Here is a 230,686-nt window from a genome sequence, read left to right as displayed (position 1 = left end):
CTACTGCATTTAAGAGACTAGGAGTAAGTAAAGGAGACCGTATCGCCGTATCTCTACCAAACTGGTCCGAAACAGTAGTAATTTATTTTGCAGCAGCAAAATTAGGAGCAATAATCGTTCCTTTTAATCCAAAATATAAATCATATGAAATTGAATTTATATTGAAAAGTTCAGCTCCGAAGTTATTAATAGCATCCGGAGAATTTGAAAAGAATGTTGGTTTTGAAAAAGTACTTACTATGGTACAAAAAGCTATTACAGTACGGTTTCCGCAAGAGAATCTCAGTTCGTATGAGCAGTTAATGCGTACAGAAACAATAGATATTGAACAGGTAAATATAAATGTGAATGAAGATTTGTTTTGTATATTATATACGTCAGGAACGACGGGAACCCCAAAAGGTGTAATGGTTACACACCGTGCTGTTGTACAATCTGCACAAACGATAGGAATAGAGCTGCATTGTACACAAGATGATGTATTTATTATTTCAGCACCACTGTTTCATATTTTCGGTATGGCAATTAATATGCTTTGTGCAGTAGCGATGGGAGGACGAATGATACTACAAGAAAAATTCCGTCCGCGAGAAACTTTACAATTAATTGAACAAGAAAAGGTAACCATCCAAAAAGGCGTACCAACAATGTTTATAAAAGAACTAGAATTAGAGGATTTTAATAAATATGATTTATCTTCATTGCGTGCTGGATTAGTTGGAGCTGCACCTATTCCGGCAAAAACAGTGACGGAGATACGAGAACGGATGGGAATTAACCTTTGTCAATCATTTGGGATAACTGAAACGGTTTCTATTACGATGACCTCGTATGGTGATACAAAGCAGAACATAACAGAAACTCTTGGAAAGGCTATCCCAGGAGTAACATTGAAAATTGTCGATGAAAATAGAGTAGCGCTCCCGCCAGGGGAAGTGGGCGAAATCGCAGTTAAGGGATTTGGAGTAATGAAAGGTTATTATAATATGCCTGAACAGACAAAACAGGTTTTGGATAATGATGGTTGGTATTATTCAGGAGATTTAGGCACCCTTGATCATCAAGGATATTTAAGGTTTGTAGGGCGAAAGAAAGAGATGATTATAAGAGGTGGCTTAAACGTTTATCCACAGGAGATTGAAGCAGTCATTATGAAACATCCAAAAGTAATCGAAGCTGCAGTTGTAGGTCTTCCAGATAAAGTGCTCGGGGAAGTTGCGTGTGCGGTCATACGGTTAAAAAATGGAGAAGTAAGTTCAGAAGAAGAAATGAAACTCTATCTTAAAGAGAAAATGGCAATTTATAAACTACCAGAGAAAGTGATCTTTACTGATGAATTCCCTGTAACAGCAAGTGGGAAAATTCAAAAGTTGAAACTGAGAGAACAAGTATCTTCAAATATTAGTCCAACAGTTTGATAGATAGGAGGTAAAGGCATAATGGAAGAATATACTTTTCAAGTGAGATGGGGAGATACAGATGCTGCGGGCATTGTGTACTATCCTAATTTTTATAAATGGATGGACGAAGCAACTCATGAATATTTTAAAAAAATTGGTTTTCCTTCCGCCGAACTTTACGAAGAACAACAAATTGGTTTGCCCTTACTAGAAGCAAAATGCCAATTTAAGTCACCTCTTCGTTTTGAAGATCAAGTAGTTGTGAAAAGTACTGTGAACGAATTGCATAATAAAGTTTTTACAATTCAGCATGTTTTTGTAAAAGGGGAACGGGTTGTAGCAGAAGGTTATGAAACTCGTGCATGGACTTCTTTCAAAGAAAAAGCGAAAGCGCATCCAATACCTGAGGATATTCGGAAGAAGATGATGCCGGAGATAAAAACTGTAGGGAGTTAAAGAAAGAAGAGTGAGGAAATCATAATGGGAAATTGTTAATAAAGGGGAGATATTGATGGGAAAAGAAAAAAAATATGATGCCATTGTTGTTGGTGCGGGCCCGGTAGGACTTGTAGCAGGACTTGCATTACAAAAGAAGGGGATATCAACTTTAGTAATAGAGGGAGATTCATTTGGAAGACCACGTCCAGGAAGTAGAGCAATTTATTTACACAGTGCTTCGTTAAAACTACTGGAGGAGACTTCAGAAGGCCTCGGTTTCACACTTGCTCATAACGGAATTATTTGGCCTGTAAAACGAACGTTTTATAAAGGGAAAGAAGTATATGTACGAAATTACGGTAAGGATGAAAATCTTAAGTTTAACCGATTGCCTCATTTCACAGCTCTTCATCAAGATGAGATCGAAAAGCATATGTATGAGGCGTGTATAAAAGCGGGCGTTGAATTCCTTTGGGATGCTCCAGTTAAAAATTTACACATTACAGACTCTGGAGTAGAAGTAACAATCACAAATGACGAAATCTTGAAGGCGCAGTATGTAATTGGATGTGATGGAGCTCGTTCAATCGTAAGAGAGGAAGCGGGATTAAAGTTTGAAGGCCCACGCACGGCAGATACTTTTATCGTCGTGGATGCAAAAGAAGATGAAACAGATCCACTTCCTTTAGAAAGAATATTCCATTACCAGCATCCAGCTATGGAGGGAAGAAATGTAATGTTTGTTCCGTTTAAAGGCGGATGGCGTATTGATTTACAACTGCTTGAGTCAGATAATCCAGATGATTATACAAATATTGAAAGTGCTAAGAAATGGTTGCCAAAAGTAATGGATGCTAAGTACGCTGATAGGATTACATGGGTGTCTTCCTACCGTTTCCATCAAGTAGTGGCAAATTCATTTACTGACGTAAAACGTCGTGTTCTTCTAGCTGGAGAAGCAGCACATTTATTCGCCCCGTTCGGTGCACGTGGATTAAATTCTGGAGTTCCAGATGCAGTTCTTGCTGCGAGAGGTATTGAGAAAGCACTACAATCTCATTCTGAAGAAGAGCGAGTGTGCGCGATTGAAGCAGCTGCAAACGAACGCCGAATTGCAGCGAAATGGAACCGCGATGCTTCAACCACTGCGCTTCATCACCTTCAGGGAAATTCTCCTGAAATGAACATGAAACGCGACATTGCTGCCTCAATGGTATCTATCGTTCCGAGGCTTGGAAGATGGCTTGATGAGGGACCATACGGACCGAAATTTGGACCTCCTGAACTGACAACGAAATATTAAAATTATAAAAAAAATTAGATGAGTAACGTGAACAAGATGAAAGGAGCGATAAGAAATGGTTTTGTCTCAATTCATGAATGAAGAAAAGTATGGTTCTCATGCCCGTTCTACAAATGGAATGATTGAGCGGTTAATGACGATGAACTGGTATAGGAACATTGGACAGCAAAATCTAGAGGCTGAGAAGAAAATAGATCAATTTATGAGTTCTCTAAACGTTAGTGAATATGAAATCAAATGGATTTCAAGAAACCAATTACATGAGACAATCGGGCGGATTTCCTTTGAAGGTAATGCTTTATGGGGGGCACTAGCAGAAGTGCCAGATCAATTGAAAGAAAAAATTGTACGCGCTGGTAACGAAAAACTTCTTGTAGATGTAGTAGATAAAGTACCAGAAGCAATCTTTCATGGTGTTTATAAAGAAGTTTTCAAGCATTTCGGAGAGGAAAAAACAGTGAAATTTCTCGTCGGGCATGCGATGTATGTAAGTGTTCTTGCATGCGCTGCTGAATTAGCTGAAGAAAAAAATGTATTGCTGCCAATTATAGAGTTAATAGAAATGGGACATGTACCACTTGGTCCAGAAGGAAATACTTTTTATCTTTTATAACAAAGAGTAAGGCCGGAAAGTTATACGCTACTATCGTTCAAGGTAGAATTTTCATTCATATAAAGGAAAGGGAGATTACTATGAAACTTGTTACTTTTACACGTAATGGAGAAACGAGAATTGCTGCGTTAGAGAACGGAAATTTGATTGATCTGCATGCTGCTTTTAAAGCGAAATTGACAAGCGAAGGAAACCTTAGGGCCGCTCAAATTGCAGAGGCGTATATACCAAAGGATATGAATGGATTTTTACAAGGTGGAACGGAAAGTATGAATTTAGCAAAAGATGCAATCGCTTATGCGCTTATGAAAAACCATGAAGATAAATTGGTTTTTGCAGAAGGTGAAGTGAAAATAGAAGCTCCAGTACCTGCGCCAGGAAAAATTATATGTGTAGGTCACAATTATCGTGAACATATTTTGGAAATGAAACGCGAATTACCTGCATTTCCAGTCATCTTTGCGAAGTTTGCCAATACAGTAATCGGTCCAGAAGATGATATTCCGTATTACCCGATTTCTGAACAACTAGATTACGAAGCTGAATTTGCTTTTGTAATCGGAAAGCGTGCTCGAAATATTTCAGAAGGAGATGCCCTCCAATATGTAGCTGGTTACACAATTGCGAATGATATTACTTATCGTGATATTCAGCGCCGTACGATTCAATGGCTTCAAGGGAAGACAGTTGAAGGAAGTGCTCCAATGGGACCGTGGTTAATTACCTCAGATGAATTAACGAACCCATCTGGCTTGGAAATAGTCTTAACAGTGAATGGAGAGACACGTCAGCAATCTAATACTGCTAATTTAGTATTCTCGGTGCAATATCTCGTTTCGTTTTTATCCGGTTTAATGACACTAGAGCCAGGGGATGTCATTTTAACAGGTACGCCAGGTGGTGTAGGTGTTGCACGTAATCCGCAAGTATTTCTTAAAGATGGAGATCTCGTTCGTATTGAAGTTGATGGAGTAGGCGTACTTGAAAATAAAGTAAGACAAACAGTAGAGGTGCCAGTACTATGACGAAAAGCTTGCAAATCCACGCAGCCGAGTCTGTTTATGAATCAATCGATAAGATCAAGACTATTGTTAAGTCTTTGCCAGAGGAAATCATCTATTGGAAACCTTCAGAAGATGAATGGTCAATTATGCAAATTATTACACATGTAGCGGAAGCTATTCCGTATTGGGCAAAAGAAATTAACAATATTAAAGTAAACCATGAAAATGTATGGGGCCGCGGTTTAACAGATGGAGTACGTCTACAAGCAGTATCAGAAGAGAATATAAACAAAAAATCTATAGAAGAAGTCATAGAGCAGCTGTCTTCTATACCACTCATCATAGAAAATGTACTAAACACATTAACAGACGAAGAGTTAAATATTCAGGCTCCAAGTCGTAATCCTCGTTTTAACAATAAGCCGATTGACTTTATCGTGAATCACCTCATCGTAGAACATACAGAAAAGCATTATAAACAAATCGAACGGAATTTATGTAAATTTAATGAGCGATAAAGGGGGCAAATAAAATGGCGGAAAAAAATGCTTTTTTTGAAAGTACACTCGTACAAGATTTCAATCGTGATATAGAACAATATCATCTCGGACCACTTTGGAACGCGATCCCAGATTTAATGAAACATACACCTGAGCCTCATGCACAAGCGTACCTTTGGAAATCTGAATTGCTTCAAAAGAAGTTAACGGAGGCGACACAAATATTTACACCAGACCGCGGGGGAGAACGCCGGGCCATCTACTTTCAAAATCCTGGACTTAATTATAGAAAACCTTGGGGATGGGCATCGACCACCCAAACATTATATGCAGCGGTTCAATTAATACAACCTGGAGAAACCGCTCCGTCACATCGGCATGTTCAAAATGCATTACGTTTCGTCATGGAAGGAGAAGGGGCTTACTCAATTGTGCAAGGAGAGCGTATTTTCATGGAACGAGGAGACTTTTTAACAACTCCAAATGGACTGTGGCACGGACATGGTCACACAGGTGACAAACCGATGATTTGGATGGATTGCCTTGATATTCCGACCATTTATTATCTCGGCGGTACGTTCTTTGAGCCGTATCCAGAAAAAATTGAACAGCCAAACGTGCCGGACAATTATACTGCTCAGCGTTATGAAGGTGGAATGGTTCGACCGATTTCCGACCGATATGCAAAGAAAGCTCCACTTAGTTCATACAAATGGTTAGGGACGGAAGCAGCGCTTAACGGATTAAGTCGTTTTGAGCCAGATGCTTACGATGGTTATGCTGTTGAATATATAAATCCATCGAACGGTGAAACAGCGTGTCCAACGATTGCAGCTTGGATGCAAAAATTGCCGAAGGGATTCAAAGGAAAAGCACATCGCCATACACATGCATCAATTTATCATGTGCATGAAGGGGCAGGATATACAATAATTAATGGTGTTCGCTTCGACTGGTCTAAAGGAGACTTCTTTGTTGTACCAAACTGGGCATGGCACGAACACGTTGCGCTAGAAAATAGTTATGTATTTTCAACAAACGACCTGCCTATTTTAGAAAAGTTCGGGTTAGAGCGGAAACAGGAATATGAGAATAATAACGGATATCAAACGATCACTGGAGAGTTTGAACCAGCTCTACCTTGATATTGTATAAAAAAGTGCCCTCTAGTAAAGAAAATATCATACAAGAGGGCACTTTTTCTATTTGTTAATTAATAAGCCTTCAACACATGAAGTAAATAATCTTTCCGATTTAGCGGATTAAAGTCAACACGTTTTCGAGTAGGGAAGGGAGCCGTCAGCTTTGTGAAACCAGTTGGCTTTGTTGTGAAGATACCTTCTCCTTCTGTAAATGAATGGAGCATTCGTTTAAAATTCTCTGTTTTCTCAATAGGTAACGATCCAGTTAAGTGATAAGAATCATTATGCAATATAGGCTCTGCGAAAGTTGCTGGGATGGCAGCTAGTTTATACATTGCGGTACTAATTGCGTGCTCAGGAACAGTTAATTCGAATTCATTTAATGGTTCATATACACAAGTTTCAGCTTGTTTTAAAGCATCCATTAATACGAGTGGTGTTAAATTTCTAAAGTCACTCGCTGTTGTAACAGGGCTTGCATAGCCGGTATGTGTTAATGTGACGATAATGTCCGTAACTTCCCATCCAAATAAACCTTGTTTTAACGTTTGAAATACTGTATCTTCAATCGCTTTATGAAATGCTAAAGGTAGTGATCCAAGTTCAACACCTAAGTTATACGTTATGCCAGAGTTAAGTTCACCACGTTCAACTTTGAAACCGATTGTTGCGTAAAAAGGATTCTCTTTTTCGCCCATTACATCAAAGCTATTCCCTATGCCAATTGGTTTTTCAATACATACAACTCGCGTGTTTGAAAAGGTAACTTGTAAATTGTATTTTTCATAAAGTGTTGTTTCGATAACTTCTTTTTGTACTTCACCGAAAAGGCGAATGTATAGTTCATTATGAACATCGTCTTTCCAAACTTTAATGAGAGGATCTTCTTCGCATAGCTCCATAAGTGCAGCGTATAAATCATGAATTCGCTCTTTTGCTACTACATCAATAGCAGCTTCCATTTGCGGTTCGGCAAAGTGAATATCTTTTATATAATCCGTCCACTCACCGATAATATCACCAATTTTGATATTCGTAAGTCCCCATACTTTGCAAAACTCTCCACTATGAACAGTAGAGGCTTGAACTGCATTTCCATTATGAAATATGCACATTTTTTTAATCTTCTCTTTATGTGATAGAGACTCACTGCGCTGAATATCAACATATTTTCTAACGTGTAAACAACCAGAAAATAGTCTTACGTAAGCAATCTTTTCGCCAGAAGATTCACGTTCAATTTTAAAAACAACACCGGATAATGTTTCATCTTGTGCCGATTTAGTAGCTGGAATTAAGGCTGAAATATTTTTAAGTAATTCAGTTACTCCTATACCTGTCATTGCTGAACCAAAAAAGATAGGAAACACATTTGCTTGCTGTATTTGCTTTTCGAGTTCTTTTCTTAATAGTGCATCCGGTATTATTTCGTTATTTACATATGACTCAAGCAATGATTCGTTAAATGGTGCTAATCGTTCCATACAATCGTCATAGGATTTATATTCAATAATCCGTACTTCCTTTGTACCTTCGTTTTCTACAGAGTAGAAGGGGCATGCTTCATTTGAAAGAAGCTCTTTTATTTGTTTCACAACTTTTTCAGTATTTGCGCCACTACGGTCTATTTTATTAACAAATAATATAGTAGGTATGTTTAATTTCTGTAATGTCCGCATTAAAATCTTTGTTTGTGCTTGCACACCTTCAACGGCAGAGATAACTAAAATTGCACCGTCTAAAACGCGGAATGATCGCTCCACTTCAGCGATAAAATCAGCGTGTCCAGGTGTATCAATGACATTTACTTTTAAACTGTCAATAAAGAAAGAAACGACCGATGCTTTAATCGTAATTCCGCGTTGTCTTTCTAATTCCATTGAGTCAGTTTGCGTATTACCACTATCTACTCGGCCAATTTCTTTAATCACATTCGTCTCATAAAGAATTCGCTCAGTCAAACTCGTCTTGCCAGCGTCTACGTGCGCGACAATCCCTATATTTATTGTTGTCATATATAAATATCCTCATTTCATTTTCCATTTTCATTTCCTCATTTCTATTTGTGTATTGCCGCATTACAATCACTCTCCAGTCATTTGAATTATTACTATTATAATGTAATTTACATTTTTTGTAACGCGACAAAGCGCCTTAATTTGGAAAAAATAAAAATGAAAACAAAATGCTTGCATTCTAAATCGATATAGATTATATTAATTGACATATCAATTATTGATACATCAAATGTTTTTTATATTGGATGTAAAGGAGGGGTAATTTGACAAGTTCATGCTCAAAAGAAGCAATAATTTTATATAAATTACACTTTCTAAATAAAGAAGTAAGTTCGAAGTTTGAAGGGTGTACGGGTATGAGTCAATCTAGACTAGAGCTTATACTTCAGTTATATGAAGTAGATGAAATTAGTCAAAAAGCACTTCAGCAAGAAGTGAATATTGATAATGCCGCGATTACGAGGCATTTAAAACAGCTGGAAGCAAACGGAATGATTACAAGACGTAAAAATCCAGATGATAACAGAATTACGTTAGTTTCTCTTACAGAAGAGGGGCGAAATAAAATTCAAGTGTATCAAGAGGAAAAAGAGCGTTTCGCTACTTCAGCATTCAAAGGATTAAGTGAAGAAGAACGCGACAATCTTTTAACGATGTTAGACCGCATTCAAGAAAATATAAAAGAACTTTAAAAAAGGGAGAATACAACTATGACTAACTCAGTAAAAACAAATGATTTTAACGAAATTTTAACAGGACGCCGTTCAATCCGTAAGTACGATTCTTCAGTGAAAATTAGCAAAGAAGAAATGACTGAAATTCTTACAGAAGCAACACTTGCACCATCTTCAGTAAACATGCAACCATGGAGATTCCTTGTTATTGAAAGTGACGAAGCAAAAGCAACACTTGCGCCACTAGCGAAATTCAATCAATCTCAAGTAGAAACATCTTCAGCGATGATTGCTGTATTTGGTGACTTAAACAACTTTGATAACGCAGAAGAAATTTACGGTACAGCAGTAGAGCGCGGACTTATGCCAGCTGAAGTAAAAGAAGATCAAATGAAAAAACTTTCAGGTTACTTCTCAATGGTTACACCAGAAGTAATGAAAGATACTGTACTAATTGACGGTGGTCTTGTAGCGATGCAATTTATGTTAGCAGCACGTGCTCACGGCTATGATACTTGCCCAATTGGTGGATTTGAAAAAGACCAAATCGCAGAAGCTTTCGGATTAGACAAAGAGCGTCACGTACCAGTTATGTTAATTTCAATCGGAAAAGCTGCTGACAGTGGTTATCCATCAGTACGTCTTCCAATTGAAAAAGTTGCTGAGTGGAAGTAATTTTATAACAAAACAGAAATAAGTGAGATATGAGAGGGGAAACACCATGATTATTATTCACGCAATATTTCAAGTAGATCCAGCAAAACAACAATCATTTTTAGAAGAAATTCAGCCACTACTTCATGGTTCAAGAGAAGAAAGTGGAAATGTATCTTACGATTTATATAAAGATACTGAAAAAGAAAGTGTTTATACGATGGTAGAAGTATGGAAAGATGAAGCAGCAGTTGCGAGTCATAATACGAGTGAACACTTCACATCTTTCGTTAGTAAAGCATCACAGTTTTTAACTGCTCCGCTTGATATAAAGGTTTATAGCGGTGGACTAGTAAAATAATATGGTTATAGAAGATGACTTTGGCGTATGGTCTTACCCCAGTCAAGTAGACAGTAATAGATTAGGTGTCTTTTCATTAAGCAGCCTTAGTTCCAAATTCAATAGGACTAAGGTTGTTTAATCTTTTTTGAAATCTTTTGTTATTGTAATAGCTCATATATCTTTTAGTAGCCTTAAAAACTTCTGCTTTTTCATGAAACGTATGTCTATAAAAGCATTCTGCCTTAAAGTGACTAAAAAAGCTCTCTATACATGCATTATCATAACAATCTCCCTTCCTAGACATACTCACAGTTATTTTGTGCTTTTTAAGTAATTGGTTATATTTTTTTGATGTATACTGATAACCTCGGTCGCTATGTAATACTGTTTCGTGGACTTTTCTTTTTCTTAAGGATTTATTAACTGTGTCTGTAACTAATTTTAAATTGTTGTATTCGCTCATTTGGTAGGCCACAACTTCGTTATTGTAAAGGTCTAGTATCACGGAAAGATATATGCGCTTTTTGTTAAAGGTAAGATAGGTTATATCTGTAACCCATTTTTGATTTGGTCTTGTAGTTGAAAACTCTCTGTTTAACAGATTTTCCGACACGACGCATTGTTCTTTTAAACCAAAATGCCTCCACTTTTTCTTTCGAATCTTAGCTTGTATCCCCATTTTTCTCATTAAACGATATACTCTTTTGTGATTTACCTGTAAACCATAATACTTTGTAAGCCATATACAAATTCTTCGGTAACCATAGCTACCATTTATATCTGGATCTCGTTCGCATTCTATTATTTTAGACATGATAAATTGGTCCTCTTTCATCTTTTCAGAGGGATCGTTGATTCTTTTTTTCCACTTATAATACCCACTTCTTGAAACACCTGCAATTTCACAAAGCAATACAATTGAAAAGTTCTGTTTTAAGGTATGAATGACCTCGTATTCTACTGACTTGATTTTTTTGACCTCATCTCCTTTTTCGTAGCTAATAGCTTTTTTAAGTATGCGTTTTCCGCTTCTAATCGTTGTATTCTAGCATCTTGATTTATTTCATTTGTTTGTCTAGATCTTCCACGTTTTTCTTGTAGGCCCAGAATCCCTTCATTTTTATATTTTTTAATCCATCTATCTATAACTGAATATGTAACTCCTAATTCCTTTCCAATTAATTTACTTCCAATTCCTCTATGTAAGTACAATTCAATAGCTTTCATTTTAAAATCGATTGAAAAAGTTCTTCTAATTTTCCCCATAAAAAAATCCCCTCCATAATAAACAGTAAAGTAACTTTCTTTCAACTGTCTACTATAAGGGGATCATATCAGTATGCTGAGGTCATCTTTTTTATTTTGATAGGAACATAGTTACTTCTAATGTGATGTGTTATAATTTGGAAAATAAATATTCTTAATTTTAAAAATATTTAAAGGTGGTAGTGAAATATATGAACATATTAAAGAAAATCACTAACAATATTTCAAAGGTCATTATAGGGAAAAATGAATCGATTGAACTCGCAGCTATAGCTCTTATAGCGAGAGGACATATTTTATTAGAAGATGTACCTGGGACAGGAAAAACAACTTTAGCGAAAAGTCTGGCTAAAAGTGTGGACGCTAAGTTTCAAAGAATACAATTTACAGCTGATACTTTGCCTGGAGATGTTATTGGTCTCGAATATTTTGATGTGAAGGAATCGGAATTTAAAACGAGGTTAGGGCCTATTTTTGCAAATATAGTATTAGTGGATGAAATTAATCGAGCTGTACCGAGAACGCAATCTTCGTTACTTGAAGTTATGGAAGAACGTACTGTTACAATTGCGAAACAGACACATTCATTACCAGAACCTTTTTTAGTTATTGCAACGCAAAACCCTCTCGAGTCAGCTGGCACTTTTCCTTTACCAGACGCCCAATTAGACCGGTTTTTACTTACTATACGCCAAGGTTACCCTACGAGAGAAGCGGAAAAGGAAATGATGAATCGGTTCCAAACGAATGATCCATTAGAAACGCTGCATTCTATTATTTCGAGTGAAGAAATAATAAATATACAAAAACGTGCAAGGGAAGTGTTAGTAGGGAGTGATGTGCAAGATTATCTTCTTGAAATTATTGAAGCAACCCGTAAGCATGAGTTAATTGAAATTGGTGTAAGCCCGCGAGGCACATTGGCATTTATGCGGGCAATCCAAGCACGAGCAATATTAAATGAAAGAGATTACTGTACACCAGATGATATAAAACTACTAGCTGCATCCGTTTGTGCTCATCGGTTAACGTTAACGATTGAAGGGGAGATGAAAACGACGAAAGAACAAATCATGAAAGAAATTCTTCATACGATTAGTGTGCCAGTGGAGAATGTACGATGAATCAACAGCTTGTGTATACACCTTTAGCGGAGCCTTTCGTAATAGGAGTTATGTCAGTTGTAGCCGTTATTTTATGTGTATTTTCAAGTAATCTACTCATATTATCTCTCGTATTTTTGTATGTAATTTTAATAGGTACTATGCATGTGTACATACGTAAAGTATCTCGTGTTGAATGGGAATACAGTCAAGGGAATTCAAACGTTTTTATAGGTGAAACAAATATGTGCAAATTGAAAATTTCAAACAAGTCGATATTTCCTATTTTCAATATCGTATTTCGATTTAAATGTGAAAATAAGTTAAATTGGAATCATGATGAAATAAACAAAAATCATAGTACAGGTTCAAATTATTATATGAATTTTAATTTAAAAGGAGGAGAGGCAGTTTCATTTGATTTGCAAGCTGTAGCTTTAAAAAGAGGAATCGCGAAATGGGAAGAAGTTGAAATTGTTATTACTGATCCCTTTGGATTCATAACGAAACATATAACATATAAACAAGTTGATACGCCGTCCTATTTAGTTTTACCAGCCGTTCCGAAAATACAAGTTCCTGAATTACAAGAATGGTCACGGGGATTTCGAAAAGCGATGTCTTCCCCGCTATATGATGAAACGAAAGTAATGGGAGTGAAATCTTATGAAAATGAAGATTTTCGTTCTATACATTGGGGTGCAACGGCAAAAACAGGGATGATAACTGCGAAAAAATACGAACGAACACAATCAGATAAATATGCGATTTATCTCAACTTGCAAAATAAAAGCGGTATTTCTTTGAGAAATGATACAGAGGAACTAATTGAATTAACGGCAGGCATATGTAAACAACTGCTTATGCAAAACTGTTCATTTGAAGTATGGATCAATAGCGTGAAAGATAATGGATTGTTGCATATAAAGAACGGTCATAATCGGAAACATTTGCAAAATGTATTAAAGGTACTTGCCTCTATATCGGATCAAGATACGCCTGTATCATCTTCTTATTTTTATACAGCAGGATTTCGTCGTAAGGAATTGGATGCAGTTCCTTTAATTCTTGGTACTTCCCCAAGGAAATACACCAGAACGAATAAATGGGTTGTAATAAAAGAATAAGAAGGGGTTTATGTCATGGCTAATAAAGAGCGACATATGAAAGTGAAGTTGTGGAGTGTTAGAGTTTTAATACTACTTTTCTTTATGGTGAGTGCGATAACGTTATCAAAAGGTGTTGTGCATGTGCAAGACATAGTAAAAGGGCTTTTTTCTAGTAAGACGGAGACAATATCGGAAAGAAATTATGATTTTACTAGTATAAATGAACGGTTTGATGAGTCTGAAAGAATTATAGATGAAGAAACAGGAGGTGCAGATACAAGAACGATAATAAATAGAAAAATTCCAGTTTTTGAACGAAAAAATTCATGGAGTGATGTATTTTCTGTTCTTTCAAATTCATGGATTACTATAGCTTTTTATGTGATAATCGCAATGTTAATTATATATTCCATCTACAAGTATATTAGGAAAAGATTGACGAAAACAGAAATAGTACAAGAGAAAGAATCGGTAACAAAGAAAACTGTGGTAAAAAGTACAAAGAATGAAAAAGTCATTAATCAGTTAGAGCAGTCATTGCCTACAGACAGAATAAGGAAAACGTTAGTTGAATGGGAAAGAACTTTACCATTTCATGAACAGAGAAGGTCTTATGAAACGATACAACAATGGTTAAAACGAATATGTCGAACGAGAGATATTATTCCGATATATGAGTCTGTTCGTTATGGTGAAAAGACGTATACGGAGTTAGATGTTAAGAAGACTATGCGGTGGATAGAGCGGGATGGAAAAGGGCGATGTGAATAGTAGAATGTATTATATCAAAATAAAATGATGACTGAGTTAATCTGAATATGAAAGTTATATAAGTAAATAAAATTAGCTGTAAATTAATTTTATTTACTTATATTTAATTGCATGTTAATGTATACTTAATTTTTTAATATCTCTACCAATGGAAAAAGAATATACAAGCTATATGGAACTCTTTGTAGAGTATTGCTTCTTTAATTGTTCATGAGTGTATCTTTGTTTTATTAATATAGAATGAAAAAAGGATACATTAGAGCTAAACGATTAATGGGTAGCATGTTAATAAAAAATTACATGAGTTTAGTAAAAACTTATAATTTATTTTTAAGGGTGTGAAAATATAATGAAACCGGTATTGAAAAGCATACTTATTTCCTTTACTTTTTCTGCAGTAGGGATGTGTTGGTTGCTGTTCATGTTATTTAGAGGAGGCGGAGACTGGTTATTGTCTTGGATAGGTGTATTAATGGCATATTTATCTTTATACACTTTAATAGATTTATATTGTAAAAATACATACGAAAAAACATTAAATATAGTGCTTATAAAATCAACAGTTACTACCTTTAGTTTTGGAGTATTAGGAATCATATTTGGTATAATACACGAGCTATTAACACCATGGAGTCTCAGTTTAATGGTTTGGTATTGGTTGCTAACTCTACTTTTATTTTTAACGACCATAATATTATTAGTTAGTTTAGTATTTGTAAATCGTAAAGATCAAAATTTCCCCGGGGTATATAGATTACTTATACTTCTAAATTTACTTCTTACGTTAGGACCAGTATTGTGGCCACTATTTCTTACTATTATTGGAAATGGCATGAACGCTAGTGCAGGATGGTAAAAGTGAATGAAATAAAAAGTTGATATAGGGTTTTAAGTATGTAAGTGAACGTGTTCTGATAAATTGAAAATGATATTATCCCCTTTAGGTAGACAGTGTAAAAAGACCATGTACATACATGGATGTTACACTATTACTTGGAGGGGATTTTTCATGACTAAAAAAGGCTTAACTTTTAATATATATTCAGAAGAATTAAAGTTATCAGCTGTTCAAAGTTATTTAAACGGAGAAGGAAGTTACAATACGATAAAGGAAAAATATCAGCTTAGAAGTTCTACTCAACTTAAAAATTGGGTGAAAAAATATAAAGAATGTGGTGAAATTACAGATACACGTGGAAAAAACAGTGGAATGAAAGGGATACCAAATCCTCTAAAAGGCAAACGTGTTCATTTCAATACCGTTGAAGAGGAACGCGACTACTATAAGGCTCAGGTTGAATATTTAAAAAAGCAATATCCAAATCTGTAAATGGAGGCGTACTAAAATATAAAGAGAGATATCATATCATTGAATCATTAAAGGGGAAATATCCAGTTAGGTGGCTTACGAAATTTGCTGGTGTACATCGTTCAAGTTACTATAAGTGGATTCATACAAAAGGCATGAAAAACATGCGACTAGCATCCGAAAAACGATTAAAAAAAGTAATACAATCTATTCATGTAAAGCACAAGGAATATGGTTATCCACGTATGAAAATCGCTTTACAGGAAGAAGGATATTTTATAAATCATAAAAAAGTATATCGCTTAATGAGCGAGCTCAACATTCAATCTATTATTCGAAAGAAGCGTCGCTTCTTTAAAGGGAACTATTCCAATGTTTTTCCGAATGTTTTAAACCGTGAATTTAAAGATCGTCAACAAAATGAAGCACTTGTTACAGATATTACGTACCTACGATTCCAAGAGGGATTTCGGTATCTTTCTGTTGTCCAAGATATTTATAATAACGAAGTTGTTTCTTGGAAAATATCCAAGCGCAATGATAATGAACTTGTATTAGATACAATTGAAATGTTGGCACAAAAAAGAGATGTGCGTGGAACCATTCTCCATTCAGATCAGGGATTCCAGTACACATCTCATGCCTACAACAAACGACTTTTAGATTTAGGTATCATTGGCAGCCACTCTCGCAAAGGAAACTGCCATGATAATGCCTGTATCGAGTCATTTTTCTCCCATTTTAAATCGGAGATGTTGTATTTGAATCATTTTAAAACAGAAGAAGATTTAATACAAGCAATTGAAGAATATATTTACTTTTATAACTATAAACGGTTCCAAAAACGACTCAACCATCGAGCTCCGATAGAATATCGAATCTCGATGGCTGCTTAGTCTTTTTAATACTGTCTACTTGACAGGGATAAGACCAAAACACGTTCTTTTTTATTGTTAATCTTAATATGAACTCCTTAAATTTATAAGATAATTCGATTGAGAAAAAGATATGTTACTGGAACAAACATATATGTACCTTTGAAACGAACACAATTAATGAATCATCTTAAAAATAATAAAGACGAGGTGAAATGAAAATAAGGGCAGTTAAGTGGCTGTCCTTATTTTATATGCCCTTTTTATTTTCATGCATAGCTCTTTCTCAGTTTATCGTATCAAAATTTGAACGTAAGTATTTCGTAAGGAATGGATAAGAAAAAAGAGAGTTTTATCATATAGGATTAAAGTATAACTTGAATTAATCTTATATTAATAGAGGAGAGGGAGCCTTATGAAAAAATGTAATTCAATTAAGTTAGCAAGTTTGGCAGTTTTATTAGCGGGTACTACTCTATTCACACCAGGTTTTACTGTGAAAGCAGAGTCTGTTCAAAATTTATCTAGTCCGTCACAATCACATGATCAAAAGAATCGGAATGGTTGGAAACAAGTAATGCAGGAAACAGTACAGCTTGGAACCCCAGGAATATTAGCGAAGACGTCTAACAATGGAAAGATTAGTAGTTATACTGCTGGCGTCGCGGATTTAAATACAAAGAAAACAATGAAATCGGATTATCGTTTTCGGATTGGGAGTGTGACGAAGACTTTTACCGCTACGACTGTTCTTCAATTAGTAGGAGAAAATCGCGTGCAACTTGACGATCCAATTGAAAAGTGGCTACCGGGTCTCATTCAAGGAAATGGGTATGATGGCAATCAAATTACGATACGTCAACTTTTGAATCATACGAGTGGTATAGCTGAATACTTAAAGTCAAAAGATGCTGACATAATGAATTCGAGAAAAACGTATACAGCAGAAGAAATAGTGAAAATGGGACTTTCTCTACCCCCAGATTTTTCGCCAGGTAAAGGATGGGCGTATTCAAACACAGGATACGTAATATTGGGAATGCTTATTGAAAAAATAAGTGGCAATAGTTATGCGGAAGAAATTGAAAAGCGAATTATTGAACCTTTGGATCTGTCAAATACGTTTTTACCAGGGAATTCACCCGTTATTCCAGGAAAGGATCATGCTCGTGGGTATATGAAAATAGACGAAACAAGTGAATTGAAAGACATGACGTATTATAATCCAAGTGTAGCTAATTCAGCTGGAGATATGATTTCTAATGCGGACGATTTAAATAAATTCTTTTCATTTTTACTTGGAGGTAAGTTACTGAAGGAAAAGCAGCTAAAAGAAATGCTTACTACAGTTCCTACAGGGATTAAAGAACTTGGCCATGGATATGGTCTTGGAATCTATGAGACTAAGCTTCCAAACGGTGTTTCAGTTTGGGGGCATACAGGAGGGATTCCTGGATTTACCACTTTTGCTGGGGGAGCAATTGGAGGCAAACATACATTGGCTATTAGTATTAACTCTTTAGGCGCGATTGATATTAATACGCAGTTTAATAAAATGATGCAAATTGAATTTAAGAAATAGATGAAAAGAAAGCGAATGAGATACTGCTTTAAAGGACAGTATTAGCATTCATGGTATGGCAGCAATCAAGTATATGTAGAACATAAATACGGATACAAGTGTAATTCAATCTTATAGTTTAGTATAAAAAAGGATGTCGGTTACAAGACATCCTTTTTATTGAGGATCAAAGAGGTATGTTTATAAATTTTGAAAATTGTTATTTTTGTAATCATTCCATATAATAAAGGGTATAGGGGATATACAGGGGAGTTATGAATGGAGAATACTTTAGTTAGTTAATTATTTTTGTTTTAATAAATAAAAGTAAATTGATGTGGAGTGAAATACATTGGGACAAAAACAGTTTAGATGGAGTAACACACAATTACGAGAACATGTTGAAGTAATAGATGGCACAAGAAGCCCGCACATTTTATTCAAGAATGCAACATATTTAAATTCCTATATGCGCGAGTGGGTGCAAGCAAATATTTGGATCTATGATGACCGCATTATATATGTAGGAGAAAAACTGCCAGAGCAACTACACGAATGTGAAGTCATTGATTGTGATGGAAAGTATGTAGTTCCTAGTTACATAGAACCGCATGCACATCCATATCAATTATATAATCCAGAGACTTTAGCAAATTATGCGATACAGTTTGGGACAACAACTTTTATTAATGATAATTTAACTTTATTTTTCACATTACAACGTGAAGAAGCATTTCGTTTATTAGATGAATTTAAAAAGATTCCAGCAAGTATGTATTGGTGGTGTCGTTTTGATGGGCAGACGGAGCTGCAAAACGGGGAATCTTTATTTAATAGTGAAGAAATAATGGAGTGGCTGAAGCATGAAGATGTTCTTCAGGGCGGCGAGTTAACAGCATGGCCAAAACTATTAAATGGCGATGATGAGATGTTAAATTGGGTACAGGAAACGAAACGATTACATAAAAAAGTGGAAGGACATTTTCCAGGAGCATCTGAAACGACTTTAGCGAAGTTAAAACTGTTAGGTACAGATTGTGATCATGAAGCGATGACAGGGCAGGAAGCTTTCGCTCGTCTTATGCAAGGTTACACCGTTACTTTTAGAAACTCTTCTATCCGTCCAGATTTAGAAGTTTTACTGAAAGAATTGCTGGAATTAGGTGTCAAGCAATTTGATAGATTCATGTTCACAACAGATGGTTCACATCCGTCATTTTATGAAAACGGAATGACGAATAGGATGATAGAAATCGCGATAAAGCAAGGAATACCAGTAATTGATGCCTATAATATGGCAAGCTATAACATTGCTCGTTATTATAATATGGAGCATTTACACGGCGCGATCGCGACAGGAAGAATTGCAAATATTAATATTTTGGAAAGTAAAGAAAATCCGATTCCAATAAGTGTAATTGCAAAGGGGAAATGGATGAAGCGTGACGGAATAAACAAAAATGCATCATTACATATAGACTGGAGTAAATTCAAAGTAACTCCATTATCATTAGACTGGTCTTTAAAGAAAGAAGATATGATTTTTTCTGAAACAACAGGTATAAAATTATTAAATGATGTTATTTCAAAACCATATGTAACTGAAATCGACTTAAACGGTGAAGAACTTTCTATTGAGCATGATGAATGTTTCCTTATGATGATTGCTCGTGATGGCACTTGGCGAGTGAATACAGTTGTGAAAGGTTTTGCGAATGGATTAGGAGGTCTTGCTAGCTCTTATTCCGGTACAGGTGACATCATTCTTATTGGAAAAAGGAAAGAAGATATGCTTACAGCTTTTCATAGAGTAAAAGAGCTTGGCGGGGGAATGGTAATAGCGGAAAGAAATGAAGTGTTACACGAAATTGCATTACCATTGCTCGGGATTATGTCCGATTTAAAAATGAGCGCATTAATACATAAAGAGAAAAAGATGGTGAAATTACTGCAAGAGCGAGGTTATTCTTTTAACGACCCAGCTTTCACAATACTATTCTTTTCAGCGACTCATCTACCTTTCATTAGAGTGACACCAGTTGGTTTATATGATGTGAAAAGTGGTAAGGTACTTGCTACGCCGATTAAATGTTAAATATAAATCCCCTATAAAAATCAATTTTATAGGGGATTTATTATTTTCAGCATAAGAATAGAATCACCTCAAATAATATAGTATCTAAATCATTTGAGGTGATACGTAAATATGAAAAAACTATTGTATGTATTAAGTATATTTATTTTATGTGTATCTATCCAGCATGTGGTACATTCTCAGTCAAATGCACCAAGGTTATCTTCAGATTGTCTGGAAGAAAGTAAAATTCGTGATGAAAAGTATGTGAAAAACATTATGAATGACATTATATCTACATTTGATTTAAAGATTGATGAAAATAGTTTTTGGGAAATTAGTAAAAGAGACCTAGAGGCTGCGCATTTGATGTATGGCGGAAGGGAAAATGATTCTTATTATAATTCGCTAACTAAAGTTTATGATAGTGGTGGATATAGGGGAGAGCCTAGATTATTTGTGAAGGCGCAAGAAGCATTTTTACTTTATAAAGAAATAGACGATACAAATGTTATGAAACATCTTAAACTTGAAAAAGGGGAGTGGATCGTTACCGAAACGAAAAAGAAGCCAGGAAAAATAGTGGAATACAAACCGTTACAATGTGAAAAAGATTATCTGAAAAAGAGAAATGAATAACAAAATACTTATTAATGCTGTTTTTATCAAACGATATTTTCTGTTGATTTGAAATAGGAAAAGGTAAACAAACATATTAGCTTTATGTAATATGTTTGTTTACCTTTTTTTGAGAGATTTAAAAATTTGGGATGTTGTTAGTTGAAAATTATTTACTGGCTAATGAACATAACATTCAATGAATTTATTCTTCATAAAAATTAGATTTTGTGTCAAAAGATTTATACAGTGCTGAACCATCTATGTATATTTTATTCTACAGTATTAATAAAAGAATGTTGGCTATTCATAAGAAATAGCATTGGCACAGTTTTTGCTTGTATTAAATGTAAGGAAGGGGAATTGTATGTAAGGAATCTGTATTCGTAATAGTATAAAACAAGCTACTATTGCATCATTGATCATACTTGTATTTATAGCGGAACTGTAAATACATACAAATAAGTATGTTCTGGTTTTAATATTCTGAATTTTCTTTAAAATTATTAGGGGGCAATGGTATGGTTAAATATTCGAAAATTTCTAAGCTGATTCTTGGTGTGGGACTAGTGACAATATCATGTAATGGTTTGCAAATTCAAGCAGAGACAAAAGAGAAAAATGTGAAGAGCGTATTACAAATGGAGCCGGTAGGAATACAGAAATCTGTTGATGAGTTGGCGCACTCTTCAACAGTACAAGAAAATGCATCTTTTACAAAACGGTTAAAGTTATCGGATTTATCGCAGCGTCCGCTAGCACCAAACGAGGATGTTAAACCGTTAGCTGAAGAAAAAAAGTATTCGATGGCTGAGTTAAATCAATTAAGTAACAAACAATTAACTGATCTTCTTGTGACGATTAAATGGTATCAAATCCCGGAGTTATTTCAGTTTAATAGTGATAGTCTCAAGTTCTATCAAGATGATAGCCGAATGCAAGCAATCATTAATAAACTAGCAGAACAAGGTCAAACTTATACGAAAGATGATTCAAAAGGGATTGAAACGTTAGTAGAAGCTCTACGTGCAGCATTTTATTTAGGTTTTTACCATGATGAATTAAGCAAACTAAATGAGCGTAGCTACCATGATAAATGTTTACCGGCTTTAAAAACAATTGCAAAAAATCCGAATTTCAAACTTGGTACATCAGAACAAAATAAAGTTATTTCATCATATGGGAAATTAATTGGAAATGCATCGGCTGATGTTGAAACGGTTTTATATGCAGGTGAAATTTTTAAACAATATAACGATAATCTTGCAACTTTCATTGAAGACCGAACGAAAGGAGACGCTATTTATGAGTTGATGAAGGGAATTGACTTTGATATTCAGACGGATATGTACACGACTGGAAAAGAGCCAAAAGATACGATGTGGTATCGCAATATTGATAACTTTATTAATGAAGTAAATCGTTTTGCACTAATTGGTACTGTAACAAATAAAAACGGATGGTTAATTAATAATGGAATTTACTATGCTGGTCGATTAGGCAAGCTTTATAGTACACCAACAAAAGGCCAGCAAGTTGTTACAGAAGCGATGCGGATTTATCCACATTTAGGGGAGCAATATTTTGTTGCAGCAGAACAAATTACTACAAATTACGGAGGAGTAGATGCGAACGGAAAAACAATAAGTTTAGATCAAATTCGAGAAGAGGGTAAAAAGAAATATTTACCGAAAACGTATACGTTTGATGATGGAGCTATTGTCTTTAAAACAGGGGATAAAGTTAGCGAAGAGAAAATTAAACGTCTATACTGGGCGGCAAAAGAAGTACGCTCTCAATTTTATCGTACAGTTGGTAGTGATAAACCACTTGAAAGTGGACATGTTGATGATGTGTTAACGATGGTTATTTATAATAGTCCAGATGAATATCAATTTAACCGTCAATTGTATGGATATGAAACGAATAATGGTGGAATGTACATTGAAGGAACGGGAACTTTCTTTACATATGAACGTACACCAGAGCAAAGTATTTATAGTTTGGAAGAATTGTTCCGCCATGAATTTACACACTACTTACAGGGAAGATACGAGGTTCAGGGATTATGGGGCCAAGGGGAAATGTATCAAAATGAACGTTTAACATGGTTTGAAGAAGGGAATGCAGAGTTTTTTGCAGGTTCAACGCGATTAGATAGTGTAGTACCACGAAAAAGTATAATTGGTGGATTATCTTATGATCCTGCAAAACGTTATACAGCAGCACAAACATTAAATGCGAAATATGGAACGTGGGATTTTTATAACTATTCGTTTGCATTGCAATCATATATGTATAATAACCGTCCTGAAATGTTCGATAAAGTGCATGATTTAATTCGTGCAAATGATGTTTCAAGTTACGACGCATATCGTTCTACATTAAGCAAAGATAATAAATTAAATGAAGACTATCAATCTTATATGCAAATGCTTATTGATAATCGCGATAAGTATACAATTCCACAAGTATCAGATGAGTACTTAGCGCAGCATGATCCAAAATCGATTTCGGATGTTACATCAGATATCACAAATGAAGCAAAGTTAAAAGATGTGAAGGTAACAAAAAATAAATCACAATTCTTTAATACATTTACACTACAGGGGACATATACAGGAAGTGCGGCAAAAGGAGAAATTGAGGACTGGAAAGTGATGAATCAAGCAACAAATGATATGTTGAAACGTCTTTCAGGAAAAGAGTGGACTGGATATAAAACATTGACTGCTTATTTTGTAAATTACCGTGTTAATAATGCTGGACAATTTGAATATGATATTGTATTTAGCGGAGTGAATACGGAAGAAGGTACGGCTGTAGAAAAAGAACCGAATAATTCATTTGATACAGCGAATCCACTATCTTTGAACACTTTATTAAGAGGAAACTTAAGCGATCAAGATCAGGGGGATAAATTTGTTATCGATGTAAAGGATCAAAAAGATTTACAGATTTCTGTTACGAACGAACAAAACCTTGGAATGAACTGGGTATTATATTCTGAATCAGATCTAAATAATTATGTAGCTTATGCAACTAAACGTGATGGAAACAAATTGCTTGGAAATTATAATGCGAAGCCAGGGAAATATTACTTAAGTGTATATAAGTATGGCGGTGGAACAGGGAATTATACAGTGCAAGTAAAATAATTTACTATAGTTTGTTTTGAAAGACTACTTATCGCATTTTTTAGTTAAATAAAGTATTTAATGTTAAACATTAAACTACTTCAATATACCCCTGTTCTATAATTAGAACAGGGGTATATTGGTTTTATATTTTTAAATTATATAACCTCATTGGATTTTGACAAGAAAATAATTAATATAGATTTGAATTCTCATTCGTAAAGCATGTTTTAATCTTCTTAATGCTCTTTCATTTTTGTCCCAATGCTTGTTTTCAAATCAGTTGATACTTGATCGAAATACCCCAAAACTATCTTCCTAATATCATCGGATATAACGTTCAAATCACTAGCTAAATTTTCAGCAAGGTGTTCTTTCTCTATTTGTGTTAACTTTTCATAAAATTCACCAGCCTGCCCAAAGTCATCTTGCTTAGTTATAGAAGTTCTTTCAAGTGTGCCTTCAACATATCTTCCGTCACCGCTTGTTACTTGATTAGCAGGTGTCCAATCTTGCTGCTGGTTAATCGTTAATTTACGAAATTCAGGACCAATTCTTCGTCTTTGAGAATCGCTATAAATATTAGCGCGGCCTTGCAACATTTTATCGTCAGATAGTTCTGCACCATCTAGTAAATTAGAAGGAGAGAAGGCGACTTTTTCTACTTGTTCCATATAATTTTCAGGATTTTTATTTAATACCATTTTACCGACTGGTATGAGAGGGTACGCCTTTTCGTCCCATACTTTTGTATCATCTAAAGGATCATAAGAAAGATGTGCTTCATCTTTTGGATCCATGAGCTGGACGTATAAACCATACTCCACTGATTTACCAGCCTCAATTACATCATATAAATCTTTCCCACTATAATCCGGATTTTCAGCAGCTAGTTTATTAGCTTCCTCACTAGTAATAAATTGTACACCTTCAAATGGATACCAATGATATTTTACATACTTTCGATTACCTTCATCATTTCTCCAAACGTATGTATTTACACTATGTCCTGGGATGTGGCGAAGACTCTTTGCCGTACCGGCATCAGAGTATAAACGGACAACAAAATGAATGGATTCGGGTGCTCTAGCGACAAAACTCCAAAATCTATCCGGATCTATTAAGTTATTTTTAGGTGAAGGCAACAATGCTTTAATCGTTTCAGGGAAACGCATCGGATCACGAACAGAAAAGACAGGAATGTGATTACATAAAAGATCAAAAATGCCTTCTTTTGTATAAAATTTTGTAGAAAAGCCGCGTACATTTCTAGAAGTATCTGGTGTTCCTTTCGTACTAACAGCTAACGAAAACCGTACCATAACAGGAACTTTCTCATTTGAATGTTGTAAAAAACTCAGCTTTGTATGTTCAGACATCGGATATATCGTTTGAAAATAACCGAATGCCCCAAAACCTTTTACATGAACAGGTCTTTCTACAATTTTTTCATGAATAAATTCTTGTAACGTTTCGTGTAGTACATTATCTTGCTTTAAAATAGGTCCACGTGAACCAACTGTTTGAGAGTGAAGTTTAGCTTGTTCATTACGTTCTCCATTTTCATTAAAGCCTTTTCCTAGTAAAGATTGTCTCTGTTTATCATAGTTTTCATCCATCGATATAGCCTCCAAATCTTTTTTTCCATTGTTACTAAATATGATTTTATAGCCTTGATTATGTATGACACGCAAAGTTCAAAATAGTAACAGACCGCTAGATGAAAAAAACGTGTATGTAGTGGACCTGTTGAAATAGAAGAAATTATGGAAAAATGAATATCGGGAAGAAAATTACTATTAAAATTACAATCTTAAAAATGAATTTATACATGACTTTATAGAGAATGAACATAAATAAACAGGGAAAATAACTAGGAGGAATTTAAAATGTCGGATTGGTTTCAATTAGATAAAGAATATATGATGCCTACGTATTGTCGTACGAAGGTTGCAATAGAAAGAGGAGAAGGGTGCAAGCTTTATGATGTGGATGGTAAAGAGTATGTAGATTTATTTTCTGGTGTCGGAGTGAACGTATTAGGGTATAATCACCCGAAAATCGTGCAAACGACAATGGAACAAGTTACGAAATCTCTGCATCTCCCATTTCATTTTTTAAACCCAGTTGCGATTGAGTATGCAAAGAAATTAGTTGATTGCTCTTTAAAAAATGGAAAAGTCTTTTTTACAAACTCTGGTACGGAAGCGACAGAAACAACGTTGAAATTAATTGATAAATATAGAGCGAATACGCATGAGGAACGTGAAGGAATCGTAGTGCTGAAGAATAGCTTCCACGGGCGTACGTTAGGGGCACTTCATTTTACGAGACAAGAAAGTGTATATCAAAATTTCCCTAAAACATCGATTCCAGTATATGAAGTAGAGCACGAGAATATAGAGCAATTAGAAGAAACAATTGTTAAAGAAAATCCAATTGCGATTATGCTAGAGCCTGTATTAGGTAGCGGGGGGATATACCCTTTATCGGGTGAATATTTACATGGTGTTCAAAACTTATGTGATAAATATAATGTCATTCTTATCGTTGATGAAGTTCAAAGTGGTATGGGGAGAACTGGTAAACTATTTGCTTATCAAAATTTCAATATTACACCGGATATTATTCAAATTGGTAAGGGAGCAGGAGGCGGGATACCGCTTGGCGGAATTATTGTAGGTGAAAAGTTATGTGATGTATTTGCACCAGGAGATCACGGCACAACGTTTGCTCATTCTTCAATGGGAACGGCTTTAGGGTTAACGGTTTTAAATACATTGATTGACGATGGTTTAATGCAAGAAGCGTATGAAACATCACACTATCTAAATGATAAATTGCAAGAAATTCAGAAAGAAAATTCTTATTATATTCAGGAAGTACGTCATGCTGGAATGATGTTTGGAATTAGTTTGAATGATAAGAATGAAAATGTTAAGAAATTACAGGTGGAGCTAATGGAGAAAGGAATGTTAGTTGATGTTACACAAGGGAACATCATCCGTTTACTTCCTCCATATATAATTACTAAAAAAGAAATTGATGCATTTATTTATGAGTTTATCTCCTGTATTCATAGCTTATCAGCTATAGCGAGTGTTTAAAAAACTTTATAAAAAAGCACCTTATTTTTAATTCAAATAAGAAGAAAATAGGGGTGAAAAAAATAAATTTACGTATTAAAATAAAAAGCTGAAAAAGGTACTCGTATAGCGCCTTCTTCAGCTTTTTAAAATAGTAAATTACTTAACATAGGAAGCATCTCATTGGACAAATAATTAATTATGTGAAACAATAATAACAGATAAGGAGACGTTGCTTTTCCTTAAGTGCTTCGTATTGAATTTATTCTAGTAAGAGAAGGTGTGCTTAAAGAAGTTAAATTAAATAAGGGGCTGTTTTACTATATGCAACAAAATAATGATTTGAATTTTGAACCTCAAGACGTTAATATTGTCAATTCTAAACAAGCGAAAAAAGCAGTTATTGCTACTGGCATTGGGAATGCAATGGAGTGGTTTGACTTTGGATTATACGCGTATTTAGCGGTAATATTAAGTCAATTATTCTTCTCAGGTGTGGATAATAGTGGTTTGCAACTTGTACTAACATTTGGTACATTTGCGGCGGCCTTTCTCGTTCGACCAATCGGAGGTATTTTCTTTGGTAGAATAGGAGATAAATACGGCCGAAAGATTGTTTTAAGTACAACTATTATTTTAATGGCACTTTCTACATTATTCATCGCATTACTACCAACCTATGAACAAATTGGTGTATGGGCACCAATACTACTTTTAATTGCTCGAATGATTCAAGGCTTCTCTACAGGCGGCGAATATTCAGGAGCAATGGTTTATATCGCAGAATCTTCTCCAGATAAAAAGCGTGGTATACTCGGTAGTGGTCTTGAAATTGGAACACTCTCAGGTTACATTGCTGCCTCGGTAATTGTTACCATTTTGACGTTATTATTAACAGATGAGCAAATGCTCAGCTGGGGATGGCGTATTCCTTTCTTAATTGCTGCACCAATTGGTTTGGTCGGTTTATATTTACGACGTCATTTAGATGAATCTCCAATCTTTCAAGAGATGGAAAAAGCACAAGAGGAATCTGAAGACAACGAACAATTTTCATTTATGGATATATTAAAATATCACAAAAAAGACTTCTTATTAAGCACAGTAATTGTTGCCTTCTTTAACATTACAAACTATATGATCCTTTCGTATATTCCTTCTTATTTAACACAAGTACTAAAAGTCAAAGAAACAACTGGCTTATTAATTATTTCAATTACGATGGCACTTATGATTCCACTGGCACTTTATTTCGGTAAATTAAGTGATAAAGTAGGTAATAAACGCGTAGTGCAAATTGGTTTACTTGGTTTAGCATTATGTTCAATTCCAGCATTTTTATTAATTGGTAACGGACATATTGTAGCCATGTTTGCGGGTATTTTCATTTTAGGTTTCTTCCTTAGTGTTTATGAAGGAACATTGCCTTCGTTATTACCAGCACTCTTTTTCACCGATGTACGTTATCGTGCGCTTTCTATCTCCTTTAATATTTCTGTATCTATATTCGGTGGTACAACACCGCTCGTATGTTCATACTTAGTTCATGCTACTGGTAATCCACTAGCACCAGCATTTTATTTAACAGGTGTAAGTATAATTGGATTAATTGTGTTTAGTGTACTGTTTGTCACAACCTCAGGACGTGCACTAAAAGGTTCTTACCCTACTGTAGAATCGAAAAAAGAAGCACATCAAATTGCTAAAGAGGATCCTGAAGAAACACTTTGGTGGCATGAAGAATCTTTAGAAATTGAAGCAGGAAAAAAAGCATAATTTGTGAAAAGCAACGTGGACTTTTACACAAAAAGACTCCTAGTTTAATAGGAGTCTTTTTGTATACATCATTTTCTCTTCTTCAAACTCTTCTGATACGCATAAAGCTTATGAACCTCTTCCTTAAATTCATGCAGAAGTACAGTGTTTTCACCATTTGAATAACGCACTGCATTATACGCGTCTATAATAATATGACTCTGAATATTTACCTCTTCTTCATCATTAATTCTCTCTAGCCAAGCTTCAACAGTTTCTCCTCGTTCTCGGTTTAAAGGAGGAGATAGCTTACTCTCGAGTTTGAAAATTTCTTTTCGAATTTCGTTATGTGGTGGTTTATTTCGTTTGAAGCGTTTTTGGCTAATGCCTTCTTTATCAGTAATGATTGTAGATTCAAAGACAGGCATATTTGGTAAACTTAAATGTTTTCGTTTTTTTACTATTTTCCAAACGACGTAAATAGCGATGGCTGTACAGGCTATTATTGTAATGCTATTTATGAGAGTTGGATCAAAAGGACGCTGCCCCAATTCCTCTTTAATTTGAGGATCTTTTAAATTTCCTTTATTCGACCAAAAGTCGTCTGTATCTTTTAATGCAGCTGCCGAGAACAATGGATTTAAAGCATAACCAAATCCTAAGGCAACTACTTGTATGATATAAGAAAAAAGAAGCCGAATATAAGGAAATATCGGAATAAGTAAAGCGCTAATTATTCCAATCGTAATAATAGAAGTGAAACGCAATAGCTGTTGATTACGATTGGAACCTGTTAACCAAAATGTAATCATAATGTGTAAAGTTAATAGTAACAATTTCCACAATGGTGGAAAGGGGGCATAAAATATAGCTGAAACGACAAACCATACAATACCGCCTAACGATTTTTGTACTGGATATCCCGGTCCAACAGAGTGTACGATAAAGAAAAACAGTGGTAATAATATTGTGCCTAAAATAGAGAAAGGTAGAAATAAAGAACAACCGATTATTTGAATAACTAACAGTAGTACAAAACCTGTTGTTTTTTTCTTCATAAATTTATGAATAAGAAATACTCCTACATAACCGGTCACTAAAAATATAGCAATACCAATGAGTTCATCTCTTTCCGTTAATAATGAAAGAAGGAGGAGCAGAATAAAGTCATTAACGTGATAGAGCCAAGTTTTCAAGCTTTTCCACCATCCCTTCATTATTAATGAGGAACGTAGGCTGAGATAGAAGAGGGAGCTCCTTTTTCTGCAAACCAATGTATATCATTGTAGATGAGCGTTCCCTTTTTCTCGTTACATAGTGAAGAAATCCTTGTTTCGGAAGTAGCGTACTATCATCTGAAATACGTGCTAATTCTTCTAACGCTTTGGCATAATGTGTTTGTCCTTCGTTTAATGGTAAAAGCAAAGGGCCACCTTCTGCTAAAACACTAATAAATAACTCAAACGGAATTTGATGCTTCGTTGCGAATTGACAAATGTACGTTGTAAATGAAATAAGGTCTTCTACATTTTCTTTCCAACCAAACCCACGATCAGCAGCTAAAGAAAGACAAATCGTCCAACTATAATTTTTTACAGGTTCATATTGCTTCGCTTGTAACGCCTGCATTTTAGCAGATGCTTTCCAATGAATAGAGCGGAAAGATTCACGTTCATATCGTTTAACACCGATAATGGATGTTTCATCATTGTAAAAAGAGAAATTCGTTCGATACGAACCTGTTAATAGTTGCTGAAGTTCTTGTAAACCGGCTACCTCTTTAGGAGAAGGGTACACAATAATTTCAGTCTTTAACTTATCGAAAACAGGTAAATGTACAGTTAAAAGATGAAAAGGATCTTTTAAAACACATTCGAACTGTTCAATTTGAAACACACCACGCTTCGTTGCGGTTAATGTTAAATCCCATTTTTGTGCTGAATGAGCAGGTTGTGAAAATGGGAAAGAAAATAACGTTTTCGATATTTGTTCAATCCCTTGATCTTTATGCGGTATAAGGGAAGAATCTAAATGAAAATAACAAACACCATTAACGAGTGGTATATTTGCCCCATTTTTTAAATGAATAAAAAACTGTCCAGATTCATCAGGGAAAAGCCGAGTTGTTTGTTTCTCGTTTATTACTTGAAACTTTTTCTCTATGTAAGCGACATATTTATAAATAAAAATCGCAAATAAATAGTAGAAGAAAAAGAGAAACATAATAATTCGTTGCGGCAGAAAAAACGTAAATAGTATAGCGCCTGGCACAGTTAATTGAATAATATGGAGCTGAAAAAATAAAGGTACAGTTACAACGCGTTGTCCATTCATGCTTGTTCAATCTCCACAGGTACGTCTACTTCTTTTAAAATCCTTTGCATTAATTCATTTTTTGTCGTACGTAAAGCTCCTTCCATTGACAAGACGATACGGTGATTCCAAACAGAAGGAACTAAAAATTGTATATCTTCAGGCGTGCAATATTCTCTCCCGCGTAAAAAGGCTAATGCTTGAACGGCACGTACTAAAGCTAATGTGGCACGCGGGCTTACACCATTGGCAATGTAATCATGATTTCTTGTAGCGTGAGCAAGTTTAATAATGTAATGTTCTAACGGTTCTGATACGAAAATTTCTTTCACTTGTTGCTGCGCTTCTAAAATGTCCTCTAAAGAAATGACAGATGTGACGCTTTCTAACGGTGCATTGTTACGAAAACGGCGCATCATTTTTAATTCATCTTCAGGAGACGGATAACCAATTGAAATCGTCATTAAAAAGCGATCAAGCTGTGCATCTGGAAGAGGGAAAGTTCCTTGTGATTCAATCGGGTTTTGCGTCGCAATAACAAAGAAAGGTTTCGGAAGAGGAGTAGACTGCTTTTCAAGCGTTACTTGTCGTTCTTCCATCGCTTCTAACAAACTAGATTGTGTTCTCGGCATCGCGCGGTTAATTTCATCCGCAAGTAATATGTTTGTCACGACTGGTCCAAGTCTTAACTCGAATTCACTAGTTTTTGGATTGAAATATTCAATACCTGTTACATCACTCGGAAGTACATCAGGGGTAAATTGAACGCGAGAAAAATTACCACCAATGCTTTTAGAAATTGTTTTTGCTAGTAATGTTTTCCCGGTGCCAGGAACGTCTTCAAGCAGTACATGTCCATCCGCAAGTAATGAAACGAGGAGTAAATCAATTACATTTTCCTTACCGACAAAAACAGATCCTATGTTTTCTTTCAATTTAGTTATCATATGTATCATTCCTTTCAAAATAAAAGCGGATATTTCTGTATTTTAACAAATTATTCAGAAAATTGATATGATTTTTTAATTTGAAGAAATGGATATTTAATTTTAAAATTCCACTTGCATATTTTGGAATATGATTATACAATATCGGTATACGATATATCGAAAGTCGATATATCACGAAGCGATGTATCGGAGGTAGTTATAATGAATGGGAAAGCGCAAAAATACATTCCATTAACTGAGGCGACATATTACATATTGTTGTCACTTGTAAAGCCAATGCATGGTTATGGAATTATGCAAATGGTAGAAGAGATGACAAATGGAGAAGTAAAGCTCGGTCCTGGTACTTTATACGGGAATACGACGAAGTTATTAAAAGAAAAATTGATTGTTGAAGTTGCCTCTACCGATAGGAAGAAATGTTACGAGTTAACACCATTTGGTAGAGAAGTGTTGGAATTGGAGTATAAAAGATTACAACGATCTGTAGGGAATGGAAATAGTATTTTAGGGGAGTGAATGGAAGATGGAGACAAAGAAGATATTCAAACCTTTTGCGGTATCGAGCTTAGAAAAAGAAGAAGCTTTTTTACGGAATATGCACCAACAAGGCTGGGCATTACAAAAATATAATATAATGTATACGTTTCAGAAAACTAAGCCGAAAGATGTAGTATATAAAGCAGATTTTAGATTGGATTATAAAGATTCAAAGGAAAAACAAAAAGAATATATTGAAATATATGAAATGTGTGGATGGAAACATGTAACGAGTTTTGCAAAATGGAATTATTTTTGTAAAGATGTAGAAGAGGAAAAAGAGTTGCCTGATATTTATTCAGAAAAGGAAACGAAGGTACAAAAAATGAAGGAATTACTACAATTTTTTGCCTTTATTTCAATAACTATATTACCCTCAATGTATAACGCATTTTTAAGTTCAACAGAATCAAGAGTGCCAATTTGGGCGAAAGTTATGCTGGGGTTTGTTGGTTGTATGTATATGTATCTCTTTATAAGGCTCTCTTGGAAAATTAAGAAATTGAAAAGCGAAATATTATAATAAAGAGTGGATTTTAAAAGAAGATGATTTCGTAGATATTATATACGGGAATCATCTTCTTTCATTTCTATGTAATTTTATTTTGTTCACTCTTTTTTACATAATAAAAGACTATATATTTAAGGCATAGAACTAACAGTTACAAAGATAAACTAGTAATAATACCTAAAAAAGTCATAAATGATGAAGAAACGATTAATAATAATGAACTACTGATTAATACTATTTTATTAGAGTTTTCATGTTTAAAGTGGTAATAAAGTAAAAAGCCGCAAACAGTAGAAACAATCCATATAGCTAGACCGTAAGGAGTTGTTATCTTCTTCCAATCGAAAATCCAAAAGTAGAGTATGATCATGTGGCAAACTAATCTCTTATGTAAATATTACAAGAAGAGTATGGAGTTTAAAATATAATAAGGAAGAAATACGTTTTGTACCACCTCATTAAAAGGAAAAATCCCTTAAAGAAAAATCTATTTCTATAAGGGATAGTAATGATTTTATGAGAAAGACTGATTTTGCGCAGGTTTTATAAATTGTTCTGGGTTTTCAACAAGCCCACATACAGCACATTGGACGCGGTAAGTAGGTCCTTGATAAGCCATATGAAAAGCGTTCATCGTTTCATTTGTGTATTCTTCTTCTACTTGACCAGTTTGCGGATTTAATTTTACTGGTTTTACTTGTTGCTCAAGAATATTAAAGCGCGTTCGGTTCGTTTTACAGCTTGGACATAGCATTGGTTCCATATGTATACACCTCCATTTGTAGCATTTCTTAAGCGGTATGATTTTATGCAAGTAAAAAAACTTTCTCAATATAAATAGGTGTTTATTATATTTAAAATTCAGAAAAAATAAAATATAATAAATGTAAGAACTGGTTATGTCCAAACCAAATCTCCTGTTTTATGCCAATAAGCTGGGGGGCCGAGAAATCGGCCTCATTTTTTTGTGCTCATCTCAATAAGGTACAAGGTTTTTAAAAACATTTGTCGAATTTTTAGAGGTGAAGGTTAAGGGGGAATAATTATGAACTTAAAAATGAAATACATTATTTTATATGTAGAAAAGTTTGAGCAATGTCTTCAGTTTTATAAAGAAATTTTAAGATTGCCAATAAGAGCAGAGCACGGTACATATATTGAATTTGAAACAGGAGCAACAATTTTAGCGATGAATACACGAGAGGATGTTAAGGAGTTAACGGGACTACCTCTTACAGAAGGTGTACTACAATCTTCTCATTTTGAGTTAGGGTTTGTTGTAGAAGATGTAAAGGGAACGATTGAGAAATTAAAAGAACAAGGGGTTAAAGTTCTAGTTGAGCCAATTATAAAACCGTGGGGACAAACAATTGCTTACATTGCCGATCCAGACGGTAATTATATTGAAATTTGTAGTTCGTTAGAATAGAAGGAGAAAAAGAGGATGGGGTTTCCAAAATTAGAAACAGAACGTTTACTATTAAGAGAACTTACACTATTAGATGCAGAAGCGATGTTCCATTATTTTTCAAAAGAATCCGTTATTCGTTATTTCGGAATGGACTCTTTCGAAAATATTGAGAAAGCGAAAACGACTATTCAAACGTTTAGAAAGCGTAATGAAGAGGGAAGCGTATTTCGCTGGGGAATAGAGAAGAAAGGCACGGATCAATTAATTGGTACGTGTGGGTTTCATTTAATTAACAAGCATCATAAACGAGCTGAAATTGGTTATGAGCTAGATGATACATATTGGGGACAAGGATACGCAACCGAAGCACTGCAAGCAATGCTAGCTTACGGATTTGAAACGTTGCATTTTATAAGAATTGCAGCTGTCGTATATATAGAAAATGAAGCTTCCCGTAATTTATTAAAAAAATCCGGATTTCAAGAAGAAGGATTACTTCGAAAATATATGATTCAAAATGATGTTGCTCATGACACGGTCGTTTATTCATTATTAAAAGAAGATTGGCAAAAGTAATGAGCACAAATGAGATAATGAAGGTTATTAAGGACCATAAAGATGAGCGATTTATATTAGGTATAGACGGACTAAGTCGTTCGGGTAAAACAACGTTGGTTAAAAAATTAGAAGAAAATATGAAACGAAATGGAATCCCGTTTCATATTTTTCATATTGATGATCACATAACCGAGCGTAACAAGCGATATAATACTGGATTTGCAGAGTGGTATGAGTATTACAACTTTCAATGGGATATCGATTGCTTGCTGCGAAACCTTTTTCAAAAGTTACAAAGCGCTATTGAATTAGAATTACCTTTTTATCATGATGGAACAGACTCATGTGAAATGAAAGAAATCCAGCTTCCTTTAGTAGGTGTAATAATTGTAGAAGGAGTTTTTCTGCAGCGAAAAGAATGGAGAGATTTTTTTCATTATATGGTGTATTTGGATTGTTCAAGAGAGACAAGGTTTCTACGTGAAAGTCCAGAAACGCAGAAGAATCTTTCAAAGTTTCAAAGTAGGTATTGGAAAGCTGAGGAGTATTATTGGGAAGCGGAATCTCCGAGGGATAGGGCGGATTTAGTAATTACAAAATGAAGCTAAGTATAAAGAAGTGCATGGGAAATTTGATAGCAAGATGAAAACCGCATTATCAGAGGGGAAAATGAAAGATCTTACGCCTGTAATGTTAAGCGATAATAAAGTTGTTTAAAAAATAATAAAGTTCTTTAATTCTTATAGAACTAACCATGCAGGTTAGCTCTATAAAAAAATTTCAATTTATTACAAAGTGTAGAAAAGCATAATTTTTCAAAGGCAAAGCAAGAATGGGTATATTATGGAATGGTAGACAATAAGTTAACTGTCATCTATGTTGCCATGAAAGAGTTTAAATGGCATGAACTACAATTTGTAGGGCAGTTTATGAGTTCACAACAAAGAGAACGCTATAATATCATATTAAAATAAAAGAGGGGTAGAACATGCCATTCCATATAGGTAGTGCAAGAGCAGGTTTTACTAAGGTAAGTGGTACTAGGGGTAGGTGCATTCTATAAGTATTTAGGATATAGAGAAAACGGTAAAGATGTAATGGAACGACACGAAGCTTATGTTGAGGATATTCATGTAGAAACTGTAACGAAATACGGTAAAGTATACTGGAATACGATTGATAGTGAACTAGAATATGCAAAAAAAAAGATTAGTGAACTAGGATATACAGAAAAGGAAACTCTTAGAGATGTATTACTTAGGGCAGATAGATGTTTGAGAGACTATGGTTACGCTATAAAATAGTAGACTTTAGGAGAAATAAATCTATTTAAAGGGGTACCAAGGATGGGGAAATTCAAGAAAGACCAAAAAGTAGTTGCACTTACATTTGAGGGGTTAACGCCATGTACCATTGTAAGAGTTGGTTGGATTTTTATTACGGTACAGGTAGAGGAAACAAAACATCTGTATTCGATTACAAAAGGTAAGATAGTTCCTTTAGAAGAAGACAAATACTACTTATTAGAAGAGTGTATAAATGAAGAAGGTAACTTTGAAATAGGCGATGTGTTTGGTATTATTGATTCATCGAACTTAGAAAGTGTAAAGAAAGAATTTGCTAACAACGGTGAATTCGAGAAGAAAGATGGACAATATTATACAAGACTTAAAACAGGTAGTGAGTTACTGAAACAATACTTCAACTAATATTTCACAAAGGAGTATGCAATATGATTGAGATGAAACAGGTAAAAGTAGGGAGAGACCAAAAGGAGTCTCTTTTTGTTTTAAATGGTGAAGGTGACATTATATTAAGTACAGAGAAAAGGTCCATCTTAAACAGTTGGTGTAATCTATTAGGGATAGAGATACCGACTAATGTAAAAATAACAGAAGTAGACAATGTACATATAACTACATATCAAGTAGAGAAGACTGTCATGTGTAAGGAATTTATAGATAAGAAAGAAGTACCCTTAGGGGTATCTCCTTGTCTAACCTTTGTACCTATGAAAGACTGTGATGAATACATGGAAGTAATTGCTTACGTACATATTGACGAGAAAGTCACAACAATCTATATACCGCATGAAACTTCAAATGTATTTGTAGAGTTGTATACAGGAGAAGTAGACACTAGTGTAAAGTTACCATTTTTAAATTATAATTTCTAATTTCTAATAGGATGGTAGGAACATGATTCCAAATATAGAACTAGGTATCAAAACGGTAAAGGGTCAAGACTTAAAATTAGGTGATATATTAAGTGCAGATGGGTTAATAGACACAGTTGTAGTAATAGACGAAGAAGGTAACTTACATACACAAGTAAATAGTGAACCATCAATGGCATTCGAGTTAGAAGGTTTTATCATAGTAGAGTGAAAATGACCTAATTTTGATATTTACGGACATATTTCAAGTGGGAAAATATGCTCAACTCACCCTATCAATAATTACAATGGGATTATCTGCTTACATTTGCTTGAACAAAAAGATGAAATGAGGCTTTCGATAAAAGTGAATAATCTTATTTATGTTAGGTATATAGACTAATAAAAAAATTTTATATTTTATTATTGGGAGGACGAAATAATGGATTTGGTAAACAAATTTTTAAACGGCTTGAGAGCAGCATTATCAACAGATGATCTCGAGGCACTAAATAAAGCGTACGGTGCTACAAAAGATGATATTGATACATTAAGGTCAGAATATCCAAATTGTCCAGAATCACTAATCTCTTTACTTGAAAATATTGATGGTACATATTGGCGGAAATATGGAGAAAACAAAGTTGCGGTATGTATTTTAGGCTCAGATGTTGAAGAGTATCCATATTATTTGCTTTCTACACAGCAGATGCTCGAAAGTTCAAAAGAAGAAGAAGACGTCTCTTATCTTTTAGAATACCAAGATGACGAGGATACTGTTGATTCTAAGATAAATCCAAAAGGACTTCTCCCTGGCACTTATATTCATTTTTCAGACTGTATGAACAATGGTGGAACATCAAGACTCTATATTGATTTTAACCCTTCTGATGAAGGTGTATGTGGTCAAATAATTCGTTTTTTGCACGACCCTGATGAATATGAAGTGATTGCAAACAGCTTTGATGAGTATTTACAGGATCTTATTGATGGTGATTTTAATTTTCTAGAAGAAGAATCTCAATAATTTGTGAAGAATTACACTTCAACTAATGGGAGCTTTAGTTGAACAAGATTTAAACAAATTTATTATTTATATTTGTCTACAAACTCATTTAAAAGGTTAGAAATTAAACAACTTTAAAGAGCCTTACTACAATATGATTTGTAGCGAGGCTCTTATATTTTTAAATCAGAATTAAATAACATTATTATCACTTTACATGTAATTGAAAAAGCTGGTATATTCGAAAAGATTGAAAAAAAGTCGATTGAAGAAAAAGATGGTTTATATACTGTTGTTCTTGTAGCAAAATATAGTAAAGAACAACGTACCTTTATCATAACTTATAACGCTAAAGAAGAAATAGCAGGTTTATATATTAAATAAAAAACAGATACAGTGGAAGTTTCCACTGTATCTGTTTTTTTAACCAAATTATGGTTATTCGCGCTAATATGAACACATAGCTATATAAAAGGGGTGGGTATTATGAAAACCGAAATAGTTCCCAAAAAGAAGTACAGTATAATAAGCTATATATCTTTACTCATCGGAATTATGTGTTTTTTATTCGTTTTTATAACTCCGACGAGAATAGCGAATGCGGGAAATATAGTTGGAGATTATGTAACGATTGCTCTTACAGGTGTAGGTATTATACTTTCAATAATCACAATGACGAAAAAAACAGAGAAAAAGGGGATAGCTATTATTTCATTAGTACTGTCCTCATCATTTTTTATATTTTGGATCATCGCAATTATTTTAGTTTTGACGGGTCAAGTTAGCTTCGCGCCGTAATGAGCAATAAAAAGAGTCCTTCATTAATAGAAGGACTCTTTTTATTCGGTATCTTCAGGTTGATATTCTAAAATATCCCCAGGTTGGCATTCTAATGCTTTACAAATAGCATCTAAAGTTGTAATTCTAATTGCTTTTGCTTTTCCATTTTTTAATATAGAAAGGTTAGCCATTGTAATTCCAACCTTCTCCGAAAGCTCTGTTACACTCATTTTTCTTTTAGCTAACATTACATCAATATTAATTATTATTGCCATGTTATTCACCTCAGACCGTTAAATCATTTTCTGATTTTATATCTATCGCATCTTTTAAAAGTCTTTGGAGAACGGCAGCAAAGACTGCGATAACCATTGAAGCAAAGATTAGGAGCATGCCAAGTATAATAATACCAGGTGCGTCATCTCTCTCTGCTACAAGATAGAAGAGTGGCATGCCTACTACATATAATATACTAATTGTTACTGCACAGTTTTTTATCTTTTTTAAAGCTCTAACAGATAATTTCGAGAAGGCGTTACCCTTGTCAATGTAGCTTACAAGTTTAAAGGCTTGATATAGAGCAAAATAAAAAGGTAGCACCGTTGCATATAGATTGATTAAAATAAGATATTTTATATATGCAATATCGGGATACAATTCCGCTGCATAATTCCCTATGTTAGGAACTAAAAATATACACAAAGCAAGAACAGGCATTCCAATCAGAATAATAGCTATCTTTAAAAAGAGTGTTGATCCTTGTTTCATATAAAGCACCTCATTTATTAATTATCTATTTAATCTAACATGAAATTTATCGTTTAACAATAAATTTTTATTTATTATAATCTTGTTTTTATTGTTAAACCAATTTGGATTTTAGATGAAAATAAAAAGTGCTGCTCTTTATAAAAAAGGGCGCCAAACAAATAGACTTCCTGAAAGAAAAAAGTATGATGAATATGGTGATATATATCATTGTTCCTTTGACGAAACATAGTAAAGATAATCGTTCCTTCTTTCTTTAAATGATGTTATGTTAAAAGTAACGATTAAGTCGTTCTAATAATAAGAGTTTTTAGAAAATCAATATTTTACGTAATTTGACGAGGTGTTAATGAAATGAAATCGTACACACAATTTGAACGAAGAAAACACATACTAGATGAGTTAGAAAAGTACAACCGAGTTATGGTAAATGATTTAGCAAAGGTATTAAATGTTACAACAGAAACGATACGAAGAGATTTAGATATGTTGCACAAGGAAGGGCAGCTTACGAAAATACATGGTGGTGCAATTAAGAAAAAAGATCAAACACTAGAATTTCATTTTAATAAACGTCGAGCTGAAAATATTGAAGAAAAACGAAAGATTGCAATGGAAGCAAGTAAACTCGTAGAAGATAATGATATTATCGCAATTGAAATTGGGACAACCACAATGCAAATTTTGGATTACATACACGATAAAAAGAATTTGACGATTTTAACAAACTCGATACCAGCTGTTAATAAAATTATCGAGCTTAAAGAACAATATGATTCCTTTGATTGCAGGTTAATAGTCATTGGAGGAATATTGAATACAAATTCATTAGCATTGTCTGGAGAAATGACGTTAAACTATCTTGACCATTTCACTGTTAATAAGTTATTTGCTTCTTGTGATGGAATTTCTTTAGAAAAAGAACTAACATGTTCGTATATTGAAGATGCACAAATATATAAGCAGTTAAAGAATAATGCAAAACAAGTTGTCATGATGGCTGATGAGTCAAAGTTTAATTTAACAAAGTTCTATAAAAGCGGGAATTTCAGTGACATCGATGCATTATATACAAACGCTAAGCTCGATGAGGCGTGGCACAATGTGTTAACAAGTAATGGGGTAGAAGTAATAACAGTATAGAAAACAAAAAGAAGACTATTTCTTAGTAAGTTGAGAAATAGTCTTTTTTTGTTTATATGTTGTTTTATTTTGTTTATTTGTTGTTTTTACAATTAGTTAACAAATTAACAACATTGTGTTAATAATATACTCGTACAATATGAATTAGGAGGTGGCAAGAATGCAAATAAAACTATCAAAAGCTGTGTTCTTTTTACTACCAGTTGGAATACCTCTAATCTTGTTTTGGATTATTCCGAATTTCATTAGTTTAGGTATTAGTTTTACTGATTGGGATTTTATGACGAATGATTTTAACTTTGTTGGTTTAGAAAACTATTTTAATTTATTTACACAAGATTCTTTTATGCAAGCATTGCTAAATACGTTTTATTTCGGAATTGGAACAGTGATTCCAACGATTGCATTAGGTTTAGGATTCGCATTATTCTTCCGAAAAAAATTCAAAGGTTCTGCATTGTACCAATTAATGATCTTTTCACCTTGGGTAACGCCAACAATAGCTGTATCCATTGTGTGGTCACTCTTATATGAACCTCAATTTGGAGTTATTAATAAAGTTCTAAACTTTTTCGGGATACCAGGTTTGGACTGGCTTCAAAGTAGTCAAACAGCGATGTTAGCAGTCATTATTGTGACAGTTTGGAAATTAGTTGGTTGGACGATGATCTTCTATATCGGCGCATTAGAGAAAGTTCCAGATAGTTTATATGAAGCAGCTAGTATTGATGGAGCAAATTCATGGCAGAAATTTCGATATGTAACACTGCCTATGGTTTCATCAACAACGTTCTTCTTAGTTGTTGTCAATACAATTTCTTCAGTGCAGGCTTACGATCAAATAAAAATTTTAACACAAGGTGGACCTAGTGGTTCGACGCGTACGTTACTTTATTTATTCTTCCAACAAGGGTTTGAACAATTTGATATGGGATCTGCAACAGCAATCGCATTTATCATACTAATCATTACAATACTACTATCTGTTATAAACAAAATAATAGGTGACAAGTGGGTGAACTATTAAGGTGAATAATATGAAAAAAGGTCCATTAATCGTAAAGCATCTCTTTCTAGCATTATCAAGTATACTATTTATTTTTCCATTCATATGGATGGTGCTTGGTTCGTTTAAAACATCTAGTGAAGTATTACAAGGAGGTTTTTGGCCTAAAGAATTTCACTGGGAAAATTATCAGCAAGTATTAGATATACTTCCATTTAGCACATATTTATTTAATAGTTTCTATACTTCTTTCATCATTACTATATATGTACTTGTTTCGTCAGCGCTTTTTGCTTATATGTTGGCATTTTATAAGTTTAAAGGCAAGAATATTACGTTTAGTGTTGTGATGGCAACCTATATGATCCCTGGAGCTGTATCGTATGTTCCTGTATATGTAATGTTAGGGAAATTTGGTTTGCTTGATTCACATTTTGGATACATGATTTCTATGGCTGTTAGCGTATTCGGTATTTTCTATTTGAAACAAACGTTCCACAAAGTTGGTTTTGAAATAGTAGAAGCAGCCAAAATTGATGGAGCGAGTGATTGGCGTATTCTTTGGAAGATTATTTTTCCAATGACACGATCATCATTTGTAACATTAGGATTGGTCACATTTATTGGTAACTATAATAATTACATTTGGCCAGCTCTTATTTTGAAAGATAATACACAAAAGTTAATTACGAATGGAATTGCTGATTATTTCATTAATAGTTCTTTAGGACGAGATTGGTCACACATTATGGTTGCAAGTACAATCGCAACGGTGCCGCTCTTAATCGTATTTTTAATTCTACAAAAATGGTTCTTATCTGGTGTTACTGATTCAGGAATAAAGGGGTAATTAAATATTAAAGGAGATATGTGGGATGAAAAAACTATTCATGCTTCTAACAGTTTTAACATTGTTTGTTAGTGCACTTGCGGGTTGTTCAGGCGGAAAAGGAAGTACGGTTAAAGCAAGTAAAGAAGGCGAGAAGGTTGTTGTTCCATTCATAAATGGAGTGGGTGGTTCTCTTGCAGATCGTGTAGACAAGATCGTGGAAGAATACAATAAAAGTCAGGACAAATATGTAGTGAAAACGACGAAAGCGGGTAACTACGATGAGTCTTATCAAAAGCTACAAAGTGGATTTGCAGCGAATAACCAAGAAGCAATCGCATTACTAGGTTCAGACGTCATTCAAGAATATGTTAAAAAACAGTTAATCGTACCTTTAGATGAATCTGTTAAAAATGATAATAATTTCAAAAAAGAAGATTACGGAAAAGGTTTTATGGAGCAAGCAACAATTGACGGAAAGTTATATGGAATTCCGTTTTACGGTACAACACAAATCTTTTATTACAATAAAAAAGCATTAGCGGAAAATGGCTTTACAAAAGAGGATTTAAAGACGTGGGAAGGTGTAGAAAAGGTAGCAAAAACAGTCGCAAAACGTGGTGAAAACGGAAATGTTTCATATGCTGGCTGGATGCCAATGTGGGGGACATCAAACTTAATTGATGTAGTCCGTAGTGCTGGTGGCAATGTATTAAGTGAAGATGGTAAAAAAGTATTAATTAACGATGATACTTGGGTTACGGTATGGGAGAAATTCCGCACATGGCTTCATGAAGATAAAATTATGAAAATACATTCAGGTGGTACTGGATGGGAATATTGGGATAAAACAGTAATTGATTTAGTAGAAGGCAGAACATTAGGGTTTACAGGATCATCTGGTGACCAAGGATTTGTTTTCAAATCATTAGGTAAAGGAATGACGGAAGAAGAACGTCTTAACACGTTTGACGCATTGCCACAACCAGCTTGGGATAATAATAAACCAGCACCAAAATTAGAAACATATTTATTCACATTAACGAGAAATATTGATCCAGAAGTAGCAAAAGGTGCATATGACTTTATGAAATTTGCGACAAGTACGGAGAAAACGGCTGAATGGTCAATGGCAACAGGCTATATTCCTGTTCGTAACAATGTAACAGAGTACGGTCCATATGCTGAATTTGTTAAAAAACAACCACAAGCATTAGTTCCGTTAGAACAAGCCAACAATAATGGAGTGGGACCATTTGTAGATCCAACGGGCGGAAAAATCAATGACGCTTTAAATGTAGCAAAAGATAAAGTAGAGATTGAAGGGGTTCCAGCAAAGAAAGTATTAGATGAAGCAGCTAAAGTTGCGCAAGAAGAATTAGATAAAGTTCTGAAAAAGAAGAAATAAAACTGTTTGTAGTATGAACGTGAGGTGCTTTTGAAGGAAGTGCCTCTAAAATTCACTTAAAAAGGTGTGAGAACTATGATCGAAATAACAAGTACGATAACACTTTCTCCATTCGTAAAAAATAAACACTGTTTCCAAATGGATGAAACTAATATTGCAAACTTTACATTAACAATTGATCAAGGGGATAGCCGGAAAATTCCGCTTTTACTAATCTTGAGAGATCCTAACGGTTTTGTGCGCATACAATATCAAACTCCAATTGTAAATGAAAAACTAGTCATTTCGAAAGATTCAAAGTTTTGTTCTGCTGGTTGTATTGGAGGAGACATGCAGTCAGGTAATTGGGAATTAGAAGTCGTATATATCCCTCATTGTGCAAAGAAAGTAGTGAAATTTACTGGGGAAAAAGTTGACTATACAGTAAATATAGAAGTGAATGATCAGTTGGAACGAAAGTATAATAGAGAGCATTTTTGTAAGGGCAATGTTTTTATCGATGAAGACCGTTTTAATAAGGTAGTAAATGAAGAGCATCGCTGGTACAAAGGGGATTTTCATGAACATACAGATTTAACAGATGGCGAGATAGATGATGAACTTGGAATGCAAGTATGTGAAAAACAAGAATTAGATTTTTTATATGCGACGGAACACAATATTGTTATGCCATCTTATGAAAAAGGAAACACATTAATTATACCATCTATGGAACTTACAACTCCTTACGGCCATTACAATATATTTGGTATAAGAGAATTCATTGATTTTACAGAGCATGTAGATGAATCATTTAGTGCTGAAAAAATGAATGCATTATTTTCACTCATGAAAGAAAAAGGTTATTTAGTGAGTGTGAATCATCCATTTATGAAGCCTTGGGCGAACCAAGTTAATATTAACCTAGAAAATGTTCATACGATGGAGATTATGTGTGATCCAACTTATAAAAAAAGTAAATCATCTACTTTAGAAGCTTTGCGTTGTTTCGATCAAATGTGGTCAAATGGTCTTAAAATCTGGGGAATAGGAGGAAGTGATTCTCATTTACATCCATCTAAAACATTCCCAGGATCAAAAGACCCATCCATTTACGGTGATCCAGGAACATATGTATTATGTAACGGTTTATCAATTAAAAACTTGAAATTTGCGATCAAAAACGGAAGAATTTATTTCTCTCGATTTAGAAAACTAGCGATAGATATTCAAAATGAAGGTGAAACGATTGCTGTCGGCGATGAGGCTAAAGGAAATATTATTTATAACGTTCAAACAGATAAACCGTGTGAGTGGAGACTACTTATAAATGGAAGAACGATTGAAAAAGAATATGGAAGCGATGTAACCTTTGCATTCTCTTTAAATGAGGGGGCGTACGCTAGAGTTGAGGGATGGGAAGAGGACGAATTAGTAGCGTTTATTAATCCTATTCATAATAAAGTTCAGAAGAAAAATATGAAAACATGGAATGAAGTTATAGGAGGAATGAAAGGTGAATAAAGCGATTATTTTTGATAAAGACGGAACATTAATACAGTTAGATTCAGTTTGGTACAAAATTGTGCATCGTGTGTTAGATGATATATTTCAAACGTATCCAAATGAAAAAAGTAAACGAGATGACTACTTAACGATTATTGGTATGAATGATAACGATTTTGAGAGTACGAGTTTGCTAGCTTGCCGTACAAATTACTTTATTGCGGCTGCATGGTATTCGTTGTTAGAAAATCAATATGTGGATAAAGAGGATTTTATTCAAAATGTATGTCTTCTATTCAAAAAGTACTCCACAGCAGATGATCTTGTATTTACAGAAGTGGAAGGTGCAAAGGAAACGTTACGATATTTAAAAGACAATGAATATATTATTGGGGTTGTTACGGCAGACGATGTTGATGCAGCTATTCATTCTCTGAAAATGACTGAGTTATATGATTATGTAGATTTTTTAGGTGCAGATGATGGTGTGAATAGAACAAAACCTGAAAGTGACTTTTATCATATGTTTAAAGAAAAATTTTCACTAACTGAAGAAGATGTGCTTATGGTAGGTGATACATTAACAGACGTTACATTTGCGAGAAATAGTAACATTAAAGTAGTGGGCGTTTTATCGGGTGCGAGCAGGAAGGAAGATTTAGAAGGAAAAGCGGATTATATTTTAGAAAGTATGAAGGATATTTCGAAGATTTTATAATTCGTGTCATCATAATTTTTAACAATATCTATAAATATAGCTCGAATTCTAGGAGGATACTATGGCTCAACTATCATTCAAAAACATTTACAAAAAATATGATCATGATGTGACAATCGTAAAAGATTTTAACCTAGAAGTAAATGATGGAGAATTTATCGTTTTGGTTGGCCCTTCAGGGTGTGGGAAATCTACAACATTACGTATGATTGCAGGCCTTGAGGAGATTTCAGAGGGCGACTTTTATATTGATGGAAAGCGTGTAAATGATATTACACCGAAAGATAGAGATATTGCAATGGTATTTCAAAACTATGCACTTTATCCGCATATGAGTGTGTATGAAAACATGGCATTTGGATTAAAACTACGAAAGTATAGTAAAGAAGAAATTGATAAGCGTGTGCAACATGCAGCAAAAATTCTTGGACTTGAGCAGTATTTAAGCCGAAAGTCAAAAGCACTTTCAGGTGGGCAGCGCCAGCGTGTTGCCTTAGGCCGAGCGATTGTTCGAAATGCAAAAGTATTTTTAATGGACGAGCCTTTATCAAACTTAGATGCGAAATTGCGCGTTCAAATGCGTGCTGAGATTACAAAATTACACAGGCAGCTGCAAACGACATCTGTATATGTCACGCATGATCAAATTGAAGCTATGACGATGGCGACACGCTTAGTTGTACTAAAAGATGGGATTATACAGCAAGTCGGTACACCGAAAGAAGTGTATGATAATCCAGAGAATGTATTTGTCGGCGGATTCATTGGTTCTCCTGGAATGAATTTTTTCAAAGGAGTATTAACAGATAATGCAGTTATGATTGATAAGTGGAAAATTGAAGTGCCAGAAGAGAAGATGAAAGGCTTGCGAAATAAGGGCTATACGAATAAAGAAATCATAATAGGAATACGTCCAGAAGACTTTTATTATGGAAAAGAAATCGAGGCTTTACCATATAACGTAAAAGTAACAGTACCGATTGATGTAGCAGAATTAATGGGGGCAGAAACATATCTATATTCTAACATTAATGGCCAATCCTTTGTTGCACGTGTGGACACATCTTTAGATGTGCAAAGTCAATCAAATATAGAGCTAGGTTTAAACATGGAAAAAGTTCATTATTTCGATTCTAAAACTGAGAAGCGAATTGTTTTATCACGCATTAACGGGCAGTAAACTCTCACCTCAAAATTCGGTGAATACGAGGAAGTTAGTTGGGAGATAACTGCCCGTAAAAGCCCGATTGGTTCAACTAATAATCAGAGGGGATGGAAAAAATCCCCTCTGATTAAAGTTTCACTTTATAAATAATAATTAATATGATTATACCTTTAGAATTTCTTCAACTACTACAAATAAATGAATAGTAACACGGCCGATTATCCTTTAGATTACAGGAAATCGGCTTTTTTATATAGAAGATCGCTTAGCGTACGAAAATCGCTTTTTGTTGGTAGTGCCCTGTCACAATCAAGCTGAGAAAAACAAATAATCCAAACTGAGAAAATTCTTAAGTTGATGGATGTGTTATGCTACTCCTATGTTAAGGTTCGAGTCATTTGAAACAGCAACCTCTATATTGAGTGGCGTTAAAGCGACCTATATGATAAAAAAGATGTATCGCTTGTAAAAAAATTGCATCACCTTGAATGAGCTAATACGACAAGAATCCGTGTCGGGTCTAATTAGGGAATGCAGTACAGAAGTGAAAAAACCTCTGTGTTTCTTTTTAATTAATATATTTATTGGGAAAAAATTCGAAATTTCCGGCACAAATGCTCCTTCTATCCTATAATAGAAGCTATTCTGGACGTAAGCAATTTGTAAGGAATGAGTAAGAAAAAAGAGATTTTCATAGTATAAAATATTTATTATACCTGCGTATAACACCTACTACTAATAATGTGTTATAATACGAATTAGCAACATAAAGGAAAGGAATTAGAAAAAATGACATTACAAAATACTAAAAATTTAAAAAAACAAGTTGCTCCTTTTGAAAAATCAACGGCAAAAAAAAGTGTTTGGCAAATCATCAATACGGTAGTGCCATTTATTATCTTATGGTACCTTGCTTATAAAAGTTTGTCCGTTTCTTATTGGTTAGCATTAGTTCCATCTCTGTTAGCCGCTGGATTTATGACACGGGTTTTCATTATTTTTCATGATTGTACCCATCATTCTTTTTTTAGAAGTCGTCGTGTAAATAGAATAGTAGGGACATGTATGGGCGTTTTAACTTTATTCCCATTTGATCAATGGGGGCATGAGCATTCCGTTCATCACGCTACAAGTGGTAATTTGGATAAGCGAGGTACAGGAGATATTTGGACGCTTACAGTGAATGAATATTTGGCAGCGCCATTTAGACTCCGTTTAGCATATCGTTTATATCGCAACCCATTCGTTATGTTTGGATTAGGCCCGATTTATGTTTTCCTACTTAAAAATAGATTTAACAGAAAAGGTGCTAGAAAGAAGGAACGCATGAACACCTATTTGACGAATGTGTTAATCGTTGCTTTAGTAGGGTTACTTTGCTGGGCACTCGGATGGCAATCGTTTCTTTTAGTACACGGTTCCATATTCTTAATAGCAGGTTCAATAGGTATTTGGCTGTTTTACGTACAGCACACATTCGAGGATTCTTATTTTGAAGAAGATAAAGATTGGGAATATGTGAAAGCGGCAGTGGAAGGAAGTTCGTTTTATAAACTTCCCAAAATCCTGCAATTTCTAACTGGTAATATTGGATTTCATCATGTTCACCATTTAAGTCCAAGAGTACCTAACTATAAACTAGAAGAGGCACACAATAATACGCTTCCTTTAAAAAATGTACCAACGATTACTCTTGCTACAAGCTTGCGGTCAATCCGTTTCCGTCTTTGGGATGAGCAAAACAACAATTTTGTTACCTTTAAAGACGTTAAAAAATTAGTGAAAAACAATGTTTCTATTCCAGTAAAATCAGAACTATAACTTCATCAAATATGACTGACTCCCCTTAATCATTTTCGATTTAAGGGGAGTTTTTGTTTAGCTAGTAGATGCACGATATGGAGAAAACTTAAATGATTTAAATTGTAATGGAGGTGGATTAGGAAATAGTAGGTATTAATATAAGAAGACGATAAAATTATTATGTTAACAATTTGAGACGATTGATACCACAACCTTTTTTAATGGATATTATGCTTAGTCCCTGAGAATATTTCAATAGACATGAAAATGATGTTAACGTAATAACAAGAGTATCTTACAAAATAAATAACAATAAGAGTTATGAAATTATTTCAAGATAATAAAATGCAAAACGGACAAACTCAATTATTCATGAATTTGTCCGTTTATCTTTTAGTGGAAACAGGGGAGTATGTAAACCACATGCACATACAGTGTAAAGCTGTTTAAAGATTTGTGTATTCAGCTAATCTGGTCTTTTTTGCAGTTGTTACTTTTTAGTTTGACCGGATAGTTCAACAGACTTTTGCGTACAACGCTGCATAGCTGAAATGATGGCTGTTCGTAAGCCTTTTTCCTCTAATGTTGCTACAGCTTCTATAGTTGTTCCGCCAGGGGAACAAACCATATCTTTCAATGCACCTGGATGCATTCCTGTTTCTAGTACCATTTTTGCAGAGCCTAACACAGCTTGAGCTGCGAATTTATATGCTTGATTTCTTGGCATACCATCTAATACAGCTGCATCTGCCATTGCTTCTATAATCATATATACATATGCTGGCGAAGAACCACTTACAGATGTTACAACATCCATTAATTTTTCACTTACGATCTCCGTTTGACCAAAACTATTGAAAAGGATTAATACATCTTCTAAATCTTTTTCTGTCACCATTTCATTAGGACATAGCGCAGACATTCCTTCTCCAACAAGAGCAGGTGTATTAGGCATTACTCGTACAACCTTCAACTTTTTATCAAAAGCATCTTCAGTACTTTTAATGCTTTTCCCTGCAGCGATCGTTACGATGATAACATCGTTTTTTATCACTTCTTTTATTTCGTTAATTATTGATGCGTATAGGTCTGGTTTAATTGATAAAATTAAAATATCAGCATTTTTAGCTACTTCATTGTTGTCAGTTGTTGTAGTTAGCCCATATTTTTCACTAGCATGTTTTAAATTAGTAGTGTTTAAATCTGAACAAATGATTTTATTTGAAGACACTATATTTTTGTTTATCATCCCGCCAATCATAGCCATTCCCATATTTCCGCATCCGATGAATCCAATTTGTTTGTCCATAATAACTCAATCTGGCTCCTTTTGTCATAAATTATATCGGTCTGATACTGTTATTCTAAAATAATAATGATATCTCCATGCAATATAAAGAAACATTTTAAGAGAGTATGTGCCTTTTTGCAATACAAAAGATAAAAATAAATTATATTCGACATTATGTAAGTACACGCATTATATTTAAAGATTTTATGTTTATGAATATGAGTATAGTTATATCAATTTTCACTATCATCCAGTATGTCCATAATCTCATACAAGAAACTTGTCATCATATTCATTTTGCAAAATACCTCTTGACACAAAAACGAAATATATAGCATAATATAAAAAATTAAACCGAAAATCGTTGAAGGGAATTAGTACATATGTCTTCTTGCGAAAGAGAGTGGAATTCACCGGCTGAAAGATTCCTCGTATAGAATGTATCGAACCTATCCCTGAGTCTTAAATGAAAGTTTAGGCGTACGCCTGCGTTATAGGCGCCAAGTGGATATCTATGTATATCAATTAAGGTGGTACCGCGGAACAATGACCGTTTCGTCCTTTTTATTTTATTAAGGGCGAAGCGGTCATTTTTATTTTGCCCTTTAGTACTATAGGTGCAGCATTGATGAGGATAGACATAGCTGCAAACTGTATAAATAAAAGTGTAATTTATTAAAACTTTGATTTTAGACTTGGGGGATAAAAAAGTGAAAAAGCAAAGAATTGTTGTAAAGATTGGGAGCAGTTCCTTGGCAGCGAGTCATGGAGGCATCTGTAAAGAACAACTTTCAGATCACGTTGCCGCATTGGCACGATTGAAAGAGGAAGGGCATGAAGTTTTACTAATTACATCCGGGGCCGTCGCTGCAGGTTTTTCTGCTCTAGGGTATCCTAGCAGACCTGTGACAATTAAAGGGAAACAGGCTGCTGCCGCTGTCGGGCAAAGTTTATTAATGCAGGCATACACGGAGGAATTCCGTAAATATGGTATCGTTACTGCACAACTTTTACTAACGAGAAATGATTTTTCTAGAAAAGAACAATACAGTAACGCTTACGCTACTTTAGGAGAGCTACTCAACCGTTCTGCTCTTCCTATAATCAATGAAAATGATTCCATTTCTTTAGAAGAGCTGACGTTCGGTGATAATGATATGCTGTCAGCTTTAGTAAGCGGACTTGTTTCGGCAGATATGCTCATGATTTTTACAGATGTGAACGGTTTATATGACCAAAATCCTCAGAAAAATGCGGATGCGAAAAAATATCATTTCCTTCCTGAGGTAACGGAAGAAATTGCTTCTCTTGCAGGAGATGCTGGCTCAAAACTTGGGACTGGCGGTATGAAATCAAAAATCGATGCTGCAAAGACGGCACTATCTCTTGGAGTGAGTGTATTTATCGGAACGGGATGTGGACAGGAGAAGTTTTTAGATGTTATGAAGGGCAAAGGTGATGGAACATATATCGGGAATGCTCCTCAAAAAGTGATTAAGATGAACAAGCAATGGATCGCCTTGCATTCGCTCGTTAGCGGAAAAATTGAAGTAGATGCGGGGGCAGCAACTGCCATCATTCAACATGGAAAGAGTCTCCTTCCTGCTGGTGTTACTAATGTGTCTGGATTTTTCCAAGTGGGTGAAGTCGTGGAAGTAGTTACACAACAAGGACGCGTAATAGGGAAAGGCCAATGCACATATAGTGCACAGGAACTAAAGGATCTAAAAGGTATGCAGAGTCAGGATATTCAAGCAAGAGGGGAAAGACATAGTTATGAAGTTATCCATAGGGATAATTGGGTTTCATTTTAAGAATAGAGAGGGCAGAGTCCACTGCTCAAATTCTTTAATCCCATAGGCGGGAAACACTTAGTTGGTAGAGATAAACGGGTCTTGAATTTTTACTTATTAACTTTTTAAAAGGAGGAAATAAAAATGAATGAAGTGTTGGCAAAGGGGAAAAAGGCGAAAGAAATTGCTAGAGAACTTGTGCTTAAATCTACAAATCAAAAAAACGAAGCACTTGCTGCGATTGCTGATCAGCTGATAGTAGAAACAGCTTATATTTTAGAGGAAAACAAACAGGATATCGAAGAAGGTAAGGCAAAAGGATTTTCTGATTCTCTTCTTGATCGTCTTATGCTGAATGAACAGCGTATTGTTGATATGACAGAGGGTATTAAGCAGTTAATTGATTTACGTGATCCTGTTGGAGAATGTGTAAGTGCATGGGAACGACCAAATGGATTATCTATTCAGGAGATGCGCGTACCACTTGGTGTTGTCGGAATGATTTACGAGGCAAGGCCGAATGTGACAGTGGATGCGGCTACAATTTGCTTAAAAACAGGAAACGCAGTAATACTACGTGGTAGTTCTTCTGCTATTCATTCTAACAAAGCCATCGTTAGCGTTATTCACCGGGCGCTCAAACAAACAAGCTTGCCTTCAGAAAGTGTGCAGCTCATAGAAGATATAACGCGCGATAGTGCAAAGCAGTTGTTTACATTGAATGAGTACTTGGATGTTCTTATCCCAAGAGGCGGCAAGCAGTTAATAGATACTGTAGTGAGAGAAGCATCTGTTCCAGTACTTGAAACAGGTGCGGGGAATTGTCATATTTTCATTGATGAAACAGCGGATAAACAAATGGCATTTAATATTATTATAAACGCAAAAACGCAGCGTCCATCTGTATGTAATGCAATTGAAACGATTATACTTCATGAGAATTGGGCGCAGCAATTTGGTAGCGAGCTGTTTTCTTCCTTGAAGGAAAGAGGCGTGGAGCTACGTGGTGATAATAAAGCATTGGCAATTGATTCTTCTATTGCATTAGCTTCAGAAGAAGACTGGGAAACAGAGTTTTTATCTCTCACACTGGCAGTTAAAGTGGTTTCCACTACGGAAGAAGCGATTCATCATATAAATACGTATGGATCCAAGCATTCCGAAGCGATTATTACAGAGAACGAGGAAAACGTCAGCAAATTTTTCACTTCTGTTGATGCCGCGGCACTTTATCATAATGCATCGACTCGTTTTACAGATGGATCTGAATTTGGATTCGGAGCAGAAATTGGCATCAGTACACAAAAGCTACACGTAAGGGGACCAATGGGGCTACCTGCATTGACTTCCACAAAATATGTGATTCGTGGAAATGGACAGATTCGGGGATGAAAATTATAAAAGAACAAGTGAAATAATAACAAAAGATACCCAGTTTAATTCGGGTGTCTTTTGTTATTAAAGAGAAGTCAATATTCATTTACCATACAAAAAGCCCCACAAGCATAGCACTTAATAAGGAAACAGCCATTCCGCTCACAAGAAGCTTCCAAACATTTTTACCGATGACTGATGATTTTTCTCCGCCAAATAATGAATTGTAGGTTCCGTAAATCATACCTACTGTACTAAAGTTGGCAAAAGAAGCTAGAAATGTAGTTGCAACCGCAATCGTATGCGGTTGTAAAGACTTTAAGTTTGATTTTAAATCCATCATTGCGACAAATTCATTCGTTGTTATTTTGATCCCCATTAATTCAGCTACATACATAGCATCATTGCCTGATACACCGAGTAAAAAAGCAAAGGGACTAAAGACAATTGAGAAGATTTTTTGAATTGTTAAACCTGCTACAAAAAAGCTTAAAATCCCATTTAAACATGCTGTTAAAGCTACATATCCAATTACCATAGCTAAAATAACGATAACCATATTCATTCCGACTAACATACTGTTAGAAATAGTAGAAAAGAAATCTTTTTTTTCATTTTTTGAAGGTTTATAAATAACATCTTCTTCTTTAGTAACTTCAATAGGATTTAAAACATTGGCTAAAATTAATGCGTTAATACAGTTTAAAGGAATAGCGCTGAAAATATATGTTGCTGGAACCATTGATAGATAAGCACCAAGAATGGATCCGCTGACACTACTCATACTCATAATTCCAAAAGTCAACAAACGATTTTCTTTTAAAACAGATAATTGATCACGAACAACTGCAAGTGCTTCCGTATTTCCTAAAAACATCATTTGAATGGAAAAAAAGCTTTCTAACTTTGGTAAACGAGAAATCTTTGAAATGATTGCACCAACTTTATCAATAATCCAAGTTAAGATTCCAAAATACGAAAGGATATCAAAAAAAGTGATAACAAAAATGATAGGTAGTAATGCGCTAAAGAAGAAATCAACTGTTTGATTTTCCATAGCTGAAGGAAATGCAAATCGAATACCTTCGTTTGCACATGAAAGTAGCCAACTGAAAAATGACGCAATTTTATTAATGATAATACTGCCCAATTTGGTGCCTAACATAAACCACGTAATAAAAAGCTCCAATATTATTAGAATAACGATTGGTCTCCATTTTATTTTTCTTTTATTAGGCGAACATAGGAAAACGATTAATATTACAACGAAAATTCCTAACATATTTAATATGAAATGCATCTCAACAACTCCTTGAGAGTTATTATTTGTATATAAAAAAGCTCCTATTCTTCCTAATTTAGATTACAACGATAAGTTATGAAGAATGTAAATGATGTTAGGGATTAATTCATATTATTTTTAAATACTAAAAAGAACTTAATACATAGCAAACAAGCAGGTGGAATTGAAAGTTTTTCACATCTGTTGATGCTGCTGCACTGTATCATAATGCATCAACTCGTTTTACTGATGGATTGGAATTCGGATTCGGAGCAGAAATTGGTATCAGTACGCAAAAACTACACGTAAGGGGATCAATGGGACTAAAATACGTGATTCGTGGATGAAAAAAGTATCCTGCTATTTGTGGGTAGTAAAACTCCCACCTCAAAATTCGGCTGGAGCACGAAAGTTAGGTGAGAGTCGGGTTGATTAAAGTTTCACTTTATAGAGTAATAGGTCTATTAATCTAACAAGGTAGGTTAAGCCCAAAGTAAAAAGGATAGAGAGTAATATTCATAAATCGAAAACATATTTGGGCTATTCCTTTAGATAACAGGAAATTTGTTTGTGGCAGGGTAATTGAAATGGAACCAAATAGTAGAAGGGGATTTTTAGCAGGCTTGATGGATTTGGTCGGGGATAGTCCACCTATAGCTGAGGATTTAAAAGGGTGTAAAACATTAATACAACTGAATGTTCACATTAAAACCATTCATGAAACAGCATTGGATGGTTGTATAAGTGGCTATCGTTCTTTAAAGTTAGATGGGATTGAAGAAGATTATTTCACTTCACAACTGGTTCATGATGAGAATTGCATGTTGATGAAAGGATACTCGGTACTTAGGCAGGCGACTCAAGAAGAAGCGGATACGTACGGTCAGCTAGGTGCCGCAGGCTATATGATGATTAAATGTTACGCAGAAGATTTATTAGCAAGTAAATAACTTCCGCTAACGATAATTATGTGTAAATGAGCTGTTCATATGGACAGCTCATTATATTTTTTACTTAGCGTTGTTTTTTCAAAAATGCTGGAGGTACCTCCATGTCCATCTAGATTGAGTTTTCTATAAACTTCTGTCCTTGTTACTTACATGATTGAATTATTATTTATTTGTTTTTAAAAATACGCATACCAAATAAACCTTGATAAGGTGTGTTTTTTAGATTATGCAGTTTTCTACTCGGTATTGGATACAGTGTACTGATAAACGACACCTAAAATATCAAGATGGTCTTTTCGTCCATTTTTCTGTGAATTATGGATATAATTTTATCTTAGGTTGATAGTGATGTGCTGGTACCCCTATTTGATATTTTGCTCAAATTTTCATTGATAGATAATTATGTCGGTGTATGATCGGGAAAATGATCATTTCTAAACTGCCTGGGGGTTATACCAGTGTATTTTTTAAAGATTTTTATAAAATAACTTTGGTCGTTGAAATTCAGCCACATGCCGATGTCTAAAATCGAATAATTTGTTAAAAGTAATAGTTTTTTTGCTTCGTCAACTCGTTGCCGTTGAATGTATTCACTTAGTGGTTTACCAACCTCTTTTTTAAAAAGTGATGATAAGTAATTTGGGCTTAAATGACACATTTGTGCAAGGTGATCAAGTGTGATGTTGTCATAAAGATGGTCATAAATATAATGTTGACAAGCTGTAATTGTTGCAGAATATTTTTCTTCATTTAATTGGTGCACACGATTGGTAAAATCCATTATGGCTTCTTCCATTAATTTTAAAATTGCTTTTAAGCTTCCTAATTCCTCGAGTTGTTGAATATAGAAATCATTTAAGGTAAAGGCCGTTTCATCATTTAAACCACCTTCAATGGCCGCTCTGCAAACAAGAGCAATTCCAGTTATCATTAAATTTTTTTCACTTCTTAGGCGATTTCGTTTCGATAATAACCCTAATTCCGCCTCACCGACAATAGAGTAATCGAAGATATCCCTTAATTTATTTATCCGTCCTTTTTTGACATAATCAAGCAAAACTCGTTCATATGAAAGATTGGAATGGAAAATGAAATTCCTTCTCCCCTTTGAAAGCTCAAGATCCGGATTCTCTAATTCAATCATATCAAGGGTCAGCGCTTTATTGTTTTGGATGACCATCGTTTTATCAAGCTTTTTATGGTACATCAAATAATAAACCAATAGACTAATCGTCAGGAATTGTTGACTATCAATAATGGGGATGGAACGATAGTATTCAATGAGTTTCCTTTTATTCAGGTTTCCGTTAAAAGTATCAAGGATCTTACTAATATTTTCATCAGATATTTGTGAATCAAGGGTAGGGCCTAAAATAATGGTACCTAAAAATAGGTTCGTTTTTTTTAGATTGACAAAGAAAAAGTTCAAATTTGAATTCGAAAAGAAAATAGGGAAATCCTTAGGATTCTCTTCATAAGTATAGACACTGATTTGCTCTTTGAACTGGCTGTAATATGAATGTCCCCGTAAGTCTTTACTTGAAAATTCGTATTCAATCTCACCAAATTGATTGACATAATAAACAGGTATTTGATGAGCTTCATAAATAAGCTCACATATATATTGTAAATCTTCTATGACTATTTCCATCGATTCCATAAACTCCATTTATTTTTTTGAAATTGGCTATATTTTTGTAATACTTAAATAAATACTATTATTCGTAAGATAATACAATATTTCTTTTTATACAAGCAATAAAATGATTGATGTAAGAAATTATAAGTAGGGAGGAGTTAAACATGGAATTATCAAATAAAATTGCTGTCATAACTGGTGCAGGAAGTGGAATCGGAAGAGCAAGCAGTTTGAAACTTGCTAGAAACGGTGCAACAGTTGTATTAGTCGATTTCAATCAGGAAACAGGAGAAGAAACGTTAAAACTTGTGAAAGACCAAGGTGGAGAAGGTATCTTTGTTCAGGCCGATGTCTCGAAAACTGAAGATGTGCAAAACTATGTAAATAAAGCAGTCAAAACATATGGACGTATTGATATATTTTTCAACAATGCAGGTGTTATTCAAAAGTTCGCACCTTTCACTTCAATAGAAGAATCCGAATTTGACCGCATTATGTCTATCAATGTAAAAGGGGTCTTCCTTGGAATGAAATATGTGTTAAAAGTGATGGAGGAGCAAGGAAGTGGCTCAATTATTAATACTGCTTCTACTGCAGGGGTTCGTCCTGAACACAGTGTAGCTGCATATTCTGCAAGCAAACATGCGGTTGTAGGCTTAACCAAGGGTGCTGCATTAGAATATACGAAAAAAGGAATTCGCATTAATGCACTCTGTCCTGGCGGTGTGAAAACAGCATTAACAACAAGTGTTGAAGCTCAGTTTGCAAAAGGTGGATACATTCCAGAAGAGATTTCCAATATGAGAATGGGGCGTTATGCTGATCCGAAAGAACTCGCTGAAATGGTTGCTTACTTAGCATCAGATAAGGCAAGCTATATGTCTGGTTCAATTGTTCTTGTAGATGGCGGGCTAACTTTATAGGCAATAAAAACTTCGAATAGGATTTTTTCTATTTAATAATTAGGGGCAGTTATGACTGTCCCTAATTTATTTTTTTTAACCTGACTCAATCATTCAGGTGTGCTGTTTGTGTTAGGTAATGATTCTTCGGCATGCCTGTCGATGCAGCTAACTCCCTATATGTAATTTTGTAAGCAACAATATCGTCGTTATTGTATTTTTTGCTTAGCGTTGTTGTTTAGCCATTTTTTTCAGAAATGCTAAGGATACACCTTAAAATACGAATGAAAATCCGATATATATTTGGAAGGATAATGCCCCATTCATACTCTGTTCATAATTCTTAGATAATATAAATCTTGTAATAGTAAGAGAAATTTTGTAAAGGGGTGATTGATGTGCTAGCATCAGCTATTACATTTATTACGGCAGCACTTATTTTTTATTCAGTTGGGGTTTGGAGTGAAAAGATTCAAAAGACATTAAAACCTTGGCATGTGGTTATATTTTGGGTTGGATTAGCATGCGATACGATTGGTACTACATTAATGGAGAAAATGGCTTCAGAAGGTTCTCTATTAAGCTTTCATGGCATAACGGGTTTATCAGCAATTTTACTTATGCTATTTCATGCTGTGTGGGCTACTGTAGTTTTGAAGAAAAAGGATATAAAAATGATTGCAAAGTTTCACACATTTAGTGTAATTGTGTGGTTCATTTGGTTAATTCCATATATTTCAGGGCTTGTATATGGAATGACAAACAATTCATAAATTGAATTTGAATTTTCTGGACGAAAATAAGGTTACTCATACATTAGGAGATATAAGAAGAAACTAAAAGAAAAAGAAAAAGAAAAACGTATATTACATTAATAAGTAAAATCCCCTCAACATAAGTCGAGGGGATTTTGTAAAGCAAATAAATAATTCTAATGGTCGAATGAGGGAAGACTGCTCTTTATAGTAGGATAAACATTAAAAACATCTATTTTTATATTGTTTAGGTGAAATACCAGTATGTTTTTTAAAGATCTTTGTAAAATGACTCTGGTCGTGAAAATTTAATAATGTAGAAATTTCGGATATAGAATGTCTCGTATAAGTCATTAACTTTTTTGACTCATCTACTTTGGCACGCTGAATATATTCATTTAGAGAAATTCCAACTTCTTTTTTGAAAAGAGAAGATAGATAACTAGGGTTTAATGTGACTATTTCTGCAAGGATAGTTAGTGTAATATCACCATAAAGATGAGTAAATATATAATTTTGGCATTCGTTTATAGGTTTGGAATGTTTTTTTATAGTCCCGTTTTTGACACGTTCTGCAAACTCAAGTAAAGCATTCTCCAAAAAAGGGGAAATGGCTTCATTTTTATGTATTTCTTCGAGTTTTTGTATAAATAAATCACTAAGAGTATATGCGATTTCAGGGAAAAGTCCTCCTTCTATAGCAGATCTAGTTGCAAGTGTAATAGCTGCAATGGCAGAATTTTTTTGGCTTCGCAGGTGACTTGTCTTTGATAACACCCCAAGCTCTCCTGATTCAGGTAATCTCCTTAGATTTTTAATTAAATCATCCTTTTTCCCTTGCTTAATACACTCAAATATTTTCCTTTCAACTAGTGGATCGATATGAGTTAATGTACTTTGACGTTGCTCCGATATATGTATTTCGGGCTGTTCAATTTTAAATTCCACCTTTTTTACAAGCATGTTTTTTTGCAGAACATCTGCTATGTTCAACTGTTTTTGATACAGCATGTAATAAAGCACTAAACTTATATTTAAAAAACTCAAATTATTTAATATGGATAGAGAACGATAATATCGAATCATTTCTTCTTTATCTATTTTTAGTTGAAGATCATTAACGATACCTTTAATTGATGTTTCTGATAGCCTGGAATAAAGGACGGGTCCAACAATGATATTCCCACTAATTTGGTCGTTCAAACGTAGATTAATTGCGAAAAAATTTTCAAGAAAGGCTGTCTCTTCTAATGACGGAAAAGTAAAGTGAGGCTGTTCCTTAAATAGTTCATTAAGTATCGCCTCTTTTGAAGAATACATAGGGTTATGCTGAATATTGGAAGAGATTTCAAATACTAAATCTCCTTTGTTATTAAGAAAATAGACAGGTGTTTTATGTACGTCAAAGATTAGTTTACAAATATAATATAAATCCTCTAGTTTGGAGCAACTCATTATTTTAACCTCTATTCTGTAAAAATCGGCTAAAATTTTTACAATTATTCTAAAAAATATACCATAATATCTAAAAAATAATAACTATAATAACATTAAGAAAGCGTTTACTTAATTATTTTTTAGGAGGGCTATCATGAAAAGGGATATTAAGAAAATCATTTCACAAATGACATTAGAAGAAAAGGCAAGTCTATGTTCTGGATTAGACTTTTGGAATACAAAAGGGATTGAGCGATTAGGAATTCCTTCAATTATGGTAACTGATGGACCACACGGCCTTAGAAAACAGGCAGAGGGAGCAGATCACTTAGGGATTTATAACAGTATTCCATCGACTTGTTTCCCATCAGCAGTAGGATTAGCAAGTACATGGAATAAAAAATTAATAAAACAAGTAGGAGTTGCATTAGGAGAAGAATGTCAGGCTGAAAATGTAGGAGTTCTCCTTGGACCAGGTGCAAATATAAAACGTTCGCCGCTATGCGGAAGAAACTTTGAATATTTTTCAGAGGACCCGTATTTATCATCACAAATGGCTGCAAACCATGTTAAAGGCGTACAAAGTCAAGGGGTTGGAACGTCATTAAAACATTTCGCTGCTAATAATCAGGAGCATCGCAGAATGTCTGTAGATGCAATTGTTGATGAAAGAACATTGCGTGAAATCTATCTTGCTAGCTTTGAAGATGTCATTAAGGAAGCACAGCCTTGGACAGTAATGAGCGCATACAACAAGGTAAATGGTGAATACGCTTCGGAAAATAACTATTTATTAAATGATATTTTAAAAGATGAATGGGGATTTGAAGGTTTTGTCGTTTCTGATTGGGGTGCAGTAAATGAGCGTGTTGCAAGTTTAGCTAACGGTTTGGAGTTAGAAATGCCTTCAAGCTTTGGAATTGGTGAGAAGAAAATTGTCGACGCAGTTAACTGTGGTAAGCTATCTGTAGAAAAGCTTGATCAAGCGGCAGAGCGTCTTCTTTCCATTATTTTTAAAGCTTATGATAACCAATTAGAAAACGCTGCGTATAGTAAGGACGCGCATCATCAGCTTGCAAGAGAAGTTGCAAGTGAAAGTATGGTTATGTTACAAAATGAAGCTTCCATTCTTCCGCTGAAAAAAGAGGGAACGGTAGCAGTAATTGGAGGATTTGCAAAGCAACCACGTTTTCAAGGTGGCGGAAGCTCCCATATCAATCCAACAAATCTTGAAAGTATTCTCGAAGAAATTGAAACGGTATCAGGTGAAAAAACGAACATATTATTTGCCCAAGGCTATGACATTGCCAGTGATGATGTAAATGAAAGCATGGTTAATGAAGCGAAAAAAATAGCAGAGCGAGCAGATACAGCGGTCCTTTTTGTTGGACTTCCAGATCGTTATGAATCTGAAGGTTTTGATCGAAAACATTTACAAATGCCAGAAAATCATGTGCAATTAATTGAGGCTATCGCTGAAGTTCAAAGTAATATCGTTGTAGTTTTAAGTAACGGTGCTCCAATTGAAATGCCATGGATAGGTAAAGTAAAAGGAATACTTGAAGGCTATTTAGGTGGCCAAGCATTAGGCGGAGCGATTGCTGATTTATTATTTGGTGATGCGAATCCAAGCGGGAAATTAGCGGAAACATTTCCGAAAGTGTTAAGCGATAATCCTTCTTACTTAAACTTCCCTGGTGAAGGGGACAAAGTGGAATACAAAGAAGGTGTGTTCGTCGGATACCGTTACTACGATGCGAAAAATATTGAACCGTTGTTCCCATTTGGTTTTGGATTAAGTTATACAAATTTTGAATATAGTAATATTTCAATAAATAAGAAAGAGATAACGGATACGGACACTGTTTCTATCAGTGTGAACGTGAAAAATACTGGTAGTAGAGCAGGGAAAGAAATTGTTCAGCTTTATATAAAAGATGTTGAAAGCAGCATGACTCGTCCTGAAAAAGAGCTAAAAGGATTTGAAAAAGTAGAATTGCAACCGGGAGAAGAAAAAACGGTTAGCTTTACTTTAAATAAAAGATCATTTGCTTATTATAATGTTGAATTAAAGGACTGGCATGTTGAAACAGGTGAATTTGAGATTTTAGTAGGAAAGTCTTCAAAAGAGATTGTTTTACATGATAGCATGTATGTTCAATCAACGACTATAACTCAAAAACCAGTGCATCGTAATACGTTACTTGGGGACATATTTACGGACCCAATCTTAGCACCAATCGCAAAAGGGCTTATGGAAAAAGCATTAAAAGACAGTCCGTTTGGTAGTATGACTGAAGGGGATAGTGATGCATCTGAAATGATGGACGCTATGCTGAACTATATGCCATTACGAGCATTAGTGAACTTTAGCGCAGGTGCTTTTACAGAAGAAATGTTGAGTGAAATAATTGTGCTATTGAACGATGCGCAAGTGAATTGATAAGCGGCGAATGCGAGGAAGTTAGGCGGGAGATAATGGCCGGGAAATGCCTAATTAAAGTTTTACTTTATCCATTGAACATTCTTTGTTGAATATTAATTAAGCTTAATAATTCATTGCAGGATGTTTCTCCAGCACGCAAAAAGGCAAATGAGAGTTAGAATCTCATTTGCTTTTTTTTGTACTTATTCTGCTAAATGTAGAATCATATGCTTGTCTATCATCTTTAATCATTGCTTATAAATATGAACGATGAGATGGCCATGAACCTTGGAGTTTACGAAGTTGTATAATTTGACCTGTATGATAAGCATCGTGCAATAGGATATTCATATATTGTTGCCAAACTGGTAGAGACGGACTTGGTTGATCCAGTTCTGCTTCTTGAAGGGATGTTAATGAAGATTGTAAGGCATCATGTACTTGGAGCGTTCGCTTCACTGTTTGTTGCCAAGCACCATCATCATTAGGTCCACCTTGGACAAACGTGTCATCATTATTTTGTGGAGCAACAAATGTGTCATCTTGATGTAAGCGGGACAGTAAGCGTTCTTTAAAGGTTAGTAAATGGTTTGCATTTTCCCAAATCGTATTACTGGCCTTTCCTTCTGGGTGCCAACATGCTTGTGCAGCAGTAAGATTCTTTAACGCTTCTGATATCGGTGGATACCATTCTTCTTCGTAAAAAACTTGCTTGACCCCATTTTGTAATATTTCTTTTTTACCCATTCGTATAGCCTCCTTAACTATGAGATAGACCAACAATAAGTGTTAGATAAATTAGGTAGAAACGTACCTACTTATCATCTGATTGATGTTTGGAAGTTTCTAAAAGAACAATACGGCGCCGTTGTAGTAATTGCAGAAATAAACTTATGCTTTCCAAATCATTTTTATAAACGTAATAAATTCTCCTTTCTCTTCAATAAACCTGCCTCATAGTTGAACAAGAAAATTAACTGCAGCTTAAATTTAAAAACTTGTAGCAATATAAAGTTTCAGAAAGTTTTAAAATTCTAAAAAATTAGAAGGTATAATTCGATAAATATAGAATTTAATACATAGCAAATAAGGAGGGGATAAAATGGAAGTCTTTCACGTGACGAGTAGAAAAAGGGAAACATACAACGTTCAAATGAAGTATTCGATACTTTTCGAATGCGCACTTGGCATTGCGGCAATTACTCATAAGAGGTTAATCGATACTCTTGAAAAGACTCAAAGTGAATGGGAAGAAATAAGAGAATCATTATCGGTAGAGATGAGAGAGCATTTACAGTTTGTAGAAGAAAATAATACATGGAAAGCATTGCTTCAGTTATTGTATGAGGGAGATTTTCAGGATCTATCACAGTTTATTGCAAATATCGATTCATTTTCAGAAGAAGATTTAAAGTATATATGTTTACCGTTTTTAGGAGAAGTGTATCAAGCGAAAAGACGTTTAGCCGCAAGCGGAGAAGCATCTGTAATACACGAACTAAAGGAACTGACACATGATCACCAGTTTTTCTCTACTTATATTGGCTTTATATGTGATGCAGATGTACAAGAACTAAAGGGTCATTTAATCGCGGTTATGACAGGATGGTATGAGGGTGTTATTAAGAAAGAAGAGGAGCAACTGCTCTCTATATTAAAGCGAGATTATGAAGCGAAAAATGAAATGAATAAAAAGATGAAACCGGAAGAGTTTGTCGAGTGGGCTACAGGTGGCGTTATATATATGCCAGAGCCAAGTGTTCATCACGTACTTCTTATCCCACAAATTACGTACAGACCGTGGAACATAGAAGCTGATATTGAAGATACGAAAGTGTTTCATTATCCGGTCGCAAATGAAAGTATACATCCGGAAGATCCATATGAGCCGAGCTATTTTTTAGTTCATAAACATAAGGCGCTCGGGGACGAGGCAAGATTGCGTATTGTAAAACTATTATTTGAACAAGAGCGTACACTGCAAGAAATAACGGAAAGATTACAACTAGGAAAATCGACAGTACATCATCATTTGAAACTTTTACGTTCAGCAAAGTTAGTTGATATTCATGATGGGAAATATGTGTTAAGAAAGAAAGCATTGCAGTCTTTAGCGAAAGAAATAGATGCATTTTTGAATAGATAATATACAACGAGAATGTACATAAAGGGAGGAATTTAATAGAAAAGTTGGTGAGCTATAGTGAATAGTGTATTGAAAAATCGTTCATTCTTTTTTATGTGGATTGGCAGTGCAATTTCAGAATTAGGTGGGGCTTTCGGAACGTTATGTAATTCAATTCTTGTTTATGAATTAACAGGATCAAAAACAGCATTAAGTAGCATGTGGTTACTATATTTTATCCCGTCACTCATACTGCAACTTATAAGCGGGCCATATATTGATAAATGGAGCAGAAAGTGGATTATGATTTTTTCGCAATGGATGCGGGCCTCTGTTTTCTTACTGCCTTTAGTCATGTTAGTTACTAGTAGTATAGAAGTTTGGCACGTGTATGTCGTTCAAATTATAATTGGGCTCATTACACCGCTGTATACACCTGCAAGTCAAGCAATTACACCGAGCATTGTAAGTAAAGAGCAGCTTCAAGATGCAAATGCGTATATAGATGGAATGACTCGTCTTATGATGTTTGTAGCGCCAGTATTAGGTGGTATCGTCATTCATTTTATTGGAATGAAGCTTACATTATTTTTTGTGTGCGTTTGTCTATTTATAAGTGGAGGATTATTACTTTTCATTACAGAAAAGAGGATAAAGCAAGAACTTCGAAAAACGTGGCTAGAGCAGTTTCTTCACGGCTTTACATACTTTTTCAAAAAAACAGTTATCGTTTGGCTTGGTATCTTTCTAACATTCGTTCAATTTGGAGTAGGAGTAACGATGGTTACGAATCTTCCTTATATTAAAGACGAACTATCGGCAGGGTATGCTGAATACGGTTATTTTATGGCAGGATTTCCACTTGGCTATGTAGTTGGTTCCATGTTAGTTGGGAAAGTGAAGTATAGAAGCCGTAGATTACTTATGCTTGGAGGATTATTCGTAGGGGGCCTTACTTACATTTCACTAGGTTTAAATAATAGTATTATTATTGCGATTGTAATCGAGGTAATTGCTGGTATATGTATTGCATTTTTCAATGTTCATAACACGACGATATGCCAACAAACTGTCCCAAGTAATATGATAGGAAAAGTATTTTCAGTGCGATTATTTTTCATACGATCGGCAATGCCATTAGGTGTGTTATTAGGGGGAATACTGAGTGAAATGTGGGGAGTGAGAGTACTATACTTTATCATTGGTTCGATTATATGTGTTACTTCTTTAATAGGAATATTGCTTCCGTATTTCAAATTTTTAGATGAGGCGATTGAGGAGAAGTCAGCATAATTATAAAGATTTGAAACTTTATAATTGAAAATAATTATCATAATCAATTATAATAGAAGAATACTAGTATTCGTATTACAAAGAGGGAGTGGAATATATGTTTATCGAAACGAAGACATTTACAGTAAAAGAAGGTACATCAGATATAGTTGTAGAGCGTTTCACAGGAGAAGGAATTATTGAAAAATTTGAAGGATTCATCGACTTAAGTGTTCTCGTTAAAAAAGTAAGACGCGGAGACGAAGAAGTTGTAGTTATGATTCGGTGGGAATCGGAAGAAGCATGGAAGAACTGGGAAACGAGTGAAGAGCACTTAGCTGGACATAGAGCGGGCCGCGGTAAGCCAAAACCAGATCATATCATTAAGGTTGAGCACGGAGTTTATTATGTGAAATCATCGAAATCGGCTTATCAACAGTCGTAAAAATACATTTGTTTAATTATATTCTTTCGAATAAATAACCATCTATCTGCTTACTGATAGATGGTTATTTATATTGAATAAAGAGAATGATTCGCCTGTGATGTAAGAAGAATTAACGGACAGGTTAAAACTAGAAATGTTAAAATATAAACTCGATCAGTGAGTAAGATTAGGAGGGACAATAATGGTTCAATCGATAGTTCATATTGCATTAGTAGTAAAAGACTGTGACGAGGCAATAGAGTTTTATACAAAGAAACTAAATTTCACATTAGTTGAAGATATTTATCAGCCAGAAGAAAACAAACGGTGGGTAGTGGTATCTCCTCCAGGTTCAGTCGGCACAACAATATTACTAGCCAGGGCATCTAAACCTGAGCAAGAGCCCTTTATTGGTAACCAATCAGGCGGTAGAGTATTTCTTTTCTTAAATACTGACGATTTTTGGAGAGATTATAATGAAATGATTTCAAGAGGAATAGAATTTGTGAGAGAGCCGAAAGAGCAATCATACGGAATTGTTGCAGTATTTAAGGACTTATACGGGAATTTATGGGATCTACTGCAACTAAAAGATGATCACCCAATTGCACAAAGAATTAATAGAAAGCAATTTGAATAGGCATTTTACAAGTATGTGAAAATAAAATAGAGCTCGGCATGTAACAATTAGCAGTGTGTATAATGGAAATGTATGAGAAAAAATATAATTCAATATCGTTTAAAAGGTGTTTGCTTATTTTAGAAACTGAGAAATATCGATCTATTCTTATAAGAATAAATCGATAACTTGGAGGATAGAAATGATAGAGAATCTTTCATTTATTACATATGAAAACCATAAAGAGTTAGTACATAAAATTCTAAATGAACATATAGCTAGAAATGAAATAAGTGGATTAATGCTTATCGGATCTGTCGCAAGAGGCGATGCATATCCTGAATCCGATTTGGACTTTTATATTCTTTTAGAGGGCGGACAAAAGAAGAAATTTCATTCAGAAACTAGAAAAGGTATTCTAGTTGAATACAAGTATGATGATTTTAATCAAATACAAGTAAACTTTAAAAAGAATCCGATGGAACTATATTCTTTTTTAGAAGGTAAAATTTTATTTGATAGTTACAGTGAGTTAAAAAGGTTAAAGGAAATAGCTCAACATACATATGAAAATTATTCTGTTTCTAGTGATAAAGTAAAAGGCATTTCTCATTGGTTACATAGTTCGCTTATTAAAATTCAGGCTGCTTTGAAAGCAAAAGATGAGTTAAAAGCTTCATACATAGTTCACACATCAATGTGGACATTGCTAGAGGGAATATGGGCTATTAATAACAGACCAACACCTTCAGCTGGATCTGTTTTAAGGTATATTCAAGCATTACCTAGTAGACCGACTAATTTTGATGATTTGCTTAATAAAGTGTTCTTAGGGGATACGAAGGAACGTATTCATTCGGCAATTATCGTGATTGAATGGGTTTTAGTGAATCTAGAGAACAAAAAATAACGGACATATTAACCGTATAATATGTCCGTTATTTTAATCTAATCTAACTTAATTTCAAATTCAAGCCGTTCATGCTTGTCCGAAAAAGGCATACTACGTTCTGTAAATAAAAAGCTAATACCAGACGGGTTATCAGGAAGAGCAGGGGAAATGACGAATTGGTAACTTGTATGTCCATCTGTTCCAGACCATCCTTCTGCCCAGCAATCGTATGTATCATTTATCGATAATTCAACAAGGCTATGTGTATTATTCTCATTAAGTGTATTGTTTTTTGGATCCCATTCCTTATATAAATTAATTACACTAGCGTTAGAATATTGACGAATAAAGGTTACAGTATACACAGTTTCTTTATGTGCATAAGTTTTTAAAACGGGTATATGTTTTTTAAACTTAGTCGGTTCGACGCGAGGTTTAAACTCATCTTCGTCCATCATAGATGAGAATAATGAATTTAAATAATCGGGATATAACCCGTTCTGCTTTGCCCAATTAGAAATGGCTTCATCTGGTGGGAAACCCGGATTCCCATTCGAAAGTTCTTTCCGTTCTTTTAATAAAGAGCAAATTTTTTCATCAATAGAAGATAAGCGTTCATCATAATGATCAGTAGGGCGTTCAAAAGGTATTCGTTGCATAATCATTCCTCTTTTCCTTTATTTTGTTTTCATATTTTATTATAACTGAAACAATTCTCGTTTTTTACAATATAATCAATTAATTTAAATATTTAGAAAAATAGGATGTTTATGTGTTAAAATAAATATAGAAAACCATGTATTAACTATCGGCAGGTTAATAGAAAAAGGGTGTAAATAGTTAATAATGTCACAATTAAAATGCAACTAGATAGTTAGGAGGAATGATTATAATGGATACTACACAACAAAACAGTAATGCATGGGATAAGAAGGTTGAAGAAGGTTCTAGATACACTGAGCCTGTAAGTAGTGAGGTTATTGAAAAAAGTAAATCAGGTGAATGGGAAATCACAGTCACCACAGAAAAATCAGTTCCTAGAGATTGGTTTCCAAAGTCATTAGAGGGATTAAAGATACTTTGTTTAGCATCAGGTGGAGGGCAACAAGCACCAGTACTGGCTGCTGCTGGAGCAGATGTAACAGTTACTGATATATCTAAGAAGCAATTGGAACAAGATGAAATGGTAGCGGAACGGGATGGATTAACTTTAAAAACAGTACAAGGAGATATGTCAGACCTTAGTGATTTTGAAGATGAATATTTTGATATTGTCGTAAATCCTGTTTCTAATTTGTTTGTAAAAGATGTTCATCTTGTATGGAATGAGATTTCAAGGGTTTTAAAGAATAAAGGTATTCTTATTTCTGGATTTACAAATCCTTTACTATGGATTTTTGATGACAACCAAGAACAAAAAGGTATTTTGGATGTTAAACATTCAATACCTTCATCAACATTGGATTATTTACCAGAGGATGAAGTTCAAGATTATATTAATTTAAATCAAACAATAGAATACGCACATACTCTAGAAGATCAAATCCAAGGTCAAGTTGAAGCTGGTTTTGTTATAACGGGTTTTTACGAGGATGATTTTGGTGGAACAAGGATATTAGATAAGCATATTAAAACTTTTATTGCTACAAAAGCTATAAAGTTAAAGGTTGATTAAAATTTTTGGCTCGTTAGTCGAAGAAAAAAACTTGAAAACAGTAAAAGTTCAATGTATGTCAAAAAGGATGGCACTTGCCATCCTTTTCCTTGTGTAGTTTGAGTGTCAAAACAAGTTTTACTCTTCTTAACTGAACCCGTTATAATAAATAGTCCATCTTTTTACATTAATTTTTCACATCATTATATAGTTCCAGCGCCTCTTTCACACTAAATCCATTTTTTACAATGCCATGAATTGCTTGAATCATCGCAGATGGATGTTCGGATTGCCATATGTTTCGGCCCATGTCTACTCCGATTGCGCCTTCTTGGAGAGCGTTGTACGTAATGTTTAATGCATCTTCGATTGAATCTAGTTTTGGTCCTCCCGCGATTACGACTGGGACAGGGCATGTGCTTGTGATTTTTTCGAATCCTTCGCAGTAGTACGTTTTAATAATATCAGCTCCCATTTCAACACATACGCGGGAGGCGAGTGCTAGAAAGCGAGCTTCACGTTTTTGTAGTTCTTTCGCAACGGCGGTAATACCGAGTACTGGCAGGCCGTAATCGTGAGCTTCAGAGACTACGTTTGCGAGATTTGAAACAGTTTGTGTTTCATAGTCTGATCCAACAAAGACAGAAACGCCGACGCCAATTGCGTTTTGTTTTACTGCTTCTTTCACAGGTGTAACAATTGTTTCATTCGCTAAATCTTTGCCGACTACAGTTGCCCCGCCTGATACACGCATAACCATCGGTGTGCTGCAGTTTTCAGGAATACAGGAGCTGAGTACACCTCGTGTTAAAAAGAGGGAGTCTGTATATGGAAGCAAGTTTTTAACTGTTTCTAACGGTTGTTCTAGTCCGTGAATCGGTCCTAAAAAGTAGCCGTGATCTATTGCTAACATAACAGCTCTGCCGTCAGGTAAAATTGTGTTTAATCGATTTTTAAATCCCCAAGTCATTAGGAATCACTCCTTCGTTAATGTTGGATTTTCAGTTTGTACTGTATCTTTATTTGGTAAATGTGGTGACTTTATAAAAACAGCTTTAAAAGGCTTATCGGAATGGTTAATAAGATAATGGGATTCATGAGGGCGAACTTGCAAGACATCTCCTTGTTTTATTGGAACTCTTTCGTTATTTACATAGAAATCTATTTCGCCTTCTAACGCATAGAAGACTTCTTCGCACGTTGTATGATAGTGATTTTGAAACTCTTGCCCAGGCTGAATAACGACTAGGCCAAGATCGATATTTGGACCTTGTATTAAATATTTAGGCCCGTTATCACCGAAGCGATAGGTGAAATCATCCTCATTCACTTTAAGCATAGAAATCACTCCTTTATGTAATGTGTTACAGCGCACCTGGGGCAATCCACATATGTGATGTGAGGCCTTTATCAGCTAAAGAAAGTTGGCTAGCGTACACTGTTTTCCATGTTTCATAGAATCCTTTATAAAGCTCATGATTTTCAGCGTTTGGCTTAAATGTTTTTTCCCACTGTACAAATTGTTCGGCAGTTTCTTCCATAGATGAATATATTCCAGCACCAACTCCAGCAGCAATTGCAGTTCCTAAAGCAGCTGCTTCTTTCACAACTGGTACTTTTACAGGAATGCCGAGTACGTCTGATAGAATTTGAGGCCATAGTTTTCCTTTAGCGCCACCGCCAGCAAAAACAACTTCAGAAGGGAATGTACCTGTGAGATTTTCAATTCGTTTTAAGTTTCCAAGTGTAACGAAGGCGGCATTTTCTTCAATAGCGCGGAACATTTCTTTCTTCCCACATTTGTCAGCATCTAAGCTTAAATTTAAAAAAGAAGGTGCGGCATGACGCCAAGAAATATAGTTCATGACGTTTGAGAAAGTAGGGATAATGCCATGTGAGCCGACAGGTACGTCTTTCGCTTGTTCTTCTAACAATTCATATGCATCTACACCGAGTTTTTCAGCGAGCCTTTTTTCTTCTTGGCAAAAAGCATCCCGAAACCATCTCATAACAAGGCCAGGGAAGAAAGCGATTGTTTCGTATTGCCACAGGTTAGGAATGACGTGGCAATTTACACGAATCGCTACATTTGGATCAGTTTCTGGTTTTGTTATATTTACTTCTTGTTGCCAAAAACTGCCCCCACATATAAATGTTTGTTCAGGTTTTACAACTCCAGTTCCAAGCGATGCCATTTGTGCATCTCCGCCGCCAGCAACGACCGGTGTTCCTTCATGTAATCCTGTTAACTCAGCACTTCGTTTTGTGATATTCCCGATAACTGTACCAGCTTCATTTACTTTTGGAGAAAAGGCTAGAGTAAGACCGCATTGCTCAGCAACCCAGTTATCCCAAGCTCTATTTTGTAAATCGAATATACCGGACGTACATCCGTTTGAAGGATCAATTTGTAGTACGCCGCACAATTTATATAAAATCCAATCGTTTAACATCGTGAAAGAATGAATGTTTCTGTACACGTCTGGTTCATGCTTTTTTATCCAAAGTAAGCGAGGTAAAGCACCTAACGAAAAAGTTTGACCGGATTTTTTATATAAATCCTCTTCAATTTCGGAACGAATTTGTTTTAGTTCACTAACTTCCGCTGACGCGCGACCATCAACATTTGCACAAGCCCATATTTCCTGCCCGTTTTTATCGTATAAAACAAAGCCTTCACGCATACTCGTTGCACTAATACCTTTAATAGAAGAGGAGGACGTATTACTTTTTTGAAGAACCTCTTTCGTACATTGTTGAACGAGCTGCCAGTTTTCAGTTACATCAAAATTCATAGAACCAGGGTAACGACTATCTGATTTATGAATCCATTCTTTTTGACTAACAGCAAGTTGATTACCGTTTAAATCAAAAAGAACTGCTCGAATGCTCCCTGTACCAGCATCGTAAGCTAATAGAGTAGACATTAAGAGTCACCTTCCTTTCTTAATAAGGAGAGGGCAGTTTCTTCATCGGTAATTAATGTATGAATGAACTTTCCTTTTAAGGCGCCGTAAATTGCAGCTATCTTTTCCGTACCGCCAGCTACACCAACGACATGTTTCATATTTTGAAGAACAGAGAGTGGTGTGCCGATAAGACGGTTATGATGGGGAAGTTCTAATTGTTTTCCGTCAGTATTATAAAATTGCCCTAAAATATCTCCGGCCCCGTTTTGACTACGTATATAAGTTATTTCACGTAGCGTTAGTTTTTCTTCTTTCACAATTGTGGCGTCTTGAGATAAGCTTCCAATGCCAACTACTGCTGTATGAGCGAGTGAAGCGACGTGAAGCATATCTTTCACGCTCGGTTCAGATAGAATAATTTGCGTCATTTCGTTTGTAGATGTTAGAAAAGGGGTAGGAATAATATGAAGATCGCCTTGCATGTAGTTTAAATAGCTTTGGTTTCTTGGAATATAGTGATTTACGCCTCCTGTAAGAGTAACGATTGAAAGGTTCATAGAGCTATCAAAATGAATGTTTTCTAGCATTTTACTTATCGTCTCTCCCCAGCCAATCCCAAGTAAATCCCCTTGTTGCAGATGAGTTTCTAAATATTGTGCGGCAGCTTTTCCAAGTGAAAATGCATAATCCTCAGTTGGAGTTGGAATAACGAAAGCATCTTTTAGATGGAATTTTTTCATAAGGTCACGTTCAATGCTTAAACAGTGCAATCCAGTACCTTTTACGTGAAATGTGACGACACCTTCCGTCCGTGCTTTATCTAACAAACGAACGACTTTATTTCTTGAAATGTGAAGAAGGGAAGCAATTTCTTGCTGGGTTAATTGATCTTTATAATAGTACCAAGCTACTTTTGTTAACAAATTGTCTTCAAAGTTGAGCTGTGACATACTCTTCATCCCTTTCAACAATTGACCACTGCTTAAACATATGTGTTCGTTATTTTGTTTATTCCAGTTGAAGCGATAAATAGTCCGGTGAAAAAAGTGTTCTAGATATGAAAAAAGAAATATACAATGCTACAAAACAAGTAGAACAAAAAATCATTTTCTCAAAAAATGTTCTGCATAAAGGCAGGTGACAACATGTGGAGAAGGTGTCCTTATTACAAGTTACAAAGATGAGTAAATCATTTGCAAATCAACTTGTATTAAAAGAAGTCAATTTACAATTAGAGTGTGGAGATGTATACGCTTTAGTCGGAGGAAATGGTGCAGGGAAATCAACGTTAATTAAAATATTAACGGGTTTGTATTCATACGATGCTGGCAATATGTATGTGAAAGGGGAAATACAAAAGTTTTCAAACACAGCAGAGGCACATCAACATGGCATATATTTAATACCACAAGAGCCACTCATCTTTCCGCATATGACAATTGAAGAGAACATTTGTATCGGAATGAAAGCGAAAAAGAAAGAACTTCGAAATAAAATTAATAAGTTGCTAGAAGGCTTAGGTTGGAACATTCAACTTCATGAGCTAGGGTTATCATTATCCATTGCCCAGCAACAATTAGTAGAAATATTGAGGGGATTAATAAGGGAAGCTGAGATTCTTATTTTAGATGAGCCAACATCGACATTAACAACTCACGAAATTAAGAGTCTTTTTGTGCTGATGAAAAGTTTAAAAGAAAAAGGAATTGGCATGATTTACATTACGCATCGTTTTCCAGAAATCTTTGAAATTGCGAATAAAGTAGCGATTTTGCGTGACGGAATGATTGTAAGTCAAGGGGATGTATCAAGCTATACATATGACATGCTAATGGAGGGATTATTACCGAAAGGTTATAAACTTGAGGAGAAAAAAGAGATCATACAAGAGGAAACAGAGCATTCGGAAAAAGTATTAGACGTCACGAATGCGTCTAGTTATGCGTTTCAAAATGTATCATTAACTGTACACGCTGGAGAAGTTGTCGGGATTGCAGGTATCGTCGGATCAGGTAGGACTGAATTATCTGAATCAATATTTGGATTAAAGCCTTTGAAATCAGGTTCTGTTTTATTAGATGGGAAATCCATTACAAAGTATTCGGTACATAAGCGAATAAAGGAAGGTATGGTGTATGTACCAGAAGACCGGGCAGGGAATGGTATTTTTTCAATTGCGTCTGTTAAGGAAAATATAACATCTGCATCTTTAAACAGTATGAGTAGCTTCTTTTTAAATAGCAAAAAAGAAAGCGCTTTACCCGAATTGTATATAAAACAGTTTAGAATTGTTGTCCCTCATATGAATGAGAAAATGACGTCTTTATCAGGTGGGAACCAACAGAAGGTCGTGCTAGCGAAATATCTTGCATGCAATCCGAAAGTGATTATTCTTGATGAACCGACCCGTGGTATTGATGCGAAAGCAAGATTAGAAGTATACGAAACGATACAAAGTTTGAAGAGAAAGGGACTTGCGCTCATATTAATTTCTTCAGATATGGAAGAAATCGCTCAATTAGCGAATCGTGTTTATGTGATGAGAAACGGAGGATTCGTCTCTCATTTGGAGAAGAAGGAAATTTGTATTGATGAAGTTACACGCCTTGCGTACGGAGGAAAGGGAGGTGTAACGGAGTGAACCGTTTATTTAAAATGCATGAGACGTCTATTATTATTTTATTACTTCTTTACATAGCCTTCGTTGGAGTAATGAATCCGAGTTTTGTTCAGTTTAGCTCTTTATCTTTAATTATGAAATCAAGCGTTATTTTAGTTATTTTGGCAATTGGTCAATCTTTCGTATTGTTTACGAAAAATATAGATGTATCAGTAGGATCTATTATGGGATTAAGCGCTGCGGTTTGCGGGATGTTGTTAACAGATGGATACAGTGCCTTTATTTCAATATTTGTGGCAATTATACTTGGTGCTCTTATTGGTATGGTAAATGGAATTGGCGTTACGAAATTTCGAGTGCCAGCTATCATTATGACATTAGGAATGCTCGGTATTATTAGAGGTGCAATGTTACTATTCACGGGCGGAAAGTGGATTGAAGATATTCCGAATGAGTATAAACAAATTTCTTCTATTATGATGTTAGGCATTCCGGTAACGGTATGGACCGTTCTTATCATATTACTACTACTATATTTCTTATTAATGAAAGTACAAATTGGAAGATATTTTTATGCGGTCGGTGATAATGAAGATGGTGCAAGGCTTATTGGAATACATGTAGATAAAGTGAAAATATACGCGTTTATCATATCAGGCATAAGCGCTGGGCTCGCTGGATGTATATTCGTAATGAATATTGGATTCGTTCCAAATCAAACAGGTACAGGGATAGAATTGCAAGTTATCGCCGCTGCTGTTTTAGGTGGTATACATTTAAAAGGAGGAACAGGTTCTATATTTGGAGCGGCATTAGGTGCATTTTTTTTAGAAGTGATAAGCAGTTCACTCGTCTTTTTAAAAATACCTGCATTTTGGAATAGTGCTATTTCAGGATTTTTACTTTTACTCATCATCATAATAGATAGTGTCTTAAAAAAATGGAAGAAACTCCGGCAACTAGAAGAAAGAAGGGTGAATCTATGAGGGGAATACGTAGCTTGTATAGATGGGAAGGGGTTCTTCTCATATTGCTTCTCGTAGAACTCATTCTCTTTAGTTTCATAAATAGTGATTTCTTAAACATTAGTAACCTCCTTTTTAGTATGAACGATTTCCTCATTATTTCAATCGCGGCTATTCCGATGACATTTGTCATTGTAACTGGCGGAATTGATGTATCAGTAGGATCTATTATGGGGCTTACATCGATTCTTATCGGAGCACTTTGGATGAATGGCATGCCTATACTGTTGGCCGTTATCATTTCGCTCGTAATAAGTTGCATAGCGGGCGGATTAAATGGACTTATTATAAAAATGACAGATGTAGAACCTCTTGTCGTTACACTTGGAACGATGTTTTTATATGCAGGAATCGCCCTTGTTATTTCAGGTGGTTCGGGTGCAGCGGGCTATGAAGGAATAAGTGGTTTACCAGATTCGTATGTGCAAATGGCAAATGGTAGTTTTATCGGTATACCTAATCTATTATGGCTCCTTGTCATTTTAACGATAGTATTTACGATATTGTTTCACCGTACAACATATGGTCGCTACGCAAAATTAACTGGCGCAAATGAAAGTACGGCGAGATATTCCGGCATTCGAACGAAGAAAGTAGTGATTATTGCTTACGTACTTTCTGGGTTAGGAGGTGGATTAGGAGGAGCTTTCTTAACAGCGTATTTCGGTTCAGCTCGTGCAGATATTGGAAGTGAAACGATTTTGCCAGTAATTACGGCAGTTGTATTAGGCGGCACACTTATTACAGGCGGAAAAGGGAGTATTATTGGGACAGTACTAGCGAGTATTTTTATAGGACTTATGCAGTACGGTTTGCAAATGACGGGCTTAACGAATGAACAATCTAATGTAGTAATAGGTATTATCCTTATTGTTTCTGTTATTATGAGACATTTCAAATTACAACGATTCACTACGGGGAAAAGAAGGAATTTGCATAAGGGGGAAATGTTATGAAGAGAAAACTGGGGATTGTTATTATTATGTGTATTTGTTTAATCGGTTTAATTGCTTGTTCTAGCCAAACAGCGGATAAGAAAAAAGCAGATGATGTGAAATTTGCATTCATTCCGAAATTAACGGGAGTTGGCTTCTTTACATCAGGCGGTGAAGGTGCAAAAGAGATGGGAGATAAGTTAGGTGTACAAGTGAAATATGATGGACCTTCTGAAGCGAGCGTATCAGGGCAAGTAAAATATATAAACAATTTTATTAATCAAAACTACGATGCAATTATGGTTTCATCTACGTCAGTTGATGGTCTCTCGCAATCATTACAACGTGCAAAGAAAAAGGGGATGACCGTATTAACGTGGGATTCTGATGTGAATCCGAAAGACCGTTCGTTTTATATTAGCCAAGGTACACCAGACCAACTAGCAAACTTATTAATTGAAATGACTTCTAAGCAAATTGGAGATAAAGGAAAAGTAGCATTCTTTTATTCAAGCCCGACTGTAACAGATCAAAATCAATGGGTAACGAAGGCGAAAGAGATTATTAAAGAGAAATATCCGAATTGGGAAATTGTAACGACGCAATACGGTGAAAATAATGCGCAAAAATCTTTATCAGTAGGAGAGAGTATTTTAAAAACATATCCGGATATTAACGCAGTAATATGTCCAGATGCAACAGCACTACCAGCAATGGCGCAAGCAGCTGAGAATTTGAAAATGGATAAGAAAGTAGTCGTAACGGGATTTTCGACACCGAACGTTATGCGTGATTATGTAAAACGAGGAACAGTACAACAATTTGGATTATGGGATGTAAAACAACAAGGTGCCCTCGCAACGTATGTTGCAAATGAAATTGTTGTAAAAGGGAAGAAGTTAAAAGTCGGGGATAGCTTTGAAGTAAAAGGAATCGGAAAAGTGAAAGTAGAGCCGAACTCTATTCAAGGGTATGACTATGAGGCAGAAGGAAATGGTATTATCGTATTACCTGAACGAGTTGTATTTACGAAAGATAATATCGATAAGTATAATTTCTAGTAGAAAATAAAAACGTCCGAATATATCGGACGTTTTTATTATGTCGTTTTTTTAATCTATTCATTAATTGTGAACAGCTTCTTTTTCATTTAACCCAAGTGTGCGTCCTGTTGAAGCGTGAAGCTCTTGGAACAGTCTTGGATTTTCCGTAAGTGACACGCCGTAAGAAGGGACCATTTCTTTTATCTTTGGCTCCCATTCTAGTATACGTTCTGGGAAGCATTTTTCTAATACTTCAAGCATAACGTGAACCGCAGTAGAAGCACCTGGAGAAGCACCAAGTAACGCAGCGATTGATCCGTCATTTGCACTAACAACTTCTGTACCAAATTGAAGTGTTCCTTTACCACCTGCGTCAGTATCTTTAATTACTTGCACACGTTGTCCAGCAACGACAATATCCCAATCTTCACTTTTAGCGTTCGGAATAAACTCACGTAATTCTTCCATACGCTTTTCGTGTGATAACATAACTTGTTGGATTAAGTATTTTGTTAATCCCATTTCTTTTACACCAGCTGCTAACATCGTTAAGACGTTATTCGGTTTTACAGAACCGATTAAATCAAGATTTGAGCCAGTTTTTAAGAATTTAGGTGAGAAGCCAGCAAATGGTCCAAACAGTAAAGCTTTTTCGTTGTTTATATATCTTGTATCAAGGTGAGGTACAGACATTGGCGGAGCACCAACTTTAGCTTTACCGTATACTTTTGCATGATGCTGCTCTATAACTTTTTGGTTTTTACATACCATAAATAGTCCACTTACTGGGAATCCACCGATATGTTTTGATTCAGGAATACCAGTCTTTTGTAGTAGAGGTAGGCTACCGCCACCGCCGCCGATAAAGACGAATTTTGCAGTATGATGTTCGATTTTACCACTATTCATATCATGTACTTTCACTTCCCACAAACCATTCTTCGTGCGTTTAATATTTTCAACACTATGTTTGTAGTTTAGCTCGACATTTTTACTTTTTAAGTAATCAAACAACATGCGCGTTAACGCACCAAAGTTAACATCTGTTCCAGAGTCAATTTTCGTTGCAGCCATCGGTTCATTAGAGTTACGGCCTTCCATAATGAGTGGAAGCCATTTTTTTAATGTTTCAGGAGCATCAGAAAATTCCATTCCTTGGAATAGCGGATTTTTTGAAAGCGCTTCAAAACGGTTTTTTAGAAACTCTACATTTTTTTCCCCTTGCACCAAACTCATATGAGGTAGTGGCATAATAAAATCTTGTGGATTACGAATTAAGTTTCTCTTTACAAGATACGCCCAAAATTGTCTTGAAAGTTGAAATTGCTCATTTACTTTTACAGCTTTACCAATATCTATAGACCCGTCAGATTTTTCGGATGTATAGTTAAGCTCACATAGCGCAGAATGTCCTGTACCAGCATTATTCCATTCGTTAGAACTTTCTTCTCCGGCATTAGCGAGTTTTTCAAATACTTTAATTTCCCATTCAGGTGCCAATTCTTTAAGTAATGATCCTAACGTTGCGCTCATAATTCCAGCGCCAATTAAGATAACGTCTGTTTTTTGCTGCATGTTGCTCATGATAATCTCTCCATCCCCTATATTGGCAAAAAAGAGTAGGTGTTTTTATATCTAAGCCGTAAAAAGAAAACACCGCCTAGGCCCCACCTAGGTACTTACCTTTTTTGTCTCAATTATATAACCATCTCATAGTCTATTATAATAATTAATAGACTAAAATATCTAGTGTTATCTGATAATTTTAAACTATTTAACGTTTTATTTCATAGAATTCTTCTGTCATAAGGGTAAAAAGCATAGTAGTAAAGCGGAATTTGGAGAAGAATTCCAGTTTGATGTTATCCCAAAAAAACTTACTAATATTTTTATTACTCTATTTTATCTTTGGAAATTTGTAAAAATGGAGTAAATTAATGGTAAGATTATTCTGGAAATAAAACAGGAGGGATACCAATGCTTACACGAGAACAAATCGTAAACTTATTTCGAAATTTTTCTGTGAATGAATGTAAAGGATCAAGTGATTTATACGAGTATTTAGCAATAAAAATTTCTGAAGATGAGGAAGTTCTTACGTTAGCTTTCAATGCACAACCTGGTCAGCCAATCCCGAACTTATTATTAGGTGCAGTCCATTATTTATTGTTAAAAGGAAAAGAACACAGTTTAAAAAGGTATTATCATAGTTTAGTTGAAAATGCTGATACAAATTTTGAAAATGCCTTTCATCAATTTAAAGATTTTTGCCATGAATATCGAGAAGAAATTATCTCTTTATTACAAACGAAACTCGTTCAAACGAATGAAGTAAGGCGATGTGCCTATTTATATCCAAGTTTCTGTTACATATTTAATAAAGTGAACAAACCGTTAGCGTTAATAGAAATTGGTACAAGTGCGGGATTACAACTGTTTTGGGATCAATATCGTTATTCATATGGAACGGAAGAGGTATTTGGAAACACACAGTCTAATGTTCATTTACAATCAGAAATAAAAGGGGATAAGAAGCCATCCTTTTTAAAACAAAGTCCACCTGTCGTAGAAAGAATCGGACTAGATTTACATGTGAACGATTTAAATGATGAAGAAGATTATTTATGGTTACGTGCTCTTATTTGGCCAGAACATAGAGAAAGACTGGAACTATTCGATCAAGCAGCAACGCTTGTAAAAGCAAAATCAGTGCAATTAATTGAAGGGGACGGTGTAGCACTTCTTCCGGCCATTGCAGAGCAAATAAGGGAAGATGCTGTTATTTGTATTTTCCATACACATGTAGCAAACCAAATACCTGAAAATGTAAAACATACGCTAGAAAAACAAATTAAAGAAATTGGTGCAAAACGTGATGTATTCCACCTATATAACAACATGTGGGACCGGGACCTTCATATTGATTATTATATTAACGGAAACGAATATTGTGAAACTGTTGGGGAAATGGAAGGGCATGGGAGATGGTTTAGTTGGGGGCTTGGGGATGAGTCGCCTTGTTAATGTGATCCTATAGGATGGGGATCTTTTGTTTTGGAATTTAAATTTTCGGATTAATATGATAATATCTTATGATAAGTTGTATATAAAGATAAAATAAAAAGGAGGATAAGCATGCAAAAGAGACCAGAAGCAAATGAATATAATCCGTATTATTCAACGTACATAAATTTAATACCAGATGGAGATATCGTACATATTTTAGAGCAACAAATGAAGGAAACAAATCTTTTATTGAAGGATATTTCTGATAGTGAGGGACATTTTCGATATGCTCCTAATAAATGGAGTATAAAAGAAGTAATCGGTCATATTGCGGATACTGAACGTATTATGGCATTTCGATTGCTTTCCATAGCAAGAGGCGAGACAGCAGAACTTCCTGGATATAACGATGATATGTATGTTCTTAGAGCAGCTTTTGATAAGCAATCTATGCAAGATCTTCTTGAGAATTTAATAGTTGTTCGCCAATCTACTATGCATTTGCTTAAAAGTTTAGATAAAGAAGCTTGGTTACAAAGGGGAATTGCGAACAATTCTGAAGTCACGGTTCTTGCATTAGCAAACATAATTGCTGGTCATGAGCTTCATCATCGTCAACTTGTAAAAGAACGTTATTTGGGTTCTAATGCATATCCAGCATGTTAAAATATGAAAATAAAAAGAGAATGATTCATAGGGGATTTCTGAATTATTCTCTTTTTATTTTTCTGCGTATCAGTGGAATTATAAATGTTTTTTTACAAGGTCTATTCCTTCTCGTTGATGCTAATAGGGGGCACTATACATGCCCATCAAGCTAAGGGTGGGTATTGGGGTTTGTGTAGCAATGGAACCAAATCACGCAATAAGCATTAGCGAATATTAGAAATAGTAAAAATGCCACTTTTTCCTGTTAAAACGAGGTGATTTAAAATTTCAAATTCTTCTTTTACAACAGTCGCTAGTCCATCAATTGATTTACGTAAATCTGTTGCCCCTTGTGCAAGATATACTTTTTATATTGTGATTTCTGACAGCTTATTTATTAGTAAATTCATCGGGAGTCCAAGTAGCGATTTCATTTCCAGGTGCAGCAACTACAAGCCAATCCTCAAATTGGACCCCAGCTTGCCAGCATTCATAGTGATTATGAAAACCATTTACAAACATGATTTGTCCGTTCTCAAATGTTATAAATAAATGCGGAGATTCATTAGCAAGTTGTATGTTTTTAACTTTTTGTCTTCTTACTTCAAAAATTCTCTTATATTCTTCCTCCTCAGTATAATCGTCAAATTCCTCCTCATTAGAAGGGTACTTTTCTGGTGGATTAATAAATAAAAACCATTTCGATTCGATGTTGACATATAATTGCCCATCATAGTCAACTGCAGCTTCAAAATTTGTAAAATGAATCTTTATAGTTGCTGGAGAAATACCAAATTGCAATCCATCAACTTGTGCTCCTATGAAGAGATGGTTTAATACATTTTCAGCATAAAGTTTGTCTTCTTTGTTCATTATACGAATCATCCTTTCTGTAAAATATATAGTATATCTTTATTGTAATAAATAAATTTTTATGTAAAATGAACCTTTTGTGAGAAACGGGCGAATATAGTGTGAAAGATCATGAGAGGGTAACGTAATTTTGGATGAAGTAGAATTAAAAGAATGGCTGTATAAAATGGAGTCTGGAGACCAAGAAGCCTTTCGAGTTATTTATAAATTAACAAGTAAAGATATTTATAGACAGTAGTATTTTTATTAGGGAATCAAAAGCAAGATGTCAAAATTGATGAATGTACAGCTTGTTAAATAGTTCAATATTTTTGATTTTTCTCTGGCTGCATAAGTATGATGTTTGTAGGAGGGGATCATATGAGTATACACAAAAAAATCATAGCGATTTCAGGAAGTATTAGGGAAGGATCATCCAACACAAACATATTAAAAACTTTAGCAGCATTTATTCCAGAAGGTATAGATTACACTATTTATAATGGGATAGAGGAACTACCTCATTTTAATCCGGATGTAGATCGAGTTGGAGCACCGGTTGTTGTTGAAGAATTTCGAAAGACATTAAGTGAAGCACATGCACTTATTATTTGTACACCAGAGTACGCAAAAAGTATTCCAGGAGTTTTGAAGAATGCATTAGAATGGCTTGTTTCATCAGCGGAACTTTATAAAAAGCCAGTTGCTATTATAACAGCTTCACCGTCGATTGCTGGAGGGGATAAAGCTCATGAATCATTATTACTTACGCTAGGTATGCTAGATACAATTGTCGTTCAAAATGGTTCGCTATTAATCCCATCTGTGCGCACTAAATTTAGTGATGATGCAAAAATAACAGATGAGGATACAAAGAAAGCTCTTATCTCTTTAGTTCAAAGTGTAGTAGACGAGATAAAGAAATAATGATTTAGTTCGTATTAAAGTGAAAATGGACTTTTATAATAATAAAAGATAAAAGCAATGCTACGGCTAGTTCAAATGTAGCATTGCTTTTTTATATATTTAAATATATGTACTCAAAATCTCCCCAGGTAATCCATCAATCTCGCAAACTTTTTCAGATGTAAAACCAACGTTTAGTAAAATCTTCCGAGAGGGGGTATTGCTCGGATCGATAATTGCCTTTAGTACGATTACATCTGTCTGCTTCGCTATATTTATTAATTCCTTTGCAATTGCACTACCATATCTTTTTCCCCAGTGCTCTGGCAAAATCATATACCCAATTTCAGCTTCTTTTACATTATCTTCATTCACTGTTACATGTCCAAGGCCGATAAATTCATTTGTTGCACTGTCATAAACTTTATAAGACCCAAACAGTTTATGCTTTTCATTGCGCCTTAACAATTTTTCATAGTCGTTTTGTGCCTCTTCTAGCGGAATAGCACGCTCTGTAATTTGTGCCATCACTCTTTCATTTGATACGAGCTGGAAATATGGACTAAAATCTGTTGCTTCAAATTTTTTGAAATGCAGTTTATGCATAGGGTTCCTCCAAACGAATTTTTATTAGTTCTTCAGAAAAGATAAACGATAGTTAAATAGTGATCTCTATTTGATTGCCTTCCGGATCACTAATTACACTTTCGTAATAGCCATCTCCAGTGAAACGTGGTCCATTTAATAAAGGAGAACCAGCTTCTTTTAACGTTTTTGTTAGTTCATTTACACGTTCTTCACTTTCAACTGAGAATGCCATATGTGCATAACCAGTAATATTAAGGTTAGGCTCATTTTCTATACCTTTTTTACGCATAAGTTCAAGCCTTGCTCCAGATTCGAACGTAATAAAATAAGATTCAAATTGCTTTGCTTCGTTATGATATAAAGAGTTTGCTTTACCGTTAAAGTACTTTGTATAGAAAGTACGCATTAATTCTAAATCATTTACCCAAATTGCTATATGTTCGATTTTCATTCGTTTCACCAATCCATTCTTTATGTAAATTAAAAAATATGTACTCTGTAATAATTAGCGAAATTCAACAACACTAATTAGATGTTCACTTTATTAAATTTGCATGCATATTGCAAGAAATAAGAATGGACGTTAGGAAAAAGCGGATTGTAATGAAAATTTTTATTAATGGTATTAGATAATTTTTAAGTCATAACATGCATACAATGTCTAATTAAGTGAATTACGTACGTCAAAATTTCAAATAAGGAGGGACATTTGTGGGGCAATTTGAACAAATGGTGATTGTCGGTATTTCCATGTCTTTTATACTGTCTATTATGATATTAGGGTCTACATATTATAATCCTCGCCTTTGGTTAAATGATTATCCGAAAGATATTCAAAAAGTAGTATTGCCAAAATCGATAAATGAAAAAAAACAAACATTTTATTTCGGAATTATTTACAATATTATTCTCTTCGGAACGCCTTTAGTTTCTACATATATACTACATCACCATGGGAAATTATTGTATATTGAAGCCTATTTACATACTTTTGGGATTGTAATGATTTTCAATTTAGTAGATTTATTAATAATCGATTGGCTTATATTTTGCTGGATTACTCCAAGATTTGCTGTTATTCCTAGTACTGAGGGAATGAAAGGATATAAAGACTATAAGTTTCACTTAAGAGGTGCAATAGCTGGAACGCCATTTTTAGCAATTGTAAGTTTATTTTTGGCTGGAATTGCGACAACTATCTAGTGTGAAGTAGAAGGTCATGAAGAGTTTATAGAAGATAAGTAGATTTATAATGTATAGAATTAGAAATGAAAATTTGATAATATTGGAGTAGGAAGTTTTAAAAACAGTATATTAAGTGGTATTAATATACTGTTACAAATGTTTTGATACTCTGTGGAACCCCCTAATTTTATGGAAGGATTTCATAGAATTCAAAAAAATGTAATGGAGGCTATTATGAAAAAAATAATTGGCGCAGCAACAGCAACAGTTCTTGGATTGGGGGCTTTTACCACATCTGCTATCGCAGAAACTATCGTAACAGCGGATGTACTCAACGTACGTGAAAAGCCAACTACGGAATCAAAAGTTGTCGAAAAAGTAAAAGAAGGACAAAAGTTAAAGGTCATACATACTGAAGAAGGATGGTCAAAAATTGATTTAAATGGTAAAGAATTGTTTGTAAGTTCGGAGTATACAAAAGATATTTATCATGTAACAGCAAACCTATTAAATGTACGTACTGAAGCAAACACAGAATCAGAAATTCTTGGCAGACTGAAACAAGATGATGTAATTGAATCAACACATCAAGTAAAAGATGGATGGCTGCAATTTGAGTATAAAGGAAAAACAGCCTATGCAAATGTTTCTTTCCTATCAAGTACAGCACCAATTGAAAAGAAAGCTGAAGAGAAAACGAAGCGAGTAGCGAAAGTACAAAAGAAAGTACAAAAAGCAGTTAAAGCAAAGGAAGAAGTAAAAACGCAGAAAGAAGTAAAAGTACAAGAAATAGCAAAAGCGAAAGAAACAACAAAAGAGCAGAAAGAAGTGAAGGTAAAAGAAATAGCAAAGCCTAAAGAAGAAGCGAAAGTAACAGAGAGAGTAAAAGTTAAGGAAGAAACGAAAGCAGAAGAAATAGTAAAGCCTAAAGAAGAAGCAAAAGTAACAGAGAGAGTAAAAGTTAAGGAAGAAACGAAAGCAGAAGAAATAGTAAAGCCTAAAGAAGAAGCAAAAGTAAAAGAAATAGAAAAAGAAGAAGCGAAAGCGCAAGAAATAGCAAAGGCTAAGGAAGAAGCAAAAGCACAAGAAATAGCAAAAGCTAAGGAAGAAGCAAAAGTACAAGAAATAGAAAAAGTAAAAGAAGAAGCGAAAGCGCAAGAAATAGCAAAGGCTAAGGCTAAGGAAGAAGCAAAAGCACAAGAAATAGCAAAAGCTAAGGAAGAAGCAAAAGCACAAGAAATAGCAAAAGCTAAGGAAGAAGCAAAAGCACAAGAAATAGCAAAAGCTAAGGAAGAAGCAAAAGCACAAGAAATAGCAAAAGCTAAGGAAGAAGCAAAAGCACAAGAAATAGCAAAGGCTAAGGAAGAAGCAAAAGCACAAGAAATAGCAAAAGCTAAGGAAGAAGCAAAAGCACAAGAAATAGCAAAAGCAAAAGAAGAAGCAAAAGCGCAGGAAATAGCAAAGGCTAAGAAAGAAGCGCAAGCACGAGAAATAGAAAAAGCGAAAGAAGAAACGCAAGCAAAAGAAGCAACAAAGACACAAGAAGTATCTAAAAATAACACACAGTCTGCTAAACGTGAATTAACGGTAGTAGCGACAGCATATACTGCTGATCCAAGTGAAAATGGTACATATGGTGGACGCGTTTTAACTGCGATGGGTCATGATTTAACGGTAAATCCTAATATGAGAATTATCGCAGTAGATCCGAAGGTAATCCCATTAGGATCTAAAGTATGGGTAGAAGGTTACGGAGAAGCTATTGCTGGTGATACTGGTAGTGCTATTAAAGGAAATCGTATTGATGTTTTAATGGGTTCAAAAAGTAAAGCTATGAACTGGGGAAGACAAACTGTTAAAGTAAAAGTTTTATAATAATGGTTATCCAAATATAAGTCAGTTCTCTTTATTGAGACTGGCTTTTATTTTTTACCTTAATGTGATTCATTGGAAAAATTTGAAGTATATGTAAAATAATAAAACCTTAATTTTGCTGCTGAGTACCGTGAGCAGTAAAAGTAACCCTATTGAATTATATAATCCTTATTTGTATTTCTGACAACCATATTGTTCTTCTATCACTATTAAAATACAATTAGATAAATAGGAAAAAATATTCATAAAATAGTAATTGTTTTATTTAGTCTTATACTAGGGTTTATAACGTTCCAAATCCCTATAGTGTCAGAATGGATACAGAACTCAGTCTTCTTGTAAATTGTTATTATTTTATTATCGTATTCATACCAAAAAGATAACGGTGATAAGAATGAGAAAAATGATGATTAGCAACAATAAAAAATGTTTTATGTACCGAAAGTTATTAAAAGATTAGTATCGAGGATTACCTTTATAAGCGAGAAGAGGATAGAATATGACAATGGAATTATATGGCGAACATTGGGATGGAATAAAAGGGTATAGAGTAATGGAAGGGAAAGATTCATATAATCATTATTTCGGTGGTCAAGATTGTGAAGTACCATTGTGTAAGTTATGCGGTGAGAAAATGCATCAAATTTTTTGTTTTGATTTGAAAGATGAGAAACTTGCTGAACTTAAAAATGATGAATTGATTGTATTACCATTCATCTCTTGCTTGAATTGTGCGATGGTGTGGGAGTCGCAATATTTTTAATTAAGTAATGGGGGAAAAACGGTACAAATAATAAAACAAGACAATACGGAAGAGTGGATTATGGAAGCTGAGTATAAGCTACCGGTCAATCTTCCAAAAACTAATGTAAAGCTAACGAATATGAAAAATGAAGATATACCTACTGATGAAGATAGTTACTGGGAAGCTTTTGACTTATTCGGTTCGGAATATGTATGTAGATTGTTAGGAGCGCCCCTATACGATGATGTTCCAGAAGATTTAGGATGTCCAACTTGTTCGAAAGAGATGAAATATGTTGCTACAATTACACAAGATTTTGAAGAACGGGAACTTATTTCAGTAGTTGATTTTCTGTTCGGTGAGATGAATATATATTATTACTTATGTAAAGATTGTTCCGTTATGAAAACTGAAATACAAGGAACATAATAAAATAAGACTGACAAAAAGAGTCAGTCTTATTTTTGTATCGTAATATCAGTAATAATCGCATGAAATATATCTTTTTGCGTGAAATCATCTGTAAAAACAGTCTCTCTATTAACCTCAATTGTATCGTGTGGGTTATACCATTTACTCAATAAATCTTTTCCAAATTCAAGTCGTTTTTCTCTAGTATTATGCCGTCTAATCGTTTCTTCAAGTGATAAGTCAAAATAATATGTATAAGCGTTTCCTTCGAAATAATGTATTAATTCTCTTAACATTTCACCGTACCTATGACTGTTTAGTATTCCTTCTAAAATAACAAATTCACATTTTCCTTTTCCGTACTTCGTAATTTCAAATAGTAAATCATGAGATAAGTTACCCATTGTATCGTGAACTTTTAGCATATCTCTGCGCACGACGTCTTGTGAGACTAGAAGTGTTCCTTGCCCGAAATGCTCTTGCAGTTCTTTTGCGATAGTTGTCTTGCCGCTTGCGGAGTTTCCTCGAAGAATAATTAATGTTGATTTCAAAGTCTCATCTCCAAATTGTTTTAGTTTTTTAGGTCCTGTTACAAAAGAACTTCATTATGAGAAACATTCTTTTAGTTAGTTAAATAATAGTTTATGATACTCAGTATAGGTTGAACAGAATAATTTCTTATTGTGGGATTACGCAAGTAAAGCTGTTTGAAAAATTTACTATCCGCATATAGAAAAGTTATTATAAGAGTAACTAATAAGGAGGTGACCTATGTTATTCCAAAAGGGACAATTATTAGTTAGATACGTAATAAAAAACGATGCACCTATCATTTCAAAATGGCTAACAGACCCAGAAGTCCTGCAGTATTACGAAGGACGAGATAATCCGCAATCTGTAGAAAAGGTGCTTGATCATTTTATACATCATCCAAACGGTCATGAAAAAAGATGTTTAATAGAATTTGATGCCGTTCCAATCGGTTACATTCAAATGTATCCAGTTGATTCTGAATGGAAAGCGTTATATGGATATGAAGAATCGCAGAATGTATGGGGCATGGACCAATTTATCGGTGAACCGATCTTTTGGGGAAAAGGAATTGGAACAAAACTTGTTCAAGCAGCAATTACATACATAATGGAGAACTTAGGAGCAGAAGCGATAGCGATGGATCCTAAAGTAAATAATGAACGTGCGATAAGCTGTTATGAAAAATGCGGGTTTAAAAAGGTGAAAGTACTAGAGAAACATGAACTGCATGAAGGGAAATTAGAAGATTGTTGGATGGTAGAATATAAACAATTATAATAAATATGCAGGGGCTTATAAAAATAAAGGGGGATGCGCGAAATGAAAAAAGCATTAATAGTTATTGATGTGCAAGCGGGTATGTATACAGCAGGAATCCCAGTACATAATGGGGAAAAGTTTTTAGAAACGTTGCAAGAGCTCATTGGGGAATGTCGTTCAAATGGTATTCCGGTTATTTATGTACAACATAACGGGCCAAAAGATCATCCGTTAGAAAAAGGTACAGATGGCTGGAAAGTGCATGCGGCGATTGCTCCGCGAGAAGGGGAGCTTGTCGTTGAAAAGACGACTCCAGACTCATTCCATAAGACAAACTTAAACGAAGTGTTACAAGGAAAAGGGATTGAGCATGTTATTATTTCAGGAATGCAAACAGAGTACTGTGTTGATACGACAACGCGAAGAGCGTTTAGTGAAGGGTATAAAGTAACATTAGTGAGTGATGCGCATAGTACGTTTGATACAGATGTATTGCGTGCTGAAGATATTGTGAAACATCATAACTTAGTGTTTGGAGCATTTGCTGATGTTGTTGCATTTAAAGATTTGAAAGTGGAAGCATAAGTGGGAAAGTGGCTGTCTCTAAAAGAGTGGCCGCTTTTTTTATTTGAAAACAAGTTGTCGAAGTGAGTCGATAAATCGATTTCAAATAAAAAAATGCCGGGAAATTTCGATTTACGGTCGATATAGAGTGAGGGAATCACTTGCTACGTGTTGATTAATCCAAATACATAAAGCGACCAAATTTTGAGCACCGTACTTACTTTTACGTTTTACGAAACCCGTCTCCTGCGCGAGCTGTTGAAGGATGTTTGGAGATAGAAATCACTGTAGTTTTTCAGCGAATAAATGAAACTCATCTTGAATCGATAGAGTCATACAAAACACCATCCTTTCTGTATATTTCTAAAAAAAATAGCATCTTTTTTGATTATATGGATACAAATTAATCTTAGCTTGATCGCGATGTGGTGCTATCCCTTGAAGGGAAAATTCACTATCATAATCCGTATAATTAGTGTTTTGCACTTCTCTACTAAATACACATCTACAAATTAGACATTCCCCTGTTCCTATACTTTATTATGACTCCTTAGGCAGTTTTCTCTGTCTTAAATACCCAGTGTAGAAGAGTTGGTTGATAATTTGGTATCATCCACTCAAAAATTTTGCCGATAAAATGGGCGGCAATTAGTGTACCGATTCTGATCGAGCCTAATGATTGAATGAAAATTACACATATTGTACCAGCCACACAAATATTTATTAAATCGCTTGAAATTTTTGCGTTACCGAATTTCAAATTAAATTTTTCACTAATTGCATAAGTTAACGCATCGTACGGCATTAATGGGAGTTTCGCTGGTGTATAGCCCATATAAAAAAGCTCACTTCTCATATAAAAATAGATGAGGAGTGAGCTTTTTTATTATGAGTAATGACAGATTATAATAATTAGAGTTATAAGAGATATGATGTTTAGTATATTTTTATCTGTTGGTGTATATATGTTGTTTTTATTCTTTTTGGATTTCAAATGAAATTTCTTTAGCTGCTTCTAAAGCAATTTTTTTAGCTTTTGTTTTAAAATAGGCTGCTGCTAAAACGTATCCACATCGATGTCCCATTGATGTAGGTGGTTTTAAGATAGTTCCTTTTTTAGGTTTTATATAGACTTTCTCTACACCAGGATATTTAGAACTACGGTTTTTTCCTGTAACTCGAATTAGTTTTCCTTTAAATTTAACTGTTAGGTAATGAGCGTACACATATTTATAATGTTTTTTATTTAGTGAAGGTTTATTTCCTAACATTAACTGAATAGTCTCTTGCACTAAGTTGATTCCATGTCCAATTTCAATTATGTCATTCATTGCTCCACCTGATATTCTGGGATTTATCTCAATTAATTTCCAAATATCTTTTATTCTACGAAGTTCTAGATGACACGCTCCATTTTTCATATTAAAAGCCTGAATAACAGAATTAACTGCATTGAAAAGACTATTATATAGTCTTTTGTCTACCTGTCCTAGTAAAGAATAACCAGTAACAATAAAGCGTTCAAAAAGTGTAATTTCTTGTTCAATTATTGCTATAATATGGACTTTTCCATCTTGAACTAAAATTTCAGCTAAGTACTGAGGTCCATCTATATATTCTTCAAGGAGAATTTCTTCATTAGGTAGTTTTTTTAAAAGACTTTGTATAGATAAGATTAATTGATCTTTATTTTTTACTAATAATACATCTTTTGATCCTGTTGATTTAGGGGATTTTACAATAAGAGGGAAATTCATCTCTTTAGTTTTTTCAAGAAAAGATGATAATGATTCTGTTGGTTTGTAAATTAAATAGTTGAGTGAGATTGGTAATTCTTTAAGTACATTACGAGTTAATATTTTGTTTTCCATACGATAGATAGCTTTAGTAGATACAATATGTGAATGTGAGCAAAACTTTTCTGATAAACGTGCAGCTACATAAACAAAAGGGTCAATAAAACTAAAGATCCCTTTTATGTTTTTTCCTGATTTTTTTAATTTTTCAATTGTTGTAATTATATTATCATAATCATTTATATCAGTGAAAATCATCTGATGTACATCAGGGAATGTAGTGCGTTCATTAATAAATTTTGTTTTTTTAGTTAACAAGACAGTAAAGAAATTAAGTTTTTCAGCTGCTTTGATTGCTTCCCTACTTGATCCAGATTTATTTGTTTCAATGAAAACGATAGTATCCATTTTATGTCACCTTAACCTTTATCATTTATCATTTTATAAAACCTCAGGTTTATTATTTCTATAGGTAGAATATTAAAATGAGGTTAAGCTTGTTCTGGATTTTTCGAAAAATGGTTGAATGAGGGAGAACATGAATATATATATAATGAATTTGATATTTGTTTTGAAAAAGATCTTTAGAAAGAAGGGAAGAAGAACCAACATGACTATAATTGGTATGCTTCATCATCGGAAAGATCCGAATGACGTAAAGAAAGCATATACTTATGCTGCTGTTGCTAAAGCTGAAGGTGTGGAATTTTTTTATTTTACTTTAGGGAAAGTAAATATAGAAACGAAGAAGATTTTAGGTAAAACTTATGAAAATGGTAAGTGGATTGAACAAGAATTTTCTTTTCCAGATGTTATTTACAATGCAAGTGTTCATGTTAGTGATAAAAATCAGCAAATTTATGATTATCTACATGAAAAAGTTCCTTTTACAAGTCATTCAATTGGAAATAAATTAAGTGTATATAACAGAATAAATAGAGCAAAAAAATTTAAGCAATATCTTATTCCTTTTTATGAATTAAATGATGTTAATAAGTTTTTTGACATGTTTAATCGTTTTGAAAAACTTATTATTAAACCAATTTCTGGACATCAAGGTAGTGGTATTATTTTCATTGAAAAAAATGGGATGAATTACAGTATGAATGATTCAGAACAAATTTCATCTATTAATAAAAAACAATTACGGAGCTTTATATCTGATAAGATTCAAGAGCAAGGTTACATAGTTCAACAGTTTATTTCATGTCAAATGAAATCTGGTCATGTTTATGATTTTCGATTGCATGTTCAAAGAAATGGGGAAGGAAGGTGGGTTGTTACTTCTATATTCCCGAGAATAGGTCCATTAGGAAGTATTGTATCAAATATGGCTAAGGGTGGTTACAGTACTTATTTAGATGTTTTTTTAAAAGCGGAGTTTGATAACGATTGGTATAATATTAAAAGGCATTTAGAACGATTTGCAGTAACTTTTGCTAACCATTTTAATTCTTTATTTAAGGATGTAGTATTTGATGAGTTAGGAATTGATGTAGGGATTGATAAAGATCAAAAATTGTGGTTATTTGAGGTGAATTGGAGACCAGGGGTACCTAATATATTTAATCTTGAATTAGATGTAGCTAGAAATTTAATTCACTATGCTAGATATTTGGCTGATAAATCTAAATAAAAAAAGGAAAGTAGAAAAATAAAATGAAACCTAGAAACCTTTATATACCAATGTTTCTACTAATCTCTCTTTCTATATTTCCTATAAGGTTATTCTCCATGCATCCCGAAATTCGGCGGATGCTGGACTGTCGTCAAGTCGACGTACCTAATACGAGCAAAATACCGGAACCTGATAATACACCCTTCATTGTGGGGGGGTACATATTTATAAAAAAAATACGCTTGTCCAATCCATTATCATTCTCCAGTCATTTAATATTACAAAGGGGGGAGAACATGGAAAACAATGAAAAAATCACGTTTCGATTTGTAAAAAAAGATGGAGAAGAAATTAATTTGGGAAATCTTGCTGATAAACGAAAAATTGTCATTGTCATTAATAATCAGATTACACTTGCACCGAATACAACACAAATTGCCAGTGGGGCCGGACAAAACAGTGCAGCAGGAAGTAATGCAGCAATTGATTCATCGAATACCAGACAGCAACAAACGGTGGGCGCTGGAGGAGAAGCCATAAATAAGGGAATTAGTGGGGACCAGATTGAGCCGCATAAAATGAAAAAAGAAACTTCGGATGAAGAGGCAGAATTTGTACTTATCATCAATAATCAAATTAATAAAACCCGTAAGGAACAGGCTAGTGCTACTCAAGTGGCAAGTGGTGGTGGAGAAGATAGTGCAGCGGGAACCAATGCTGCCATCGAAAGTTCTAATACTAAACAGCAACATGCAGTGGGAGGCGGAACAGATAGTTCGGCAGAAAATGCAGGTGAAGAAGGCGACCAAATAGAAAAATGCGATTAAAGAAAAGGGCAGAATCTGGATCTTCGGATACAGTTTCTGCCCTTTTCTTTAATTGGTTATTACAGTTAAGATGGTTTACTCTCGATAAACACTGTTTTTTACTTTTTTAGAAGGGGTAGCACACATGCCACGCTCATCAACATAAGCGTTTTATTACACCAAAAAACAAAAAATGTACAATTTCTCTTGGAGATGTCAATTTATTCGTTTTGGAGGGGATTAGCTTTTTTTAGCTTGATGGCGATGGAGCTCCTTCATCAAAACATTACTTCTTTTTATCTTTATCCAACACATTCTGTTCTTCAGCAAACTCCGTGCCATATGCAAACCGGCGATTAATTCGAATGTTATCATTGCTGTGCCTTGTGTGGGAATTAGAAAAGCGATGGACGATTACTTCTGATAATGTAAAGACGATGGCAGAAAGGATACTGCCCCATGCAATTTGCATGTAGTTGTCTAATAAAATATTACCAAAAATCCAAACGCTTAAATACGTAAGTAAGAAATCCGTCATAATGGCAGCGGAATTGCCAATTCGATTTAAAATAATTTTATCAACAAACATATAAGAAACGATTGTGACGAAGAGACTAAAAGAAATGATTTGGACGAGCGTTGCTGGGGAAAATAGAGCTAGTCCGATACTAAAAGCGATGATGCATGATATAAATTTGATAAGTATTACAGTAATATCACTCAATATTTACACCTCCCATTTATACATAGTTTTACAATAAATTCAGGAGTTCATACATTGGAACGGTTTAATTTATATAAAACTTTATCATGCTGAAATTTTATCTAAATATTAAAAAAACAATTAAAAAATGTTATAGTGAAATGAGAGCGTATGACATTTTTAGGTAAGGGGGAATCCGGGATGTGGATAACTTCAGAAGTAGAAATTCCAGATGAGTTAATCGATCACCTTGAACAAGGTAAGTTAGTATTATTCGTTGGAGCAGGAGTTTCTATGAAGGGGAAATCAAACTTACCGAATTTCGATGATTTAGTTGATGAAATTTCGAAAGCTTTATATGTCGAAAGGCGTGAGATGACAGAACCCCACGATTATTATCTCGGTAAAATTGCGAAAACGAAAGATGTGCATCAAGTTGCAAGAGACCTCGTTAATATAGAAAAATCAAAACCAAATCCATTACACTATGCGATTCCAAGGCTGTTTCCGTTAGATACAGATGTTCGAATTGTAACGACAAACTTTGATCAACATTTTACGTCTGTAATTACAGAAATGAATAGAGAGCTGAATATTTATTATGCACCTGCTTTACCGACAGGGAGAGCGTTTAAAGGGTTGGCTTACATACATGGGAATGTAGAACAAGAGAAAGAAGCTTTAATTTTAACGGATGGTGATTTTGGAAGGGCTTACTTAACAGAAGGATGGGCGAGACGATTTTTAGTTGATTTATTCTCAAATTACACTGTTTTATTCGTTGGGTATAGTCATAATGATCCTGTAATGAAATATTTAGCAACAGGCTTACCACCAAGTACAAGGCGTTATGCTTTCGTCGCACAAGGTGATAATACATATCATTGGGAGCATTTAGGGATAAGACCGATTGTGTATCCGAATAAAGCAAATAATCATCAGGCGCTTGTGAAAGCGGTGAAGCGGTGGGCGGAATTAATGGGGGATAATTATATTACGAAAAGAATGCGTATTCGTGATATTGTAACCGTTCCTCCATCAGTAGAGCAGGAGCAATTATCCTATATAAAACAGTCAATAAAAAAAATTGAAACCGTTCGGTACTTCGTTGAATTTGCTCGTGATTATGAATGGGTGGAATGGCTTGAAGCAGAAGGGAAACTAAGAAATTTATTTCTGCTTACAGCAAATTATGATGAAGTAGATGAATTGCTTGCGGAATGGTTAGTGGAGCAATTTCTATTTAGTCATCAAAAAGAACTATTTCAATTGATTTTTAAAAATCATTCTAAAATATCCCCGTTATGGTGGCGAATAATTTGTACTTACTTGAACGATACGAAAGAAACGATGGATCCTTTGTTGTTTGCAAAATGGACATTGCTTATATTAGAAACGGCAGAAAAAGATAGTAGCTCTATTGAAATGATTTCATACTTACTGCAAAAATGTTCTTTCCCAGAGCATAAAGAAATTGCTTTATTGTTACTAACGTTTATTTTAGATGGAAAACTAAAATTGAAGCGTGTAAGAAAATGGGGAAATGATACGCAAGAGTCGATTGAACTCGAGGAATCGAGTCGTATACCGATGCCTATTTTTTCTCATGTGGAGCGAATTTGGAAAGAGAAAATGAGACCACATATTACTTGCTACGCAAATCCGATTATGGTTACGGGGTTAGAAAAAATACAACTATTGTCATTAAGACAAAATGCACTGAAAAAAAGAGATAGAGAAATTTCAGAGCAGGAGTTACAGCAAAATGATTTTACATTTTTAATTCAAATTGTAAAAGAGTGTCTTACATATTTATGTGAAAACAATGAGAAAAAAGCAAATCATTATATTACAGAAATGATAGAAACTGATAGTGTACTTCAAAAGCGAATTGCAATTGAAGCAATGATTAATAATGTATTCGTTACAGCGGATGACAAACTGAAGTGGCTGTTACATGTAGATGTTCTGTTAGATTTCACATGTAAACATGAAGTGTTTCAACTTTTAAAGAATTATTACGCAGATGCTTTAGAGGAAACGAAAGAAGAAGTAATTCAACATGTATTAGAGTATCTTGCAGAAGAGAGGGCGTTTGATGCTTGTCTTGTATTAGACTTACTATTCACGTGTGATTCGAATAGTAAGTGTACGGCGGAAGGATACGAGCTAATGAAACAGAAACACCCCCATTTTTCTGCAGATCTATACAGTGTTCCAAAGAAAGAGGCAAATGAACAACGTATTACATGCAATGTAACAGCTGATGGATTACTGCAGCTGAAAGACGATGAAATAATGGAGCAAGTTCGGCAATTTTCAAGAGACGGTGTTTTTGAACAACGCCATTTTTTAGAGATGTTATCAAAAGCGTGTAAATTGAATGTAGAGTGGAGTATTTCGTTTGCTTATCAACTAGTAGGCGTGCACGAAATTAGTAATGAAGTATGGTTTGTGTGTATTAGAGAATGGCGGAATAATAGGAATTTAACGAGTGAGCAAATTCAAAGGATTATTCCGTTATTGCAGAAGTTTTCTCGAAATACTACTTTTCATTGGCTAATTAGTAGTTTTCTATATGAAATTAGCAATCGATTAGAAGAGCTAGAAGAAAACAGTATACGGGTTATAAAGCGCTTTGCTTTTTCAGTATTTCCACATGTTATGAGAGGGGAAACAGATTTTAAAATTGGAAAACAAGAGTTTTACAATGAGTCTATACAGCATCCTGTTGGGAAGATGACAGCTGTATTGCTAAAACTGTTAGCGTACGATCACTTATATGATCGCAATGTATATGAATATTTATTTTTATTTGAAGAACAGGTAAGGGTTACTTCGGAACGAACGAACTTTATGTTAGCTCGTTTAACAGCAGATATTACGTTTTTATACCATATTGAGAAGCAATGGTGTCGGAAAAATGTACTACCTTACTTAGATTTAAAGAAAGAAAGTGAGCTTACGAAATATGCGTGGGCGGGATTATGTTATACGCAAATTAATCTACCTTTGTTTACAGAAATAAGACGATATATTAAGTATGCAGTAGAACATTTAGATGCACTACATCCATATACGAGAGAAGCATTTTTAAAATGGCTTAGCTTTGTATTTATTAAATGCGTATTATATTGGGAACAAAAAACAGATTGGTTATATCCACTTTTGATGCAAGAAAACGAAGAGAATAAAATTAAGTTTATGCAGTATTTATGCTACTACGTAAAAACGTTAAGTGGTAAGGAACAACAAAAATTTTGGACAGCGTGGCTTAGTGTGTTTTTAAGAGAACGTCCGAAAATGGGCGTAATAACAACGAGAGAATATATGATGCTTTTACGTATTGTTTTATGCATGGATGAGGTTTTAGAAAAAGGATTAAATATTATTTCTAGTAAATTTCAAGGTGTGGAGGGACAATCTAATCAAGAAGAAATGAAACAGTTGTTTATAGAGATACTTGAAAAGAAAGAGCGTATGAAAGCGTATAAAGAATTGTATGCAAATGTGTTTTTCACTTTACTGCAGACGTGTCAAGAAGCCGATTTACTTGAAAGTGAGATCATACAAATAAAAGAACTATTAACCAGGTATGAAGTAGAAAGACATGTATTAAATTTAATAGAAAATGAAATAATTCGCATCGGAATCGTAACGGAGAATTTACAAGAGGAATCATAGGGCGGAAGTGGAATTTTTAAAAATATATAAAAAGTTATTGACAGTGTTTTGAAAAGCGTTCTATAATACGAATCATACTTATTCAATTTCAAAAACATTTGAATAAACAAAGTGCAATGAAGAGATCACAGTAGTGGTTAGTCTTACTGTAACAGAGAGCTGGTGGTTGGTGTGAACCAGTACAGGGATAATCATGAATTACAGTCTTGGAGCATCTTTTTCGTAGTAAAGATACTATTGTCTTTATGAAGGAAAAGCGGTCAAATGATCGTTAACAGTGAAGAGAGGTAGACAGAAATATAGTCTACAACTAGGGTGGTACCGCGATAAATATCGTCCCTACTGATTTATTCAGTAGGGACTTTTTGTATTTTAGTGGTCCAACTTGAAAATAAAATAGTCATGCATTGAAAGGAAAAGCAGTAGTTGTTGTTTCCCTGTAACAGAGAGCTGGTGGTTGGTGCGAACCAGTACAAAAACAAGAGCGAATTACAGTCCTGGAGCATCTTTTTCGTAGTAAAGATAGTTATTGTCTTTATGAAGGGAAAGACGGTCAGATGATCGTTAACAATGAAGAGAGGTAGGCGAAATAAGTCTACAACTAGGGTGGTACCGCGATAAATATCGTCCCTACTGATTGAATCAGTAGGGCTTTTTTGTACAAAAAAGTGGCTTATTAACTAGTAGTTAGTGTCTTTATGGTAATTATTAGTTTAAAATAAGAAGAGGTATCGATTCCACTTTAAATTTGTATAATTAACCAGTTCAGAAAATAGAGAATTTTTTATTCTCTTACTATACTTTTAAAACATTAGAGGAGGATTTCCAAATGGCAAATCATGAATTAGATCAATTACGTAAACAGGTAGATGAAATTAACTTACAACTATTACACCTATTAAACAAACGCGGTGAAATCGTTCAAAAGATTGGGGAGCAAAAACAAGTACAAGGTACGAAACGCTTTGATCCAGTACGTGAGCGTGAAGTACTTGATATGCTTGCAGAGCATAACGAAGGACCATTCGAAACGTCAACGATTCAACATATTTTCAAAACGATTTTCAAAGCAAGCTTAGAATTACAAGAAGATGATAACCGTAAAGCATTACTAGTTTCACGTAAAAAGAAAAAAGAAAATACAATTGTTAATGTTAAAGGTGAATTGATTGGAAACGGAACACAAACGTTCATCATGGGACCTTGTGCGGTAGAAAGTTTAGAGCAAGTTCGCCAAGTAGGGCAAGCTATGAAAGACCAAGGCTTAAAATTAATGCGCGGTGGTGCTTTCAAACCGAGAACATCTCCATACGATTTCCAAGGTTTAGGAGTAGAAGGTTTACAAATTTTACGCCAAGTAGCAGATGAGTTCGACTTAGCGATTATTAGTGAAATTTTAAATCCGAACGATGTGGAAATGGCGCTAGACTACGTTGATGTAATTCAAGTTGGTGCACGTAACATGCAAAACTTTGATTTACTACGAGCTGTAGGTAAGGTTAATAAGCCAGTATTACTAAAACGTGGATTAGCAGCAACAATTGATGAGTTCATTAATGCAGCGGAATACATTATTGCACAAGGAAACGACCAAATTATTCTATGTGAGCGTGGTATTCGCACATACGAAAGAGCGACACGTAACACATTAGATATTTCAGCAGTACCGATTTTAAAGAAAGAAACACATTTACCAGTTATCGTTGACGTAACACATTCAACTGGACGTAGAGATTTACTATTACCAACAGCGAAAGCGGCACTTGCTATTGGAGCAGATGCAGTAATGGCTGAAGTTCATCCAGACCCAGCAGTTGCGTTATCAGATTCTGCGCAACAAATGGATATTCCAGAATTCCATAGATTCATGGATGAGTTAAAAGGTTTCAAAAATAAATTATCTTAATTCCATATCATAAATGCACTGAAGAGGAAACAGTAGTGCTTATCTCACTGTTAAAGAGAGCTGATGGCCGGTGTGAATCAGTACAAAGGTAAGCATGAATTACAGCCTTGGAGCATCTTTCCCGCCAACTTTTGGAGAGAAAGACGGTCAAACGATCGTTAAAGAAGAAGAGAGGTAGACGAAAGAAGTCTACAACTAGGGTGGTACCGCGATAAACATCGTCCCTACTGAGCGCTCAGTAGGGACTTTTTTGTACAAAAAAATAGTAAAGGGGCAAGAGAAATGAGATACATTACAGCTGGAGAATCACATGGGCCGCAGTTAACAGTTATTTTAGAAGGTGTACCAGCAGGTTTAACATTAACAGCGGAACATATTAATAAAGAATTATTAAGAAGACAAAAAGGGCATGGGCGCGGAAGACGCATGCAAATTGAAACTGATACTGTTGAAATTGTAAGTGGTGTTCGTCACGGGATGACACTTGGATCACCGATTACGTTAATCGTAAAAAATGATGATTTCAAACATTGGACGAAAGTAATGGGTGCAGACCCGATTTCGGAGCAAGAAAGTAAAGAAATGAAACGTACTATAACGAAACCACGTCCAGGACATGCGGATTTAAACGGGGCAATTAAATACGGCCATCGTGATATAAGAAACGTATTAGAGCGCTCTTCTGCAAGAGAAACGACAGTTCGTGTTGCTGCTGGTGCAGTTGCGAAACAAATTTTGAAAGAATTAGGCGTGGAAATTGCAGGGCATGTTCTTGAAATTGGTGGGGTACAAGCGAAGCGTATTTCAAACTTACCAATTGAAGAAATTCAAACGATTACTGAAAATTCACCAGTTCGATGTTTAGATAAAGAAGTAGAACAAGAGATGATGAATGCGATTGATGATGCGAAAAGTAGCGGAGATTCTATAGGCGGTATTGTCGAAGTCATTGCAGAAGGAATGCCAATTGGAGTTGGTAGCTACGTTCATTACGACCGCAAATTAGATGCAAAACTTGCCGGTGCTATTATGAGCGTGAATGCGTTTAAAGGTGCTGAGATCGGAATTGGTTTTGAAGCGGCAAGACAGCCGGGAAGTAAAGTGCACGATGAAATTTTATGGGATGAAGAAAAAGGATACACGAGAAATACGAATAATGCCGGCGGTTTAGAAGGCGGTATGACAACAGGTATGCCAATTGTCGTAAGAGGCGTAATGAAGCCAATTCCTACATTATATAAACCGTTAGCAAGCGTAGATATTGATACGAAAGAAGCGTTCCAAGCGAGTATTGAGAGATCTGATAGCTGTGCAGTACCAGCAGCAGGTGTTGTAGCTGAAGCTGTCGTTGCATGGGAACTTGCCGGTGCACTAGTCGAGCAATTCGGAAAAGATCGCATGGAATTACTAAAACAAAATATTTCGCAACATAACAAATACGCAAAAGAATTTTAATGAAAAGGTGGATTTAACATGCGAGTAAAAGATCAACTATCATCATTACAACCGTATAAACCAGGTAAATCACCAGAGCAAATGAAAGAAGTATACGGGAATCATTCATTTGTTAAGTTAGCATCAAATGAAAATCCATTTGGCTGTTCACCTCGTGTTTTAGGAGAATTACAAAAATCGTGGCAGGAACATGCTTTATATCCTGACGGAGGTGCTGAAGTACTCCGTCAAACAATTGCAGAGAAATTACAAGTGCAAATGGAACAAGTGCTTTGTGGTAGTGGACTTGATGAAGTCATTCAAATTATAAGTCGTGCAGTGCTCTGTAAAGGAGATAATATCGTAACTGCTGGCGCGACATTCCCTCAGTACCGTCATCATGCAATTATTGAAGGCTGTGAAGTGAAAGAAATTTCTTTAAAGAACGGTGTATATGATCTAGATGAAATTTCTTCAGCAGTTGATGGACATACAAAAATCGTATGGATTTGTAATCCGAACAACCCGACAGGCACATATGTGAATGAGCGAAAATTGACTCAATTCATTGAAAGCATTAGTGAAAATACGTTAATTGTCATTGATGAAGCGTACTATGAATACGTAACAGCAAAAGATTTCCCTGAGACATTACCGCTTCTAGAAAAACATAACAACATTCTTGTACTTAGAACATTTTCTAAAGCGTACGGATTAGCTTCTTTCCGCGTTGGGTATGCGATTGGACAGGAAGAGTTAATCGAGAAATTAAATGTCGTACGTTTGCCATTTAACGTATCTTCATTAGCGCAAAAAGCAGCGACGATTGCTTTTAACGATGAAGCATTTATTGAAGAAATTGTACGTGTTAATACAGAGGGATTACAACAATACGAACGTTTTTGTACGGAAAATGAAATTCCATTTTATCCGTCGCAAACAAACTTCATCTTCTTACCAGTAGATAATGGGGGAGAGATTTATGAAGCTTGTGCACACACAGGGTTTATTATTCGTCCGTTCCCAAATGGTGTCCGTATTACAATCGGAACTAGGGAACAAAATGAAGGAGTGATTTCAGTGTTAAAACAACACTTTGAAAATAAAAAAGGTAAGTCTCGAGATGAGGCAAATGTGTAAAAAGGTAGTATTAATCGGTACTGGATTAATAGGAGGCTCTCTTGCATTAGCGATTAAAAAAGAGCACGATGTAACGATTATCGGTTATGACATATTTAAAGAGCAAGTAGAGCGCGCAAAAGAATTACATGTAGTTGATGAAGTAGCAGTAGATTTACAGCGTGCATGTGAGGAGGCAAATTTAATTGTATTTGCCTCTCCAGTTGAAGAAACGAAAAAGTTGTTACACAAACTTGCATCATTTCATTTACGAGAAGATGTCATTGTTACCGATGTAGGAAGTACGAAAGGGACAATCATGAATGAAGCGGAAGCTTTATTAACAAAGAAAGTTTCATTTATCGGCGGTCATCCGATGGCAGGTTCTCACAAAACAGGAGTTGAAAGTGCAAAGGCACACCTTTTTGAAAACGCATTTTACATTTTAACGCCAATGAATCACGTGCAGGCGGATCAAGTAGACGAGCTAAAAGAATGGTTAAAAGGAACAGGCTCTCATTTTCTTGTATTAAATACAAAAGAACATGATTATATAACAGGAATAGTTAGTCATTTCCCACATTTAATTGCAGCAGGATTAGTAAAACAAGTTGAGAAACATGCTGGTGATAATCCGCTTATTCATCAACTAGCGGCAGGCGGATTTAAAGATATAACACGTATTGCATCAAGTAGTCCGAAAATGTGGAGTGATATCGTAAAGCAAAATCGCGGGCATTTATTGGAACTATTAGAAGAATGGATTTCAGAAATGGAAGAGCTATATAAGACGGTTTCTAAAGGAGATGCAGGAGAAATACAAAGTTATTTTGCAGATGCGAAAGAATATCGTGACTCTTTACCAGTTCGAAAAAGAGGGGCGATTCCTGCCTATCACGACTTATACGTCGACGTTTTAGATAAAGTAGGGGCATTAGCCCATATCACAAGCATTCTAGCAGAAGAAGAAATTAGTATTACGAACTTGCAAATATTAGAAGCACGCGAAGGATTGCTCGGAGTTTTACGAATTAGTTTCCAAAGAGAAGAGGATCGAACGCAGGCAAAAATTGCGCTCGGAAAAGAAGAATACCAAACGTATGAAACAATTTAATGAGGAGGGTGACAACGTGAAAGAAAAAAGAGTACAAACTGTAAATAACGGATTGAATGGCACAATTACAATCCCTGGAGATAAATCAATTTCCCATCGCGCTGTCATGTTTGGCGCAATCGCGGAAGGTAAAACAACAATTAAAGGATTTCTTCCTGGTGCGGATTGTTTAAGTACTATTTCTTGTTTTAAAGAAATGGGAGTAGAGATAACGCAAAATGGAGAAGAAGTTACGGTAATTGGAAAAGGATTAGAAGGTTTGCAAGAGCCAAAAGCTGTATTAGATGTTGGTAATTCTGGTACAACGATCCGATTAATGTCAGGGATTTTGGCTAACACACCATTTTTCTCTTGCGTACAAGGTGATGCGTCTATCGCAAAAAGACCGATGAAACGTGTTACAAATCCATTAAAACAAATGGGCGCAAAAATTGATGGCCGAGAAGAAGGAACATTTACGCCGCTCACAATACGTGGCGGAGATTTAAAAGCAATTGAGTACACTTCACCTGTAGCAAGCGCACAGGTAAAGTCAGCTATTTTACTTGCAGGACTTCGTGCAGAAGGTGTAACAACTGTTACAGAACCACATATTTCCCGCGACCATACGGAAAGAATGCTTGAAGCGTTCGGTGTAAAGGTAACTCGCGTGGGGAAAACTGTAAAACTAGCGGGTGGACAGAAGTTAACAGCAACAGATGTTCAAGTGCCAGGTGATGTATCATCAGCGGCATTTTTCTTAGTAGCAGGTGCAATTATTCCAAATAGTAAACTACTATTACAAAATGTGGGGATGAATCCGACTCGTACAGGTATTATTGATGTTCTTGAGAAAATGGGCGCTACGTTTACTGTAGAGCAGATTAACGAAGGAGCATCAGAACCTGCTGCAAATATTACAATTGAAACATCGCCGCTGAAAGGAATCGAAATCGGTGGAGATATCATTCCACGACTGATTGATGAAATCCCAATTATCGCTTTAGCGGCAACACAAGCAGATGGAATTACAGTCATTAAAGATGCACACGAGCTAAAAGTGAAAGAAACGAATCGTATCGATACAGTCGTTGCTGAACTAATGAAACTAGGAGCTCGTATTGAAGCGACCGACGACGGAATGATTATTTACGGTAAATGTAAGCTAAAAGGAACTACAGTACATAGTCACGGTGATCACCGCATTGGAATGATGCTTGCGATTGCCGGCTGTATAGCTGAAGGAGAAACAACGATTGAAGATGCAGAAGCAGTAGGTGTATCGTATCCTACATTTTTTGAAGAACTGCAAACGTTAGCTAAATAAAGTGATGAGAAGCAGATATGCAATGTATCTGCTTTTTTATGTTGGCTTTTTTCGTAAATAATGTTGCTTTATTGCGTAAGAATTTTATCCTTATTGATTTTATGAGATTTTTACGCATAATTGTAACTAAGGGAGATGGTTCCAAGTTGAGTAAACAGAATATTAGCACAACAGTTTCAGGGGATTTAATTGTTACTCATCTAATTGGCAAGATTAATACAGCTGATGTTTATGAATGGTTTAATGGCTTCGAGCAGGTTTGTCAGCAATTCATTTCCGAGGGTCGGAAATACAAATTGTTGGTGGATAGAAAAGGATACACGCCAGATCATTTTTCTGTTCAAAAAGCATGGAAAGATAAGTTCTTCAATGAAACCATTTTGAATCACAGTAAGGCAATTGCGTTTCTCCTTGAAGAAGGGGAGATAATGAATTATTTACAACAATCCAATACAAAAGAATCCGTGAAATTTTTCGATGATTATGAACAAGCATTAATTTGGTTGAATGAATATCCAATATAAAACCTTTATTGAACCAGTTTCTCTCAATCAACTGGTTTTTTTTATGCCCGTAATGTTGCCGTTGTCATAAGTTTCATCACTTTCAATGGGACCTCTTAGCTTCGCAAACCCAAGAGAACGCAAGGCTTTTAATATTCTTATGCCCCCAATAGAAAGCAGTTGAAAAGAGCCTTTATGTTAGATTGTTTCTAAATCGATATCTTTTGTTGAAACATCCTCGTAATTTCACTTACCGAACTATAATAGTTTGAATTATGATATAATTCAAACGAGGAATGGAGGAGAAATATATGAACGTTATACAATTAAAAGAAGATAAGTTTAGAGAAGCATTACGTTTATCAGAATATGCTTTTCAATATAAAGCAAATGAAGAATGGATAGAGCAGAAAATTGCAAGAATGAAGGAAAGCCATCAAATATACGGTATTATGGAAGGAGAAGAGTTAGCTGCAAAGTTGCACTTAATTCCTTTTCATATTTACATAGGAAAAGAAAAGTTTAAAATGGGCGGCGTTGCGGGGGTAGCGACGTATCCGGAACATAGAAGAAGTGGATATGTAAAAGAGTTACTTCAGCATTCACTGCAAACTATGAAAAGAGATGGATATAGTGTATCGATGTTACATCCATTTGCCGTTTCATTTTATCGTAAATACGGCTGGGAACTTTGTGCGAATCGAATCGTATGTCAGATGACAAAGAGCGATTTAATAATTAAAAAACAAGTGAATGGTACAGTGAAACGTTTTAGTAAAGATAATCATCCAGAAGAAGTAGAGAATCTATATGAAACATTTGCAGAACGATTTTCTGGTATGTTAGTTCGCGGACGTAAATGGTGGCTACAAGCGGTGTATCATGATTTAACATTGGCAGTTTACTATGATGAAAATAAAACGGCGGCTGGTTACATTTTATACAAAATAGAGAATTCTAAAATGAAAGTAGAAGAATTTGTCCCATTACATAATGAAGCAAGAATTGGTCTTTGGAACTTCATCTGCCAACATGATTCTATGATTAAAGATCTAGAAATGATACTAAGTGAGACAGAACCACTTCTTTACACATTACAAGAACCACGAGTAAAAGCAGAAGTAACTCCATATTTCATGGGAAGAATTGTAGATGTAGAACAGTTTTTCAAACAATATGAATGGAACTGGAACAACGAAGAGCAAGAAGTAATTTTACATATTACAGATTCATTTGCACCGTGGAATAACGTAACGGTTCAACTTAAAAATAATGAAATAACAATCGTTAAAGAAGAAACAGCAAAAGAAAATGGAATTCAAATCGATATTAATGCGTTATCTACTATTATGTTTGGTTACAAGCGACCGCTAGAATTAAATGAAATAGACTTAATAATCGGTAGCGAAGAGGAGATACGTGCATTTGAGAATGTAGTGCCGGTGCGTAAGCCGTTTATTTATGATTTCTTTTAATTAATGTCATGTGCTATGTATGAGTAACAAAGTACTATAATGATAACCTTTATATTATAGTACTTTTCTATTAATAGAGTGAAATCATTATTTTAGGAGGAAAAATAGAATGATTAGGCAAGCTGTAGGTGCGGTCGTATTCCAACACAGTGAATTTTTATTGGTACATAAGGTGAAAATTAGCGACATAGATGGAGAATATGCTATGCCAAAGGGGGAATGGGATTTTCCTAAAGGTGGAGTGAAACATACAGATAATGATTTAGAGAGTGCTATTTTGAGAGAGCTGGAAGAAGAAACTGGATCTACAAAGTTTAAAGTTATAAAACAATTTGAAGATAAAATTTGCTTTGGCTTTCCTGAAGAACTCAAAATGAAAATTGGTTATGAAGAGCAAGAAACTACTATGTTTTATGTAGAATATATAGGTGACAGAATAGATTTACATCCAAAAGATAATGAAATAAGTCAAGTTCAATTTTTTAAGATACAAGATGTATTGAGGATTTTAAGTCATGATGATACAAAGGAATTTTTTGATGGGATAACGCAAAAAATGTATTAATATCTTAATTGAGTGTGTTATTTGATAAATGTTTCAATAGCTTATTTACACACTTGACTTTTAATTCATGTAATTTATAATTAAAAACGGAATGAATTTTCATTCCTGGAAATTGAGGTGAGAAAAATGGCTAAAAATAAACAAGAAGACATTTTTGAAGCGGCTATACAATTATTCGCAGAGCGTGGTTACGATGGTACGACAATTCCGATGATCGCTGAAAAAGCAAAAGTTGGCGCGGGTACTATTTATCGCTATTTTGAAAATAAAGAGGCACTCGTTAACTCATTATTTACCAAAAGTATGCTACAGCTATCTGAAACAATAAAAACTGATTTTCCTGTTGAAGCAAATATTCGTGAACAGTTTAGTCATACGTATAACCGTTTATTTGAATTTGCGAGAAACAATGTGGATGCTTTTCTTTTTACAAATTCTCACTGTGATAGTTATTTTCTTGATGAACAGAGTAAGAAAATATTTGACGATTTTATAGGCTTCTTTATGAATATTATTGAAGATGGAATCGAAAAAGGTTTTCTTCGTCCATTGCCTATAATTGCTTTAATTATTATTGTATATCAACCACTTGAAAAATTAATAAAAGTAATGGCGACGGGGCAGTTAGAATACTCAAAAGAATTAGTAAAAGAATTGGAAGAAAGCTCTTGGAATGCTATTAGAATCATTTGATTCTATAGCTTTATAAGGACAGGAATGAACATTCATTCCTAAATAAATATAAAAAACGATTACAGGAGTTGATATAACTGCACAATTTAAGGAATGAATATTCATTCCGTGGGTAGTGATTTGATAGAATTGAAAAATAATTTAATAGGATAATAGGAATGAACGTTCATTCCGAAATGATATTTTCAAAAACAGGGAATGAATGTTCATTCTCTATGCACCATGAAACTCTAATAACAGGAGATGATTCAAATGAGCAAGCTAAAAAGTTGGAGAAGTTTATCTTTTCTATTATGGATAGTTATTACTATTGCAATGGTCGTAACGATGCCTAATATGGATCAGTTAGTGAAGGAAAAAGGGCAAATCACGATTCCTAATACAGAACAAAGCAGTATTGCTGACAAGATGATAAAGGAGATGGATAAAGAAGGGGCTCAAAAGTATGAGATTATAGCCGTTTTTAATAGTGGAGATAAAAACGCTTTAACGAAGGAACAAAAAGAGGAAATAACGAAAACGATCAATGCCCTGCAAAATGAAAAAGAGCAATTGGGAATTAAGGAAGTCGTTTCACATTTAGATAATAAAGAACTGGAGAAACAATTAGTTTCTAAAGATAATACGACTATTTTAACGCAAATATCGGTAGACAAAAAATATGGTGAAATATCAAAAGTTGCAAATGTACTTCATAATAAAATTAAACCGAAAGGAGTTAAAACGTACTTAACAGGAAGTGATTTAATAGCGGGTGATTTTCTTACATCCTCTCAAGAGGGAGTGAAAAAGACAGAAGTTATTTCAATCATTTTCATTCTTGTAGTATTAATCATTGTATTCCGTTCACCAGTTGTTCCGATTGTTTCTCTTCTTACAGTTGGTGTATCATATTTAGTCTCAATGGGGATTATTTCTCATCTTGTAGATCAATTTAATTTTCCGTTTTCTAACTTTACGCAAGTATTTGTAGTTGTCGTCCTGTTTGGAGTGGGAACAGATTATAACATTTTATTATATACGAGGTTTAAAGAAGAATTAAGTAAACAAGAAAATGCATTTTTGGCTACGAAAGAAACGTTTAAATCGGCAGGTAAAACCGTTTTATATAGCGGGATAGCAGTACTAATTGGCTTTGCATCTCTTGCTTTAGCGAGTTTTAAATTATATCAATCTACTTCAGCAGTAGCAATTGGTGTTGCAGTATTACTACTCGTATTAACTACTTTAAATCCATTTTTCATGGTGCTATTAGGAAAAGGAATGTTTTATCCAGTTAAAACATTTAAAGGACATGAGGATAGTCGTTTATGGGGATTCTTTGCGAAAAATTCAGTAGCAAGACCATTTATCGCTTTAATTATCGTATTCGTGATATCGATTCCATTCGTATTAAAATATTCTAACACGCTTAATTACAATGATTTATTTGAAGTGGATAATAAATATGAATCAAAAATGGGGATTAACGTAATAGAAGAGCATTTTTCGCCTGGTTTCTCTTCACCAAGTACGTTAGTCATTCAATCGGATAAAAAGTTAGATGAGGCGACTTCTTTACAAACTTTAGATGAACTTACTGATAAAATCTCGAAAGTTAAAGGAGTCTCAGAAGTATATTCACCGACGCGTCCAACTGGAGATAAGATTAAAGAATTATATATAAATAAACAAGCCGGAGAATTGAATACAGGCTTAGGAGATGCAAATGGTGGCATAAAAGAAATTAATGAAGGATTAACTGATGCGAAAGATAAAATGGGTAGTAATGACTCAAATAGTCTTGCAAATGTTCAAAAGTTAATTGATGGAACAAATGAAGCGAAAAATGGCGTATCAGCATTAGGGACAGCTTTAAATCAATTATCGAATGGAATAAACAATGGAGCACAAGGAGCGAAGCAAATAGAGGATGGGCTAGCATCATTAAACGGAAATATCAATGCCCTGTCAAATGCAACTTCGCAGCTTCATGCTGGTTATGCTCAGTTAGAAAAAGGTTTAAGTTCGTACGATCAATATTTCGGAAGTATTTCTCAAGCGATTGATGGTGCGAAAAAAGGATATGAACAAATTGAAACGCTAATGAACAATTTCATTCAAACAAAACCAGAATTAGCAAATGATCCTAATGTGCAGCAAACATTAGGAATTGCAAAAGAGGCTCAGAAGCAATTGAGTGGGCTTTCCAACGAATTAAATCAATTAGCAACGCAGCACAAAGCAGCGATGAGTTCATTTAAAGAAGCAAATCAATCATTATTAAAAGTAGATAATGTTTTAAAGGAAATGAACAATGGAGTAACGCAACTACAAAAAGGAGCTGCTGAACTGAAAAATGGATTGAACGAAGGAGCTACAGGTTCAAAACAAATTTCGAACAAATCGGCTGACTTACAATCTGGATTAACGAAAATAAACGATGGACAAGGACAGTTATTAACTGGACTGAAAGATTTGCAAGAAAAGATGGGGCAATTACAATCAGGCTTATCTAAAAGTACAGAAGGGCTTGGAAAAGTAAGTAATGGCCTAGGGGATGCTCAAAAATATTTAGGAGAGCTAAATGAGTCGAAAAGCTCTGAGAAATTTTATATTCCGAAAGAAGTTTTAGAAGGAGAAGATTTCCAAAAAGCATTGAATACGTACATGTCACATGATAGAAAAACTGCTAAAATGACAATTATTTTAGACGTAAACCCGTATTCAAAAGAAGCGATGCCTATCATTCAAGAAATTAATAAAACGATAGATGGTACGTTAAAGGGAACAGAACTAAATGATGCGAAAAAAGCAATTGGCGGGACAACAGCTAGAAACGTTGATTTAAAAGAAGTAACCGGGCAAGATTTCCTACGTACTGCTACGATTATGTTATTAGGGATTTCGCTTGTATTAATCGTGATTACACGCTCATTCTTAAACTCAATCTTTATTATTGGGTCGTTAATTTTAGCGTACTTTGCATCACTTGGTATAAGTGAACAAATTAGTGCACATGTATTAAACGTAGAGTCATTAAGCTGGAATGTTCCATTCTTTAGCTTCATTATGATTGTCGCTTTAGGAGTGGATTATAGCATCTTCGTTATGATGCGATACAATGAGCTAGAAGGGGATTCAGTAACGAAAATTGTAAATGCATCTCGTCACATAGGAGGAGTCGTATTATCAGCGGCACTTATTTTAGGAGGGACATTTGCAGCGTTAATTCCTTCAGGAGTATTGACACTTATACAAGTAGCATCCGTTGTTGGCGTTGCTCTTTTATTATTAGCTTTAATTGTAATGCCGATATTGTTACCTGCTTTAATAGGATTGGCGAGTAAATTGAAGAGTTATAAAGAGAAAATAATAAATATGAAATAAGAAAAACCTGTAGGGAATGTTTTCTCTACAGGTTTTTTGTATATAAAATATGAAATGAAAAAATGATCCAATGTATTACAGAATGAGAAGCGAATGGGGATATTAGAAAGAGGTCGATGATATACAAAAAATAACTAGGGGAATGGATAAAAACTATTCGATTTCATTGTAGAAAGCTAATCAACCGTTGCTATTCATCCAGCTTCTACTATATAATAGCTATAGTCTACAATAATTGAGTCGTAATATGCGATTTTTTAAGACAATCGGTGAGAAAACGCTGAAATAAGCGGTATTAGTAGGAGGACACAAATGATTACAGTAAGTAACGTTAGTTTGCGTTTCGCAGATCGCAAATTATTTGAAGATGTTAACATAAAATTCACGCCAGGTAATTGCTATGGTTTAATTGGAGCAAACGGTGCTGGTAAATCAACATTTCTAAAGATTTTATCTGGAGAAATTGACCAATCAACAGGTGACATACATATTACGCCAGGTGAGCGTCTAGCAGTATTAAAACAGAATCACTTCGAATATGAAGAGTTCCCTGCACTAGAAACAGTAATGATGGGTCACACACGTCTTTATAAAGTAATGCAAGAGAAAAATGCAATTTACATGAAAGAAGACTTTAGTGATGAAGATGGCATGCGTGCTGCAGAACTTGAAGGTGAGTTCGCTGAGCTAAACGGTTGGGAAGCTGAGTCAGAAGCTGCAATCCTTCTAAAAGGATTAGGTATCGGCGAAGATATTCATGATAAAAAGATGTCTGAATTAACAGGGGCAGAGAAAGTAAAAGTATTACTTGCTCAAGCTTTATTCGGTCAACCTGACATTCTATTACTAGATGAGCCTACCAACCATTTGGACTTAAAAGCGATTCAATGGTTAGAAAACTTCTTAATGAACTTTGATAATACAGTTATCGTTGTATCCCATGACCGTCACTTCTTAAATAAAGTATGTACGCACATGGCTGACCTTGATTTCGGTAAAATTCAATTGTACGTTGGTAACTATGACTTCTGGTATGAATCAAGCCAATTAGCATTAAAACTAACGCAAGATTCTAACAAGAAAAAAGAAGAAAAAGTAAAAGAGTTACAAAACTTTATTGCGCGCTTTAGCTCAAACGCATCTAAAGCGAAGCAAGCAACTTCTCGTAAAAAATTATTAGATAAAATTACATTAGATGATATTAGACCGTCATCACGTCGTTATCCGTTCGTTGGTTTCACACCAGAGCGTGAAGTAGGAAATGACTTATTAACGGTTGAAGGTATTTCTAAAACAATCGACGGAGAAAAAGTATTAGATAATGTGAACTTCACTTTAAATAAAGGTGATAAAGTTGCATTTATCGGACGTAACGATATTGCGATGACAACATTATTTAAAATTCTTATGGGTGAAATGGAGCCAGATAGCGGTTCATTCAAATGGGGTGTAACAACATCTCAAGCTCATTTCCCAAGAGATAACTCTGAGTACTTCGAGAACAGTGATTACACTTTAATTGATTGGTTACGTCAGTTCTCTCCACAAGATGAATCAGAAAGTTTCTTACGTGGTTTCTTAGGCCGTATGCTATTCTCCGGTGAAGAAGTAAAGAAAAACGTTTCTGTTTTATCTGGAGGAGAAAAAGTTCGTTGTATGTTATCTAAAATGATGTTAAGCGGTGCAAACGTATTAACATTAGATGATCCAACGAACCATTTAGACCTTGAGTCTATTACAGCATTAAACAACGGTTTAATCACATTTAAAGGAACATTACTATTCACTTCTCATGACCATCAGTTCGTACAAACAATTGCAAACCGTATTATCGAAGTAACGCCAAACGGTGTAGTTGATAAGGTAGCAACGTATGATGAGTTCTTAGAAAATGAAGAACTTCAAAAACAAGTTGATGCAATGTACAAAGGTCAATAATGAATGATTAAAACCCCCACTCTCTTTTATGAGAGCGGGGGTTTTGTTGAAAAGAAATACAATCTTTGCATTTAAATAAAGAAGGGACTGAAATGAATAATTATTCAAGAATAATATTAATGATGGTGAAGGATTTTGATGTTGCACTTGAAAAAGATTTGAAGCATGGATAAACCAAAAACTGATGAAGAAATGATTTTTTGCGTTGGAAGGAACAAATAAAGTAACGAAAAATACTTCTTATTGATCATCGTGGCGGAAAAGATTATCGAGCAATTGGGGAATATATCGAAATGAATCTTCCTAAAAAAAAATTAGTATTTACATTAAAAACGCCGCAGTTTAGTGAATTATTAGATAAAATCACAGTTGAAATAAAAGAGAAACAACAAAGATTTAAAATGATATTTTCACAAAATATAATCGTTGCTCATGAAGAAGATTGGACAAAATATGATGTTGAAAAAGCTTTAAAGGGGTGTCATGATGGCTCTGAGAATGGTTGGAATGTAATATTCATGGGACTGAAAGAATTGGTTAAAAGAAGAGGGAATAGCTACAAAGGATGATAAACGGTAGTCGAAAAAGTGTAGTTTGAGCAAATTGCCCAAACTACACTTTTTATTTTATGAAATTGGGTAGTTTACATGAATGTACCAAAATTGGAGATAGATTAGTTTGCAAATGAGGAAATAAAGGATTATAGTTTGTGGAGTCATAATTAGTGGATGAGCCTTGGGAGAAAACAGGAAATGTTACAAATGTGTTTTGTTAAATAGAAACCAAGGTCAAAATGTTTAAAAAGAAATAGTTGAATAAATAAAAGCTACAAATTATAATTACTAATATTCTTCATATAGTTAAACAAATAAAATCTATTTGAAGAAGAAAAATTGAATAGAGAGACAGACTTATATAAAATAAGCCTTGGATGATCAAAAGAGGTGGAGAGATGCAACAATTTTTATTGAAGAGTAAACGAGTATTAAGTAATCATTTTGGATTTTTCGTATTTGCCGTTATTTTACTTTGGTTAAAAACATATGCCGCATATGTGACAGAATTTAATTTAGGGATATCGAACACAATCCAAAAGTTCTTACTGTTTTTCAACCCGTTAAGCTCAGCAGTTCTATTTTTAGGGCTCGCATTATTCGCAAAAGGGAAACGAGCTTACATTTGGTTAATTATTATTAATTTGCTAATGTCTATACTTTTATACGCAAACGTAGTATATTATCGCTTTTTCAGCGACTTTATTACGTTCCCGACATTAACACAATCGAATAACTTTGGAGATTTAGGTGGTAGTATTTTTGCATTGCTACACTTATATGATCCACTATATTTCTTAGATACAATCATTTTAATTGTTTTAGTCGCAACGAAATTTGTAAATCCTAAACCAATCCGTGTTGCGAAGCATAAATTATCTCTAGTATTTGTAGCAGGTATTTTATTATTTAGCGTTAACTTAGGTCTGGCAGAATCTGACCGTCCTGAGTTATTAACTAGAACATTTGACCGCAATTATATCGTGAAATATTTAGGGGCGTACAACTTTACGATTTATGATGGTATTCAAAGTGCGAAAGCATCAACAGAACGAGCATTAGCGGATGGAGATAATATGACAGAAGTTAGAAACTATCTTACATCAACTTATGCAAGTCCAAATCCTGAGTATTTCGGTAAAGGAAAAGGAATGAACGTAATTTATATTCATTTAGAGTCATTCCAAAACTTTTTACTAAACTATAAACTAAATGGTCAAGAGGTTACACCATTCTTAAACTCATTTACAAAAGATGCGAATACGTTATACTTTGATAACTTCTTCCATCAAACAGGACAGGGTAAAACATCTGATGCGGAGTTCATGTTAGAGAACTCAATGTTTGGATTACCACAAGGATCTGTTTTTACAAATAAAGCTCATAACACGTATCAATCAGCACCAGCTATTTTAGGTCAACAAGGATACACATCAGCAGTGTTCCACGGTAACTACAAAACATTCTGGAACCGTGATGAAATTTATAAATCATTTGGTTTTAATAAATTCTTTGATGCGTCATACTACGATATGAATGAAAAAGATGTAGTAAACTATGGCTTAAAAGATAAACCGTTCTTTAATGAATCAATTCCGTTATTACAAACGTTGAAACAACCGTTCTATACGAAGTTCATTACGTTATCGAACCATTTCCCTTATCCGATTGATAAAGCGGAAGCAACGATTGAACCAGCTAAAACAGGTGATTCATCAGTAGATACGTACTTCCAAACAGCACGCTATTTAGATGAATCTGTAAAAGGATTCATTGATTACTTGAAACAATCTGGTCTATACGATAACTCAATTATCGTTATGTACGGTGATCATTACGGTATTTCAGATAATCATAGTGCAGCAATGTCTCAAATAATGGGTAAAGAAATGAACTCATTTGAAAATGCTCAATTACAACGTGTACCTTTAATCATTCGCGTACCAGGAATGAAAGGCGGCGTACAACATCAATACGGCGGAGAAATTGACGTTCTTCCAACGTTATTACACTTACTAGGTACAGATACAAAGAATTATGTCCAATTCGGATCAGATTTATTATCACCAGAGCATAAACAAGTCGTTCCGTTCCGTAACGGTAACTACGTAAGCCCAACAGTTACTGCACTTAACGGCAAATATTATGATACAGCGACTGGGAAACCTGTAGAATTTACAGATGAAATAAAACAAAACGAACAAATGGTTCAAAAATCACTAAAATACTCCGACCAAGTTGTTAACGGTGACTTATTACGATTCTACACACCAGAAGGATTTACACCGGTAGAACCTTCTAAATATAACTATAACAATCGTGATAAAGATAAAACGAAGGTGAAGACGACTGAAGACGGGGAAACGAAATAAATAATAAAAAATCCTACTCGTATAGAAAACGAGTAGGATTTTTTGTTTTAAGATTTACTTTCGGATTTTTGGAGTGCTACTTTTTTAGGCATAAAACATGCGATAATCAAAGCTACAAAAGATAAGACTAACATAAATACATAGGCATCACTTGAGCTGAAGATAGAAGCTAATTTTGTTACTTGCATAGCTGATATGCTTCCGTTCTCACTAGATAACTGTGAAGTAGATTGAATTGTATATACAGTGATGATGACTGCTGTTCCAATAGCACATGCGCAGAGAACAGTCCCAATAAACAAAGAGAGCATCGAGCTAATAAATAGCTGCCTTGTTGTAAATCGTTTCATTAAAAATGCAGCAATTGGCACTAGAACGCCATTTATGAGCATAAATCCTGTTGATAGCCATTGTACTGTAGCAGCCGAAACATCAAATACTTCCATTAAATTACTCATCGCCACATTTAACGCATTATCCGAAAGAAGTGTCCTTCCTCAAGCGTGTGAAGGACAGTAGTCCAACGGTAGGTGGGAGATGAATTGCGGTTTGGCGTAGCCAAAAAAATTAGTTTTCTTATTTATTTCGCCTCTGCTATAATCAGCTTTATAAGAGCTAAAGTTTGGTATAACAATGAAATTAGATAATCATGCAGTGTTATCACCGCCATAGATAAAGTAGGAACGTTTATGGGAAAGTGAGATGAACTGATATGACAAAGCATAATAAGGCGTACAAGTTTCGTCTGTATCCAACAGAAAAACAAGCCTATCTGATACGTAAAACTTTCGGGTGTGTACGCTTTGTGTATAACAAAATGCTGGCTGAACGGAAAAAAGTATACGAACAGTACAAAGAGAAAAAGGAAGAACTAAAGAAACAAAAATTCCCTACTCCTGCGAAATACAAAGCAGAGTATGAATGGTTGAAAGAAGTCGATTCATTGGCATTGGCTAACGCTCAATTAAACTTGCAAACGGCATATAAGAATTTTTTTAGTGGTCAAAGTGATTTTCCTACATTCAAAAGTAGAAAGAGCAGAAAATCCTATACAACGAATCGAGTAAACGGAAATATTATGTTATTTCATGGTTATATCAAATTACCGAAACTGAAAATGGTGAAACTGAAGCAACATAGGGAGATACCGCAAAATCATATCATTAAATCGTGCACGATTTCGATGACACCAACTGGTAAGTATTATGTGTCTGTTTTGACTGAATATGAAAAGGAAATCGTTCAGAAAGAAGTAGAAAGTGTAGTTGGATTAGACTTCGCAATGGCTGAATTGTATGTGAGTAGCGAAGATGAGAAAGCCAATTATCCTCGCTTTTATCGTCAGATGCTAGACAGGTTAGCAAAAGCGCAACGAGTATTAGCAAGACGTGTGAAAGGTTCAGAGCGCTGGAATAAACAACGCATTCGTGTCGCTAAGTTGCATGAAAAGGTCGCCAATCAACGTAAGAATTTCCTTCATCATAAGTCTAAAGAATTAGCTGCAAATTTTGACGTTGTAGCAATCGAAGACTTACATATGAAAGGAATGTCACGAGCCCTTCGCTTTGGTAAAAGTATCCTTGATAACGGTTGGGGGATGTTCACGACATTTTTAGCATATAAGCTACAAGAACAAGGTAAACAGCTTGTAAAAATAGATAAATGGTTTCCTTCTACAAAGATGTGTAGTCGTTGTGGAAACAAAAAAGAAATGTCATTATCTGAACGCACGTATGAGTGTTCGTGTGGACTAACAATAAGTCGTGACTATAACGCAGCTATCAATATCAAAAAGGAAGCCATGCGGTTATTAGCATTGATATAAATCGGAAGAAATAACCTTTGGAACAAGGGAGTTAGCTCGGCTGTCCTAAGAAAAATTCGTTAGCTATCAAAAGTAACGATGAACCGAGAAGCCCTCACTTCAAGTAAGATCGTAAGAGATACTAAGTGGTGGGTAGTTCACTAGCGTCTGATTTAATGTTGATAAAAAACAGCCTCTTTGGTAGGTATTATCATGTGGTGGATAAGGAATGGACTTCACTTTAGTTCAGATTATATTGCAAATCAAATTTATTTTATGTACAGAGGGTAATGAGTTAAAAATATTTTATGTATCGACACATTGTATTATTAAGTGCGACACCTAAAGAAAAAAGCCCATATCGCTTCGTATAAAGTAGAAGTTATCACATCACTTACTTCATACAGAAAACTGCCCATGAAGGGTTTCAGGAAGAACTGTCGCACTTAGATTGACAAATTGTCTTTAAAATAAAAAATCGTATTGTATAATTTCATATGCCGCATGTATATAGTAAAATTTTTAAATGAAAGTACAATCATTGCACTGTGCATAAACAAGAATTTGGACTTAATTTTAGAAGAGATACAAGATAAGATATTAATAGAAAGCGATTTCAAACTCTAATTTTGCAAAGTTAGTATCTATACTTGCAATTCTATTTAAGAACAAGTATAGAAAGGGTGTATATCATATATGATATTAGATAATCGAAGTATAAGTATTTTACAGCAAATTATTCAAGCAGATAGCTATGTTTCTGTATCTCAATTAATGGAAGTCATACAAGTTTCAAAGCGAACAATTTATTATGATATGAAGAAAATAGAAGATTGGTTAGTTGCAGAGGATTTAAATTCATATGAATATATTCGCCCTTTAGGCTACTGTTTTGATAATGAAACGAAGCAAAGAGTGATAAAAAAGTTAAATGGATTTACAACAAGCCAATATGAATATTCTCCACATGAACGAAAAATATTGCTGGTTCTTTATATACTAACAATGGAGAAAAGGATTCTATTAGAAGACTTAATAGAACTTGTGCAAGTCAGTCGTAATACTGCTCTTGCTGACTTAAAAAAAATAAAAGCAGAGTTAGTGAAGTTTAAGCTCGCATTAAACTTTAATCGTAAACATGGCTACAATATTATAGGGAATGAACATGGAAAACGAAATATATTAATCTTAAATCTTTCACAAATAATTTCAAAGCATGGATGGGAATATTTAATATCGCATGTGAAATATATTACGAATGATAATAAAAATGTAAAAGGTAATAAAGATCACGAGGAACTTCTTATAATAAAAAATATTTTATCAAATTGTGAAGAGCTTTTAGGGGTCCAGTACACAGATGAGGTACTTGAAAGTTTAAGCGTTTACATGTATTTATTCCGCAATCGTATTGTAAATGGAAAATGTGTTGAGATGGAAGATGCTGAAAAGGATGTACTAAGAGAAACAAAACAATTTGAAGCAGCAAAATATATTGCAAAACAGTTTGAAAGAGTATTTTTCGTGGATTTTCCAATAGATGAAATTTATTATATTACGACTCATTTGTTAGGAGCAAAAGTAAATGCTCAACAAAAAGACTTTGAAAAAAGTGAGATTGATGGAATACATTCAATGGTCGGATATATGCTAAAGGATTTTCAACATTATGCTTGTGTTATATTTCAAGATTTTAAAGGTCTTGCTTCAGACCTATATCTGCATATGAAACCGGCATATTATCGTGTAAAGTACGGGATTGAAATAGAAAATCCATTACTTTATACAATCCAGCAAAATTATGAAGAAGTATATACTCTTACAAAAAAAGTAATTCATCATTTTGAAGAATATGTTGGGAAAATAGTTTCAGATGATGAAATGGCATATATTACTATGCACTTTGGTGCTTGGATGAGGAAAGAGGGAATCGTTCCCAGCCCAAGAAAAACCGCGCTACTTGTTTGTCCAAATGGTATTGGTACATCACGTATGTTGCAGTACCAATTAGAGCAAGTGTTTTCAAGTGTAGATATTTTAAAAGCCATTTCAAAGCGGGAATATGAATCAAATACATTTGATGTAGATTGTATTATTACTACAACTGAACTGGAGAAGGGGAAAATTCCTATCTTTATGGTAAATCCATTTTTGACCGATTCCGAAAAAGCATCGTTACTACGAAAAGTCAATGTAGCTTTATATGGCGAAAATCAAAATGATTCAGTTGATATGATGATGGGTATTATCCAAAAATACACAGACATTTTAGATGAAAAATCTTTAAAAAATGAATTGAGAGAGTTTATGAGTGGTCCGGTACATATTGATAAGGAGGAGAAATATAAGCCTATGTTAAACGAGCTATTAACTAGAGAATTTATAGAGCTTGAGAATCACGTTGAGACGTGGGAGGAAGCAATTCGTGTTGCGTCGGAACCTTTATTACAAAGTGGACATATTTCTGAAGAATATATTTCTGAAATGATTGCGAATGTAAAGAAGTTAGGCCCGTATATTGTAATTGCACCTAAAATCGCTATACCTCATGCCCGTCCAGAAGCAGGTGTCAAAAAATTAGGGATGAGTTTATTACAACTAAAAGAGGGTGTGTTATTTTCAGAAAAACAAGAGCATGCTGTAAATTTAATTATTGTATTAGCAGCTATAGATAACGAGACACATTTGAAGGCATTGGCACAATTAAGTGAGATGTTATCTGAACCAACGAACATAGAAATGTTAATGCATTCAAATTCAAAAGATAAAATGCTAGAAATGATAGCTAAATATTCTAATTAAAGGGGAGATTGAAATGAAAAAAGTATTAGTTGTATGTGGAAATGGATTAGGAAGTAGTTTTATTATAGAAATGAATGTAAAGAAAATATTAACTGAACTTGGTATGCAAGCTGAAGTTTCTCATACGGATTTAGCATCAAGTAAATCAGAACAAGCAGATCTATATTTAGGTGCGAAAGATATCATTTGCAACCTTGAAGATGGTACTCGCACAGTTGCTGGATTAACAAACATTCTAGATTTAAATGAAATTAAAGAAGCATTACAAAAACACCTGATGTAGAAACGGTGAAAGGGGAGTAGTGCTATGTTTGATTTAATAATGAAAGATATTTTGGGACAGCCTGCAATATTAGTTGGATTGTTCGCTATGTGTGGTTTACTATTGCAAAAAAAGAATTTTGCAGATACAGTTTCAGGAACATTAAAAACAATTATGGGCTTCGTCGTTTTAGGAGGCGGAGCCACTATATTAATAGGGGCTTTAGATGTTTTTGGTAAAATATTTGATAAAGCATTTCATATTAAAGGGATTATTCCAAATAACGAAGCTGTTGTTGCGATAGCACAGCAAACTTTAGGAACAGAAACGGCATTAATTATGGTATTTGGGATGATTGCTAATTTACTAATTGCACGATTTACAAGATTTAAATATGTATTTTTAACTGGTCATCATACCTTATTCATGGCATGTTTAATTTCAGCTGTATTTTCAACTACAGGGATGAAAGGCGCTTCACTAGTTATTAGTGGGTCTATTATTTTAGGATTACTTATGGTCATTTTTCCAGCTCTACTTCAACCGTATGTTAGAAAAATTACGGGAATGGATGATATCGCAATTGGTCATTTCGGTTCAGTTGGGTATTTAGCAGCAGGATTTGTTGGTAGTAAATTTGGAAATAAGGAAAAATCTACAGAACAAATTAAAGTACCGAAGTCATTAGGGTTTTTACGTGATACATCAGTTTCTATGTCATTAACAATGGCTGTGTTATTCTTTATTGTTGCACCATTTGCTGGGAAAAACTTTATCGAAACAGAATTAAGTAACGGACAAAATTATCTCGTGTATTCATTCATGCAAGCAATTACATTCGCTGCGGGTGTATATATTATTCTAGCTGGTGTCCGTATGTTGATTGCAGAAATTGTCCCTGCATTTAAAGGGATAGCAGATAAACTTGTACCAAATGCCAAACCAGCATTAGATTGTCCAACAATCTTCCCATTCGCGCCAAATGCAGTTATTATTGGCTTTTTAACAAGTTTTATTGCTGGATTACTATCTATGTTTATTCTTCCGTTTATCGGATTAAGTGTAATAGTGCCAGGATTAATCCCTCATTTCTTCACAGGGGCAACAGCTGCTGTATTTGGAAATGCAACTGGAGGAAGACGAGGAGCAATACTTGGAGCTTTTGTAAATGGATTATTAATCTCATTCCTACCAGCTATATTACTACCTATATTAGGTGGATTAGGATTTGAAAATACAACATTCGGTGATTCCGACTTTGCTGTTGTTGGTATTTTAATTAGTGAAATTGCGAAATTGCTAGGGAATGTTTTCTAAATAATAGAGCATAAAAAGACTTGAATTCTAATTATGAATTCAAGTCTTTTTATTTAAATATTAAAGTGTAAGAAAGTGAGGGGATTTGAATAAAAGAAATAGGGATTGGTTTGAAAAAAATGTGTTATGATTGTTTGTAAAATCTTTTGATTTTCCTTGAGGATCAATATTGAAACAGAAAAGTATATTTTCAAAATAGGGTAAAATAAAAGGATTCTATGCATGAATTTTCAAAATGAAAAAATATCATTACATTTAGAGGTTGTAAATTACCAATATAAAGATGCAAAAGACGAGTGTGATAGAAATTGGTTAAGAGTAAAAGCGAAACTATCAGAAGAAAATAAAGTTTTTGAAACGATGGATCCTTTTTTACAAACTTACGATTTACAGTACATGATAAAATGGTTTGAATCTTTACCAAACCCTACATATAACGAACTAGATTTCATAGAACCAAATTTAGCGTTTGAATTTATGGGAGAAAAAGAAGAGGAGTTTAACATTGTTATTCGCTTATCGCTGGAACTTAACCCCACATGGTGTAAGGAAGAAGAATACGAATTTTCTATCGGTATAACTCAAGAGGATAGGGAGAATATTATTCGTTCTATTGAAGAGCAACAAAGGAAATTCCCAAAACGATAAAAAAAGACTTGATAACCTACAAGAGGGAATCAAGTCTTTTTATTACATACGATTATCATGCCAGAAGTTTAATGGGAAGTGTTCGTTCTCATTATAGGCTTCTAATTCATATCCTCTTTCTTCCAGCCCTTTAATAATTCCAGGTACTGCTTTAACTGATTGTGGATGAATATCGTGCATTAGAATAACTTCTGTTGGGTTTGTAGCACCATGTAGAACGTTTTCTACGATTTTAGCAGATGCAGCGTCTACTGGCATTTTGTTGTATTTCCAGTCTAATGAATCAATTGTCCAATCCCAAACTTTTAAACCATTTTCAACAACTTTGTTGCGAAGAGCTTCATTTAACCCTGGCATTGAGCCGTAAGATGGACGAGTTAATACTGGAGATTTTCCTAGAACGCCAGCGATTAAGCCTTGGTCTTCTTTCATTTCATCAACGTAATGACCTTCTGTGTAAAGTTTCTTGTAGTTATGAGTCATACTGTGCATCCCAACATAGTGGCCTTCAGCATCTTCACGTTTTACAAGATCAGGGAAAGCTTTTACGTTTGAACCAATTAGGAAGAATGTTGCTTTTGCATTTTCACTCTTTAACATATCTAAAAGCTCAGCTGTGTATTTTCCAGGACCATCGTCAAATGTTAAGTAAGCGACTTTTCTAACTTGCCCGTTATAGTGCTTTGGAGCTTCTTTCGGAGCAAGGGACGTTTGAATTTCACTTACAAGTTGAACAGATTTCGCTTCATCCTCTGTACTTGCTAGAGCGATATGTGTTGATCCGTAAGCAGCTTCGTATGTAAATAATACCCCAGCGCAAATCAACAGAGCCCTTTTCACTAAAGTTGTCATCCGAATTCCATTGTGCATAATTTTCCTACTCTCTATAAAAGTTCTACTCTACTATATTAGCAATTTTAGAGGGGGAAATGCAAAAAAACTTTTTTACAAGCGCAAAAAAGTTTGTAAAAAAGTATGTAAGATTTCACTTTTTTGCAGGTTTGAAAAAATGAAACAAGAATTAAATGAATGGAACTGTATGTAAAATGGTTTATTCATGTTTTTTGCTTTAGAAAGGGAGGATAAGTATGGAAAAACTAGCTTGTTTACATGCTCATCATTCAAATATTGAATACATTGACCGAGCATTGCAATCTTTTGGAATCGAAATACTCCATTTTGTAGATCCCATCTTATCATGCATATTAAAAAAAGATTGTGATTTTGAAAAAGAACAAGCACGAAATAATTTAAAAGATATTATAAAGTATATAGCCAAAAGTGATGTAGATACACTTTTATTAACTTGTACAGATTATATTACGCTATTAGATGAGAATTTCAAAATAGACATACCTATATTGAAAATTGATGAACCATTCTTTGAAATGATTTGTCAGGTTGAAGAGCCACAGACCATACTTTTTACAAATAACCGCACTGTTTCAGGAACGATGGAACGTTTAAAACAATACGCTAGGCAGAATAATAAATCCATACATGTAAAAGTAGAAGTGATAGAAGGGATATTTGAGTTAATTATGCAAGGTCGTAAAGAAGAGCATGATGCTAAATTAGAAAAGTATTTATATGAAATTATGAAAGATAGAAACGAAATGCTTTCAGTTGCACAATTATCTATGGTAGACGCTGCTACAAGGGTAGAAAATATAATAGGAAGGAACATAATAAACCCGTTGAATGCGCTAGAGGAGTATTGTATACAGAGCGTGAATGAACAACCGTGTGAAAAATAAGGAAGAGGATGTTTGTTGTTTTAAAATACATCAATAAAAATTTCACATACCGTATTTTAAAAATAAATATAGGAAAACCAAAAAGTAATGTAGAATATATCGTACATACATATATGAAGTCAACGAAATATATATAAGAGGTGGGCATATGTTACTTGAAGAAGTAATGCAGCAACTAGAAGAATATGGGACAGAACAAACTCGTAAGACGTATAAAAACCATGGGGCGAAAGAGCCGTTATTTGGAGTTAGTTTTGCGAATTTAAAATTGTTAAAAAAGAAGATAAAAAAGGATCATGATTTATCAATTTCACTATGGGAAACGAAAAATATGGATGCAATGACTTTAGCAACGATGATTTTAGATCCGAAGAAACTAACGTCAGATCAGCTAAATGAATGGGTTGGAGAAGTCGATTATTATTGTTTAATGGACGTTCTTATGACAGCTATATGCACTTCACCAATCGCGATAGAAAGAGTGGAAGAGTGGACGAAATCTGGCGATGAATGGATTGGAAGAGCAGGTTGGTCTTTATTAGCGAATATCGCAATAAAAAATAAAACGTTAGACGATGACTTTTTCTTACCGTATTTAGAAGAGATTAAAGTTCATATACATAATGAAAAAAATAGAAAAAAAGAAGCAATGAATAGTGCTTTAATTGCGATAGGGGTTCGAAATGAAGCTTTAGAACAACAAGCAATTGAAATTGCACGCGAAATTGGAAAAGTAGAAGTTGATCATGGTGAAACGTCATGCAAAACACCAGATGCAGAATCATATATTAAAAAGACACGAGAAAGAGCTGAAAAGAAGAAAGTAAAATAAGAGAAGGAGAAAGGCCATGAAACCAATTGAAGCGGCACAAAGCATAATCACATCACAATTTCCGAATTGTGATGTTGCTTTACTAGGGGGAAGTGTGGCTAGAGGAGAGGCTACGAAAACATCTGACCTTGATATAGTAATATTCGACCAAAGTTTGTCATCTTGTTATAGAGAATCCTTCTATAGTAATGGCTGGCCTGTTGAAGTATTCGTACATAATTTTGAAACGTATAAAACCTTTTTTAAAAGTGATTGTGAGCGCGGGAGACCTTCATTACCTCAATTAGTTTCAGAAGGGATTGTGCTAAAAGGAAAAGATGAAATTGTAGAGACACTTAAAAGAGAAGCGAATGATTTATTAAATAAAGGACCAAAAAAATGGTCAGAAGAAACGATGAAGCAGAAACGCTATTTTATTACGGATACCTTGGATGATTTCATTGGTGCAACAAAGAGAGAAGAAGAATTGTTCATCGCCAATTTATTAGCTGATTTAGTACATGAATATGTTTTAAGGGTAAATGGTCAATGGCTTGGAAATTCAAAATGGTTTATTAGAGTGTTAAGAAGGTATGACGAGCAATATGCAGAACATTTTGTAGCGGCTTTTGATCATTTTTATAAAACAGAGGAGAAAAATGAATTAATTACTTTTGTAGAAAACACGCTAGATCAATACGGAGGAAGAATGTTCGAAGGATTTTCTATAGGGAAATGAAAAGGGGATAGCAAAGTGAATGTACCATTCGTTCAATTAAGAGAACTGACAATAGATGATGTAGAAGATCGATATCAATGGTCATTAGATACAGAAGTAACAAAGCATTTAGTTGTACCAGATCAATATCCACCGTTCACTCGTGAAGATACGAGAAGGTGGATTGAAGCATGCATAAGTCGAGGGAATGGTTATGAACAACGAGCTATCGTTACAAAGGAAGGTATACACATTGGATGGATAGACCTAAAAAACTTTGATCAAACAAATAAAAATGCTGAACTAGGGATTGCCATTGGAAATAAAGAATATTGGGGTAAAGGATATGGAATGGCAGCACTATACAGTATGTTACAAATTGGCTTTTCTGTATTCGAATTAGAAAAAATTTGGCTACGTGTAGACGAAGATAATTTACAAGCTAGAAAGAGTTATGAAAAAGCAGGATTTGTTTGTGAAGGAATAATGAGAAATGATAGATTACGTCATGGTAAATTCATTCATCGCTATCGTTATAGTATGTTAAAAGAAGAATATCAATCTTTGTTTAATAGATTATAAAAATATTATGTTGACTAAAGGGGATAGGTAAATGATTCGATTACTTACGAAAGAAGATGCGGAAAAATATTGGGACTTACGTTTACAAGCTTTACAAGTAAATCCAGAGGCGTTTATAACAACTTATGAAGAGGCGATTCGCCAGGAAAATCCTATTAAGCGAGTGGAAAGTAATTTAACAGCTACTACTAGTTGTACATTTGGTGCATTTAATGAAGAAAATCATTTAGTTGGAGTTGTCACTTTACTAACAGAAGAGAGAGAGGCGTATAAACATAAAGGTCATATCGTTGCGATGTATGTAGATGCACAAAACAGGCGGAACGGATTGGCACGTGAGTTAATAACAAATGCCATTCAAAGAGCGCGAGATATAAAACTAGAGCAATTGACATTAGGTGTTGTATCTACAAACGAACCAGCAAAAAAATTGTATGAATCAATGGGCTTTAAAACGTATGGAATTGAAAAAAGAGCTATAAAGGTGAATGGTGTGTATAGTGATGATGAAAATATGGTGTTGTTTCTTTAAAGGAAGGATATTATCACGAAAGATCTCCATTTAGAAAAAGATATGAACCCCAACGTGGCAATTTTGTATGCAACGGTTACTGATACATTTAAACGATTGCAAAGGTTAGTCGAAGGTATTGAAAAGAACGAACTATCCTATAAAGGGTCTGAAAATAATGAAAATAACATTGGACAGCTACTTCAGCATTTAGCAGTAGTCGATTTACACTGGGGGTACCGTTTAAAAGGAGAGGGAGTTCCGCCTGCACTTGAAAATAAATATGAACCAATGTTGAATGAAATGGGAGAATTGCCTAGTTTAAGAAAGTACAAATTACAAGAATCAATGCAAGGTTATGAAGCTGTGCAACGTATGTTTTATGAGGAATGTATGAAACTAACAGAAAATGATTTAACACGAGAAGTTTTTTATGAAAAGGGCGAAAATGCGACTATAAGGTGGGGAATATGGTATATAGCCGATCGTAATCGGTACCATCAAGCTCATATTAGTCGATTACGAAAGTTATATAGAAGTAGACCGCATGTATGATTAAATTTTTGAATATTAATTATATTCGTTTTGTTATATAGTAGAAAAAGAAACTATATAAGGGGTTTTATAATGAAAGCTATTGCAGTAGGGATATTGGCATCCTTTTTCTTTGCCTTTACCTTTGTGTTAAACCGGTCGATGGACTTAGGGGGCGGGAGTTGGATTTGGAGTGCATCACTACGGTATTACTTTATGGTTCCAATGCTATTACTTATTGTCATGTATAGGGGGAATTTAAAACAACTCTTGCAATATATGAAAAACAATCCGAAAGAGTGGTTGATATGGAGTATTGTTGGATTTGGTCTCTTTTATGCACCGCTTAGTTTCGCGGGTGCGTTTGGACCGGGGTGGCTTGTCGCTTCGACTTGGCAAATTACAATAGTTGCAGGGATTTTGTTAACACCATTTTTTGCGGTAGACCCATTACATAAAAAACTTCCAATGAAAGAATTAGTAATGTCAGCCGTTATTTTATTCGGTGTTGTTCTTATGCAAGTAGAACACGCTTCTTCTTTAGGGATTCGTGAAACCATTTTATGTGTGGTTCCTGTACTCATTGCTGCGTTTGCATATCCACTTGGAAATAGAAAAATGATGCAAGTATGTAAGGGCGAATTAGATGTCTTCCAACGAGTTCTCGGTATGACATTAGCAAGTTTACCATTTTGGTTTTTACTATCTGGTTATGAAGTATCAACAGGCGGACTACCGTCAAGTAGTCAAGTTTTCCAATGTTTTATTGTAGCAGTTAGTTCAGGGTTAATCGCAACGGTATTATTCTTCTTTGCGACAGATCTTGTAAAAGATGATCCGCAAAAATTAGCAACAGTCGAGGCGACACAGTCTGGTGAAGTTTTATTTGCATTAGTAGGAGAGCTGCTCTGGTTATCGGCTCCAATTCCGTCTTCTTTATCGTGGGTTGGAATGAGTCTTGTAATTGTCGGAATGATACTTCATAGTTATGTAGCTGTAGTTGTGAAAAAAGAAGAGAAAATAACGGCATAAAAAGATTAGCTCTTTTTCAATAAAGAGCTAATCTTTTTTCATGAGAAAGGATGGAGATAGGATGTTACAACGTGTTGAGTATTTAGAAATAGATCCCATTAAAAAAGTATTAAAGCATGCGACCGGTCCGAGTGAAGTAAGCTTAATTAAAGCAGTTTTATTGTATGAAAACGATCATGCAGTACTATATAAATATGGGAATATGGGGTGCATAGGTATTGTATTAATTGATACAAATAGAGCGAGAATGTGTCACATAGCTGTTGATGAAATATATCGTCATCAAGGAATTGCACTTCAAATGATAAGAGAAATAATTAGGAAGTATGAGTTGACATATATAGAGGCAGAGACAGACGAAGAGGCAGTCGAATTTTATAAAAAGTGTAGGTTTAAGATTAAAAGTCTGGGAGAAAAATATCCGGGGGTGGAAAGATTTCATTGCTATCTCGAGAATGAACAGTTTAAAAGTATGCGAAATATGTAATTTTACATATTTAGTTTAGTTTGAAAAAAATGATGATTACATTATATAATAAAGGTAATTGGTAAAATATAGATAAACAAGAAATTAGGTGTATAACACATGAGAATGGATAAAAGCAAATTTGTGAAAATTGCAGCTTCAATAGGAGTGTCATCTTTTTTATTAACAGGATGTGCTGATAATGATGAAGAGAGCGCACAAAAAGAAAGTAGTGCGGTAAAAACAGATGGTACGAAGCAAGAAAGCAAACAAGAAGCATTAAATTGTGATGATAAAGCGCCAACGATAGAAAATATAGAAAAAGAAGAATTATGCAGAGATAATAATTCACCTGCTTCATTTAATAATGAGAGCTCCCATCTGCCAATACTTCCGTTCGTTGCTGGCTATTTACTAGCAAGTAAGACGTCGAATATGTATAGTAATGCGAAACCAAATCTTATAAAGAAACCATATGCAAATAATATTATTCCATACCGTGAAAAAGATGAACGGAGAACTGGTGGCAGCGGTGGTGGTGGGTATTACGGCGGAACTAGTAGCAACAATGATTCTTCAAAAAAAGTAGATTTAAATAAAGAACAACCGAATAGTTCAAATAAAGTAACAACAGATTCAAACACGTCAAAATCATCTACTACGCAAACGCCGAAAGTGAATTCTGGTTCAAGTGGAATTGGAAACGCAAAAGCACCAGCTGGATCCTAATTTGAAAGGATAATGGAGAAATGTATACAGAACAAGAACAGGAAGCGTATATGAAAGTATGGTTTTCTCTTGCAGAAGAGGCTAGTAGAAATGGATTTACGTGGCCAAGTCTTTTAGAGAATGAAGAATGGAATCAATATATGGCAACTGGTATGTACCGGATGCCAGTACGTACATATACTGCAATTTCTAAAGCGACGGAAGAAATTATGTATGTGTTATATAGAACGTATCAATATATTGTAAATACGACTGAAGATTTTCAAAAACTTGGATTCCCGCCTGAAACGTGGGAAATTGCGAGAATGAAACATACTGGTTTATTTTCATATTTTACAAGGTTTGACTTTATCGTAAATGGTGATGATATTAAATTAATAGAAGTAAATTGTGATACACCAACAGGTTATTTAGAACCGTCTGTCGCAAATGAAGTGTTGTGCCGTTATCACGATGTGAATCATCCGAATCACATTGAGGAGCATATTGTGCAGGCATGGGAACAAATTAAACATGATTACAAAATAAGTCCTGACGAAACGATTTATTTTACAAGCTACGATTGGCATGATGAAGATCATCAAACAGTTCAATTTTTAAGAAGTTATTGCTTAGATCAGTCCACGGAATATGTTGGCATACAAGATATCGTCGTTGCAGATGATGGTATATATACGCCAAGTGGTGAGCGAATCCATTATTTATATCGACTGTATCCAATTGAATATTTAGTTTCAGATATTGATAAAAATGGAAAAAGAATTGGTCTGCAATTTTTAAATCATATAGCGCAAGGAAGAGTGCGAATTATCAATCCACCGGCTGCTTTTGTTATGCAAAACAAAAGTGTACTCGCATTAATTTGGAAGCTTTATGAAGAAGTGGTTTTCTTTGAAGAAGAAGAGCGTAATATTATTAATAAATACTTCCTACCAACATATTTTACAAATAAGCCATTTTTAGAAAGAAATGAATCATATGTTTCTAAACCTTTATATGGCCGTGAAGGTGGAGGAGTATCTATATACGAAAATGATGAACTATTAGCTGAAGATCAAACAGAGTATTATTTTGAACAACGAAAAATATATCAGCAATACGTAGATATGCCTGATTATACAATTGATACATGGGATGGACCGTATACTGGTAAACTTCTTATCGGTTCTCATTGTATTAGCGGAAGAGCAGCAGGACTGTTTTTACGAGTAGGAGAAAGAATAACCGGGAATTTATCAATGTTTACTGGGGTTACGATTGAAGGGTAGCAACAGTTGAATTAAAAAGTAATTAACAAAGAGCCCATCATTTGATATTATCCCCTTTAGGTAGACAGTGTAAAAAGACCATGTACATACATGGATGTTACACTATTACTTGGAGGGGATTTTTCATGACTAAAAAAGGCTTAACTTTTAATATATATTCAGAAGAATTAAAGTTATCAGCTGTTCAAAGTTATTTAAACGAAGAAGGAAGTTACAATACGATAAAGGAAAAATATCAGCTTAGAAGTTCTACTCAACTTAAAAATTGGGTGAAAAAATATAAAGAATGTGGTGAAATTACAGATACACGTGGAAAAAACAGTGGAATGAAAGGGATACCAAATCCTCTAAAAGGCAAACGTGTTCATTTCAATACCGTTGAAGAGGAACGCGACTACTATAAGGCTCAGGTTGAATATTTAAAAAAGCAATATCCAAATCTGTAAATGGAGGCGTACTAAAATATAAAGAGAGATATCATATCATTGAATCATTAAAGGGGAAATATCCAGTTAGGTGGCTTACGAAATTTGCTGGTGTACATCGTTCAAGTTACTATAAGTGGATTCATACAAAAGGCATGAAAAACATGCGACTAGCATCCGAAAAACGATTAAAAAAAGTAATACAATCTATTCATGTAAAGCACAAGGAATATGGTTATCCACGTATGAAAATCGCTTTACAGGAAGAAGGATATTTTATAAATCATAAAAAAGTATATCGCTTAATGAGCGAGCTCAACATTCAATCTATTATTCGAAAGAAGCGTCGCTTCTTTAAAGGGAACTATTCCAATGTTTTTCCGAATGTTTTAAACCGTGAATTTAAAGATCGTCAACAAAATGAAGCACTTGTTACAGATATTACGTACCTACGATTCCAAGAGGGATTTCGGTATCTTTCTGTTGTCCAAGATATTTATAATAACGAAGTTGTTTCTTGGAAAATATCCAAGCGCAATGATAATGAACTTGTATTAGATACAATTGAAATGTTGGCACAAAAAAGAGATGTGCGTGGAACCATTCTCCATTCAGATCAGGGATTCCAGTACACATCTCATGCCTACAACAAACGACTTTTAGATTTAGGTATCATTGGCAGCCACTCTCGCAAAGGAAACTGCCATGATAATGCCTGTATCGAGTCATTTTTCTCCCATTTTAAATCGGAGATGTTGTATTTGAATCATTTTAAAACAGAAGAAGATTTAATACAAGCAATTGAAGAATATATTTACTTTTATAACTATAAACGGTTCCAAAAACGACTCAACCATCGAGCTCCGATAGAATATCGAATCTCGATGGCTGCTTAGTCTTTTTAATACTGTCTACTTGACAGGGATAAGACCACATTTGTGAGGGGCTCTTTCATATGAGTATAAAGTTTAAATTAAGAGTGTAGGTGTATAGTAATCTAAATGATTATGTTAAAAATTAAGAAAAATATGATAATATATTTATGTATTAGTTTAAAGCAAAATGGGGGAACCATCGTGAAAATGAATGAAATAGTGGCGAGTACACAATTTCCAAATACAATTGAAACAATTACAAACGATTTAAAAGCATTAGGAGTAGAAAAAGGAATGACAATTATTGTTCATTCATCATTAAGTTCTCTCGGTTGGATATCCGGTGGGTCGGTGGCCGTAGTAGAGGCATTAATGAAGGTTGTTACGGAAGAGGGAACAATAATTATGCCAACACAATCTTCGGATTTATCCGATCCGAAACATTGGGGAAGACCACCTGTACCAGAAGAATGGTGGCAAGTTATTAGAGATAGCGTTCCGGCATTCAACCCAAATACAACACCAACAAGGGCAATGGGGAAAATAGTTGAGTGTTTTCGTACATATCCGAATGTATCGCGCAGCAATCATCCGCTAGGAAGTTTTGCCGCATGGGGGAAACATGCAGAGGAAATTACAATGAATCACTCGCTATCAATGAGCTTGGGAGAAGAATCACCATTAAGAAAAATATATGATTTAAATGGATACATATTATTAATTGGAGTCGGATATGATTCCAATACGTCTATGCACCTATCTGAAGTACGTACAGGTGCACGGGAATTAATAAAAGTAGGTGCACCTATTATAGAAAATGGTGTAAGAGTATGGAAAGAGTTTGTTGAAATGGACTACGAGTCTGATACGTTTGTAGAAATTGGAGTAGAGTTCGAACGGAAAGGAACTGTTACTCTTGGGAAGATAGGAAATGCAACGTGCCGCTTTATGAAGCAACGTGATGTAGTTGATTTTGGTGTAGAGTGGTTTCGTACGAAAAATCAGTAAGGGATGGTTATGATGAAGGGGAAAAAGATATTAATTACGAGTGGTGGCTGCCTAGAAAAATGGGATCAAGTACGCGGACATACAAATTTAGCAAAAGGTACGATTGGGAGAATTATGGCGGAAGAGCTTATGGCAAAAGGAGCACATGTTATATATTTACACGGTTATTTTGCGGAGAAGCCAAGTGATGTAAATAACCAATTAGAATTGCACCCATTTGAGGGGATTATTGATTTACAAGATAAGATGAAAAGTATTATCACACATGAAAAAGTAGATGCAGTTATTATGGCTGCTGCTGGTTCAGATTGGGTTGTCGAAAAGATTTGTGACCAAGATGGAACTGTTCTTAATATGAACGGAAAGATTTCAAGTGATATCGCACCGATTATTCATTTTCAAAAAGCACCAAAAGTATTAAAACAAATAAAGAATTGGGATCCAGAAACGATACTCGTCGGCTTTAAACTTGAAAGTGATGTAAATGAAGCAGAACTTATTGAAAGAGCAAGCAAAAGGATGGAAGATGCAAAAGCAAGTGTAATGGTAGCGAACTCACCGCATTCTTTATATTCTCGCGGGGCTGTGCATCACGTTATTGGACAAGATGGTACTGTGAAGTTATGTAATGGGAAAGATGAAACTGCAAAAGAAATTGTCAATATGTTAGAGCATTTATGCAATCGTATTACTGCTATGGAAATTTAAGCTTTTAGAAAGAGCTGTAGTCGCATAGTATATAATGGAGTTAATATTAAATTAGTGGGGGAACGTATCCCTCACTAATTATTAAATTGAATCAATAGAATAGGCCATTAGCTGCTCGTAAATGTGTAATACATGATATATACATAATGAACAATTTGTGAGGAGTGGATCCTATGGAACATTTATTAAAGCAAGCTATTAAACTTAGAAATGAAAAGAAATATGCGCAATCAAGAGATATACTAATTGGACTAACAAACTTTACGAGGGATGCAGAAGTGCTATATCAATGCGCTTGGATACATGATGCCATGGGTCTTGAAATGGAGGCGGTTCCGTATTATGAACAGGCAATTGCGAACGGACTTGATGGTGAATCCCTTCGCGGTGCGTATATCGGTCTTGGCAGTACGTATCGTTGTATAGGGGAATATGATAAAGCGATTACTGTATTAGAAGCAGGGATAAAGAAGTTCCCGGAAAATGACGTGATGAAAGTGTTTTTATCATTAGCAAAATATAACGTAAACGAACATGAAGAAGCGATGAAATTACTGTTAGAGACAGTTGTGAAAGTAGATGAGGTAAAAGAATTTGAACGTACTATTTCATTTTATAAAGACCATTTAAATGAGGTTTTTGAATAGAGGAGAGAAGGAATGAATCCATCAATTTCACGAAGGAAAAAAGGCATTTGGATTGGACTCGTATCTTTAATTATGTTATCAAACTATTTATTGTATGCCCTTCCAATAGTGCCAGCTGCCCCGAAAGAAGTAGTCCTCGGTTCATTATTAGATTTTATGTTTGTAATTCCAGTCATCACATATTTCTTTTTTATACGGAAAAGATATTCGTTAACGTATATGTTTCCTGTAGTTATAGCTGGATATGTATTCGCAAGATTTATAATTCCTAGTGATTATTTACAAGCTTTTTCATTTGTTTCGTATGTAATAGTTGCTGGAGAAATTGTGTTCGTATGTTTTGAACTGTTTCTTATATATAAAATTATAAGAGTACTTCCTAAAATAATAAAACGATATAAAGAATATAGAAGTGAGTATTCTTCATTTTCTTATGCGATTGATGCAGCATTTGATGCTAATATGAAGAGAAGTAAGACAGTAAATATCATTCTAACAGAGTGTAAATTACTCTATTATGCTTTTTTATCGTGGCGTGTAAAAGTATTAGAAAGTGAATCCACATACTCATATCATAAAAAGACCGGTGCAATAGGTGTTTATATCATGATTATTCATGCAACATTAATTGAAAGTATCGGTTTTCATTATTTACTTCATCAATGGAATCCAGTTATTGCTTGGATTTTACTCATCTTGAACATATATGCGATGTTTTATTTTTTAGCCGAAATCCAAGCAATGCGTAAAAATCCAATTATCGTTGCGGAAGAAAAAGTGATTATTCAAATTGGATTAGGAAAGAAAATCGTTATATCATTTACACAAATTGATAACATTGCGTTTTATAAAGGCGAACCTTTAAAGAAAGAAGAAGAAAAAGAGGTTCTTGACGCAACTGTTATGGAATTTATAAAGGAACCTCCAACTTTTGAAATAACGTTAAAAGAGCCAATTAAAGCGCAGTTGTTATATGGATTTTCTAAAACAGTAAGTCGTGTTCACTTAAATGTTGATGAGAAGCGGAAATTTTATGATATGGTTACAGAGAAGTTGAAACATGAATAATACTATTGGAGTTCCTTCTAATTTAGAAGGGGCTTTTTTGTGGAGTAGAAAATGAGATTTTATGGATTTTATCTTTAAAAACAAGAAACAAATTGACTGAACGCTTTCTTAGTGGAAATATAAAGGGATATAATGAAAGAACTAAAATAAAAGGGGAAATAAAAAAATGAGTTACTTACGTACGTCAGACATTGAAATTATTGAAAGAAAAATCCGATATGATGGTACAACCGTAGACCATGCTTGTTTACTAATAGAAGCGCAGCAGGACAAAATTGTTTTATATCATGAAGTACAGTACTCTTTTACAATGGCAGCGAACGATACGAAGTTAACGATCCCGAAAGGAAGTTATACAATTGCATACTACTGGGCAAATCGTCCATATAATTTATACGTTTGGAGAGATCAGGATGGGGGTTATCTAGGTTCTTATTTTAATATTGTAAAGAATACATATATAACGGACCAAGTGGTGTGTTTTGAAGATTTGATCCTTGATATTATGGTACTTCCAAGTGGAGAATTTTTTATATTGGATGAGGATGAATTACCTGAGCCTATAGAGAGTTTTGAAGATGGCTATGTAAATGAAGCTCTTCACGTATTAAAAGATATAATTCAAAAGTCGCTCCCTCAAATGATTATAGAGACAGAAATGGTGTTGCTAAAATAAATTGTAATCGACTTGAAAAAAATATGTGTTTAATGAAATTGAGTAGTCTGAAGTTATATGATCTAACTTTTTTGATAAATCTAAGGTTAGAAGCATATTTCTTCGGATTACTCTTTTTTGGAGTGATTTAGTAAGCAAAGAAAATCGCAATACATTTACGAATTTGTATGCGTAGTTTCGAAACTAATTTTAAATTTTTATTAAAAAAGATTGACTGAATTTAGTTCAGTCGTTTATGATTGAATCGGATTCAGTCGTGGTGAAAAAAATAGTAGGAGATGACGTATGAAAAGAATATCAAAAGAACCAGATGTAAGACGCCAAGAGTTAATGGATATTGGCTTTGAACTATATATGAAAAAAGGTATGAAAGGATTTAGCATAAAAGATGTTGTGAACCATGCTGGTGTAGCAACGGGCTTATTTTATTATTACTTCAAGTCTAAAGACAATTTTGTTGATGAAGTTTTAAATGAGTTTATTGTTAAAAATATGGAGTTGATCGAAGAAATACTAATCTCAAATGAACGGTCTGTCATGCAGAAGATGAAAGATTCTCTAAATATATTTTGGACATTTATTGAAAAATTAGCACCCTATAAAAATGTGAGTTCCTTTCAGACGGAACAACATTTTCAACTGGAACAGAAATTATTCACACGAATTCAACCATTAATTCAACAAGTAATTGAAGAAGGAGTGAAAACTGGGAATTTTAATACTGATAACTCATTATTAGCTTCTGGATTTATTTTATACGGTCTTAGTAGTATTGCTCATTCAGAAGTAAAGTTGAATCTAGATACGAAGCAAGAAATGGTTAATTTAGTATTAACTACACTACGATACGATCAAAGAGAGGGAGAATGTATATGAAAATTATGATCGATGGAAACAATATTTCGAATGAACAACTTACAAAGTGGAAAAGAGAACGGATTAAAAAAGTTTTAAATACATTAGGACATAAAGAGCTGGAATTAAATGATACAGACGTTATGATAAAAAAACTAACGGAACTAAAGTTGAGATATTCATACAATGAAATGTATGATAAGTTGAAATCTAAACTTAAATTAAGTGAGATCGGTATGCGTATTTGTACGGTTTTATCCGGCGATAGACGAAATTTTTCAAAAACAAGTATCTATTTAGATGGGATTACGGCAGAAGAAGCGATAAATGGAATTGATAGTTTTATGCTTGAACAATCACGTGAAAATAATCAAGTGAATTTATCGGCTTGTCCTGATCACTATGTACTAAGACCCTTTGGGGAAAATGAATTAGAGGTTATCGAAACGACGGGTAATTCTCCGTTCCCAGTTCAGTTTTTCATTGTTTTTGGTGATGAAACAGGATTGAAAACACCTAGAGACATGTCTTATCAATATCAATCAACAGGTGTTGCACGTATGAAAGATGGTACTATTATTGGTGGAGTTCGACATCAATTTAAAGATACTGATAATGGGATAGAAGTAAGTCTAGTAGTTGAGTTCCCATCGCTTTGTCCTAATAGCCTTATTAAATCGCATCAAATGCATTTAGCATGTGAGTTTTCTTATTGGTTACAGTGGATAAAGGATCAGAAAAAATAGTAAGTGAAAAATATCTTTGAAACAAAGAACTAAACAATTTTTATTAATATAACTAAAAGAGCATGTATAACGGTGTTTTAATCTATTCGATGCCGCTATTTTGCACTTGTTGTTAAGGACTAAAAAATTGGGGGAATATCTATGTTTGCAATACTTTTAGCTATAAGTATTGGAGGGGTGTTCGCTGTACAGACAGCCATCAATTCTCAATTAAGAAAATTTGTAATATCTCCTTTTTTAGCTTCGATGATATCTTTTATTGTGGGGGTAATCTTCTTAATAGTCACAATAGCAGTTTCTGGTGCTCCGTTAAGTATTTCAGTAGAGTTATTTTTAAGTCAACCTGTCTATATATGGCTAGGAGGAATTTGTGGTGCACTTGCTTTAACTACGAATATACTTTTATTTCCTAAACTAGGAAGTGTACAAACGTCAATTATGCCAATCTTAGGAATGACTTTGATGAGTATGTTAATAGATCATTACGGTTGGTTTAATTCAACGTATTATTCTTTCGGACTGAACCGAATTATTGGTGTCCTACTAATATTAATAGGTGTTTTTTTAGCTGTTGTTATACAAGGTGTGAAAACTGGCCGACAGAATCAAGAAAACATGCTAAATCAATGGATTTGGCGTTTAGTAGGCATTATGGCAGGAATGCTATTAGCTATTCAAATCGCTATTAATGGTGAGTTAGGAAAGGTTTTACATTCTTCTTCTCATGCCGCATTGGTTTCGTTTGCTGTTGGTACCATAACGTTAATTATAGTTGTGGGGATAATGGATCGCTCCATTACAAATATTAAAAATCCAATAAAGCAGTCAGCTCCTTGGTGGGTGTGGGTAGGGGGGATAATAGGCGGAGCTTATGTTCTAATAAATGTATATCTGGTTGATCAGATTGGAAACGGGCAAACGGTTGTTCTTGTTTTATTTGGTCAAATCACAGGTAGCTTGATAGTAGAACAATTTGGATTGTTTAACTCTTTCAAGACTCGAATTAAACCAATAAAAATATTTGGTTTAATTGTAATGATTGCTGGTGTTTTTTTAATTAGAGGATTTTAAAATGTATTAACTTTTTGAATAGATTAAATCGAACTGTATTTCAAACAAAAAGTAACTATGTTTTAGAGGGGTAATATGTTTCTTTTGTTAAAACCTAGTTGACTCATCGGAAAAATTTGTATAATATGTAGTTAATTCTATAACGTATTGCTGATTGGAGAAACCAAAGGCATTTTATCTATTGATAAAATGCCTTTGGTTTTTTTATTGCATAAATACCGAATTTATTTATTTAGATGAATCATTTCAAGGAGGGGAAGAAGTGACTGTTTCAATTAATGGGGTATCAAAATATTTTTCGAAACAAACTGGTACTGTTCAAGTATTAGAGAATATTAATTTTCAATTAGAGAAAGGGGATTTTGTCACAGTAATTGGTCCGAGTGGTTGTGGAAAAAGTACATTATTAAAAATTGTTGCTGGTTTAGACAACGATTTTGAAGGTGAAATTATTATTGATGGGGAGCACATAACAAAACCGAGTAAGAAGCAAGGGTTTATATTTCAAGAGCATAGACTCTTTCCATGGTTAACAGTTGAAGAAAATATTGCTGCAGATCTGTCGTTAAAAGATAAGTATGTAAAAGATAAGGTTAAGGAATGGGTTGAAATCGTTCGATTAGATGGTTTTGAAAAATCATATCCGAAAGAAATTTCAGGCGGGATGTCACAACGTGTTGCGATTGCGAGAGCTTTATTAAGGGATCCAAATGTATTATTACTTGATGAACCATTCGGAGCACTTGATGCTTTTACTAGAAGTCATTTGCAAGAAGTACTACTGAATATTTGGGAGCAGAAGAAAACGACAATGATATTTGTTACTCATGATATAGACGAAGCGATATATCTTTCAAACCGAATTATCATCATGAGTGCAAAGCCTGGAAAAATACATAAAGTGATTGAAAATAATTTATCTTATCCACGTAGTAAAACTTCGGAATTATTCCAAGAAATTCGTACGAAAATATTGCAGCAGTTTGAACACGGGGGATTGATTCAAACAAGTATATAGGAAAAGAGTGGATTATATATGTATAAAAAAAGTAAGATTCTTTCTTTTGCATTAGTTATATCTTTATTTTTATTAGGATGCGAAAAAAGCACAGCAAGTAGTAAGAAGGAAGATGTAACTATACAAATTGGTATACAACAAGGATTAAGTCCACTATTACTGGCACAGAAAAAGGGGTGGTTTGAAGAGGAATTTAAAAAAGAAGGAGTTAAAGTAAAATGGACAGAGTTCCAAAGCGGTCCGCCTTACTTTGAAGCTATCGCATCAAATCGATTAGACTTTGGTGAAGTTGGGAATTCTCCAGTCATTTCAGCACAAGCAGCGGGAATTGGATTTACTGAAATCGCCAATACAAGTTATGCGAGAAAAGGAACTGGAATTCTCGTTCAAAAAGATAGCAAGATTACGAGTGTAAAAGAATTGAAAGGTAAAAAAATTGCAGTAGCAAAAGGAAGTAGCGCATTTAATTTATTATATCGAGCATTAGAAAAAGAAGGTATAAATGCGAAAGATGTAAATGTCATTCAGTTACAACCAGATGAAGCACAGCCGGCATTTGAATCAGGATCAGTAGATGCATGGGCAATATGGGATCCATTTATTTCGCTACATACATTAAATAAAGGGGCAAAGGTTATTGCAGATGGTGAAACATTGAATGTTTCTTCTCCAGAGTTTTTAATTGCAAGAACAAAATTTGCGAAAGAGCATCCAGAATTAGTTGAGAAATTCCTTGAAGTTTATGAAAAAGCACGTGTATGGCAAGATTCAAATTTAGATGAAGCAATAAAAATATATACTTCTGCAAAGAAAATAGATGCAGAAATTGTAAAAGAAGTGTTTAATCACGACAAACCAATTTTAGTTCCAGTAACGAAAGAAATAATAGCGGAACAACAAAAGACAGCAGATTTTCAATATAAGCTCGGTTCTATAAAGAAAGAAATTAATACAGATAAAGTTGTAGATAATTCTTTCGTAGAAAAAGCATTAAAGGCGAAGTGAAAAGAGGTTTTGTAAATTGGAGAATACGAAAGCTGTTATTAAACCAACGAGCATAACGATTGAGAAAAACAAGGTAAAGAAAGTGCGGAAGACGAATTTGAAAGCAGTAATAAGGGCAATTACTATACCTATTATCATACTAATTATTTGGCAGTTAGCTGGCGTACTCGGTCTTGTTTCTAAAACAGTTTTACCAACGCCATTAGATATATTTCTAGCTTTTCAAGAGCTTTTAAAAACAGGGGAATTATTTAGCCATTTAAGTATTAGTATATTCAGGGCTGCAGCCGGTTTCTTTATCGGTGGGAGCCTAGGAATTATTTTAGGAACAATTGTCGGATTTTCAACGAGAAGTGAACAATATTTAGATCCTTCTGTACAAATGTTAAGAACTGTTCCTCACTTAGCTGTTGCGCCTCTATTCGTATTATGGTTCGGTTTTGGCGAAACATCGAAAGTGTTATTAATTGCGGACGGTGCATTTTTTCCTTTATACGTAAACGCGTTTTTAGGAATACGTGGTGTAGATTCAAAGCTATTTGATGTTGCGCGAGTGTTAGAGTTTAGTAAACGAAAGTTAATTACGAAATTAATTTTACCGGCCGCATTGCCGAACCTATTACTTGGAGCAAGATTATCTTTAGGGGTTGCATGGGTGAGTTTAGTAGTAGCAGAACTTATGGGATCAACTGAAGGTATTGGCTATATGATTATGGATGCAAGGCAATTTTCAAATACAGATATTGTATTTGTCGGTATTATTATCTTTGCATTTGTTGGGAAGTTTTCTGACTCACTCGTACGTTTACTAGAAGTGAAATTTTTAAGATGGCGAGATAATTTTAAAGGGGAGACAGGGAATTAACATATAAAGTGAAACTTTAATCAGTGGGGGGCATCCCCCATTGATTATTAGTTGAACCAATCGGGCTTTTACGGGCAGTTGATCCCCCACCTAACTTCTTTGATTTCGCTGAATTTTGAGGTGAGGATCTTACCGCCCGTTAATGCGGGGTAAATTATTAGGGGTAATTTATATAGAGTATTTTAGTATACGTTTTAATATAAATAAGGGGTGTGTAAAGATATGGAACTGTTATGGTTTATTCCAGCTTATGGAGATGGTCGATATTTAGGAACGACAAAAAGAGGAAGAGCAGCTGAATATGGTTATTATAAACAAGTTGCACAGGCAGCTGATTATTTAGGATATACTGGTGTGTTACTTCCAACTGGTCAAGGTTGTGAAGATCCATGGGTATTAGCATCGGCACTTGCAGCCGAGACAGAGAAATTAAAATTTTTAGTAGCAGTTAGACCAGGACTAATGTCACCGACAGTTGCAGCGAGGATGGCATCTACATTTGATAGAATTTCAGACGGGAGGTTACTTATTAATGTAGTAGCTGGAGGAGATCCTGTTGAATTACAAGGGGATGGATTATATCTTGAACATGATGAAAGATATGAAGCTGCCGATGAATTTTTAAAAGTTTGGAAATCGACCTTGCAAGGTGAAACAGTCTCTTTAGAAGGAAAGCATATTAAAGTTACAGATAGTAAAGTTGTATTTCCTCCAGTTCAAACACCCTATCCACCAATTTATTTTGGCGGATCGTCTGCTGCGGGTAAAGAAGTGGCTGCTGAACATAGTGATGTATATTTAACTTGGGGTGAACCACCGAAGCAAGTGAAAGAGAAAATAGACGAAGTAAGAAAACTTGCAGAAGAGAAGGGGCGTACGGTACGATTCGGCATCAGGTTACATGTAATTGTAAGAGAAACAGAAGAAGAAGCATGGGAAGAGGCTGAAAAGTTAATTCAATATGTAGATAACGAAACAATTGAGCTTGCCCAAAAGACATTTGCAAGATATGATTCAGTCGGTCAAAAACGGATGACACATTTAAATAAAGGAACACGGGATTCGTTAGAGATAAGTCCTAACTTATGGTCTGGCATCGGACTTGTAAGAGGTGGTGCAGGTACTGCACTTGTAGGAGATCCACATACAGTAGCAAAGAGGATAAAAGAATATGAAGCGTTAGGAATTGAGACGTTTATTTTATCGGGATATCCGCATTTAGAAGAAGCGTATGAAGTAGCAGAATTATTATTCCCACTATTGAAAGACGAAAAGAAACAAGAAAATAAAATTGTTGGTGAAATGATTGCTGATGCATATGCACTAAAAAAATAATGAAAAATAAAAAAACTCGCAGCTTACTAGCTTGCGAGTTTTCGTCGTAAACAATTAAAAAATATGATAAAATTAAGAGGTAACTTATGGTACGGTTGGTTGTTCAATTATCACTTCTCCAAAGTAGGAGGGGGGTGATAATAAGTGAGTGAAATTGCGTTGTTATTGCAAGGTGGACTGTTTCTCATTGCATTGTTAACGTTTATTGTCGTCTTAATTGACAAGCTCAAAAAATAACAACCCACCTATGCCTATAGAATGTGGGTTGTTGTGTTTGTACGAAACAAATAGGATAAATGAACAATCCAATCTGCTAAGTTACGTGGACTAGTGTGTAGCCGCACACTAGTCTTTTTTATTTATATACAGGTTTTAATTGTTTTATGTGATTGTATTGTTCTTTTCACACTCATTATAACACAGTGTCTTTTCATGAAGAAAGGAGACCGTATGTTCCTATATGGATTAAATAGAACGTGTAGTTTCTTTAAATAGCCCATCCATATACTGTTTTAAACTTTCCACAAAAAATCCTTTTTTGTCTACATTATTTACGCCGACAATTGGTGATGGAAGATTGTATCTTTTTTCTGATAAATGAACAACAACATCAAAAATATCAAATAGGCGAATGAAGCAGAATAGACCGTCTTTATCACTAAGTAAAATAAAGTAATGGTTTTCACTCGTTGTATTTAATGTATTCCATAAAGAGCTTTTGCTTAAGTCACGAACGATACTCTTTTCCTTTAATTCCATGAAATCGGCATTTAATAGAATGGTAGAAATATCAATCGCATCTGGATCGTCAAAGTAGCCATCAATTGTTTGTACAGCAAAAGTATAAGCCATTTTTAATACACTCATTTTATATTTACGGTTATCTAAAAGCAATTCACGTTGAATAGAACTAGCTACTTTTGTTACGCGCTCTTCTTTCCAAATTTCATTATGTAATGAAATATCGTGCTTTTTACATAGTTTCATAATTAATGCATTAGAATAAAGTATCTCATCACTTACTTCGACTACATCTGTCTCAGCGGCTGCTAGCTCCTCACCATGTTCATTCGTATAGAGAGGGGAGTCGATTTGTTTTTTCATTTGCTCAATCTTATATTGACTTAATTTATGTCTAATTAAAGGACGGTCGATATTTGTTGTCATATGTTCATGACAGGAATCACAAATTGAGTTTGTGAAATAATATCCACATAATATCTCTGGAATGACATATTGTTCACTAAGTTCTTTCGTATCTTTTCTGCAAATGACGCATTGTGTCATATTTATCACCTTTACCTGCAAATTTGTCTGTAATCTCATTGTAGTGTATTTAATAGGATTTTGGAACATTGTAAAGGAAAATATTATGTGAAATCTAAGTTTAATTTGGTACAATGAAGAGAAGTGCTAGTTTAAAGGAGGACGTTTTTTTGAAATCGAAAGTGCACTTTTGGACATTAGAAGTGCTAATGGTTGTAGGAATTATATTTATTTGCACAAAAATATCGTTTCTATTTCAACCGATTGGTATCTTCATATCAACATTATTTTTCCCAATTTTAATCGCATTATTTTTATACTTCATATTTAACCCATTGTTAGTCTTTTTGGAGAATAAAAAAGTACCTAGAGGTTTAGCGATTTTACTACTGTATCTTTTTATCATCACATTAACTGGAGTTGCTATTGGAGTAGTTGTTCCAACCATCTCACAACAGCTAATGGATTTAGTGAAAAACATGCCGACTTATATAAAAGAGGGAAAAGTATACATACAAGATTTATCCCATCATAGGTTATTTGAATGGTTATCTACACAAAACTACGTTTCCATTGAAACAATTGAGAAAAATGCGATTGAATACTTAAAGGATATACCAAACACAATTACGTCGAGTGCAACGGCTTTATTTGGTATTATCACGAACGTGGCGTTAGTTATCTTTACAGTACCGTTCATTTTATTTTATATGTTTAAAGATGGACATGCATTTCCAGGAAAAGCTGTTAGTGTATTACCAGAGTCTTACCGTGAAGAAGGACTTCGTATCATAAAGGAAACGAACGAAACATTATCTGCATATATTCAAGGTCAAGCGCTCGTTTGTATGTTTATTGGTGCTTTTACATTTACTGGTTATTTAATCATCGGTTTACCGTATGCTTTCGTTTTAGGAATTATCGCAGCATTTACAAATATAATTCCGAACTTAGGTCCATTTATCGGAGCAGCACCAGCTGTCATTATTGGTCTGTTCGTATCTCCGATGCAAGCTCTGTACGTAATTATTATAGTAACAATCGTACAACAGTTTGAAAGTAACATCATTTCACCGCGTATTATGAGCTCAAAATTAAATATCCATCCGTTGACAATTATCATCCTTATTTTAGGGGTAGGTAATTTCGCGGGAATTATCGGAATGATTTTAGCAGTACCAGCTTATGCGGTAACAAAAACAGTTGTTTCGAACTTAGTGAGATTGTTTAAGACGAAACGAAGTAAACGGAAATAGAATATGTTGAGAAAGATACACCGCTTAATAAAAAAGAGGTGTATCTTTTATTTTTTTGAGTGTATGAAATACTTATTATTATTATATATTTTTACACATCAAATCAGGCAGTGAATTTTTGTTAAATAAACTACGTGGAATCCCTCTGAACTATCCAAATCATTTCTTTACACCGCGTCATTAACATCATAATCGACTCCTTTCATTTCTAATATAATTTCAAACAATTATAGGTGAGTGTAGTACTTGCTTCTACGATCACGAATTTCATCTATAATCTTTTTATACTGTTCCTCTTGTTTTGCTTCATTTGCAGATATAGTTTCTTTTTGAATCGTAATGGTTAAAAAGAAAAGGTGAAACTTCATACATGAATTCCTCCTCTCGAATAGGAATTACAGGTGACTACAATAATGACTTTGTCGTTCTTTTACGTTGTACATAGCCTGCTCAATTTGTCGGTCATGAAGCATATCAGACTCAGACAGTTTATTTTTTTGAATGGTAATAGTTAAAAATAATACTCTGAATTTCATTGGATATTACCCCTTTATAATGTATTTAGTAAAGACGATTGTAATAAGAGGACTGACGCTCTTTCACATCATCCATAATATTTTTAATTTGTTGTTCACGAGAAATTTCATCTCTTGAAAGTTTACGCTTTTGAATGGTAATCGTTAAAAAGAAAGCCTTGAATTTCATTGGATATTACCCCTTTATAATGTATTTAGTAAAGACGATTGTAATAAGAGGACTGGCGCTCTTTCACATCATCCATAATGTTTTTAATTTGTTGTTCATGAGAAATTTCATCTCTTGAAAGTTTACGTTTTTGAATGGTAATCGTTAAAAAGAAAGCCTTAAATTTCATTAGGATATTGCCCCTTTATAATGTATTTAGTAAAGACGATTGTAATAAGAGGACTGGCGCTCTTTCACATCATCCATAATGTTTTTAATTTGTTGTTCACGAGAAATTTCATCTCTTGAAAGTTTACGTTTTTGAATGGTAATCGTTAAAAAGAAAGCCTTAAATTTCATTAGGATATTGCCCCTTTAAAAAATATTTTTAATACATTTGTGTATAATACGAACTTTTAATGTCCGTTATTTTATCCATAGTTTGTTTTAATTGTTGTTTACGAAAGATTTCAGTTTCAGATAACGTTTTTTTCTGAAGTGCTGTCGTAAAAAAGAAAATATGAAAAGTCATAGACGAATTCCTCCTTTCGAAAAGGAATTACAGGTGATCGCAATAAAGCACTTGGCGCTCCTTAACATCATTCATAGCTTTTGTAATTTGTTCATTATGAAGAATTTCAGCTTTGGAAAGTGTATTTCTTTGAATCGTAATACTTAAAAACAATACGCTAATAGTCATCGAATGTTGCTCCTTTCTTTAAAAAATAATGTATGAGACTAAAAAATCGCACAAAAAAGCCACAGGAAGATGTCGTTCTCCTATGGCTGGGCGTGAAAAAGCCACAGGAAAGTATACGACCTCCTGTGGCGAATTTATGAATTAAAAGAAATAAAGTACGATTTTAATTCTCCATTATGGTGGTCGAATTCATATTTAATTGTCCGAAAAACACAGATGCAGTTAACGCTAAAGTTAAAGCATGTAATTGTAATTTCATCATTTCCTTCGACCTCCTTTTAGAATATTTTTCTTACGTTAGTAATTATATACAATTAATGGATAATTGTAAACATAAAAATTGAAAATTTTTAATTTTGATTAAAATGCGTATATTTAAAAGGGATTTTTAAAGGATACATTGTATAGATTGGATAATAAATAGAACTTGGTGGTGTCTAATGAACTATATGAATAGAATAGCAGGTATTATGCTAACAATTTTATTAGTTGTTACTGCTTGTTCTAATGGGGAGCAAATAAAAGAAATATCACATATTGAACCTGGGGTTTTTAAAAAATATACGGGGACATACGTTGGAAATAATTCCGACGTTATTGCGATTGTTACAAACTTACCTGGTGGTGAAACAGTTCAAAGTTTAAATTTAGAAAATGAAAATATTAAAGTGGAATATGGTGCAAAAGAGAATGGAAATCTTACAGAAGAAATGATTGAGACGTATTGGTTTGATGGGAAGGATACGATGAAGAAGAATTTACTCTTTAATGCTATTTATCTTGCAGTTTTAGTACCGAATGCGAAAGGGTATGAGTTTCAGATTGAAAATCAAAGTTTTGCATTAAAAAGAGAAGAACTTTTACCCATACTGTATAAAGAATTTAATGATTTGCCAAAGGATGATCTTATATGGAATAAGGGAATCGTAATGAATTTCTTTTACGGTAATCAAGAAAAAATAGAAAAGCTAGTTAATAATAAAGATTTTCGAAAGCAATTTTTTAATGAACATCCTGTGCGGGAATCTAAGTGATATGGAGGAAGATGTGGTTATTTAACGATTGAAAATACGGACATTTTTTAAAGGGAGTCATTCAGTATCGAATGATTCTTTTTTTGATGAAAATTATGGGAAAAATATAACGTTGTGCTATGGTTAATTACATAAGTAATGAACCTAGGAACCTAAGGTGGTGAAATCATGAAACCTACTCTAGAACAAAATAAGTTAATATACATACAAATTGCAGAAACCATTGAATCTGATATTTTAAAAGACATATTACTTGAAGAAGAACAAGTTCCATCGACAAATCAATTTGCGAAGATGTTACAAATTAATCCAGCCACTGCAGCAAAAGGAGTAAATCTACTAGTGGATGAGGGGATTTTATATAAAAAGAGAGGGATCGGGATGTTTGTTGCAAAGGGAGCAAAAGAAGTCGTACTAAAAAAAAGACAAAAGACTTTTATGACCGAGTATTTACCTAAAGTGTGGGAAGAAGCAAAAGTACTAGAAATATCAAAAGACGAATTGATGGACATGATACACAAAATTACGAAGGAGGGGAAAGGGTGATGTTTGCACTTGAAACGAAAGATTTAACGAAAAAATATAAAAAGAAACTAGCTGTAAATGAAGTAACAATTTCATTGGAAGAACATAAAATATATGGTTTGCTTGGAAGAAACGGAGCGGGGAAAACAACATTATTAAACCTTCTTGCAGGACAAATTATTTCAAGTAGTGGAAGTGTATCTATATTTGGCGAAACTGTTTTTGAAAATAGTAAAGCGATGCAAAAAATTTGCTTTGTTAAAGTGAAAGAAAACATTAATTTAAGTAGTAAGGTAAAAGATGTTTTTTATTTGTGTAACATGTTTTATGAAAATTGGGATCAAGAATATGCTGAGGAACTTATTAAAAAATTTCAATTGAATGCAAAAGAAAAATATTATGATTTATCCCATGGTATGCAAACAATTGTTGGTATTATTAAAGGTTTAGCTAGTAGAGCACCAATTACTATTTTTGATGAGCCGACTACCGGTTTAGATGCAGCACATCGAGAGTTGTTTTACGAATTACTATTGGAAGATTATAGTGAATATCCACGAACAATCATCTTATCAACACATTTAGTTGAGGAAGTGTCCCATGTTATAGAAAATTTAATCATATTAAAAGAAGGATCATTAGCTGTTCAATCCTCTGTGGAAGATTTTTTAGAAAAAGGACACATAATATCAGGACATAAAGATAAAGTGACAAATTTTTTAATGGGGAAAAATGTTGTAAAACAAGAGTTGTATGGGAATAAAGAGATTTCTGCGATATGGGAAGATCTTTCTGCTAGAGATTATGAGCTGATAGAAACTGAAGGATTAGAAATAGACAGAGTAACACTGCAAAAACTATTTATTTATCTAACAGATAATGAGGTGAAATGAAAATGCTTTTAAAACAATTAAAGTTACATATGAAATTTCATTATAAGGCTGTTCTTATCTTTTGGGGTGTGGCATTACTTATAAAATGGACAACGACTGCAACTGATATAAAGGGACTAAAGGTAGCATTTTTACATGATATCTTCAATAATTCATCTATTGCAATTGCAATATTTATTGTGGCAAGTGTTTTTCTTGTTCAAGATGACATATTTCATACAGTTGTCTCATTTGGCGTTACTAGATTACAATTCTTTATTGGTTCAGTATGTTTTATTATATTACAATCAGTAATTTTTTCATTTCTTCAAGTTTTGCTTTTACAAGGTACATTTTATGAAACGAAACATATAAATTTAGGAGCACATACAATCGAACAATTCTTTGCACAGTTCGTGTTCTATCTTTTATTAGCTAGCTTATTTCAATTAACAACTATTTTTCAGAAAAGATTTAATTGGATAGGGTTTGCTCTTAGTGTGATTTTTTTCTTGGGGTTGACGAGTACAATTTATGGTAAGGTAGGTTTGAAAGAATTGGTATTTATTGATAGTAAATCGTTACTTGATATACCTAATTTTATATCAATTTCGATAGTGCTTATTTTAATATACTTTATAATTAGCGCTCTATTTATTCGTAAAGTTTCTTTTGAGGATACGATTTAAGCACAATTACTTTAAGAGAGAAGGAAGACTGTATGGGAGATACTTCTTCACTAATAACCGTCTTTTTATGTGTTGCACTACTAATTTTTTGGCGCCGTTATCGATCTATGTATAAGCCAATTAAGGGGACGGGAAAACGTATTTTGTGGCCATTACTATTTTTAACACCGGGTATTTTATTGTTTTTTGGTCCAGTACATCCAGCTATATTACAAGTGACTATAGCAGCATCCATTGGGGTGATTTTCGCAATCCCACTTATATTTCTAACAAACTATGAGCGAAGAGAAGACGGAAACATTTATACGAAAAAAAGTGCTGCCTTTTTAATTACTTTTATCGGAATTGTTATTTTAAGATATGGTTCAAGACAATATATTGTTGACTTAGATCAGCAAACAATAGGTTTATTATTTTACGTAGTTGCAGTATCGTATATTATTCCGTGGAGAATTGCTTGTTATATAAAGTTTAGGAAAGTTTGGCGCGGGAATAGTAATCATGTGATATAAAAATAAAAACTTCTCATTTGAGAAGTTTTTATTTTTATAGGCTATTTGCTTGTAATACAAGTTTCGAAACATCTTTAACAGAACCTATTTCAAATGCTCTCATATGAGCATTTACTGCACGTTTAAATTGCTCTGTTTGAGGTGTCGCTCCTATTTTATTTTGCAAGTCTTGAACATGTTCAAGTACAAGTTTTAAATCGCTTTTAATAACTGTTACATCAGTTTGAGTTAAGTTACCGCCACTCATTGATTTCCACGTATTAATGTCATTATTTAATTGATTAAGTATACTTTGTATATATTGTTTAGACTGAGAAGAATCTGTAGTGTTGTCATTAGTAACGCTCGCTTTAGTTTGTTTTTTAGCGAGTTCTTCTTTCTCTCGTTGAACATTCGCAGCTACAATTTCATCTTCTTTTTCGATGTACTCAGGGACTGACATGTTATGTTTTTGAGCCATTCTTTCAAAGTGTTCCATCGAAGCTTGATCTTTTAAGAATTCTGTATCAGTAGGTTCATGAGATTGATATTTCGCACCATACTTTTCATAAATAAGCATATTAACATTTCTACCGTCATCCATTTTTAATACATTTTCTTTTGGTTGTTCTGTATTAGTTATCGTCTTTTTTTGTTCAGGGGCTGTTGTTGTTTTTGATTGCTTTACAGTAGCTGTTTCTTTTGCCTTTTCCTCTGTAAAACCACTAAATACAGTAAAAAGAATAAATAAATATATTGCGCTAGCAAAAATCATTTTCCATTTTGTTTGTGTACGGTATCCGAGTATTTTATTAAACCATTTACGTTCGATTTTTTCTATTTGAATAGCAGTATTTGTTTGTAGAAGTTTTTCGATGTCTTTCGTTTGTTCGGTTGGAATAAACTCGAATGTTTTATGTATGCCTTTGAAAATCATAACAGCTTTAATTAAATATTGGTCAATTGAAACTGTATCGAATTCTTTCAAGTCATATATTGCTATACTTGAGATTTCTTTTGTTTTTGATATGAACTTGAACAGTTGAATATGCTCTTTATCAATAGCTGCATAACCCTCTTTACAAGTTACGATAATGGGGGAGGAAGTATATAGTTTAGCTATAGCTTGTTTTGCTAACATTTCCTCACTGGGTTTTTTTTCTTTTTTACTCAATTGTGGTCCTCCTAAAAATAATGGAATTTAGTCCGACGTTCAGTATAACAAACATATGCAGTCGTTTTAATGAATTTCATGAAATAGATTTTGGTAACTTTCACCTGTTTTTATTGAAGAGGCGATGTTCTTGTTTTATGATTTAAAAAAACAGAAATAAAAGAAGTATACTAAGTGGAGGAGAAAGAGATGCGTACAATTCTACTGTTTTTACATAATATGCCCATAGATGAAATAGAGAGTGTCAGAGAAAAGCATGATCCTTTATTCGGATTAATTTCTCCTCATATAACAATTGTATTCCCGTTTGAAAGTTCCATTTCGAATGATGAGCTGGAATTACATATTTTGAAAGTGGCGAAAGGGGTTCATCCGATTGAAATTGAGTTTGCTAACCGGATAAGTAGCAAGGGAGAGTATCTATTTTTGGAAGTTGAAAGAGGGAAAGAAAAAATAGAAGAATTGCACGATAGATTGTATACAGGTCCTTTACTACAATTTTTGAGAACGGATATTCCATACATACCACATGTAACAGTTGGGAGAAAAGAAAGTGCCGAGTTAGCAACTAAAGTAGTAAAGGATATTCCTAGTTTTCATGAGAAGTTAAATTGTGTAATTGATAGAATTAGTGTGGAACGAATTGGTGAGAATGGAGAATCAATTATTGAATTTGAAGTACCATTGCAAAAAAGCTGACAAAAGTCAGCTTTTTTATTTCGAACTATGAAGTAAAGCACCAATTGCACCACTATAACCGCCGTCTTGTAAAAAGACTGGTATTTTGTTTTGATATTCTGTATAGCTACTAATAATATTTTGAAGATGTACGTTATTACATAGAGTAGAACCGATGTAAATGATATGGTCAATATTTTTTGCTTCGGCGAATTGAAGACTTAATGCTGTGATGACTTCACCGACAAGTCCTTGAACGGTAGCTAGTATATCTGAACTACTATAATTTGAGTCTGTAATGGTCGCTTTTCCGAAATTGCTAGCAGTTAAGTTATTATCAAGAGGGGAGAGAATCCCGCCATAAATATCTCCAACTGTAATATCTAGACTGTTTCTTGAACCAATTTTCGTAAGCGGAATCACGTCTTCAAAATGATCTATATTTGTTAATAGTTTTGAAAGTCCCATAATAGTACCACCGCCAACTCCAGTTCCACCAGCACGAACATATTGATTGTCGTGAACATAGTGAATGGAAGTACCTGTACCGATATTTGTTAATACAAAGTTGTTTATAGCACGTTTTTCTTCTTTTAGTATGTATCGTACTCCTGCTAAAGTAGCTTCAAACTCGTTTAATTCTACTATTTTATATGAACTTGAAAGGAGTTGTTCTAACTGTTTAGCTTTACCACCTGTAATGCATAATTGTGTAATTGAATTATGATTTTGAAGCCATTCTTTAATTCTTTCTTGTTCGTATGAATAAAATTTTTCAAAACATAATTTTTTCTCTAGGTTAAAGTAAGCAATCTTTGTTAATGTTCCCCCAGCATCAATACCAACAACATTCCGCATTTCCCTACCCCTTACTATGTAATCTGTTTAATCAGCTTGATATATTAATAGCTTTTCAATGGTAACGATTGATTGACCGTTTACAGAGGCAATTCCTTTCCCAAGAACAAAACCTCGTCTGTTACGTGTTAATTCATAATGTAAGTCAAGTTTATCACCGGGATACGCATTTTCATGAAATTCCACCCCATCTAAAGAGGAGAGGAAACCAAGTCCTTCAGATTCACCTGTACTTACAAAAGCACTAAGTTGAGCGAGTACTTCTACAATTAGCATATGAGGCATATAGTTTTGATTTTTATTAATAAACCACTCGTTATTTGTAATCAGTTTGTATCCTGTAGCCGATTGAGATTCTTTAACGTTTGTAATTTTATCAATCATTAAAAATGGATAGCGATGGGGAAGAGTATCTTTAATATTCATATCGTACCTCCAGGAATAATAATACCCCTGCTAAAGTTAAGCAGGGGGGTTATTATTAATTCTTAACTAATTCTTCTATTTTTTCAATAGAGAAAATACCGCTGTTTTTAATGTTTTCAACTACTTCTTGTAATACTACTTTATCTTGAACAAGTGCAATACGAACAAAACCTTCGCCATGAGGACCAAATGCATGGCCTGGTGTGACAACGACATTTGCACGATCCATAAGTGCATAAGCGAACTCTAGCGAAGTCCATCCTTTCGGAATTTCAGCCCAAACGAACATACTTCCAGCTGGTTTATCGACATTCCAACCGAATTTGCGAAATCCGTCCACTAAAGTATCTCTACGTTCTTGGTAAATTCCACGGTTTTTTTCGCAAAATGCAGCGCCGTGTCGTAATGCAGCGGATGCAGCTTTTTGAATTGGTAAAAACACACCGTAATCTGTATTAGACTTAAATTGCGTAAGCGCGCCGACAATTCCTTCGTTACCAATCATATAACCAATACGGCTACCAGCTAAACTATAACTTTTAGATAAAGAATTAATTTCAACGCCAACTTCTTTTGCACCAGGTACAGATAAGAAGCTAATTGGCTTTTGACCATCAAAATAAAATTCAGCATAAGCAAAATCATGGACAACGATAATATTATGTTTTTTCGCGAATGCGATTACATCTTTAAAGAAATCTTCATGTGCCATTGCTGGAACTGGATTTCCTGGGAAGTTCAAAATCATCATCTTTGCTTTATTGGCGATTTCTTCAGGGATAACTTCTAAGTTAGGTAAGAAATCATTTTCTTTTTTTAATGGCATGTAGTAAGATGTTGCACCGGCCATTTGAATTCCTGTTTCATAAGCTGTATATCCTGGATCAGGAACTAGTATTATATCTCCCGGATTTGCAAAAACCATAGGTAAATGAACGAGTCCGTCTTGTGAACCCATTAATAATAAAACTTCTTTTTCAGCATTTAATATAACGTTATGAGTGTTGTTGTAATATTCAGTTACAGCTTCGTGAAATTCTTGAATACCAGATAATGTATATCCGTAACTTTCTTTTGCACTTGCTGTATGTACCATTTCTTCTCTCACAAAATCAGCAGGAGGCATATCAGGATTCCCGATACTTAAATCAATCATTTTATGACCTGCTGCAATTTTCTCTTTTTTATAGGTCCCTAATTCACTAAATATAGAAGATTGGAATGCTTTCATTCTAGTTGCTAAAGTGTAAGTCATCAAAACCCCTCCTAAAAACAGTGTTTTCTTTCTGTATTTTTAATTATTCTGAAAACACATGTTTACATTTTATCATTTTTTTATGAAAATTAAAATGATTGACAAATTTAGAGGGAGGATAATAAGGGGAAATATAAAAATAACGTAGAAAATATTTTCTACGTTATAAATGAAGATTAATTGTTTATTTTTTTATATGTACATGTTTTTTCAGTTGTAAAAAAGTATACATTTAATTTATTATCGACAACTTTTAAAGATTGATCTGATGTAAACGAGTTACCATAATCAATACGATACACGTTAGAATTTTTAACAAACGATCCTTTAAATAAATCCTCTTTTTTATTTGTTGTTTGCATTTCCACTAAATTGTGAACAACCTGTTCTTTCTTTTCTTCTTTTACAACTGTTTCAAATTTATAATATACAGGGCATTCACCATTTTTATTATCAATGATTTCCCAAGAGCCGTATATATCATTATTGCTACATCCACTAAGTAGAACGACTAATATAGGAAAAATAAGTAGAAACTTTTTCATTGTGTACTCCTTTCTTATTAGTATTTATAAACGTGCGAATACGATAGGAATATTGTAAAAAATAAAGTTTAAATTTTTATAAAGAATTACTAAATTTCACATAAAAATTTGGAGAAGGGTGAGATTTCAAAATAAAAAGGCATGAATCTAGTGTAATGCCAGATTCATGCCTAACGGTCTATCTTATGTTATGTCTTTTGAGGATAAATGAAGCGGAAAGAAGGATGACAATTCCATTTACAACATACATATTTGCAATAATAAAGGGTAGGTTAGCTGCGCCAAATCCACCTTTATCGAATATGGAAGCGAATGCTGTAGTAGTCAAAAAGATAATGGGAGTTAACAGTAAAAATAAGAAACCTGCAACAATTCTTCTTTTAAAGTTATTTTGGGATAGGGAAATGGCTAAAAAATTAAGGGCGCCAAACATAATGAATGAAAACAGAAGGGTAATTAATAATTGGATACCAACAGACATTTCCACAGCTCCTTTTGAAAAATCTATTGTTTATTGTATTCGAAAACAGTAGGCGATCCACCTTTAAATATTCGTACTATATAAAGGTGGATCCATTCTTAAGAAATATTAGTTTTATCCTGTTATTTGCGGGCAGTAAGACGCCCACCTCAAAATTCGGCGAATACAAGGCGGTTTGGTGGGTAAATACCCGTAAAAGCCCGATTGGTAAGGACTAATAATCAGTGGGAGATGAACAAAACCCCCACTGATTAAAGTTTCACTTTATAAATTCGCAGATTGTGATGATTGTTTTTCAAATTGTTTCTGCTTAGAAAGAGAAATGGAAATAATCACCAATGAAATGACTCCGAAAATTAGAACCATATACTGTAATCCAATCGTATCTAAGAAGAAGCCTGTGCCGAGTAAGACAATTTGGAACATAACTCTTTCAAACATATTACGGAATGAGAAGAGACGTCCGTGATAGCTTTTTTCGACTTTCGTTTGGAAAATTGTCGACATAATAGGGAAGAAGCAGCCTACACTAAATCCAAACAAACCAAATGAGGCAAGTGCCATCCATTTAATATCGCTAAAGAACAACGAAAGGTGTGCAAAAGCGGTACAAATTGCGAAGAAGTATAGTAACTTTTCAGGTTTGAAATGATCAGATAAACGTTTAATAACGAAGGCACCTAACATAAATGCTACACCTTCAATTGTATATATGAATCCTTTAATCGTTGGGTCATGTTGCATTTCGCTAATGTTAATAACCATTAAATTGAATCCAGCTATGAATAATAGAGGGATAATACTTAATATAAGTGCTGTAAAAGCAATAGGAATTCCTTTTAAAATACGGAATACTTCTATAAAACTATTATCTTTAGCTGATTGCTTACTTAATGTAGCGGATTTTTTATCTTCAAATTGTAGGAAGAAAGTTGAGAGGAATAATAAAGCGTATGCTGCCATTGAGAAGGCATACATATACTGTAAACTCATTACAACTAAAAGAATGCCACCTAGTGAAGTACCTGCAATACGAGCGATTGTACCGATATTCATATGTACACCGTTCATTTGTAATAGCTCATGTTCATTAACGATGAGTGGAATTACAGATTGTAATGCAGGGAAATAAAATGCTGCTGAAATTTGAAGTGCAATCATAAAAGCAACCATAAAGGCGATACTTTCATATTGAATAGCGAAAAACATGAAAATAACACTAATAACACGACCAAATCCAGCGTAAAGAAGAACTTTCTTTTTTTCATATTGATCAATGACACGCCCAGCCATTGGACCAACTAGAACGCCAGCTAACAGTCCGATAAATAATATAACGGATTTCATAAAATCAGAAGGGACGTATTTTTGCATAAATTCAAGATTACCAAGAATACCAAGCCATAACCCTAGACCAGCAATAAACTCCCCAATTAACACAATCCAAACATTTTTATTACGCCACATAATGTAAAACCTCTCTGTCTTTTAAAATGAAAAACTCGTATATAAAACCTCCTTATTTTATGTATTATTTTTAACGAACTTTTTTAGAGTCAGAGTCTATATTACGTGTTTCATTAGTGAATTTCAATCTTTTTGATTTGTTGAAAATTTGATTAATTATATGATGAAATAAGTAATTCAAAATGTGAAAAACTCTTGATTAAATACAAATTGAAAATAAAGAAAAACATAGAGAAAATAAAAAAGTGAGAACGTAGTTACTACGTCTCACTTTTCTCAAATGCAACATCAAACAATAGATTCCTTTAGCAACACTTATGATCTTGTCCAATAGCTAAACCACTAAAAGATAGAGGGCCAACAACGTCTGCACTTGCAGCATTTGTTAGATTTTCCACAGTTAATGAATATTCGTGAGTCCCGCAGCTTACATCTTTATCAATAGCTTGAAATGTTTGAGCGTAGAATTGCTCTGAATCTGTAGATTCAATACCTACTTGCGTGTTGAAAATTTCAGTGTTGTCACGGAAAATTCTAAATAATATTTATGATATATCAGTTATACCTTTAACTCCAACTGTAGCGATTAATTCTACTCGATTATTACGTGAATCGCTTCTTGAAATTTTTAATTTAATATTTGCTAGAATTGCTTTGTTTGGGGAATGGGGAATTACAAAAGTTGTTTCACCCGTTTTATTTATTGGTTGAGTAGCTTGGTAATCAATGATATGAGTCATATTTGTCACCTCCTCATATACTAAAATATGAAAGTAACGATAAATTAGCTTAGACATATACTAGAAGATGTTAATAGAATTGAGAATAAAGTTGAATATGGGGCGATAATATAAAAGCATCAAGAAAGAGTCACAATACTGTGAGTTGTTTCTCGATGCTGTTTGTACATTAGGCAGAGTATTCCTCTTTACGTACTTCGAAGAATTCATTCCGGCGTAAGTAATTAAAAATTTTCTCTGAAACCTCTTTTTCTTCGGATATTAAGAAACGATGATCAAAAGCATAGAAAGATTGACCTTTAATTAGTTTTACGTAGTATATTTTACACGCCTCCTTTAAATTAGGATTCTTAAATACTTTATATTATGATGACCTATCTGGTTGTTAATAATACTTAAAGTTTCAAAGGGGAGAAGTATAAATTCAAAAAAACATTGAAATAGCTTACAAATCTGTAATGTTTTTGTCACCTTTGCCGATAGTTAAAATTAACCAGTATCTTCTATACTACAAATAGGTTCCATAAGACAAGGGGGTAGAAAGATGGAGGAAGTAATTGGAGAAGTTGTAGCAGGGATTTGTGAATTTGTAGTTGAAGTTACGGTGGATGTTTTAGGAGATTTAGTTTCCGGAAATGATGAAGAGAAAGAAACATTATAAAATTTGTAAAAAGGTTTAAAGATAAACAATGTGTAAAAGCTGATTTATAATGGGAAGTCAGCTTTTATATTTTTTACATTATATTAATTATATCTAAATATTAACATGTTACGATATTAATGAAATCAATAAAGGAGCTGACCGATATGAATATGCCGAATTCTAGATGTGATGTACCTGATTCTAATACGATTGTAGCGAATATAAATGAAAAAGAATATCACTTTATAGTTCGTATACATCCACTTGCAGGAAAGATGATAGCGCTATTTGAAAATGGGAAAGAATATGGCTTGCTTGATAAGGAAATCGCTAGTAGGGATAAATTTATTAGGTCAGAGCTTACTAAGTTGAAGCATTTCAACATAGATATTCTTTATGATAGTCCTGGGTGGATATGGATTGGCATGGACCAATATGGATTGCATGCAAGAGAGGCTACTAATAGCGAAGTAGAAGTTATTGTGAAGTTACAGGGGGATTAGACGTGTAAGAAGATCCTCAAATTTAAGAGATACTTTGTGGGGGTGTGGGATAATTCCCCATAACCTTTTTTGTTTTGTGCTTAAAAATAAAAGAGTTAAATTTTTTTGATAGAAGGTCTCTAATACAAGAGACGAGATTAAACTAAAAGAGGATTTGAAATTATATAAAGAGAACTTATAAATTAAATATAATACTTTATAGAAAGAAGATGATAAAAGTGAGTAAAGAAGAACTTGTGAAACAACAATTTGGTAGTAATGCAGAGAAGTATGTGAAAAGTAAAATTCATGCAAAAGGACTGGATTTACAATATGTAGTTAAGCAAGTTGAAACTCGTCATAATACTCGTCTTCTTGATATTGCTACTGGTGGTGGACATGTTGCTAATTTGTTAGCCCCAATGTTCAAAGAGGTAGTCGCTCTTGATTTAACAGAAAAAATGTTAGAAAAAGCAAAAGGTTTTATAGAAGGGAACGGACATGAAAATGTATCATTTGTAGCAGGACATGCAGAAAGGTTACCATTTGCTGATGATTCCTTTGATACAATTACATGCCGAATTGCAGCACATCACTTTGTTGATCCTTTGCAATTTATTTTTGAAGTAAATCGAACGTTAGAAGATAATGGATTATTTATATTAATTGATAACGTTTCACCAGAAAATAATGAGTTTGATACATTTTATAACTTTATCGAAAAGAAGAGAGATCCAAGCCATGAACGAGCTTTGAAAAAAACAGAATGGATTACTTTATTAGAAAAACATGGTTTGCAAATGCAGTCATGTCATACTTTTGACAAGAAGTTCGATTTTGATTGGTGGTGCGATATGATGGATGTTCCTATGCAAAAACGTGTAAAGTTAACAGAGTGTATGATGAAAACATCAAATGAAATGCAAGAATTTTTCAAAATTCAATTTGGAAACAATAAAATAGAATCGTTTTATACTGAAATGGCACTGTTCGTATGTAAAAAAAGTTCAACATTAAAAAGATAAATTTCTTGCAGTCTTTCTGATGTACGATATACTTAGTACAGAGAAAATGAGAATTGAGGAATAGTAATAATGATTCGTGTACGTATTGAGGGAACTGAGGAAGAGATGCTTGAATTTTTAGAGAAAATGCCTGACATTCCTGGGTTTGAAAAAACACATATGAGAGAACCGAGAAAAGGGAATAATCCGAAATATGATTCAAGCAAAAGTGTACTAGCATATTTATCTTATAAAAAGATTGAAGTCGCCAATAAATAGGCGGCTTTTTTAATTATCTCTGTTTCACCGCCTTGTCTTTTTCGCATAATAATAATAGTAGATTATGCTGGAGAGGGGTGAGGAAAGTTAATAAAAAAATAATCTTTTTCGGAGATTTTGGTATTGATGATGCAGTAACGTTAATTTATGCGAATAAAACATGCAAATTAGATATTATCGGTATCGTTGCAGAGTATGGAAATGTATCAAGAGAAATTGTTACGGAAAATGTTTATTTTTTAGAAAGATACTATGCTACAAAAGTGAAGATTATTGAAGGTGCCAGTAGACCAATGACAGCTGAAGAACCTTTGTTTTTCCCTGAAATTCATGGGGATCACGGTTTAGGTCCAATTATTCCACCGAAAATGAGAATTTGTGACAGAGAAAATTTTTGTGAATTGATTAAATTAATTGAGCCTTGTCCAGAAGATATTATTATAGTGGCGACGGGACGATTAACAACACTTGCAACATTATTTTTATTGTACCCCAATTTAATGAATCGAGTATGTTCTTATTATATAATGGGCGGTGCTTTTCTATTTCCGGGAAACGTTACACCTGTATCAGAAGCTAATTTTTACGGCGATCCAATTGCCGCGAATATCGTTATGAAATATGCGCAGAATGCTACAATATATCCGTTAAATGTAACGCAGCGTGCTCTTATTACCCCTGAAATGGTCGATATTATTGATAAAGAAGGAACAGGGCAGGCGAAACTCATAAAGCCAATGATCGATTTTTATTACGAGAACTTTTACAAAAAAGAATATCCAGGTATTGCTGGGAGTCCGATTCACGATTTACTTCCGTTCATTTCATTTATAAATGATGATATTTTTGAATATAAAAAATCAGCAGTTTGGATTAGTACGACGAATGATGTAACGAGAGGTCAAAGTGTTGCAGATTTTAGAAAAATAGCTGAGCCAACGACGTTTGATAATCGTCCTATACAAAAAATTGCCGTTGAATTTAATTATCAAGCGTTTAAAGACGAATTTATGAGAACAATATTGAAGCCAGATTGTCCTTAAAAGGGTGAGCAGATTTGAATGATTTTCATAAGACGAATAACTTACGAAAAATGTAACATAACTAATGGTAAGCAATTGTTTCTGATTATAATTTTTATTGGTCAATTATAAAGGAGGAAATGATATGATTTGGTCTTTAATCGTTGGTGGTATATTAGGATGGTTTGCAAGTTTAATTACTGGGAAGGATGTACCTGGCGGTGTAATCGGTAATATTATTGCAGGTATTGTCGGTTCTTGGCTTGGTACAGCGTTACTTGGTAAATTCGGACCTGTTATAGGCGGATATGCGATTGTTCCGGCTTTAATAGGCGCGATTGTTTTGATTTTCATCGTAAGCTTTATATTCCGTGCAATGCGGAAATGAATACAGGGGACTGTTTACATTTGTAAGCAGTCCCTTTGTATTATGTTGTCTAATCTGTTATGCTACTGTTATACAATCAGGAGGTGTCAGCATTGAAATCATTTACAGTAAATTTTCATCAAGAGGATAATGCAAAGGCAACAACAGTACATAAATTAAGTGAAGAGGACTTCGAGAAAGCAACAGAAAAAGGTACTCGTCATCTATTTGATTTAGATACAAACGTTGGTTTCTTCGTATTCTTTGATGCTGAAGATACAGAAGGAAACGAACAATACTTAATGTTACAATATGAAGGAGATCATGAAGAACCAAGTGCTTGCTACGGATTTGATTTGAAATTGTTCTATCAATTTTTAGCACTATACTTAAATGATCTTGAATTCCAAGGTGAGACAAATGAAGAAGAGGAAGAAAATGGTCCAATTCATCATTTAGCGCACTTACTTTACCATATCGTTGAAGACGGTAAATCTATCGAAGTATAAAATACATAATTGAGGCTGTCCTTTAATAGGACAGCTTTTTTAATTATATAAATAGGTAATCTTAATGAATTTCTGATCATGACAAATGATTTGAATAAGATTCAGAAGGAACAAAACATTAAACCAGCAGAGAATGAGTATTCACTTTCTGCTGGTTTTTTGCATTTAAAGGAGCCTTTGTGACAGTTTAATTCAAGTTACAAAAAGGATATAGCGAGTATGGAGAGAAGGTGTATACAAGGAGATGAATAAGATGATTAACAATACAATTCCAAGCTTTTTGAAGCTTTTGGAAAGCGATGATATAGGATTACATGACTTGGACAAATATTATGATATGTATCCAGAAGCATTTGAAGAGTATTTTAATTATCATTGTCCTAAGACGGAAGAACGTCTTTCTAGTGCAATTAAAAAATATCCTGAAAAACTAAAAGACATCCGTATTATTTCGGAAACTTTACCATCTATTATTCAAGAAATTAGTGAGGAGTATCACATTCAATTTGGTTTTAATATAGATTTGACTTTTCATCTATTTGTAGGTGGGTTTGGCTCCAATGCATTTGTAGAAAGAGATATTATTGGGGATATATTTCTTTCGGCAGAAAAATTATCTCCTGAAAGGGAGCATCTTCGTGTTATCGTTGCTCATGAAATTGGTCATATATATCATAATTTCGTATTGCAAGAGAGTGGAATGGATTGGACTAAAGCACAATGGACTGATGCAGCGGTTAGTTTATATCGTGAGGGAGTCGCGACATATTTATCGCAAAGAATAGCTAAAGGATTAAGTAAATCAGTCTATTATTCATATGATAATGATGGTGACGATTGGTTGTATTGCTATGAAGAACATAAAGATCATATTAAGAAACATTTTTTACAAGATTATGTTAAAGGGTGGACAGATGAAAAAGAGAAAGAATGGTTCCGTTTATCAGGAGGGACTTATTTCGGATGCAACCGACTCGGTTATTTTTTAGGAACATCGTATATGGAGTATATTGTGAATACTTTCGGGGAAAGCGAAGCACTTACTTTTTGGACTAAAAATAATTTAAAGAGTAGTGTAATGGAATGGTTACAAAAGTGAATATGTTGAAGAGGGAGGCTGAAAATGATGAAAGTATATATGAAAGTACTTATATTTTTTCTAACCTTAACGTGTGTAGCGGCTTTAACCGCATGTACTAACGCTGAGGAAAAGAAGCAAACTAATTCAACATCAGAAAATAGTACGGAAAAAAAGAGTGATACGTCAGAAACGGGTAAAAAGAATGAAGAGACTGCTCCCAAAAAAGAGAATGAACCTGTGGAAAAACCAAAAGGTCAAGAATCGGTAAAACCTTCAACGGAGTCTAATACGAAAAATACAGTGCTTAATCAAAAATCAATTAACCATGTAAAAGATTTATTTGAGCAAGCGAAAGAAGGTAAAGTACCTAACGTACCATATGCAGCACATACAGGTGACATCGAGGAAATAGAAAAAAAGTGGGGAAAAGCAGATAAAACTGATCAAGCAGGCAACGGGATGTATGCAACTTTTACAAGTAAAAATGTAGCATTTGGCTTTAACAAAGGATCTCAAGTCTTTGACGTTCGCTCATATCATTCAGAACTCAAATCGATTACGTTGCAAGAAATCGAAAAGGCTTTAGGAAAACCAGCGTCTGTTAAAGTAAATGGTAATGACAAAATATACGTTTATAAAGTAAATGACCAATTTGAATTGAAATTCGTTATTCCAAAGTCAACTGGTAAAGTACATCATATTTCTGTGTTCTCACCGGAGGATAGTATTAATAAAATGGCAGGTTAAATGAAGAGCTGTTCCTATAGGGACAGCTCTTTTGTTTTGTTTCTTTCTAACGATTGAACAAAAAAAGCTTGAATGATACCACCGATTATTAATAAGAAGGCGCAAATATAAAATAGAGTACTACCGTTTAATTTACTTAATAACAATGCACCTACAAAAGGCCCGAAAGTTCTTGAAATATCCCAATGTATACCGTATATAGAAAAATATAATCCGCGTCTATGACTTGGAGCGATTTGTGAAACGAATCGTAGTAAGTGATTCAAAGCTATACTTTGCCCAATTACTAAAAAGAGCAATGTGAAGAATAATGACCATATTGTTGTGGAATAACCGTAGCCAATCGCAGCTAACGTATAGCAAGTATAGGAAATAACAATGATTTTAGGCATAGAAAATCGTTCAGACCATTTCACAAGGAAAATTTGGAGCATAACTTCCATGATTGCTTTACAAGTTGAGATAAATACGAGTATGAATAAAAAATTTGGAAATACACTTTCGGCGAATATACGATAATTTGATTCGGTTTGAGCGTAGAAAAAACTAATAGGTAGTGTAGAAACCATAAGTCCAAACACAGCATAATGCTTTGAAATAAATTGTTTTGGCGAATATACTTCTTTAGTTTTATTAACGCTTTGTCTGAGTGGGACCGTTTCAGGAAGCTGCGTCCAAACGAGAATAGCATATAGCGTAAGGGCTACACCTTGCAAAATAAATAAATACTCAGGGTGACTAGTATAGAAAAAGGCGCCGATTAATGGGCCAATTACAGAGCCGATTGCTCCCGTAGTATGCAGAACAGCAAATATTTCTGCCTGTTGTTCTTCCTTCGTTAAGTCAGCGATTTGTGCTCGCTGTGCCGGAATATATAAAGAGCGTCCAATACCATTTACTACATACAATAAGGCGAAAAAGGCGACCGATTCAGCAAAAACGAAGCCGCTTACGGCAAAAGCTTGTAAAAGTAATCCGAGTAACATTATTTTCTTTCGGCCGTATTTATCTGTTACACCCCCAGCGATTAATGTAAACACAATATCAGCGAGAGGCTGTAATCCGAAAAGAAGCATTGTAACGATGACATTACCATTTAACGCTTTATTAACATGAACGATAAAAATGATAGCTAACATCGCTTCAGTCGTTCGGACTAACAATTCACCGAACAATCGAATGAGAATAGGCTTATTATAACGTTTTAAAAGATACTTCATTTTTATTTCCTCCTTTCTATATTGAAATGATAAGATGGAAGCCAGAAATGAAAAAGGGTAGAATGAAAGAGGAAGATTTTTCATCTTTTAGGGGGCGTTTTATGATTATTTTGGAGCAATATATGCACCTGTGGCTCCAGTATGGAAATGGGAGAGCAGAGGGAGAACAATTAGAAATAACTATACAAAATATATCTGAAACATTATTTTGTACAGAGCGAAATAGTAAATTAATCATAAAAAAATTAGAAGAATTTAATTGGATTATGTGGTTTCCAGGCCGAGGGAGAGGAAATCGTTCAAAGTTGTTATTTCAAAAACATCCACTTTCTTTAATTTTAGAAAGAGGAAAAGAAATAACGAAACAAGGGGACGTAAAAAGTGGAAGTGCATTTATTGAAAGATATAGCTCGTATTTTCCATCACTTCAAACGCAATTTCAAACGTGGATTGATTCGATATTCGGTTATCAAGTCGAAAGGACATCTAAAGGGAGAAGAGATGTGCTACGTTTGCAAGTCCAAATGAATCTAGATATTGCATTAGATCCTGTATACGCTACGATGCGTTCGGAATGTCATATGGTAAAGCATATATACGACACGTTAGTGTATATAGACGGAAATACAAACAGTGTAGAGCCAAGACTTGCGTTTTATTGGGAATATGATGACCAGAAATATATGTGGACCTTCTACTTACGAAAAGGTGTTCAGTTTCATAACAGGAAAGAATTTACTGCTTATGACGTTGTACATACATTTAAACGATTCTTGAAAGCGAAAAATAATCCGCATGCGTGGATGTTGCAGCACGTTGAAAGTTTACATATTCTTGATGACTACATTGTGCAGATTCGTTTATCTACAGATAATAAGTTGTTTTTACATGCTTTAAGTACAGAACAGTGTTCTATTGTAAATGAAGATGGAGATGGAAGGTTAATCGGTACTGGACCGTTTCGATTATGTGAAAAGAATGAGGATGTATTCGTATTAGAAGCAAATGATTTATATTTTCGCGAGCGACCATTTCTCGATCGAATTGAATTATGGAATGTAGAGCAAAGCGTAAATACGTGCGATATTTTAGCGAAAGCACACTATAACAATATAGAAAAGCATCATAAAGAACTAACTAGACTTGAGTCGAATGTAACATACATTACATTAAATACCGCAAAAGAAGGACCTATGCAAAACACGATGTTTCGGAAAGCTCTATATAAAATCATTCATAGCAATGCGCTTATCGAGGAATTGCAAGGAGCGCGCGGAGAAATAGCAGAAGAATTGGTTCTAACAAAGGGTGGCACTATACATATAAATGAGGACATATATACGCTTATTAAAGAGAGCTCTTACCGTAATGAAACACTGCGACTATATACATTTACAGAACAAGATCATGTTGAAGACTCATATTGGATACAAAAAGAGTGTGCGAAGTATGGCGTCACTATTGAAGTCGTTTTTCTTGAAACAAAAGAGTTATTGCAAACAAGTACGATACAAAAGGCTGATATAATACATGATAGTGCGACAATTAGTGAGCGTATTGAAGAAAGTTTACTATATATGTTTCTTACAAAAAACAGCTTTATTCATCAACATAGCAATATAAAATTTAACGAAGTATTGCAGTCTTATTTTATAGAGAATCAATTAGAGAAACGGATGACACTGTTACACGATATTGAAGACACATTGTTACGTCAAATTCATACAATTCCTTTATATCGTAACAAACAGCAAGTAAGTTCACACGAAAAAGTGCAAAATATAATGATTAATCCACAAGGTTGGATTGATTTTTATCAAATATGGTTTAAGGTTTGATATATAAAGGTTCTTATGCATTTTAGTAAGATGTGTAAGAACCTTTTTTGTATGGAAATGAAGTTTGTTTTGCACATTGTTACGCTACATGTTATAAAAGTCCGTTTACAGCGTAACAGTGTTATGTTACATTGTTATTAGGAAGGAGTGATATACAGTTGATTACAAATTTAATTTCAAAAAAAGATTTATTAGAGTTAACTGGTATTTCATACGGACAGTTATATAGGTGGAAGAGAAAAAATTTAATACCGGAAGATTGGTTTGTACGGAAGTCAACGTTCACAGGTCAGGAAACATTTTTTCCGAAAGAAAAGATATTAGAGCGTATTGATAAAATTCAAACGATGAAAGAGGATCTATCGCTTGATGAATTGGCAAATATGTTTTCACCAAGCGTAACAGAGATTCTTTTAGCAAAGGAAGATCTCATTCGTAAAGAAATTACATCAGAACCTGTTTTACAATTTTTCATGGAGCAAACGAACAAAACGGCAGATTTTCAATTTGTAGATATTCTTTATGTATACGTGTTAGAAGAACTTCTTCAATCAGGAGACGTTAGCTTAGAAGAAGGGAAAATGGTTTTACAAGTTTTACGTGAAAATTATGAAGCGATTAAACATAAAAATTGTGACTTAGTTATTATTCGGAAGTTAGGGATTTCTACATGCTTCTTAGTATCAAGCGTTGAGGATTTAATTTTTGAAAAGGGAACAAAGATTGTTTTACGTGTAGCAATTATGAAATATACCGAAGCATTAAAAACTAAACTGTTGTAGTGGAGGAGAAATAATGCGTACAGAAAATTTAATTATAAACGGATATGGTTCATCAAACGGTGGAGAGTTTTATAAAGTGCAACTAAATGGAAAAGGAACTGTTAATGGAAACGTTGAGTGCGACCAATTTGAATGTAATGGTTACGGAATTGTTACTGGTGATTTGAAAAGTAGCGATGCGAGAATTAGCGGATCAGGTAAAGTTGAGGGTACAGTTAGTGCAGAAATGATGCGAATCGATGGGAAAGGGACAATTACACAAGATGTAAAGGCGACCACTTTAAAAATTGCAGGAAAAGGGACGATAGGTGGTAATGTAACTGGTGAAGAATTTAAAATCAATGGTCAAGCGACGATTGATGGTAATTGTGAAGTTGATATTTTTTCTTCAGAAGGGCAATTTACAGTTGGTGGATTATTAAGCGCAGATGAAATTAATATAAATATTCACGGTACATGTAGAGCGAAAGAAATTGGTGGCCAAACCATTAAGGTAAAACATAGATTGAGTGCTTTTAGTAGACTATTTAAAACAGTATTTGGCTTACAGTTAGAAGCTGAACTGCTAGAAGGTGACAATATCGATATTGATTATGCTCACATTAAAACAGTAAGGGGAAACAATGTTACTGTAGGGCCGAACTGTGAGATTGAACTAATTGAATATACTGGGGTTCTTACTGTTGATAAAAGCGCAAATGTAAAAGAAATTAAGCAAGTTTAAGTTTAAAAGGGAGAGAGGAATCGGTATGGAAAATCAACATAGTCTTACTGTAAATGGATCAGGTAGCTCAGCAGGTGGAGATTATAACAAAGTAAAGATACGCGGCGAAGGAACAATCTCTAATCATATGAGTTGTAATGATTTTAAAACGTATGGTACGAGTGAAGTACGTGGCAATATGAAAGCGAAAAATTATGTCGTGTATGGAGATAGTGAAGTACAGGGGAATATGGAGGCGGAATATGTAAAAGTATATGGCAATGCCCAAGTACAAGGCGACGGACAAATTAATAAAACAAAAGTTAGAGGTATGATAGAATTTAAAGGGAAGCTATCCGGTGATTTCGTAGATGTGAAAGGCGCTTTAAATGTAATGGGAGATATAGAAGTAGAGGAATTATTACTAACTGGTGGTCTTGAAAGTGATGGTTTGCTTAATGCTGAAAATATTGAAATCTCACTTCGTTATGAAGGAAGTAAAGTGAGAGAAATCGGTGGGAAAAAGATTACAGTACGTAAAAAAGCGAGATTTATACCTTTTACAAGTCATGCAGGAAGCCTTCAAACATCAATTATTGAAGGGGATGATATTTATTTAGAACATACAATAGCAGACGTAGTAAGAGGAAATCATGTTATAATTGGCCCTGGCTGTGAAATTAGTGTAGTAGAATATCACACTAGTTTTAATCAGAAAGGGAATGCAGTCGTAAAAGAACATAAACAAATATAAGTAGTATGAGGGAGAGCAAGGTTATGGTTGAGAAGAATAATAAACTCGGCTTCGTTGTTGCCGGTTTATTGCTAGGTATCTTAATGGCATCAATGGATAATACCATTGTCGTAACAGCGATGGGAACAATCGTTGGTGATTTAGGAGGTCTTGAAAACTTTGTATGGGTTGTTTCTGCCTATATGGTTGCAGAAATGGCAGGTATGCCGATTTTCGGTAAACTATCAGATATGTATGGTAGAAAGAGATTCTTTATTTTCGGTTTAATCGTCTTTATGATTGGTTCGGCACTTTGTGGTACTGCTGAAAATATTACACAGTTAGGTATTTATCGTGCCATTCAAGGTATTGGCGGCGGGGCACTAGTGCCAATCGCATTTACTATCGTTTTTGATATTTTCCCTCCAGAAAAACGCGGGAAAATGGGTGGTTTATTCGGAGCAGTATTTGGTTTATCAAGTATTTTCGGACCATTACTTGGCGCATATATTACTGATTATATTAGTTGGCACTGGGTGTTTTATATTAACTTACCACTTGGCATTTTAGCACTTATTTTTATTACATTATTTTATAAAGAGTCACGAGTTCATAGAGAACAAAAGATTGATTGGTTTGGCGCAATTACTTTAGTTGGTGCAGTAGTTTGTTTAATGTTCGCCTTAGAATTAGGCGGACAAAAGTATGATTGGGATTCTAGCTTTATTTTAAGTTTATTTGCAGGGTTCGCTATTTTAGTAATTGCTTTTATTTTTATTGAACGAAAAGTAGCAGAACCAATCATTTCATTTGAGATGTTTAAACAACGTCTATTCGGAATGAGTACAATTATTGCTTTATGTTACGGAGCGGCATTTATGTCAGCAACTGTGTACATTCCGTTATTTATTCAAGGCGTATACGGTGGTACCGCAACAAACTCAGGCTTATTGTTATTACCAATGATGTTAGGATCAGTAGTTACAGCGCAGTTAGGTGGATTTTTAACATCAAAACTTAGCTACCGAAACATTATGATTATTTCTGCTGTAATTATGCTAATCGGATTATTCTTATTAAGTACATTAACGCCAGAAACAAGTCGTATATTATTAACAATTTATATGGTTATTATCGGTTTTGGAGTTGGTTTCTCATTCTCTGTACTAAGTATGGCTGCTATTCATAACTTCGGTATGGAGCAACGCGGGTCTGCGACTTCAACGAGTAACTTCATTCGTTCATTAGGTATGACACTTGGTATTACAATCTTCGGAATGATTCAAAGGACTGGTTTCCAGGATCAATTAGAAGAAGCGTTTAAAGGTATGAGCGGGGGAATGAATACAAACGCTTTAGGAGATTCAAGAGCTATTCTATCAGAATCGGCAAGATCTCAAATTCCGCCGCAAATATTAGATAAAATTATTGATGCTCTTTCTAGTTCAATCGTTCAGACATTTATGTGGGCGTTAGTCCCAGCAAGTTTAGCGTTCGTATTCGTTTTCTTTATGGGAAATGAGCGCATGGTATATAAGAAAGAACAAAACAAGGTGAAAAGTGAAACATCAAAAGCGTAAAGAAAAAACTCCTTTCAATTTTGAAAGGAGCTTTTTCTTATGTACGGAGTCGAATTAGCCTTCGATAATTTCGTATTCTTCGTCTGCTAATAATAAAATGTGTGTTTTCTTACCTTTGTTTTGAACTTCGATTACATCATATGTACCTAAGTCTCTTAGCTTGCTTTGAGAAGCGTTAACCATAACTTCCATAGAATCAATTAAGATATCTTCTTCAATGTATGATTCAGGCAATGCCATATCTTCAGTATCTAATACACATGCGTATAGATTTTGTAAGTTTTCAGCAGTTGGATTTTGTTCCTCAACATCAATAATGTTTTTTACTGCTTCCATATTTTCTTCTTTTACTTGATATACTTTAATTTTAGTCATTGTTTTAATCTCCTTTATTACGTAATCTTAGAGGCTGCATCTCATTATAACGCTTTTTCATTGAAAGATGAAATTGTTATATGTATTTATAGTAAAAATTATGTGTTATTACTTATTATTGGTGTAATTTCCATATTGATGTTAGGCGTAACTAATTATATCCTTACGTTAAAATTATATTGTCCAAGCTTTTCATATATCCCGCTCATATTATGTTTATTAGATAAAAACATATAGGGAAGGGATTGAATGTAAGTAGATTGCGAGCCGAAATGAAATTGTCAATGTTGTCAAACTAGTATATGTGAATTTTTACAAAGTCTAGAATCTTTTACAAAGGTTTAGAGTATCGTAATAGCTGGAAACGAAATCGTTGTATCTTATTTCCTTTCATTTAACAAGATGAAAGGTATCGTGTCATTTGTACAAGAAGACGATGAGGTAATATTTGTAGATTGTTCAAGAATTGATGCGATTCGAATAGGGAAAGTTTGTAGTTGTAACACAAAAGTTAAATTTATTGAAGAGGAATTCAGTTCACTTGGAAATGTTTGTCCAAATTGTTTAACTGAGGGAAGTACACTATTCTTCGATTTTAATAATCCTGAATTAAGTTTATCTTTACAGGCAACAACGATTCATCCACCTAGATGTATTGAATTTGTAGATGAGCTTGGGAATGTAGTAAAGCAAATTACTATAGTAGGTGAAGCGATTGTTTCTAAAGATTTCGTTCCGGTACCTGAACTGTTAGATTTTCGATTAATCTTATCGGATATAACTGGAAATCCATTGAAATTTGGATTACTGTTTATTAACTTCCCTGATATTACGTTTATCATTCTTTTCGCATCAAATGGATACCTCAACATTTCAAACTGTTTAAAAATAGAGAGTGGAATTGGAAATGCCGAAATAGAAGAGATGAAAAAAGAGATTATTAACGACAATAGTATGATGTACAATTCAATTATTAAGTTAACTAAAATATATAAAAATGGTGAGACGGAATCTTACATTTCTAAGAAGGAGTTATAACGTATTTATCGTAATTAACCCTCGTACACTATAATGAGGGTTTTTACATAAAAATGATCAAATGAAATATTGTTACATTTGAATTTAGCCATTTACTGTGTGGAATCGGAAATTTTTTAGCTTCTCTTTAGATACACTAATGAAAGTAAAGATATTTATTGTTTTCTATACTGTATAGACCGTAGTAGCGGGAAATAGGCTGGTTTGTACTATCAATTGATACGTGTTATTCCTTAATGCGTCACTGCCATAAACATGCAAATTAGGTACCCTGCTTACGCAATAAAATATGAAAGAAGTCAATTGCAGGGGATATTTATTTAAGTGTAAATAAATATAGCGGTGGAGTAGGCGATTATACAATATTAGTAAAAAAATTAAAAAAAGGGCTGCTACGACAGCCCTTTTTTTAATTATGTAAATACCTGCTGTAAGTTTTTTGGGGAGTGAATTTTATTAGGAATAATTAGTCATCATTGTTACCATATATCGCCATCAAGTTAACGAAAATACAATACCAATTCTGATTTTATATTAAGATTTTACTTGCTAAGCTCTCTTTGAGCCCCCATATAGCTTCCAATGATATTTTGATAACTTGGAAGATGCTTAGCAAGTAAAGCTCCGAAACCTTCAACATCATTTCGCCAGTCACGCTGTAATTCTGCTGCAACGCTAAACCAGTTCATTAGTTGCACCCCTCCATGAGCCATACGCATAAGAGCGGCATCAGCAACTTGTTTACTAAAAGTTCCAGATGCATCCGTTACAACAAATACCTCATACCCTGCATTTATAGCTGATAGAGCTGGGAACGCAACACAAACATCAGTAACGACACCTGCGATAATTAACTGTTTTTTACCCGTTGCTTCAATAGCTTTTACAAATTCATCATTGTCCCACGCGTTAATTTGTCCAGGACGCGCTATTTTAGGCGCATTTGGAAATAGTTCGATTAATTGCTACATGAGTGGACCATTAGGACCGTCTTCGAAGCTAGTTGTTAAAATAACAGGTAAATCAAAAAACTTAGCGGTATTCGCAAGAGCTAAAACATTATTCTTGAATTCATCAACACCATAGTCACGCACTAGACTGGAAATAAGACCTGTTTGATGATCCACTAGAAGAACCGCGGCATCACTTTTTGAAAGACGAGAATACAAATCAGACATTTTATAATCCCCCTTAATAAGCTTATTTACAAATCAATCTTACAGTTATTTATCTTGATTTGGTATACATGCAAAAATTTATCAACAAATAGTTTTCATTAGAATATTGGGATGTATGTATTTTCATATTGAGGAATTACAAATTTTTCGTTTTGGGAAACAATGTATTAATTGAGTGGATAGCTATGTGGTATGGTCCTAATGCTATCTATTATTTGTGAATAATAATGTTTTTACCTGTAAATAGAAAATGAGATATGAGGACTAAAATGAATCTGAAAATAGCAATTCTTGATTGGTAAATCATTTCAATGAAATTAGATGTTATAATAAAATTGAATTTACGTATAATTTATAATTATTTGATATTTGAGAGTTGAGTTTCATAGACATTTACTTAGATAATAAATAAGTGTGTATAAGAATACTAATAAAAGTTAACTCATGAAAATGTTGAGTCTAGTTGATTTTAAAGAAAGCGGGAATGTAAATGATATATGAGGCAAAAATACATACAAGAAAAAAATTAGTTTCTATGTTCGAGGATTTTAATAATGTTGTTCTACTTTCTTATTTACAAGGACATATGGGCAATGCCTGGGTGAACGATCTTGAAAACCCGACAGTAGCGCAAATTACGGTAGGGATTTTCACATTTTACGCTGGGGATCCAAATGCAAAAGAGACAGAAGAGTTATTACGTAACATCCCTGAAAGAATTTTAGTAATCGTAAATAGTGATCAATGGAAAAAGCGTTTAGAAACATTCCATGAAAGAAAAATAGATAAGTTTTTACGATATAAATTTAAAAGAAATGCAGAAGTGTTTAATCGCTCAAAATTACAATCTTTTATAACTGCACTTCCAAAAGGATATGAATTAAGAAAAATAGATGAGCATATCGCAAATAATCCAACATTACACAACGTTTCTGAAGATTTTACAAGTCAATTTCGATCAATAGATGATTATGTAAATCGAGGTATAGGTTATAGCATTTTGTATAATGGAGAAGTCGTATGCGGTGCATCATCATATAGTATTTATAATGATGGTATTGAAATTGAAGTTGCTACTGATCTTGATCATAGAAGAAAGGGATTGGCAACTGTAGTTTGTGCGACCTTAATATTGGATTGTTTAGAAAAGGGGAGGTATCCAAACTGGGACGCAGCGAATAGTACTTCTGTCAAATTAGCAGAAAAGCTAGGGTATGTTTTTGATAAGGCATATGATACTTATTTTGTAAATAATAAGTGAATGAACGGGAGCGTGTACGGATTGTACAACGTCATAAGACTAGTAAATTAACGTTTAGTAGTCTTATTTTTTATAATTGCAAACAAAAACTAAACTATCCAAAGATAAAAAGGTATTAAAAGAGATGTTAATAAATGAAATTAAGGGAAAAGAATGACGACAAGATTGGTTTCCTAAGAAGAGTTGATAAATTTTAGTGAAAAATTTGAGAATAAAACAATGATATTAATGATAAGGATGAAGGGATTCCGCAAAAATTTGGGTATAAAAACCGACTTTTTTTAGTCGGTTTTTATTTTTTTCAACAGTAGAGTGATACTAATATTGATTTTTCTTCTATTACTAGTGAATATAATTAACACATCAGTTCCTACTTCCACGATGAGGGTTCAGAAATTCTCTTTTTATATAGGTAGATAATCATAAAGGCTTAATATATTAAGTTATGTGTGTTTAACTAACAATAAATTTGCTATTTTTTTGTAAATGATGAAAGTAACTATTATACAAACCCACGCATTGATAGAAGAGATACATATACAGTATAGAGAGTTAAAAAACTCCAAAATATTGTATAAAGGAGATTATAAAATATGAGCGAACAATGCCCAATTAATGTACCATGTCAGGTAGATGGACAAACTCAAACGCCATTAAGTGATGCAGCTGCATCACCAATTCTTACTCCAGGAACACCGATTGTAAAAATACCAGTTGTATTAGCAGAAAGAACAATTCAAATTGTTGTAGAATCTGATATTTCATTAGATCCTCCAGCAACTGAGATTAAACGTGTGTTAAAAAATGTATTTTTAACACAATGTAAGTTAGTTCCTGTAGCATTTACTCCAGTACCAGGTACAAATTATCGCCGAGTTACAAGAGCAAAATTATTTGTACAAGGATATATTCGTAAAAATATTGAATATGCAAATGATGAGTGTAATGGAGTGCTATATGATCGTATTGCAAATGTTCCATTTTCTGGTTTTGCAGATTTAACAGCAGCTGATTTTCTATCACAAGCTGTAGTAGCTTCTTCCTCAGATACTACATCTCACTTTATTAATCCTAAAAATGGTGATTTACCACGTTTAGACAAATACTTCTTCGAAAATACAGTTTTTTATAATGAACAACCATATTGTGAATTAGTAAGCGCACAATTTTTCGAATTAGACTTTTCACCTTGTCCAACAGAATTAAACGAGCCATTTGGAACTCTTCGTGAAAAAATTGTACTAGATCTTACTTTAAAAGTTTTACAAGTACAACAAGTACAAGTATAAGACTAAAAAAGCATTGTCTTTAATAAAAAGACAATGTCTTTTTTATTATTATAAAACATATATAATGATGGAATGGTCGCGTACAAAAAGCATATTTTTATGAATTTCATCAGATGGGGGGATGGTGATGAATAAGCCATGGGTTGGTAAGGAAATATGGAACAAAGTTTACAAATGGAAAATGCTGAATGTTCAAGATGATTCGCGCGAAATAAGAGAAAAAAAGGAAAGTAAAGAAACAGAGTCAAAAAAAGAAGATAAAGCAATGGGAATAGAGAAAGAAAGTAAAGAAACAGAGTCAAAAAAAGAAGATAAAGCAATGGGGATAGAGAAAGAAAGTAAAGAAACAGAGTCAAAAAAAGAAGATAAAGTAATTGGAATAGAGAAAGAGAGTGAAAAAACTGGATTAACAAAAGAAAATAAAGCGATTGGATTAGAGGAAGAAGAGGTGAAAATTGAATCAGTAAAAGAATATGAAGAAAGAGAATTAGAGAAAGAAGAAATAGCAATTGAATCAAACAAAGAAAGTGAAGAGACTGAACCAGCAAAAGAAAATAAAGTGATTGGATTAGAGAAAGTAGAAGTAGCAAATGAATCAGAGAAAAAAAGTGAAGAAACTGAATCAAAGAGAGAAAGTATAGGTTTAGGATCAAAAATAGAGACTTCAGTGCATTCAATGGTAGTGAAAACGCCATTTTCTATTATTTCAGAAGTGTCTAGCTTTAAAGTATTTCCAAAAATAAATGTGAAAAATCAAGATGCATTTGTATTTCGAAATGAAAAAGATGCGGAGGGGCGTGAATTAGATTCTAAGTTATTAACTACAGTGCAACAGTATCATTCGGAGGCTTATTGTAAATTAGTTTCTTTAAATCTTCATGAAAAGAGAGTGCTTGTTGAATTATATAATCAAAAAGTTAAAGGGAATAATGAAGAGAATAAGGTAGAGACATCTTCATGGATTCCTATTCACAGCATAGTATTAGAGAGTGAAAATGGGGGAGAAGTAAGTAATTATATAACAGCCAGACTACCAATAGAAATAGGAAGATATAAAGGTGAAATTAGTTTACGAGAAAAAGTGGTATTTACAGAAAAAGTCATAGGAATAAAAGAGGTGGAACAGGAGATTGTTTTGACAAAAACCGAATTTTTAGTACCAAAAGTAAAAAAGAATGGACAAAATAAATTTACAGTTGAAAAAGGGAGCTTATTGGTAGAAGGATATATATATCAATGTATTGAATACATATCAGAACAAAGTACATTTCATGACAATGTGTATCAGTTAGTACAAAATATTGTATTGGAATTAATCATTCAAGTGATACAAGAACAGGAAGTACAAGTGCGAATTACATAAAAATGATTATATTCCCTTGATTAGCTCATTATTTTTATTCGTAGCGTATCAATGCGTAATCTTTTGTAAATCATTCAGTGCTATAGAATATCCTCCAAACGGTTTATCCTCAATGAATTCATTTTAATATTTATGAAGGATGATATTATTGCTAGCTAGGATAGTTACTTAATTGTATGAATTTCTTCAGGTTTAAGTTTTAAAAAGGTGCTAACAAGTTTGTCAACGAACTTGCTAACACTTATTAAAAACGGGTATAAAATGTGGCGTATATGTTGTTTGAATAAAGAAGCTTATTCACAGATAATTGCTTGTATAATCTGATGTGTAATACAAAGTGCATTGACTCCTTTTTTACAAAACTCACAACTTAAATAGTAAAACATGTTTATCGTAATTTTCCAAACACCAATTATATTTTTTTAGAATAATTGGGTGGACAACTTCTTTCGTAGTATCGACTTCAGTATAGCCATATTTTTTATAAAAGTTTTCTAGTTCCTCGAAAGGAAGACAATACACATTTAGTATTTGTAATTTTTTTGCAGTTTGTACTAAAAATGAAACGAGTTGCCCAGCTAATTGTAGACCTCTAAATTTAGGGAGAATAAAAATTCCACCCATTTCAATAGTACCTTCATCTATTTGGACTAAACGTCCAACACCTGCATACTCGTTGTTATATGTAATGATCGCAACTGTGTCTCGTGTTAAATCACTTGGTACAAATCCTATCGATTCATAATGATTATTAACCCATTCTAAATCATTATATATAGCTAGTTGAATACTCATATGTATCCTCCCTCAGAAAAAATGTAATATTCTCATTATACACAGTGTAATAACTTGTAAAAAGAGGTTAAAATGAAATCATTTTTATTTGCAGTTCAAGTTTTGAAGAATAGTGCATACAATATAAAGTCTTTTCCTTTCTTCATTTAAGTTTTACGTATATAATTTAAAAGTACTATTTTTATTTTATATTTTTTATATTTATAACAGAATAGAGGTTTAAAAATGGGTGTTAAAATCATTACGGATAGTGCGGCGGATTTACCGGTAGAATTGCTGCAAGCATATGATATTGATTTAATTCCACTCCGTGTATATGATGAAGCAGAAACAGAGTATTTAGATGGGGTTACATTAAGATCGGTTACATTACTGCAAAAAATGAGAGAAGGCGCAGTTTATAGAACGTCATTGCCTTCACTTGAAACTTTCCAAGAAAAATTTGTTTCTTATGCAAAAGAAGGTAATCCTTGTATATATTTAGCTTTCTCATCTGAACTGTCTGGTACATATCAATCGTCAGTTCTCATTAAAGAAGAAGTGAAAGAAACATACACTGATTTAGATTTAGAAATTATTGATACAAAATGTGCCTCACTCGGTCAAGGTATTGTCGTATTAGAAGCTGCAAAAATGGCAAAAGAGGGCGCATCAAAAGAAGAAATATTAAACCGTGTCGCTTTTCTAATGAACCATATGGAACATATCTTCACTGTAGCTGACTTGCAGTATCTAGTGAGAGGTGGGCGTTTAAGTAAAGTAGCTGGTTTTATCGGTGGTTTATTAAACATTAAGCCGATCTTAAATGTGGATGAAGGAAAACTTGTACCACTTGAAAAGGTAAGAGGGAAAAAGAAAGTATTAAGCCGAATTGTTGATATTATGGAAGAGCGCGGGAAAGACCTTAAAGGTCAAACAATCGGTATGACTCACGGTGATGATTTAGAAACTGCCGAAGCATTAAAAGCATTAATTACTGAAAGATTCGCTTGTGAAGTATTTATCGTAAATACAATTGGAGCAGCAATCGGAGCGCATACAGGACCAGGTGCGTTAACGTTGTTCTTCTTAAATGAAGTAGAGTAAAGGATTGATCTTCTGATCAATCCTTTTTTCTTTAAATTAAATATAGAATTTATTATTTATGAGTGCTTTGTTTTTTAGGTAAGAAGGTATAAAGGAAACAAGTGAAGGCTAGTATTAAAAGAGTTGCGGATCCTCCAGAATATCTTACTATTTTTCGTGTTGAATCGTTTTTAGGTTTTACAATCATATTTAATAAATAATTCGATAAACTAAATTATAGGATGTGATATTTGGAATTCATCTATTAAGCCTATTTAATTTAGTTTCGGTTACAATAGATGCCCTCAATGTAATCGGCAAGTTTAACCAATCATATTATTTAAATTATGAATGATAGTTAACTTTTGATTCAATCCTTTTTAAATTCTAAAATAATTGTTTTATGCGAATGAAAAGTATGTAATTACTTCTTAACTTTCTCTTTAAAAGGCAAGATATATACAATTCGGAATTTAATAGAAATTTATATAGAATTAAAAGATTGGCAAACAGTAACTAAACTTATAGATGAGGCATTTGAAATTTTATCGATTTGTGATGTACCGTATGCCCATGTTCAACTATATGGATTTAAAGCAGAAAAATCTAGAATATGGGCAGATTATAATGGATATGAGAAGAATATGAAAACAGCAATATAGCTTAGTTGCCGCATTAGCTTATAAATTTGGGGATTATTATTATGAGAATCGCTCATATAAATTATCTGCTAAGTATTTTAAACTATCAGCTGAAAATAAAATGGATTAAAACAGGGTTTCAGTAATATGTTTTCTTAGTTTATAAATTATTAGAGGTTATCCTAAAGAGTACGTGTTTTAACGCTCTTAGGGAGAAACTTTTTTTATCCCGCATTAGCGGTTCTGTATGGAAAGAAAAGCTAATGTGAATTGCATATGCGAAGCAAAATAAAAAAGAAAAAGCCAATGTCCTAATCGTATGGAAATTGGCTTCTGTTTATCTGTATTATAGAAACTGGCCAACTGGAAAATCAAGATTGATAGTGGTATGGCACAACATTAATTTATGGAATTTCGCTTTCTTTGAAAACAAACGCATTAAAACAACAACTTCTAAGGATTCACTAGATAAAGCATCTTCATCTTCTCTACCAATAAGCACTATATCCGGTAAAACAGGCCAGGAACCAGCGCGATTATAAAAGTGAGCTAAAGATGGTTTACACGTAAATATCCCGAAATCTATATCGCTTTGTTTTTCAATCCATTCAGTAGCTGCAGCAACTGTTTGTAAACCTAAACCTTGCCCATGATAATCTGGATCAGTCGCTACACAACTAAGTCCAGCTATATTAAATATTTGCCCATTATGATGGATAGTTTTGCGCACTACACCTGCATAGCTGACTAACTTTCCATCTATGTAGGAATAAAATGAGCGTACATTAAATTCTTTAAGGTGAGTTTCTGAAATTGTTTCCTTAGGCGTGGAATCGAAATCTGGCCAAACCTGCTGTAGCATTACAGCAATTTCGCGCCGTAATGCATCAGATGCTTGATTGTAGTCGGTTGATTGTACAATATGAGTTGTCATAAGTTATTCTCTCACTTTCTACTATGTTTAAATTCTATATATACTCAGTAAAAGCCAGCATCTTTAGATATCGTTAGGGTGGGATTTTTTCAATTTGTTTGAAATATATTTAAAAATCAGTTCCAGTCATTCGAGCTAGCATAAATTTTATTAAAAATATTGACTCGCAAGTAAAAGCTCTGATTTATTTGATGCTTAATAAGCTAAAAATAACATAAAGAGAATAGTCATTATTTTTTAGAGCATCCTAAAGTTTATCATCTAATAAGCCTGGAGTGAATCTCATGCTAAAGAGTAAACTATCCCTAGTAATTTACGGGATTCTAATAATGGTCATATTTGCATCTCCGAAAGAAGGAAACGCAGCTAACATATCTGATAAAGATTTTTATGATTCCTATAACACTTTATTGGCTCCGTATGCAAGTCGAACGATTCAAAGCAAACTTGGACCTTCGCATCAGTATAGTTTAACTGATGCGAAGGTTATAAAAATTGACCGATCCCCCAAATACACTTTTAACTTCATTGTCGTTGCAAAGTATCGAACTTATACAAACGCCCATAACCCACCAAATCATGTTGTAACAATTACTTATAACATTAATCCAAGTGGAGTAAAAGTTATAAACTTCAAACAAAAGAAAGAGTAAATAAACAGTGTATTCTATACGAACCTAGAAATTCCCTAGCAGAAGTAGTAATACTTACAACTTATATAAATAGGAAGAAATAGAAAATGAAATATCAAATTACATTCATATAAGTTTGAATATTTCAAGATATTAAATTTTTGATAGTTCATATATAATAGTGAAAAGAGTAGGGTTTTGTAACTATTTGTAAAAAAAGGAGGGTGCAAAATGAATAAAATAATACAATCTCAATCTCAATGGGATTTGGACAGGCTATATCCTCAAGAACAAAACTTCACGTTTTCTATAGAAACGATAGAAAGATTAAAAATTGAATATAAAGCAACAAAAGACTCAGTAATCATTTCACAACTTATACAGGCTATCGAAAAAGCAGAGTATTACTTATATTGCCGTGTTGTTGAAGATGAGAAGCATCCTGAAAATACTTTACTAAGTGTAAAAGTAAATCAATTAAAGAAAGAAGTTCAACTATTAATAGAATCTAGTAAGGGACAAAATGTTAATACAAATCATTCAAGTATTAAACTAATAGAAAATGAATTAAAAGCTTGGGAAGATATGTATACACAATTAAGAAATAAAATAGAAGTAATACACGATAAAGAGACTTTATCATTTGGACAAGCAAATTACGTTGCGATGAATAGTGATGAGCATAATGAAAGGTTAAAAGTATTCGATTCTCTTACAAATGCTTTGAATAAGGAAAAAGAAATCTTCGCTACTGTATTGAATCAAATAGGAAGATTACGTCATGCTAAAAGTGATGAAGTGGAAGGGACAGAGATTTTAAAACAATCACTACAAGCAAATGGCATCTCTGAAACTGCATTATCCCAAATGTGGAATGCAGCAGAACAAAATCTTACGAAGCTAGTAATTGCGTTAAACGGTTATAAAAAAGGAAAGAATTCAATTACATGGCACGAGCTAATGACATGGAAAGAAAGTAATGAGACTGCTATTCCTTTTTCAGTAGCAGTAAAAAACATATATGATGCACTAAAAAATATAGATGAAGAATTGGCACAGTTCGCACAGAATGCAATAGCGAATGGTTGGGTCGATGCTGAACCGAGAGATAATAAACCACCGGGTGGATTTTGTGCTCCTTTTTTCAGTGAAAAAGAATCCCGTATTTCACTTCGTTATGATGGAACAATTGATAGTGTAAGAGTACTTGCTCATGAACTAGGACATGCTTGGCATTTTTATGTTATGAGTTTTGAACAGTCTACGGCTTTTCTAGACGACTATCTTCCAATGAGTATAGCTGAATCAGCGTCTATTTTCTTTGAAACGGTAATCATGAATTATTTAATTCAAACAACAGATTGTGTAGAGATGAAAAAGTCATTGCTTAGCTGGAAAATAAGAAATAGTTTTAATTATGTTATGGCAATTCGTGCATCGTTTCAGTTTGAGAAGAAGTTTTATGAAGAATGCAAGGAAGGTCCTTTAAGTGCTGATGAAATTGAGAAATTATCTATAGCCGCGCAAGAAAAGGCATACGGAAATGCATTAACAGAATATCAGCCGTTTGTTTGGATGAAATACGTTCAATTTTATATAGCAGATGTTCCTTTTTATAATTATCCATACACATTTGGTTATTTAGTAAGTTTTAGTTTACTAGAATTAGCGAAAGAAAATAAAAGTGAATTTCATTTGAGGTATAAAGAATTTTTACGAGAAACGGGGAAATCTCCGGTTGAAGAACTGATGAAAAAACATTTTGAAATAGATCTAACAAGTGATGGATTTTGGAATAAAGCTTTTATACAGATTGATAAAGATATTGATGAGTATTTGCGGCTTATATAATGAAGGGTTTTTTCAGAATTGCATTTGAAGTATACAATTTAAGTGTGAACGTATAAAGGGGTAAGAAAGATGATAGAGCCATTATCTAACGAAAAGGCTAATTTAATTTTTAAAGAGTTAAAGGAAGAGTGCGAGAAACTATTTGACTTGAATATTCGAAAAGCAACACCTATTAATCGAGGATGGCTGAACTTAAAATGGAAGCTTGAAACGGATGCAGGAGTATATGTATTAAAACAATATAATAAAGACCGTTACAAATTGTACGACTCAAATCTTTTAGTACAAGCATTACAGCAGCAACAAAGATTGCATAATAATGGTTTATGTTGTCCGAAGTTATTAACTCATGAAAGTGATATTATTCACGTGTCAAAATCTAAAGAAAAATTTGTAGTATTAGAGCATCAAGAGGGAGAACTAGTGCCACCTGGTAAAGTGAATAAAAAGCAAATAAACTCTCTTGGGCAGATGATTGGCATTATGCACAAGTTGTTAAATGATGGATCTTTAATGAAAGGAAAAAATGCTCAATTTGTCCTACCAGCTCAAGAAAATCGGTTACTTCATTGGGAAAATAAGATAAGGGAAGCTAAACAACTTGGAAAACAGGAGAGTCTTCCCTTTATTAAACTACAAAAAGAGGTAACGAAATTTGTGGATACAGAACCATTTCAAACTAGTATAAAGGGCTGGGCTCACCGAGACTTATGGGTAGATAATTTCTTGTTTCATAAAAATGATGTATCTGCAATTCTTGATTTTGATCGTATGGGCTACGATTATTTAGATTTAGATATTGGTCGTACAGTTATATCATGTGCCTTGGATAATGGAAAGTTGAATATGGAACTTGTAGCATCGTTTTTAGAGGGGTATCGTAAGGAATTAGACTTTACAGCCGGCAGGATTGTTCGAACAATTCAAATGTTGTGGTATATGGAGAGTGCATGGTGGATTAATGCCAATATGGATCAACACAGTGTACCACCGACGCGTTTTGCAGAAGAAATGATTTGGATAGCTGAAAATTACGGAGAACTACATAATATGCTAGCGTATTTATAAATAAAAAAGGGGATTACATATATGAACAGAATCGGCATTATCGGTGCAATGCAAATAGAAATAGACTTACTTTTGGAAAAACTACATATACATGAGGAACATACAGTTGCCAACATGCCTTTCTATAAGGGAGAGTTCATGGATACAGAAGTTATTATTACTCGCTCTGGTGTAGGAAAGGTAAATGCTGCCGCATGTACACAAATATTAATTAATAAGTTTGATGTAGATTGTATTATTAATACAGGTGTTGCGGGTGGATTACATCCTGATGTGAAAGTCGGCGATCTAGTTATTTCTACAAATGTTACGCATCATGATGTTAATAAAAATCAAATGAAGAATCTATTTCCTTTTCAAGAAACGTTTCATGCAAGCGAGGAATTAAGAGATTTAGCCCGAAAAGCTGTTAATAGTAGTAGTTTAAATATTACTGTTCATGAAGGAAGAATCGTCAGCGGAGAATGCTTCGTCGAGGATTCAAAATTAAAGGCGCAATTAGTCACTGAATATGCACCTCATTGTACAGAAATGGAAGGAGCAGCAATTGGACATGTTGCTTATATAAATGACATACCATTTCTAGTTATGAGATGTATTTCTGACAGTGCAGATGATTCAGCGCAAGTTTCATATGATGATTTCGCGAAAACCGCAGCGAATTATTGTTCCAAAATTATTGTCGAGATGCTTAAAAATATTTCGAGTAAAGCTGTATTGTAGTTCATAAGTAAAGAATGGGAGAGAATATCATGTTACAAGCACTAATTTTCGATATGGATGGAACTTTATTTCAAACAGATAAAATTTTAGAGTTATCACTAGATGATACATTTGATCATTTACGGTCACTACAATTATGGAATACGATAACACCAATTGATAAATATCGTGAAATTATGGGTGTACCTTTACCTAAAGTTTGGGAAGCTTTATTACCTAATCATTCTAATGAAGTAAGGGAACAAACAGATGCATATTTTTTAGAAAGACTAATTGAAAATATAAAGAGCGGAAATGGTGCTTTATATCCGAATGTAAAGGAAGTTTTTAGTTTTATAAAAGAAAATAATTGTTCTGTTTACATTGCTAGTAACGGCTTAACGGAATATTTACAAGCAATCGTATCTTATTATGATTTAGACCAATGGGTTACGGAAACATTCAGTATTGAACAAATACACTCGCTAAATAAAGGTGACTTAGTTAAAGGTATTTTGAAGAAGTATGATATAAAAAAGGCAGCGGTAGTTGGGGATCGTTTATCGGATATTAACGCTGCAAAAGATAATGGTTTAATTGCGATTGGATGTAATTTTAATTTTGCACAAGAAGATGAACTTGCTCATGCTGATTTAGTAATTGATGATTTAATGGAACTGAAGAGAATATTACCAGAATTGAAGAATACGTACATAATAAAATGAATAAGTTCACATTCAAATGAATGCTCAGGATAATATATTCTTGGGCATTTTTATTTTTCAAAAAGATACATTTGGATAGAGAAAGTGGGGGATTAAGCTGGAAGATATACAAATTAAGCAGATTGAAGATTTGTTTAAATATGAGATTAATCACCTTATTCAAGAAAGTACAAAAGAGGGATTTAACTTCTTAATAAAACTAATAAATGAATATGAAAGTAAAAGAAATACATTTAGTAAAACGGGCGAATGTTTATATGGCATTTTTCGAGGTGATACGTTAATTGGAATCGGGGGATTAAATCAAGATCCGTATACGAAAGTTAATAAGATTGGCAGATTGAGGAGATTTTATATTTCAAAGGATTATCGGCGCATCGGATTAGGGAAGTTGTTATTAAAGAAACTATTAAGACATGCGGAAAAGTATTTTCACGTTGTTGTTCTACATTCGGATACAAAGCAAGGTGAGGAGTTTTATAGCGCAAATGGATTTGTAAAAATCGGAAATTATAAAGGTTCAAGTCACCTGATAAGATTGTAGAAAGGTTCTATACTCAAGTATGGAACCTTTCTTATGCAATTACATCTTAACATTCATTTGTTTCAATAAACCCTTCGGATCACCTTTTACATAATAAAAATGGGGATTATTCTCATCATCGTAAAGCATAATGTAAGGTTTTTCATTAAGTGGGAGAAGGATGAGTACTTCATCGATTGTTGTATGTAACCATTGATTTGTAATAGGAACAGGTTTTGATAACGGGATTTTTATCATATGACCATCTTTCGGAACGACATTTAAGTTTTTAAATGGACCAGTAATTGATTTTGCGTATTGAACTGCTTCTTTTTGAATGGCTGAATCTAAAGATTGTTTTTGGACCACCATTTCTTTTTTACAATCAAATACTTCAATTTGTTTATTTGTATTTGCGAATGCATTTGTTGATAATAAAAAGAAGAGAAGAGTAATGACTCCTATTTTTTTGAACATGAAACAACACCTCACACTTACTATACCCTCAAACGTTGTAAATATTTTTATGTCACATTGATGTAACAAAGAAGTTGTATGATAAAATTGATATTTGTTTATAAGTAATGGAGGAAATGTAATGAAAGTATTAATCGCGGATGATGAACAAGATATGCTGAAAATTTTAAAAGCATATTTTGAAAAAGAAGGCTTCGAAGTTTTATTAGCAAAAGATGGAGAGGAAGCACTTCAAATATTTTATGATGAGAAAATTGACTTAGCTATTTTAGACTGGATGATGCCGAAAAGTAGTGGTATTACTGTCTGTCAGGAAATGAAAAAGAATTCGAGTGTAAAAGTATTAATGCTTACTGCGAAAAGTGAAAGTGAAGATGAACTAGCAGCTCTTCAAAGCGGGGCAGATGAGTATGTGAAAAAACCATTTCACCCAGGAGTGCTAATTACGCGAGCGAAAAAGCTTGTACAGCATGAAGATGTTATTCAAGTTCAAGATTTAAAAATAGATTTCACCAAAAATAAAGTATATAAAAATGAGAAAGAATTAGACATTACAAAGACAGAATTACAATTAATAAAGTGCTTTTTAAATCACAAAGGCACGATTTTAACGAGGAAAAAGTTGTTAGATATCGTCTGGGGATTTGATTATTTTGGGGAAGAGCGAACGGTTGATACGCATGTAAGAAGATTACGTAAAAAAATAGGAGGAAATATTATAAAGACACATCGCGGTTTAGGATACAGTTTGGAGGAAGAGTGTGAATAAACTCGGTAAAAAGTTATTTTTCAGCATCTCTTTAACAGTCATCCTTATTTTTGCCATCTCTTTATTATTAATTAACTATTTTTTACCAAAATATAATGTGCACAAAACACGCGAAAGCTTAGAAGGCATTACAGCGCAAATCCAGTCAATACCGCGTAAAGAACTGGATGATGCTATAAATCATATTGAAAATGAAGGTAATGTTACGATTGCGTATACATCAATAAATAGTTCAGAAGATGCTATTAATGAAGAATTACGCATGCAACTTACAAAAAAGAGAGTTGCATTGAATAAACTTTGGATTACAAAAGAAGAAATTACGAAAGTGAAGTACCTCGGACAATCGAATAAAATATATGATCAAGAAAAGATAAAATCTAGTTTTTTTGCGAAATACATTGCGAAAGATGATATGTTGATTTTAGTAGGAGTTTCTATCGCACATTCCAATGAAGTAATTAAAACGCTTAACTCATTTTATATATACATTTTGGGATTCTCACTATTTCTTATTATCGTGCTCGTCTGGATTTTTTCAAAAACAATCACTACACCACTGAATGAATTGAGTGATGTCGCAGAAGATATTTCACGTCTGAAATTTAAACGGACGAAAGTTAAAACGAATGATGAAATAGGTGATTTAGCAAATAGTATAAACATTATGAGTGATAAATTACATGAAGCACATCAAGATTTAACAGATCGAAATGACCACTTAAAACGATTTATGGGCGATGTAACTCATGAATTAAAAACACCAATCGCATTAGTAAAAGCATATTCTATGGGAATAAAAGACGGTTTAGATGATGGCACATATGTTGATACAATCATTAAACAAACAGATCAAATTTCAAATTTAATTGAAGAGTTATTGCGATTTTCTAAACTAGAAAGAGATATTTTACAAAAAGAAGAATTCCCTATTGAACCACTAGTACAAAGTATAATAGATAAGCATAAGATTGAACTGGAGTCGAAAGAAATTAAGTTGCAAGTGAACTATAGTGTTGGTGACACGATTGTTTATGCTGATTTAAATAAAATGAGAATGGTCTTTCAAAATTTAATTTCTAATGCGATAAAATATACAACGAATCAAAATATAAAAATCACATTAGAAGAGAAAAATGGCATTGTGTATTTTCAAATTCAAAATGGTATTGCTGCTGAGGGAATTAAAGAGATAGATAAAATTTGGGAGCCTTTTTACGTATTAGAGTCTTCTCGCAGTAAAGAAAAATCAGGTACTGGATTAGGATTAGCGATTGTAAAAAGTATATTAGAAAGACATGGTTTTGAATACGGAGTTTCGGTAGAAGATGGAGAAATAAAATTTTATATGTATATAGAAAGGAACTAATTGTTATTAGTTCCTTTTCTATTATCTTGAAAGATTCGAATGTTTTACAAATTTCTCAACTTTCTACGAAATATAAACTGAATTTTCTGCATTTTTAATGTGTAGTAAAAGAAGGAATATATGGGGAGGGAAGGGCATGAGGAAAAAGAAATTAGCAATAACACTTTCAGCTATATTATCTTTAACAATTACTTCAGGAGTTTCTAGTATGACTGCACATGCAGAAAATGAAGGGAGCTCTGTAAAAGACAAAAATGTTATGTTAAATGGTCAAATTTCAGAGGATTTAATGTCAAATACGAAAATTGAATTAGAAAATGGGATGACGAAGCCAATCTATTCACTTGATGAAGCCATCGTAGAAAATCTATTTGTAGAGACAGAAGTTGATAGTGATCGTGATGGTAAAAAAGATCGTGTATCAGTAAAGGTTATGCGTCCAAAGACGAACCCAGATGTGAAAGTCCCCGTTATTTATGAAATGAGTCCATATCGATCTGGATTAAAAGATGTTCCTGTTTATAATGTTGATGAAGAATTGAATGCATATGGAGGAAAACCGTATGGAGCTGTTAATCTTGGTTCATACGGAAATTATTACGTTCCAAGAGGATATGCAGTCATTTTAGGTGAAAGTATCGGAACTGGGAAATCAGATGGATGTCCGACCACTGGAGATGAGCAAGAAATACTAGGGACGAAGTCTGTCATTGATTGGGTGAATGGGCGTGCAAAAGCATATACAGAGGATGGTAAGGAAGTAAATGCAAATTGGTCTACGGGCAATGTAGGGATGACAGGAGTTTCTTATAATGGTACATTACCAAATGCTGTCGCAACGACAGGAGTGGAAGGGTTAAAAACAATTATTCCAATCGCAGCGATTAGTAGTTGGTATGATTATTATCGTGCAAATGGTGCGGTCATTGCGCCAGGTGGGTATCAAGGGGAAGATACGGATAATATGGCAGAAGCAGTACTAACAAGGGAGAATCCTGAAGTTTGCGGACAAGTTATAAAAGAGCTAACTGCTGGACAAGACCGAAAAACTGGTGATTATAATGATTTTTGGGATAAACGTAACTATGTAAAAGACGTTAAAAATGTAAAAGCGAGCGTATTTGTCGTTCATGGTTTAAACGATTGGAACGTAAAGACGAAGCAGTTTTCTCAGTGGTGGGAAGCTCTTGGTAAAAATAATGTTCCGCGTAAAATGTGGTTGCATCAAGGTGGACACGGCGGAACATCAAGTAATAACTGGCAACAAACGCAAAATAAATGGTTCGATTATTGGTTATATGGAATTGAAAATGGAGTTATGGATGAACCGATGGTAGATGTACAACGTGAAAATAAGACGTGGCAAAAAATAAAAAATTGGCCAGATCCAGCGGCTGTACCGTCAAAAATCCGTATGTATTTAAGTAATAAAGCAGTCAATTTACCATTAAGTATGGGATCAGTAAACAATGTTTTCTCATTAGTAGATGATGCTAAAATAAAGTCAAATCAACTAGCAGAAAACCCTGAGTTAGAAATAGCGAATCGATTAGTATATACAATGCCTGTACTGCAAAAAGATATGCGAATAAGTGGTACGCCGAAGATTTCAATTAAAGGGAATATTGATCGGTCTGTATCAAATTTAACAGCATTACTCGTTGATTATGGCGGGGCGAAGCCTGAAATTGTAACGAGAGGTTGGATGGATCCACAAAATTTAAATAGTATAGAGAATTCAACAGCGATTCAACCTGGTAAAGATTATACATTTACATGGGACATGCAGCCAGATGATTACGTATTTAAAGCAGGACATCAAATTGGAGTCGTATTAATCTCAAGTGACTATGATTATACAATTAGACCGAAAGCAGGAACAAAGCTTACGGTGAAATTGAGTGAATTGACATTACCGATTGTGAAGTAAATGGTTTATGATGAAGAGCTTACTATAGTAAGCTCTTTTATTTATAATCAGAATTTTTGATTTTTACATTCCCAATCGGAAGGGAATATTATACAATGTAAATATATTACATGGAAAGTGAGTGATAAATTATGACAGTCAGCTCTTTCGAATTTTCATTGAAATTTGAGGTACGGAAAGATTAAGCAAATTAGAATCTTCCGTACACATAAAACGGAGGAGAAAATAAATGTTTAGTTTTTATAGTGCACTTTGTACGGAACTTTATGATTACACAAAACCTGTCGGTTATTCTTTAAATGGTGATATTGAGTATTACAAAGAACGTTTAAATAATTGTGAGGGAAGAATTCTCGAAGCAGCAGTAGGATCAGGGCGTGTCATTATTCCACTTCTTGAAGCTGATTTTAAAGTTGATGGGATAGATTATTCACCTGAAATGCTAGATTCTTGCCGTATGCGGTGTAAAGAGAGAGGCTTGCATCCTAATTTATATGAAGGAAGCTTACAACAATTTTCAATGCCACATAAATATGAAGCGATAATAATTCCTACTGGATCCTTTTGTTTAATTGAAAATCGTGATGATTCTATAAATGCTCTGAAATGTTTTTATCGACATCTTAATCTAGGCGGGCGTTTAATTGTAGATCTTGCGCTTCCATATGACTGGAAGACGGGTGAGATTCATACATCGACTTTTTCTCTACCAAGCGGGGACGGAATTACATTAGAAAATAAATCAATTGAAATAGATTGGCTTAACCAAGTAACTGTATCATATTTAAAATATGAAAAATGGAGTAAAGGAAAGTTAGTACAAACTGAACTACAACGTTTTGCAATGCGGTGGTATGGAATAGAAGAGTTTAGACTCCTTTTAGAAAGTATAGGTTTCACTGACATTACTTGCTCTGCTGACTATGTTTATGAAAAGCAACCGTCAAATGCAGAACAAATTATTACTTTTGAAGCTGTACGAAAGGAATAATATAGGAATTATTCATGAAAATAAGGCAATCGACACAACATCGACTGCCTTATTTTCAATTTTAGGATATGTTTTATTTCATTGTTTATAGAGAAAGATCGGAGGAAAATAAATGAAATTCATCTTAATATTTGGCCCGCAAGCAGTCGGGAAAATGACAGTCGGACAAGAATTAGCGAAACTAACAGATTTGAAAATTTTTCATAATCACATGACCATTGATTTAGTAAGTCCATTTTTTGATTATGGTACAAAGGAAGCAAAAAGATTAGTAAGTTTGTTTCGTAATGAAATATTTGAAGAAGTGTCTAAAAGTGATTTATACGGAATGATTTTTACATATGTATGGGCATTTGATCTTCAATCGGATTGGGATTACATAAACCATGTAGTAAGTATTTTTGAATCAAAAGGCGCAGCAGTATATTTTGTAGAGCTCGAGGCAGAATTAGACGAAAGATTAGAGCGAAATAAAAGTCCACATAGACTAGAGCATAAACCGAAAAAAAGAGACATTGAATGGTCTGAAAAAAATTTAAAAGAAACGATGAAAAAACATAGATTAAATTCATTTCATGATGAAATTGAAAAAGAAGAGTACATAAAAATTAATAATACTCATTTGAGTGCTAAAGAAGTAGCTGTAATGATTAAGGAAAAATTCCGATTGTAAAATACTTAAATGCTGTTACGTTTTCATTGTCCAAGCATTCTCCTACTAACTACATATACTATTTATATTAAGGACGGTCACTAATTTATTGAGAAACCGTCATTTATATATAAATGACAACTTTGGAAGGAGGTAAGAAAAATTTGGAAAATGAACAGCCAGGAAGAATTGAAAATCAAGTGTATTCTAATCGAGTCGTAAGATCAGAATTTGATAAGCATTGGGAAACTTGTATTTCAAAAAGTGGTTATGTAATCTATGTAGCGACAAGTGATCATGCTGAAGTAATAGTTTTACTTTCAGATGGTTCAAGTAAATTATTAATCTTCGAAAAAGGCGGTAAAGTAATAGTAGGCGGTGGTGGAACAAGCCATTATAGTAAACCGCATATTGCAAGAAACATTTAATGTAAAAATGATAATCGAGAAGACGCTGGTAACCTTATAGTATTTAATTTGTATATAGAGATGTTAATCGTAAAGCAAGTTTTTGTTTTAGATTCTGGCGTTTTTTGTAACAAAAATAAGATGAAAAAGATCTTTAACGTATAAAGGTCTTTTTTGTTTTATTCACAAATAAAATTAATGGAGGTGAGCTAATAATGAAAAATAGTGGAGTAACCTATGTTCTTTTGGGAATTCTCCTATTTGACCTTACATATATAACTTCCGTAATTTACGCGGGTTCATTAGAAATTTGGGATAGACCAAGCGGAAAATTCTTTACTGCATTTTATGAAATTTATGGTGCAGCTTTATTGATAATTTCAATTTGTTTTATTGTAGCGGGGATATACTGTATACATAAAAAAGTGTAATAAAATACGGTAATAATCATTTTTGCAAATATAAATAAGGTTTGTTGTATTAAATTATTAAAATAAAAAACGATCAATCTTTCATGTATATTACATGAAAGATTGATCGTTTTTATGTGTTGAGGGACTCTTTAGAATAATTGCAGTGTTTGGATTAATAGTTAAAAATGTAATTGTTTGTGTATGATTTAAATATCATTTCGTCAAATGAATGTCACATAAAAGTCTTATAGTGTATGTAGAAAGTGAAACATACACCAAGCAGGAGATGGAATGATGAAAAAATCGTTACAATATATATTCATATTACTTACGTTAGTTACTTTAAGTTATGTAATTTATACTAACTATGAAAAGCAGAAACAGATTAAAAATAATAAACAAGTAATTAGTGAAGTGGCAATGAGGTATGGTATTCCAGATTGGATACCATTATCAATTGCTGATCATGAAACAAAGTTTAATCGAAAAGCGATAGGGGACAACGGAACATCTTTCGGATTATTCCAATTACATCGTGGTGGTTTAGCACCAGTACAATTATCGGAAGAGAGCTTAATGGATTCACGAATAAATACAACAATAGCAATTTCAAGTATGGTCAAATCGTATGAACGTGGTGTGAAAAAAGGACTGCAGGATTGGGAGTTGCTTAAATATGTTGCTAATACATCAGGGTGGCCAGGAAACTTAGGGGGAGAATGGACAGATAATAATACGAAATATAATAAAGGGCTAGAACAATCATATCAATTATATAAAAAAGAGAAGTAGATATAAAAAGGCATTTTCAATTTGGGGAAATGTCTTTTTTATGTTATAGTATAAAAGTGTTTGGACGTTATGTTATTTCGATATATCTTCAAATTTGTTATGTAGTATTTTTATATTAAATAACTACTAAAATCATTTTTTTATATAAGGAGTAAGAAGTAGGGATATGAAAAATATAGATTTTATACTAGAAAGTGATGAATCATTAAAGCCGTCAGAACGATTAGTACTATTATTATTAGAGAAGCATAGAATGTTATATACGAACGATCTATTAGCTCTTTCAAATTTATCATATAAAACATTAACAGATTCACTAACAGCACTCGTTTTAAAGTCTTATGTTTTAAAGGATACAGGTAAGGGAAGAAGGCAGAATTGTTATAGATTAGTATGATAAGAGTACTGCTATAGATTCTCGCTATATATGTATTTTCAAATATAAGGATAAATTCCATTTTTATTTTCAAATGATAAAAAACTATTAATTTAAGTAAATAGCCGGTTTTGATATGTAAAGAGTTCATGGCTGCTAAATATATAATTTCATTTCATTTTTATTAATGTTTATTAGTTGTAAGTGAAAATGATATTTTTTTAAACAATTATAAAAATGAAATTCAAAAACAATCTACTCATTAGAGTCGGTTGTTTTTTTATTAGGATAGCGAATTATAAAAATAATATTATTATGTAAACTTAATTATTTAGAAAGGAACATGTGATTATTAATGGAATTTATTAAGGGGTACTTAATATTTGTATACATGGAGGTTCATTATGGAACAAATCATATCAATATCACAAGCAGTCATAAGCGGGGAAAAAGAAAAGGTAGTAGAAATCATTAATACGGATCCAAGTGTTGTTAACTCATTTAGTGAAGATGGATGGACACCGCTTCACTTAGCTGCTTATTTTGGACAGAAAGAAATTGCAAGTTTCCTTTTAGAACAGGGAGCAGAAATACATATTAGAGCAAAAAACGAAAATGAAAATACACCTCTTCAAGCAGCAATTGCGAATAAGCAAAGTGAGCTTGTAGCTTTCTTAATTGAAAAGGGATCAGATGTGAATGCTGTGCAAAGTGGTGGCTGGACAGGACTTCATGAAGCAGCGTTATTAGGAAATGAAGAAATCATTATATTACTTCTTGAAAATGGTGCTAATAAAATGATTAAGAAAAATGATGGGAAAACGGCATATGATATTGCTTTAGAAAAAGGGCATGAATCCCTATTACATCATTTGCAAGAGGAAGTGAGCTTATGATTAGCCACTGGAATGTAGGGATTTTTCTTTTTAATGAAGTGGAAGTGTTAGATTTTGCGGGTCCATTTGAAGTTTTTTCCGTTACAGCAACAAGTGAAGGTCAACCATTTACAGTTTATACTGTTAGTCAAGATGGAGAAATGATTACAGCGAGAAATGGATTAAAGGTACAACCGGACTATAGTATCGAAAACTTGCCTCCAGTTGATATTTTAATTATTCCTGGTGGGTTAGGTGTTAGAGAAAACGAAATGAAAAGTGAAATAATAACAAATTGGATCCGCGAGCAAATGAAAGAAGTAAAGTTAATGACTTCTGTTTGTACGGGTGCGCTTTTACTTGCGAAAGCTGGATTACTCGATGGCTTCAAAGCGACAACACATTGGGCAAGTATTGAAAGTTTTAGAAATGATTTTCCGAATGTGGAAGTATTAGAGAATGTAAAGTTTGTAGATGAGGGGCGTATTATTACGTCTGGTGGAATTTCAGCCGGAATTAATATGTCATTTCATATTGTGAAAAATTTGTTGGGTGCTGAGGTTGCTGAAGAAACAGCGAAGAGAATGGAATATGATATAGATTTAAAATATTAAAAGTAAAACAAGACGAGCAGTTGGATATTTCCAGCTGCTCGTCTTGTTTTATATTGACTGAATATGCGCTAATTCCTCATCTGTAAGAATCGGACGGATAGACGAGTCTGCATTTTCTTTCGCTTGTTTTTCTGTTTTTGCGCCAGGAATTGCGACCGATACCGCTGGATGAGTGAGGACATAACGAAGTGCAAGTTGCCCTAAGGTTTGATTTTCATTTGAGAGTAATCGTAGTTTCTCTACTTTTTGTAAATCTTCTTGAAACCACTTTTCTTTTGGCCATTCTTTGCGTAAATCTCCGTCAAGAAAAGTTGTTTTATTTGTAAATTTTCCAGTTAATATCCCCATTTTTAAAGGGCCGCGTATAACAGCTCCTAAATTGTTCTCCTGTAGGTAGGGCAGTATGTCGTTTTCTGGTTTTCGGTTTAATATGTTGTAATCAAGTTGCACAACATCAATTTCATTGTTTTTATTGAAGTGTTTTATATATTGTATGTCGTGAGTTGAAACACCAACAGCTCTTACTTTTCCGTCCCGTTTTAATATTTCAAATGCTCGTAAAAATGCTTCTGTTTCTTCTTGTTTATCCCACCAAATGTGACAGAAATAAACATCAATATAATCTGTTTCTAGGCGCAGTAAGCTAGTTTCAAATACTGCGATCACTTTTTCTGCAGTATTATAAACAGGCTCTCCACTTGGATCATAGTGATGCCCAATTAAACCGCCTTTCGTTGATAAAACGATATTATTACGGTGCTCTCTTATCGCTTGAGTTACTAACCTTTCACTATGTCCTAATCCGTATACATCAGCAGTATCAATAAAGTTTACGCCACATTCAATTGCTTTCTTCATAGCGGTTATAGATTGTTTGTCGTTAACAGGACCCCATTCATCGCCGCCAATCGCCCACGCTCCAAAGCCAATTTCAGAAACAGTAATTCCAGTTTTACCTAATGTACGGTAGTGCATCATTTTTCCTCCTTGTAAGCATGTTATAACATCGGTATGCAAAACTAGAATTTATATGTGTAAAAATGTTTTCTACAATTGGGGAAAAAGAATAACATAAAATACTATTTTATAGCAGCATAAATAAAAATTCTCATTTTAAATACAGAGATGTCGTCGAACGCTATCTCTAATTGGTTAATTTGTGAGATTTTTTTGTGAAGGAGGTTATTTTATAAGAATAGAATTTAAGTTAGTAAGAGATCGTGCCTATGGTAGTGAGAAAATATGGGTTAGGGGGATTTGAAAATGAGGAAACTCAAAAGAGTCAATGTTCCTAATATACCAGAGCAACTATCACAGCCTAACGACAAGCGAACTATAAATAAGAAGAAGTTAAGGCGTTTTATTTTCATGTTCATTTTTATTGCTGCGACTACTTTGTACGTTCAATATATTTTAACGAAACAACAAGAAGTAATTAATGGCAAAAAAAATACAATAACAAATCAAAAGAAACAATTAGTTTCTTTAAAGAAAGATCAAGGTTCTTTAAAGACTAACATTGAGAATTTAACCGATAATGAAGAAGAGATTTTAAAGTTTGCTAGAAAAGAGTATCAATTTTCTAAGTCAAACGAAACAATATTCGTATTGCCAAAGTGAAGTGGTGGAACAGTTAGCGATAGCTAACTGTTTTTTTATGTATGAGGGAAAAGTTGTTTGTAGTGTGAATGTCATGGTACAAGGAGCAATGACATATTGTAAAAATGAGAAGTTTGAGCCAATTTTAATTGTTTCAAGAGATTTTCATAATTATGGAATATATGTCAAGATAAATATTGTTAAAATTCTGTCAATTTTATATAATACAAGGTAAGCGGATACATTTTTTAATCAACGTTGAGTTAACAGCTTATACGTCTGTTAAGAAAACCGTTATCCTCGTATAAGAAAGGAAGATAGCTGTGTACGCTTCAAATACAATTTACGTCGTAGGGGATGCGAAAGCACCTCAAAATAATCCCATTACCGAAAAGTTCAAAAGTTATTTTGTAGCATTTGTACTTGAGAAGGATACAGGGGAAATTGTAGATGCAGATTGCTCAGCCACAATTGCATTAACATCTCAATTTGTTAAATATTTGTTTCTACATAAAAATATTAATGACCCAGCATTAGTAACAGAAATAAAAAATCGGTACTTCGGTTCGTCTCAAAAGGCGCTACTTGTAGCGCTAAAGGATGCACAGAAAAAATATAATCAGATCGCTGCTTTGTCTACCCATTCATAGACAAAATCCAGCCGTAAGAATCTTCTTATGGCTGGATTTTTTTGTTTCGCATTAACGGAAAAGCCACCCGGATATTAAAGTATCACTCTATAAACAATGAAAGGATGAACAAAATGAAAATTACCGATGTGAAGGTAAACCGCCGACATGTAAAGCTTCATACACCGTTTAAAACTGCGCTTCGCACTGTAACGGAAATCGAAAGTATAGATGTGTTTATTCATACAGATGAAGGGATTGTTGGAAAAGGAGCTGCTGCAGCAACACCGGTTATTACAGGTGATTTTGCCAACGGGATTGAGGAAGCAATATTAGGGCCAATTCGCTCCGTATTAGTTGATAAAGATGTGCTGCAATTTCAAACGTTATTGTTACACATTCAAATGAGCTGTATAGGAAATACAAGTGCGAAAGCGGCGGTAGATATGGCTTTATACGATGTATATTGTCGATTTCACAACATACCGTTATACGCATTACTGGGTGGGAAGAAAGAGATTCATACTGATATTACAGTAAGTGTGGATGAGCCTTTATTAATGGCAAAAGAAGCGAAAAAGCATATCGAAAAGGGATTCCAAACATTAAAAATTAAGGTGGGTAAAGAGGCACATTTAGATTTAGAACGCATAGAGGCAATTCGAAATGTAGTACCAAAGAATACGACGTTACGTTTAGATGCAAATCAAGGATGGAAACCGAAAGAAGCGGTTTCTATTATTAGAGAAATGGAGAATAGAAATTTAAATATAGAATTTGTAGAACAACCAGTTCATGCAAAAGATTGGGAAGGATTAAAGTACGTGAAGGACAATGTACAAACGCCTATTATGGCAGATGAAAGTATGTTTTCGGCAAGCGATGCATTAAAGATTGTCCAAGGAGGATATGCAGACCTACTTAATATTAAATTAATGAAATGCGGCGGCATACGAGAAGCATGGAAAATTGCAGATATTGCGGAAGTAGCAGGTGTGAAATGTATGGTTGGAAGTATGATGGAACCTTCACTTTCAGTTAGCGCTGTTGCCCATTTAGCTGCGGCACATCCGAATATTCATTACTTTGATCTTGATGCACCGTTATGGTTAGTAGAAGAGCCAGAACGGATGACTTACACTGGTCCAAAGGTAAACCTGCATTCTATAGTGAATATACAATCTTAGAAGTAGTACCTAGTAAACTATCTTATAAGGGGGATATATATGAAAAAAGTAGGAACTGCATTTTTAACAACTTTATTTATATTTTCATCGTTTACTTCTGTGAATGCTGAAGAGAAGAAGGATAGTAAAGCATTTATAGATGTATCTGCTGCAACGTTATGGACTGCACCAGATTCATTACGACCAATTGATGCACCGAGTGCGACAAATCCAGTTGATTTATGGAAGTGGACGAAATCAATGACGCTAGATGAGAAGCTTTGGTTAACGAGTGCAAATAAATTAGAAACGCAAGCGCTACTCGGTCAAGAAGTAACAGTAATTGATAAAAAAGGTGATTGGGTAAAAGTACTAGTGCACGGACAGCCAACGCCGCGAAATGAAGAAGGGTATCCAGGGTGGATGCCTGAAAAACAATTAACGTATAATCAGGAATTTGCAGATAAAACAAACGAAGCTTTTGTATTAGTAACGAAACCGACAGCAATTGTATATATTAACCCTTCTGAAAAACATAAATCGCTAGAAGTCAGTTATAATACGCGTTTACCGCTATTAAGTGAAGATACGATCTCATACCGCGTATTGTTGCCAAATGGTCAGAAGGCGTGGCTACGGAAAAATGATGGAACTGTTTACCATTCTCAAAATGATATTCCGACTCCAACCGCTGATGACTTAATAAACACCGGAAAAATGTTTTTAGGATTACCGTATATATGGGCTGGTACAAGTGGTTTTGGATTTGATTGCTCTGGATTTACACATACGATTTATAAATCACATGGCATTACAATACCGAGGGATTCTGGGCCACAATCAAAAGCAGGAATTGCGGTTGGTAAAGAAAACCTACAAAAGGGCGATTTAATATTCTTTGCACATAATCAAGGAAAAGGTAGTGTTCATCACGTTGCCATGTATATTGGTGATGGAAATATGATTCACTCTCCAAAGGCTGAAAGATCAGTAGAAATTATACCGCTAAATACACCAGGATATATAGAAGAATACGCTGGTGCTCGTCGTTACTTACCTTAAAAAAGATAGGGGGGCTTTATATGAAAAAGGTTGTTCGCTACTCATTAGTTAGTACTCTACTTGTATCTTCATTTTTAGTAGGCTGTGCTAAAGAAAAAACAGCTACAAAGCCGAAAGCTGAGAAGAAAGTATTACAACTACTAGAAACGGGTGAAATTCCATCATTAAATTCAGGGAAAGTAACAGATGCGGTATCATTTAACGTTTTGAATAACGTAATGGAAGGGTTATTCCGTTTATCGAAAAATGATGAAGTGATTCAAGCGGGAGCACAAAAATATGAAGTGAGTAAAGATGGTAAGACATATACATTCCACTTACGTGATGCGAAATGGTCTAACGGAGATCCAGTAACAGCTCATGATTACGTATATGCTTGGAAGCAACTTATAAATCCAGATACAGCCTCTCAATATGCATATATCGCGTACGATGTGAAAAATGCGGAGAAGATAAATAAGAAACAATTAGGCTTAGAAGAATTAGGTGTGAAAGCAAAGGATGATAAAACGTTCATTGTAGAGCTGGAACATCCTGTACCGTATTTTACGAAACTACTCATTTTACCATCTTTCTATCCAATTAATGAAAAATATGCGAAGGAGCAAGGTGATAAATACGGGTTAGAGGCAAATAAAGCGATATATAATGGGCCGTTTACATTATCAGAGTGGAAGCACGAAGCGAGCTTTACAATGAAGAAAAACGATAAATATTGGGATAAAAAAGAAGTGAAGTTAGATGAAGTAAACTATCAAATTGTTAAAGAAATTTCAACTGCGGTAAATTTATATGAGACAGATAAAGTTGATAGAGCTGTCATTTCAACAGAATTTGTAGATAAATATAAAAATAATAAAGAGTTGAAACAATATACAGATCCGGTTATGTATTTCTTCCGTTTCAATGAAAATGTGCCGATTCTTAAAAATAAAAATGCACGTCTTGCGCTAAGTACAGTGTTTGATAAAAAGGGCTTGGCGACATCATTTTTAAATGACGGATCAGTTGCTGCGAATTATTACGTACCAAAAGGATTCTTAAAAGGACCAGATAAGAAAGACTTTAGAAGTACGGCAGGCGAGTTTAATAAGACGGATGTAAAACAGGCAAAGGAATATTGGGAAAAGGCGAAGCAAGAGACAGGCACAAATGAAGTGACGTTAGAACTATTAAACTATGACTTAGAGAACTTTAAAAAAGTAGGAGAATATATTAAAGAACAGCTTGAGAAAAACTTACCGGGGCTAAAAGTAAATGTGAAATTACAACCACATACGCAAAAACTAGCGTTAGAGAAGAAAAAAGAATACGAAATGTCGTTATCACGTTGGTTACCTGATTATCCAGATCCAATGACATACTTAGAAGTTTTCCTTTCGGGAAGTACCGTAAATAATACAGGATATGCAAATCCAGAATACGACGCTTTAATTAAGAAGATTAAAACAGAGTTAGGTAATGATGAAAAAGCTCGTTGGAAAGCACTACAAGATGCGGAAAAAGTGCTCCTTGATGATGCGGTAATTGCACCAGTATTCCAGCGCGGTCTTTCTTACTTACAAAAACCATATGTGAAAGAATTATATGTACATCAATTCGGTCCAGCTACAAGTTTAAAATGGGCAGATGTACAAAAATAAAGTGATGGAGAAACAGACTTCACGTATGTGATAGTCTGTTTTTTCTTATAGCTTCAAATGAATTATAGACATTTTATAAGTTTTTTCATCGCTTAAAAATAAAATTATTACATAAATTAAAGTGTGAAATTTATGTAGAATCTTGTATAATTAACATGTTTCTTTGGAAGCATTTTCTTGCGCTATTTGTATAGGACTTAATAGAGCAAGGGAGGAAATACATACATGTATATAATAGATAAATAGAATGGAACATGTATAGAAAAAAGGAGAAAAATGATGACGTGTCATAAACAAGGGTTACAATTTATTCGTAATAGAAAGAGGAATAAACGATGAAGATGAAGCATGCTTTTGGTCCAATTATTTTAGCGTGTCTACTCTTTTTCATTGTATTGCTTATTCCATCTAAGAGTTTAGTGTCACTAATAAGCGATAAAAAAATAGAAGATGCAGCAACTTCCTTACAAAAAGAGAAATTACAAAGTGTTTTCTTGCAACAGAAAATGTTAGAGAATTCGCAGTATTTACCGATGTATGGTTCATCAGAGTTTTTACGAATGGATGCATATCATCCATCTAACTATTTTAAAGTAAATCCAGCAGGTTTTACTCCATTTTTAATAGGGACTGGTGGTACGCAAAGCTTGGCTCATATATTAAATATGACGTCTACAATGGATGAATTAGAAGGTAAAAAGGTAGTCTTTGTTCTTTCACCACAATGGTTTACAAAAACCGGTGTATCACAAGGGGATTTTACAAATAATTTCTCCAAACAACAAGCCTATCACTTTATTTTTAATGACGAAATAAAGCCTGAAATGAAGAAAAAAATTGCGAAACGTTTACTAGATTATAAAGTTGTTCGTAAGGATGCGATATTAAGTAGTTCGCTCGAAAGTATTGCATATAACGATACAAAACATAACATAAAAGCTGGACTAGCTAAACCGCTAGCGTATATGTACCGGAACATTTTAGATCATCGAGATTTATTTAACTCTCTATTTAAGATCGAACCGATGAAAGAGAAAACAAATATGGGACTACGTTCGCTTTCTTGGGAAGATGCACGTAAACATGCGGAACAAGAAGGTAAAGTAGGATCCACAACAAATACATTCGGAATTGAAAATCCATATTATTATAAACATAATTTAAAGAAAAAATTAAAAGGTTTAAAAAACTTTAGAGCAAATGAATCGTATGATGAATCACCAGAATATGATGACTTACAAATTGTTTTAGATCTTTTCAAAGAAAAAAATGTAAAACCACTCTTTATTTCTGTACCTGTAAACGGACCATGGTATGATTACGCTGGTTTCCCGAAAGAACGCCGTGATGTGTATTATAATAAGGTTCGCGATCAAGTCGAGAAAGCAGGATACCCAGTAGTCGATTTTTCTAGCCATGAATATGATAAGTATTTCTTAAAAGATACAATTCATTTAGGCTGGAAAGGATGGATCTATTTTGATGAAGCAGTGCAGAAATTTTACTCTGAAAAATAATGTATTAAAAAACAGGAATGGCGATAAAACCGTTCCTGTTTTTTTAATACAAAGGATTTTGATGTGGGCAATTTGGAAAGGCGTGTATATCTTGGATTTGTCTAAAGTCATAATGTTTCATGGCGAACTGAGCTTGGTAAAGGTATTCATAAACAAATAATTGATTATTTTGTACGCCACATAAAACGCCGGAAGTTCCTTGCCCATTAATAAGAGAAACACCAACAGGGCGTCCGATTAAGTATGGTACTTTTTGCTGCCAATGCATAGGGGGATTACTCCTTTTTGAGTTACTATACGTATTTTATGGCGGAATTGTTGCTTATCCATGTAAATCTTAGACTGGAGGGTTTTAATATAATAGCTAGAAGTTATTAATATGAATGAATAGTTAGTGTGGAAGAGGAAGGAATAAATTATGGAGAAGGAATGTATTCTAGAAGAAAAGTTAAGTTTAATAGAATGGTGTCAAACATTGAAGTGTATAACTAGTGATGTATGGTTTGAACCTTTTAGAGAAGGTTCATGGGGAATTGCGGATGTGATTTCACATTTAGTCGTTTGGGATGAGTTTTTAATGAAGTTTAGAATTCCATACTTTATAAGTGGACAATCAGTACCCAATGTTCCAACAGGTGTTGAGGAAATGAATGAGGGTGCAATAAAATATGCGAGATCCGGTATTTCAAAAGAAGAACTAATAGATCAGTTTATATCCACCCGTAAACAATTAGTTGATCAAATGAATCAAATTCCTGCCCAGAATTTTAAAGATGATTACCAATTCGGCACGAAAAGAGTGAGATTAAACAATTATTTTTCATCACTCATTCAACATGATTTAAAACATAAAGAAGAAATTATACAATTTATAAAAGATAATCAAATTAATAATAAAAACCGCTATAATTTTGATTGAATTAATAGCGGTTTTTATTTAGAAATTTAAGCGAGTTTTTTACGTTTTTTTGACCATTTTTTTATCATGAAATATAAAATAATAAGAACAACCCCGCCAACAGCGAACGATTTCACATATGGTCCAGCAACGTCATTTATATTACCCCAGTTTTCTCCAAGTTTTTCACCTAAATAAATGAAAATGATAGACCAAGGAATAATCGCAAGTCCTGTTAAAGTAATGAAACGTGAAATTGGCATTTTTGTAATCCCGGCAGGAATTGAAATCGCATGGCGAACAACAGGAATAAAACGTGCAGTGAAAATTACGCCAGTTCCGTAACGATTAAACCAATCTTCAGCAGCATCCATTTGTTTTTTATGTATGAAAATATACTTACCGTAACGTTCTAATACAGGGCGACCACCATATCGACCAATCCAGTAAACAAAGATTTGGGCAATAACACCACCAATTGTACCGAATATAACTGCGCCTACAAATGAGATACTACCATTGAATACTAAGTATCCCGCATAAGCAAGGACAATCTCACTTGGAATAATTTCAATCATAAGTCCAAGCATTATGCCCCAATAACCTAATCCCTCAAAAAATGTTAATACTGAATGAATAAAACTACTTAACATTGTTGCACCTTCTAGTTTTGAATTTTTGAATGTATATCCTTTTATTTAATAACATAAAAGGTTCACTATATGTAGATTATACCTTATTTACATATGGGATTGCTATTTCAAGTCTTTTATGTCTCTCATAAGTATTATAGTAAAGGATATAAGCCCAGTTTTCATGAAGAGATAATGAAAAGATTATTAAAAATTTCTCATAAAAAAATAGAAGCATTTCTGCTCCTATTTTTTACGGTTTCACTTCTAAATTTTGTAAAAATAAAGTTGCTGTTACGTAACGTTTCGCTAACATTTGTACATATGCGGTATGTACAGAAAGGGTGGCGATAATAATGGCGTTACGAATTGCTTCGCGTTGTTCGTTGTTAACCTGATCGAAATTGCTTGCAATTTTATCAGCTCTTTCTTTCACGATATTTTCAATTGTATGGATTGTGTCTGTTGCATTTAATTGTAAGCAATTCCCTTGATTGAGTTCTTCAAATAGAGAAGAGTATGCTCCGTACAAATGAACAGGATTGATTAAGTCATCACTTCGATCGGCTGGGTCATTTACGATAAGACGTAATAGCTTACGAATAGATTCAAAATCAAGCGCTGTTTTTAAATCTTCGACAATGAATAGTAATGCTGCTTGTTCGATTGAGTATTTTTTCCCTTTTTGAGGTGAGCCAATCATTTCTTTTATATCTCGTTTCACCCAGTTTTGCATAGCAGTTACAGAGAAACTCGTGTTTTCAATCTGATTGCCAAGCGCAACTATTTCATTTAAAGAAAAACCGACATCCGTATCGTCAATCTTAATCAATTTTTCAAAAATAGGTGAAAGTGCGGTTGTAATAAAAGCAGTAACGCTTTGTCCGCTTTCAATATCTTTTTTATGTGACTTTGCCCAAGCTTCTTGTAAAATGCCGAGAGGCTTCTTCGTATTCCATCCTCTTAGTGATAGAAGGAGCGTTGCCATTTCGTTTCGTGTGAGATGAAATGTTTCCATCTTTTCACCTCCAAAATTATAAAAAGTTCTTATGAACTTATAATATGTTTTGTTTCATTTAAAGTCAATTCCGTTTTGCTTAATTTTTCCTATGTCATGAAATTGTCTTAAGTAAATAATGCTTGCATATTTCGACAAAAGTTCATATAATAAGTTCATAAGAACCTTTAAAATGGTTTTAAAACAAATCTATCATTCTGAATTTACTAGAAAGGTAGATTTCACATATATCTATATAAAAGGAGAATGGATATAATATGTTGAAAAAACTTGTAGCAGTAATGACAGCATTCATGGTTATCTTTGGGGCTAGTAGCTTTATGTTCGTAGATCATGCGGCAGCGAAAAGTTACAAATCTGGTAAAAAATCATATACACCAAGTTCAGGTCAAAAGTCAAAAGTTGATTTAAACAAAAAAGATTCTAATGTGAATTCACAAAAAACGACAACTGATTCAAAAACAAAAGCAACAAACACAGCGCCAAAAAGTAATAAAGGTGGCTTTATGAAAGGCTTATTACTAGGTGGTCTTGGTGGTTTACTAATGGGTAGCTTATTTGCAAATATGGGAGCACTTGGTTCTGTATTAGCGTTTATGGTAAATATGTTAGTAATGGCTGGTATCGTAATGTTAGCAGTTCGTGCATTTAAATACTTCAAAGATCAACGTAAGAAAAAGGCAGATGAAGTAGCATGGAAACAATAAAAATTTCTGAACAAGAACTTATAAATGCGCTTTGCGTATATATCGCTGAAAAAAGACAAGTTGGTCCAGAAGAAGTTTCAGTTGAACTAATGTATGATGATGACTACGGTTTCTCTGCAGAAATAGAGGTAAATGGTCGCCAGCAAATTTTAATTCAAGCAAACTTAATCGAAGCACTACGCTTGTTGCTTGATCGAGAATACAACGTCAATTCATTTGCAGCAAGATTGCAACTTGAATTAGATGATGAAGAAGGCATCTACGCATTAGCGAAATTTAATAACTCGGACGAGTAGTGAAAAGAGCTGTTGAGAGTAATCTCAGCAGCTCTTTTTAGTATGTGCATATGTAGAAGAATAATCACGCCAAAGTTCATTCATCTTCCGTCTACCAACATCAATCATTGGATTAAATTGAATCGCTGCTTTTTGACGAACAGAGTGAACGTTTTGAATTGCTTGTTGTAATTGTTGGTCGACTACGTCAAGTTTCTCACTTGCATGTTTAGCGATAGATAGACCTGCAACTGTTCCTTGCACCATCGCGATTTTTCCGCTTTCAATTCCAGTAATATTTCCAGCTACAAATAAACCTGGAAGAGGGGTTTCCATTTCTTCTGAATGAAGTGGAACATGTCCGCCTAATTCTGGAATGTAATGGAAAGGGCATCCTGCTACAGCGGCAAGCTCAGCAAGCGGATATAAACCTCCGGCTATACAAACGAAGTCAGCCTCATATATCTTTTCTGATCCATTAATAATATTTCCCTTAGAATCAATGTTAGCAACACGAACACCTTCAACTTGTTCCGCTCCGATAATCTCAAGTGCAGCTTTACGAAGATGAAGCGGCGTCCCGTTTATTTTCATGCCGCTATTTGGATAAAATGTTAATCCAGCTTTTCGAATCCAATCATATTTCATAAAACGGCTACCTATACGTAGGAAGGGAGATGGGGCGAGGTGAGCCGCATTTAAGAGTGAGTTTAAAACTTCTTCTGGTTCACCGGCCTTTTGGCTTAATTCGCTTTTTTCAGGGAGTACAATATGATCCACTGTGATTCCAGCTAATTGCAATTCGTTTAAAATGGCGAATGACAAAATATTAGCACCGATAATGATTCCTTTTTTACCAACTTGAACGCGGTGAACATTTGTCATAACTTGAGCTGCTCCAATTGACATAACTCCTGGAAGTGTCCATCCAGGAAGGGGAATGGAATACTCAGCAGCCCCAGTAGCAATTAGTACGAACGGTGCTTCTAGCGTCCCGATATTTGTATGCACGAACCAAGACCTCTCATCTTCATCTAAGTTATATACGGAAACACCGCACCGAATATCGACTGAAAGGGATTTTGCTTCTTCATGAAGGCGCTTTGATTCTTCTATTCCGTTCCACCATTCCCCAGTAGGCTCTTGATGCAACTGACCTAACAATCTCCCGCCCGGCTTCATAAATTCATCAATAACAAGTACGTTAAGTCCAAAATGGGCACAAGAGATAGACGCTGATAATCCTGCTGGTCCTGCGCCAATAATAATTACATCGATCATCGCTTTTTCACCATCTCTCTCACGATATTCGGATGCTGTTTTCCACTTTCAACAACCATATTGTCTTCTACAACTGTTAAGCATGCTCGTACGTTCGATTGATTATTTACTGTCACGCGGCATTCTGAACAATGCCCGATATTACAATAAATACCTCGTGGTGTCCCGCTATCTTCATGGACCCTTAAAGTTCGTATTCCGTTTGCTAGCAAGGCAGCAGCTATCGTTTCGTGTTCATAAGCTTCGTATTGTTGACCGTTAAATTGAAAAGTGATGCGTTCACTATTATTTAAACTACCTAAAATAGGGTGATCTGTAATTCTACTCATTTATTTTCACCTACCGCTCCAAAAGTAACCGCACGTATTGGTGGTTGATATTTTAAAGGTATTTCATTAGGAGTTATGTCAGGGTTTGTATTTTCAACCATTCGATCTATCATCATTCTACATGTGCGGCCACCGCAAAACCCCATGCCAGCACGTGTTCTTAGTTTTAGCTCACGAGCTGAGCAATTATATTCAGCAATTGTCGATTGAAGTTGTCCGTATGTAACTTCTTCACAACGACAAACAATTAAGTTCTCTTTATTCGTCATATGTATTCCTCCTCTAGTTCGGTTTACATAAATTATTATGCAAAAACTATGCCAATATAGAGGAGGAGAGGGATTATTGTAACCCCAGTCTTTTTAAACGGTTATATAAAGTGGCCCTTGTTACGCCAAGGTGTTTCGCACATTCTAATTTATTACCATCTAAAATGCGTAAAGCTCTTTCAATTACCTTTTTCTCGTGCTCATCCATTTCTTCTTGTAAAGAAAGAATCGTATTATTGTTGCTGAGTAATAGGGATTGAGCTGTATGATTGTCTAAAGTTTCATTTGTATGAAATGGTAAATATTCTTGTTTAATAATGCCGTCTGTCGCAAATACGACGAGTCTTTCAACTACGTTTCGGAGCTCGCGAATATTACCAGGCCAATTGTAATGAAGTAGTTCATGCATAATATTTGAAGGTAAGTCTCGAATAGGCCTGTTATAGTTTATTGAAAAATCGTTTAAAAAGGAGTACGTCAATTCGATAATATCCTCTCGTCTTTCGCGCAGCGGTGGAATAAGCAAGCTAACTACATTTAAGCGATAGTATAAATCTTCTCGGAAAGTTCCTTTTCTCATTTCTTCTTGTAAATCACGGTTTGTAGCAGCGATAATGCGGAAATCAATATTGATTTCTTTTTCTCCACCAACTCGGTAATACTTTCGTTCTTGCAGTACACGTAAAAGCTTCACTTGCATATCGAGCGGCATTTCGCCTATTTCATCGAGGAATAAAGTACCGCCTTGTGCAAGTTCTATTTTACCTTTCTTACCTTTACTATTTGCACCAGAAAACGCCCCGCGCTCGTAACCAAATAATTCACTTTCAAATAACGCTTCAGGAATTGCACCGCAGTTAATTGAAATAAAAGGGGCATTCGCTGTCTCACTTGCTTCATGAATTGCTTTCGCAAACACTTCTTTTCCAACTCCGCTTTCTCCGAGTATTAAAACCGTGGATTTCACTGAACAAACCTTTCTAGCTAATTGAATCGTTCTTTGTATAACAGGGCTTTTTCCATTCATCGCAAGGAAAGGATCGGATGTATCTTTATATTTTGCTACTTCTTGTTCTAAACGGTGCATTTCATGCGACATATTAAATAGTTTTTCATTTAATACGACTTGATTTGTAACATCCGTTTCTGAAACGACTGCTCCAATAATTTTATCGTTGCAATAAACTGGGTTTGAATTAATTAATACGAACAAATCTGGACGTGGCTGATGGAACTGAGCAATTATGCTTTTTCCGTCATGTAATGATTGCAGAATTTCTAAATCTTTATAATCAAAAAAACGGGTGATGGGTTGTCCGATAATTTCATTATGTTTGACTGAAAAGATTTTTTCAGCGCCATCTGTCCACGTACGAACGCATTCTTTCTCATCAATGACGGTAACAGAAGAATCAGTCGTTTGAATGACAGTGTTATAAAAAGCTAGCAGATCATTGTAAGACGTATAAAGAAATGGAATCATTTGTTGAGCAGTTACACAGCATATAGGATCTAGATTTTCGTTCACAATTACAACTGCCGAATTGTTAGAAAAAGCTTCGATTAACGTAGTGAAAGAGTCCTCTTCATAAATAACTGCGCAACTACATTCTTCAGTAGATGAAGGAAGGTAATAAAAATTTTTACCTTCCTGTTTCATGTGCTGAATGGTGCTTGTACGATCAATTGATAAAATTTTTATAAACTCTTTTATTGTTGGAAATGAAAATGTCATAGTGTCCTCCTGGTATGTATAAAAATTTAGACAGTGATAAAGAAATAATACACCTATTTACGATAAATTTAAAATATTTTTACAAAGAAAAATTTTTTCATATAAATAGTTCTGTATGTAGAGTTGGCACACCAATTGCATAAATAAAAAGTGAGAGATTTAGGAGAAAGGAGGAGTGCTATATATGAGGCACTGTGACGTTTTAATAATAGGCGGTGGAATTATAGGATGTTCTATCGCTTATTACACTTCAAAATACGGAAGAGACGTAACAATCATTGAAAAAGGGGAATTTGTCAGTGGGACGTCTTCACGGTGTGACGGGAACATTTTGGCGATTGATAAAGACCCAGGGTTTGATAGTCAAATGTCGTTAGTAAGTCAAAATTTAGTAACTGAATTAAGTGAAGAATTGGAGCACTCATTTGAATATAGAGCGCCAGGAAGCATTCTCGTTTGTGAATCAGACGAAGAGATGGAGGCAGCGCAGCAATGGGTAAATCGTCAAAAAGAGGCTGGTTTACCATTTCGAATGCTTGATAGGCAAGATATAAAAGAAGAATCACCATTTTTTGCAGATGATTTATTAGGCGGTTTAGAATGTGCAACGGATTCAACTGTAAATCCATATCTTCTTGCTTTTTCACTTCTTGCAGAATCGAAGAAATTTGGTACAAAAGCTTTTAATCATACAGAAGTTAAAGAAGTGAAAAGAGATATAGACGGTTCCTTTATTGTAGAAACGACAAATGGAACGTTTACTGCGAAGCAAGTTGTGAACGCAGCCGGTGTGTGGGCTCCTAAAATCGGACAGATGTTAGATGTGAATATCCCAATTGAACCGAGAAAGGGACATATTATTGTAGCTTCAAGGCAACAACACGTTGGCTGCCGTAAAGTAATGGAATTTGGTTATTTAATTTCTAAATTTGGTGGAAAACGAAAAGTGGATGCTTTAACTGAAAAGTACGGGGTGGCACTTGTATTTGAACCGACAGAAAGCCAAAATTTTTTAATTGGTAGTAGTAGAGAGTTTGTAGGTTTTCATACAAAGATAAATAACGAGGTTATTAAATGTATTGCGAATAGAGCAATTCGTTTTTATCCGAAAATGGCAGATATGATGGTGATTCGTTCATATGCTGGATTACGCCCGTGGACAGAAGATCATTTGCCGATAATTTCACGAGTGGAACATATTCCGAATTATTTTATTGCAGCAGGACATGAAGGTGATGGAATTAGTCTTGCGGCAGTTACTGGGAAAATGATTGAAGAGTTATTAAATGAAAAAGAAACAATCCTTCCTATTGAACCACTTCGTTTGAGTCGTTTTACAGAAAGGGTGTTAAACGGATGAGGTCACAAAGAGTCTTTACGACGATTGATACACATACGGGCGGGAATCCAACGAGGACATTAATTAGCGGACTTCCTAAGTTAATTGGAGAGACGATGGCAGAGAAGATGTTACATATGAAAAGAGAGTATGACTGGATTCGGAAATTGTTAATGAATGAACCTCGTGGTCATGATGTAATGTCAGGGGCATTATTAACAGATCCGTGTCATCCTGAAGCTGATATAGGTGTTATATACATAGAGACAGGTGGATATTTGCCGATGTGTGGCCACGATACAATCGGTGTATGTACAGCTTTAGTTGAATCAGGTTTAATTCCAGTAATTGAACCGGTTACTTCTTTAAAGCTAGATACACCAGCTGGCTTAGTTGAAGTAGATATTTCTGTTCAAGATGGGAAAGCGAAAGAAGTCTCCTTCTGTAACATACCAGCTTTTTTACTGAAAAATATTTCTGTACACGTCGAAGAAATTGGAACTGTAGAGGCTGATATTGCGTATGGAGGGAATTTTTATGCCATTATCGATGCGAAGGCAGTTGGTCTAGAGCTAGTGCCAGAAAATGCTTCTACAATCATTGATAAGGCGATTCATATTAGAAATACAATTAATGAGAAATTTGAAATCATTCATCCAGAGTATTCGTTTATAAGAGGATTAACACATATTGAATTTTACACAGATCCTACTCATGAAAGTGCGCATGTGAAAAATACAGTTGTTGTTCCACCAGGGGGAATTGATCGATCTCCATGTGGTACAGGAACATCAGCGAAGTTAGCTGTATTATACGCTCATAAAAAAATTGACATCGATGAAGAATTTGTTCATGAGAGTATTGTGGGTTCTCTATTTAAAGGGTGTGTCATGAATACAACATATGTCGAAAATATTGAAGCTGTAGTAACGAAAATTACGGGATCAGCTTGGCTTATGGGCATGCATAGATTTTTTTACAATGAAAAGGATCCACTTAAAGAAGGCTTTTTGCTAATTCCGCCGATGGAACATGAAACGGAGGATGTAAAATGAACATTCAAAAAATGTATACAGCAGTAGACGTACACGTAAATGGCGAGGCGTTTCGTGTAATTAAAGACCTACCATGCAAATACTATTACAGTTTGGAGCAATTAAATGAACAATTTTCAGGTGAATTAGCAGAAGAAATGAAACTTTTATTAAATGAACCACGTGGTTTCATCGGTTTAAATGGATGTATTGTCGTTCCTTCTATTCATAATGAAGTGGATGCAGCTGTATTGTTTTTTAATCATGAAGGATCCATTCCTCTTCATTACGGAGGCATTGTCGCAGTAATAACGATGTTACTAGAAAGCGGGTATTTAAAAAAGAGAGAGTCTAATCAATACAAAATCGAAACGCTATCTGGAATATTTTCAGTGAATGCATATGTAGAGAATGATGAAGTTGTATCTGTTTCGTTTGAAAGCAAACTATGTTATATGATTGAGAAAAATTTAAAGATTGGTAATATAAGTTACTCTCTCATACAGGCAGATAAAGTATATGCAGTTGTAGCAAAAGATACGTATTCGCCAGAAATCAGTATTGAAAACATCTCTAAATTAAAAAAATGGGGTGAAGCTACACTTCAAACTATACAAAAACAGTCATTAATAAAAAGACTTATTTTAGTAGATTCTATGCAAAAAGAAAAGAACCATATAAAGTCGATTACATTTCATGAAGATAACTTTATAGTACGTTCACCAGGTTTTGTTTCTACTATTGTGTCTTATGTTCATACATTATTTAAAAATGATTATATAGCGGATAAACCTTTTAAAAATGAAAGTATTTTTAATAGCTTTATAACAGTAGAAAAAGTGAAAAAAGAAGAACTCGGATACATTTTTCGATTTGAAAGTAGAGGGTTTATTACAGGTATGCAAACATTTATATTAGATCCTACTGATCCGTTTCCAACAGGTTTCTTATTAAAATAATATGTTAAAGGGAGAGATAAAGATGCAAAAAATTAAAGGGGCATTTCCAGTATTAATAACACCGATGGATGAATTTCAAGAGATTGATTGGAAAGGCGTAAAACAAAACGTAAACTACTTTATTGAGCAAAAGGTAGCTGGAATTATTATTAATGGAAGTACAGGGGAATTTGTTAGTTTATCAAAAGAAGAACGATTTAACATGGTAGAAACAGTATTAAAAGAAGTTGATGGACGTATTCCTGTCATTGTTGGAACTGCTGCAGAGACGACGAAAGAAACGATTGAATATACGAAACATGCAGAAGCGCACGGAGCGGATTGCGCATTAATTATAAACTCTTACTATTGTAAACCGAAGGAAGAGGAGGTTTATTTTCATTTTAAAGAAATCTCAAACGCTGTAAATGTACCAATTATGCTATACAATAACCCATTTACTTCTGGTGTTGATATGAGCACAGAGTTAATGCTCCGTATTGGAAAAGAGTGTGAAAATGTTACACATATTAAAGAATCTAGCGGAGATATTCGAAAAGCGAGAGATTTAGTAAGACAAGGTGAAGGTGCTTTCCAAGTCTTCTGCGGATCTGAAGATTTAGTTATGGAATCTTATTTAGTTGGTGCATCGGGATGGGTTTCAGTAGCCGGAAATATCGTTCCAGGACTCGTTACGAAAATGTATGAGCATTTTCAAAATGGTGAATTAGAAAAAGCGTGGGAAATGAACGATGCTATTTTACCTCTTTGTGAGTTTCTTGAAGGATCAGGAAAGTATGTGCAAATCGTTAAACGTTCAATGGAATTACATGGGCAAGTCGGAGGACCTTCACGTTATCCGAGATTAGGATTAACTGAAGAAGAAGATCAAAAGCTTCAAACTATTTTACTAGAAATTGCAGCTCATGCAGCTGTTTAAATAAGGAGGAGAGTATATATGTTAACGACAAACATTGAGCTGAAACCAAAAGTGAAAGCGTTTTTAAATGAAGAAATTAAAATGTTTATTAATGGTGAATTTGTTTCTTCAATAAGTGGAAAGACGTTTGAAACATACAATCCAGCAACAGAAGATGTTCTAGCAGTCGTATGTGAAGCGCAAGAAGAAGATATTGATGTCGCAGTAAAAGCGGCAAGATTTGCTTTTGAATCAGGCCCGTGGGCAGAGATGACTACTGCTGAAAGAGCACACCTTATTTATAAATTAGCAGATTTAATTGAAGAGCATAGAGAAGAATTAGCACAGCTAGAAGCTTTAGATAATGGAAAACCATATCAAGTAGCACTTGATGATGATATTTCAGCGACTGTAGAAAATTACCGCTATTACGCGGGATGGGCTACAAAAATTATTGGGCAAACCATTCCAATTTCAAAAGATTATTTAAATTACACACGCCATGAACCGGTTGGCGTTGTAGGTCAAATTATCCCGTGGAATTTTCCGCTCGTTATGTCTTCTTGGAAAATGGGAGCCGCTCTTGCGACGGGTTGTACGATTGTATTAAAACCAGCAGAGCAAACGCCTTTATCTTTACTATATACAGCGAAGCTTTTTAAAGAAGTTGGTTTTCCAAACGGTGTCGTAAACTTTGTACCAGGTTTCGGTCCTGAAGCAGGATCGGCAATTGTAAACCATCATGATATTGATAAAGTAGCTTTCACAGGTTCAACAGTTACAGGGAAATATATTATGCGTCAATCTGCAGAAACAATTAAACATGTAACGTTAGAACTTGGTGGTAAGTCACCAAACATCATTTTAGAAGACGCTGACTTAGAAGAAGCGATTAACGGTGCGTTCCAAGGCATTATGTATAATCATGGTCAAAATTGTAGCGCAGGATCTCGAGTTTTCGTTCATCGGAAACATTATGAAATAGTAGTAAATGAACTTGTGAAAATGGCAAATAACGTGAAGCTAGGGGCAGGTATGGAGGCGGAAACTGAAATGGGACCGCTCGTATCTAAAAAACAACAAGAGCGTGTGCTAAATTACATTGAACAAGGAAAATCTGAAGGTGCTACTGTTGCAGCTGGTGGTAAACGTGCATTTGAAAAAGGTTATTTTGTACAGCCAACAGTATTCACAAATGTTACAGACGATATGACAATCGTTAAGGAAGAAATTTTCGGACCAGTTGTCGTTGTACTCCCGTTCGATTCGACAGAAGAAGTAATTGAAAGAGCAAATCGCTCGTCTTACGGACTTGCTGCGGGCGTATGGACACAAAATATTAAAACAGGGCATCAAGTGGCCAATAAATTAAAGGCAGGAACAGTGTGGATTAATGATTATAACTTAGAAAATGCTGCTGCACCATTTGGTGGATATAAACAATCTGGTATCGGACGTGAATTAGGTTCATACGCCCTTGATAACTATACAGAAGTGAAAAGTGTTTGGGTAAATATAAAGTAATAGAGAGTCTAACTGTTAATAAATAGAGGGATGAAATAATTAGAGATGCGGACAACTGGAAGGTTTAATAATAGTTGTCCGTTTTCTTATATATAAAATTGCTTTTTCAAAAGAATTATAAGGGGGATTTGGATGGAGCAGTTAGTAGAATGGTTAGTAGGGCAAGTTTGGAGTATTGGCTTAGTTGTTTTCGCATTAGGAGCAGGAGTGTATTTCACAATTGCAACTCGTTTTTTACAAATTCGCTATTTTAAGGAGATGATTAAACTATTATTTGAAGGGAAGAGCTCGGAGACTGGGATATCATCCTTTCAAGCATTTTGTTTGGCGTTATCAGGTAGGGTTGGAATTGGTAATATCGCAGGAGTAGCGACAGCTATCGCTTTCGGCGGACCTGGGGCTGTATTTTGGATGTGGGTGATGGCATTATTAGGAGCAGCTAGTGCATTTGTTGAATCAACATTAGCACAAGTATATAAAAGTAAAGTAGGCAATGAATACCGTGGTGGTACGCCATATTTCATTGAGAAAGGCTTGAAAATGAAATGGTTTGCGGTCATTGTAGCGGTCGTTGTAACACTATCATATGGCGTTTTATTACCAGGTATTCAATCGAGTAGTATCGCAGTTGGATTTGAAAATTCTAATGGTATTAGCAAATATATAACTGGTATATTGTTAGTCGTATTATTAGCAGCTATCATTTTTGGTGGCGTAAAGAGAATTGCGGGCGTTTCTCAAATGCTAGTTCCATTTATGGCAATTGGTTATGTAATTGTTACATGTATCGTATTAATTGCGAATGTAACGGAAATTCCAAGTATGTTTGCTTTAATTTTCTCAAGTGCTTTTGGTGTAAATGAAATGTTTGGCGGCATCGTCGGCGCAGCTATTGCATGGGGAGTAAAGCGTGCTGTATTTTCAAACGTCGCTGGTGTTGGGGAAGCGACATATAGCTCCGCTGCTGCTGAAGTATCACATCCTGCAAAACAAGGGCTAGTTCAAGCGTTTTCTGTATATATTGATACAATTGTAGTATGTACAGCGACAGCTCTTATGATATTAATAACAGGTATGTATAATGTAATACCTGAAGGGAAAAGCGCTATTGTAAAGAATATGGGAAATGTAGATGCAGGTCCAATCTATACACAACAAGCAGTTGAAACTGTTATGACAGGATTTGGTCCAATATTTATTTCAATCGCAATCTTCTTTTTTGCATTTACAACTTTACTCGCGTACTACTATATCGCTGAAACGACACTCACTTATTTAGATCGTGACCTCAAATATAGCTGGTTAAAACCAGTTTTGAAAATTGGGTTTTTAATTATGGTTTACATCGGTAGCGTAGAATCAGCTTCGCTATTATGGAACCTTGGAGATTTAGGAATCGGTAGTATGGCATGGTTAAACTTAATCGCGATTCTATTATTAAGTAAAACGGCATTAAAAGTGTTAAAAGACTATGAAACGCAGAAAAAAGAGGGGAAAGATCCAGTGTTTGATCCTAAAAATGTGGGAATTGAAGGTTTAACATTTTGGGAAGAAAGAAGTAAAGAGGTTGAAAGGAAAAATTCTAAAGAAAAAGTGTCAGTAGATAATGGGCTGAAACTGTAGATGTGCAAATTTAAAAGTAAAATAAACTGAAAATTCATTCTATTTTTCAAAGTAAATATTTGTATATGTCCTTCATTTTATCTCATACTAAAGTAAGTGTGAATAAAATGAATGGAGGATATACGATGGAAAATCAACAATATGGCTCTATAAATGATGTATTACTTGATTATAAAGAAGGTATAGGGAATTTTACGCAACAAATCCCTGAAATTGCAGAAACATATAACGCTTTTACACAAGCATGTTTTCAGGAGGGTACATTAACTAAAAGAGAAAAGCAGCTCATTGCATTAGGGATTAGTTTAGCAACACAAGACGAATATTGTACGATTTATCATACGAAGGGCTGTATTGACCAAGGATGTTCTGATAAAGAAATTTTAGAAGCTTGTGGTGTTTCAGCCGCGTTTGCTGGGGGAGCTGCAATGAGTCAGGCAGTAACCTTAGTACAAGAATGTCTGGTGGAATTGAAACATCAAAGTCATTAAACAAGAAAAAGCCCTCCTTAAAATATTCTTTTAAGGGGGACTTTCTAGTTTAGTCTAATTTTTTTGAAAGAGTTTCAATTGTTTCATATAGTCGATAGCTTTTGTTTTATTACTCTGTTTAGAAACATAGTGTGCCTCGTTTAAATCTCTATAAAAACTATTAAATATTTCTTCAGAAAGTATGCCGTCAGAGATAGCTTTTTTTACTGCACAGTGTGGTTCATTTGTATGCGAACAATTAGAAAATTTACATTTCCGAGATATACCCGCAATATCTTCATATCCAAAATCAAAGTTACCTTTATGTTCTATCAAGTCAAATCCCATTTTACTAATAATTATTCCCTCCGATTTTGAAAGAGTTTTTTAGAATCATACATACAAATTCTATCGTTTTTAAGTTGTGTTTATTTTAATATTCTATATTTTTATAAATCGATGTCTCTATATTAGGGAGAAGTGTGTATATGCTCTTACCAATTAAAGATTCTAATTCTTTCTTAATTGCATAGAATCCCTTCCAATGTAAAGAAGTATGAGAGGTTGTGCCATGACGTAAACCAACTGAAATCAATCTTTTTTCAAGAGTAGTAAAGCCTTCCGCATCAGCAAGTGCGTCACAAAGGGTAATCACCTTATTGTATAAGTCGTAGTCACTGTTTTCATTCAATATTTCAATTAATCGGCTTTCCATATAATCAGGAACAATGCTCCACTCGGCCGCGATATCTAAATGCTCATTTTTGCAAGGAAATGAATGCGTCACACATATAATGGCGTTTCCTGTATACCCTAAATCATTCATATACATATAACCATCATAGGAATGAATAACAGATTTAGTAAAACCTTTATATCTTCCTATGTCATGCAGGAGGGCAGCGTTGTATGCTATATCAGCATCTAGGTCGTACCCATTATTAATAAGTTCAACAACTATCTTTTCAGTTGCAAGGGCAACATTACGTGAATGATCGAACCACGGACCTGGGTTTTGTTCATATGCCCACTGAAGTAATTCTCTTGCATATTTCCTATCTAATATATATTTCATATAGGTATCCTTTCTCTAAAAAATCATATATTTAATAATTTCATCTTAGTATTTCATTATTCCTGCTTTAAAAATTGTTACAATGAAACAAAAGGGGGAAAAGGAATGCGAAGTATAGTAATAGAAGAAATTAAACGACTTGATGAAGACCTTGAAGAGCTTTCTGAACTGTTGAAAACTGTAGTAAATGATGAGGCGTCAATTGGTTTTTTACCTCCACTGGAACAAAAAGAAGCAACAAATTATTGGCAAACTGTATTAGCACCAGAAGTGATATTGTATGTTGCTAAAATAAACAATGAAGTGGCAGGGAGTATTCAATTACATTTAGTTACAAAGCCTAATGGGATACATAGAGCTGAAATTTGCAAGTTAATGACTCATCCGAATTATAGACGAAATGGTATTGGGCGTTTACTTATGCAAAAAGCAGAAGAACGGGCAAAGCAAGAAAACAGATCTCTTTTAGTATTAGATACTAGAGAAGGAGATTCTTCCAATAGATTGTACAAGTCATTAGGCTTTCAAGAATCCGGTAAAATACCGGGGTATGCAATTTCTCCGAATGGTGAGTTAGATGCAACGGTTATTTATTATAAAATGATTTAGTATTTTTATTTAAAAAGAGGGATATTTTCAAACCACAAAGTTGTTATTAGGTCTGAGTATTGATTTATAAAAAGATTGATAAACCCCTGTATAATAGGAGTTTTCTTTTCATTCATTAACTTTATATTGAATGTTCAATTTGAGGGCCAATTTGTATAAGGTTTTAATAGGTTTATAAGAGGTATTATTTAAATAGGAATTTTGAAGTCTTTTGGTGAATATTAAATGTTAATCTAAAAGATGGAGGTTGCTGTGATGTTGAAACTGTTTCAATATAACTGGCAAGTTCGTGATGATTGGTTTACATTGTGCGAAGACATGTCGGCTGAAGAACTGGTAAAGAAACGGGTCGGTGGGTTCGGCAGTATCCTACATACTTTATTTCATATTGTAGATGTGGAATATATGTGGATCTTAGGTTTGCGAGGTGAACCAGTGCCTGAGGAGCCATTGTTTGAAGATTATGCTAGCTTGCAAAAAGTGAAAAATCTTTCGGATCAATACCACGAGAAAGTGAAGCCATTTGTGACCTCTTGGACAAATGAAATGGATTCTCGGAAACTTTCAGAAACTGATTTCAATGAAGAACCGATTAGCTCTAGAGACGCCCCAATCAGGCGCCGAGTCATTGAATGTACACACGGAGAGATAATACGTCATGTCATTGTCCATGAAATCCACCATATCGGCCAGTTATCTATATGGGCACGTGAGATAGGAAAGGAGCCAGTTTCCGCAAATCTGAGAGGGAGAGGGCTATTTGATAACTAGACTACCTTTGCCAATTTCGTAATTTATTTATAAACGAATGGTTTAATTGAGTATATTTAAAGCGTGTTTAGATCAATCTTTTTCAAAACACACTTTTTCTTTGTATTATTTTATCTAGGTTTATAGAGTTAATGTAATCAAACTTTTTTCGAAGCTACACTGTGATATATAATTGTAAGTAATTATTAACTACTTTAACGCCGTTTGTATTTTCAGACGGTGTTATAAGTATTTAACAGTAAAACGACAAAATAAATAATAGATTTGATAACTGGTAATTAAAATGCGTGAAGAATTGATATTTTTGTAGCTAGAAGAATTTGAGAAAGTTTTTAGAGGGTTCTTTTAGTAATACTCTTCCACTTATAATGGATGTAGAGAAGATGACTAGGCAACTATAGTTATTTTCATTTCATTTTTGGGAAGGGGATGAAAGAATGAAAAAGACAAGTTTACAAAAGGTGAAGAAGGTTATATTAAGTGGCGGGATATTACTTACGGGGTTATTAACATTTGGATTTTCAGAAAAGGCTTCAGCTCATGGGTATGTAGAATCACCAGCGAGCCGATCTTATTTATGTAAGCAAGGGGTAAATGTAAATTGCGGTCCAGTTCAATATGAACCACAAAGTGTAGAAGGAATAGGGGGGTTTCCGCAATTAGGACCTTCTGATGGACAAATCGCAGGAGCTGGCCATTTTCCTGCTTTAGACGTTCAAGCAGTTGATAGGTGGAAGAAAGTTACGTTAAACGGCGGGATGAATACATTCAAGTGGAAACTAACCGCTCCTCATAGTACGAAAGAATGGAAATACTACATTACAAAGAAGGATTGGAATCCAAATATGCCTTTAACAAGGTCTAGTTTAGATTTAGTGCCGTTCTATGTAAAAAATGATGGCGGAGTTAGACCGGGGACAACAGTAACGCATGAAGCAAATGTACCAACTGACCGTAGTGGCTACCATCTTATTTTAGCTGTTTGGGAGATTGCGGACACTGGAAATGCGTTTTATCAAGTTATTGATGTGAACCTTGTGAATAATGGTTTAAATTCCAATTTTGCTTTTAACAATTTAGTGCAAGTTCCTAAACTATTTTAAATTAAATATACATTTTGATCATCTAATTCATTTTAGATGATTTTTTTTATGAAAAATATAGAAGAAACTGCAATTATTTATAAAAAAATGTGTCTAAAATATTGTCATATTTGCTTCTTTAAGATATCCTTTTCATGAAGAGGTGGAAAACATGGAAAAAGTACTAGTTTTCGGGCATAAAAACCCAGATACAGATGCAATTTGTTCTGCGATTGCTTATGCAGAATTGAAAAAAGAATTAGGAATGAATGCTGAGCCTGTACGTTTAGGCGAAATCAGTGGTGAAACTCAATTTGCGTTAGACTCTTTTAAAGTAGAAGGACCGCGTTTTGTTGAGACAGTAGCAAACGAAGTGGACAACGTTATTTTAGTTGACCATAACGAGCGTCAACAAAGTGCTAACGATATCGAATCTGTTCGTGTGTTAGAAGTTATTGACCATCACCGTATTGCTAACTTTGAAACAAGCGATCCTATTTACTACCGTTGTGAGCCAGTTGGATGTACAGCTACAATCTTAAACAAAATGTACAAAGAAAATGGCGTTACAATTCGTAAAGAAGTTGCTGGTTTAATGTTATCTGCAATCATTTCAGATTCTTTACTATTCAAATCTCCAACTTGCACAGAACAAGACGTAGCAGCAGCTCGTGAATTAGCGGAAATCGCTGGTGTAGATGCAGATAGCTACGGCTTAGAAATGTTAAAAGCTGGTGCTGATTTAAGCGGAAAAACAATGGAGCAATTAATCTCTCTTGACGCTAAAGAATTCCAAATGGGTAACGCGAAAGTTGAAATCGCACAAGTAAACGCTGTTGATACAAACGACGTTCTTGTACACCAAGCAGAACTTGAAAAAGTTATCACTACAGTAGTAGAAGAAAAAGGTTTGGACCTATTCTTATTCGTTGTAACTGATATCTTAACTAACGATTCTGTTGGTCTTGCGATTGGTAAAGCAACAAACGTTGTTGAGAAAGCTTACAACGTAACATTACAAAACAACACAGCTACTTTAAAAGGTGTTGTATCTCGTAAAAAACAAATCGTTCCTGTATTAACAGAAACATTCCAAGCTTAATATTATTGAGTATGGATAAAAGAAAGGACAAGTAGTCAGATTGGCTGCTTGTTTTTTCTTTTTTAAAATGACAGAAAATTATAATTTTAAACAAGGAGGTTTGCGTATGTTTAATGGTTCAAAGACGTTAAAAAGGGATGGAAATAGGAAATGTTATGACTTGGAAACGTTGGAAAACAAATTTCAATCACTTTTAAATCAAAATATTTCTTCTGTTGCTGAATTAGAGGAATGGCTAATAAAGGAACAGCGTTTAACTGCTGAAGTAGAAGAGGTGTTAACGAGTCAATTAATTGCTGTGTATAGAGATACGAAAGACAGTACAATACGTAATCTACATAAATATAACCAAAATATAACCAAAATAGTATTCAACCACTTTTAAAAAAATACAATGCAAAATTTGATCGGAAATTTAGTGATTGTCCGTTTTCAAAGCTATTGGATGAACGAAAATACGGATACATGAAAAAAGTAAGATTGGTGAACAGCGAATTATTTAATGAAAAGAATATTTCTCTTGCCGTTAAGGAGGAGGGTTTTATAACGAAGTATAGAGAAATTATGTCTAACATAACAATCAATTGGAACAACGAAATAAGGACGTACGCATACGTTAAAGCAGAGTTGGATAACCCAAATAGAAGCATTCGTGAAAAGGCATGGCATGCTTTATGTGAAGCACGAAGTGTAGTAAAACCAGAAATAGATTGTATTATGAATGAACTTGTACAATTACGGAATCAAATGGCCCTAAATGCAGGGTTTAACAATTATAGCGAATATATTTTTAAGCTAAAAAACAGAGAATATAGTATTGAAGACTGTTATACGCTTCATGAATCTATAGAGAAGCTGGTTGTACCCGTATGGAAACGATTAGGGAATCTTTTTAAAAAGGATCTTGGTGTAAAAGCGTATCTTCCATGGGATCTTGCTCCTTGTACATTGCAGAAAGTTTCATTTCAAAATTCCAATGATTTATTGGATGGGATTGAAGAGATGTTAAGAAAGACAGATTCATATTTTCATGAAGAATTTATTCATATAAGGAAATCAGGATTAATTGACGTAGAAGAACGGGAAAATAAGGCGCCGGGGGCTGCTTGTTTTACCTTACCTTATAACCAAGAGGTTTTTATTTATTCTAATTTTAGTCTATCATTTAACGCAATTAATGCACTCATACATGAAGTGGGTCATGCACTTCATTTCAATAAACAGTTTAACAATGAAAGTAGTATGCAAGAAAAATATCTTCGTGAAGAAGTAGCTGAGTTGTATTCTCATAGTCTCGAGCTATTACTAATGGATAAACTTAACATTTTTTATAAGGAAGAGAATGAATATAAGAAGGCACAACGAGAACAACTGCATCGAGCTTTGTCTTTATTAATTACGCCAGTTTCAGGTGGTCTATTTCAGCATTGGCTCTATACCAATCCAAATCATTCATCAGAAGAACGGGATGAGAAATATCTTGAATTATGTAAAAGGTATAAATTTTCGTCAATCGATATTACAGGCTATGAGGAAGGGCTTGGTGCGAGTTGGATAGAATCGTTCCATTATATTCAGTATCCTTTTTACAAAATTGAATATGCAATTGCACAATTAGGAGCACTACAATTATTTCAAATATATCGGGAGAATCAAGAAAAAGCGATTACTTTCTTTAAAGAGGGAACGAGTGCGGATTGGAACGTTTCCATACAGGAAATTTATGAAAATACAGGTGTTGCATTTGATTTTTCGCAAGAAATGGTACAAAGTACTGCTGGAGCTGTGTTGAAGTTTATAAGTGAATTAAAATAAGGATAGCATTCGCTATCCTCTTTATTCATAAGATCGTTTCTTGTTTATATAAAATGTAACAATAGCAGCAATAATGAAAATAGGTATTGCGTACGCTTGCCCAACGAATAATTTCCATCCTACATTATTATAGCCGTCAGATGCTGGAATGATAATTGCGATGATACAAACAATAATATAAGCTAATAATGCTGGGAGTATATTTTTCATAATTGTTCACCTCCTTTTAATACCAATGTTATGACTATATTTATATAATACATGATAAGTTTTCATTTGGAAAATTATGTACAAGATATATATTTTTGTAATTATGTAAATGAAATGGTTATTTGAAAATAGGGTAGATGATATATATAAAGAATGATATAGGGGGGATTTGTATAATGGACAATATATTAAATAGAATGAAGCAAGATATAAATATGGAGTTATTGTATAAGCTATGGCCTGATTTTAAGAGGGCTGCTTTTGCATTGTATGATGATGAGTATGTGTATGTATTTCATCATCCATTATTTCTGACAGAGGATGATGATGGGTATACCGTTTTAAATTGGAATGAACAATTTAAAGGAGATACATTCATCATATTCAAAGATTATCCAACTGCCATCGTCAATATGAATAGGTATAGAGATTATGAAAGTTTATTTGCGATTGTAGTGCATGAACTTTTTCATTGTTATCAATATTTGAATGGTGAAAGTAGATTTCCAAATGAATCCCTAGGATTTCAATATCCTATATTAGAAGAAAATATTGAATTACGAAATAAAGAACGAATTTGTTTATATGATGCTGTTCATTGTAAGTCACAAGCTGAGAAGAATAACTATATTAAGCAATTTATTGAACTAAGAGAGCAAAGGGCTAATTTTATGAAAGAAGAGTTTGTAACATACGAGTGTATGGTTGAAAGTATAGAAGGGCCTGCTTGGTATGTTGAAATGAATGCTTACAATACAGTATGTAATAATGATGAAAGTGAAACATTACGAAAATATAGTAGATTAATTTTAGATGCATATGAAGCTAATTGTAACATAAGAAAGAGTTGCTATAGCTCAGGAATGTTTTTATGTTTATTATTAGATGAAATCCTTCCTGAGTGGAAAACGAGCTTCTTTAATAGTGATAAATCGCTATATGCTTTTTTAAAACAAAATATAAATGTGGATTTGGATTTAAACAATGAAATTACAATAAGTAATGAAACAAAGCAAATGATTCATTTTGTTCAAAACGAAAGAGACAAGGATTTTAAAGAATTTAATGAGAAAAAAGGATATCACCTGTATATTATAGGGGATATAAAATTAAATATGTTTAATCCAATGAACGTAAATTTAAAGGGAAATAAAGCATTACATAAAACCTTTGTAAGTGTAAGTATACATAATAAAACATATATGCTAAATCAGCCTGTTTTAGCATCTTTTGAAGAAGATTATAAAAATATGAAACAAGTTCATATCATTATGAATGAAAAACCGGTAGAAAAAAATAATAGTTGGAACGTTGTGGGAATTGGAGACATGGAAGCTGAGTATGAAGAAGTGGAGAATTCTCTATTTTTATATTTAAAAAGTTAGAAGCGAGGTAAGAAATAACAATGAAAAGATTATGCATTATTCCGTGCGGAAAGAAGAAAATTTGGGATAAGTACTCAGATTACGGAGAGGCAGAGGCAAAAGATGTATATATTAGTCCATTCGGAAAAGCATGTCAGGCGTATGCAACTGAGTTTTTCGAGAATTGGGTTATATTATCAGCAAAGCATGGATTTTTAAGACAAAATGATATTGTAAAGGAAAATTATAATCTTGCATTTGATTCAAATAGTAATGAGATTATTAGCATAGAACAATTAAAACAACAGATGATTGATAAAGATTTACTTCAGTTTGAAGAGATCGTCTTACTTGCGGGGAAGAAGCATAAAAAAATAGTGACGAAGTTATATCCAGAAGAAATCATCACATATCCATTAGAAGGGTGTAAAGGAATTGGATATATGTTGCAGAGATTGAAGGGGGCTGTGGAAGCACAGCAGGAAATATAGGCATGAATTAGTACTTGATTCAAATTACATCACATTTATACATTTTAATTAGACTAGTAAACAAGCCATTTCATCCTTTTAAACATAGAATATGAAGAATTCTATTATGTATTAGGGGGAATCATATTCATGTGTAATAATTGTTGTTGTAGACGCAGAGATTGTAATAGATTTTGGGATGATTTAATGTTTGGTAGATGTAGACGCAGAGATTTTGATGATTGTGGTTGTAGACGTAAACGTGACTGTGATTGTGATGATTGCCGTCGCAATCGTAAACGTGACAACGATGATGATAAATGTCGTAAGTGGTAATATTTTAAAAAGAGTACTTTGAAGTAAGTACTCTTTTTGTGTATAAACCTTTTAAATTCCATCTTGAACAGATTTTTTTTCAATTTCCCATGAATCCTGTTTTATAATCTTTAAAGCTACATTAGTACCATTAGATTCCTTATAAAAGATATATCCGTGGTTTGATTTAACGTAAGTTAAAGGTTCGCCAATGCAATCTTTAGAACAAGATGTGTTGATAAGTTCAATTAAGGATAGTTCGCTAGGATCGGTTTTACTAGCATCTATAAGTGTATCAAGGTTCGTTTTACGAAAACCTTGTAAGTTTACATCGAAATTCTTTTCTATTTCTCCAGTAACGCTAGTATTCATTACTTCAACTGAATTTTTCTTTTCTAGAAGAAAACCATTTCCATAAAGGAATTTTGTATATCCAAGCCATGCGATTAAAAATAGTATAAAAAACATACCAGTTGTTTTAAGTTTTCGAAGCCGTTTACTTACGATTGATTCTGAATATTTCATTCAGCCTAATCCTCCAATGTTTTTATTTTAAAGTATGCTTGGGTATATATATTTAGAAGGATATGAAAGTTAGAGAGTTACTGATTCAAAAAAAGAAAGCATCTGAAGTTAGGTGCTTTCTTTTTGAATACTGTCCGCTATCTGTTAGTTACTTGTTTCATAAGAGGTCTTATTTCTTTAACAGGTGGTTTTTTATCATAGGCATCAACGTAAGAAAAGTAATAATTTAAGTTTCTAAGAAGTCCCTTTCCTATTTTTGCGCT

The 230,686-nt window shown here is 34.2% G+C and carries 235 protein-coding genes, 16 pseudogenes and 4 other annotated features (2 of these 255 running past the window's edge); of the genes and pseudogenes, 182 read left to right on the top strand and 69 right to left on the bottom strand.

The features are described 5' to 3' along the window. The 7 genes from MKY70_RS16025 to MKY70_RS15995 form a co-directional block, all read left to right on the top strand. Positions 1 to 1,418, top strand: partial view of a class I adenylate-forming enzyme family protein gene (locus MKY70_RS16025; protein ID WP_341025158.1) — the 3' portion only. The gene continues 139 nt to the left of window position 1, outside the view; only the last 1,418 of its 1,557 coding nucleotides appear in the window; the start codon falls outside the window, past its left edge; it ends in the stop codon at positions 1,416 to 1,418. A gap of 21 nt (positions 1,419 to 1,439) precedes the next feature. Further along, complete coding sequence (locus MKY70_RS16020) at positions 1,440 to 1,856, top strand: acyl-CoA thioesterase (RefSeq protein ID WP_044438184.1); 417 nt, start codon at positions 1,440 to 1,442, stop codon at positions 1,854 to 1,856. A gap of 55 nt (positions 1,857 to 1,911) precedes the next feature. Beyond that, positions 1,912 to 3,141 (top strand): FAD-dependent oxidoreductase, encoded by a 1,230-nt coding sequence (locus tag MKY70_RS16015; protein ID WP_078175732.1) that lies wholly within the window; start codon positions 1,912 to 1,914, stop codon positions 3,139 to 3,141. Positions 3,142 to 3,196: 55 nt separating this feature from the next. Next, a complete protein-coding gene (locus MKY70_RS16010) occupies positions 3,197 to 3,754 on the top strand; it encodes a hypothetical protein (RefSeq protein WP_044438187.1) in 558 nt (185 codons plus the stop codon). An 80-nt stretch (positions 3,755 to 3,834) separates the two neighbouring features. Then, the gene (locus MKY70_RS16005) at positions 3,835 to 4,779 is read left to right on the top strand and encodes a fumarylacetoacetate hydrolase family protein (RefSeq protein WP_088031473.1); all 945 of its coding nucleotides are present in this window, start codon (positions 3,835 to 3,837) and stop codon (positions 4,777 to 4,779) included. Next, complete coding sequence (locus MKY70_RS16000) at positions 4,776 to 5,276, top strand: DinB family protein (RefSeq protein ID WP_088031472.1); 501 nt, start codon at positions 4,776 to 4,778, stop codon at positions 5,274 to 5,276. Before MKY70_RS16005 ends, MKY70_RS16000 begins: the two co-directional genes overlap by 4 nt. A 14-nt stretch (positions 5,277 to 5,290) precedes the next feature. Further along, entirely contained in the window at positions 5,291 to 6,403 is a 1,113-nt protein-coding gene (locus tag MKY70_RS15995; protein ID WP_088031471.1) for a cupin domain-containing protein, read from the top strand. Between the two features lie 68 nt (positions 6,404 to 6,471). Here MKY70_RS15995 and MKY70_RS15990 read toward each other — a convergent pair whose 3' ends face one another. After that, a complete protein-coding gene (locus MKY70_RS15990) occupies positions 6,472 to 8,415 on the bottom strand; it encodes a translation factor GTPase family protein (RefSeq protein ID WP_341025155.1) in 1,944 nt (647 codons plus the stop codon). Positions 8,416 to 8,681: 266 nt separating this feature from the next. Here MKY70_RS15990 and MKY70_RS15985 point away from each other — a divergent pair, with 266 nt between their 5' ends. The 3 genes from MKY70_RS15985 to MKY70_RS15975 are packed head-to-tail and all read left to right on the top strand — an operon-like array spanning position 8,682 to position 10,107. After that, positions 8,682 to 9,110, top strand: a complete 429-nt coding sequence (locus tag MKY70_RS15985) for a MarR family winged helix-turn-helix transcriptional regulator (RefSeq protein WP_000204168.1) — start codon at positions 8,682 to 8,684, stop codon at positions 9,108 to 9,110. Between the two features lie 18 nt (positions 9,111 to 9,128). After that, positions 9,129 to 9,767 (top strand): nitroreductase family protein, encoded by a 639-nt coding sequence (locus MKY70_RS15980; protein WP_088292137.1) that lies wholly within the window; start codon positions 9,129 to 9,131, stop codon positions 9,765 to 9,767. Positions 9,768 to 9,813: 46 nt separating this feature from the next. Next, positions 9,814 to 10,107 carry a putative quinol monooxygenase gene (locus MKY70_RS15975; protein ID WP_088031467.1) on the top strand — a complete coding sequence of 98 codons (294 nt, stop codon included), beginning with the start codon at positions 9,814 to 9,816 and terminating at the stop codon, positions 10,105 to 10,107. Between the two features lie 76 nt (positions 10,108 to 10,183). On the opposite strand, the gene MKY70_RS15970 is transcribed toward MKY70_RS15975, so the two are convergent. Both MKY70_RS15970 and MKY70_RS15965 read right to left on the bottom strand, forming a co-directional pair. Continuing rightward, on the bottom strand, positions 10,184 to 11,059 hold the full coding sequence (locus MKY70_RS15970) for an IS3 family transposase (protein WP_341074628.1): 876 nt from the start codon (positions 11,057 to 11,059) through the stop codon (positions 10,184 to 10,186). Then, on the bottom strand, positions 11,047 to 11,355 hold the full coding sequence (locus MKY70_RS15965; protein ID WP_088031135.1) for a helix-turn-helix domain-containing protein: 309 nt from the start codon (positions 11,353 to 11,355) through the stop codon (positions 11,047 to 11,049). Before MKY70_RS15965 ends, MKY70_RS15970 begins: the two co-directional genes overlap by 13 nt. Before the next feature lie 191 nt (positions 11,356 to 11,546). Between MKY70_RS15965 and MKY70_RS15960 the strand changes: the two genes are divergently transcribed. The 9 genes from MKY70_RS15960 to colA all read left to right on the top strand — a co-directional run bounded on the left by MKY70_RS15960 (position 11,547) and on the right by colA (position 23,933). Continuing rightward, positions 11,547 to 12,479, top strand: a complete 933-nt coding sequence (locus MKY70_RS15960; protein WP_088031134.1) for an AAA family ATPase — start codon at positions 11,547 to 11,549, stop codon at positions 12,477 to 12,479. Beyond that, complete coding sequence (locus MKY70_RS15955; RefSeq protein WP_088031133.1) at positions 12,476 to 13,585, top strand: DUF58 domain-containing protein; 1,110 nt, start codon at positions 12,476 to 12,478, stop codon at positions 13,583 to 13,585. Before MKY70_RS15960 ends, MKY70_RS15955 begins: the two co-directional genes overlap by 4 nt. 15 nt (positions 13,586 to 13,600) lie before the next feature. Next, on the top strand, positions 13,601 to 14,338 hold the full coding sequence (locus MKY70_RS15950) for a signal peptidase II (RefSeq protein ID WP_140152293.1): 738 nt from the start codon (positions 13,601 to 13,603) through the stop codon (positions 14,336 to 14,338). A gap of 349 nt (positions 14,339 to 14,687) precedes the next feature. Beyond that, the gene (locus tag MKY70_RS15945) at positions 14,688 to 15,194 is read left to right on the top strand and encodes a DUF3902 family protein (protein WP_088031132.1); all 507 of its coding nucleotides are present in this window, start codon (positions 14,688 to 14,690) and stop codon (positions 15,192 to 15,194) included. A gap of 153 nt (positions 15,195 to 15,347) precedes the next feature. Next, positions 15,348 to 16,543, top strand: a protein-coding gene (locus MKY70_RS15940) for an IS3 family transposase (RefSeq protein ID WP_154214651.1) whose coding sequence is annotated in 2 segments (ribosomal slippage) — positions 15,348 to 15,654 and positions 15,654 to 16,543 — 1,197 coding nt in all. Because the reading frame shifts where the segments join, the coding sequence is not laid out codon by codon here. Between the two features lie 394 nt (positions 16,544 to 16,937). Next, positions 16,938 to 18,104 (top strand): serine hydrolase domain-containing protein, encoded by a 1,167-nt coding sequence (locus tag MKY70_RS15935; protein ID WP_088035498.1) that lies wholly within the window; start codon positions 16,938 to 16,940, stop codon positions 18,102 to 18,104. A 331-nt stretch (positions 18,105 to 18,435) separates the two neighbouring features. Next, a complete protein-coding gene (locus MKY70_RS15930) occupies positions 18,436 to 20,178 on the top strand; it encodes an adenine deaminase C-terminal domain-containing protein (protein WP_341025150.1) in 1,743 nt (580 codons plus the stop codon). Between the two features lie 111 nt (positions 20,179 to 20,289). Further along, on the top strand, positions 20,290 to 20,796 hold the full coding sequence (locus MKY70_RS15925; protein WP_088292129.1) for a hypothetical protein: 507 nt from the start codon (positions 20,290 to 20,292) through the stop codon (positions 20,794 to 20,796). 500 nt (positions 20,797 to 21,296) lie between these two features. Further along, positions 21,297 to 23,933 (top strand): collagenase ColA, encoded by a 2,637-nt coding sequence (gene colA / locus MKY70_RS15920; RefSeq protein WP_012261185.1) that lies wholly within the window; start codon positions 21,297 to 21,299, stop codon positions 23,931 to 23,933. A 218-nt stretch (positions 23,934 to 24,151) separates the two neighbouring features. Here colA and MKY70_RS15915 read toward each other — a convergent pair whose 3' ends face one another. Then, positions 24,152 to 25,531 carry a catalase gene (locus MKY70_RS15915; protein ID WP_341025144.1) on the bottom strand — a complete coding sequence of 460 codons (1,380 nt, stop codon included), beginning with the start codon at positions 25,529 to 25,531 and terminating at the stop codon, positions 24,152 to 24,154. A 270-nt stretch (positions 25,532 to 25,801) separates the two neighbouring features. Here MKY70_RS15915 and MKY70_RS15910 point away from each other — a divergent pair, with 270 nt between their 5' ends. Next, positions 25,802 to 27,019 carry an aspartate aminotransferase family protein gene (locus MKY70_RS15910; protein WP_341025141.1) on the top strand — a complete coding sequence of 406 codons (1,218 nt, stop codon included), beginning with the start codon at positions 25,802 to 25,804 and terminating at the stop codon, positions 27,017 to 27,019. Positions 27,020 to 27,322: 303 nt separating this feature from the next. Beyond that, on the top strand, positions 27,323 to 28,774 hold the full coding sequence (locus MKY70_RS15905; RefSeq protein ID WP_088035500.1) for an MFS transporter: 1,452 nt from the start codon (positions 27,323 to 27,325) through the stop codon (positions 28,772 to 28,774). Between the two features lie 68 nt (positions 28,775 to 28,842). Here the strand turns inward: MKY70_RS15905 and MKY70_RS15900 are convergent, their stop codons facing one another. From MKY70_RS15900 to MKY70_RS15890, 3 genes are read right to left on the bottom strand one after another with little or no spacing between them, the layout of a single operon-like run. Beyond that, positions 28,843 to 29,949 (bottom strand): DUF4018 domain-containing protein, encoded by a 1,107-nt coding sequence (locus MKY70_RS15900; RefSeq protein ID WP_088035487.1) that lies wholly within the window; start codon positions 29,947 to 29,949, stop codon positions 28,843 to 28,845. Continuing rightward, a complete protein-coding gene (locus MKY70_RS15895) occupies positions 29,924 to 31,087 on the bottom strand; it encodes a DUF58 domain-containing protein (RefSeq protein WP_088035485.1) in 1,164 nt (387 codons plus the stop codon). Before MKY70_RS15895 ends, MKY70_RS15900 begins: the two co-directional genes overlap by 26 nt. Continuing rightward, positions 31,084 to 32,013 carry an AAA family ATPase gene (locus MKY70_RS15890; protein WP_341025138.1) on the bottom strand — a complete coding sequence of 310 codons (930 nt, stop codon included), beginning with the start codon at positions 32,011 to 32,013 and terminating at the stop codon, positions 31,084 to 31,086. Before MKY70_RS15890 ends, MKY70_RS15895 begins: the two co-directional genes overlap by 4 nt. A 204-nt stretch (positions 32,014 to 32,217) precedes the next feature. On the opposite strand from MKY70_RS15890, the gene MKY70_RS15885 reads away from it, so the two are divergent. Beyond that, a complete protein-coding gene (locus MKY70_RS15885; RefSeq protein ID WP_088035481.1) occupies positions 32,218 to 32,535 on the top strand; it encodes a PadR family transcriptional regulator in 318 nt (105 codons plus the stop codon). A 7-nt stretch (positions 32,536 to 32,542) separates the two neighbouring features. Continuing rightward, entirely contained in the window at positions 32,543 to 33,079 is a 537-nt protein-coding gene (locus MKY70_RS15880) for a DUF2812 domain-containing protein (RefSeq protein WP_088035479.1), read from the top strand. A gap of 119 nt (positions 33,080 to 33,198) precedes the next feature. Here the strand turns inward: MKY70_RS15880 and MKY70_RS15875 are convergent. Further along, a pseudogene (locus MKY70_RS15875) lies at positions 33,199 to 33,437 on the bottom strand (hypothetical protein). 144 nt (positions 33,438 to 33,581) lie between these two features. Further along, positions 33,582 to 33,830: a hypothetical protein gene (locus MKY70_RS15870; protein WP_000433610.1), complete on the bottom strand. Its 249-nt coding sequence runs from the start codon at positions 33,828 to 33,830 to the stop codon at positions 33,582 to 33,584. Positions 33,831 to 34,112: 282 nt separating this feature from the next. Between MKY70_RS15870 and MKY70_RS15865 the strand changes: the two genes are divergently transcribed. The 11 genes and pseudogenes from MKY70_RS15865 (at position 34,113) to MKY70_RS15820 (ending at position 38,995) form a co-directional block, all read left to right on the top strand. Next, positions 34,113 to 34,496 carry a VOC family protein gene (locus MKY70_RS15865; protein ID WP_002032893.1) on the top strand — a complete coding sequence of 128 codons (384 nt, stop codon included), beginning with the start codon at positions 34,113 to 34,115 and terminating at the stop codon, positions 34,494 to 34,496. 15 nt (positions 34,497 to 34,511) lie between these two features. After that, positions 34,512 to 35,054: a GNAT family N-acetyltransferase gene (locus MKY70_RS15860; protein WP_088035477.1), complete on the top strand. Its 543-nt coding sequence runs from the start codon at positions 34,512 to 34,514 to the stop codon at positions 35,052 to 35,054. Next, complete coding sequence (locus tag MKY70_RS15855; RefSeq protein WP_061688462.1) at positions 35,054 to 35,638, top strand: kinase; 585 nt, start codon at positions 35,054 to 35,056, stop codon at positions 35,636 to 35,638. The genes MKY70_RS15860 and MKY70_RS15855 overlap by 1 nt, the downstream gene beginning before the upstream one ends. Continuing rightward, positions 35,628 to 35,729: pseudogene (locus MKY70_RS30845) on the top strand (DUF3887 domain-containing protein); the annotation flags it as partial. The gene MKY70_RS15855 and the pseudogene MKY70_RS30845, both read left to right, overlap by 11 nt. Before the next feature lie 341 nt (positions 35,730 to 36,070). Next, positions 36,071 to 36,340, top strand: coding sequence for a hypothetical protein (locus tag MKY70_RS15850; RefSeq protein WP_002032885.1), 270 nt, complete (start codon positions 36,071 to 36,073; stop codon positions 36,338 to 36,340). Positions 36,341 to 36,382: 42 nt separating this feature from the next. After that, positions 36,383 to 36,745, top strand: coding sequence for a hypothetical protein (locus tag MKY70_RS15845; protein WP_002032883.1), 363 nt, complete (start codon positions 36,383 to 36,385; stop codon positions 36,743 to 36,745). 23 nt (positions 36,746 to 36,768) lie between these two features. Next, positions 36,769 to 37,212 (top strand): hypothetical protein, encoded by a 444-nt coding sequence (locus MKY70_RS15840; RefSeq protein ID WP_002032882.1) that lies wholly within the window; start codon positions 36,769 to 36,771, stop codon positions 37,210 to 37,212. A gap of 22 nt (positions 37,213 to 37,234) precedes the next feature. Next, positions 37,235 to 37,423: a hypothetical protein gene (locus MKY70_RS15835; RefSeq protein WP_016101154.1), complete on the top strand. Its 189-nt coding sequence runs from the start codon at positions 37,235 to 37,237 to the stop codon at positions 37,421 to 37,423. Positions 37,424 to 37,633: 210 nt separating this feature from the next. Next, on the top strand, positions 37,634 to 38,218 hold the full coding sequence (locus MKY70_RS15830; protein WP_016101155.1) for an SMI1/KNR4 family protein: 585 nt from the start codon (positions 37,634 to 37,636) through the stop codon (positions 38,216 to 38,218). A gap of 198 nt (positions 38,219 to 38,416) precedes the next feature. Further along, a pseudogene (locus tag MKY70_RS15825) lies at positions 38,417 to 38,581 on the top strand (DUF3887 domain-containing protein); the annotation flags it as partial. A 102-nt stretch (positions 38,582 to 38,683) separates the two neighbouring features. Beyond that, positions 38,684 to 38,995, top strand: coding sequence for a hypothetical protein (locus MKY70_RS15820; RefSeq protein ID WP_002190010.1), 312 nt, complete (start codon positions 38,684 to 38,686; stop codon positions 38,993 to 38,995). 41 nt (positions 38,996 to 39,036) lie between these two features. Here MKY70_RS15820 and MKY70_RS15815 read toward each other — a convergent pair whose 3' ends face one another. Continuing rightward, positions 39,037 to 39,252, bottom strand: a complete 216-nt coding sequence (locus MKY70_RS15815; protein WP_000974615.1) for a helix-turn-helix domain-containing protein — start codon at positions 39,250 to 39,252, stop codon at positions 39,037 to 39,039. A 10-nt stretch (positions 39,253 to 39,262) separates the two neighbouring features. Further along, on the bottom strand, positions 39,263 to 39,745 hold the full coding sequence (locus MKY70_RS15810) for a DUF2975 domain-containing protein (RefSeq protein WP_088035475.1): 483 nt from the start codon (positions 39,743 to 39,745) through the stop codon (positions 39,263 to 39,265). A gap of 354 nt (positions 39,746 to 40,099) precedes the next feature. Here MKY70_RS15810 and MKY70_RS15805 point away from each other — a divergent pair, with 354 nt between their 5' ends. The 8 genes from MKY70_RS15805 (at position 40,100) to MKY70_RS15770 (ending at position 49,320) form a co-directional block, all read left to right on the top strand. Then, on the top strand, positions 40,100 to 40,888 hold the full coding sequence (locus MKY70_RS15805) for a DeoR/GlpR family DNA-binding transcription regulator (protein WP_088035473.1): 789 nt from the start codon (positions 40,100 to 40,102) through the stop codon (positions 40,886 to 40,888). Positions 40,889 to 41,048: 160 nt separating this feature from the next. Beyond that, positions 41,049 to 41,915 (top strand): carbohydrate ABC transporter permease, encoded by an 867-nt coding sequence (locus MKY70_RS15800; RefSeq protein ID WP_002165547.1) that lies wholly within the window; start codon positions 41,049 to 41,051, stop codon positions 41,913 to 41,915. Positions 41,916 to 41,925: 10 nt separating this feature from the next. Then, entirely contained in the window at positions 41,926 to 42,744 is an 819-nt protein-coding gene (locus MKY70_RS15795; RefSeq protein WP_002110514.1) for a carbohydrate ABC transporter permease, read from the top strand. 25 nt (positions 42,745 to 42,769) lie between these two features. After that, positions 42,770 to 44,131: an extracellular solute-binding protein gene (locus tag MKY70_RS15790; RefSeq protein WP_341025133.1), complete on the top strand. Its 1,362-nt coding sequence runs from the start codon at positions 42,770 to 42,772 to the stop codon at positions 44,129 to 44,131. A gap of 75 nt (positions 44,132 to 44,206) precedes the next feature. Next, on the top strand, positions 44,207 to 45,634 hold the full coding sequence (locus MKY70_RS15785; RefSeq protein ID WP_341025132.1) for a CehA/McbA family metallohydrolase: 1,428 nt from the start codon (positions 44,207 to 44,209) through the stop codon (positions 45,632 to 45,634). Beyond that, positions 45,627 to 46,334, top strand: coding sequence for an HAD family hydrolase (locus MKY70_RS15780; RefSeq protein ID WP_088035466.1), 708 nt, complete (start codon positions 45,627 to 45,629; stop codon positions 46,332 to 46,334). Before MKY70_RS15785 ends, MKY70_RS15780 begins: the two co-directional genes overlap by 8 nt. Positions 46,335 to 46,395: 61 nt before the next feature. Continuing rightward, positions 46,396 to 47,514, top strand: coding sequence for an ABC transporter ATP-binding protein (locus MKY70_RS15775; protein WP_341025130.1), 1,119 nt, complete (start codon positions 46,396 to 46,398; stop codon positions 47,512 to 47,514). 774 nt (positions 47,515 to 48,288) lie between these two features. Next, positions 48,289 to 49,320: a fatty acid desaturase gene (locus MKY70_RS15770; RefSeq protein ID WP_215553445.1), complete on the top strand. Its 1,032-nt coding sequence runs from the start codon at positions 48,289 to 48,291 to the stop codon at positions 49,318 to 49,320. Between the two features lie 472 nt (positions 49,321 to 49,792). Here MKY70_RS15770 and proC read toward each other — a convergent pair whose 3' ends face one another. Further along, entirely contained in the window at positions 49,793 to 50,611 is an 819-nt protein-coding gene (gene proC, locus MKY70_RS15765; protein WP_063218334.1) for a pyrroline-5-carboxylate reductase, read from the bottom strand. Positions 50,612 to 50,948: 337 nt separating this feature from the next. Next, positions 50,949 to 51,159 (top strand) — a binding site (T-box leader). A 144-nt stretch (positions 51,160 to 51,303) separates the two neighbouring features. On the opposite strand from proC, the gene proB reads away from it, so the two are divergent. Both proB and MKY70_RS15755 read left to right on the top strand, forming a co-directional pair. Then, positions 51,304 to 52,407 (top strand): glutamate 5-kinase, encoded by a 1,104-nt coding sequence (gene proB / locus MKY70_RS15760; RefSeq protein ID WP_341025127.1) that lies wholly within the window; start codon positions 51,304 to 51,306, stop codon positions 52,405 to 52,407. Between the two features lie 123 nt (positions 52,408 to 52,530). Beyond that, on the top strand, positions 52,531 to 53,778 hold the full coding sequence (locus MKY70_RS15755) for a glutamate-5-semialdehyde dehydrogenase (protein WP_341025125.1): 1,248 nt from the start codon (positions 52,531 to 52,533) through the stop codon (positions 53,776 to 53,778). Between the two features lie 88 nt (positions 53,779 to 53,866). Here the strand turns inward: MKY70_RS15755 and MKY70_RS15750 are convergent, their stop codons facing one another. Next, positions 53,867 to 55,060, bottom strand: coding sequence for a nucleoside transporter C-terminal domain-containing protein (locus MKY70_RS15750; protein ID WP_341025123.1), 1,194 nt, complete (start codon positions 55,058 to 55,060; stop codon positions 53,867 to 53,869). A 173-nt stretch (positions 55,061 to 55,233) separates the two neighbouring features. Between MKY70_RS15750 and MKY70_RS15745 the strand changes: the two are divergent. Together MKY70_RS15745 and MKY70_RS15740 are read left to right on the top strand one after the other, a co-directional pair. Continuing rightward, positions 55,234 to 55,389: pseudogene (locus MKY70_RS15745) on the top strand (gamma-glutamyl-phosphate reductase); the annotation flags it as partial. Positions 55,390 to 55,665: 276 nt separating this feature from the next. After that, entirely contained in the window at positions 55,666 to 55,992 is a 327-nt protein-coding gene (locus MKY70_RS15740) for a hypothetical protein (protein WP_341025119.1), read from the top strand. A gap of 400 nt (positions 55,993 to 56,392) precedes the next feature. Here the strand turns inward: MKY70_RS15740 and MKY70_RS15735 are convergent, their stop codons facing one another. Further along, a complete protein-coding gene (locus MKY70_RS15735) occupies positions 56,393 to 57,643 on the bottom strand; it encodes a helix-turn-helix domain-containing protein (RefSeq protein ID WP_341025116.1) in 1,251 nt (416 codons plus the stop codon). Between the two features lie 152 nt (positions 57,644 to 57,795). On the opposite strand from MKY70_RS15735, the gene MKY70_RS15730 reads away from it, so the two are divergent. Together MKY70_RS15730 and MKY70_RS15725 are read left to right on the top strand one after the other, a co-directional pair. Next, entirely contained in the window at positions 57,796 to 58,554 is a 759-nt protein-coding gene (locus MKY70_RS15730; RefSeq protein WP_341025114.1) for an SDR family NAD(P)-dependent oxidoreductase, read from the top strand. Positions 58,555 to 58,931: 377 nt separating this feature from the next. Continuing rightward, positions 58,932 to 59,306 carry an HsmA family protein gene (locus tag MKY70_RS15725; RefSeq protein WP_215553439.1) on the top strand — a complete coding sequence of 125 codons (375 nt, stop codon included), beginning with the start codon at positions 58,932 to 58,934 and terminating at the stop codon, positions 59,304 to 59,306. 204 nt (positions 59,307 to 59,510) lie between these two features. On the opposite strand, the gene MKY70_RS15720 is transcribed toward MKY70_RS15725, so the two are convergent. Continuing rightward, positions 59,511 to 60,743, bottom strand: a complete 1,233-nt coding sequence (locus MKY70_RS15720) for a helix-turn-helix domain-containing protein (RefSeq protein WP_341025111.1) — start codon at positions 60,741 to 60,743, stop codon at positions 59,511 to 59,513. 136 nt (positions 60,744 to 60,879) lie between these two features. Between MKY70_RS15720 and MKY70_RS15715 the strand changes: the two genes are divergently transcribed. After that, on the top strand, positions 60,880 to 63,168 hold the full coding sequence (locus MKY70_RS15715; RefSeq protein ID WP_088035447.1) for a glycoside hydrolase family 3 C-terminal domain-containing protein: 2,289 nt from the start codon (positions 60,880 to 60,882) through the stop codon (positions 63,166 to 63,168). A 237-nt stretch (positions 63,169 to 63,405) separates the two neighbouring features. On the opposite strand, the gene MKY70_RS15710 is transcribed toward MKY70_RS15715, so the two are convergent. Beyond that, positions 63,406 to 63,897 carry a DinB family protein gene (locus MKY70_RS15710; protein WP_088035445.1) on the bottom strand — a complete coding sequence of 164 codons (492 nt, stop codon included), beginning with the start codon at positions 63,895 to 63,897 and terminating at the stop codon, positions 63,406 to 63,408. A gap of 355 nt (positions 63,898 to 64,252) precedes the next feature. Between MKY70_RS15710 and MKY70_RS15705 the strand changes: the two genes are divergently transcribed. The 5 genes from MKY70_RS15705 (at position 64,253) to MKY70_RS15685 (ending at position 68,503) form a co-directional block, all read left to right on the top strand. Beyond that, positions 64,253 to 65,296, top strand: coding sequence for an ArsR/SmtB family transcription factor (locus MKY70_RS15705; RefSeq protein WP_341074531.1), 1,044 nt, complete (start codon positions 64,253 to 64,255; stop codon positions 65,294 to 65,296). A gap of 57 nt (positions 65,297 to 65,353) precedes the next feature. Further along, entirely contained in the window at positions 65,354 to 66,568 is a 1,215-nt protein-coding gene (locus MKY70_RS15700; RefSeq protein WP_341025109.1) for an MFS transporter, read from the top strand. A gap of 97 nt (positions 66,569 to 66,665) precedes the next feature. Beyond that, positions 66,666 to 66,992 carry a heme-degrading monooxygenase HmoA gene (hmoA, locus tag MKY70_RS15695; RefSeq protein ID WP_002084853.1) on the top strand — a complete coding sequence of 109 codons (327 nt, stop codon included), beginning with the start codon at positions 66,666 to 66,668 and terminating at the stop codon, positions 66,990 to 66,992. 184 nt (positions 66,993 to 67,176) lie between these two features. Continuing rightward, positions 67,177 to 67,614, top strand: coding sequence for a VOC family protein (locus MKY70_RS15690; protein ID WP_341025105.1), 438 nt, complete (start codon positions 67,177 to 67,179; stop codon positions 67,612 to 67,614). A gap of 181 nt (positions 67,615 to 67,795) precedes the next feature. Next, positions 67,796 to 68,503, top strand: a complete 708-nt coding sequence (locus tag MKY70_RS15685) for a nucleotidyltransferase family protein (RefSeq protein WP_088035435.1) — start codon at positions 67,796 to 67,798, stop codon at positions 68,501 to 68,503. 38 nt (positions 68,504 to 68,541) lie between these two features. Here MKY70_RS15685 and MKY70_RS15680 read toward each other — a convergent pair whose 3' ends face one another. Then, the gene (locus tag MKY70_RS15680) at positions 68,542 to 69,144 is read right to left on the bottom strand and encodes a hypothetical protein (protein ID WP_341025103.1); all 603 of its coding nucleotides are present in this window, start codon (positions 69,142 to 69,144) and stop codon (positions 68,542 to 68,544) included. Between the two features lie 233 nt (positions 69,145 to 69,377). Here MKY70_RS15680 and MKY70_RS15675 point away from each other — a divergent pair, with 233 nt between their 5' ends. Continuing rightward, on the top strand, positions 69,378 to 70,160 hold the full coding sequence (locus MKY70_RS15675) for a class I SAM-dependent methyltransferase (RefSeq protein WP_016101165.1): 783 nt from the start codon (positions 69,378 to 69,380) through the stop codon (positions 70,158 to 70,160). Positions 70,161 to 70,326: 166 nt separating this feature from the next. On the opposite strand, the gene lsrF is transcribed toward MKY70_RS15675, so the two are convergent. Genes lsrF through MKY70_RS15655 form a run of 4 tightly spaced genes read right to left on the bottom strand, consistent with a single transcriptional unit; the run spans position 70,327 to position 73,998 of the window. Then, positions 70,327 to 71,109 carry a 3-hydroxy-5-phosphonooxypentane-2,4-dione thiolase gene (gene lsrF / locus MKY70_RS15670; RefSeq protein ID WP_088035431.1) on the bottom strand — a complete coding sequence of 261 codons (783 nt, stop codon included), beginning with the start codon at positions 71,107 to 71,109 and terminating at the stop codon, positions 70,327 to 70,329. 6 nt (positions 71,110 to 71,115) lie between these two features. Further along, positions 71,116 to 71,478: a cupin domain-containing protein gene (locus tag MKY70_RS15665; RefSeq protein ID WP_000921867.1), complete on the bottom strand. Its 363-nt coding sequence runs from the start codon at positions 71,476 to 71,478 to the stop codon at positions 71,116 to 71,118. A gap of 25 nt (positions 71,479 to 71,503) precedes the next feature. Beyond that, a complete protein-coding gene (lsrK, locus tag MKY70_RS15660) occupies positions 71,504 to 73,066 on the bottom strand; it encodes an autoinducer-2 kinase (protein ID WP_088035429.1) in 1,563 nt (520 codons plus the stop codon). Then, entirely contained in the window at positions 73,066 to 73,998 is a 933-nt protein-coding gene (locus tag MKY70_RS15655; protein WP_088035427.1) for a sugar-binding transcriptional regulator, read from the bottom strand. The genes lsrK and MKY70_RS15655 overlap by 1 nt, the downstream gene beginning before the upstream one ends. Before the next feature lie 197 nt (positions 73,999 to 74,195). Between MKY70_RS15655 and MKY70_RS15650 the strand changes: the two genes are divergently transcribed. Genes MKY70_RS15650 through lsrB form a run of 4 tightly spaced genes read left to right on the top strand, consistent with a single transcriptional unit; the run spans position 74,196 to position 78,689 of the window. Then, entirely contained in the window at positions 74,196 to 75,689 is a 1,494-nt protein-coding gene (locus MKY70_RS15650; protein ID WP_341074530.1) for a sugar ABC transporter ATP-binding protein, read from the top strand. Further along, a complete protein-coding gene (locus MKY70_RS15645; RefSeq protein ID WP_341025100.1) occupies positions 75,686 to 76,654 on the top strand; it encodes an ABC transporter permease subunit in 969 nt (322 codons plus the stop codon). The genes MKY70_RS15650 and MKY70_RS15645 overlap by 4 nt, the downstream gene beginning before the upstream one ends. Continuing rightward, the gene (locus tag MKY70_RS15640) at positions 76,651 to 77,649 is read left to right on the top strand and encodes an ABC transporter permease (protein WP_341025099.1); all 999 of its coding nucleotides are present in this window, start codon (positions 76,651 to 76,653) and stop codon (positions 77,647 to 77,649) included. Before MKY70_RS15645 ends, MKY70_RS15640 begins: the two co-directional genes overlap by 4 nt. After that, positions 77,646 to 78,689, top strand: a complete 1,044-nt coding sequence (gene lsrB, locus MKY70_RS15635; protein ID WP_002110487.1) for an autoinducer 2 ABC transporter substrate-binding protein LsrB — start codon at positions 77,646 to 77,648, stop codon at positions 78,687 to 78,689. Before MKY70_RS15640 ends, lsrB begins: the two co-directional genes overlap by 4 nt. Positions 78,690 to 78,752: 63 nt before the next feature. Here the strand turns inward: lsrB and MKY70_RS15630 are convergent, their stop codons facing one another. Next, positions 78,753 to 80,255 carry a malate:quinone oxidoreductase gene (locus tag MKY70_RS15630; protein ID WP_341025098.1) on the bottom strand — a complete coding sequence of 501 codons (1,503 nt, stop codon included), beginning with the start codon at positions 80,253 to 80,255 and terminating at the stop codon, positions 78,753 to 78,755. 393 nt (positions 80,256 to 80,648) lie between these two features. On the opposite strand from MKY70_RS15630, the gene MKY70_RS15625 reads away from it, so the two are divergent. Both MKY70_RS15625 and MKY70_RS15620 read left to right on the top strand, forming a co-directional pair. Further along, on the top strand, positions 80,649 to 81,695 hold the full coding sequence (locus MKY70_RS15625; RefSeq protein WP_341025095.1) for a DUF2332 domain-containing protein: 1,047 nt from the start codon (positions 80,649 to 80,651) through the stop codon (positions 81,693 to 81,695). Positions 81,696 to 81,806: 111 nt separating this feature from the next. After that, a complete protein-coding gene (locus tag MKY70_RS15620) occupies positions 81,807 to 82,343 on the top strand; it encodes a DinB family protein (RefSeq protein WP_341025093.1) in 537 nt (178 codons plus the stop codon). 206 nt (positions 82,344 to 82,549) lie between these two features. Here the strand turns inward: MKY70_RS15620 and MKY70_RS30840 are convergent. Together MKY70_RS30840 and MKY70_RS15615 are read right to left on the bottom strand one after the other, a co-directional pair. Further along, positions 82,550 to 82,681 (bottom strand): annotated as a pseudogene (locus MKY70_RS30840) (hypothetical protein); the annotation flags it as partial. Positions 82,682 to 82,715: 34 nt separating this feature from the next. Continuing rightward, entirely contained in the window at positions 82,716 to 83,198 is a 483-nt protein-coding gene (locus MKY70_RS15615) for a hypothetical protein (RefSeq protein WP_341025092.1), read from the bottom strand. Between the two features lie 130 nt (positions 83,199 to 83,328). Between MKY70_RS15615 and MKY70_RS15610 the strand changes: the two are divergent. After that, a pseudogene (locus MKY70_RS15610) lies at positions 83,329 to 83,468 on the top strand (sigma-70 family RNA polymerase sigma factor); the annotation flags it as partial. 90 nt (positions 83,469 to 83,558) lie between these two features. Beyond that, a complete protein-coding gene (locus tag MKY70_RS15605) occupies positions 83,559 to 84,104 on the top strand; it encodes an NADPH-dependent FMN reductase (protein WP_012261165.1) in 546 nt (181 codons plus the stop codon). A 99-nt stretch (positions 84,105 to 84,203) separates the two neighbouring features. Here the strand turns inward: MKY70_RS15605 and MKY70_RS15600 are convergent, their stop codons facing one another. Both MKY70_RS15600 and MKY70_RS15595 read right to left on the bottom strand, forming a co-directional pair. After that, the gene (locus MKY70_RS15600) at positions 84,204 to 84,689 is read right to left on the bottom strand and encodes a GNAT family N-acetyltransferase (protein ID WP_060750453.1); all 486 of its coding nucleotides are present in this window, start codon (positions 84,687 to 84,689) and stop codon (positions 84,204 to 84,206) included. 52 nt (positions 84,690 to 84,741) lie between these two features. Next, a complete protein-coding gene (locus tag MKY70_RS15595; RefSeq protein WP_033709223.1) occupies positions 84,742 to 85,122 on the bottom strand; it encodes a VOC family protein in 381 nt (126 codons plus the stop codon). A gap of 260 nt (positions 85,123 to 85,382) precedes the next feature. On the opposite strand from MKY70_RS15595, the gene MKY70_RS15590 reads away from it, so the two are divergent. From MKY70_RS15590 to MKY70_RS15580, 3 genes and pseudogenes are all read left to right on the top strand, one after another. Then, positions 85,383 to 85,874, top strand: coding sequence for a hypothetical protein (locus MKY70_RS15590; RefSeq protein ID WP_002032812.1), 492 nt, complete (start codon positions 85,383 to 85,385; stop codon positions 85,872 to 85,874). Between the two features lie 216 nt (positions 85,875 to 86,090). Next, positions 86,091 to 87,731, top strand: a complete 1,641-nt coding sequence (entB, locus tag MKY70_RS15585; protein WP_341074529.1) for a cell wall-binding protein EntB — start codon at positions 86,091 to 86,093, stop codon at positions 87,729 to 87,731. A 499-nt stretch (positions 87,732 to 88,230) separates the two neighbouring features. After that, positions 88,231 to 88,905 (top strand): annotated as a pseudogene (locus MKY70_RS15580) (hypothetical protein). A 29-nt stretch (positions 88,906 to 88,934) separates the two neighbouring features. On the opposite strand, the gene MKY70_RS15575 reads toward MKY70_RS15580, so the two are convergent. Continuing rightward, positions 88,935 to 89,438 (bottom strand): kinase, encoded by a 504-nt coding sequence (locus MKY70_RS15575; protein ID WP_341025089.1) that lies wholly within the window; start codon positions 89,436 to 89,438, stop codon positions 88,935 to 88,937. A gap of 220 nt (positions 89,439 to 89,658) precedes the next feature. On the opposite strand from MKY70_RS15575, the gene MKY70_RS15570 reads away from it, so the two are divergent. Continuing rightward, the gene (locus MKY70_RS15570) at positions 89,659 to 90,198 is read left to right on the top strand and encodes a GNAT family N-acetyltransferase (protein ID WP_060750456.1); all 540 of its coding nucleotides are present in this window, start codon (positions 89,659 to 89,661) and stop codon (positions 90,196 to 90,198) included. Between the two features lie 42 nt (positions 90,199 to 90,240). Then, the gene (locus tag MKY70_RS15565; RefSeq protein ID WP_341025086.1) at positions 90,241 to 90,765 is read left to right on the top strand and encodes a cysteine hydrolase family protein; all 525 of its coding nucleotides are present in this window, start codon (positions 90,241 to 90,243) and stop codon (positions 90,763 to 90,765) included. Positions 90,766 to 90,891: 126 nt separating this feature from the next. On the opposite strand, the pseudogene MKY70_RS15560 reads toward MKY70_RS15565, so the two are convergent. The 3 genes and pseudogenes from MKY70_RS15560 to MKY70_RS15550 all read right to left on the bottom strand — a co-directional run. Beyond that, positions 90,892 to 91,080: pseudogene (locus MKY70_RS15560) on the bottom strand (IS4 family transposase); the annotation flags it as partial. Between the two features lie 214 nt (positions 91,081 to 91,294). Beyond that, positions 91,295 to 91,579, bottom strand: a pseudogene (locus MKY70_RS15555) (hypothetical protein); the annotation flags it as partial. A gap of 139 nt (positions 91,580 to 91,718) precedes the next feature. Continuing rightward, the gene (locus tag MKY70_RS15550; RefSeq protein ID WP_341025083.1) at positions 91,719 to 92,948 is read right to left on the bottom strand and encodes an ATP-grasp domain-containing protein; all 1,230 of its coding nucleotides are present in this window, start codon (positions 92,946 to 92,948) and stop codon (positions 91,719 to 91,721) included. A 130-nt stretch (positions 92,949 to 93,078) separates the two neighbouring features. On the opposite strand from MKY70_RS15550, the gene MKY70_RS15545 reads away from it, so the two are divergent. Next, positions 93,079 to 94,176, top strand: a complete 1,098-nt coding sequence (locus MKY70_RS15545) for a YheC/YheD family endospore coat-associated protein (protein WP_131247707.1) — start codon at positions 93,079 to 93,081, stop codon at positions 94,174 to 94,176. Between the two features lie 278 nt (positions 94,177 to 94,454). Then, the gene (locus tag MKY70_RS15540; protein WP_131247704.1) at positions 94,455 to 94,985 is read left to right on the top strand and encodes a hypothetical protein; all 531 of its coding nucleotides are present in this window, start codon (positions 94,455 to 94,457) and stop codon (positions 94,983 to 94,985) included. Between the two features lie 265 nt (positions 94,986 to 95,250). Here MKY70_RS15540 and MKY70_RS15535 read toward each other — a convergent pair whose 3' ends face one another. Continuing rightward, positions 95,251 to 95,688, bottom strand: coding sequence for a YndM family protein (locus tag MKY70_RS15535; protein ID WP_341025076.1), 438 nt, complete (start codon positions 95,686 to 95,688; stop codon positions 95,251 to 95,253). A gap of 150 nt (positions 95,689 to 95,838) precedes the next feature. Between MKY70_RS15535 and MKY70_RS15530 the strand changes: the two genes are divergently transcribed. From MKY70_RS15530 to MKY70_RS15465, 14 genes are all read left to right on the top strand, one after another. After that, complete coding sequence (locus MKY70_RS15530; protein WP_341025073.1) at positions 95,839 to 99,351, top strand: DUF4020 domain-containing protein; 3,513 nt, start codon at positions 95,839 to 95,841, stop codon at positions 99,349 to 99,351. A 107-nt stretch (positions 99,352 to 99,458) separates the two neighbouring features. Further along, positions 99,459 to 99,695 (top strand) — a binding site (T-box leader). Positions 99,696 to 99,749: 54 nt separating this feature from the next. Further along, positions 99,750 to 99,986, top strand: a binding site (T-box leader). A 194-nt stretch (positions 99,987 to 100,180) separates the two neighbouring features. Continuing rightward, positions 100,181 to 101,257: a bifunctional 3-deoxy-7-phosphoheptulonate synthase/chorismate mutase gene (locus MKY70_RS15525; RefSeq protein ID WP_002189979.1), complete on the top strand. Its 1,077-nt coding sequence runs from the start codon at positions 100,181 to 100,183 to the stop codon at positions 101,255 to 101,257. Between the two features lie 9 nt (positions 101,258 to 101,266). Continuing rightward, positions 101,267 to 101,486, top strand: a binding site (T-box leader). Positions 101,487 to 101,539: 53 nt separating this feature from the next. Further along, positions 101,540 to 102,712, top strand: coding sequence for a chorismate synthase (gene aroC / locus MKY70_RS15520; RefSeq protein WP_328057266.1), 1,173 nt, complete (start codon positions 101,540 to 101,542; stop codon positions 102,710 to 102,712). An 18-nt stretch (positions 102,713 to 102,730) separates the two neighbouring features. Continuing rightward, positions 102,731 to 103,831 carry a histidinol-phosphate transaminase gene (hisC, locus tag MKY70_RS15515; RefSeq protein ID WP_131247698.1) on the top strand — a complete coding sequence of 367 codons (1,101 nt, stop codon included), beginning with the start codon at positions 102,731 to 102,733 and terminating at the stop codon, positions 103,829 to 103,831. Then, positions 103,824 to 104,924: a prephenate dehydrogenase gene (gene tyrA, locus MKY70_RS15510; protein ID WP_002084896.1), complete on the top strand. Its 1,101-nt coding sequence runs from the start codon at positions 103,824 to 103,826 to the stop codon at positions 104,922 to 104,924. The genes hisC and tyrA overlap by 8 nt, the downstream gene beginning before the upstream one ends. A 16-nt stretch (positions 104,925 to 104,940) precedes the next feature. Next, positions 104,941 to 106,230 carry a 3-phosphoshikimate 1-carboxyvinyltransferase gene (aroA, locus tag MKY70_RS15505; RefSeq protein WP_215576400.1) on the top strand — a complete coding sequence of 430 codons (1,290 nt, stop codon included), beginning with the start codon at positions 104,941 to 104,943 and terminating at the stop codon, positions 106,228 to 106,230. A gap of 17 nt (positions 106,231 to 106,247) precedes the next feature. Continuing rightward, the gene (locus MKY70_RS15500) at positions 106,248 to 106,754 is read left to right on the top strand and encodes a SpoIIAA family protein (RefSeq protein WP_016101187.1); all 507 of its coding nucleotides are present in this window, start codon (positions 106,248 to 106,250) and stop codon (positions 106,752 to 106,754) included. Between the two features lie 290 nt (positions 106,755 to 107,044). Next, on the top strand, positions 107,045 to 108,208 hold the full coding sequence (locus tag MKY70_RS15495; RefSeq protein WP_328057262.1) for a GNAT family N-acetyltransferase: 1,164 nt from the start codon (positions 107,045 to 107,047) through the stop codon (positions 108,206 to 108,208). Between the two features lie 109 nt (positions 108,209 to 108,317). Further along, positions 108,318 to 108,773 (top strand): NUDIX domain-containing protein, encoded by a 456-nt coding sequence (locus MKY70_RS15490; RefSeq protein ID WP_131247690.1) that lies wholly within the window; start codon positions 108,318 to 108,320, stop codon positions 108,771 to 108,773. Positions 108,774 to 108,899: 126 nt separating this feature from the next. Then, positions 108,900 to 109,466 carry a TetR/AcrR family transcriptional regulator gene (locus MKY70_RS15485; RefSeq protein ID WP_341025055.1) on the top strand — a complete coding sequence of 189 codons (567 nt, stop codon included), beginning with the start codon at positions 108,900 to 108,902 and terminating at the stop codon, positions 109,464 to 109,466. Positions 109,467 to 109,718: 252 nt separating this feature from the next. Continuing rightward, positions 109,719 to 112,835, top strand: a complete 3,117-nt coding sequence (locus tag MKY70_RS15480) for an MMPL family transporter (RefSeq protein ID WP_341025054.1) — start codon at positions 109,719 to 109,721, stop codon at positions 112,833 to 112,835. Between the two features lie 312 nt (positions 112,836 to 113,147). Beyond that, positions 113,148 to 114,773 (top strand): ABC-F family ATP-binding cassette domain-containing protein, encoded by a 1,626-nt coding sequence (locus MKY70_RS15475; RefSeq protein WP_002013447.1) that lies wholly within the window; start codon positions 113,148 to 113,150, stop codon positions 114,771 to 114,773. A 293-nt stretch (positions 114,774 to 115,066) separates the two neighbouring features. Further along, complete coding sequence (locus MKY70_RS15470; RefSeq protein ID WP_341025050.1) at positions 115,067 to 115,342, top strand: hypothetical protein; 276 nt, start codon at positions 115,067 to 115,069, stop codon at positions 115,340 to 115,342. 383 nt (positions 115,343 to 115,725) lie between these two features. Further along, complete coding sequence (locus tag MKY70_RS15465; RefSeq protein ID WP_341025048.1) at positions 115,726 to 117,699, top strand: LTA synthase family protein; 1,974 nt, start codon at positions 115,726 to 115,728, stop codon at positions 117,697 to 117,699. A gap of 227 nt (positions 117,700 to 117,926) precedes the next feature. Here the strand turns inward: MKY70_RS15465 and MKY70_RS15460 are convergent. Further along, positions 117,927 to 118,184, bottom strand: a pseudogene (locus MKY70_RS15460) (MFS transporter); the annotation flags it as partial. A 227-nt stretch (positions 118,185 to 118,411) separates the two neighbouring features. Between MKY70_RS15460 and MKY70_RS15455 the strand changes: the two are divergent. The 6 genes and pseudogenes from MKY70_RS15455 to MKY70_RS15430 all read left to right on the top strand — a co-directional run bounded on the left by MKY70_RS15455 (position 118,412) and on the right by MKY70_RS15430 (position 124,532). Next, positions 118,412 to 119,524, top strand: a complete 1,113-nt coding sequence (locus MKY70_RS15455; RefSeq protein ID WP_131247682.1) for an RNA-guided endonuclease TnpB family protein — start codon at positions 118,412 to 118,414, stop codon at positions 119,522 to 119,524. A 165-nt stretch (positions 119,525 to 119,689) separates the two neighbouring features. Beyond that, a pseudogene (locus MKY70_RS15450) lies at positions 119,690 to 119,794 on the top strand (TetR/AcrR family transcriptional regulator); the annotation flags it as partial. A gap of 405 nt (positions 119,795 to 120,199) precedes the next feature. After that, entirely contained in the window at positions 120,200 to 122,305 is a 2,106-nt protein-coding gene (locus MKY70_RS15445) for a BglG family transcription antiterminator (RefSeq protein ID WP_131247680.1), read from the top strand. A 13-nt stretch (positions 122,306 to 122,318) separates the two neighbouring features. Next, positions 122,319 to 122,588, top strand: coding sequence for a PTS sugar transporter subunit IIB (locus MKY70_RS15440; RefSeq protein ID WP_000757313.1), 270 nt, complete (start codon positions 122,319 to 122,321; stop codon positions 122,586 to 122,588). A gap of 24 nt (positions 122,589 to 122,612) precedes the next feature. Further along, a complete protein-coding gene (locus MKY70_RS15435) occupies positions 122,613 to 123,884 on the top strand; it encodes a PTS ascorbate transporter subunit IIC (RefSeq protein WP_000459912.1) in 1,272 nt (423 codons plus the stop codon). Between the two features lie 222 nt (positions 123,885 to 124,106). Next, complete coding sequence (locus tag MKY70_RS15430; RefSeq protein WP_131247678.1) at positions 124,107 to 124,532, top strand: WapI family immunity protein; 426 nt, start codon at positions 124,107 to 124,109, stop codon at positions 124,530 to 124,532. A gap of 42 nt (positions 124,533 to 124,574) precedes the next feature. Here the strand turns inward: MKY70_RS15430 and MKY70_RS15425 are convergent, their stop codons facing one another. Beyond that, positions 124,575 to 125,402, bottom strand: coding sequence for a peptidoglycan-N-acetylglucosamine deacetylase (locus MKY70_RS15425; RefSeq protein ID WP_341025038.1), 828 nt, complete (start codon positions 125,400 to 125,402; stop codon positions 124,575 to 124,577). 218 nt (positions 125,403 to 125,620) lie between these two features. Between MKY70_RS15425 and MKY70_RS15420 the strand changes: the two genes are divergently transcribed. From MKY70_RS15420 to MKY70_RS15305, 24 genes are all read left to right on the top strand, one after another. Then, positions 125,621 to 126,289: a hypothetical protein gene (locus MKY70_RS15420; RefSeq protein WP_088035381.1), complete on the top strand. Its 669-nt coding sequence runs from the start codon at positions 125,621 to 125,623 to the stop codon at positions 126,287 to 126,289. A gap of 148 nt (positions 126,290 to 126,437) precedes the next feature. Then, positions 126,438 to 127,121, top strand: coding sequence for a DNA alkylation repair protein (locus MKY70_RS15415; protein ID WP_131247676.1), 684 nt, complete (start codon positions 126,438 to 126,440; stop codon positions 127,119 to 127,121). 16 nt (positions 127,122 to 127,137) lie between these two features. Further along, a complete protein-coding gene (locus MKY70_RS15410; RefSeq protein WP_131247674.1) occupies positions 127,138 to 127,839 on the top strand; it encodes a nucleotidyltransferase domain-containing protein in 702 nt (233 codons plus the stop codon). Between the two features lie 15 nt (positions 127,840 to 127,854). After that, positions 127,855 to 128,400 carry a GNAT family N-acetyltransferase gene (locus MKY70_RS15405; RefSeq protein WP_283749579.1) on the top strand — a complete coding sequence of 182 codons (546 nt, stop codon included), beginning with the start codon at positions 127,855 to 127,857 and terminating at the stop codon, positions 128,398 to 128,400. 31 nt (positions 128,401 to 128,431) lie between these two features. Then, positions 128,432 to 128,932: a GNAT family N-acetyltransferase gene (locus MKY70_RS15400; RefSeq protein WP_131247670.1), complete on the top strand. Its 501-nt coding sequence runs from the start codon at positions 128,432 to 128,434 to the stop codon at positions 128,930 to 128,932. Between the two features lie 42 nt (positions 128,933 to 128,974). After that, complete coding sequence (locus tag MKY70_RS15395; RefSeq protein WP_341025031.1) at positions 128,975 to 129,466, top strand: DinB family protein; 492 nt, start codon at positions 128,975 to 128,977, stop codon at positions 129,464 to 129,466. Positions 129,467 to 129,538: 72 nt separating this feature from the next. After that, positions 129,539 to 130,477 (top strand): DMT family transporter, encoded by a 939-nt coding sequence (locus tag MKY70_RS15390; protein WP_241875664.1) that lies wholly within the window; start codon positions 129,539 to 129,541, stop codon positions 130,475 to 130,477. Between the two features lie 61 nt (positions 130,478 to 130,538). Next, complete coding sequence (locus MKY70_RS15385; protein WP_131247664.1) at positions 130,539 to 130,964, top strand: GNAT family N-acetyltransferase; 426 nt, start codon at positions 130,539 to 130,541, stop codon at positions 130,962 to 130,964. Positions 130,965 to 131,063: 99 nt separating this feature from the next. Continuing rightward, positions 131,064 to 131,672, top strand: a complete 609-nt coding sequence (locus MKY70_RS15380; protein WP_113735853.1) for a hypothetical protein — start codon at positions 131,064 to 131,066, stop codon at positions 131,670 to 131,672. 20 nt (positions 131,673 to 131,692) lie between these two features. Continuing rightward, positions 131,693 to 132,940, top strand: a complete 1,248-nt coding sequence (locus MKY70_RS15375) for a glutathionylspermidine synthase family protein (protein WP_131247662.1) — start codon at positions 131,693 to 131,695, stop codon at positions 132,938 to 132,940. 125 nt (positions 132,941 to 133,065) lie between these two features. After that, positions 133,066 to 134,261, top strand: a protein-coding gene (locus tag MKY70_RS15370) for an IS3 family transposase (protein ID WP_157380795.1) whose coding sequence is annotated in 2 segments (ribosomal slippage) — positions 133,066 to 133,372 and positions 133,372 to 134,261 — 1,197 coding nt in all. Because the reading frame shifts where the segments join, the coding sequence is not laid out codon by codon here. Between the two features lie 186 nt (positions 134,262 to 134,447). Then, complete coding sequence (locus MKY70_RS15365) at positions 134,448 to 135,248, top strand: aminoglycoside N(3)-acetyltransferase (protein WP_181458846.1); 801 nt, start codon at positions 134,448 to 134,450, stop codon at positions 135,246 to 135,248. A 12-nt stretch (positions 135,249 to 135,260) separates the two neighbouring features. After that, entirely contained in the window at positions 135,261 to 135,956 is a 696-nt protein-coding gene (locus MKY70_RS15360; protein ID WP_131247660.1) for a phosphopantothenoylcysteine decarboxylase domain-containing protein, read from the top strand. A gap of 173 nt (positions 135,957 to 136,129) precedes the next feature. Beyond that, positions 136,130 to 136,603, top strand: a complete 474-nt coding sequence (locus tag MKY70_RS15355; protein ID WP_131247658.1) for a tetratricopeptide repeat protein — start codon at positions 136,130 to 136,132, stop codon at positions 136,601 to 136,603. 12 nt (positions 136,604 to 136,615) lie between these two features. Further along, on the top strand, positions 136,616 to 137,671 hold the full coding sequence (locus MKY70_RS15350) for a hypothetical protein (protein ID WP_341025024.1): 1,056 nt from the start codon (positions 136,616 to 136,618) through the stop codon (positions 137,669 to 137,671). Positions 137,672 to 137,837: 166 nt separating this feature from the next. Continuing rightward, positions 137,838 to 138,347 carry a DUF402 domain-containing protein gene (locus tag MKY70_RS15345; RefSeq protein WP_341025021.1) on the top strand — a complete coding sequence of 170 codons (510 nt, stop codon included), beginning with the start codon at positions 137,838 to 137,840 and terminating at the stop codon, positions 138,345 to 138,347. A 285-nt stretch (positions 138,348 to 138,632) separates the two neighbouring features. Then, entirely contained in the window at positions 138,633 to 139,223 is a 591-nt protein-coding gene (locus tag MKY70_RS15340; RefSeq protein WP_046954365.1) for a TetR/AcrR family transcriptional regulator, read from the top strand. After that, a complete protein-coding gene (locus MKY70_RS15335) occupies positions 139,220 to 139,948 on the top strand; it encodes a hypothetical protein (RefSeq protein ID WP_341025017.1) in 729 nt (242 codons plus the stop codon). The genes MKY70_RS15340 and MKY70_RS15335 overlap by 4 nt, the downstream gene beginning before the upstream one ends. Before the next feature lie 141 nt (positions 139,949 to 140,089). Next, positions 140,090 to 141,019, top strand: coding sequence for a DMT family transporter (locus MKY70_RS15330; RefSeq protein ID WP_341025014.1), 930 nt, complete (start codon positions 140,090 to 140,092; stop codon positions 141,017 to 141,019). A 262-nt stretch (positions 141,020 to 141,281) separates the two neighbouring features. After that, positions 141,282 to 142,037 (top strand): ABC transporter ATP-binding protein, encoded by a 756-nt coding sequence (locus MKY70_RS15325; RefSeq protein ID WP_341025012.1) that lies wholly within the window; start codon positions 141,282 to 141,284, stop codon positions 142,035 to 142,037. An 18-nt stretch (positions 142,038 to 142,055) separates the two neighbouring features. Further along, positions 142,056 to 143,042: an aliphatic sulfonate ABC transporter substrate-binding protein gene (locus MKY70_RS15320; protein WP_341025009.1), complete on the top strand. Its 987-nt coding sequence runs from the start codon at positions 142,056 to 142,058 to the stop codon at positions 143,040 to 143,042. A gap of 16 nt (positions 143,043 to 143,058) precedes the next feature. After that, on the top strand, positions 143,059 to 143,907 hold the full coding sequence (locus MKY70_RS15315) for an ABC transporter permease (RefSeq protein WP_341025005.1): 849 nt from the start codon (positions 143,059 to 143,061) through the stop codon (positions 143,905 to 143,907). A gap of 222 nt (positions 143,908 to 144,129) precedes the next feature. Beyond that, positions 144,130 to 145,242: an FMNH2-dependent alkanesulfonate monooxygenase gene (gene ssuD / locus MKY70_RS15310; RefSeq protein WP_341025002.1), complete on the top strand. Its 1,113-nt coding sequence runs from the start codon at positions 144,130 to 144,132 to the stop codon at positions 145,240 to 145,242. Between the two features lie 144 nt (positions 145,243 to 145,386). Then, entirely contained in the window at positions 145,387 to 145,479 is a 93-nt protein-coding gene (locus tag MKY70_RS15305; RefSeq protein WP_001289318.1) for a putative holin-like toxin, read from the top strand. A 228-nt stretch (positions 145,480 to 145,707) separates the two neighbouring features. Here MKY70_RS15305 and MKY70_RS15300 read toward each other — a convergent pair whose 3' ends face one another. Further along, positions 145,708 to 146,529, bottom strand: a complete 822-nt coding sequence (locus MKY70_RS15300) for an HNH endonuclease (protein WP_060749009.1) — start codon at positions 146,527 to 146,529, stop codon at positions 145,708 to 145,710. Between the two features lie 149 nt (positions 146,530 to 146,678). Between MKY70_RS15300 and MKY70_RS15295 the strand changes: the two genes are divergently transcribed. Next, positions 146,679 to 147,764 carry an AI-2E family transporter gene (locus MKY70_RS15295; RefSeq protein ID WP_060749010.1) on the top strand — a complete coding sequence of 362 codons (1,086 nt, stop codon included), beginning with the start codon at positions 146,679 to 146,681 and terminating at the stop codon, positions 147,762 to 147,764. A gap of 227 nt (positions 147,765 to 147,991) precedes the next feature. Here MKY70_RS15295 and MKY70_RS15290 read toward each other — a convergent pair whose 3' ends face one another. From MKY70_RS15290 to MKY70_RS15260, 7 genes are read right to left on the bottom strand one after another with little or no spacing between them, the layout of a single operon-like run. Beyond that, the gene (locus tag MKY70_RS15290) at positions 147,992 to 148,132 is read right to left on the bottom strand and encodes a YrzI family small protein (protein ID WP_241875651.1); all 141 of its coding nucleotides are present in this window, start codon (positions 148,130 to 148,132) and stop codon (positions 147,992 to 147,994) included. Between the two features lie 27 nt (positions 148,133 to 148,159). Continuing rightward, complete coding sequence (locus MKY70_RS15285; protein WP_000672237.1) at positions 148,160 to 148,300, bottom strand: YrzI family small protein; 141 nt, start codon at positions 148,298 to 148,300, stop codon at positions 148,160 to 148,162. 25 nt (positions 148,301 to 148,325) lie between these two features. Then, complete coding sequence (locus MKY70_RS15280; RefSeq protein ID WP_002120145.1) at positions 148,326 to 148,469, bottom strand: YrzI family small protein; 144 nt, start codon at positions 148,467 to 148,469, stop codon at positions 148,326 to 148,328. A gap of 25 nt (positions 148,470 to 148,494) precedes the next feature. Continuing rightward, on the bottom strand, positions 148,495 to 148,638 hold the full coding sequence (locus tag MKY70_RS15275) for a YrzI family small protein (protein ID WP_241875650.1): 144 nt from the start codon (positions 148,636 to 148,638) through the stop codon (positions 148,495 to 148,497). A 26-nt stretch (positions 148,639 to 148,664) separates the two neighbouring features. Beyond that, entirely contained in the window at positions 148,665 to 148,808 is a 144-nt protein-coding gene (locus MKY70_RS15270) for a YrzI family small protein (RefSeq protein ID WP_002120145.1), read from the bottom strand. 28 nt (positions 148,809 to 148,836) lie between these two features. Further along, positions 148,837 to 148,980, bottom strand: coding sequence for a YrzI family small protein (locus MKY70_RS15265; protein WP_215576395.1), 144 nt, complete (start codon positions 148,978 to 148,980; stop codon positions 148,837 to 148,839). Positions 148,981 to 149,007: 27 nt separating this feature from the next. Continuing rightward, positions 149,008 to 149,148: a YrzI family small protein gene (locus MKY70_RS15260; protein ID WP_000156202.1), complete on the bottom strand. Its 141-nt coding sequence runs from the start codon at positions 149,146 to 149,148 to the stop codon at positions 149,008 to 149,010. Positions 149,149 to 149,588: 440 nt separating this feature from the next. Between MKY70_RS15260 and MKY70_RS15255 the strand changes: the two genes are divergently transcribed. From MKY70_RS15255 to MKY70_RS15235, 5 genes are all read left to right on the top strand, one after another. Then, positions 149,589 to 150,182 carry a DUF4825 domain-containing protein gene (locus MKY70_RS15255; protein WP_215576394.1) on the top strand — a complete coding sequence of 198 codons (594 nt, stop codon included), beginning with the start codon at positions 149,589 to 149,591 and terminating at the stop codon, positions 150,180 to 150,182. Between the two features lie 168 nt (positions 150,183 to 150,350). Continuing rightward, complete coding sequence (locus tag MKY70_RS15250; protein WP_341024988.1) at positions 150,351 to 150,728, top strand: GntR family transcriptional regulator; 378 nt, start codon at positions 150,351 to 150,353, stop codon at positions 150,726 to 150,728. After that, positions 150,728 to 151,600 (top strand): ABC transporter ATP-binding protein, encoded by an 873-nt coding sequence (locus MKY70_RS15245; RefSeq protein ID WP_341026393.1) that lies wholly within the window; start codon positions 150,728 to 150,730, stop codon positions 151,598 to 151,600. Before MKY70_RS15250 ends, MKY70_RS15245 begins: the two co-directional genes overlap by 1 nt. Positions 151,601 to 151,602: 2 nt before the next feature. After that, positions 151,603 to 152,268, top strand: a complete 666-nt coding sequence (locus tag MKY70_RS15240; protein WP_341024986.1) for a DUF4052 family protein — start codon at positions 151,603 to 151,605, stop codon at positions 152,266 to 152,268. A gap of 32 nt (positions 152,269 to 152,300) precedes the next feature. Continuing rightward, complete coding sequence (locus tag MKY70_RS15235; protein ID WP_002136841.1) at positions 152,301 to 152,780, top strand: CcdC family protein; 480 nt, start codon at positions 152,301 to 152,303, stop codon at positions 152,778 to 152,780. Between the two features lie 34 nt (positions 152,781 to 152,814). On the opposite strand, the gene MKY70_RS15230 is transcribed toward MKY70_RS15235, so the two are convergent. Continuing rightward, on the bottom strand, positions 152,815 to 153,933 hold the full coding sequence (locus MKY70_RS15230) for a hypothetical protein (RefSeq protein WP_341024982.1): 1,119 nt from the start codon (positions 153,931 to 153,933) through the stop codon (positions 152,815 to 152,817). Between the two features lie 189 nt (positions 153,934 to 154,122). Between MKY70_RS15230 and MKY70_RS15225 the strand changes: the two genes are divergently transcribed. Then, positions 154,123 to 154,632 (top strand): 2'-5' RNA ligase family protein, encoded by a 510-nt coding sequence (locus tag MKY70_RS15225; protein WP_341024980.1) that lies wholly within the window; start codon positions 154,123 to 154,125, stop codon positions 154,630 to 154,632. Between the two features lie 15 nt (positions 154,633 to 154,647). Here the strand turns inward: MKY70_RS15225 and coaW are convergent, their stop codons facing one another. The 8 genes and pseudogenes from coaW to MKY70_RS15185 all read right to left on the bottom strand — a co-directional run bounded on the left by coaW (position 154,648) and on the right by MKY70_RS15185 (position 160,705). After that, complete coding sequence (gene coaW, locus MKY70_RS15220) at positions 154,648 to 155,469, bottom strand: type II pantothenate kinase (protein WP_088033480.1); 822 nt, start codon at positions 155,467 to 155,469, stop codon at positions 154,648 to 154,650. 27 nt (positions 155,470 to 155,496) lie between these two features. Then, positions 155,497 to 155,895, bottom strand: coding sequence for a 3-hydroxyacyl-ACP dehydratase FabZ family protein (locus MKY70_RS15215; RefSeq protein WP_341024978.1), 399 nt, complete (start codon positions 155,893 to 155,895; stop codon positions 155,497 to 155,499). 55 nt (positions 155,896 to 155,950) lie between these two features. After that, positions 155,951 to 157,150 (bottom strand): LL-diaminopimelate aminotransferase, encoded by a 1,200-nt coding sequence (locus MKY70_RS15210; RefSeq protein ID WP_341024976.1) that lies wholly within the window; start codon positions 157,148 to 157,150, stop codon positions 155,951 to 155,953. Positions 157,151 to 157,326: 176 nt separating this feature from the next. Continuing rightward, positions 157,327 to 157,695, bottom strand: a complete 369-nt coding sequence (locus tag MKY70_RS15205; protein WP_002013381.1) for a hypothetical protein — start codon at positions 157,693 to 157,695, stop codon at positions 157,327 to 157,329. Between the two features lie 178 nt (positions 157,696 to 157,873). Beyond that, the gene (locus MKY70_RS15200; RefSeq protein WP_088033482.1) at positions 157,874 to 158,176 is read right to left on the bottom strand and encodes a hypothetical protein; all 303 of its coding nucleotides are present in this window, start codon (positions 158,174 to 158,176) and stop codon (positions 157,874 to 157,876) included. Positions 158,177 to 158,440: 264 nt separating this feature from the next. Then, complete coding sequence (locus tag MKY70_RS15195; RefSeq protein ID WP_341024972.1) at positions 158,441 to 159,643, bottom strand: MFS transporter; 1,203 nt, start codon at positions 159,641 to 159,643, stop codon at positions 158,441 to 158,443. A 305-nt stretch (positions 159,644 to 159,948) separates the two neighbouring features. Beyond that, positions 159,949 to 160,383: pseudogene (exsC, locus tag MKY70_RS15190) on the bottom strand (exosporium protein ExsC). A gap of 169 nt (positions 160,384 to 160,552) precedes the next feature. Beyond that, positions 160,553 to 160,705, bottom strand: coding sequence for a YqbF domain-containing protein (locus tag MKY70_RS15185; protein WP_078176551.1), 153 nt, complete (start codon positions 160,703 to 160,705; stop codon positions 160,553 to 160,555). Positions 160,706 to 161,190: 485 nt separating this feature from the next. On the opposite strand from MKY70_RS15185, the gene MKY70_RS15180 reads away from it, so the two are divergent. The 8 genes from MKY70_RS15180 to MKY70_RS15145 all read left to right on the top strand — a co-directional run bounded on the left by MKY70_RS15180 (position 161,191) and on the right by MKY70_RS15145 (position 166,517). Beyond that, positions 161,191 to 161,529, top strand: a complete 339-nt coding sequence (locus tag MKY70_RS15180) for a hypothetical protein (RefSeq protein ID WP_002127815.1) — start codon at positions 161,191 to 161,193, stop codon at positions 161,527 to 161,529. A 218-nt stretch (positions 161,530 to 161,747) separates the two neighbouring features. Then, positions 161,748 to 162,533, top strand: a complete 786-nt coding sequence (locus MKY70_RS15175; RefSeq protein WP_149190612.1) for a class I SAM-dependent methyltransferase — start codon at positions 161,748 to 161,750, stop codon at positions 162,531 to 162,533. A gap of 69 nt (positions 162,534 to 162,602) precedes the next feature. Next, complete coding sequence (locus tag MKY70_RS15170; RefSeq protein WP_002013371.1) at positions 162,603 to 162,791, top strand: DUF3970 family protein; 189 nt, start codon at positions 162,603 to 162,605, stop codon at positions 162,789 to 162,791. 77 nt (positions 162,792 to 162,868) lie between these two features. Then, positions 162,869 to 163,834: a nucleoside hydrolase gene (locus tag MKY70_RS15165; RefSeq protein ID WP_002013369.1), complete on the top strand. Its 966-nt coding sequence runs from the start codon at positions 162,869 to 162,871 to the stop codon at positions 163,832 to 163,834. 124 nt (positions 163,835 to 163,958) lie between these two features. Further along, the gene (locus MKY70_RS15160) at positions 163,959 to 164,201 is read left to right on the top strand and encodes a GlsB/YeaQ/YmgE family stress response membrane protein (RefSeq protein WP_002013368.1); all 243 of its coding nucleotides are present in this window, start codon (positions 163,959 to 163,961) and stop codon (positions 164,199 to 164,201) included. Between the two features lie 92 nt (positions 164,202 to 164,293). Next, positions 164,294 to 164,689, top strand: a complete 396-nt coding sequence (locus MKY70_RS15155) for a hypothetical protein (RefSeq protein ID WP_002084959.1) — start codon at positions 164,294 to 164,296, stop codon at positions 164,687 to 164,689. Between the two features lie 253 nt (positions 164,690 to 164,942). Continuing rightward, positions 164,943 to 165,788 (top strand): DUF5700 domain-containing putative Zn-dependent protease, encoded by an 846-nt coding sequence (locus MKY70_RS15150; RefSeq protein WP_002165597.1) that lies wholly within the window; start codon positions 164,943 to 164,945, stop codon positions 165,786 to 165,788. Between the two features lie 24 nt (positions 165,789 to 165,812). After that, on the top strand, positions 165,813 to 166,517 hold the full coding sequence (locus MKY70_RS15145) for a YjgB family protein (RefSeq protein WP_341024967.1): 705 nt from the start codon (positions 165,813 to 165,815) through the stop codon (positions 166,515 to 166,517). Between the two features lie 14 nt (positions 166,518 to 166,531). Here the strand turns inward: MKY70_RS15145 and MKY70_RS15140 are convergent, their stop codons facing one another. Beyond that, positions 166,532 to 167,737 carry an MDR family MFS transporter gene (locus MKY70_RS15140; RefSeq protein ID WP_078176546.1) on the bottom strand — a complete coding sequence of 402 codons (1,206 nt, stop codon included), beginning with the start codon at positions 167,735 to 167,737 and terminating at the stop codon, positions 166,532 to 166,534. 62 nt (positions 167,738 to 167,799) lie between these two features. On the opposite strand from MKY70_RS15140, the gene MKY70_RS15135 reads away from it, so the two are divergent. The 5 genes from MKY70_RS15135 to MKY70_RS15115 all read left to right on the top strand — a co-directional run bounded on the left by MKY70_RS15135 (position 167,800) and on the right by MKY70_RS15115 (position 173,373). Further along, a complete protein-coding gene (locus MKY70_RS15135; RefSeq protein ID WP_341026391.1) occupies positions 167,800 to 169,575 on the top strand; it encodes an SgrR family transcriptional regulator in 1,776 nt (591 codons plus the stop codon). Between the two features lie 158 nt (positions 169,576 to 169,733). Beyond that, on the top strand, positions 169,734 to 170,357 hold the full coding sequence (locus MKY70_RS15130; protein ID WP_341024963.1) for a YhbD family protein: 624 nt from the start codon (positions 169,734 to 169,736) through the stop codon (positions 170,355 to 170,357). 13 nt (positions 170,358 to 170,370) lie between these two features. Next, positions 170,371 to 171,081 carry a bactofilin family protein gene (locus MKY70_RS15125; protein WP_078176547.1) on the top strand — a complete coding sequence of 237 codons (711 nt, stop codon included), beginning with the start codon at positions 170,371 to 170,373 and terminating at the stop codon, positions 171,079 to 171,081. 25 nt (positions 171,082 to 171,106) lie between these two features. Beyond that, complete coding sequence (locus tag MKY70_RS15120; RefSeq protein WP_061674101.1) at positions 171,107 to 171,814, top strand: polymer-forming cytoskeletal protein; 708 nt, start codon at positions 171,107 to 171,109, stop codon at positions 171,812 to 171,814. 23 nt (positions 171,815 to 171,837) lie between these two features. Further along, positions 171,838 to 173,373 (top strand): MDR family MFS transporter, encoded by a 1,536-nt coding sequence (locus tag MKY70_RS15115; protein ID WP_341024959.1) that lies wholly within the window; start codon positions 171,838 to 171,840, stop codon positions 173,371 to 173,373. A 54-nt stretch (positions 173,374 to 173,427) separates the two neighbouring features. Here MKY70_RS15115 and MKY70_RS15110 read toward each other — a convergent pair whose 3' ends face one another. Beyond that, positions 173,428 to 173,748 carry a hypothetical protein gene (locus MKY70_RS15110; RefSeq protein ID WP_002136820.1) on the bottom strand — a complete coding sequence of 107 codons (321 nt, stop codon included), beginning with the start codon at positions 173,746 to 173,748 and terminating at the stop codon, positions 173,428 to 173,430. Between the two features lie 300 nt (positions 173,749 to 174,048). Here MKY70_RS15110 and MKY70_RS15105 point away from each other — a divergent pair. After that, positions 174,049 to 174,786, top strand: a pseudogene (locus MKY70_RS15105) (BC_2878 family exosporium-associated protein). Between the two features lie 542 nt (positions 174,787 to 175,328). Here MKY70_RS15105 and ycaC read toward each other — a convergent pair. Then, a pseudogene (ycaC, locus tag MKY70_RS15100) lies at positions 175,329 to 175,964 on the bottom strand (isochorismate family cysteine hydrolase YcaC). Positions 175,965 to 176,454: 490 nt separating this feature from the next. On the opposite strand from ycaC, the gene MKY70_RS15095 reads away from it, so the two are divergent. The 3 genes from MKY70_RS15095 (at position 176,455) to MKY70_RS15085 (ending at position 179,877) form a co-directional block, all read left to right on the top strand. After that, a complete protein-coding gene (locus tag MKY70_RS15095; RefSeq protein ID WP_002013350.1) occupies positions 176,455 to 177,225 on the top strand; it encodes a GNAT family N-acetyltransferase in 771 nt (256 codons plus the stop codon). 593 nt (positions 177,226 to 177,818) lie between these two features. Beyond that, a complete protein-coding gene (locus MKY70_RS15090; protein ID WP_341024957.1) occupies positions 177,819 to 178,514 on the top strand; it encodes a CsxC family protein in 696 nt (231 codons plus the stop codon). 127 nt (positions 178,515 to 178,641) lie between these two features. Then, positions 178,642 to 179,877, top strand: a complete 1,236-nt coding sequence (locus MKY70_RS15085; protein WP_341024955.1) for a BC_2427 family protein — start codon at positions 178,642 to 178,644, stop codon at positions 179,875 to 179,877. Positions 179,878 to 180,240: 363 nt separating this feature from the next. Here MKY70_RS15085 and MKY70_RS15080 read toward each other — a convergent pair whose 3' ends face one another. Then, positions 180,241 to 180,672 carry a GNAT family N-acetyltransferase gene (locus MKY70_RS15080; RefSeq protein ID WP_341024953.1) on the bottom strand — a complete coding sequence of 144 codons (432 nt, stop codon included), beginning with the start codon at positions 180,670 to 180,672 and terminating at the stop codon, positions 180,241 to 180,243. A gap of 225 nt (positions 180,673 to 180,897) precedes the next feature. Between MKY70_RS15080 and MKY70_RS15075 the strand changes: the two genes are divergently transcribed. Both MKY70_RS15075 and MKY70_RS15070 read left to right on the top strand, forming a co-directional pair. Then, entirely contained in the window at positions 180,898 to 181,758 is an 861-nt protein-coding gene (locus MKY70_RS15075) for a DegV family protein (protein ID WP_289404047.1), read from the top strand. A gap of 431 nt (positions 181,759 to 182,189) precedes the next feature. Beyond that, positions 182,190 to 182,508: pseudogene (locus MKY70_RS15070) on the top strand (helix-turn-helix domain-containing protein); the annotation flags it as partial. Positions 182,509 to 182,724: 216 nt separating this feature from the next. Here the strand turns inward: MKY70_RS15070 and MKY70_RS15065 are convergent. Continuing rightward, positions 182,725 to 183,312, bottom strand: coding sequence for a GNAT family N-acetyltransferase (locus MKY70_RS15065; protein WP_341024948.1), 588 nt, complete (start codon positions 183,310 to 183,312; stop codon positions 182,725 to 182,727). Positions 183,313 to 183,596: 284 nt separating this feature from the next. Here MKY70_RS15065 and MKY70_RS15060 point away from each other — a divergent pair, with 284 nt between their 5' ends. From MKY70_RS15060 to MKY70_RS15035, 6 genes are all read left to right on the top strand, one after another. Further along, a complete protein-coding gene (locus tag MKY70_RS15060; RefSeq protein WP_341024945.1) occupies positions 183,597 to 183,965 on the top strand; it encodes a DUF3888 domain-containing protein in 369 nt (122 codons plus the stop codon). 210 nt (positions 183,966 to 184,175) lie between these two features. After that, positions 184,176 to 185,795, top strand: a complete 1,620-nt coding sequence (locus MKY70_RS15055; RefSeq protein ID WP_341024942.1) for a M3 family metallopeptidase — start codon at positions 184,176 to 184,178, stop codon at positions 185,793 to 185,795. A gap of 69 nt (positions 185,796 to 185,864) precedes the next feature. After that, a complete protein-coding gene (locus MKY70_RS15050; protein ID WP_341024939.1) occupies positions 185,865 to 186,863 on the top strand; it encodes a phosphotransferase in 999 nt (332 codons plus the stop codon). Between the two features lie 21 nt (positions 186,864 to 186,884). Then, positions 186,885 to 187,586 (top strand): 5'-methylthioadenosine/adenosylhomocysteine nucleosidase, encoded by a 702-nt coding sequence (locus MKY70_RS15045; RefSeq protein ID WP_341024936.1) that lies wholly within the window; start codon positions 186,885 to 186,887, stop codon positions 187,584 to 187,586. A gap of 29 nt (positions 187,587 to 187,615) precedes the next feature. Continuing rightward, entirely contained in the window at positions 187,616 to 188,290 is a 675-nt protein-coding gene (locus MKY70_RS15040; protein WP_341024933.1) for an HAD family hydrolase, read from the top strand. A 130-nt stretch (positions 188,291 to 188,420) separates the two neighbouring features. Next, positions 188,421 to 188,834, top strand: a complete 414-nt coding sequence (locus tag MKY70_RS15035) for a GNAT family N-acetyltransferase (RefSeq protein ID WP_002012933.1) — start codon at positions 188,421 to 188,423, stop codon at positions 188,832 to 188,834. A 39-nt stretch (positions 188,835 to 188,873) separates the two neighbouring features. On the opposite strand, the gene MKY70_RS15030 is transcribed toward MKY70_RS15035, so the two are convergent. Continuing rightward, positions 188,874 to 189,290: a hypothetical protein gene (locus MKY70_RS15030; protein ID WP_060749962.1), complete on the bottom strand. Its 417-nt coding sequence runs from the start codon at positions 189,288 to 189,290 to the stop codon at positions 188,874 to 188,876. A gap of 121 nt (positions 189,291 to 189,411) precedes the next feature. Between MKY70_RS15030 and MKY70_RS15025 the strand changes: the two genes are divergently transcribed. The 11 genes from MKY70_RS15025 to MKY70_RS14975 all read left to right on the top strand — a co-directional run bounded on the left by MKY70_RS15025 (position 189,412) and on the right by MKY70_RS14975 (position 198,478). Beyond that, positions 189,412 to 190,059: a response regulator transcription factor gene (locus tag MKY70_RS15025; protein WP_341024929.1), complete on the top strand. Its 648-nt coding sequence runs from the start codon at positions 189,412 to 189,414 to the stop codon at positions 190,057 to 190,059. Further along, complete coding sequence (locus MKY70_RS15020; RefSeq protein WP_341024926.1) at positions 190,052 to 191,428, top strand: sensor histidine kinase; 1,377 nt, start codon at positions 190,052 to 190,054, stop codon at positions 191,426 to 191,428. The genes MKY70_RS15025 and MKY70_RS15020 overlap by 8 nt, the downstream gene beginning before the upstream one ends. A gap of 136 nt (positions 191,429 to 191,564) precedes the next feature. Next, complete coding sequence (locus MKY70_RS15015) at positions 191,565 to 193,358, top strand: Xaa-Pro dipeptidyl-peptidase (protein ID WP_341024923.1); 1,794 nt, start codon at positions 191,565 to 191,567, stop codon at positions 193,356 to 193,358. Positions 193,359 to 193,587: 229 nt separating this feature from the next. Next, positions 193,588 to 194,349, top strand: coding sequence for a class I SAM-dependent methyltransferase (locus tag MKY70_RS15010; RefSeq protein WP_341024920.1), 762 nt, complete (start codon positions 193,588 to 193,590; stop codon positions 194,347 to 194,349). 112 nt (positions 194,350 to 194,461) lie between these two features. Beyond that, on the top strand, positions 194,462 to 195,022 hold the full coding sequence (locus MKY70_RS15005) for an AAA family ATPase (protein ID WP_341024917.1): 561 nt from the start codon (positions 194,462 to 194,464) through the stop codon (positions 195,020 to 195,022). A 143-nt stretch (positions 195,023 to 195,165) separates the two neighbouring features. Next, positions 195,166 to 195,429, top strand: a complete 264-nt coding sequence (locus tag MKY70_RS15000; protein ID WP_002136786.1) for a hypothetical protein — start codon at positions 195,166 to 195,168, stop codon at positions 195,427 to 195,429. Positions 195,430 to 195,623: 194 nt separating this feature from the next. After that, on the top strand, positions 195,624 to 195,839 hold the full coding sequence (locus MKY70_RS14995) for a hypothetical protein (RefSeq protein WP_341024913.1): 216 nt from the start codon (positions 195,624 to 195,626) through the stop codon (positions 195,837 to 195,839). A 273-nt stretch (positions 195,840 to 196,112) separates the two neighbouring features. Further along, positions 196,113 to 196,613 (top strand): invasion protein, encoded by a 501-nt coding sequence (locus MKY70_RS14990; RefSeq protein WP_341024910.1) that lies wholly within the window; start codon positions 196,113 to 196,115, stop codon positions 196,611 to 196,613. Between the two features lie 166 nt (positions 196,614 to 196,779). Beyond that, positions 196,780 to 197,010, top strand: a complete 231-nt coding sequence (locus tag MKY70_RS14985; RefSeq protein ID WP_002136784.1) for a hypothetical protein — start codon at positions 196,780 to 196,782, stop codon at positions 197,008 to 197,010. 383 nt (positions 197,011 to 197,393) lie between these two features. After that, positions 197,394 to 197,885: an ankyrin repeat domain-containing protein gene (locus MKY70_RS14980; protein WP_060751350.1), complete on the top strand. Its 492-nt coding sequence runs from the start codon at positions 197,394 to 197,396 to the stop codon at positions 197,883 to 197,885. Next, positions 197,882 to 198,478 carry a DJ-1/PfpI family protein gene (locus MKY70_RS14975; RefSeq protein WP_341024906.1) on the top strand — a complete coding sequence of 199 codons (597 nt, stop codon included), beginning with the start codon at positions 197,882 to 197,884 and terminating at the stop codon, positions 198,476 to 198,478. The genes MKY70_RS14980 and MKY70_RS14975 overlap by 4 nt, the downstream gene beginning before the upstream one ends. A gap of 48 nt (positions 198,479 to 198,526) precedes the next feature. On the opposite strand, the gene MKY70_RS14970 is transcribed toward MKY70_RS14975, so the two are convergent. Further along, positions 198,527 to 199,453, bottom strand: coding sequence for an aldo/keto reductase (locus MKY70_RS14970; protein WP_002127781.1), 927 nt, complete (start codon positions 199,451 to 199,453; stop codon positions 198,527 to 198,529). A 288-nt stretch (positions 199,454 to 199,741) separates the two neighbouring features. Here MKY70_RS14970 and MKY70_RS14965 point away from each other — a divergent pair, with 288 nt between their 5' ends. The 7 genes from MKY70_RS14965 (at position 199,742) to dltD (ending at position 206,094) form a co-directional block, all read left to right on the top strand. Further along, positions 199,742 to 200,098: an FtsB family cell division protein gene (locus MKY70_RS14965; protein WP_002085024.1), complete on the top strand. Its 357-nt coding sequence runs from the start codon at positions 199,742 to 199,744 to the stop codon at positions 200,096 to 200,098. Next, positions 200,037 to 200,312, top strand: coding sequence for a hypothetical protein (locus MKY70_RS14960; protein ID WP_341024903.1), 276 nt, complete (start codon positions 200,037 to 200,039; stop codon positions 200,310 to 200,312). The genes MKY70_RS14965 and MKY70_RS14960 overlap by 62 nt, the downstream gene beginning before the upstream one ends. Before the next feature lie 88 nt (positions 200,313 to 200,400). Continuing rightward, complete coding sequence (locus MKY70_RS14955; protein ID WP_002012954.1) at positions 200,401 to 200,727, top strand: DUF3870 domain-containing protein; 327 nt, start codon at positions 200,401 to 200,403, stop codon at positions 200,725 to 200,727. Between the two features lie 104 nt (positions 200,728 to 200,831). Then, on the top strand, positions 200,832 to 201,893 hold the full coding sequence (locus tag MKY70_RS14950) for a dipeptide epimerase (RefSeq protein WP_341074528.1): 1,062 nt from the start codon (positions 200,832 to 200,834) through the stop codon (positions 201,891 to 201,893). A gap of 39 nt (positions 201,894 to 201,932) precedes the next feature. Next, on the top strand, positions 201,933 to 202,934 hold the full coding sequence (locus MKY70_RS14945; RefSeq protein ID WP_088293036.1) for a C40 family peptidase: 1,002 nt from the start codon (positions 201,933 to 201,935) through the stop codon (positions 202,932 to 202,934). 20 nt (positions 202,935 to 202,954) lie between these two features. Next, entirely contained in the window at positions 202,955 to 204,577 is a 1,623-nt protein-coding gene (locus tag MKY70_RS14940) for a peptide ABC transporter substrate-binding protein (protein ID WP_002142109.1), read from the top strand. 335 nt (positions 204,578 to 204,912) lie between these two features. Further along, positions 204,913 to 206,094, top strand: coding sequence for a D-alanyl-lipoteichoic acid biosynthesis protein DltD (dltD, locus tag MKY70_RS14935; protein ID WP_131247515.1), 1,182 nt, complete (start codon positions 204,913 to 204,915; stop codon positions 206,092 to 206,094). A 43-nt stretch (positions 206,095 to 206,137) separates the two neighbouring features. On the opposite strand, the gene MKY70_RS14930 is transcribed toward dltD, so the two are convergent. Next, entirely contained in the window at positions 206,138 to 206,362 is a 225-nt protein-coding gene (locus MKY70_RS14930) for a hypothetical protein (protein WP_002032598.1), read from the bottom strand. 150 nt (positions 206,363 to 206,512) lie between these two features. Here MKY70_RS14930 and MKY70_RS14925 point away from each other — a divergent pair, with 150 nt between their 5' ends. Further along, on the top strand, positions 206,513 to 207,013 hold the full coding sequence (locus MKY70_RS14925) for a DinB family protein (protein ID WP_131247514.1): 501 nt from the start codon (positions 206,513 to 206,515) through the stop codon (positions 207,011 to 207,013). 26 nt (positions 207,014 to 207,039) lie between these two features. Here the strand turns inward: MKY70_RS14925 and MKY70_RS14920 are convergent, their stop codons facing one another. Next, a complete protein-coding gene (locus tag MKY70_RS14920; protein WP_113734868.1) occupies positions 207,040 to 207,645 on the bottom strand; it encodes a DedA family protein in 606 nt (201 codons plus the stop codon). A 232-nt stretch (positions 207,646 to 207,877) separates the two neighbouring features. Next, complete coding sequence (locus MKY70_RS14915; RefSeq protein ID WP_016127125.1) at positions 207,878 to 208,642, bottom strand: DUF1836 domain-containing protein; 765 nt, start codon at positions 208,640 to 208,642, stop codon at positions 207,878 to 207,880. 257 nt (positions 208,643 to 208,899) lie between these two features. On the opposite strand from MKY70_RS14915, the gene MKY70_RS14910 reads away from it, so the two are divergent. Together MKY70_RS14910 and MKY70_RS14905 are read left to right on the top strand one after the other, a co-directional pair. Further along, positions 208,900 to 209,349, top strand: coding sequence for a hypothetical protein (locus MKY70_RS14910; RefSeq protein WP_002032604.1), 450 nt, complete (start codon positions 208,900 to 208,902; stop codon positions 209,347 to 209,349). Continuing rightward, a complete protein-coding gene (locus MKY70_RS14905; protein WP_088033532.1) occupies positions 209,337 to 209,645 on the top strand; it encodes a YxcD family protein in 309 nt (102 codons plus the stop codon). Before MKY70_RS14910 ends, MKY70_RS14905 begins: the two co-directional genes overlap by 13 nt. Before the next feature lie 24 nt (positions 209,646 to 209,669). On the opposite strand, the gene MKY70_RS14900 is transcribed toward MKY70_RS14905, so the two are convergent. From MKY70_RS14900 to MKY70_RS14885, 4 genes are all read right to left on the bottom strand, one after another. Continuing rightward, positions 209,670 to 210,905, bottom strand: coding sequence for an NAD(P)/FAD-dependent oxidoreductase (locus tag MKY70_RS14900; protein ID WP_113769319.1), 1,236 nt, complete (start codon positions 210,903 to 210,905; stop codon positions 209,670 to 209,672). After that, entirely contained in the window at positions 210,902 to 211,234 is a 333-nt protein-coding gene (locus MKY70_RS14895) for a (2Fe-2S)-binding protein (protein WP_113769320.1), read from the bottom strand. Before MKY70_RS14895 ends, MKY70_RS14900 begins: the two co-directional genes overlap by 4 nt. Then, positions 211,231 to 211,503, bottom strand: a complete 273-nt coding sequence (locus MKY70_RS14890) for a (2Fe-2S)-binding protein (RefSeq protein WP_113769321.1) — start codon at positions 211,501 to 211,503, stop codon at positions 211,231 to 211,233. The genes MKY70_RS14895 and MKY70_RS14890 overlap by 4 nt, the downstream gene beginning before the upstream one ends. A gap of 73 nt (positions 211,504 to 211,576) precedes the next feature. Beyond that, the gene (locus MKY70_RS14885; RefSeq protein ID WP_341024889.1) at positions 211,577 to 213,238 is read right to left on the bottom strand and encodes a sigma-54 interaction domain-containing protein; all 1,662 of its coding nucleotides are present in this window, start codon (positions 213,236 to 213,238) and stop codon (positions 211,577 to 211,579) included. 184 nt (positions 213,239 to 213,422) lie between these two features. Between MKY70_RS14885 and MKY70_RS14880 the strand changes: the two genes are divergently transcribed. The 7 genes from MKY70_RS14880 to MKY70_RS14850 all read left to right on the top strand — a co-directional run bounded on the left by MKY70_RS14880 (position 213,423) and on the right by MKY70_RS14850 (position 221,106). Beyond that, positions 213,423 to 214,598, top strand: coding sequence for an NAD(P)/FAD-dependent oxidoreductase (locus MKY70_RS14880; protein WP_088033541.1), 1,176 nt, complete (start codon positions 213,423 to 213,425; stop codon positions 214,596 to 214,598). Beyond that, positions 214,595 to 215,632, top strand: coding sequence for a proline racemase family protein (locus tag MKY70_RS14875; protein ID WP_088293046.1), 1,038 nt, complete (start codon positions 214,595 to 214,597; stop codon positions 215,630 to 215,632). Before MKY70_RS14880 ends, MKY70_RS14875 begins: the two co-directional genes overlap by 4 nt. Beyond that, complete coding sequence (locus MKY70_RS14870; RefSeq protein WP_088033545.1) at positions 215,629 to 216,570, top strand: proline racemase family protein; 942 nt, start codon at positions 215,629 to 215,631, stop codon at positions 216,568 to 216,570. The genes MKY70_RS14875 and MKY70_RS14870 overlap by 4 nt, the downstream gene beginning before the upstream one ends. A 22-nt stretch (positions 216,571 to 216,592) precedes the next feature. After that, on the top strand, positions 216,593 to 217,489 hold the full coding sequence (dapA, locus tag MKY70_RS14865; RefSeq protein ID WP_088033547.1) for a 4-hydroxy-tetrahydrodipicolinate synthase: 897 nt from the start codon (positions 216,593 to 216,595) through the stop codon (positions 217,487 to 217,489). Between the two features lie 18 nt (positions 217,490 to 217,507). Continuing rightward, a complete protein-coding gene (locus tag MKY70_RS14860) occupies positions 217,508 to 218,992 on the top strand; it encodes an aldehyde dehydrogenase family protein (protein ID WP_088033549.1) in 1,485 nt (494 codons plus the stop codon). A 132-nt stretch (positions 218,993 to 219,124) separates the two neighbouring features. Then, positions 219,125 to 220,615: an alanine/glycine:cation symporter family protein gene (locus MKY70_RS14855; RefSeq protein ID WP_002085061.1), complete on the top strand. Its 1,491-nt coding sequence runs from the start codon at positions 219,125 to 219,127 to the stop codon at positions 220,613 to 220,615. Positions 220,616 to 220,740: 125 nt separating this feature from the next. Then, positions 220,741 to 221,106, top strand: coding sequence for a carboxymuconolactone decarboxylase family protein (locus tag MKY70_RS14850; RefSeq protein ID WP_002085063.1), 366 nt, complete (start codon positions 220,741 to 220,743; stop codon positions 221,104 to 221,106). 54 nt (positions 221,107 to 221,160) lie between these two features. Here the strand turns inward: MKY70_RS14850 and MKY70_RS14845 are convergent, their stop codons facing one another. Beyond that, positions 221,161 to 221,433 (bottom strand): hypothetical protein, encoded by a 273-nt coding sequence (locus MKY70_RS14845; protein ID WP_002012986.1) that lies wholly within the window; start codon positions 221,431 to 221,433, stop codon positions 221,161 to 221,163. Between the two features lie 85 nt (positions 221,434 to 221,518). Beyond that, the gene (locus MKY70_RS14840; protein ID WP_002032624.1) at positions 221,519 to 222,160 is read right to left on the bottom strand and encodes an HD domain-containing protein; all 642 of its coding nucleotides are present in this window, start codon (positions 222,158 to 222,160) and stop codon (positions 221,519 to 221,521) included. A 105-nt stretch (positions 222,161 to 222,265) separates the two neighbouring features. Here MKY70_RS14840 and MKY70_RS14835 point away from each other — a divergent pair, with 105 nt between their 5' ends. From MKY70_RS14835 to MKY70_RS14815, 5 genes and pseudogenes are all read left to right on the top strand, one after another. Further along, a complete protein-coding gene (locus MKY70_RS14835; protein WP_088033551.1) occupies positions 222,266 to 222,769 on the top strand; it encodes a GNAT family N-acetyltransferase in 504 nt (167 codons plus the stop codon). A gap of 255 nt (positions 222,770 to 223,024) precedes the next feature. After that, positions 223,025 to 223,540, top strand: a complete 516-nt coding sequence (locus MKY70_RS14830; protein WP_002168219.1) for a DinB family protein — start codon at positions 223,025 to 223,027, stop codon at positions 223,538 to 223,540. A 437-nt stretch (positions 223,541 to 223,977) separates the two neighbouring features. Continuing rightward, complete coding sequence (locus MKY70_RS14825) at positions 223,978 to 224,643, top strand: lytic polysaccharide monooxygenase (protein WP_088033553.1); 666 nt, start codon at positions 223,978 to 223,980, stop codon at positions 224,641 to 224,643. A 151-nt stretch (positions 224,644 to 224,794) separates the two neighbouring features. After that, on the top strand, positions 224,795 to 225,724 hold the full coding sequence (gene ppaC, locus MKY70_RS14820; protein WP_002032629.1) for a manganese-dependent inorganic pyrophosphatase: 930 nt from the start codon (positions 224,795 to 224,797) through the stop codon (positions 225,722 to 225,724). A gap of 106 nt (positions 225,725 to 225,830) precedes the next feature. Continuing rightward, positions 225,831 to 227,539, top strand: a pseudogene (locus MKY70_RS14815) (M3 family oligoendopeptidase). A 21-nt stretch (positions 227,540 to 227,560) separates the two neighbouring features. Here MKY70_RS14815 and MKY70_RS14810 read toward each other — a convergent pair. Next, positions 227,561 to 227,749, bottom strand: a complete 189-nt coding sequence (locus MKY70_RS14810; RefSeq protein ID WP_002032631.1) for a DUF4017 family protein — start codon at positions 227,747 to 227,749, stop codon at positions 227,561 to 227,563. Between the two features lie 176 nt (positions 227,750 to 227,925). Between MKY70_RS14810 and MKY70_RS14805 the strand changes: the two genes are divergently transcribed. From MKY70_RS14805 to MKY70_RS14795, 3 genes are all read left to right on the top strand, one after another. Then, on the top strand, positions 227,926 to 229,134 hold the full coding sequence (locus tag MKY70_RS14805) for a peptide ABC transporter permease (RefSeq protein WP_088033555.1): 1,209 nt from the start codon (positions 227,926 to 227,928) through the stop codon (positions 229,132 to 229,134). Between the two features lie 20 nt (positions 229,135 to 229,154). Next, positions 229,155 to 229,604: a DUF6884 domain-containing protein gene (locus tag MKY70_RS14800; RefSeq protein ID WP_341024880.1), complete on the top strand. Its 450-nt coding sequence runs from the start codon at positions 229,155 to 229,157 to the stop codon at positions 229,602 to 229,604. Between the two features lie 129 nt (positions 229,605 to 229,733). Further along, positions 229,734 to 229,919 (top strand): hypothetical protein, encoded by a 186-nt coding sequence (locus tag MKY70_RS14795; protein WP_254904980.1) that lies wholly within the window; start codon positions 229,734 to 229,736, stop codon positions 229,917 to 229,919. 51 nt (positions 229,920 to 229,970) lie between these two features. Here MKY70_RS14795 and MKY70_RS14790 read toward each other — a convergent pair whose 3' ends face one another. After that, on the bottom strand, positions 229,971 to 230,423 hold the full coding sequence (locus MKY70_RS14790) for a hypothetical protein (protein WP_002012998.1): 453 nt from the start codon (positions 230,421 to 230,423) through the stop codon (positions 229,971 to 229,973). A 137-nt stretch (positions 230,424 to 230,560) separates the two neighbouring features. After that, a protein-coding gene (locus tag MKY70_RS14785; protein WP_341024879.1) for a cytoplasmic protein crosses the window boundary here: on the bottom strand, positions 230,561 to 230,686 show its end. 231 nt of this gene lie beyond the right edge of the window; only the last 126 of its 357 coding nucleotides appear in the window; its start codon lies beyond the right edge, outside the window; it ends in the stop codon at positions 230,561 to 230,563.

The sequence above is a fragment of the Bacillus sp. FSL R9-9492 genome (assembly GCF_038007365.1).
Lineage (GTDB): Bacteria > Bacillota > Bacilli > Bacillales > Bacillaceae_G > Bacillus_A > Bacillus_A mycoides.
The sequence above is the reverse complement of the archived record's forward strand: the minus strand, read 5'-3'. Positions and strand labels throughout refer to the sequence as shown.

Coding starts and splice junctions, on each gene's coding strand:
- MKY70_RS14985 (WP_002136784.1), top strand. CDS start 196,780: ATGAAAAATATAGATTTTATACTAGAAAGTGATGAATCATTAAAGCCG.
- MKY70_RS14870 (WP_088033545.1), top strand. CDS start 215,629: ATGAACATTCAAAAAATGTATACAGCAGTAGACGTACACGTAAATGGC.
- MKY70_RS16010 (WP_044438187.1), top strand. CDS start 3,197: ATGGTTTTGTCTCAATTCATGAATGAAGAAAAGTATGGTTCTCATGCC.
- MKY70_RS14975 (WP_341024906.1), top strand. CDS start 197,882: ATGATTAGCCACTGGAATGTAGGGATTTTTCTTTTTAATGAAGTGGAA.
- MKY70_RS15145 (WP_341024967.1), top strand. CDS start 165,813: ATGATGAAAGTATATATGAAAGTACTTATATTTTTTCTAACCTTAACG.
- lsrF (WP_088035431.1), bottom strand. CDS start 71,109: ATGACTTGGGGATTTAAAAATCGATTAAACACAATTTTACCTGACGGC.
- MKY70_RS15170 (WP_002013371.1), top strand. CDS start 162,603: ATGATTCGTGTACGTATTGAGGGAACTGAGGAAGAGATGCTTGAATTT.
- MKY70_RS15595 (WP_033709223.1), bottom strand. CDS start 85,122: ATGAAAATCGAACATATAGCAATTTGGGTAAATGATTTAGAATTAATG.
- MKY70_RS15005 (WP_341024917.1), top strand. CDS start 194,462: ATGAAATTCATCTTAATATTTGGCCCGCAAGCAGTCGGGAAAATGACA.
- MKY70_RS14835 (WP_088033551.1), top strand. CDS start 222,266: ATGCGAAGTATAGTAATAGAAGAAATTAAACGACTTGATGAAGACCTT.
- MKY70_RS15235 (WP_002136841.1), top strand. CDS start 152,301: ATGGGAGATACTTCTTCACTAATAACCGTCTTTTTATGTGTTGCACTA.
- MKY70_RS15345 (WP_341025021.1), top strand. CDS start 137,838: ATGAGTTACTTACGTACGTCAGACATTGAAATTATTGAAAGAAAAATC.
- MKY70_RS15395 (WP_341025031.1), top strand. CDS start 128,975: ATGAACCCCAACGTGGCAATTTTGTATGCAACGGTTACTGATACATTT.
- MKY70_RS15210 (WP_341024976.1), bottom strand. CDS start 157,150: ATGACTTACACTTTAGCAACTAGAATGAAAGCATTCCAATCTTCTATA.
- MKY70_RS15980 (WP_088292137.1), top strand. CDS start 9,129: ATGACTAACTCAGTAAAAACAAATGATTTTAACGAAATTTTAACAGGA.
- hmoA (WP_002084853.1), top strand. CDS start 66,666: ATGTTTATCGAAACGAAGACATTTACAGTAAAAGAAGGTACATCAGAT.
- MKY70_RS16000 (WP_088031472.1), top strand. CDS start 4,776: ATGACGAAAAGCTTGCAAATCCACGCAGCCGAGTCTGTTTATGAATCA.
- MKY70_RS15430 (WP_131247678.1), top strand. CDS start 124,107: ATGAATTTTCAAAATGAAAAAATATCATTACATTTAGAGGTTGTAAAT.
- MKY70_RS14840 (WP_002032624.1), bottom strand. CDS start 222,160: ATGAAATATATATTAGATAGGAAATATGCAAGAGAATTACTTCAGTGG.
- MKY70_RS15360 (WP_131247660.1), top strand. CDS start 135,261: ATGAAGGGGAAAAAGATATTAATTACGAGTGGTGGCTGCCTAGAAAAA.
- MKY70_RS15950 (WP_140152293.1), top strand. CDS start 13,601: ATGGCTAATAAAGAGCGACATATGAAAGTGAAGTTGTGGAGTGTTAGA.
- MKY70_RS15260 (WP_000156202.1), bottom strand. CDS start 149,148: ATGACTATTAGCGTATTGTTTTTAAGTATTACGATTCAAAGAAATACA.
- MKY70_RS15465 (WP_341025048.1), top strand. CDS start 115,726: ATGCAACAATTTTTATTGAAGAGTAAACGAGTATTAAGTAATCATTTT.
- MKY70_RS15030 (WP_060749962.1), bottom strand. CDS start 189,290: ATGTTCAAAAAAATAGGAGTCATTACTCTTCTCTTCTTTTTATTATCA.
- MKY70_RS15500 (WP_016101187.1), top strand. CDS start 106,248: ATGCAATGTATCTGCTTTTTTATGTTGGCTTTTTTCGTAAATAATGTT.
- MKY70_RS15995 (WP_088031471.1), top strand. CDS start 5,291: ATGGCGGAAAAAAATGCTTTTTTTGAAAGTACACTCGTACAAGATTTC.
- MKY70_RS15045 (WP_341024936.1), top strand. CDS start 186,885: ATGAACAGAATCGGCATTATCGGTGCAATGCAAATAGAAATAGACTTA.
- entB (WP_341074529.1), top strand. CDS start 86,091: ATGAAAAAAATAATTGGCGCAGCAACAGCAACAGTTCTTGGATTGGGG.
- MKY70_RS14915 (WP_016127125.1), bottom strand. CDS start 208,642: ATGGAAACATTTCATCTCACACGAAACGAAATGGCAACGCTCCTTCTA.
- MKY70_RS15090 (WP_341024957.1), top strand. CDS start 177,819: ATGAGCGAACAATGCCCAATTAATGTACCATGTCAGGTAGATGGACAA.
- MKY70_RS15925 (WP_088292129.1), top strand. CDS start 20,290: ATGAAAAAACTATTGTATGTATTAAGTATATTTATTTTATGTGTATCT.
- MKY70_RS15690 (WP_341025105.1), top strand. CDS start 67,177: ATGGTTCAATCGATAGTTCATATTGCATTAGTAGTAAAAGACTGTGAC.
- MKY70_RS15390 (WP_241875664.1), top strand. CDS start 129,539: ATGAAAGCTATTGCAGTAGGGATATTGGCATCCTTTTTCTTTGCCTTT.
- MKY70_RS15280 (WP_002120145.1), bottom strand. CDS start 148,469: ATGAAATTCAAGGCTTTCTTTTTAACGATTACCATTCAAAAGCGTAAA.
- MKY70_RS15860 (WP_088035477.1), top strand. CDS start 34,512: ATGGGGTTTCCAAAATTAGAAACAGAACGTTTACTATTAAGAGAACTT.
- MKY70_RS15530 (WP_341025073.1), top strand. CDS start 95,839: ATGACATTTTTAGGTAAGGGGGAATCCGGGATGTGGATAACTTCAGAA.
- MKY70_RS15285 (WP_000672237.1), bottom strand. CDS start 148,300: ATGAAATTCAGAGTATTATTTTTAACTATTACCATTCAAAAAAATAAA.
- MKY70_RS15705 (WP_341074531.1), top strand. CDS start 64,253: ATGGAAGTCTTTCACGTGACGAGTAGAAAAAGGGAAACATACAACGTT.
- MKY70_RS15330 (WP_341025014.1), top strand. CDS start 140,090: ATGTTTGCAATACTTTTAGCTATAAGTATTGGAGGGGTGTTCGCTGTA.
- MKY70_RS14970 (WP_002127781.1), bottom strand. CDS start 199,453: ATGCACTACCGTACATTAGGTAAAACTGGAATTACTGTTTCTGAAATT.
- MKY70_RS15805 (WP_088035473.1), top strand. CDS start 40,100: ATGAAATCGTACACACAATTTGAACGAAGAAAACACATACTAGATGAG.
- MKY70_RS14905 (WP_088033532.1), top strand. CDS start 209,337: ATGGAAACAATAAAAATTTCTGAACAAGAACTTATAAATGCGCTTTGC.
- MKY70_RS15485 (WP_341025055.1), top strand. CDS start 108,900: ATGGCTAAAAATAAACAAGAAGACATTTTTGAAGCGGCTATACAATTA.
- MKY70_RS15215 (WP_341024978.1), bottom strand. CDS start 155,895: ATGAATATTAAAGATACTCTTCCCCATCGCTATCCATTTTTAATGATT.
- MKY70_RS15245 (WP_341026393.1), top strand. CDS start 150,728: ATGTTTGCACTTGAAACGAAAGATTTAACGAAAAAATATAAAAAGAAA.
- MKY70_RS15435 (WP_000459912.1), top strand. CDS start 122,613: ATGTTTGATTTAATAATGAAAGATATTTTGGGACAGCCTGCAATATTA.
- MKY70_RS15340 (WP_046954365.1), top strand. CDS start 138,633: ATGAAAAGAATATCAAAAGAACCAGATGTAAGACGCCAAGAGTTAATG.
- MKY70_RS15775 (WP_341025130.1), top strand. CDS start 46,396: ATGGCTCAACTATCATTCAAAAACATTTACAAAAAATATGATCATGAT.
- MKY70_RS15935 (WP_088035498.1), top strand. CDS start 16,938: ATGAAAAAATGTAATTCAATTAAGTTAGCAAGTTTGGCAGTTTTATTA.
- MKY70_RS15830 (WP_016101155.1), top strand. CDS start 37,634: ATGGATTTGGTAAACAAATTTTTAAACGGCTTGAGAGCAGCATTATCA.
- MKY70_RS15630 (WP_341025098.1), bottom strand. CDS start 80,255: ATGAGCAACATGCAGCAAAAAACAGACGTTATCTTAATTGGCGCTGGA.
- MKY70_RS14810 (WP_002032631.1), bottom strand. CDS start 227,749: ATGAAAAATATACTCCCAGCATTATTAGCTTATATTATTGTTTGTATC.
- MKY70_RS15895 (WP_088035485.1), bottom strand. CDS start 31,087: ATGAATGGACAACGCGTTGTAACTGTACCTTTATTTTTTCAGCTCCAT.
- MKY70_RS15885 (WP_088035481.1), top strand. CDS start 32,218: ATGAATGGGAAAGCGCAAAAATACATTCCATTAACTGAGGCGACATAT.
- MKY70_RS15010 (WP_341024920.1), top strand. CDS start 193,588: ATGTTTAGTTTTTATAGTGCACTTTGTACGGAACTTTATGATTACACA.
- MKY70_RS15680 (WP_341025103.1), bottom strand. CDS start 69,144: ATGCAACGAATACCTTTTGAACGCCCTACTGATCATTATGATGAACGC.
- MKY70_RS15015 (WP_341024923.1), top strand. CDS start 191,565: ATGAGGAAAAAGAAATTAGCAATAACACTTTCAGCTATATTATCTTTA.
- MKY70_RS14995 (WP_341024913.1), top strand. CDS start 195,624: ATGAAAAATAGTGGAGTAACCTATGTTCTTTTGGGAATTCTCCTATTT.
- MKY70_RS15545 (WP_131247707.1), top strand. CDS start 93,079: ATGAATATATATATAATGAATTTGATATTTGTTTTGAAAAAGATCTTT.
- MKY70_RS16005 (WP_088031473.1), top strand. CDS start 3,835: ATGAAACTTGTTACTTTTACACGTAATGGAGAAACGAGAATTGCTGCG.
- MKY70_RS15300 (WP_060749009.1), bottom strand. CDS start 146,529: ATGACACAATGCGTCATTTGCAGAAAAGATACGAAAGAACTTAGTGAA.
- MKY70_RS15855 (WP_061688462.1), top strand. CDS start 35,054: ATGAGCACAAATGAGATAATGAAGGTTATTAAGGACCATAAAGATGAG.
- MKY70_RS15075 (WP_289404047.1), top strand. CDS start 180,898: ATGGGTGTTAAAATCATTACGGATAGTGCGGCGGATTTACCGGTAGAA.
- MKY70_RS15490 (WP_131247690.1), top strand. CDS start 108,318: ATGATTAGGCAAGCTGTAGGTGCGGTCGTATTCCAACACAGTGAATTT.
- MKY70_RS15320 (WP_341025009.1), top strand. CDS start 142,056: ATGTATAAAAAAAGTAAGATTCTTTCTTTTGCATTAGTTATATCTTTA.
- MKY70_RS15380 (WP_113735853.1), top strand. CDS start 131,064: ATGAGAATGGATAAAAGCAAATTTGTGAAAATTGCAGCTTCAATAGGA.
- hisC (WP_131247698.1), top strand. CDS start 102,731: ATGCGAGTAAAAGATCAACTATCATCATTACAACCGTATAAACCAGGT.
- dapA (WP_088033547.1), top strand. CDS start 216,593: ATGCAAAAAATTAAAGGGGCATTTCCAGTATTAATAACACCGATGGAT.
- MKY70_RS15060 (WP_341024945.1), top strand. CDS start 183,597: ATGCTAAAGAGTAAACTATCCCTAGTAATTTACGGGATTCTAATAATG.
- MKY70_RS15400 (WP_131247670.1), top strand. CDS start 128,432: ATGATTCGATTACTTACGAAAGAAGATGCGGAAAAATATTGGGACTTA.
- MKY70_RS15945 (WP_088031132.1), top strand. CDS start 14,688: ATGAAACCGGTATTGAAAAGCATACTTATTTCCTTTACTTTTTCTGCA.
- MKY70_RS15445 (WP_131247680.1), top strand. CDS start 120,200: ATGATATTAGATAATCGAAGTATAAGTATTTTACAGCAAATTATTCAA.
- MKY70_RS15840 (WP_002032882.1), top strand. CDS start 36,769: ATGATTGAGATGAAACAGGTAAAAGTAGGGAGAGACCAAAAGGAGTCT.
- dltD (WP_131247515.1), top strand. CDS start 204,913: ATGAAGATGAAGCATGCTTTTGGTCCAATTATTTTAGCGTGTCTACTC.
- MKY70_RS15795 (WP_002110514.1), top strand. CDS start 41,926: ATGAAAAAAGGTCCATTAATCGTAAAGCATCTCTTTCTAGCATTATCA.
- MKY70_RS14950 (WP_341074528.1), top strand. CDS start 200,832: ATGAACAAAATGAAAATTACCGATGTGAAGGTAAACCGCCGACATGTA.
- MKY70_RS15120 (WP_061674101.1), top strand. CDS start 171,107: ATGGAAAATCAACATAGTCTTACTGTAAATGGATCAGGTAGCTCAGCA.
- MKY70_RS14885 (WP_341024889.1), bottom strand. CDS start 213,238: ATGACATTTTCATTTCCAACAATAAAAGAGTTTATAAAAATTTTATCA.
- MKY70_RS15180 (WP_002127815.1), top strand. CDS start 161,191: ATGAATATGCCGAATTCTAGATGTGATGTACCTGATTCTAATACGATT.
- MKY70_RS15480 (WP_341025054.1), top strand. CDS start 109,719: ATGAGCAAGCTAAAAAGTTGGAGAAGTTTATCTTTTCTATTATGGATA.
- MKY70_RS15905 (WP_088035500.1), top strand. CDS start 27,323: ATGCAACAAAATAATGATTTGAATTTTGAACCTCAAGACGTTAATATT.
- MKY70_RS15770 (WP_215553445.1), top strand. CDS start 48,289: ATGACATTACAAAATACTAAAAATTTAAAAAAACAAGTTGCTCCTTTT.
- MKY70_RS15665 (WP_000921867.1), bottom strand. CDS start 71,478: ATGCTTAAAGTGAATGAGGATGATTTCACCTATCGCTTCGGTGATAAC.
- MKY70_RS15195 (WP_341024972.1), bottom strand. CDS start 159,643: ATGTGGCGTAATAAAAATGTTTGGATTGTGTTAATTGGGGAGTTTATT.
- MKY70_RS15880 (WP_088035479.1), top strand. CDS start 32,543: ATGGAGACAAAGAAGATATTCAAACCTTTTGCGGTATCGAGCTTAGAA.
- proC (WP_063218334.1), bottom strand. CDS start 50,611: ATGGACAAACAAATTGGATTCATCGGATGCGGAAATATGGGAATGGCT.
- MKY70_RS14965 (WP_002085024.1), top strand. CDS start 199,742: ATGAGGAAACTCAAAAGAGTCAATGTTCCTAATATACCAGAGCAACTA.
- MKY70_RS15870 (WP_000433610.1), bottom strand. CDS start 33,830: ATGGAACCAATGCTATGTCCAAGCTGTAAAACGAACCGAACGCGCTTT.
- MKY70_RS15425 (WP_341025038.1), bottom strand. CDS start 125,402: ATGCACAATGGAATTCGGATGACAACTTTAGTGAAAAGGGCTCTGTTG.
- MKY70_RS15135 (WP_341026391.1), top strand. CDS start 167,800: ATGAAAGAGGAAGATTTTTCATCTTTTAGGGGGCGTTTTATGATTATT.
- MKY70_RS14850 (WP_002085063.1), top strand. CDS start 220,741: ATGGAAAATCAACAATATGGCTCTATAAATGATGTATTACTTGATTAT.
- tyrA (WP_002084896.1), top strand. CDS start 103,824: ATGTGTAAAAAGGTAGTATTAATCGGTACTGGATTAATAGGAGGCTCT.
- MKY70_RS14830 (WP_002168219.1), top strand. CDS start 223,025: ATGTTGAAACTGTTTCAATATAACTGGCAAGTTCGTGATGATTGGTTT.
- MKY70_RS15570 (WP_060750456.1), top strand. CDS start 89,659: ATGTTATTCCAAAAGGGACAATTATTAGTTAGATACGTAATAAAAAAC.
- MKY70_RS15620 (WP_341025093.1), top strand. CDS start 81,807: ATGCAAAAGAGACCAGAAGCAAATGAATATAATCCGTATTATTCAACG.
- MKY70_RS14940 (WP_002142109.1), top strand. CDS start 202,955: ATGAAAAAGGTTGTTCGCTACTCATTAGTTAGTACTCTACTTGTATCT.
- MKY70_RS15960 (WP_088031134.1), top strand. CDS start 11,547: ATGAACATATTAAAGAAAATCACTAACAATATTTCAAAGGTCATTATA.
- MKY70_RS15455 (WP_131247682.1), top strand. CDS start 118,412: ATGACAAAGCATAATAAGGCGTACAAGTTTCGTCTGTATCCAACAGAA.
- MKY70_RS15605 (WP_012261165.1), top strand. CDS start 83,559: ATGAGTATACACAAAAAAATCATAGCGATTTCAGGAAGTATTAGGGAA.
- MKY70_RS15275 (WP_241875650.1), bottom strand. CDS start 148,638: ATGAAATTTAAGGCTTTCTTTTTAACGATTACCATTCAAAAACGTAAA.
- ppaC (WP_002032629.1), top strand. CDS start 224,795: ATGGAAAAAGTACTAGTTTTCGGGCATAAAAACCCAGATACAGATGCA.
- aroC (WP_328057266.1), top strand. CDS start 101,540: ATGAGATACATTACAGCTGGAGAATCACATGGGCCGCAGTTAACAGTT.
- MKY70_RS15270 (WP_002120145.1), bottom strand. CDS start 148,808: ATGAAATTTAAGGCTTTCTTTTTAACGATTACCATTCAAAAACGTAAA.
- MKY70_RS15625 (WP_341025095.1), top strand. CDS start 80,649: ATGCTTACACGAGAACAAATCGTAAACTTATTTCGAAATTTTTCTGTG.
- coaW (WP_088033480.1), bottom strand. CDS start 155,469: ATGCGGAATGTTGTTGGTATTGATGCTGGGGGAACATTAACAAAGATT.
- MKY70_RS15890 (WP_341025138.1), bottom strand. CDS start 32,013: ATGATAACTAAATTGAAAGAAAACATAGGATCTGTTTTTGTCGGTAAG.
- MKY70_RS15265 (WP_215576395.1), bottom strand. CDS start 148,980: ATGACTTTTCATATTTTCTTTTTTACGACAGCACTTCAGAAAAAAACG.
- MKY70_RS15965 (WP_088031135.1), bottom strand. CDS start 11,355: ATGGGGAAAATTAGAAGAACTTTTTCAATCGATTTTAAAATGAAAGCT.
- MKY70_RS15640 (WP_341025099.1), top strand. CDS start 76,651: ATGAGGGGAATACGTAGCTTGTATAGATGGGAAGGGGTTCTTCTCATA.
- MKY70_RS15385 (WP_131247664.1), top strand. CDS start 130,539: ATGTTACAACGTGTTGAGTATTTAGAAATAGATCCCATTAAAAAAGTA.
- MKY70_RS15115 (WP_341024959.1), top strand. CDS start 171,838: ATGGTTGAGAAGAATAATAAACTCGGCTTCGTTGTTGCCGGTTTATTG.
- MKY70_RS15810 (WP_088035475.1), bottom strand. CDS start 39,745: ATGAAACAAGGATCAACACTCTTTTTAAAGATAGCTATTATTCTGATT.
- MKY70_RS15915 (WP_341025144.1), bottom strand. CDS start 25,531: ATGGATGAAAACTATGATAAACAGAGACAATCTTTACTAGGAAAAGGC.
- MKY70_RS14875 (WP_088293046.1), top strand. CDS start 214,595: ATGAGGTCACAAAGAGTCTTTACGACGATTGATACACATACGGGCGGG.
- MKY70_RS14880 (WP_088033541.1), top strand. CDS start 213,423: ATGAGGCACTGTGACGTTTTAATAATAGGCGGTGGAATTATAGGATGT.
- MKY70_RS15125 (WP_078176547.1), top strand. CDS start 170,371: ATGCGTACAGAAAATTTAATTATAAACGGATATGGTTCATCAAACGGT.
- MKY70_RS15910 (WP_341025141.1), top strand. CDS start 25,802: ATGTCGGATTGGTTTCAATTAGATAAAGAATATATGATGCCTACGTAT.
- MKY70_RS15140 (WP_078176546.1), bottom strand. CDS start 167,737: ATGAAGTATCTTTTAAAACGTTATAATAAGCCTATTCTCATTCGATTG.
- MKY70_RS14925 (WP_131247514.1), top strand. CDS start 206,513: ATGGAGAAGGAATGTATTCTAGAAGAAAAGTTAAGTTTAATAGAATGG.
- MKY70_RS15600 (WP_060750453.1), bottom strand. CDS start 84,689: ATGCATAAACTGCATTTCAAAAAATTTGAAGCAACAGATTTTAGTCCA.
- MKY70_RS15525 (WP_002189979.1), top strand. CDS start 100,181: ATGGCAAATCATGAATTAGATCAATTACGTAAACAGGTAGATGAAATT.
- MKY70_RS14825 (WP_088033553.1), top strand. CDS start 223,978: ATGAAAAAGACAAGTTTACAAAAGGTGAAGAAGGTTATATTAAGTGGC.
- MKY70_RS15290 (WP_241875651.1), bottom strand. CDS start 148,132: ATGAAGTTTCACCTTTTCTTTTTAACCATTACGATTCAAAAAGAAACT.
- MKY70_RS15350 (WP_341025024.1), top strand. CDS start 136,616: ATGAATCCATCAATTTCACGAAGGAAAAAAGGCATTTGGATTGGACTC.
- MKY70_RS15720 (WP_341025111.1), bottom strand. CDS start 60,743: ATGAGTTGCTCCAAACTAGAGGATTTATATTATATTTGTAAACTAATC.
- MKY70_RS14860 (WP_088033549.1), top strand. CDS start 217,508: ATGTTAACGACAAACATTGAGCTGAAACCAAAAGTGAAAGCGTTTTTA.
- MKY70_RS15085 (WP_341024955.1), top strand. CDS start 178,642: ATGAATAAGCCATGGGTTGGTAAGGAAATATGGAACAAAGTTTACAAA.
- MKY70_RS15225 (WP_341024980.1), top strand. CDS start 154,123: ATGCGTACAATTCTACTGTTTTTACATAATATGCCCATAGATGAAATA.
- MKY70_RS15475 (WP_002013447.1), top strand. CDS start 113,148: ATGATTACAGTAAGTAACGTTAGTTTGCGTTTCGCAGATCGCAAATTA.
- MKY70_RS15955 (WP_088031133.1), top strand. CDS start 12,476: ATGAATCAACAGCTTGTGTATACACCTTTAGCGGAGCCTTTCGTAATA.
- lsrK (WP_088035429.1), bottom strand. CDS start 73,066: ATGTCTACTCTATTAGCTTACGATGCTGGTACAGGGAGCATTCGAGCA.
- MKY70_RS15815 (WP_000974615.1), bottom strand. CDS start 39,252: ATGGCAATAATAATTAATATTGATGTAATGTTAGCTAAAAGAAAAATG.
- MKY70_RS15730 (WP_341025114.1), top strand. CDS start 57,796: ATGGAATTATCAAATAAAATTGCTGTCATAACTGGTGCAGGAAGTGGA.
- MKY70_RS15845 (WP_002032883.1), top strand. CDS start 36,383: ATGGGGAAATTCAAGAAAGACCAAAAAGTAGTTGCACTTACATTTGAG.
- MKY70_RS15675 (WP_016101165.1), top strand. CDS start 69,378: ATGGATACTACACAACAAAACAGTAATGCATGGGATAAGAAGGTTGAA.
- MKY70_RS15835 (WP_016101154.1), top strand. CDS start 37,235: ATGATTCCAAATATAGAACTAGGTATCAAAACGGTAAAGGGTCAAGAC.
- MKY70_RS15800 (WP_002165547.1), top strand. CDS start 41,049: ATGCAAATAAAACTATCAAAAGCTGTGTTCTTTTTACTACCAGTTGGA.
- MKY70_RS15495 (WP_328057262.1), top strand. CDS start 107,045: ATGAACGTTATACAATTAAAAGAAGATAAGTTTAGAGAAGCATTACGT.
- MKY70_RS14795 (WP_254904980.1), top strand. CDS start 229,734: ATGTGTAATAATTGTTGTTGTAGACGCAGAGATTGTAATAGATTTTGG.
- MKY70_RS14930 (WP_002032598.1), bottom strand. CDS start 206,362: ATGCATTGGCAGCAAAAAGTACCATACTTAATCGGACGCCCTGTTGGT.
- MKY70_RS14790 (WP_002012998.1), bottom strand. CDS start 230,423: ATGAAATATTCAGAATCAATCGTAAGTAAACGGCTTCGAAAACTTAAA.
- MKY70_RS15375 (WP_131247662.1), top strand. CDS start 131,693: ATGTATACAGAACAAGAACAGGAAGCGTATATGAAAGTATGGTTTTCT.
- MKY70_RS15410 (WP_131247674.1), top strand. CDS start 127,138: ATGAAACCAATTGAAGCGGCACAAAGCATAATCACATCACAATTTCCG.
- MKY70_RS15790 (WP_341025133.1), top strand. CDS start 42,770: ATGAAAAAACTATTCATGCTTCTAACAGTTTTAACATTGTTTGTTAGT.
- MKY70_RS15050 (WP_341024939.1), top strand. CDS start 185,865: ATGATAGAGCCATTATCTAACGAAAAGGCTAATTTAATTTTTAAAGAG.
- MKY70_RS15365 (WP_181458846.1), top strand. CDS start 134,448: ATGAATGAAATAGTGGCGAGTACACAATTTCCAAATACAATTGAAACA.
- MKY70_RS15710 (WP_088035445.1), bottom strand. CDS start 63,897: ATGGGTAAAAAAGAAATATTACAAAATGGGGTCAAGCAAGTTTTTTAC.
- MKY70_RS15335 (WP_341025017.1), top strand. CDS start 139,220: ATGAAAATTATGATCGATGGAAACAATATTTCGAATGAACAACTTACA.
- MKY70_RS15715 (WP_088035447.1), top strand. CDS start 60,880: ATGAAAAGGGATATTAAGAAAATCATTTCACAAATGACATTAGAAGAA.
- MKY70_RS15355 (WP_131247658.1), top strand. CDS start 136,130: ATGGAACATTTATTAAAGCAAGCTATTAAACTTAGAAATGAAAAGAAA.
- MKY70_RS15565 (WP_341025086.1), top strand. CDS start 90,241: ATGAAAAAAGCATTAATAGTTATTGATGTGCAAGCGGGTATGTATACA.
- MKY70_RS15150 (WP_002165597.1), top strand. CDS start 164,943: ATGATTAACAATACAATTCCAAGCTTTTTGAAGCTTTTGGAAAGCGAT.
- MKY70_RS14945 (WP_088293036.1), top strand. CDS start 201,933: ATGAAAAAAGTAGGAACTGCATTTTTAACAACTTTATTTATATTTTCA.
- MKY70_RS15990 (WP_341025155.1), bottom strand. CDS start 8,415: ATGACAACAATAAATATAGGGATTGTCGCGCACGTAGACGCTGGCAAG.
- MKY70_RS14990 (WP_341024910.1), top strand. CDS start 196,113: ATGATGAAAAAATCGTTACAATATATATTCATATTACTTACGTTAGTT.
- lsrB (WP_002110487.1), top strand. CDS start 77,646: ATGAAGAGAAAACTGGGGATTGTTATTATTATGTGTATTTGTTTAATC.
- MKY70_RS15160 (WP_002013368.1), top strand. CDS start 163,959: ATGATTTGGTCTTTAATCGTTGGTGGTATATTAGGATGGTTTGCAAGT.
- ssuD (WP_341025002.1), top strand. CDS start 144,130: ATGGAACTGTTATGGTTTATTCCAGCTTATGGAGATGGTCGATATTTA.
- MKY70_RS15095 (WP_002013350.1), top strand. CDS start 176,455: ATGATATATGAGGCAAAAATACATACAAGAAAAAAATTAGTTTCTATG.
- MKY70_RS15255 (WP_215576394.1), top strand. CDS start 149,589: ATGAACTATATGAATAGAATAGCAGGTATTATGCTAACAATTTTATTA.
- MKY70_RS15470 (WP_341025050.1), top strand. CDS start 115,067: ATGAATCTTCCTAAAAAAAAATTAGTATTTACATTAAAAACGCCGCAG.
- MKY70_RS14800 (WP_341024880.1), top strand. CDS start 229,155: ATGAAAAGATTATGCATTATTCCGTGCGGAAAGAAGAAAATTTGGGAT.
- MKY70_RS15110 (WP_002136820.1), bottom strand. CDS start 173,748: ATGACTAAAATTAAAGTATATCAAGTAAAAGAAGAAAATATGGAAGCA.
- MKY70_RS15205 (WP_002013381.1), bottom strand. CDS start 157,695: ATGAAAAAGTTTCTACTTATTTTTCCTATATTAGTCGTTCTACTTAGT.
- MKY70_RS16015 (WP_078175732.1), top strand. CDS start 1,912: ATGGGAAAAGAAAAAAAATATGATGCCATTGTTGTTGGTGCGGGCCCG.
- MKY70_RS14845 (WP_002012986.1), bottom strand. CDS start 221,433: ATGGGATTTGACTTGATAGAACATAAAGGTAACTTTGATTTTGGATAT.
- MKY70_RS14980 (WP_060751350.1), top strand. CDS start 197,394: ATGGAACAAATCATATCAATATCACAAGCAGTCATAAGCGGGGAAAAA.
- MKY70_RS15415 (WP_131247676.1), top strand. CDS start 126,438: ATGTTACTTGAAGAAGTAATGCAGCAACTAGAAGAATATGGGACAGAA.
- MKY70_RS14895 (WP_113769320.1), bottom strand. CDS start 211,234: ATGAGTAGAATTACAGATCACCCTATTTTAGGTAGTTTAAATAATAGT.
- MKY70_RS15420 (WP_088035381.1), top strand. CDS start 125,621: ATGGAAAAACTAGCTTGTTTACATGCTCATCATTCAAATATTGAATAC.
- MKY70_RS14900 (WP_113769319.1), bottom strand. CDS start 210,905: ATGATCGATGTAATTATTATTGGCGCAGGACCAGCAGGATTATCAGCG.
- MKY70_RS16020 (WP_044438184.1), top strand. CDS start 1,440: ATGGAAGAATATACTTTTCAAGTGAGATGGGGAGATACAGATGCTGCG.
- colA (WP_012261185.1), top strand. CDS start 21,297: ATGGTTAAATATTCGAAAATTTCTAAGCTGATTCTTGGTGTGGGACTA.
- MKY70_RS15080 (WP_341024953.1), bottom strand. CDS start 180,672: ATGAGTATTCAACTAGCTATATATAATGATTTAGAATGGGTTAATAAT.
- MKY70_RS15065 (WP_341024948.1), bottom strand. CDS start 183,312: ATGACAACTCATATTGTACAATCAACCGACTACAATCAAGCATCTGAT.
- MKY70_RS14920 (WP_113734868.1), bottom strand. CDS start 207,645: ATGTTAAGTAGTTTTATTCATTCAGTATTAACATTTTTTGAGGGATTA.
- MKY70_RS15550 (WP_341025083.1), bottom strand. CDS start 92,948: ATGGATACTATCGTTTTCATTGAAACAAATAAATCTGGATCAAGTAGG.
- MKY70_RS15865 (WP_002032893.1), top strand. CDS start 34,113: ATGAACTTAAAAATGAAATACATTATTTTATATGTAGAAAAGTTTGAG.
- MKY70_RS14855 (WP_002085061.1), top strand. CDS start 219,125: ATGGAGCAGTTAGTAGAATGGTTAGTAGGGCAAGTTTGGAGTATTGGC.
- MKY70_RS14910 (WP_002032604.1), top strand. CDS start 208,900: ATGTTGAAAAAACTTGTAGCAGTAATGACAGCATTCATGGTTATCTTT.
- MKY70_RS14805 (WP_088033555.1), top strand. CDS start 227,926: ATGGACAATATATTAAATAGAATGAAGCAAGATATAAATATGGAGTTA.
- MKY70_RS15655 (WP_088035427.1), bottom strand. CDS start 73,998: ATGTCACAGCTCAACTTTGAAGACAATTTGTTAACAAAAGTAGCTTGG.
- MKY70_RS14890 (WP_113769321.1), bottom strand. CDS start 211,503: ATGACGAATAAAGAGAACTTAATTGTTTGTCGTTGTGAAGAAGTTACA.
- MKY70_RS15685 (WP_088035435.1), top strand. CDS start 67,796: ATGATAGAGAATCTTTCATTTATTACATATGAAAACCATAAAGAGTTA.
- MKY70_RS15755 (WP_341025125.1), top strand. CDS start 52,531: ATGAATGAAGTGTTGGCAAAGGGGAAAAAGGCGAAAGAAATTGCTAGA.
- MKY70_RS15055 (WP_341024942.1), top strand. CDS start 184,176: ATGAATAAAATAATACAATCTCAATCTCAATGGGATTTGGACAGGCTA.
- MKY70_RS15735 (WP_341025116.1), bottom strand. CDS start 57,643: ATGGAAATAGTCATAGAAGATTTACAATATATATGTGAGCTTATTTAT.
- MKY70_RS15025 (WP_341024929.1), top strand. CDS start 189,412: ATGAAAGTATTAATCGCGGATGATGAACAAGATATGCTGAAAATTTTA.
- MKY70_RS15540 (WP_131247704.1), top strand. CDS start 94,455: ATGGAAAACAATGAAAAAATCACGTTTCGATTTGTAAAAAAAGATGGA.
- MKY70_RS15820 (WP_002190010.1), top strand. CDS start 38,684: ATGAAAACCGAAATAGTTCCCAAAAAGAAGTACAGTATAATAAGCTAT.
- MKY70_RS15040 (WP_341024933.1), top strand. CDS start 187,616: ATGTTACAAGCACTAATTTTCGATATGGATGGAACTTTATTTCAAACA.
- MKY70_RS15785 (WP_341025132.1), top strand. CDS start 44,207: ATGATCGAAATAACAAGTACGATAACACTTTCTCCATTCGTAAAAAAT.
- MKY70_RS15750 (WP_341025123.1), bottom strand. CDS start 55,060: ATGCATTTCATATTAAATATGTTAGGAATTTTCGTTGTAATATTAATC.
- MKY70_RS15250 (WP_341024988.1), top strand. CDS start 150,351: ATGAAACCTACTCTAGAACAAAATAAGTTAATATACATACAAATTGCA.
- MKY70_RS15240 (WP_341024986.1), top strand. CDS start 151,603: ATGCTTTTAAAACAATTAAAGTTACATATGAAATTTCATTATAAGGCT.
- MKY70_RS15975 (WP_088031467.1), top strand. CDS start 9,814: ATGATTATTATTCACGCAATATTTCAAGTAGATCCAGCAAAACAACAA.
- MKY70_RS15615 (WP_341025092.1), bottom strand. CDS start 83,198: ATGAACAAAGAAGACAAACTTTATGCTGAAAATGTATTAAACCATCTC.
- MKY70_RS15200 (WP_088033482.1), bottom strand. CDS start 158,176: ATGTCTGTTGGTATCCAATTATTAATTACCCTTCTGTTTTCATTCATT.
- MKY70_RS15440 (WP_000757313.1), top strand. CDS start 122,319: ATGAAAAAAGTATTAGTTGTATGTGGAAATGGATTAGGAAGTAGTTTT.